Origin of the sequence: Sediminibacterium soli (assembly GCF_009939225.1) — a bacterium.
GTDB classification, from domain to species: Bacteria; Bacteroidota; Bacteroidia; order Chitinophagales; family Chitinophagaceae; genus Sediminibacterium; species Sediminibacterium soli.
In genome coordinates, this window is record NZ_JAACJR010000008.1 from 174450 (window position 1) to 405135 (window position 230686).

Sequence of the window (230686 nt, forward strand, 5' to 3'; positions counted from 1 at the left end):
CTTTTTACCAACTGGCATTGGGCCTGTTCCGGAACGACCGAAGACCGCTGCCTCCTCCTGTTGCCTCCATGGATGATATCTGGACCGAAAGAGAAAAGCTGGGTGTGATGCAGATGACCGCCTATTCCTTTCTGGGCACAACCGATACGTTACAAAAACAATTGCAGTCCTTTCTCGATACAACCGGCGTTGATGAGATCATGACGGCATCGCATATTTATTCCGTTGAGAAAAAACAACGGTCGATGGAGCTGGTTGCGCAGTTGTTCAAAAAAAGAGACCAGGCCGCTGCCGTTCAGTAATTCACTTTGTAATCTTTCTGCACAGACTGTCCGCTGAACGCTTTCTTTGCCGTCCAGTCGGCCGCGGGCGCCGTCCAGAAAGGATCGTCTGCCGGCAATCCCAGCGGCAGAAACCCAACCGTGGTAAGGTACAGGCTGCCGGTGCTGATGTACTGATCGCCCAGCTCGGGCTGATGTCCGGCCAGACCAATCTGCAGCCAGCCGTTTGCATCAAAGGTGCCGGACGGTTCAAACAGCCGCTTCATCACGCTTGTCATGGCGCAGCGTGTTTGCGCCGGTGTCACCGATGCAGGCAACCGGTGCTGCAGGGCCACCTGTGCCAATGCCTGGAACACACCCATGCGGTAAGCGATCGACCGGCCGATAACCGGGAAGGTTCCTTCGGGCGATACCATTCTTTCCTGCGATTCTGCATAACGCACCATCCGTTTTACCGCAAGCGCATACTCGGTTTTATTCATCAGGGATTTCTCCGTCATGGCCCCGAGCATATCCACCATCATGGGATGTATAACAAATGAATTGTAGTAGTCAAACGCAAAAGCCTCTCCATCCGAATACCAGCCATCCCCCACATACCATTCCTTCATTTTATGATAAGCGAAATCCATGCGCGCAGGATCGTACTGCTCTCCCACCTGCATAAGGAACGCTTCTGTGATACCCGCAAATAACAACCAGTTGCTGTAGGCTGCTTTCCTGTCGCGCAGGGATTTGAATTCCGCTACGATCCTTTTCTTGGTAACCGGGTCCAGCGGCTCCCACAGTGCTTTTGGCGCGCGCATAAAAGCCTGTGCCATGAATGCGGCGTCTACGATGGGCTGTCCTTCGGTGCGGAAATTGAGGTAATCTTCGTGTTCGGGATTGACCAGGTTGGGCAGTCCCTGCAGCAATTCGGTCCTGATCTGTTTACGCATCCTTCCCTCCTCCGTATCATCGTCGGGCAATGCCAGCCAGGGGGCAATACCGGCCATTGTTCTGCCCACCACTTCGGTGTAGGTCACTTTCTCCACTTTCAGGTAATAGTGCGGTCCTTTTTCGAGCGGCAGGTCTTTGTGCAGTTTTCCCTGCGCCATGCTGTGCACAACCGGGTAGGCGATCGTGTACAGCAGGTTGCTCCAGTAAGCGCGGTCCTGCTCACCGGATGTGGGAATAGTATTTTGTGCAGAGACTCCCGTATGGAGGCTTATCAGAACAAACATCGGGTACAGGTACTTTTTCATGCAGGGTAAATAGATAAAAAATGAAAATAAACATTATTGCAGTAGGTGCTATTGCATCCCGGATTCGATTGCCTGAAGACGAGACGGATTGCACAGGCATCCGATTACCTGAACTGGGCTGCAGGGCGAACTTCGTTGCCGGTTGTTTGTGTCAGGCCGTCACCGAGTGCGCGGCGGTATTTATCGGCGATCTCCGTCATGCTCTTAACCAGTTCTGCATGCCGATCCTTTACGTCCCTGTCTTCCCCGGGGTCGGTCGACAGATCATATAATGCCAGCGGCACATCCACCTGTGCATATTTTCCAGGATACCGATCACCGCCGATAGTGGCAGGCGGACCGTACGTCTGCGATCTGGCAGGGAACACCAGTTTCCATTTTCCTTTGCGGATGGCTTTGAGGTTGTTTTTATCGTAGTAATAAACAAACTCATCACGGGGAGCTTTGCTGCTTTTGCCAAGCAACAGGTCTTTGCAGGATATACCGTCGATTTTTTGTGCAGGGAGTTTTGCTCCTGTTATATCAGCAAGCGTTGGCAGTATATCCATTGCGGTAAGCAGGTTGTTGTTTACCGTGGCTGCTTTTGTATGTCCTTTCCAACTGATGATACAGGGCACTTTCAATCCGCCCTCCCAGGCGGTTCCTTTTCCTTCGCGAAGGCCGGCAGTGTTACCTGCATGATTCCCGAATGTAAGCCAGGGGCCGTTGTCGCTGGTGAATACGATGATGGTATTCTCCAGCAGGTTGTTTTCACGCAGTGTTTTCACCACCTCTCCCACTGACCAGTCCACTTCCTCCATTACATCGCCGAACATACCGGCTCCGCTCTTCCCCTTAAACCTTGCGGAAACAGCCAATGGCACATGCACCATAGCGTGTGCGAAGTACAGGAAGAAAGGATGATTCCTGTTTTTTTTGATAAAGGCTGTGGCGTTCCGGGTATAGTCGGATGTAAGACTGTCCTGGTCGTTGAATGATTTGATGATCTTGATCGCAGTATTTCCTTCGATCAAAGGCAGCGGCGGATATTTTGCCCGCCAGAAAGCAGTGTCCTTCCAGGGTTTGCCGTCATAATCATATGCCCACATATCATTTGAATAAGGCAACCCGTAAAATTCATCGAACCCGTTCTGAAGCGGCAGGTACGGCGCTTTGTTGCCCAGATGCCACTTACCTACCATCCCGGTTTTATATCCTTTTTCTTTCAGCATTTCGGCGATGGTTATTTCATCCGGATTCAATGCGATCGCAGATGAATGGTCGAGAGCGCCATGCATACCAATGCGCGTGGGATAGCAACCTGTGAGCAGCGCGGCGCGTGAAGCTGTACAAACAGCCTGTGCGGCATAGAAATCCGTGAAGCGTATCCCCTGCGCAGCGAGCGCATCAATATTCGGTGTTTTGTAAGGGCCGCCGCCATAACAAACCGGGTCCCCGTAACCCATATCGTCCATAAAAATGATAACCACGTTTGGTGGTTTTATTGCTGCTGGCCTGACACCCGGTGAGTTTTCGATTCCGAGAAATCCGGTAAAAAGCACCGGAGAACAGGATACCAATAAAAGGATTGACAATTTGGTGAAGGAAATTTTCATTGCACTAAAAATACGGCATAGCAGCCTATCTGCAGCGGTAACGGTGCAGGACCGGTTTGAAACAGGGACACTTTTACCGAAAGCCTGGATCCGAAGAGATCAGTTCTGTGGCTCAGGCGAACAGAAACCGGACCATATGACCGATTACCTGCAAACAAAATCCTGTACACAAAAATAGACCGCGATTGCGATCTATTCAGTTACCCGTTTATCAGTGCCCCAGACGGGAATCGGACCCGTACTCGCGTTGCGGCGAACAGGATTTTAAGTCCTGCGTGTCTACCAGTTCCACCACCGGGGCGCATATCGTGAAGATAGGTCAAAAAAAATCCCATCAGCAAAACCTGACGGGACCTTTCTGGAGCGGAAGACCGGGCTCGAACCGGCCACCCCGACCTTGGCAAGGTCGTGCTCTACCAAATGAGCTACTTCCGCATTATTTCAACACACCTGATAAAACCGGCCTTCCGGCCTTGGTCCTCACAATACCGTGGGGATGCTCTACCAAATGAGCTGCTTCCGTTTATCATCCACCGAAGCTTCAGCGAAGGTGGATAGTGATGTATAAGAACTGAATTTGGGAGTGCAAAAATAGCCAAACGAAGTTCCTGGCAAAATTTTTCGGCCTATTTTTTTTGCTCGTACTCAGGTTTGTACTGTGAGCTTTTCTGCACCTCCACCTTGGGTTTACCCTCATAGCGCTGGTGGTACAAACGGTAACAACCGCCCAATACAAATGCCAGTATACAGAATGCCTGCAGATAAAACAGGAAACGGGAAGAGTTTACCCAGCTCTTGGTAAAATCTTTCTTACTGTTATCTTCTATTTCGTGTGACATAGTTTTGAATTGCATCGCAAAAATAAGGGAGAGATCAGATATTAACGAAGCTTATTATCAACAATTTCCATAAAACGCGTCTTCTTCCGTATAAAATATTTCCATACGATGGTTCCTCCGTACACGCCTGTCAGCTGCTGCAGTGGTTTTCTCGGGAAAGGCGCCCGGTAACGCTGTGTTACCAGCCATTTGACCAGGGCCATATGGGCCCAGAAAATAGCGGTGAAAAAAGCCCTGTCGCCCCCCAGCAAACCCTTCCAGGCAGATACCGCATCAAGCCCGATACGTACCGGCAGCTTCCATAGCTTCTCGTACCAGGGCAGGTTCTTGCAGAGCATGACCAGGTTGTTGCGGAAATTGAGGAATACTTTTTTACCGCCCCTGGGCAGCGTGCCTGCACCCACATGGTATACCACCGATTGCGGACAGGCCATGATGCGGTACCCCGCCAGCTGCATACGCCAGCACAGATCGATCTCCTCCTGGTGAGCAAAGAATCCTGCATCGAGACCGCCCATTTCGTGGTACAGTTTTGCGCGGATGAACATGGCAGCCCCCGATGCCCAGAAAACAGGCGCAGCCGTATCGTACTGATGGGTGTCTTCCTCGCACACATCAAACACCCGGCCCCTCGAGAAAGGATATCCCAGCAGGTCTATCCAGCCACCCGCTGCACCCGCATATTCAAAGCAGTCGGGCGCATTCCATGACAAGAGTTTGGGCTGACAGGCCGCGATCTGCGGATCCGATTCCATCAGCGACACGATCGGTTCTATCCAGCCGGTGGTTACCAGCACATCCGAATTCAGCAACACATAATAATCGGAAACCACCCGCTTCAGGGCCCAGTTGTATCCGCCCGCAAAACCCTCGTTAACAGGATGCGTCAGTAATTCAACATCCGGGTATTGCGTCTGCAGAAAAGAAACCGAATCGTCTGTGGAGGCGTTATCAGCCACGATCACCCGCAGTTTGGGGTAGCCGGATGCCAGCACGGAGGGAAGAAATCTTTCCAGATGGATTTTCCCGTTATAGTTCAGGATGACGATGGCAACTTCCGGCAGTGACAAGGGTTGGGTTTCTGCGAAAATAAGCGGGGGGAGGGAATTTGAAAATTTGAAGAGGTGAAAATTTGAAAATAGGGGGCAATTGCCGCGGATTCGCAGATTATTTCATTGCTGATCCGCAATCTGCGGCGGCAATGCCATCCATTTAGCGTATTTTGCCGCTGCAATCGATGTTTATGTGTTTTCTCCTGCTCAATCTTGATTTTCTCGACCACCCGTGTGTTTCCCGGGCGAACTGATCGCGTATACCTGCGGATTATCGCGTCGCGGCGGTTTATCTCCCTTGTTATTTACAGCGGTGTTTTCAATGATTCATTTACTATTTCTATTTCCCTATGTTATCTGATAAAACCAGGTCATTTCTTGCGCTGGAAGAACAGTACGGCGCACACAATTACCATCCCCTTCCGGTAGTGCTGGAAAAAGGAGAAGGTGTTTTTCTGTTTGATGTGGAAGGCAAAAAATACTTCGATTTTCTGAGCGGCTACTCCGCGGTGAACCAGGGTCATTGTCACCCCCGTATCGTTGCCGCCCTGACCGAACAGGCCAAAAAACTGACGCTTACTTCGCGCGCATTCCACAATAACCTGCTTGGCGAATATGGGCAGTTCATCACCCGTTATTTCGGGTACGATAAAGTGCTTCCTATGAACACGGGCGTGGAGGGCGGTGAAACGGCCATCAAACTGGCCCGGCGCTGGGCCTACACCCAAAAAGGCATCGCCGAAAACCAGGCGAGGATCGTATTTGCCGAAGGCAATTTCTGGGGACGTACGCTTGCGGCCATCTCCTCCTCCACCGACCCCTCGAGCTACGAGGGATTCGGGCCTTTTATGCCGGGTTTTGACCTGGTACCCTATAACGACACGGCTGCGCTCGAAAAAGCATTGTCCGATAAAAACACCGCCGCCTTTATGGTAGAACCCATACAGGGCGAAGCCGGCGTGGTGGTGCCCGACGAAGGCTATCTCCGCACCGTTCGCGAACTGTGCACCAGATACCAGGTGCTTTTTATCGCTGACGAGATACAGACAGGCCTGGCCCGTACGGGGAAAATGCTGGCCTGCGACCATGAACAGGTTCGTCCGGACATACTCATACTGGGCAAGGCGTTGAGCGGGGGCCTGCTGCCCGTTTCTGCCGTGCTGGCCGATGATGCGGTTATGCTGAACATCAAACCGGGGGAACATGGTTCAACCTATGGCGGCAACCCGCTGGCCTGTGCAGTGGCCATGGCCGCGCTTACGGTATTGAAAGAAGAACATATGGCAGCGAATGCCGCTGTACTGGGCGAGGTCTTCCGGAAAGAACTGGCATCGATCGGGTCGCCGCATATTGAGACGATACGTGGCAAGGGACTGCTGAATGCCATTATTATCAGGCATCCCAAAGAAGATGCGGCCATGGATATTTGTATGGAACTGATGCAAAACGGACTGCTGGCCAAACCCACGCATGGCGACAAGATACGTTTTGCACCGCCGCTGGTGATCAACAGGGAGCAGCTGCTCGAATCGGTTGCGATCATCAGCAGATCGCTGCGTATACTGGACTGATATCCGGTGTACGCCCGCTATTTTTTCTGCGGTAATGGGATCTTGGGCAACAAAGCCATCAGCTGTATAGTAATACCCAGAAACAACAGTGCAAACAGCCAGCTCTTTTTTTCGGGGCATTCACCCATCATACAGGTGGAAACAAGCAGGTAGTTGCGGAAGCACCATGCCAGGTTGAGCGCTGCAAGGAATACATTGGTGCGTTTGGACCAGATACGCGGTACCAGAAACAACACGATCATGACTACGCAGAGGATGCTGTTGACAAGTCCGGGCTTGCCAAAATTGGTGCCGGCCGCATCCATACCCGTTATCACCAGCTGCTTACCCGGGATAACCACCCATGGCAAAAAACAAACGGCGATAGTGGCGATGGCTGCAAGAATACCAATGGTCTGGGAATGCTTCATGGGTCGTTTTCTGCGCGCAAACCTATCACTTTTTTGCTTCGGAAGAAAACGGAGCAGGAATGCGGAGAGCTGCCGGCCGATAAAGACCCATCGCACAGCAGCGCAATATCCCGGCCCCGGCTAACGCTTTTCCGGCTGTTCATACCGTGTTGGATAACCTGCAGCAGCGGTTCATTATTCACCGCGCACATTCCACCCTTTCAAGTATCTTCACTTACCGGTAGTTTAACCCGGTTATTCGATGAACAAATACGTTTCCTTCAGACTGTATATGGGTCTTGGGCTTGCCGTGCTGATCGTGCTTGCGGTGGCCACCGTAACCTTTACCTCTTTAAACGACCAGGAGGAAGATAACAGGTGGATACACCATACCGTGGAGGTGTTGCAGAAGGTCAGGGATATCCGCTACGATGTGGTGCAGATGCGCGGCGGCCGGCGCACTTTCTGGTTTACCGGCAGCGAACATTTTATTGAAGGATATGAACGCGGAAGGGCCACCGTTCCCGCCAATATCGTAATCCTTAAAGAACTGGTCAGCGACAATCCGCTGCAGACTGCCAATGTAAACAACCTGAACGCTTCGCTCAGCACCCTGCTGGCTTTCTGGGAAGGAAGCGGTAAAATAGCGCTTTCCACCCCAAGGGACCGGATATCGCGGCTGATCTTCGAGGAAGAAAAATTACTGCAGAAAGTCTACGCCCAATTCGAAACGGTAAAGTCGGAAGAACAGCGGCTGCTCAGCATCCGCGAAGAGGCCGTAAACAAAAGCAACAACGTTACCATAACCGTGGTGGTCATTGGCATCATTGTATTGCTGCTGGTGGTGCTGGTACTGGTGAATGCCGTGGTGAGTACGCTGAAAAGCCGTATACGCGCCGGCAACAAACTCAAACAAAGCCTGGATGATATGGAGGCTTTGAACAAACTGGCGGAAGACAAGAACTGGGTGCTTAGCGGTGTGGCGGAGATCACCAACGGCATTCAATCGATCGACGGGAAAAGCGATCTGAGCAAAGACATCATCGATTCGGTGGTGGCTTATATGGAACTTCCGGCAGGGGCCATCTATCTTTACGAGGAAGAGACTGAAACGCTTCAGATGATGGCGGCCGTGGCCGTTTCCTCACAGGCGGGCATCGCCTTCAAAAAAGGCGAAGGCATTGTGGGCTCCGCCGCATTGAAACGCGAGATGTCCATTTTCCGCGATATCCCCTTCGACTACTGGCGTATCGAATCTGCGCTGGGCAAAACCAGCGGCAAAGGAGAGATCGTATGCGTATGCCTCTGGGTTGCCGAAAGCCTCAAAGGTGTTATCGAACTGGGCAGCCTGAACCCCTTCACCGAAAGACAGCTGCAGCTGCTGGAATCCGTCAGGGGTACACTGGCTGCCTCCATCCATACCAGACAGTCGCGCATCAAGATCAACCAACTGCTTGAACAGGTGCAGGAGCAGCAGGAAGCTATGATCAGCCAGCAGGAAGAACTTCGCCAGACAAACGAAGAACTCAACAAACAAACACAGGAACTGCTTGCATCGGAAGAAGAGCTGAAAACACAGGAAGAAGAGCTGAAGCAGATCAATACCGAACTGGTGGAAAAGAACGATATCGTTGAAGAAGCCCGGAGAGCGCTCACCGTAAAAGCCCGCGAACTGGAAGCCACCAGCAAATACAAATCGGAGTTCCTGGCAAATATGTCGCACGAACTGCGAACACCTTTGAACAGCGTGCTCATCCTGGCAAAGCTGCTTTCGGACAATACACCCGGCAACCTCAACAACAAGCAGATCGAGTATGCAAAGATCATTCACAAATCCGGCTCCGACCTGCTGCAGCTGATCAACGATATCCTGGATCTTTCCAAGATAGAAGCAGGCAAGATCGAGATACTGCCGGAGCAAATGCGTATTGATTCCGTTGTGACCGATATCTCGCAGTTGTTCTCTGTGGTGGCTTCTGAAAAAGGAATCCGGTATACGATCGATACCGACAGCAGCCTGCCCGCCACGATCTTCACCGATAAACAGCGTGTTGAACAGATATTGAAGAACCTGCTGTCGAATGCATTCAAATTCACGCCAGCGGGCGGGGCGGTAACCGTATCGTTTGCGCCGAGGCACCAGTTCAACAAACAGCGTATCGGTATCAGCGTAACCGATACCGGCATCGGCATATCGCCCGCGCAGCAGCAACTGATCTTTGAGGCATTCCAGCAGGCCGATGGTTCCACCAGCAGGCAATACGGCGGCACCGGGTTGGGGCTGTCGATCAGCAAGGAACTGGTTCGTTTACTGGGCGGCGAGATAGAACTCAGCAGCGAAGAGGGCAAGGGAAGCAGTTTTACCCTGATACTGCCGTATACTTATGAAGCACCCCCACCCTCCGCAACAGATTCCCTGCGGGACGAGATCACCGTCAGCGATAAACCCGTTTCGCTCGAAAACGTAACCGAGCAGGACAAAGTGGAAGACGACAGGGGCCAGGTACAGAAAGGCGATCCCACCATCCTGATCATTGAAGACGACGCCAATTTTGCCACCATACTCAAAGACTTCGCGAGGGCAAAAGGTTTCAAAACACTGGTGGCGCTGAAAGGCGATGAAGGTCTTTTGTACGCACGTAACTATTTGCCCGATGCCATTATCCTCGACGTTCAGCTGCCGGTGATCGATGGCTGGTCGCTGCTGAAAATACTGAAAGCCGATGAAGCGCTGAAGAATATTCCCGTACACATCATTTCCGCTTTCGACGACAACCGCCTGCATACGGCGGGCGCATTGGCCTATATCAAGAAACCGGTGGACCGAGAAGGACTTGAAAAAGCATTCTCAACCATCAATACCTACCTGGTTGAGCACCTTCGTAAAGTGCTGATTATTTCGTCGGCGCATTTCAAAGACGACAGTCTGGAGAAACTGTTCCGGCAGAAACATCCCGAAACCATGTTTGAGCAGGTAGCCGATATCGCCGAGGCAAGAAAAAAGATCAACGAAAGCAGTTTCGACTGTGTGATCGCCGATGTCGATTCGAACATCGCCGAAGGCGTACGCAGGTTGTCGGAGATACAGGACGAGCTGCGCGAAAAACAGATACCCCTGATCATTTACCTCGATACAGACATATCGGCGGCCGATGAACTGATGCTGAAAAAGGTGTCCGATGCCATCGTACGTGAATCGCCTTTTGTGAACGATCGGCTGAAAGACGAACTGGAACTGTTCCTGTTCAAACTGCAGGCAAACGAACCGGTAAAGGAAACCAAACACATAACCCCCTCGGCCCACAAGCCGATCAACGACGGCAGTCTTTCGGGTAAAAAAGTGCTGGTGGTGGACGATGATATGCGCAATGTATTTGCGCTCTCCAACCTGCTTGAATCACAGGAAATGCAGGTGACCGCCGCCGCCGATGGCAGGGAAGCGCTGGAAGCGCTGAAAACAAACAAGGACATCGATATCGTACTGATGGATATTATGATGCCGGAAATGGACGGATACGAGGCCATGACGCGGATCAGGAAGGACATGCACCTCGAACACCTGCCCATTATTGCGCTGACGGCGAAAGCCATGAGCGGCGACAGGGAAAAATGTATCGCTGCCGGCGCATCGGATTATATCACCAAACCGGTGGATACGCAGAAACTGTTATCGCTGATGCGTGTCTGGCTTTCCGCATAACTATGAGCAGCTGGCAATTTGACGACAGAGCAGCAATCGAAGACATACTCCGCGTGGTGGCCAGGCATTATGGCTATGATTTCAGCGGGTATGCGTATGCTTCGCTGGTGCGCAGAATCAACCGTTTTGCACAGGAAACGCGCTGCGGATCGCTGTACGATCTGAAGTACCGGTTGCTGAACGACGAACACAGTTTCCGGCATTTTCTGGCGGAGATCACCGTCAATGTTACGGAGATGTTCCGCGATCCGCTCTACTACCGGGTGCTGCGGGAGAAAGTGCTGCCGGTGCTTGCCTCCTACCCCATCATCAAAATATGGCACGCGGGCTGCTCCAGCGGCGAAGAGGTTTTTTCCATGTGCATCCTGCTGCAGGAATACGGGTTGCTGGAGCGCACACAGCTGCATGCCACCGATATCAATCCCGCCAACCTCGACAAAGCCCGCAAAGGCATTTTGCCGCTGCGCAGTATGCGCGAGTACACGGCCAACTACCAGCAGTCAGGCGGCAACCAGGAGTTCGCCGATTATTATACCGCCATGTACGACCATGCCATCATCCACGGCGAACTGCGCAAAAAGATCCTGTTCTCGCAGCATAACCTGGTTTCGGATCAGGCTTTCCAGGAATTTCAGCTGATCAGCTGCCGGAATGTGCTGATCTATTTTAACCGGGACCTGCAGAACCGCGTACTGAATCTTTTTAACGAAAGCCTGAGCCCGCTCGGTTTCCTGTCGCTGGGCATGAAGGAATCGGTACGGTTCAGCGATATTTCCGGTACATTCGGGGAAGTGCAAACCGGCACCAAGATCTACCGGCGGAAAAACTGATATGCCATCCTATCCATTCGATATCGTACTGATCGGCGGCTCGGCCGGCAGCCTGGACCTGATCATAGACATACTCGAACGGCTGCCTCCCGATTTTGAGATACCTCTGGTGCTGGTAGTGCACCGTCTGAAGAATACGCCCAGCGTACTCGATGAACTGCTGTCGAAAAAAACAGGCAAACATTTGGTGGTGGAACCGGAAGACAAGCAGTCCATCCGGCCGGGACGGATCTACCTTGCTCCGCAGAATTATCATCTCCTGGCCGAATCGGATCATAGTTTTGTGCTCGACTATTCAGAACCCATTCATTACAGCCGTCCTGCCATCGATGCAAGTTTTGAGAGTTTTGCAGGCGTGTATGGCAGCCGTATGCTGGCTGTATTGCTGAGCGGCGCCAACCGCGATGGGGCCGACGGCCTGCAGGCCGTTCTGGCAAAAGGGGGAAAAGCCATCGTGCAGGCACCGGGTACGGCCCAGTACGATGCCATGCCAAAAGCGGCCATCGATCAAAATCCGTCGGCAATGGTATTGGAACCCATACAAATAGTACCTTGCATACTGAATTACAAAGCTTAAACACGTATACTGGCCATGCAGCCCGGGAACTCACATGCATTTACCATCCTGATCGTAGACGACAGGCCTGAGAATATATTGTCGCTCGAAGAGATCCTCGATCAGCCGGGCAGGCATTTTATCAGGGCCGGCTCGGGCAACGAAGCGCTGAAACAGGCGTTGAAAACAGACAACCTCGGTCTGATACTGCTTGATGTGCAGATGCCCGATATGGACGGTTTTGAAGTGGCGCATATTCTCAAATCCAATTCCAGAACAAAAGATATCTCCATCATTTTCGTGACGGCCATCAGCAAGGAAGAGAAGTACATGCTGAAGGGTTTTGAAGAAGGCGCGGTTGACTACCTCCACAAACCGCTTGATGTAAACATCACCAGGGCCAAGGTGAACGTGTTTGAACGGCTGTACTTTGCACAGTTCCGGCTTTCGCAGGCGCTTGATGAGGTGGCACAGATCAACAAACAGCTGGAGCGGTTTATGTACATTGTTTCGCACGACCTCAAATCGCCGCTGGCCTCGATGCGTATGATCGCAGACCTGCTGCTGTCAGACACCCGTATAAAGGAACATGCTGACCTGGATGACCAGGCGGGCATTATTGCGCAGGCATCCGACCGCCTGATCGGCATGATCAATTCGATACTCGAATATTCCAGGCAAAGTGCTTCACAGCAAACCATGGAAGAAGTGGATACCCATGCCCTGGTTAAGGAAACGGTGGAATTGCTGCGCATACCCGGACATTTCCGGGTTACGGTCGATCCGGCGCTGCCGCGCATGTTCACAAAAAAGATCAAGTTGCAGCAGGTATTCCAGAACCTTATTTCCAACGCGGTAAAATACAACGACAAGACCGAAGCCATGATCGAGATCGGCGTTGCCGAAAAAGACAACCGTTACCAGTTTCATGTAAAAGACAACGGACCGGGCATCATTAAACAGGACCAGGACCGCATTTTCAAGATATTTGAGACCACGGATAACGAAACACACAAAGACAGCGCTACGGGCGTAGGACTAAACCTTTTGAAAGTGATCGTGGAAGAACAGGGAGGAACGATATGGGTGAATTCCGAAAAAGGAACCGGCAGCACCTTCTATTTTACCTGGCAGAAAAGATCCTGATAGTACCTTACTCAGGCCACTGCTTCCAGACGTTTGTGGCTGAAGAACCCGGCTAATTTTTCCTTGATATCGGCAAGTTTTTCCAGGCAGATGGGCGGGGGAAAATACCCGATCACCATCGCATATTTTTCGAGCCTGAGCAGGTCATTGTTATCCAGGAACGCAGAAGTGATCGCCACTTTTACATGGGGAAACAGGCTGGCGTATTTGCTTGAGAACACTTCCAGAAAACCCCACCCGTCCATTACCGGCATCGACAGATCCAGGAAGATAAACTCCGGCACCGGACTGGAGCTGTTGCCCGAAACAAACGAATCGAAATACGTCAGTGCATCCTCCCCGTTGACCGCCGAAACCGTTTCTTTTGAAAATGTGGCGATGTCGATCAGTTTACGGGTGATCATCATCGACAGGGGATCGTCGTTGATGACAAGGGATTTGTACAACATACAATACAGCATGGGTTTGGTTCGGGTATAACTGAAACAGTTAATACCCAACAAATTGACACCATCCGGACTGTATGCCCAATAGCTTGTTATGTTTAAAAAAAGTAGGGATTGCCAACGGTTATGACGATAAATACCGGTAACCAGCCCATAATATTAAGGCATGCAATGTAGTATTATCACTACGTTGCGTAGATCCCGCCGCTATACGCAGCTACACGCGTCTCATGGGTAATTCGATAGCAAATTCCGTTCCCTTGTCAGGTTCAGACCGTACGGACAGGGTTCCTTTCATACTCGCCACCAGGTGTTTTACCAGCGACAGGCCAAAACCATACCCCTGCTCTCCGGCGGTGCCGTTGGTTGACGAAACATTGCCGTCGAAGAGGCAGGTTACGCTTTCGGGCGACATGCCCACGCCGGTATCGGATACCTTCATGACAAGCAGGTTTTCTGTTTTTCCCGGTCGCAGGTCAAGCAGCACGGTTATCTTTCCGCCTGCGGGCGTGAATTTCATCGCGTTGGAAATAAGGTTACCGGCAATCTGCAGCAGTTTGTTCCTGACAAAAGGCACGGATTCGCTCTCCGGTGTAGCCGTCACTTCAAAATCCAGCTGCTTATTTACCGCCTGCGGCCCGTACAGCTGTATGAGTTTGGTTTTAAAAACAGCAAGCGTATACTCGCCCTCGCTGCCCCTCGGTGCCGGCTGTTGCGATTTTTTTTCCGCACCAAGAATGTCTTCCGCCAGTTCCAGCAGCGAGCGGCTGCTTTTCTGAATCAGGTTGATGAAATCCAGCACGTCCTCCATCTTATTGGCATTACCCTGCTGGCTGATGATATTGGCCAGTCCGATGATACCGCCCAGCGGTCCGCGTATATCGTGCGCCACTTTTTTCTTTGCCTCATTGGATTCGCGCAGGTTGCTGCGCAGATCCTGCAGGGCTTTCATGGTCAGCAGCCTGGTTACGATCTCACCGGCGATGATGCGCAGCAGCTCCTGCTTTTCGGGGGAGAGTTCCTTTCCGTCGTTTCTGTCCAGCACGCACAGTGCGCCGAGGTTATTACCCGATGGCGTTTGCAGCGGAATGCCGAAATAATACCGGAGCCCCAGTTTACCGGTTACATAATCCTTGTGCTCGAAGCGCTGGTCCACAGCAAGGTCCTTTACCTCGAAATGGTCTTTGGCATTCACGGTGTAATTGCATATCGATTCCTCGCGCGGCATGGGGTCTGATTCCATACCGTGATTGGAGACCGTCCATTGCGTAAACGAATCGATCAGGTTCACCAGCGAGATTTCCGTGCCGGCAATTTTCGCTGCCAGTCGCGTGAGGTCCTTAAAACTGTCCTGCAAAGACAAATAATCAAGATCAAGTTCCGATAATTCAATAACCCGGTTCATTTCGTTTACCGGTTGGGGGGGATGGATGCTCATATCCTTTCAAATAGCAGTTTGGTTAAATCAATTTATTGTCGATAGCAAAACGGATTAATTCTGTATTGTTCTGAAAGCCCATTTTTTCAAAAATACGGGCGCGGAATGTGCTGATCGTGTTCACACTTAAAATAAGTTGTTTGGCAATATCCGATATCGATTTGCCTGCTGCCAGCAACCTGAACACCTCGAATTCGCGATCGGTCAGGTTCTTTACCGAGTAGCCGGTGGCTGCATCGGCAAAAGCGTCTGCCAGTATGCCCGCCACTTCGGAACTAAGGTATCTTTTCCCCGACAGCACGGTCTTTACCGCCGTTACCAGTTCAAAAGTGGCCGCGTCTTTGGTAAGATAGCCCGAAGCGCCTGCCCTGATGGCGCGCAGGGCGTACTGTTCGGTCGTGTACATGCTGAGCACGATAACGGGGGTGGCGGGCGCGTATTCCCTGATCTGCTTCAGCGCTTCCAGTCCCGAATCGCCGGGGGGCATGGAGATATCGCATACCACCACGTCCCATTTCTGTTTCGATGCCTTTCTTACAAGCTCGGCAGCATCGGCCACATCGGTGATCTCGGCCGCGGGATAGGCATCTGCCAGCAGCATCCTGATGCCTTCCCTGACAATGGTATGATCGTCTGCAATAAGTATCTTCATCATGTTTCCTCCTGTAGTTCAGACCCTGCGTTGTTATGACTGCCTGGGAATCTCCACGCGTATCTCGGTTCCCCTCCCTATGCCGCTCTCCAGCAAAAGCTTTCCGTTCAGCGATCCCACGCGTTCCCGTAAACCCACCAGTCCCAGTGTTTGGCTGAACTGGCTGGTATCAAAACCCCTGCCATTGTCGGTGATCTTGAGGCAGTACATCCCGTTCTCTTCATAAGTGCTTACGGTTACCCTGGTGGCATGCGCGTGCCGCATCACATTGGTAAGCGACTCCTGCCCTATCCGGAACAGCTCGGTTCGGGTATGCATATCCAGTTCCGCTTCGTCCAGCGTGGCAGAAAAAACGCATTCGCATCCGCTCAGGCGCTCGAATTCGCGGCAATAGGATTTCAGTGCGGCATTGAGTCCGAAATCATCCAGTATGCTGGGCCGCAGGCTATACGCCATTTTGCGGACCGAATCGATCAGCACTTCCACCGTTTTCCGCGCATGGCTGAGCCGGTTGCGCATGGTTTCTTCCGAACTGGATATACGAAGCGTAAGCCAGTCAAGATCTATCTTCAGCGCCGATGCCAGCTGCCCCAGTTCGTCGTGCACTTCCCTGGCCATGTATTTTCTTTCTTCCTCGCGTACGTTCTGCAGGTACACAGACAAACGCTTCAGTTCTTTGTTTTTTTCTTTCAGTTCCTCCTCGTCTTTTTTCCTGCCGGTAATATCCTGCGAAGCGCCGATCATGCGAACGGCACGGCCCTCGGTATCGCGCAGAATGTATCCGCGGTCGTATACATAGGCATATTCGCCGTCGCTTTTTTTAAACCGGTATTCGTCTTCCCAATAGCTCCTCGAAGGATCCGCAAAAATGGCCCTGCGCCGGGCGGTTACCCGCGGCCAGTCGTCGGGATGCGCCAGCAGGTTCCAGTATTTATCCACTTCAGCGGGTTGCCAGGAAGTATACCCGTACCATTCCTCCAGTTTTTTTCCTTCACGGGTCACTTCGTTGGTCAGCAGGTTCCAGTCCCATATATTGTCGTTGGTGGCTTTTGCCACAATGTGAAAACGTTCGTTTCTTTCCCGGATGCCCTGCTCGGCCTGCACCCGTAAGGTGATGTCGATACCCATTCCGATCAGGCATACCTGGTTTTCGAATTCAATGGCGGTTCCGCTGAAGTAATGCGGCACCTGCCGGCCGTCTTTGGTAAGAAAAGAAGCTTCCGCATCTGACCTGCCTTTTACAAACACTTCCTCTACGCGCTCCGCGATCAGCGCTTTGTCTGCGCTGCCAAAAAAATCAAGCGGATGCATCCGCGCGATCTCTTCCGGAGTATACCCGGATACGGTCTCAAAATTTTTGTTCCACCGGATAAACCTGCCCTCGGTGTTGAACAGGTAGAAGATGCCGGGCAGACTGTTGATGATGGTATCGGATAAATCCTTTTCGCGCAGCAGCTGCCCGCTGTGCTGCCAGCTGCCGGTGATATCGGCCAGCATACAGCAAATACAGGTTCCGCCGTTTTCATCGGCAAAAGACAGGGATGAATACCAGCAGGCGAAGCGCTGGCCGTTCCTGGCGATGGCCGTAACGGCAACGGGAACGGGTTTGTTAAGCAGGTTTTCCGGAATGACGGTGTCGGGAAAAATAACCAGGTCCTGGATCCGCAGGCGCTGAAACTCACCGGCAGTATAACCGAACATGCGCAGGGCCGCCGCATTCGATTCGATCACCGCTCCGTCGGGAAGCTTGATAAAGATCGCATGCAGGGAGTGTTCAAAAATCGTCTTATACCTGTTGCCGCCGGATGTGTGGTCAACAATCATGTTTCGGGATTACCACAAATATATACACTGAAACCATGCAAAAGCATGGCCGGGGCATCAGACAATCTTATGATCGATGGCGTATTTGATCAGCTCCAGGTTATTGTGAAAGCTCATTTTCTCGAATATCCTTGACCGGAAGGTACTGATGGTATTGGCGCTGAGACTGAGTTCCTTGGCGATCTCCGATATGGTTTTACCGCCGGCGAGCATTTTAAACACTTCAAATTCGCGTTCGGAGAGATGTTGCCGGCTTTTGGTGCCATTATTGGTTTCGAAAGCATCGGCAAGTACGTTCACCACTTCGGGTGTCAGGTATTTTTTTCCGGAAAGCACCTGGTTGACCGCGTTCACCAGTTCAAAGGTAGCGGCCCCTTTTGTGAGGTAACCCGAGGCGCCGGACTGCATCGCCCTTACAGCATACTGCTCGGGCGAATGCATGCTGAGCATGAGCACGGGTGTGGTGGGAGAATGCATCTTGATCTTTTTTACCACTTCCAGACCCGAGTCGCCGGGCGGCATCGATATATCCGAAATGATCACATCCCATTTTTCGGAAGTGGCCAGCCGCAACAGATCCTGTGAATTGGATACGTCTACTATTTCAGAAAAAGGATAGGCTTCGATGAGCAGCATTTTAATACCTTCCCGCACGATCGTATGATCGTCAGCAATCAGAATTCTCATAAATCAACAGGGTTTAACAGTTAAGGATCTGGAAATAAACGCGTATCCGCTCCCTTCTTAAGCAAATTTTAAGGTAAAGAAACTACATGCACCCGAGCTAAACCATAGTTACAAGCGCAAAAAACCGTAGTTAATACGGTTTTTTGCGTAGTTGATCATCTACAATTCGATTACTGCCCTGCGTTATACAAGCCGGTTGTCGACCGCAAAACGGATCAGCTGCATATTGTTCTGGAAATTGAGTTTGTCGAGTAAGCGCCCCCGGAAAGTATTGATGGTATTGATGCTCAGGATCAGCTCATGGGCGATCTCCGATACGGACTTACCCACTGCCAGCAGTTTGAACACCTCGAGCTCCCTGTCGGACAGGCTTTCGATAGATCGGTCCATCCCTTTTTTATCAAAGGCGCTGGCCAGTGCAATGGCCACATCATCGCTGATATAACGCTTGCCCGATTTTACCTGTTTGACGGCGTTCACCAGTTCAAGCGCAGCCGCACTCTTGGTAAGATAGCCGGCAGCGCCCGCACGCATGGCGCGGACCGCATACTGGTCGGGCGAATGCATGCTGAAAACGATCACGGGGGTTGAAGGACTGTACTCTTTGATCTTCTTAACGGCTTCAAGACCCGAATCGCCGGGGGGCATGGAGATATCGGTAATGATGACATCCCATTTTTCCTTGTAAACGAGTTTGAGCAGACTGGCGGAATCCACCACATCCACCACTTCGGCGCCCGGCAGGGCTTCCATCAGCAATAACTTAATGCCTTCTCTTACGATTGTGTGATCATCAGCGATTAGGATCTTCATAACGGGGGGATTTTTATCGGTGTTTACAATAACCTCGCGGCAAAGCAATGGCGTTTGATGTGCGCCTCGGGAGGCAGGTGGTACTGTAACTGGGGAATAAAGCTGCCCGGGACGGCAGGTGTAGCTGAGCCGATAAAAATGTTCCGTGTAGAACTTTTCTCATAAGTGTTGGATTTTGGATCAGATACAACCTCCCGTTCCGCTGTTGAAACCTGGTGTTATACCCCTGAAACAGTGACAGCTGAAGCAGATCGCCGGTGTATTGTCTGACAAATAAAAACGGCAAAATCCTGTTGCTGCTACAATGTTTCGGGGATAATGATACAATTTTTACACTAAAACGAAAAAAAAATTGAAATATTTTGATTGGCGCATATAAAAAAGGCCGTTCTCTCGAACGGCCCCGGGGGTATAAAGTAATCGGTATTATCCTTTGGCTTTGATCAGCTGTATCACCTGGCGTTGTGTGCCCTGTATGATCTCTGCGTAATAGGTTCCGCTGGTATAGTTGTGTCCTATCTGCAGCGTGCTGTTGGCACCGATCTGCGATTTTGCATCGACCACCCTGCCTGTTCCGTCCATCACACGCAGGTTCAGCGGCGCCTGGCTGGCACTGTTGAATTTCAGCGTGAAATAGGTAGTGCTCGGATTCGGCATCACCAGTACTTTCAATGTTTCCGGTTCCGCGGCGATGGTAACGGCTTCTTTTGTAACCATGGCGCCTTCTGTTGTTACCGAGCCCTGCGTGGTACCGGTTGAGGCAAAAGCCGCCGATGTGGTGCCGCATGGCGCCTGGTCGCAGCTGCCCAGCCTGTCGTCTTCATCACCCTTGCCACAGTTGCCATGCACCAGGTGCGCAGGAACCGCATTGATGGACACTTCTATGGTTACGGTCGGGTTCTTCTTGCTCGATGTTCTGTGGCAGATATACACTTTCTTACCGTTGCTGCCCGGTACGCGGATATCGGTTACACAGATGGTGATATAACTTGTTGCAGTGCATCCGTACTTATTGGTGGCTGTTACCACAAAAGTGTAGCTACCTGCCGCAGAAGGCGTAAACGTAGGCGCGGCGCTGCTGGTTGAATTCAGTTTGTTTACCGCACTGCCGCTCCATGCATAGCTGTAGGGAGCACCCGCAGAAGGCAGCTGGCCTACCTGCAGCTTAGTGCTTTGTGCGCCATAGCCGAGGTACAGGTTGGTAGAAGCCCCGCCGGTATAGGTACTGCTGGTTGGCACAGAAGACACGCTTACGCTAAAGGCAGGTACCACGGTAATGATCTGTACCGACGTACTGTAGTTACCCGCAGCATCGGTTGCTTTCCAGGTACGTGTGATCTGGCTGCCGTTTACCACATCGGTATAGGTGGTCGTAACGGCGCTGCAGGCATCGCTGGCAACAGGGCGACCCGTTACGGAAGGATCTGTTGAAGAACCGCAGGCGACGGTGATATCAGCCACATCGCTGATCGTGGGTTTGGCATCGTCTTTTACGATAACGGTCTGTTCCTGGATGGTGGTATTGCCGTTACCATCGTCGTATTTCCAGTGGATCACATACGTGCCCTGCGCTGTATAGGTAAGCGGATCGGTTGTGGTACCAACAATGGTTCCCTTACAGTTATCCGTGGCCTTCGGTGCATTTGCGGGCTCGGTGCTGTGTGTGCAGCTATAGTCGTCGTCGGAAGACCATCCGTAGTAATCGCCAAGATAAGATATGAGCATGCTTACGACGCTCCTGTACTGGTAAGCGTAGTCTGCACAATCGCAGGCTGTGCCCGCAGCCAGGCTTACCGAACACTGGCCGGTAATAACGGGCAGTGTGGCCACATTGGGTACAGGCGCTGTTCCGTCAGTCAGCGTTACGGTAAATGTTGTGGTGGCAGAACCGCAGGCATTTACAGCTTTTACCACCACGGTGGTAACGCCTGTATTAAACACCGCGCCGCTGCCTGTTCCGTTACCGCTGCCTGTGGTGGCACCGCTGAATGTATAGGTTATGGCTGACGCGGCAGGATCTGCCGTTATGTTTACCGGATAAGTTACAGGTGCATTGCAGCCTGTTGCACCGGCAGGTGTTTTTGCTGTTACATTATCTGCACTCAATACAGGTGCAATACAGGCCGGACTGACGGTAATCGTTACCGAAACCGTTGTGGTGCAGCCCTGCTGTGTGGTTACCGTATAATTGATCGCTGTGTTGCCTGCTGTGACGCCGGTTACCAGTCCGCTCGCATTTACCGTTGCGATATCGGCATTGTCGCTGCTCCACACACCGCCTGAAACCGTATTGGCCAACTGGGTGGTTGAACCCGCCCGCACAGCCGTGTTACCGGTTATCGCAGGAAGTACCACCGGTGTGGCAATGGTTACATTGGTTACGGCAGCAGGCGATATACAACCGTTCACCGTTGCGGTTACCTGGTAGGCACCGTTGGCAGTTACCGTGATAGATGCTGTTGTGGCGCCATTGCTCCAGGCCAGTTCGCCGGCAGCGGCTGTTGACAATACGGTGCTGCCGCAATTGCTGACAACGGTAACCATGGGTGCAGCCGGTACGGCTTTTGGCGCGGCCACCACCGATGCAGGGGCGCTTGTGCAGTTGTTGACCGACTGTGTCACTGTATAGGTACCCGCGTTCACTGTAATGGCAGCAGTGGCAGCGCCGGTGCTCCATACCAGGCCTGAACCTGCTGCGGTGAGCAGGGAACTGCCGCAGTTATCGCTCACCGCCACCGCCGGAGGGGCGGGGATGGCTTTCGGGGCAGCCACCGCAGAAGCGGCAGCACTGGTACAACCGTCAACGGTTTGTGTAACGGTAAAGGTGCCGGCATTCACTACGCTGATGGAACTGGCAGTGGCGCCGGTGCTCCATACCAGGTTGGTACCGGTGGCGGTCAGCACCGAACCTCCGCAATTATCTGCAACACTTACAACCGGTGCGGCCGGTACGGGTATCACCGTAATCACCTGGCTGCCGTAGGTGCTGTTGTTGCTTGCGTCTACGGCTTTCCAGGTACGTGTTACTGTATTGCCGTTTACAGACTCTGTCATGGTAACAACAGGAGCCGGATCAAAATTATCTGTGGCCGTTACGGTTGGCACCGATGGCAATACACCGCAGTTAGCGATGGTATTGGCCGGTACGCCGTTCAGTACGGGGCCGGTTATATCGTTGACCGTTACTTTCTGAATACCGGAAGCTGTATTTCCGGCAGCATCGGTTGCAGTCCAGACAATGCTGGTTACGCCCAGCGGGAATACCGCAGGGATGGTGCCATGTGTTACAACGGGCACACCACAGTTGTCTGTGGCGGTGGCCACACCCACATTGATGCCGGTGCCGGTATTGGCAACGATATCTGCAGGAAGCACGAGCACCGGAGCGGTGTTGTCTGCCACCGTTACAACAAACGTAGCGGCAGCGGTATTGCCGGTGACATCTTTTGCCGTTACCGTAACCGTTGTGTTTCCGATGGGGAACTGGGTGCCGGGGTTCTGGCTGTAGGTGATGGTTACCGGATCGCCGGAGTCATCGGTTGCCGTTGCGGTAAAATTCGCCACGGCAGCACAGGCCGTTGCACTCAGCGTAACCGGTGCGGGAACCGTGATTACGGGAGGCAGTACGTCAACCGGACGGGTAACCACCACATTCTGACCCTGGGTTGCGGTGTTGCCATGACCATCGTCGTATTTCCAGAGAATGGTATAGGTACCGGCGTTGGCATAGGTAAGCGGGCTCACTGTGGTTGCGGTGATGGTACCGGCGCAATCGTCGGTTGCCGTTGGGAATACGGTCACTGTTGCGGGTGATACCAGGTTAAGTGTGGGCAGTTGTGTCAGCACCGGCACCGGTGCAACACGGTCTTCCACCGTTACCGTTACACCTTCGGAAATGGTTACTTTACCGCTGTTGGTTACGCCGATGGCATACCTGCCCGATTGCGTGGCCGTATAGGAAATGGCGGTTGCGCCTTCTATCAGGGTATCGTTGCGGAACCACTGGTAAGCGCTACCGGTGTTGGGGTTGGTCAATGTTACAGAACCGGAAGGACAGAAACTGAGCGGTCCGCTGGCAGCAATCGGTGCAATATTGGTCACATTTACACGAACACTCTTGTTCACCACGCAGTTCACGAACGGAACGGTAACGGTATACGTGCCCGAAGAAGGCAGCTGCGCATTGTTTACGGAAACCGTCTGGCCGGTTGCGCTGAAATTATTTGGTCCGTTCCAGAAATATTGTGTTCCGCCGTTGCTGAACAGTTTGATCGTACTTCCAACGGCAAAATTGGCGCCGTTGGCCTGTGCGATAACAGGAGGCTCGCTATACAAAACGCAGGTACCGCTTCCCTTCTCGGTAGAATAGTAGGTAGCCCAGTTAGACGCCAGCCCCTGCAACGCAAAATTCTGCAGCAATCCGTGGTTTGCCTGGGCGGTGGCATCAACCAGTTGGGTGATGGAGCTATTGTCGGCATCGCCAAAGCCCTGGTTGAATTTATAGTAGGCCACGAGGTTGGACTGCTGTGCGGGGATCAGCTCACATTTCATGTTGTTGATGATCTCGCACTGGCTGAGCGCCCTGTTCCATATGCGGGCCTCATCTACATAACCGCGGTAGTATTCGGTGAATCCGGGTTGCTGACCCAGCACCAGGTCGTTGGTGTTCTGTGTGATGGTACCGTACACTTCTTTTGATGCGCTCAGTACGCCATCAAGATAGATACGCATATAATAACCATCATAGGTGGCGGCCACATGGTGCCACTGGTTCAGGCCGGGATAAGGGGCGGCCAGTATGTTCCACTGTCCGTTTACATGCAGGTAGAAGGTATAAGACGACCATGCATTGTCGGTTCTCGGGAAGATATAACCGTTGTTGGCGCTCAGGGATGATTTAGACATTACATCCTGAATAGCCCTTGTATTGTCAGTGGGATACAGCCAGGCTTCGAGCGAAAGCTGCGTATTCATGTTCAGTGAAGAAGCGTTGGGAACGGTTATCTGGTCGTTCACGCCATCGAAATGCAGGCTGTATGCCTTGAATGCCACCTGCAGCCTGGTATTGGCGGTGGTGGTACATCCGTTACCGGTAACGGCAACCGAGTACAGACCGCTCATAGCCGTGGTGCTGTTGCTGATCACGGGATTCTGCTCGATGGAAGTAAAACCGTTGGGGCCTGTCCAGCTCCAGGAAGTGCCGCCGGATACGGTTAACTGAATAGGCTGTCCCACTTCCACCACCGGGCCATTGCTGCCGATCGTTACGGCAGTTGCCTGGAAGGGTGTGCAGGTTGCATTGTTTACAGAACCGCCGCTGGTCCAGTTGGAGAGCAGGCTGTTGAGATCGAAATTAAACAGGGTTCCGTTGTTGGCATAACCGCTGGAGTCAACCAGTGTTGTCTGGCCGGTATTGTTGATATCCTGAAGTCCCTGGTTAAAACGGTAATACGCTGAGAGACCGGTCAGTCCGGCAAGACCATTGTTGGCGCCGTTCAGTTCACAGGTGATATTGTTCTGAAGTTCGCACTGAGAGAGTGCCCTGTTCCAGATACGCATTTCATCAAGCTTGCCTTTGTAATGCTGTACATAGCCGGGCTGGCCACCGAGTATCATGTCTGCACTGCTCCAGTTCACGTTGCCCGGAAGGTTTTCCGATTTAACAAGCAGGCCATTGATATAGATGCGGAGATCAAAGCCGTCGTAAGTTGTCGCAACATGCGTCCATTTGTTCAACCCGGGGAAAGGCACTGCGTATGATTGCCATACACCGTTCACGGTAAGCCATACGGCGCAGTTCATCCAGCCGTCGTCTGTGCGCGGGAAAATAAAACCTTTGTCGGGCGATACGGTTGCTTTTGACACCACCGACTGCATAGCCGGCGAAGCGCTGGTAGGAAACATCCAGGTTTCCAGCGTAAAGCTGTTGCTGTTCAGGCTGGCGCTGTTGGCTATCCTGATCTCGTCATCCACACCGTCAAACAAAAGCGCTTTGGCCCTGTCGGCCACGGCGATGGTTGTACTTGCCGAGGCGCTGCAGCCATTCCTGGTAACCGTAACCGTATAAATACCGGCAGAAGCCAGCGAAGCACTTGTTACCACTGCGTTCTGGGCGGTGGAAGTAAAACCGTTGGGACCCACCCATGCGTAGCTGTCGCCGCCCGATGCGGTAAGGTTGATGTTATCGCCAACCGCTACGGCGGCAGACAGACTGCCGGCTGTTGCCTGTACGGGAACATAGGCGCCGCACTGGCTGCCGGTGGTTACCGCGCCGGTGGTCCAGTTGGAGGTAAGACCTGTAAGCAGGAATCCGTTGAGTGTACCGTTGTTGCCGTTCGGACTGGCATCGTACGCCGTTGTCTCGAGTGCATTGGCAACACCGACCTGGCCCTGGTTGAATTTATAATAGGCGGCCAGACCTGTTTCGGATCCGGACAGTTCACAATCCTTGCTGTTGCTGATCTCACAGGCTGACAGCGCGCGGTTCCAGATACGCACCTCATCTAAAGAACCGGTGAAATATTCGTTGGTATAACCCGTCTGGTTGCCCAGTGTAACCGGGTTGGTGTTTACTTTGATGTTTCCGGATGCCGCCAGCGAACCTGCCAGCACGCCATCGATGAATATGCGCATATAGAAGCCATCATAGGTAGCCGCCAGGTGGTGCCACTGATTGGCTTTGTCGGTTCCGTAATTTACTTCCAGTATTTTCCACTCGGTGTTTACATACAGCATGAAACGAAGGTGTCTCCAGCCGTCGTCGGTTCTTGGAAAGATATAACCGTTGTTGGTAGAGTAAGAAGATTTGGAGATCACATCCTGCTTGCCCGAGGTAACAGAAAATTTAACCCATGCTTCCAGTGTGATATTGCTGCTGATGTTCAGTGAACCATTGTCGGGAATGATCACCGAGTTCCTCACGCCCGGTGCAGACGACTGGTAAAGAAAATGCAATCCGGATCCGGCTGTCTGGGCAGATGCCTGCGAAGCGAGTACGATGATACCCAGCACTGCAAATAATTTAAGCACAGAAAACGATGAGGCGGATTTCGTTTTGGTGTAAAATTTCAGATCCATGTCGAACGTAAAATTTGAATCAATGGTAAAAGCCGTTATTGGATGTACGGATGTTTTTTCAAAGGATATTTACGCGACAGATCAACCACTTCCCCTACAGGCATCGGTATGCTATGTAGATATTATACTACAAATGTAGCAAAAACCCCTGTGTCTCAAAATTTTTTTTAACATTTTTTAGGGATACCCAAATCTTTAATGTGTTTCTAAGATGGCTCTAATTCCCAAGGGATAAATTGATTTCTATTTAATTGAAAATAAATATATTATACTATACAAAATAATACAGTTCGTTAATGTAAATATGTGTTTAAACGTTAAATAACGGGTGAAATAGCCCGGTGAATTAGCGGTAAAGAACCAAGACTATCACTACAAGGCTTGTAGTTGAACCACCTGTGTGGCAATAAAATGTAGCCGGGATCGTTGCAATTTCGTGGCGGCGGGTGCGGAATCAATACGGGTAAGAAATAAGAAAGGATCGCGGCTATGCGATCCTTGGTTGGGAGGTCCCGACCAGATTCGAACTGGTGTGGAAGCTTTTGCAGAGCTCTGCCTAACCCCTCGGCCACAGGACCTTTCCGAAAGGACCGCGAAAATAAAGCAAACAGCCGAATTTTAAAATTCTAAATCCGAAAACACGAGATTTGCTGCCAATACAATTATATGGACAGAATTGCAGAAAGTGAACTCATCATCAATGCGCGCGGCGCGGTGTACCATCTTGACCTGAGACCCGAAGAACTGGCTTCCACCATCATCACCGTAGGCGATCCCGACCGCGTGAAAGAAGTCAGCAAACATTTCGATTCGGCGGAGATCACCCGCAGTCACCGCGAGTTCGTTTCCCATACAGGGTATATCGGCGCAAAGCGCCTCACCGTTGTATCAACCGGTATCGGAACAGACAATATAGACATCGTGCTGAACGAACTGGATGCGCTGGCCAATATCGATTTTGCCTCGCGCACCATCAAACCCCGGCCAACGCATCTGACCATTATCCGCATCGGCACATCCGGATCGCTGCAGGCCGATGTGCCGGTTGACAGTTATGTGGCGAGTACGCACGGGCTGGGCATCGACAACCTGCTGAATTTTTACCGCGTGCAGAACAACGACGAAGAAGCGGAGATACTTCACGCATTTAACAGGCACACCCGGATAAATGCCGGACTGGCTGCACCCTATATTGCTTCTGCCGGCGCTTCTGTGCAGAAATATTTTGTGGAGGGGTTTCATCATGGTATTACGGTTACCTGTCCGGGATTCTACGGTCCGCAGGGCCGGGTATTGCGCCTGCCGCTGGTGTATCCTGAATTCATCGACCAGCTTACCAGTTTCCGCTACGGCAGTTACCGCATCACCAATTTTGAAATGGAAACCAGCGGTATATATGGTCTGGGTAAATTACTGGCACACCATTGCCTCAGTCTCAGCGCCATCGTGGCCAACCGCATTCACCGGAATTTCAGTAAAGACGGTACCAAAGCGGTGGAAGACCTGATCGTCAAAAGCCTGGGCATTATCGCCGGTATCAAATAATTTCAGAAATTCGCTTCAAACAGCTTTGCGCATCAACCACGCGGGTGAGCAGGGAAACGGGTAATACACATGACAATCACTTTCTACAAATACCAGGGCACCGGCAACGATTTTGTGATCATCGATAACCGCAAGGGAGATATCGAACTCACCGTTAACCAGGTTAAACACCTCTGCGACCGCCGTTTCGGCATCGGCGCAGACGGACTGATGCTGCTGCAGACCCTGCCGGGTTATGATTTCGAGATGGTTTACTACAATGCCGACGGGCGCGAAAGCAGTATGTGCGGCAACGGCGGGAGATGCCTGACGAAATTTGCCTACGATATGGGCATGCACCAGGACAAATTCCGTTTCCTGGCCGTGGACGGAGAACACGAGGCAGCGATGGCCGATCACGGTTGGATCAACCTGAAAATGAAAAACGTGCACACCATCGAAAACCGCCATGGAGATGCCGTGCTCGATACGGGATCGCCGCACTATGTAAAATCCGTACCGGATGTAATGGGGCTGGATGTTTTTGAGGAAGGCAGGGGCATCCGTTACAGCAAAGACTACCAGGAAGCAGGCATCAACGTGAATTTTGTGGAGAACCACGGAGACCGTATCATCGTACGCACCTATGAACGCGGTGTGGAAGACGAAACCTTCAGCTGCGGCACGGGGGTAACGGCAGCGGCGCTGGTATTTGCGCATAACGACAACGGTTTTAACCGCGTGGAGGTGAAGACAAAGGGCGGGAACCTGGCCGTTGAATTTGACAAGACCGGCGAACAGCGCTTCGAGAACATCTGGTTATGCGGACCGGCCACTTTTGTGTATAAAGGAATCATCAACATATAAGTACGGTTTACGAAGCAGGCAGTACGGTCGCATTTCTGACCTGTACTCGGTGGTTCGTACACTTCCTAAACCTTTTCCATGATCCAGTACTTCAGGAATATAGAAGGACAAACAATAGAGATAGACAGGCCCGACAGCGGCGTTTGGGTAAACCTGGTGCCGCCTTTCAGGGAAGAGGAATTCATTGAACTGGGCAAACAACTGGATATACCGATCGAATTTCTCCGCGACTCGCTGGATATTGACGAGCGGCCGCGTTATGAGACCGAAGACAATGTGAAGTTCGTGGTCATCAAAACCCCCACCGAGAACAATTCTTTCAACGACAGCGACGCGTATTATATCACCATCCCCATCTGTATCATCCTTACGCATACCCAGATCGTTACCGTTAACTCTTTTGATAACGGCGCCATCAAGAAATTCCTGAATTCCTTTCAGAAACGTCATCCCGATAAAAAGAATATGATGATCCTGAAGGTATTTGAGAAAGTGGTGCAGAATTTCATGGAATTCCTGAAAGAGATCAATCACCGCCGCAACCAGTACGAAACCAGCCTGTACAGCAGCAACAGCAACGAAGACCTGCTGCACCTGATGCGCATACAGAAAAGCCTGGTATATTTTGTAACGGCGCTGCGCAGCAACGAAATGCTGATGATGAAGCTGGAGAGAACCAATTTTCTCGGACTGAACGAGGAGGAAAGGGAATTTCTGCAGGACCTGATCGTTGATACCAGCCAGGCGCTTGAAATGGCAAATATCTATACCAATATCCTCAGCAGCACCATGGACGCGTTTGCCAGCATCATCAGCAATAACCTGAACAACGTGATGAAAAGGCTGACCTCCATTACGCTGATACTTTCCTTACCTATCCTTGTCACCAGTATCTACGGCATGAACGTAGACATCCCCTTCCAGCGCTCTAACCATGCGTTTTACATACCGGTGATCCTTTCAATCGGACTTTCGCTTTTCATCAGCTGGTATTTCATGAAGAAAAAATGGTTCTGATATGGCTTTGTTCAATGTAAGGGTATACGGTTTACTGTTCGACGAACAAAAAAGATTACTGGTGAGTGATGAATTCATCCGGGGCGAATACTTCACCAAACTGCCCGGCGGCGGACTTGAATTCGGGGAAGGCACAAGGGATTGCCTGAAAAGAGAATTCATGGAAGAGACCGGGCTGGAAGTGGAAATCGGCGACCATCTCTATACCACCGATTTTTTCCAGATATCCGCGTTCAACAGAAAAGACCAGATCATATCCATTTACTACCATGTTCGAGCGGTCTCCCCGCTCGCGCTCGAAACCAAAACGGCCTTATTCGATTTTGCGCCGCACCAGGTAGCCGACCCCGGCGGCGAAAGCGAAGTGTTCAGGTGGGTTCCCTGGAGTGAACTCTCGGAAGCCTCGATGACCCTGCCTATAGATAAGGTGGTGATTGGGTTGGTGAAGGGGGGAATTGAATGTTAAATGGGTGCATGGTTACATTGTTAAATGGCTGTATTGTTAGCTGGCTGTATGACCGGGGTGATAACAACCCCTTCAACAATGTAACCATGCACCCATTCAACCATATCCCCCCACTACTCCCTATCCAACCCCATCGCCGCTCTCTTCATTTTTGTGGCGGTTTCTTTACCAAGGTAGCGTTCAATCCGTTTTTCAATAAAATAGATCAGCGGCGTAAGAATAATGGCCATGGAGAATTTGTAACAGTAGTTTACCAGGCAGATGGCCAGCACCAGCTGCCAGCTCCAGCCGTTGCCGATCTTGAATGCGATAAACAAAACGATAAAACTGTCTACCAGCTGCGATACCAGCGTGGAGCCGGTTGCGCGTAACCAGATCCATTTTTCTCCGGTTGCTTTTTTGATCCGGTGAAACACCGTAACATCTATGATCTGGCTTACCAGGAATGCCGTCAGGCTGCCGAAAATGATCCACATGCCCTGGCCAAAAATACCGCTGAATGCATATTGCATATTGGGTACTCCCTGCTCCGCTTTGGAGCCGATCCAGAAATCCGCAGGCGGTATCTGCATGGCTGCATAGAACATGATAAAAGCATAAGAGATCAGCACCACCGCGGTATAGCTGATCCGCCGCACCGCTTTCGGACCGTAATATTCGTTGACGATATCGGTGATGATAAACTCCAGCGGCCATAACAGCACGCCGCAGGTCAGGTTAAAGGACAGGCCCGACTGTCCGAACAACCTGATATCCGCCGGTTTCCAGCCAAAAAATTTCTCGAGCGAGAATATCTTGCCGCCGATACATTCGGCGATCAGCGCGTTGGCTACGAAAAAAGCGGAGATACCAAGGAAGAGCTTGGTGGACTTACTTTTCAGGATATCGTGTATCATTTAAACAAGTATGAGATGAACGAGTATTTGCGCAGCAAAAAAAAGTATGTTAACCGTTACCAGCCAGGGCCTCACACCCAGGGGTAATTTGCGCAACGCCCTTGTCAGGTACAATATGCAGACAAAAAGATTCAGTAAAGGCGCTACCGGAAACCAGCCCAGCACAATGATGACCCCGCTGATGGCGTCGTTCTGTATAAAGTCGCGTGTATGCTGTATCAGCAGGCATACCACAAACAGCAGGTTACAGATAAAAGCAAAACGGGAAAGAAAGGCAGTCAGGCGCATGAGAAGGAAAAGTCAAAATTCAAAAGTCAAATTCAAATGACGTATAACGTACAACTTAGGACTTTTTTCGGATTTTGTCTTTTGAATTTTGCCTTTTCCTTAGGTTTGTCAGGCTTAAAACATACTAATGAAGACATTTCAGTGGAAATCCCTGGTTCCCCATCTTATTGCCATCGCTGTTTTCCTGGTGGTGGCGCTGGTCTATTGCAAACCCACCCTCGAAGGCAAGGTATTGCAGCAGCATGATGTGACGCAATGGAAGGGCATGGCCCAGAATTCGTTTGTGTACAAAGAGAAACATGGGTATTTCCCCCTCTGGTCAAACGGTATGTTCAGCGGTATGCCTGCATTCCAGATCACCAGCGTGGGCACCAACCCGGTCTCTATCGTATATGCCAATAATATCCTTACACTGAACCTCCCCAAACCGGTGAGTTTCTTTTTCCTGGCCTGCGTGTGTTTTTATTTCCTGAGCCAGGTGCTGAAAGTAAACCCGTATGTAGGGCTGTTCGGTGCGCTGGCCTATGCCTATACCACCTATAATCCGATCATTGTTTCGGTGGGACACGATACCAAAATGATGGCGATCGCCTACCTGCCTGCGTTTGTGGCATCGCTGCTGATGCTCTATAACAAGAAATACCGCTGGGGAACGGCGCTTACGGCCCTGTTCACCGGTTTGCTGATATCGGTCAACCACCTGCAGATCACTTATTACGGTATGCTGATCGCGCTGGTCATCAGTATCAGTTTCGGGATCGACTGGCTGAAGAAAAAAGAATACAAACGACTGGCCACTTCTGTCGGACTGGTGATCGTTGCCGCTTTGCTGGGGGTGATGGTGAACGCCGTTTCGCTGCTCACCACCTATGAATATTCCAAACGCACCATACGCGGCGGCAGTGAACTGGCCGATGCAAAAAGCGCCACCACCAAAACCGGTCTTACCAAAGACTATGCGATGAGCTACAGCATGTACAAGACCGAACCGCTGGTGATGATGTTCCCCCGCCTGTACGGTGGCAGCTCGGGTAACCTGGAAGTGGCAGAAACCAAATCCAAAGCGATCGAATCACTGCAGCAGATGCCGCAGCAACTGGGACAGGTGGTACAGGGCGCGCTGCAGTTTTACTGGGGAGGGATCTATGAGAACGGAGGTACATCGGGACCACCCTATATCGGCGCCATCGTTTGTTTACTGGCTTTGATCGGTTTTGTGATACTCGACGGCAAACACAAATGGTGGATACTCACCGCCTGTATCCTTGCCATTTTAATGAGCTGGGGCAAATATTTTGAAGGGTTCAACAGCCTCCTGCTTTCCACCCTTCCCATGTACAATAAGTTCAGGGCGCCCAGTATGATCATCGTGATCCCCACACTCCTGCTGAGCATGATGGCCATACTGACGCTGAACAGGATCATCAGTGACCCCGACAGGGAACAGCTTTTCCTGAAATACAAAAAAGGACTGATCGCCGTGGCAGCCGTATTTGCATTGGCACTACTGGTTTATTTCATGAGCGATTTTACCGGTCTCAGCGACAAACAATTCAATGACCAGTTCGGTCCGCAGATTGCTTCTATTCCCGATCAGCAGCAGAAAGCAGCTATCCAGGAATCCACCAAATCTTTTTTCAGCGCACTGCGCGAAGACCGGAAGGATCTGTTCATGGGTTCCGTACTGCGTACATTGCTGTTTGTGGTGATCGCGGCGGCGGCACTGTTCCTGTATCTTAAACGCAAGATCAGCGCGCTTGTGCTTACTGTTGTGCTGGGCATATTCTCATTTGTCGACCTGATCGTGATCGATACTTTTTACCTGAATGAAAAACATTACCAGGATGCTGCCGAATACGATAACAGTTTCAAGCCCTCAGCCGTTGACGAACAGATACTGAAAGACACCGGCTATTACCGCATATTTGACTTCAGGTATGGTGCAGGCAATGCATTCAACGGCGGGGCATCCCCCTCCTATTTTCATAAATCGATCGGCGGTTACCATCCTGCCAAACTCAGTATCTACCAGGACCTGATTGAAAAACAGCTTTACAATTTTCCTAACTGCCTGCCCGTGATCGATATGCTGAACACCAAATACATTATCGCGGCGCAGAATGGCCAGGAGATAGCACAGGTAAACCCCAATGCACTGGGTGCGGCCTGGTTTGTAAAGAATATCACTTATAAAAAGACCAGTGCCGAGATCATGGATGCACTGACCGGTTTCAATCCAAGGGATACCGCATTGGTGGAAGAGTCTGCACGCGCGCAGAACCTGGCTGCGACGCCCGCTACAGACAGTTCGGCTTTTATCAAACTGGTGTATAACGACAATGATATCATCGAGTACCAGTCGTCATCCAAAGCCGCCGAATTTGCCGTATTCAGCGAAGTGTATTACGATGCAGGCTGGGTGGCCACTATCGATGGCAAAGAGACGCCGATCATCCGCACCAACTATGTGCTTCGCGGTCTGCAGGTGCCGGCAGGCAACCACAGGATTGTTTTTGCATTCAAACCCGCCTCTTTTTATCGCGGCAATACCGCTGCCATCGGCGCTTCGGCGATTATCTGGCTGATGCTGATCGGTGCGGCTGTTGCCAGCCTGCGTAAACCGAAAGAGACCGCCTGATGGAAAGCCCGGTAATACTGGGATTGGTATCGTATAAAGTCTTTCCGGCGCAGATGGGAGGACAAAAACACATCGTTGACTTTTACAGGGCGCTCGCCAAACAGACCCGCCTGGTGGTGGCTGCCGCGAGAGAAAATACCGGCACCGGGAACGAACTGTTCCCGGTGTTCCCTTTTTTATACAATCACTGGAAAGGCATGCTGAACATTTTTTACCTGTTCCGGCTGCGCAGGCTGATCAGAACGCATACAGTGGACCTTATCCTGGTGGAGCATTCCTATTTCGGCTTTCTGGCCATCCTGCTTCGCAAACTAACGGGCAAACCATATGCGATCCGCTCGCAGAACATAGAAGCCCACCGCTTTCGCGACCTGCGCAGGCCATGGTGGCGACTGTACGAACGTTACGAGCGGTGGGTGCACAAAAAAGCCGATCACAATTTTTTTATTACGGCAGAAGACAGTGACTGGGCGATTGGGCACTGGGGGCTGACGCCCGAGAAATGTTCCGTCAGCACCTATGGCACCGATATTGCCGCAGTGCTGCCGGGCCAGCGGGCGGCGGCAAAACAGGAACTGCTTCGCCGCCATGCATTGCCGCCTCATACCCGTATCTTCCTGTTCAACGGCACGCTTGACTACCTGCCCAATACGGATGCACTGCGTGTGATACTGACAGAGCTATTACCCCTGCTGAGACCAAAAAATCACTCTTTCCGTATCATCATATGCGGCAGCGGACTTGATACACAATGGAAAAAAGAGCTGGATGCCTGTCCCGAAGTTGTTTATGCCGGTTTTGTTGCCGATATCCGCCCTTATTTTCTCGGGGCCGACTGTCTGATCAACCCCATTACGCTGGGCGGCGGCATCCGCACAAAAATGATCGAGGCCCTGGCGCATCACCAGACCGTGATCTCTACCAGGAGCAGCGCGCATGGCGTGGCCGCCGGTACGGCCGGCAACAAACTGATCGTGGTGCCCGACTACGACTGGAAAGCATTTGCCGGCGCCATGCTGGCCCCCGAACTGCCTGCATCGGAGCCGGTACCGGCCGGGTTTTATACCGCCCATACCTGGAGCAACATTGTACGCCAGGCGCTGTTATCTTTGCAGGCCTTATGAATGGTACCCTTAAGATATCCGTGGTGATCTGTACCTACAACCGGGCTGCCTATATACAGGAAGCCATGGAGAGCCTGTATACGCAGACCCTGTCCCGCGATGCGTACGAGGTGATCGTTGTCAATAACAATTCCACGGACAATACCGAACTGATTTGCCGCGCCTTTATCGGATCTCATAACGATGCCCGTTTTTATTATTTCAACGAGCCGCAGCAGGGCGCTTCTTTTGCAAGGAATACCGGCGCAGGGCATGTGCAATCCCCGCTGCTGTGTTTTATGGACGACGACGCGGTGGCCGAGCAGGACTACCTGGAAAGGATCGTTCGTTTTTTTGAAACCCATCCGGGTGCAGGCGGACTGGGCGGCCGTATCATACCCCGGTACCTGCCTGCCGAGCCCAAGTGGATGAGCCATTATGTATCGTCGCTGGTAGGCCATTTTCATTACAGCGAAGAAGTAACGCCCTTCAAACCCGGCAAATACCCGCTGGAATCGAATATGATCATCCGGAAAGCGGATTTTGATGCGATCGGCGGATTCAACTCTGCCCTGCCGGGTGTTATGGGTACGCTGCGTATCGGCGGCGAAGGAAAGGATTTCTTTCTTCGCCTGCAGGCATTGGGCCGGACCATTTATTACGACCCCGCCATACGCGTTCACCATGTGGTGGAGACGGCCAAACTCACAAAAGAGTACCTGTACCGCGTTGCCAGCGGCATCGGCCGCGGCGAGCGCGTTCGCATGCTGCAGAAAGGACAGGCCAGTTACTATAAAAAAATAGCCGAATATTTTTTCAAACTGGGCGCTTCGGCAGTGCTTGGAATAAAATATACCTTGCAGGGGACACCTGCAAAAGCCGGACCCGTGATCAGGTTCCGGATAGATGCATTAAAAGGACTATTCAACCATTGATGAACGCATGAGCATACAACTGACACTGGAAAGAAAGATCAAGGGAACCCTCAGCAGGTGGTTCGGGCTGAAATTCAAAACACCGTCCGAAACCTCCAAAGTGCGGAAATGGGTATTGCCTTTTTGCATCGGAAAAGGCTGCGATATCGGCTTTGGCGGAGACAAAGTGGTGAAATCCAACTGCGACGGCATCGATTTCCCGCAGCCTTACACCTATACGGGCAAGGACAAAGTGGATATCGGCTGCGATGTGATCAACAACGAGATCCCCGTTCCAGACAATACCTATGACTATGTGTATACAAGTCACCTGATCGAAGATTTTGCCGATACAAAGGATGCGCTCCGCAAGTTTATCCGCATCCTGAAAAACGGCGGTAACCTGATCCTGGTCTTCCCCGACCAGCCGGTATACGAAGTGTACTGCCGAAAACTTGGCATACCGATGAACCCCTATCATGTACATGCCGATATGGGTTACGATTATATGCTCAGACAACTGAACGGGCTGCCTGTTGCCTATGATATCCTTTTCCGCAGTAACTGCGAAGTGGATTATAATGTGGTGATGGTGCTCAAAATAAACAAGCAGTCCGCATGAGCCTGTGGCGAAAAATACTCACCGGCTGGAAAGCGGAATACAACCTGCGCCATAAGCATGGGCAGTTCCTGAAAGGATTGTCGCTTGCACCGGATGCGCTTACACCGCAGCATCCGCTGGGCAGCTCGGAGATCAGCTTCCTGCACAACGGACATGCAGGCGATATCATCTATTCCATTCCCGCCATGTATGCCCTGGCCGGCGGAAGAAAAATCCGTCTCTACCTGCATTTACACCAGCCTGCACAGGATTTCACGCCCTCGATGAAGCATCCGAACGGCAAACTGATGCTGAACGAAAAAAGCGTGGAACTGCTGGCACCCTTGTTGCTGGCACAGGCCGGTTTTATCGGCTGCGAAGCCTGGCAGGGGCAGCCCATTCATTACGATCTTACCATGTACCGCCGGTTTCCGTTCGATTACCGTATGGGCAGTATCGCCAGGTGGTATTTTCTGACATTCGGCGTCAGTTCCGACCTCGGCAAACCCTGGCTGTCTGTTACACCTGACCCTTCTTTTGCAAAAGCGATCGTGATCGCCAGGAGCAGCCGTTACCATGCACCCGGTGTCGATTACCGTTTTTTACAGCAATACCCGGAACTGTTTTTCATAGGCGTGCCCGAGGAATATGCGGAAATGAAAAAACAATTGCCATCTTTACAATACCGCCCGGTAAAAGACTTTGCGGAAATGGCGGCGGTGATAGCGGGCAGTAAATTATTCATCGGCAACCAGTCTTTTCCTTTTTCACTGGCGGAAGCGCTGAAAACAAAAAGAGCGCTGGAAGTATACCACCAGGTTCCCAATGTGATCGTGGAAGGTGCCAACGGTTATGATTTCTGTTACCAGCCGCAATTTGAAAAGATCGTAAAAGATCTGGCGGGCTAAAAACAAAATGCAAGCAGCATGCGCAAACTGATCAGGCAGTTACTGAATAAAGCGGGATACGATATCATCAAGGTCAATACCTTCAGCGAACGCATGGCGCATAAGATCCGCAAGGTGAAAGTGGGTAATTACCTGCTCGATATGCCCGGCAATACACCGCAGATCAATACCTATAGATACGATCCCGCGGCGAACAGCCAGCTGGGAAGATTGTCCGCATGTATCGCCGAAAAATATCCCTCTCTTACCGTGATCGATATCGGCGCCAATGTGGGCGATACGATCGCTATCGTAAAAACCGCCGCCGAGTTACCCGTAATAGGTATTGAAGGAGATGAATTCGCCTACCGGTTTCTCGAACGCAACCTGCCGCTGTTCAAAGAGGTTACCCTGATAAAAGAATTCCTCGGAGAAAAAGAAGAGACCGTTCAGGCTTCGCTTGAAAAAACCGGATGGAACACCACCATCGTTCCTTCGGCCGAAAAAGGGCAGGCCATCAAACTCAGAACGCTGGACCAGGTATTGCAACAGCAGCAGCTGGCAGACCGAACCCTGAAACTGCTGAAAATAGATACCGAAGGATTTGATACGATCATACTGCGCGGCGCGCAGGAATTACTGCAGCGCCGGCAACCGGTGATCTATTTTGAATACAACCGCTCCAATATGGACGCGATCGGCGAACTGGGGTTGCCCACCCTGTTCTCACTCGAACAATACGGCTACCACAGCATCACTTTCTTTGATAACAAGGGACGTTACCTGCTGACTGCCCCCCTGAACCAGCACGAACTGATCAGGCAGCTGCACGAGTACGCAGCGGAAGGCGAAAGCGGTATCGCCTATTACGATATCTGCCTGTTTCACCATACCGATCAGGACCTGGCCGACAGGTTTATTGCACAGGAGAAAGCTTTATAAACAGCATTATGCGGGTGATCAAACTTTTTTATACCATCCTGAAAGACAAGCTGCGTAAAAAAAACGCGGTACAGCGCGTGCTGGCCCGTATTCACTGGCAGGAGTTCAGGGGACTGCGTTTCAAGGCGGGACTATGGGGTTCCGGTCCTTTGTATACGGCGTACCATCCCGATTCCTATTATGTCTTCCGGGCGCATCCTGAATTTAAGGAACTGTTCCGCCGTTTTTCTGCCAGCAATGCCTGGAACAATGGCGGCGATACGGCAAGGGCATGGTCCTTTATCCTTAACATCAAACAGGTGCTGGGCGATGGTGTTCCGGGCGATTTTGCCGAGCTCGGCGTATGGCGCGGCAATACATCGGCCATTCTCGCAAGGTTTGCCGCGGCAACGGAAAGAAAAGTTTTTTTGTTCGACACATTCGAAGGATTTACCCCGGAAGACCTTACCGGTATTGACGCAACCAAGGATACGGATTTCAACAATACCTCGATCGAACTTGTAAAACAGGTGATTGGTGGCGATATCCGCAGCTGCGTTTTTGTAAAGGGATTCTTTCCCGACACGATAAGGGAAGAGCACCGGTCCAGACAGTATGCCGTGGTAAGCCTGGATTGCGACCTGTATGCGCCAACAAAAGCAGGACTGGCTTTTTTTTACGAACGCATGCCCAAAGGCGGTATCTTCTTACTGCACGATTATTCGAGCATGCACTGGGATGGATCTAAAAAAGCCATCGATGAGTTTTGTCGCGAACACAATGAATATATTGTGCTGATGCCGGATAAATGCGGCAGTGCATTTTTCAGAAAATCAAAATAAATGCCGTGCTTGGTTCAAACAGGCTAAAGGATATCGTATATGGATGGGTATCGTTCCTTGCCGCAACCGGACCGCGGCAAAAACCCAGGCAGCCAAAACTGCTGATCGTTCGCCTTGACGAGATCGGCGATTTTATGCTTTGGCATAAATTCCTGGAAGAAACCATCGCTGCCTTCCCGGGGTATACGGTCCATTTTCTGGGCAACAAAAGCTGGAAACTATTATTCGAAACACTGCATGCAGACGCTGTAAACAAGGCTGTCTGGATGGATAAGATACGTTTCAAAAAAGACCTGCGTTACCGCGGCGGTCTGATCAGCCAGGTATACCGGGAGGGCTATTCGGCTGTTGTCAACCCCACTTTCTCGAGAGACAGGCGTTACGATGACTGTATCGTTCAGGCAGCCAGGGCAACACAAACCTGGGGCATGGTGGCCAACCGAGAAGCCATGCGGCCGTATGAACATGGATACGACAGAAACCTGTATACACATCTATTCGATCATCCAGAAAAACCTGTTTTTGAATTTTACCGTAACCAGTTGTTTGCCGCTTTTGTGGCAAAACGAAATGTTGCGGTAACGGATACCCGTATCGATACAGGCCTGCTGCCCGTTTTTCAGCAGCAGCTGCCACCGGAATATTTTATCGTTTTCCCCGGCTCAAGAAGCGCTGCGCGGATATGGCCTGCAGCGGGATTTGTACAGCTGGCCGGTTACCTGTACGAACGCTTCGGATGGAAGGCATTGGTTTGCGGCACCGCTGCGGACAAACCCTATACGGATCAATTTCTGCAGCAATACCGGTATCCCAGCCTTGACCTCACAGGCGCCACCACACTTACCGATATGCTGGTTTTGTTCCGAAAGGCGCAATGCCTGCTTTCGGTGGATACAGGGTCTGTGCATATGGCGGCAGCGGCAGGCTGCCGGGTGTTTGGCATATTCAACGGCTCACAGTACGGACGTTTTGCGCCCTATCCAAAAGAACTGGCCGGTAATTTTCATGCGATCTATCCCGAAGAGATCAAAGTCGATCTGCAGGACCCGCATATTGTTCGGGAGCGATATGAATTTGTGATCGACCAACCCTATGCATCGGTAAGCGGCGAACAGGCTTTGCAGGAGCTGAAAAAAATGCTGGACTGATTCACCAGTTTTCCATTCCCGCTTTCTTCTTGAGATGGAACAGCCATTTACCAAAAGCGGTCTGCAACAGGTAATGCAGCAGTTTGAGCCTGAGTTGCCATATCTCCAACAGTAACGAAGGGCCAAAATGCATGGTGTACACCCGTTTGTTCTCTTTCAGTGATGGCAGGTACTGCGCGGAGCTGATGCCCGTATCATCGAACTGAACGATCAGCTTATCGAGGTAAGCATACGGTTCATCGGCAATACGGCACATCATATCATAGTCCATCGCAATCCGGTAGGCTCCGTTAAACCCTCCCACCCGCTCGTAAACCGCTTTTTTTACAAACCAGGTAGGATGCGATACACTGCGCATACCCCGGTACAATTTCGATCTGTCAAACGGTTTGCCCACCACAACAGGTTTACCCGCCCTGGTAATGGCGATATTACCGCTGATCCACTGCGCATGCGGGTGTTGCAAAAGAAAAGCCGTTACCGCTTCCAGTACATCGGCAGAGGCGTAACAGTCGCCGGAGTTGAGCAAATGCAGAACAGGCTGAGCCGCATGGCGGATGCCTTTGTTAAAGGCATCGGCTATTCCCTTATCGCGCTCATTGATCCATTTACGGTAAGCAGGCTGTGGTGTGGCGGCAAGCCAGCCGGCGATCTCATCGCTGGTGGACCCGTTGATGATCCAGTGCGCTTCCGGCTTAACAGATTGGCTGTCCACCGACGCACAGGTACGCTGCAGGTCTGCGAGGTTGTTAAAGCTAATCGTGATGACGGCTATATCGCTCATGAAATAAAAATACTGGCTTTTTGCCGGCTGACCGGTAAACAAACGGAGGCTATTACCCATTCAACCTGACCCAATCCAGGAACCGCGCCAATCCCTCCCGTTTTTGATCGGTCAGCTCGTAGCTGATGTTTTGGGTGTAATAGTGCAGCAGATCATAAACGGGGTATGGATGGGCCGCCACCACCTCCGGTATATGCGCCAACCCATACGCGTTTACAGCCGAAAAATCTTTTTCAAAAGAAACAGGCAGGCGCTTGTTGGCCACCCAGGCGGCAAATACGAATGGCAGACCGGTGTGTGCTTTCCAGGCAGCACCCAGATCGTACATACAGGGAGAAAGGGAACGCTGCTCCAAAGCCCTGTCGCCGATCACCACACCAGCGGTTGTTCCGTTGATCCTCGACCGGAAATCTTCTGATGCATGTTCAATGATCACTTCTTTTTTCCAATATTCCTTCAGCAGCAAGCGGGCCAGCCTTACCGAAGTGCGGCTCTGGTAATCGAGCAGCACGGTCCGGATCTCCTCCATCGGCACTTCGCTGAAAATACCCACCGAAGCCACTTCTCCCTCGGTGCCGATGCAATAATTGGTGATGATATGCGGATCGGCCAGCTTCGGGATGATGGCTACGGGCACCAGTCCCACATCTATCTGGTCGTCCAGCAGCATCTGTGCCACCCTTGCAGGATAGTCTTCCCTGATCTCTATATGATCCCCCAACACGGTCCTGTTCAGTCCATACAGCAGCGGCTTTGTGTTTAAATAACTCACCGCGCCAACGCGTATCTTGTCCAATTCGGCTAATTTTGTGCAAAGGAAGTAAAACCTGACCAGTAATTGCCCAGGAATTCGGTGACAAAACAACCGGTTTACCGCAGATGGGCCAGTTATTCGGTATTCATTGTTCATTACTAATTGTCAATCTCCCGTGGAGTTAACCAATCTTACCGCTATTTCCCCTGTTGACGGCCGTTACCGCAAACAGGTGCATCATCTCGATGAATTTTTTTCCGAATATGCCCTGATCAAATACCGGGTGCTGATTGAGGTGGAATATTTCTTCTTCCTCGCCGATAATAAATTTTTCAAGCTGCCGGCAAAAGGCAGGGCGCAGTTGAAGAAAGTGCTGGATGAATTCAGCATTGATGATGCGCAGCAGATCAAGCAGATCGAAGCGATCACCAACCACGATGTAAAAGCCGTGGAATACTTTCTGAAAGAGCAGCTTGAGAAAGCGGGTATCGGTCAGCTGAAAGAATGGATCCATTTCGGGCTTACCTCGCAGGACATCAACAATACCGCCATACCGCTCAGCTGGAAGCACTGCATGGAACACGAGTACCTGCCGGCGGTAATTAACCTGCGCAACCACCTGCACCAGCTTGCCGTGCAATGGAAAAAAATACCGATGCTGGCGCATACACATGGCCAGCCCGCCTCGCCCACCAGGCTGGGTAAGGAACTGATGGTTTTTGTGGAACGCATCAACAACCAGGTAGAACAGTTCTCGGGTATACCCTATGCAGCCAAGTTCGGCGGGGCCACGGGCAATTTCAATGCACACAAAGCCGCTTTCCCAAAAAAGAACTGGAACGCGCTGGGCAATGCCTTTGCCGAGAATGTACTGGGGCTGCAGCGTATGCAGTTTACCACGCAGATAGAACACTACGACAGCTTTGCCGCACATTTCGATGCCATCAAACGCATCAATACCATCCTGATCGATCTGAGCCGGGATATCTGGACCTATATCAGCATGGAATATTTCAAACAGAAGACCAAGAAAGGAGAAGTGGGTTCTTCGGCCATGCCGCATAAAGTAAACCCAATCGATTTTGAAAATGCAGAAGGCAATCTGGGCATCGCCAACGCGGTGTTTGAGCATCTTTCTGCCAAACTGCCGGTAAGCCGCCTGCAGCGCGACCTCACCGATTCAACCGTATTCCGGAATATGGGTGTTCCGGTGGCGCATACCGTTATCGCCCTGAAATCGCTTACCAAGGGGCTCGACAAACTGGTGCTGAACGAACCCAAACTAAAAGCGCATCTCGAAGACAACTGGGCCGTGGTTGCCGAAGCGATACAGACCATCCTGCGTCGCGAAAACTATCCCAACCCGTACGAAGCGCTGAAAGACCTGACACGCGGTAAACAGGCCATCGATAAAAAATCGATCCATGCTTTTATCGGCAGGCTGAAAATAAGCGCCGCACTGAAAAAAGAACTGAAAGCCATTACGCCTTCCGGCTATACAGGTATTGAGATACCTTATTAGCGGGCCGCAGAAAAAGGTATATCATGGGGCAAACAACCCGCATGAAACCTGTTGCAGCACTGCTTATCGCTTCGGTACTGATGGGAGCGGCAACTGCGTTGATCGCGTATTTTGTGTTCGATACCGGTAAAACAGGGGCCATCGGCTGGGGGATTTCCCTTACCGTCACGGGGTTTACCTGCGAACTGCTCAGGCCCCGGATCATACAGTCCCGCTGAAAAAAACAAGCTTAGAACTTCAGCAGCGAATAGCCTTTTGCCTGGTAAGTGGTAAGGGTGGTAATGGCCGATAAAGCCACTTTTACATCAGGCGAAACGGTGGCCGGATCGATATTGCGTTTTACCAGCGACTGCCCGCAGACAAACAGTTTCACGCCCGCTTCCTGCAATTCCCTGAACAAACCCAGGTTGGGATTGTCGGTGTTGAATTTTTTCTGGTAGGCGGCATTGTTTACCACGTACTGCGCGGCCGGGCCATGCACCACCAGCACCACATGCAGTTTGTTTGCCGGAACACCACCCAATGCATGCAGGTTTACCACCGAGGCTGTTTTCTCCAGCAGTTCGTGTACCAGCTCCGGTTTGGGATTATCGGTATTGACTTCCACCACCACTTTGTAATCGATCTTCGGATCGGGTTTCTCCACCGCATAGGGAATCGGGTTCACCGCACCGTACTGTTTGATCACAGGATTCAGTTTGCCCTGCTGCGCTCCCGCAAACAGGCCAAGCAATAAGAGATTACCGAGAAAGAGTATTTTTTTCATATAGGGGTTGATTAGACGTTACATCTTAACTGTTGGTTATTGCTATCACTCACTTCTCACGACGTCTCACGTCTCACGCAATCCTCACCACTTTCCCCGGATACCGTTCCGCAAAATTCCGGATCATCGAGCGTATCACTTCGTTCTCGGGGTATTCGATCAGTCTTTCCTTCAGTGTGTCGAGCGAAAGATCCGTATGATCCGTGCTGAGACTGCCCATACCATAAAATTTCCCCTGCTCTATCAGCACACAGCCTTCCCTGTCCCGTATCACGTACGTCTCTTTTTGATCGGCTATCCAGCCAAGTGCCTGCTGTACCTGTACATTGTATGTCAACGGCTCGGGCAGTTCCTTTGCCACGGTGGTATCCAGGAAACACAATACCGGGTGAAGCCTGTATTCGTTCACCATTTTCCAGAGAAAACGGTGCGCATCGGCCAGCATGGCAAAACTGGCCACGGGCGAGGAATATTTTCTTTTTTTGTCGATGGCAAGCCGCAGGTAACCCCGGTTGTCTTCAAAAAGGTATATTCCCCAGAGCTGCTCGTAGCGTTTCTGGCTCTTGTTGTGTATCGGCCACAGGCGTTTGATCTCCACGCTTTCCAGCAGACTGGCGATAAACTCCGTAGGGCACACCGTATGGGTGATGGTATGGATCTTACGCAGGAATTCCTGTCTTTTCTCCGAGGTATCCAGTCCCGTAAAATGGCTGACCACCCTTTTCTTCAGGTTTTTGGCCTTGCCCACATAGATCACTTTCCCTTTTACATCATGAAAATAATACACCCCGGGCTGATCGGGCAGCAGTTTTACCTGGTCTTCGGGCAGGTTGCTGGGAAGGGTCTGGTTCCTGTTCTCTTTTTTGAGCATTTCCTTTACCAGCAAAAAACCGTTGTTACGCAGTACCAGGTCCAGCACTTTTGTGGTAGCCAGGGCATCGCCCCCAGCGCGGTGGCGGTTCTCTATGGTGATATCCAGCTCGCGGCAAAGATGCCCCAGTCCGTACTTGCGAAAACCCGGGAATACTTTCCGGCTCAGCCGGATGGTGCAGAGTTTTGGCGTTTGCAGGGTAAATCCCGATTGCAGCAGGTGGTATTTGACAAAGGCAAAATCAAAATTCACATTGTGTGCCACAAATACCCTGTCTTTCAGCAGACTGAAGATCCTGGGCGCCACTTCCTCAAACGATGGTGCAACAGCAACCATGGCATCCGAAATGCCGGTCATATTGGCGATAAAAGGCGGAATGGGCTGGTGGGGATTGACCAGGGTCTCGAATTTGCCCTCGATCTCTTTTCCGTTATGCAATACAATGGCAATCTCTGTAATACCATGCTGCTGCGGAAATCCGCCTGTAGTTTCTATATCAACGATCGCGTACTGCATATCCGGCCTGCAAAATCGGAAAAAAAGGTTATGCTGTAAGAATTTTAGCGAAAAAACGACAGATGCTGTAACCTTTTGTATAAACAGACGTTAGTCATAATTAACAGTCATTAACGGATACGCTGTTTACTTTTGATCCGCAATAGAACGCTTATGAAATACATAGTTTGCATTTTACTGATCGCCATACTGTCGGGCTGCAGTCTCAGCACAGGCAGCACGGCGAAACGTATCTGCAGCGGTGTGGGCCAATGCTGCGCCACGCTCTGTATTTCCCCCCGCCAGACACCCGAACTTACAACCAACGGATTGATTCCAACCGAAAACGCCATCCCCGTGATCTCGCTCTCCCTAACCGAAAGAACGGGCAAACTGCTTACCTGGTAGGGGAGGATTGGGGATTGCCGATTTGTTGCTTGGCGATTGCCGATTGGGATTTAGCAATTGAAGTCATCGGATTTGCAGCATTGACCTTGTGCCGAAACCCTTCCCCTTCCGCTTAACCATACTCCATCGGCAATCGGCAATCAAAAAATCGGCAATCGGCAATCCCACCCCATTCCTTATTTTTGCGCACTTTCCGGATCGGACGGATGCTGTCCGTCAATTAATTTCCCGATGACTGCATGGAACTGAGCAAAAACTATATCCCCAACGAAACTGAAGCCAGGTGGTATGCACACTGGCTGGAAAAAGGTTATTTCAACAGCAAGCCCGACGGGCGTGAACCCTACACCGTTGTCATCCCGCCGCCGAATGTAACAGGCGTGCTGCATATGGGGCATTGCCTCAACAATACCATCCAGGATATACTGATCCGCCGCGCCCGCATGCAGGGAAAAAACGCCTGCTGGGTACCCGGCACCGATCATGCCTCCATCGCCACCGAAGCCAAAGTGGTGCAGATGCTGCGCGAAAAAGGGATCACCAAATCCTCCCTCAGCCGCGACGAGTTTCTGAAATACGCCTGGGAATGGAAAGACAAATACGGCGGTATCATTCTGCAGCAGCTGAAGAAACTGGGCTGCAGTCTCGACTGGAACCGGGTTTCCTTCACCATGGATGAGGAATACTACCGGTCGGTGATCAGGGTATTCATCGATCTGCACCGGAAAGGCTGGATCTACCGCGGCAAACGCATGATCAACTGGGATGTAAAGGCAAAAACCGCGCTGAGCGATGAAGAAGTGATCCGCAAAGAAACCCGGCAGCAACTGTACCATCTCCGTTACCAGGTGGTGGACAGCCATGCAACTACACCTGAATACGTTACCATAGCCACCGTACGCCCCGAAACGATCATGGGCGATACCGCGGTTTGCGTGCATCCCAAAGACGAACGCTACAAACACCTGCATGGCAAACGCGTGCTGGTTCCGCTGATCAACCGCTCCATACCCGTTATCACCGACGAATATGTGGCCATGGATTTTGGCACGGGCGCTTTGAAAGTTACCCCGGCGCACGACATGAACGATTACCAGCTGGGCGAGAAACACCGGCTGGAAGTGGTGGACATCTTCCATGAAGACGGCACTCTCAACGAATCTGCGCAGATACTGGTGGGGCAGGACAGGTTTGAAGCCAGGAAGAATATTATCCCGATGCTCGAACAGGGCGGCTACCTGGTGAAAACAGAAGAATATACCAGCGAGGTGGGTTATTCCGAAAGAACCGATGTGGTGGTAGAACCCCGTCTCAGCCTGCAGTGGTGGGTGAGCATGCAAAAACTCAGCGAGCCCGCCCTCAACGCGGTAATGGAAGATTCGATCCGCTTCTTTCCGCCAAAATTCAGGAACCTGTACCGCAACTGGATGGAGAATATCCGGGACTGGTGTATCAGTCGCCAGCTTACCTGGGGGCACCGTATTCCCGCTTTCTATGCACCCGATGGATCTTTTGTGGTGGCGGAAAATATCGATGAGGCATTCACAAAATTCCAGCAGCAGGGATCGGGGGTGCGGATGGATGAGATCTGGCAGGACAATGATGTACTCGATACCTGGTTCTCGAGCTGGCTATGGCCATTCGAGGTATTCAGGGGCTATTCCCACCCGGGTAATAAAGAAGTGGCCTACTACTATCCCACCAACACACTGGTTACCGCACCCGAGATCATTTTCTTCTGGGTGGCCAGGATGATCATGGCGGGATATGAATACATGGGTGAAAAACCTTTCCGGAACGTGTATTTCACCGGCATCGTACGCGATAAGCTGGGAAGGAAGATGAGCAAGAGCCTTGGCAACTCGCCAGACCTGCTGGGACTGATCGATCAGTATGGCGCGGATGCGGTTCGTTTTGGCATCATGATCGCCTCGCCTGCCGGTAACGATATCCTGTTTGATGAATCCTCGCTCGAGCAGGGCCGCAATTTCAACAACAAACTCTGGAATGCGCTGAAGCTGGTCAAAATGTGGGAAGGAAGACAATCGGCCACGGCAGATACCACACCCGATTTTGCCACTGACTGGTTTGCCAACAGACTGCAGCAGGCAAAAGCCGAAGTGGAGGAAATGCTGGAACAGTTTCGTCTAAACGAAGCACTCAAAACCATTTATTCCCTGGTATGGGACGATTTCTGCAGTTGGTACCTGGAGTGGATCAAACCCGGTTTTGAACAGCCGATGGATACAGGCGTTTACCGGAAAACCATCGGTTATTTTGAAGAACTGATGCAACTGCTCCATCCGTTCATGCCTTTTATTTCGGAAGAGATCTATCATTTGCTGAACGACCGGAACGATGACCTCTGTGTAAAGCTGACTGCCGCGCCAACACCGCCCAGCCCGCATTTGCTCGAAGCCGGGGAACTGCTGAAACAGGTTATCTCCGCGCTGCGCGATGCACGCAACCGCAACCAGTTAAAACCAAAAGATACCATACAGCTGCATGTGCAAACGGCCAATACAACCGGTTTTGCAGCCATTGAACACATACTTGCCAAACAGGTGAATGCTTCCTCCGTTGCGTTTACGGAGCAAACCATTGCCGACAGCATTGTGGTGGCGGTGGAAAAAGACAAATTCTTTATCGTATCCGAGAAAGAACTGGACACCGGCAACCTGAAAGCCGAGCTGCTGAAAGACCTCGAATACCAGCAGCAATTCCTTGAAAGCGTAAAGAAAAAACTCAGTAACGAACGCTTTGTGCAGAATGCCAAACCCGAAGTGGTGGACCTGGAGAGAAAGAAGCAGGCCGATGCCGAAGCGCGTATCAAAACCATTCAGGAAAGCCTGCAGAACCTCGGATGAGAAAGACAATCCTATCATTGCTATCGGTTATGCTATGCGCCACCTGTTTTGCACAGGGTGGATGGGAGGTGGATATGGTAAGATCCATCAACCCGCAAAACCCTGCCGCGAGTTTCACCTGGAGAACCCTGTCCAATACCGCCAAGCCCTTATCGGTAGCCGTACCCGCGGGGATGCTGGCGGTGGCTTTACTGGAGAAGAACACCAGTCTGCGCAACAATGCACTGGAAATGGCCGCCGGGCTAGCCATCACCACCGTGGCCACGGCGGGTATCAAGAGCACAGTGAACAGAGAACGCCCCTACCAGCGCTATACCGATATTTACCCCGATTCTTTTGACGATGCAAAATCATTTCCCTCCGGGCATGCATCGGTGGCTTTTTCAACCGCCGCCTCGCTGGCGTTGCAATACAAAAAATGGTATATCACCGTACCCGCATTTGCCTGGGCAGGAGCCGTAGGCTATTCCCGCCTGTACATGGGACAGCACTACCCCACCGATATCCTGGGCTCCGCCCTAACCGGTATCGGCAGCGCCTGGGCCGCCCACTGGCTTCGCGGCAAACTGTTCGGGAAGAAAGCTAATCCGCGGACTGCGGATCAGCGGATTGTGGATTAGCGGATTCACGGATTTTCTTTTTTTTTCTCTCTCTGCGAAACTCTGCGCATCCTCTGCGCCTCCGCGGTAAAAAAATACTCCCTTTCCCTTTCCATTCCTCCCAACTTCACACTGCAAAAGGCGCTACGCCCCCTGCCCCTTCCTTAATCCACCAATCCACAATCCGCTAATCCATCCCCACAAATCCGTATTTTGCCGCCGCATGCAACCCTTATTAACCATACGCGACGCATCGGAAAAGGATATTTTGCTGATACAGCAACTGGCAAATAAAATATGGCCTTCCGCCTATGGTGCGTTATTATCGCCCGCGCAGCTGACATATATGCTCGATATGATGTACAGCACCGATTCGCTGCGGCAGCAGCTGGCAAAAGGTCACCAATTCTACATAGCTGAAGCTGCGGGCACCGTCCTTGGATTTGCCTCGGTATCGGATGAGGGCAACCGGGTGTTCAAACTCAACAAACTCTATATCCTTCCGGATATCCAGCGGTCGGGTGCGGGCAAAGCACTGCTGGAGCATTGCACCGCGTTTGCGAGGGCCGGCAACGGCGTGCAGCTCATCCTGCAGGTAAACCGCGATAACCCCGCAAAAGGCTTTTACGAAAAACAGGGTTTCACGGTGCTGGAAGAAATAGACCTTGCTGTGGGTGAAGGGTTTTATATGAACGACTACATCATGGGAAAGCAATTATAACGCGTACAACGCTGCCACAAACCAGGCACCCGCTCAATGCACCAGCACATGCGTCTGTTTGATGATCCCCATCACAAACACGCTCTGCACATGGCCTATGTTCTCTGCCTGGCTGAGTTTATTGACATGGAAATCGTAGAACGCATCCATGCTTTCCACCACCACTTTGAGCATGAAATCAAATTCACCGGAGATATTGTAGCATTCGATCACTTCGTTCATGCCCAGGATGCTGTGAATAAACTTGGTACCTTCTTTTTTATCGTGCTGTCTTAACGACACATAACAGATCACCATCAGCCCTTTCCGTACGCGGGCATGGTTCAGCAGCGTGGCGTACTGCGTGATCACGCCATCTTCCTCCATCCGCTTGATCCGCTCGTGCACTGGCGTGGTGCTCAGGTGCACTTTTTCGGCGATTTCCTTGACCGTAGAACGGGCGTTCCGTTGCAGGATCCGCAGAATGGCCAGATCTTTGTCGTCCAACACCAGGCTGGCAGCCGCGGTTTCTTCTTTTTTAACCTGTTTTGCCATGATTAAAATGATATTTATCCTGATAAACAACAGAAAAATACCATTTTATTCCAAAAAATAAAACAATTACTGGCGTTTTATCCTATCAACCTACATTTGCACCATAAAATCTACTACATGTCAACACTGTCAACATCCATCGATTTCAGTCTCAAATACAAAGTGGCTGATATTGGTCTTGCCGATTGGGGCCGCAAAGAGATCCGTCTTGCCGAAGCCGAGATGCCGGGTCTGATGTCTATCCGTGCAGAATACGGTCCAAACCAGCCGCTGAAAGGTGCGCGTGTTGCGGGCTGTCTGCATATGACCATCCAGACCGCTGTGCTGATCGAAACGCTGGTGGCACTGGGTGCCGAGGTAAAATGGAGTTCCTGTAATATCTTTTCCACGCAGGACCATGCCGCTGCTGCCATTGCCGCTGCCGGTATCGGTGTATTTGCCTGGAAAGGTCAGACCATCGAAGAAGCCGACTGGTGTATTGAGCAGACGCTGTTCTTTGGCGCTGCCGACCGTCCGCTGAACATGATCCTGGATGATGGCGGCGACCTGACCAATATTGTATTCGACAAATATCCCGAGCTGATCCGGAACATCAAGGGTCTGTCTGAAGAAACCACTACCGGTGTTCACCGTCTGTATGAGCGTATGGCAAAAGGCACGCTGCCCATCCCTGCGATCAATGTGAACGATTCCGTTACCAAATCCAAATTCGATAACAAATACGGCTGCCAGGAATCGCTGGTGGACGCCATCCGCCGCGCCACCGATGTGATGATGGCCGGTAAAGTTGCCGTGGTTGGTGGTTATGGCGATGTGGGTAAAGGCTCGGCGGGCTCCCTGCGTGGTGCGGGCTGCCGCGTGATCGTTACCGAGATCGATCCTATCTGCGCACTGCAGGCCGCTATGGACGGTTTTGAAGTGAAGCCGATGGCCGAAGCCGTGAAGGAAGCCGATATTGTTGTTACCGCTTCCGGTTGCCGCGACCTGATCACGGAAAAACATTTCCGCGCCATGAAAGACAAAGCGATCGTTTGTAATATCGGTCACTTCGATATCGAGATCGATGTTGCCTGGCTGAACGACAACTATGGCAATACCAAGAATACCATTAAGCCGCAGGTTGACCTGTACACCATTGATGGCAAAGACCTGATCCTGCTGGCCGAAGGCCGCCTGGTGAACCTGGGTTGTGCAACCGGTCACCCCAGCTTTGTGATGAGCAACTCGTTCTCTAACCAGACGCTTGCCCAGATCGAACTCTGGAGCAACCACAAGAACTACGAGAACAAAGTATACGTTCTGCCCAAACACCTCGACGAGAAAGTGGCCCGCCTGCACCTCGCCAAGATCGGTGTGGTACTGGATGAACTGAGCGATGCCCAGGCTGAATACCTCGGCATACCGAAAAACGGACCGTTCAAATCCGACCTGTACCGTTATTAATCCGTGAGTGATCTATGATGATAGAAGCCGTCTCGATTGGGACGGCTTTTTTTTGGGGCATTATGGATTAGTGGATTACGGATTGGCGGATTATTTGCCGTTGGGCACATGACCACAGGTGTTCGGAAGATTCGACCGTATACCTTTGGGCTGTTGGTCAGCGACCAACCGCGACGACGAGCCTGTCAGCAACCAACAGCGGCCAATCCGCAATCCACTAATCCCCAATCCCCCCTATTCGGTATAGATTTTTTATATTCACTTAAAAATCGCTCATTGCTGAATCGGTTCAGGCAGGTACATATCAGTTTGTGTTTGATCGCCATCGGGTGCTTTTCGTTTTGCCTGGGTTTTGCAGCCGGTTACCCGTCAGACACCACGCCTCTTTCCAGCAAGGAACAGGCGCTGGCTTTTCTCGATAAAACGGGTATTCCCGCACAGAGTAAGTACTGGCCCAATGTGGCACCCGCGGCTTTTATGCGCAACCTGCGCAGGAACATAGAATCGCCGCTGGAGATCTATGAAGGCATCAGCACCAATTTCTGTGCTTACTCGGCGCTCTCCTACCTGCCGCTGCACGATGACCCGCTGCATTTTGTCAGGTTCCTGGTACAGGTGTACACACAGGGAAAAGGCAATTATGGGCCTGTGCATTTTATTCCCTCCGCTGAAATCTTGCAGGCAGCGGGCAGGCTGAGCTTTAAAGGCGAACTGGATGTTCGTCCGGCAGACCAGCTCTGGTTTCTGCTGCTCGCGGATCATTTCAAGGGCTATCTCAATTTTTTTGACAGGCATTTCGATATGGGCGATGAGAACAAACTCTGGGCCGCGGTGAACTTCGCCAAATTCAACCGGATGATCCGTTTGCTGTTCAATTACCGGGTAGATGCCGTGGGATCCGATCTGTTCAAACCGGGTATCAGGGATGTGTATGAGTATCTGTCAGACAGACTGGCAACAGGCAATGTGGCGCTGTTCGTGAACAACCTCAGTCTCTATAAAAAAAGCCATGCAACCATCCGCCTGGGCGTTCCCACCCATTTTATCATTTTGCTGAATGTGGAGGAAGTGGGGGATGATATCGCCATCACATACTGGGATTACGGCGGCAAAAGCCTGCAGATATTATCGCCTTCGTTTCTGAAGAAGATCATATTCGGCGTATCGCATATCACCAAAAAGAAAGCAGATGCAAGGTAGCAAGCGGGCATATATGGTATGGCTGGCAATGGGTATTATCGCACTCTGCTCCTGCTCCAGAAAGCTGATCTCCACGCATTATTATACCGAGAACCAGGTAACCATTACACAGATAGAAAACGCCTACCGGGCGCTGTATGCGATACGGCCTTTTTCGGTTGAATTTACCGACAGGAGCTTCAGCAATATTTCGATAGAGATCATGACCGATTCCATCAAATACATCTATGCATTCGGCATCCAGGAGCCAAGACTGCGCGATACCCTGCAGAAATACGGCGCGCCGGTGGCGGGTATTATGGACATGATCGGCAAAATGAAATCGATCAAATGCATCTGGATCAACAGGCTGGACTATTACGCCAATAACCAGAAAAACACGCTGGTGTATATGTCGTTCCGCAACGTGGCGATACACCTGCCATTCACCACGGAGAAATACTATATACTTACTTTCTACTCGCAGCCGCAGTATTATGACGCCGACGGCCAGCTGCTGCAGGGACAGCGTTTGCGAAGGGTACGACGCATCAACGGCGAAACTTTCCGGCGTATCAACGACAAAGTATGCTATACCATTTCCGGTAAATTCCGGTAGCTGTGGTGCAGCATACGGTAAAACACCGGCGGTCAGAGGGTCCGTACCCTTTGGCCGGTAACAATTCGGGGCATGCGCAGGCACTGCCATCATATCAACAATTGAGGATAAGTAGCCCCGGTATAAAAATTGCAGGGAGATTATCTTTGTTTTACAAAATTCCATCCATGATGAATGCAATGAACCTGATCAAACGTAGCGGTATCGCCGCGCTCGCTGTTGCAGCGCTCGCCTCCTGTAACAGCGGGGAAGAGAAAAAAGCAGCGGCTGCGGATTCGGCAAAAGCAGCGGCCGCCGCACCCGGTGCCATCGGCACGCCCATTAAATACGACAGTTCCAAAAGATATATTTTCCTTACCTGGGACGATTCACCGCAGCCACCCGGCACCACCATCTGTAAAGGCATTTTCCATGAAGCGGGTGTAAAAGCCACTTTCTTCTCGGTGGGGTTTAACCAGGTGGGACCCTTGAAAAAAAGGATTATAGACTCCCTCCGCAGCGCCTACCCCGAGTTCCTGCTGGCCAACCACAGTTTCTCGCATGGTTTCCGGAACCAGTATGGAAAGTTCTATTCGCCCGCCATGCGCGACAGTGCGCTGAACGATTTCCTGAAGAACGAGGCCCTGCTGAAAGTGCCTGTGAAAATCATCCGTCTCCCGGGAAACAATACCTGGGCGGCAAACGGACAGATACAGGGCCAGAAAGCCAGCAACCTGCTGGTGAAAGCGCTGGACTCGCTGGGATACAAGATCATCGGCTGGGACCTGGAATGGCATGAGCGTGGCAAATACCCCCAGGAAAGCGTAACGGAGATGATCCAGAAACTGAACCAGAAATTCGACGACGGCAATACCATGGAACAGAATGCGATCGTGATCCTTTCGCACGACCGGTTATTTGAAAAACCACAGTACGCCGATTCATTGCGCCGTTTTATATCGGTGCTCAAACAGGATCCGCGCAACGTATTTGAAACCATCGACCATTACCCGATGGTGCAGGGACGGAAGTAAATCCCTTCGCATCCGATAATAAAAAAGCCTGTCCCTGATCCGGACAGGCTTTTTTATTATCGGATCATGGTGAAAATGTCCGACAAAGAAAACCGATGACCGAAGGAGGGACACTCCCGTTTGAAATGAACCCCTGTTCACCTGCGCCCCTACCGTTCATCCAGAACCGGGTTGTTGCGGCATATCCTTTATCACACAAAAAAGGCCTTTAGGATTTTCTTAACCAACCTGCCCAAACCCTTACTGGTATTGGATTACAGGTCATCATTAACATACGTTAACATTACCGTTAACACCATTCATACATACCCCCGCCGCAGGGTTGTAACTAATCACAATACGCTTCGTCTACTAATTGTCCGTTTCTACTTTTGACTTGTCAATGTGAAACAAAACAACACAAATACATTCTTTAAAAACAGTAACCTTAACAACATGAAAAAGTTTTTCTTACTGGCTTTAACAGCCATTGCAGCCGGAACAAGTGCTTTTGCCGGACCCAACACAAAAAGCGCCAGAATCAGTGATCATTTTTCTTCTGCTTTTAAAAATGCGCAGAACGTAACCTGGACAACCGCTGAAAAATACGACCAGGCCAGTTTTACCGTGGGCGCACAGAAAGTAGACGCTTATTATGATACCGACGGCGAACTGATTGGCACCATCAGGGGTATGGATTTCGACAAACTGCCGCAGTCTGCCATCGAAACCATCACCACCAAATACACTTTCCCCGAGTACCGTCTTACAGATTGCATCGAATTCACCGATCGCGCCAGCAACACTTCTTATTTTGTTTCTTTCCAGAACAAAAAAGACACGGTTGTATACGAGATCAGCAAAAACGGCAGACTGAAATATTTCGCTACCCGTTAACCGACAATTTCTTCTTCCCATACATCTGTCCCGCCCCTGTAAGGCGGGACTTTTTGTACCAGCGAAACAGGTTACACCGGAAAACTGATCTTACCCATGCTAACCGCCGGTATGGAACGGTTGCCCGTTGCCGGGAAACCGCTGCCGGCGACCGTTTCGTTGGCGAGGATGGCGAACAGTACTGCTTCCTTGGCATCGGGAGGAACGCTCAAACCCGCGGTGGTATCTATGCGGTGCGGGCTCAGTCCGCTGCGCAGGTATTGCATCAGCAGGGGATTGTGAATGCCACCGCCACTTGCATACAGCACACAGGACATGCCCTGCGGTATGGTTTGCTGAACGGCAGCTATGATCGTATTTGCGGTAAAGGCCGTAAGCGTGGCCATGACATCATCCGCGACGGCATTGCCGGTACCGGTTTGCTGCAGCGCTTTTTCGAGGTAATCCAGGTTGAACAGCTCGGGACCGGTGGTTTTTGGAAACGGCTGGCGGAAAAATGCATGCTCGCATAAAGCCGCCAGCAAATCGGTGTTTACCTTTCCCCGGGATGCCATGGCCGCGTCTGCATCATAGGGCAGCTGGTAATATTTTCTCGTATAAGCATCGAGCAGGGTATTACCGGGCCCGGTATCGGTGCTGAATACTTTTCCCGCATCCAGGTCGCCGGGCAGCCAGGTGAAATTGGCAATGCCACCCATATTGAGCAGGATGCGGTTTTCGTTTTGTTTGCTGAATGCGAGCCAGTCGCCGTATACTGCCAGCGGTGCTCCTTCCCCTCCTGCCGCTATATGTTTCTGCCGGAAATCGCTGACCGTAATGATGCCGGCGGCAACGGCCAGGTGGTCGCCATCGCCGATCTGTAAAGTAGCGTTACCGAACTGCTGCAGGCCATGCTGATGCAGCGGCGCATGGTAAATGGTTTGGCCATGACTGGCCAGCAGGTCTATATCTGACGCTTTTCTGTTCCACTCAGCCAGGCACGTGTTGATCATGACCGCGTGCTGCCTGGCAACCCATGCGTTTAACAGGCAAAGCTTCTCCAGGTCTACCTGTTTTTTGGCAAACACTTCCCTGATCTCGGCGCGGAACGCATCCCCGTAAGGAATGGTCGAAAATGCTTCCAACTGCAGGTGCATGCCCGTGCCGCTGCCGGTAAAACGGCAAAGGGCCAGGTCCAGTCCGTCAAGCGAAGTGCCGCTCATCAATCCCAGTATCCGCCTGTTTTCCTTGCCCGCAATGCGGCATAATTGCTCAATCGATTGCTTCATTTCTGCGGCTTTTTGATGACTTTTAAATAAATATCTGCCAGAATTTGCAGCTTTTTAAAAAAAAATCCGCAAATTGTTCTTCAACAATGCTTACATGCTTAAGAAAGAACGGCAGGCTTATATCCTCCACCAGGTGAGTCTGCACAACAGTGTTTTGTCGGCCGACCTGAGTCATGCGATCAATGTATCGGAAGACACGATCCGCCGCGACCTGAACGAGCTGGCCGATGACGGAAAACTGATCAAGGTACATGGAGGCGCTTTATCCAAATCGTTCAACAGTTTTTACCTCCGTTCCGATGTGTACAATGTAGACAATAAAAAGCGGATCGCCGAAAAAGCGGTGTCGATGATCAAGGACGGCATGTTTGTGATCACGGGCGGGGGCACTACGATCATTGAAATGGCGAGGCTGTTGCCGGAAGACCTGAAAGCCACATTTTTTACCGGCAGCATACCGGCGGCCTATGAGTATTCGCAGCATCCGAATATCGAGCTGATTTTTATCGGGGATAAGATCGCCAAAAAATCGCAGATAGCGGTGGGCGGTGAAGCGATCAACCGGATCAGACACATCAAGGCGGATCTTTGTTTTTTAGGCATCAATGCGATCGATATACAGCATGGTGTTACCGATAACGACTGGGATATTGTGCAGGTGAAAAAAGCCATGATCGAATCGGCTTCGCAGACCGCGGTGATGTCGATCTCCGAGAAACTGAATACCACCCAGCGTGTACGCGTCTGCGGTATCAGCGAGATCGATGTGCTGATCACCGAGCTTGAACAGGACGCCCCGCAGCTCCACCCCTTCCGGGAAGCGGGTCTTCCTATTCTGTAAAAGAGTTGGAATAGTAACATTGATAGTATCAGACCCCGCTTTTCCAGGCAGGGTCTTTTTTTAGTGGAATAGTTATTGCAGCATAAGTTACTGTTAATTAAACCCGTATTCGATACCGATTAATTATCTTCAGCACAGAAAACCGGTGCGTGCGGAAATGATCCCTTTTTTGCTGCGAAATATCAAAACCATACTTCTTGTTTGCTTCATGGCAGGTGCATTTGGTATGGAAACCTGCGCCCAGGATCCGGCTCCCGCGGATACCGTTTTTTTCCTGGCACATAAAAAAGGATTGCTCGGCAGGATCGGCAAGAGTCTGTCCGTCAACAACCCCGATCTTCCCGTACAGGACAGCGCCAAAAAGAACGAGGATGCATTTGCGCCGTTCAGGGGAAAACGCATCCGGTATATTTTTATCCAGAAGATCGGCTTCGAAAAAAATGTGAACGACACGGTAAAAGTGGTCAGGAATATTTTCAGCCGTATCGGCGATGCCCTGCATACCAGTACCCGGCAAAAGATCGTTCGGAACAATCTTTTTATGACGGAAGGCGATACGCTCTATCCCGCGCTTGTGGCCGATAACGAACGCTACCTGCGACAGCTCAGCTATATTCAGGATGCGCGGATACTGGTGAAAGAGATCGCCAGCGACAGTGCCGCCGTAGACCTGATCGTCGTCTGCAAGGATGTATTCCCGGTTGGCGGCAGCATGCAGTCGGCCACCGGAAACAGTGTGTCTTTTGAAGCCAACGACGATAACCTGGTAGGTACCGGCAACCGGCTGCAACTGGAACAGCTGGTAGACGGCGATCGTGCTCCCCATTACGGCTTTGGCGTGGAATTCCTGAAAAGGAATATCAACGGCAGTTTTATCAACCTGTCCGTAGGTTACCAGAACCAGGCTGCCACCTACAACAGCGGCCGGCGCGAAGAGAAAGCGCTGTACCTGCGGGGAGAACTGCCCCTGGTGAGCCCGTACCATTCCTGGACCGGCGCTTTCGAACTGGCCCGGCATACCACTTTTAACGGGTACCGCGAAGACTCTTTATACAATGCCGCGTTCAAATACAATTACCGCCTGTTCGACGGATGGATCGGTCATAATATCGGCGCAAGAAGGAATCTCAAAGACAACCTGCGCTCAAGGTACCGCAAGCTGGTAGCGGTGCGTGCCATTCACCGGGTATTCGACGATCTGCCGGATGCCTACAAAGGCACGTATAACATCGGGTATTCCAACCTGAGCAGCCTGCTGGCATCGTTCAATATTTTTGAACAGGATTTCTACCATACAAATTTCCTGTATGGCTTTGGCCGTAATGAGGATCTGCCCGAGGGTTTCAATATCAGCGTTACAGGCGGCTGGAGCAAACGCGACAATATTTCCAGGGCATACGGCGGGTTTGAATACCGAAGGAGTTATTTTTCGCGCAGGCAGGATTACATTAATTACCGACTGAGCCTGGGCGGCTATTTTAACGGCGATCGTTTTGAAGACCTGAGTTTCCTGACGGGCCTGGATTTTATCACCAAGCTGCGCAAACTGGGCAGCGGCCACTGGTATATGCGGCATTTTCTGAGCGGAAGCATTACGCAGCTGGCCAATACCATGCAGAACGAAGTGCTGCGTATTGCAAGTGATTTTGGTATACCAAGACTCAACGACCCCAACCTGCGGGCAAGCACCCGCATTACACTGAACGGTGAATCGGTGTTCTACAATACCTGGAAATTACTGGGATTCAGCTTTGCGCCGTTTGGCTTCGCCAATGTTACCTACCTGAAATCCATCGGCAGGTATTTTACTACCGGCGATATCTATACAGCCATCGGCGGCGGCGTACGCACGCGCAACGAGAACCTGGTTTTTGGCACGATGGAAATGAAACTATATTATTACCCCCGCACCACCGGCGGTATCAGTCCCTGGAACATCACCTTCAACAGCGAACTGCGTTACCGGTACGAGACACAGCTGATCCGGAGACCCGATTTCCCGGTACTGAACTGATGGTTACCGGTACAACCGGTCACAACGGCACTGCAGTCAGCCTCTGCTGCCTGTCTGCTGTCTATGCGGACAAACCAACCTTATCCAAAATACAATTCTATCAATGGCTGGTGCAGCAGCGCCTGTGTGAATATGGCGATCACTGCCAGGAAATACAGGACCGAAAAAAGAATGGTAAGGATACTCCTCCTGGCAATATAACAACCCACCAGGGGCAATACCTGCAAAGCATGCATGCCTAAAAAATGGGCAAGCCGCAGTTCACTGCTTTGCTGTTTCCAGTTAACAAACGGAAGACCCGAACGCCCGTCGGGCGAGCCTATGTTCCAGCCGGGCAGCGCCGTCATCAGGTTTCCCGATATGGAAAACAGCACAAAACCCAGCAAACCCAGGCGTATGCCCCATAGATAATGCCGCCTGATATGCGGTAAGGGCAGCACAAAGAACAGCCACATAAAATACGCAATATACAAAGAGATGACCGCAACACCGAGTGCCATTATGGTCATCAGCAGTTCGTTCAACTGCTGGTCAATAACAGTATGCGTCAGTTCTTCGTGCAGGGCAAATACAATCGTGTAGCCGTCTTCAAAAAGAAGTATGACCCCAAGCACCCAGCTGAACCATTGTATGCTTTGCTTCCGGTGCAGGTAGTCCATCAGCCAACCGATGGTCCAGACAAAAACCGTGGTCTCTGCCAGGAACCTGGCCGGTCGTATCCATGCGCCGGGAGCATTGCCGGCCAGCAGCATCAGGCAACAGCCCATACAGCCAATCATACACAGCCATCCGAAACCGAACAGCAGCGCATTTCTTTTTTTCAGTTCCTGTAACCATTCGCGCATAAGGCGGTTTGTGAAGATGAAGCCGTGGCCGCAACCTGCGGCATCCCTGCCGCAAAAAAACTATGCCCTTACCCGATACCGGAAAGACTGCCGCCTTTGGCGAACAACCGGTCGATACGCTTTTCCACCGCAGGATCTTTTTCGAGCACGGGCGCATGATGCGGTTTGATACGTGCGTCGATCACCAGCGGTCCCCTGCATCCCCAGTGTTTGTATTCGGTAAAGGATGCTATTCCATAGATATCGTGTGAAGGATTGCAGCGTGTGAAGGTTACCCAGAGGAAATTTGACAGCTGCTTCGCCGTAAACCCGCTGTCGTCACAAACAACGATCAGGGCAATACCCGCCAGCTCCGCTGTCTTTGACAGCAACCCGCCGTTCAGGCGTTCCATTTCCCGCTGGCTGGTGTCGTAAGAAACAAATTTATCGCCCTGCAGACAGAGTACGCCCGGCATGGCCAGTTGCGGGTTAACCAGTCCGGGCAACTCCTTACAGCAACCCGGGACCTCCGTCGCGAGTGTTCGTTTGACTTCGCCGTATGCTGCAAACACCACTTTGCTGCCCGTATTCAATCCCGTTCCGGAATAATCGAGTGTATCGATGGTGGTTTTTGCATGAAAATGAATATCGCGTGAGAAATCGATTCTTTCGAGCACATACTCCAGGAAACCCTGCACAGGCCGGGTTGATAAACGGCGCTTATCATCAGCGGTAATAAACAGGAATTTGGCAAGACTAAGCTGTCCTGTTCCCAGAATATGGTTGGCAATGGTCAGCAGTTCTGCCGGCTGCCGCGTTGGCGCATAGGGTGTATACCGTTCGCTGCCCACGGCCAGCAACAGCGGGTGCACACCCGCGGCATCCACCGCATGCACTTCTTTCAACCCGGGAATTTCTTCGCCAATGGCGTCGCCGGTTATTTCGTGTATCAGTTCTCCGAAGCTGGTGTCTTCCTGCGGCGGCCTGCCCACCACGGTAAAAGGCCAGATGGCATTTTTCTTTGCGTATACTTTGTGCACCCGCATTACGGGGAAAGGATGGGTAAGACTGTAATAACCCAGGTGATCACCAAACGGTCCCTCGGGTTTGTTATCATTCGGAAATACCTCTCCGGTGATCACAAAATCGGCATCGGTGCTGATGCAGAAACCGTCGCGGTAAGTATAGCGGAAACGCCTGTTGCCAAGCACGCCGGCAAACCGCAGTTCGCTGATACCCTCGGGTAATGGCATGACCGCTGATACGGAATGGGAGGGCGGCCCGCCAACAAAACAGCTTACTTTCAGCGGCAGTCCTTTTGCATTGGCCTTGGTCTGGTGAACACCTATGCCACGGTGTAGCTGGTAATGCAATCCTATTTCCCTGTCGCGCACATACGCATTGCCCGTAAGCTGCACACGGTACATACCCAGGTTTGATTTCATGATGCCCGGCTCATCCATGTCTTCGGTGTATACCTGCGGCAGCGTAACAAATGCGCCGCCATCGTTTGGCCAGTGATGAACCAATGGCAGGTCGCTGATCCGCACTTCTTCGTGCAGCACCGGTTGCGATACCGGGTTCTTCAGCGGAAAAGCCCTGATGCCCGCCAGTCCGGCGCGGAGATTACGGACAGGATGTTTCAATGCCTGCAGGGGATCGTTCTTCAGAGCGATCAGTTGCTGCACGGCAGGCAGGGTATCCCTGAAGATAAACCTGCTTCTCTCAATCGTTCCGAAAATATTGGAAGCCGCCCTGAACCCTGAGCCTTTTACGCGCTCAAACAACAAGGCAGGGCCTTTTGCCTCATACACCCGCAAATGAATAGCCGCCATTTCGAGATAAGGATCCACTTCCTCTTTGATACGGACAAGCTGGCCATTCTTCTCCAGATCGGCCAAACATTGCTCAAGCGATGAATAAGGCATACGCAAAGATAATCAGGAGCGGCTATAGTTGTACTGCGGTCAAACGTATGCACAACCCTTCATCAATCTGCCCAAACCAGCTACCTTTACAGCATGACAAAGCTCAGTGTGAACATCAACAAATTTGCCACTTTGCGGAACAGCAGGGGCGGTAATAATCCGGATGTAGTAAAGGCGGCGGCGGATGCGCAGCGTTTTGGTGCCGATGGCGTTACCGTGCACCCGAGACCGGACGAAAGACATATCCGCTACGAAGATGTAAGACAGATCAAAAAAATCATCACCACCGAATTCAATATCGAAGGCAATCCCACCGAACAGAAATTTGTTGACCTGGTACTCGAAACCAAACCCGACCAGGTAACCCTGGTGCCCGATGCACTCGGGCAGATCACCAGCAACCATGGCTGGGATACGCTGCTCCACAAAGACTACCTGTATGAGATCGTTTCGGTGTTCAAAAAAGCCGGTATACGCGTGTCGATCTTTGTGGATCCCGTGATGACCATGGTTAACGGCGCTCTGGAAACGGGCACCGACAGGATAGAACTGTACACCGAGCACTACGCGCTTGTCTACGCCAGCGGCAAACACGAAGAAGCGGTGGCGCCTTATACAGCCGCTGCCGCACGCGCAAAAGAACTGAAGCTGGGCCTCAACGCCGGGCACGATCTTGACCTGCATAACCTGCGATTCTTCAAACAGCGTATCCCCTATCTCGACGAAGTGAGCATCGGGCATGCACTGGTCTCCGATGCGATCTATCTGGGATACGAGAATACGGTGCAGCTGTACAAACGGCAGTTGCGGGATGCGGACTGACAGATCGCGGATCCCGTTTTTTTACGGCGACAACTCCCCCCATCCCGGATCCGCAAAACCAGAATTCACCAATCGTTGTTATCTTGTTTTTATGAAAAATATCCTGGTTATCGTTTTCTCTTTTGTCTGGGTATGTTCGTTTGCACAAGTGAAACCCCTGGGGCCTCTACCCACCAAACAGCAGTTACAATGGCATGAGAAGGAATTTTATCTTTTTGTTCATTTTGGCCCGAATACATTTACCGAAAAGGAATGGGGCGATGGCAAGGAAGATCCCTCTGCATTCAATCCCTCCGGTCTGGATTGCGCCCAATGGGTAAGGATCGCCAGGCAGGCGGGTGCAAAAGGCATCATCCTCACGGCCAAACACCATGATGGGTTTTGTCTGTGGCCAAGCAAACACAGCACGCATACCGTAAGGGAAAGCAAATGGATGAACGGGAAAGGCGATGTGGTAAAAGCACTGTCCGAAGCCTGTAAAAAAGCCGGACTGGAAATGGGTATATACATCTCTCCCTGGGACAGGAACCACCCTGACTACGGAACCCCGGCCTACAACGATGTGTACATTGCCACCATGAAAGAACTGCTGACCCAGTACGGAAAGTATTTTGAATTGTGGTGGGACGGCGCCAACGGCGAAGGCCCCAACGGAAAGAAACAGGTATACGATTTCCGCCGCTTCCAGGATTCAGCGCTCAAATGGCAGCCGCAGCTGGTTATATTCAGCGATATCGGTCCGCATATACGCTGGTGCGGCAACGAACGGGGTTTTATCGGCAACACCAACTGGAACCTGCTTGACACCGCCGGTTTTCAGCGCGGTCATGGCGCACCCCCGACCGATACGTTGAACAGGGGCAATGTATACGGAAAGAACTGGATACCCGCAGAAGCAGATGTATCGATCAGACCGGGATGGTTCTATCATGCATCGGAAGACAGCAAGGTAAAATCGGCGGAAGCCCTGTTCAACCTGTACCTGCATTCGGTGGGCAATGGCGGCAACCTGCTCCTGAATGTGCCGCCCGACAGATCAGGCAGGTTTCATGCAGCGGATTCTGCGGCGCTGGTAAACTTCCGGAAACTGAGGGAACAGGCTTTTGCCAAAGACCTGCTCAGCGGCGCTGCGGTACATACCACCGACAGGAACAAAAGCAACCTGAAACATATTACCGATCATCGCAACAATACCTACTGGGCCGCCGAGGCGGAAAGCAATGCCGGGCTGTCATTTACGCTGCCCGCCAGGCAAAAGATCAATGCAGTGGCGCTGGAAGAAATGATCAGCCTTGGGCAGCGGGTGATCAGCTTTACGATCGAGGCCGAAGCAAACGGCGTCTTCCGGAAAGTATTCGAGGGCACCACCATCGGCCGCAAAAAAATCGCGGTGTTTCCCGAGACCGAAACAAAACAGCTGCGCGTAACCTTTACCGGTGCCAAAGCCGCACCGGTGATCAGGGGGATTTCGGCGTATCATTTCGGTATGTAGGATTAGTGGATTGGCGGATTATTTTATTTTTGTGGCACGGAAAAACGCTTCTCAACGCCGGAAAAAAAAGGAATCCGCCAATCCATAATGCGCGAATCCGCCAATCCATAACCGTGCAATTCCTTAACTTGCAGCATGACAACCACTCCTACCGTAGGCATCATCATGGGCAGCGACAGCGATCTGCCGGTGATGAAAGCCGCAGCCGATATGCTGGCTTATTTCGGTATTCCCTTTGAACTGACCGTTGTATCGGCACACCGCACGCCGCTGCGTATGGTGGATTATGCAAGTACCGCAAAAGAAAGGGGACTGAAAGTGATCATTGCGGGTGCGGGCGGCGCGGCGCACCTGCCGGGCATGGTGGCGTCTATCACCACCCTGCCGGTGATCGGTGTTCCCATCAAATCTTCGAACTCGATAGATGGCTGGGATTCGGTTCTGTCGATCCTGCAGATGCCCAATGGCGTACCGGTGGCCACGGTTGCCCTGAATGCAGCCAAGAACGCGGGTATACTTGCCGCACAGATACTGGCTGCACACGACGAAAATATTTCGGCGTCGATTGCACATTACAAACAGGAAATGGGACATGAAGTAAGCGGCAAAGCGGGCAAACTCAAAAGCGAATGGCCCAACGGTTTTGACGAATAAGTTTATCCGATCACGCCAAAGCCTTTGTTGAAACCGCCGGAATGATCGTAGATCTTCTGCAACCAGGCCCTTCCCTCCCTGGCATAATACAGCGAAAAATTATCGATCCGCTCCTGCAGACTGTTGTTCGGGAACAGTGCTGTTTTCAGCTTCGCTATCTGTTGCTGCTCCGAATCGAACATTTGTTTTTCCGCACGCAGCAGTTTTTTTTCCAGACCGGTTATTTTTTTCACCGCTTTTGTTTCCAGGGAAGCCACATGCTCCACCAGGCTTTTATCAACCGCCTCGGCGATCTTTTTCAGCTGCGCATAGAAAGTGTGCGCCTGGTTTATTTCTTCGGCAAGACTTAACTGGTGCCGGGTTTCTTTTTTAACCAGTTTGTTCAGGAGGAACTGTTCGTCGCGGAACATATCGGTCAGGGAAAATCCCAGTTTACCGATCTTCTCCGACTGCTCTTTTGTCATCAGCAGGAACGAGTTTCGCAGCATCAGGACCGGGTAAGGGATCTTTGCCCCGGAAAACACGTCTTTCAGTTCGAGCCAGTAAGCCAGTTCTCCCCCGCCTCCCACAAATGCCACATTCGGCAACACCGTTTCCTGGAAAGCGCCGCGCAGGATCACATTGGCGCTGAACCTGTCGGGATACGATTCCAGTTCCTGCAGTATTTCTGCTTCGGTGAAGGAAAGACCCAGCGTTTTTACCTCGTATTTTCCGTTGATGCGCTCTATCCGTTCACGCTTGTCGTTCAGCAGGTAAAACAAATTGATCTCCCGCCCACCGGCCTGAACCTTGTATTCTTTCGGAAGACGCGCTATCGTTTCGCTTACCGTTTTATGCGAAAAACCTTCGGTCAGTTCTTTTTTTACCACCGGGCTAAAGGCTTTTTTCAAACCGGCATTATCCGGTACCAGCACCACCAGTCCGTAAGCACCAAACAAGGCGTTCACCAGTTCCAGCGTGGCCTGCTGGATGGTTTTTCCCTCGGTATAACATCGAACAAACAATTCGTTCAGTTCATTGCCATAGGGCAGCACGCCCGTTTGCCCGTATATTTCCCTGATCAGTCCGGTCAGGGCCTTGTCCACTTTCATGCGGCCCACGGCGCCTTTCTGGCTGGTTTGCCATACCAGTTTTCTACCGCCAATATTCAGGTAGCCGAGTTCATCAAGGTCTGCATCTTCGCTGCCCATATAATACACAGGAACAAAATGATGTCCGGGCAGCTGCTCATTCAGCTCATCCGCAAGCCTGATCACATGGAGTACCTTGTAAATAAAATAAAGCGGCCCCGTAAAAATATTGGGCTGGTGGGCGGTGGTAACGGTGAAGGTATGCTGGTGGGCGAGCGACTGTATATTGGCGGTTACTTTTTCACCGGCAGCCATTCCCGCATATTGCTGCGTCAATGAATCAACCAGCAACTGCCTGGGCGTATCGAATGCCCTGCGTGCCGCCACGGCATCTTTGATACCACTGATATCGGGTGTATGCAGGTAAAAGCCTTGCAGGGGTGCAGCGTAAGAAAGATAGTCGGTTACGATCTTCGAAAAATACCCGGTGCTATGATAAGGTAGATAGTTAGCTGGCTGATCCGTCATAAGGAATAAAAATACGATTTACACCCGACTGCTGTTCCCGTTCCTACTTTTTAACAGTAACGGCGGGCAGTTGATTACAGCAAACCCGGTGCCCGAATGTCTTATCGGTCAAAACGACCCGGATCGAACGGTGCGATATCCATACTGAGTGTCTGTTCATTCAGCACCTCACTGACAAGTTTGCCGGTGGCAGGGCCAAGACTCAGTCCCAGCATGGCATGACCGGTAGCCATGACCACATTGTTCCATCGTTTGGTGCGGCCGATATACGGCAATCCGTCTGCCGAGCAGGGCCGGTACCCGTACCATACTTTGTCGATGGAAGGCATTGGTATCCTGAATTCGGGATAGAATCTTTCCACCGCCCTGAGTATTCCCGCCACACGGTTCATACGCGGCGGTGTTTTGGTGGAGGTGATCTCCATGGTGCCGCCAAAACGGATCTTGTTGCCATCCATCGGCGTCAGCGCCACCCTGCCTTCTACCAGCACGGCGGGATGGTTGATCCGATAAGGTGCATCTTCCAGCGTAAGCGAATACCCGCGGCCGGGTATCAGCGGTATGCGTATATCCATCTCAGCCGCCAGTTCACGGGTCCACGAACCGGATGCTACCACTACGGCATCGGCTTCGTAAACAGCGCTTCCGGTTTTCAGTCTGCGGATCTTACCGGCGCTGTGTTCGAAACCTGTTACCTCCTGGCCGGTCACCAGCCGTACACCCCTGCTTTCCAGACCGGCAATCAGTTGCTGCATCAGTTTATTGGGATAGAGATGCGCGTCGCACTTAAAGTACACCGCGCCGATCGCGTTGACCTTTGTCTGCGGTTCCATCCGCTGCACCGCAGCCTGGTCCAGCAGCTGCGTGTCGAGCAATCCCAGCGCGTGGGCTTTGGCAACCGTATGCTGCGCATGCTCTGCTGCGGCAGCAGTCTGGAACAATTCCAGCAGCCCCTTGTGTTCATAGGCAAACCCGAACCCGGGAAGGTTTTTCCAGTCCTCGTACAACTGCTGGCTCAGTATCGCGATATCACGCAACGGCACCGCCGATCGCTCCACATGCTCCGGCGTTGCGGAACGCATGAACTTAAGTCCCCAGTCGATCAGGCTCCTGCTGAATCTCGGCTGCACATAAAACGGGCTCTGCGGGTTCATCATCCATTTGAATCCCTGTTTGACAATGCCGGGCGTGGCAAGCGGGATAAAATGGCTGGGACAAACATACCCTGCATTACCATAAGAGCAGTTGTTGCGCATATCCGTTTTATCGATCACTGTAACCTCATGCCCGCTTTCACGCAAATACCAGGCAGCACTCAAACCAATGATGCCGCCGCCGATAACGATCACTTTCATGCTGTAAACTTAGGGGATTGGGAAGAGAGGAACAAGGAATGGGGAACAGAGGAGCAAAGAGCAGAGGAACAGGGAACGGAGGGCAGGGGGCGGAAGAGGGGGCGTTTTCGGGTGGGGCATTTCGCTTTTGCAGGTTCGGGCAATCGATTACATTTGTACAGACTGCTTGCAATATGGAAACATACGGGAAGATACTGTTGATAGCGATGCCGTTTTTCCTGGCGCTGGTGTTACTGGAGAAATGGTACGGATGGCGCAAAGGCAGGGATACCGTGCGCCATATCGATATGGTATCCAGTCTTGCCTCGGGCATCACCAATACCACCAAGGATGTACTGGGACTGAGTATTGCCATCATCAGTTACCAGTGGCTGCTGCGGCATGTGGCGGTTATTCATGTGCCCGCGGGTTTCTGTACCTATCTTATCGCGTTTGTGGCACTGGACCTGGCAGGGTACCTCACCCATCGTATCGACCACGAGTACAATTTCTTCTGGAACTCGCATATCATTCATCACAGCAGCGAGGATTTTAACCTGGCCTGTGCGCTCAGGCAGAACGTGTCGATATTCGTTCGCATGTTCACGATTTTCCTGCTGCCCGCTGCACTGCTGGGTGTTCCTGCGCAGGTGATCGCCGTAGTGGCGCCCCTGCACCTGTTTGCACAGTTCTGGTACCATACACAGCATATCGGCAAAATGGGATTTCTGGAAAAGATCATCGTTACCCCCTCCCATCACCGGGTACACCATGCCATCAACAAGGAATACCTCGATAAAAACTACGGACAGATATTTATTTTCTGGGACAAATGGTTCGGCTCTTTCCAGGAAGAACTGCCGGGCGTTACACCCATATACGATATTACCCGGCCCGTACGCACCTGGAACCCGATCAAGATCAACTTTATGCACCTGTGGTTGCTGGTTCAGGATGCCTGGCGTACCAAAAACACGAGAGACAAACTCCGCATCTGGCTGATGCCAACGGGCTGGCGGCCCGCGGATATGCCGGAGCGATATCCGTTATACAAGATCGAAGACGTGTATGCTTTTGAAAAATACGAAACAAAAACAACCCCGGCTTTTACCACATGGATCTGGATACAGATGGTATTGCTGCTGCTTTTTGTAAGCTACCTGTTTGGCAATATTGCTGCCGTGGGAAACCCGGGAATATTTGTCTATGGCGCTTTTATCTTCCTGTTCGTGTATGCCATGACAGAACTGATGGATGCCAACATCAATGCATGGGGATGGGAAACCGCCAAAATGCTGTACGGTCTTTCTATCCTGTATTATAACGGCGGCTGGTACGGCTTACCCGACTGGGCCGGTTACCTGCTGACCGCGTATTTTATTGCATCGCCCGCGATCACCGTATTCTTCCTGAAAAAACAACGGTCGGTAACATCGGCCTGATAGCTTTCCGCCACTGTCATTCATCGGCCATATCTGTCCCGGAACCGTTTTTTTCCGGCGCATGCCGAACTAAAAAATCGTGCCAGCCAATTACATCGGTATGAATGTTTACGGCTTGCGAATAATAACTATTTTTCAAAAATGATATTGATCGTCGATGACCTGCGGGAAAATATTCTTTCCCTGAAGCGCTTTCTTGAGCTGCACCAGTTCAGGGTCGATACGGCGGCATCGGGTGAAGAGGCGTTGAAAAAAATATTGAATACCACCTATGCACTGATCATCCTTGATGTGCAGATGCCCGATATGGACGGCTTTGAAGTTGCCGAAGCCATAGCCGGTTACAGCAAGGCAAAAGACACACCGATCATTTTTCTTACAGCGGTCAGTCTGGATAAACGTTTTGTCACAAAAGGTTATGCCTCGGGCGGTATCGATTATGTTACCAAACCCCTCGATCCCGATATCCTGCTGCTCAAGGTAAAGACCTTTTATCGGCTCTATGAACAGAAAAAAGAACTGAAGGATATTCAACAGCAGCTGCGCCGGGAAATAGATACGCGTATACATGCAGAGAAGGACCTCAGTGAACTCAATGCCCTGCTCGAGCAAAAAGTGCAGGAGCGTACCGAAGAACTGCGGCGCAGCAACGAGCAACTGGAGAAAAAAAATTCGGAACTGCAGCAGTTCGCCTATGTATCATCGCACGATCTGAAGGAGCCGCTGCGAAAGATCCAGATATTCAGCGACCTGATCAAACAGCGTTACCTGAAAGACAACCCTGATGCCGTTGGCTACCTGCATAAGATCATTTCCGCATCGGGCCGTATGACCACGCTGATCAACGACATCCTCGAGTACTCGAAACTTTCTTTTCAGCCCGATTTCAGAGAGCTTGACCTGAACCTGGTTCTCGGCGATGTGCTCACCGACCTCGACCTGCTGATACAGGAAAAAGGCGCCACCATACGGGCAGAAACGCTGCCAAGGGTAAGATCGGTGAGCACGCAGATGCAGCAGTTGTTCCAGAACATACTCAGCAACGCCATCAAATTCTCCAAACCGGGTATACCGCCGGTGATCTGTATCGAATCGGCGCTGCTGGCGGAAAAATCGTTTGACGCGCCTGTGGTGACGGATGAAAAAGACGCGGACTACTGTCGCATTACGATACGCGATAACGGCATCGGCTTTAACGAAAAATACCTCGATAAAATATTTACCATTTTCCAGCGGCTGCACCCGCTCGAAAAATACGAAGGCACCGGCATTGGCCTGGCTATTGTAAAAAAGATCGTTGACAACCATGGCGGGCTGATCAATGCACACGGCGTACCGGATAAGGGGTCTGCCTTTACCATCATACTCCCGCTGCGGGAGCCGCCTGTCACTGCCGAAACAAACGTTTTATGAAATCAACATTCCAAAGAAACCTGCTGGTGGCCTTCGGTGTTTCGCTGCTGCTGCTGATCCTGAGTTCAACAGCTTCTTTCATCAGCATACGCAACCTGCTCAAAACTGCTGACCTGGTACAGCATACCACGCAGGTAATCCATGCCACCGAAAACACTTTATCGATCCTGAAAGACGCGGAAACCGGCCAGCGCGGCTTTCTGCTTACCGGTGACGAAAGTTTCCTGGAACCTTACAAAGGCGCGTACGATAAGGCGTTGGCCGAGGTGGAAAACATCCGGTTACTAACAGCCGATAACCCCGCGCAGCAAAGAAATGCCGAAGCACTGTCTGAAACCATACGACAGCGACTGCAGCAACTGGCCATACTGATCGATTACAAACGGCAGGGAATGCCTATCGACAAATCAAACCTGGATAAAGGAAAGCGGTACATGGATGAGACACGTGCCATCGTAAAAAAAATGACCGACAGCGAGTCTTCGCTGCTGACAGACCGGATCGGCGAACTCAATAAGCTGGCCATCAATACGCCGCTGTTGATCATCCTGGCAGCCACCATGTCGATCATCATCACCGTTATTTTCTTTATCCGCATCACCAGCGACTTCAACCAACGGAGCGTGCTGCAAAAAGCCCTGCAGAAAAAAGAAGAGGAGGTCTCGCGCCGGATCACCCTTATCCAGGATATCGCCGAAAAGATCGCTGCGGGTGATTACAGTATCAGAACAAAGGACTCGGGAGAAGACGGGCTGGGCAGTCTGTCGATATCCGTTAACAAAATGGCGGAATCACTGGACTACTCCTTCAACCTGCTGTCGGATAAAGAATGGCTGCAGACAGGTGTGGCGGGATTGAATACGGAAATGATCGGGGAAACCGATCTGAGCAGTCTTGCCGTCAAAACAACCGCGTTTGCCGCACGCTATACCAACAGTCAGGTGGCTGTCTTATACCTGAAAGAAACCAGTGGGCTGGTATACGCCGGCGGGTTTGCCTTTGCCGCCAGCGAAAGCAACCGTACCATTGCCATCGGCGAAGGCATTGCAGGACAGGTTGCCAAAACCGGTAAAAGCATGCTGCTGAAACAGGTAACCGATTCAGACATACTGATCAGCTATGCCACCGGTAAAGCCAACCCAAAAAACATCCTGGCGGTACCTGTATTTCACGAAGGGAATGTGATGGGCGTGCTGGAACTGGCAACGCTGAACCAGTATTCGGATAACGACCTGCTTTTCCTGGAGAGCGTAGCCAACCCCATAGGCATTGCGGTGAACACTGCCGAAAACAGGACGCGTTTGCAGAACCTGTTCGAGCAAACGCAATCGCAGGCCGAAGAACTGCAGGCGCAGCACCGCGAGATGGAAAACATCAACGAAGAACTGGAAGTACAGGCGCAAAAGCTGCAGGCATCGGAAGAAGAACTGAAAGTGCAGCAGGAAGAACTGCTGCAGGCCAACCAGGAACTCGAAGAACGTTCGCGCATGCTCGAAGAAAGAAACCAGGTGATCATGGAGCGCAACCAGGAGATACATGCCAAGGCCGAGCAGCTTGCGCTGAGCACGAGGTATAAATCGGAGTTCCTTGCCAATATGTCGCACGAGCTGCGCACACCCCTGAACTCCATCCTGCTGTTATCGCGGCTGATGTCGGAGAACCCCACGCAGAATCTTTCGGAAGAACAGACCGAGTATGCAAAAGTGATACAGAATTCAGGACAGGGACTGCTGGCGCTGATCAACGAAATACTGGATCTTTCCAAAATCGAATCGGGTAAAATGGACCTGCATATAGAACCGGTGCAGGTGCAGGACCTGGTAAACGGGATCAGCGCGTTGTTTGCGCCGGTTGCGGCCGACAAAAAGATCGGGTTCCTGATCGAGACCCAGGCACGCGTACCGGCGGTCTTCAGCACAGACCGTATGCGTGTGGAACAGGTGTTGAAGAACCTGGTATCCAACGCCATCAAATTTACCTCGGAGGGACAGGTGCGGATGGAATTGGATCTGTATGAGAACAACCCCGCCCTGCTTGGCTTTACCGTGGAAGATACCGGTATCGGCATTGCCCGCGAAAAACAACACCTTGTTTTCGAGGCATTCCAGCAGGAAGACGGGTCCACCAGAAGAAAATACGGCGGCACCGGGCTGGGACTTTCCATCAGCCGCGAACTGGCCAAACTGCTTGGCGGTGAGATCACGCTCCAGAGCGAACCGGGCCAAGGAAGCCGCTTCACATTTATTTTGCCCATGGAACCCGGCGCCGCCATCACCACATCGGGCATAACAGGCGGGACCGCCGGCCTGGCGGAGGAAGAACAGCCCCCGGAGGCGGAAAAGGAACGGGAGCCCAAATACATCAGCACCGAAATACCGATGGAAGTGCCCGATGACCGTTACCGGATACAGCCTGCCGATAAAACCATACTGATCGTGGAAGACGATACGAATTTTGCAAAGTCACTGCTGGAATTTACCAGGCAGCAGGGCTACAAAGGCATTGTTTGCGTAAGGGGCGACGAAGCCGTTGACCTCGCAAAAAAATTCAGTCCCCGCGGTATCCTGCTCGATATACAGTTGCCGGTCAAAGACGGGCTGGAAGTGATGGATGAACTGAAATCCGATTCGCTGACAAAACACATACCGGTGCATATGATGTCGTCTTACGAGATGAAATACAAGAGTCTTTCCCGGGGAGCGATTGACTTCATCAACAAACCGGTGGCTTTTGAAAAGATGCGGGATATTTTTGAGAAACTCGAATACGTACTCAGCGGCAACCCGCAGAAGGTGCTGATCGTAGAGGAAAATGCCAAACATGCCAAAGCCCTTGCCTATTTCCTGGAATCGAATAACGTGAACACGGAGATACGGAAAAATGTTTCGGAAAGCATCGAAACGCTCAAAGGCAAAGAAGTGAACTGCGTGATCCTCGACATGGGTATACCGGACCAGAAAGCATATGATACCCTGGAGGAGGTTAAAAGCACACCGGGACTGGAGAACCTGCCCATCATCATCTTCACGGGCAAGAGTCTCTCGAAGACCGAAGAAATGCGCATCCGGCAGTACGCGGATTCGGTGGTCATCAAGACCGCGTATTCCTACCAGCGCATCAGAGACGAGGTATCGCTTTTTCTTCACCTGGTGGAAGAAAACCGGAAAACGGATAACGCCACGCGGTACAAAAAACTGGGTGCGCTTAACGAAGTCTTAAAAGACAAGACCGTTCTGATCGCCGATGACGATGTACGCAATATCTATTCGCTTACACGGGCGCTGGAAAGCTTTGGCATGCAGGTGATCTCGGCCACAGACGGCAAAGAAGCCCTGCTGAAACTGCAGCAAACACCCAAAACCGATATCATACTGATGGATATGATGATGCCCGAAATGGACGGATACGAAACCACGCGAACCATTAAAAACATGCAGGATTATAAACGTATACCCGTTATTGCCGTAACCGCAAAAGCCATGCTTGGCGACAGGGAAAAATGCATTGAGGCGGGCGCTTCGGATTATATCACCAAACCCGTGGATATCGACCAGTTGCTCTCGCTGCTGCGGGTATGGCTGTACGATCAAAAATAAACCCATGGCCGACAGAAAGAAAATACTGATCGTGGACGATGACGCGCGGAACATATTTGCGCTGGCCGCGGTACTGCGTTCACGCGGGTATGATTGTTTGTCTGCAACGGGTATGAAAGATGCATTTGCCATACTGCGGCAGGAAACCGGCATCCGCGCTATCCTGCTCGATATGATGATGCCCGATATGGATGGATATCAAGGCCTGCCGCATTTAAAACAGCAGGAGCGGTCGGCTTCCATCCCGGTTATTGCCGTAACCGCACAGGCAATGGCGGGCGACAGGGAAAAATGTCTGCGGGCAGGCGCCGACGGGTACCTGTCCAAACCCGTAAACATAGACGAGCTGCTGCCCCTGCTGGCAACGCATATAAAATAACCGATTGGAAAAAAACCTGCACATACAGGACGATGAACTGCAATTGCTGCTGAACGATGTGATGCAGAAATACGGCTATGATTTTCTCGGCTATTCCGAAGCCTCTATGAAACGCAGGATCGACCGGCTGGTATCGATCGACAGGTTCCCTTCTTTTGCCGAGTTCAGGCATCACCTGCTCAGCAACGAAGCCTACCTGCAGCGTTTTGTGGAAGAGATCACCGTAAATGTGACCGAGATGTTCCGCGACCCCTCTTTTTACCGGGTGCTTCGCAAACAGGTGCTGCCGGTACTGGCCACCCACCCTTTTGTCCGTATCTGGCATGCAGGATGCAGTACCGGTGAAGAAGTGTATTCGATGGCCATCCTGCTCGAAGAAGCCAACCTGCTGCACAAATCCCTGCTGTATGCCACCGATATCAACCCGGGGGTACTGCAGAAACTGCAGTCGGGCATCTTCCCTATTGCGCAGATGCGGCAATACTCGGAGAACTATATCGAATCCGGCGGCACCGGCGATTTCTCTAAATACTATACCGCCAAATACAACCTGGCAAAATTCAACGAATCGCTCAACAGCAAAATGATCGTTTCCACGCATAACCTGGTATCGGACCGCTCGTTCAATGAGTTCCAGCTGATCTTCTGCAGGAATGTGCTGATCTATTTTGACAAACCGCTGCAGGACAAAGTGCTTGGCCTGTTTGACGAAAGCCTGGAAACACTGGGCTTTCTGGCGCTCGGCGCCAAGGAGCATCTTACATTCTCACCCATTGGCAAAAATTATCAACCGGTAAACGGAAGGGAAAAGATATGGCGGAAAATGTACTGATAACGGCAAAGCGAGTGGTGGCCATCGGCGGCTCTGCGGGCAGTCTGGATGTGATTATCCGCCTATTGCCCGGGCTGGACAAACAGCTCGGTTATGCCGTGATCATCGTTATTCACCGGCGCTCGCAGCAGGATTCCCTGCTGGGCAATATACTCGGCACCAAAACAGACTGGGTGGTAAAGGAAGCCGAAGAAAAAGAACCCGTAATTCCCGGGTATGTATACCTGGTGCCCTCAGATTACCACCTGCTGGTTGAAAAAGACCATACCCTTTCACTCGACGACTCTGAAAAAGTGAATTACAGCCGCCCGAGCATCGACGTAACTTTTGAGTCTGCGGCAGAAACCTACCGTGAAAACCTTACCGCCGTATTGCTCTCCGGCGCCAATGCCGACGGTGCGGCGGGTATGCAAAGAACAAAGGAACTGGGAGGTATATGCATCGTGCAAAATCCGCTCTCCGCAGAAGTTTCCTATATGCCCGAACAGGCGATCCGGCAGGTGGCCGTAGATCATATCGTGGATGCGGAGCAGCTGGGGAAATTCATCAACGACCTGCTGAAAAACGGGTAGTATCGGAGCGTCCCTATCTCTTCCCCACCGTATTGTTGAACAATCGCCAGATGCCAAGCGGGTTGGCGTCTTTTAAAGCGTCGGGCAGCATTGAGTCGGGACAATTCTGGTAGCAGACAGGTCTCACCCATCTTTTTACCGCGCCGTTGCCTACTGCCGTAAAGCGGCTGTCTGTACAGGCCGGGAACGGGCCTCCGTGCACCATACTGGGACAAACTTCCACTCCGGTAGGCACACCGTTGAAAACGATGCGGCCTGCAATGGATGGCGCCAGATCAAGCAGGGACCGGTGCTCCGAAAAATCCGTATCCGTACCCATCAGCGTAGTGGTTAATTGGCCGGCCAGCGATTTCCAGACAGCTTTCATTTCTTCAATACCCGCACACTGCACCAGCAGGGAATACGGACCAAACACTTCTTCGTGCAACAGCGGATCGTTCAGGAATGTTTTTGCGGCAACGGTGGCAACGGCCGGCAATGCCTCCATTGTTTCGGGCTGGCGCGAGGACCGTGAAACAAGGCTCACTCCTTTTTCCTTCAACGCCGCTTCCATCTTTTCATAATAGGCTTTGTGGATGCCTTCATGCAGCATTTTTGCCGGCACAACAGCCGCGATCTCCGTTTCGAGAGATTGTAAAAAAACGGAGAGCCCTTCTCCCTGCATGGCGATCAGCAGACCGGGATTGGTACAGAACTGTCCCATTCCCAAAGTGATCGAAGCGGCGTATTGCCGGGCCAGCGCCTGGCCGTTTTGCCGGATGGTATCGGGAAGGAACAGCACCGGATTGGTGCTGCCCATTTCGGAAAAGACCGGTATCGGGTTCTTTCTTGCCGCGGCATAATCGTACAGCGCCTTTCCTCCTTTGAAAGAGCCGGTAAAACCAACCGCCGCAGTGGCTGCATGCTCTACCAGGTATTTGCCTGATTCAAAAGAACCATCGGTCACATGGCCAAAAACATCTTTGGGCATGCCGCAGGTTTCGATCGCGCGGGCAATGGCACCGGCAACCATAACGGATGTCTGCAGGTGCGCCGGATGCGCTTTTACCACCACCGGGCAGCCCGCAGCCAATGCACTGGCCGTATCACCGCCTGCAGTGGAATAGGCAAACGGAAAATTGCTTGCGCCGAATACCACCACGGGTCCCAGCGGCACCAGCATTTTGCGCAGATCGGGTTTGGCTGGATTTTTATCCGGTATAGCCGTATCAACAGATGCTTCCACCCAACTGCCCTCGCGCAGCATCTCTGCAAACATACGGAGCTGCATGGTGGTCCTGCCTCTTTCGCCCGTTAAACGGGCAGCGGGCAGGTTGGTTTCTTTCGATGCCTGTTCTATCAGCGCATCACCCAGGGCCTCGATATTGGCGGCGATCGTTTCCAGGAAAACGGCTCTTGCCTGCGGGGTGGTTATACGGTAGTCATCAAAGGCGCGCAATGACCGCTGCATGGTATCGTCTATTGTTTGCATAGGGGTTCGGTGTTTAGTCTTCCAGGTGCAGGTATTCGGGCAGCACGGGTCTGCCGGCAATCCCTGTTTCTATTATCTGCAAAATGCGTTCCCTTTCTTCGCCGATCAGCGTCAGTCGCGGTGCACGCACATATTCCGATCCGATGCCTTCCTGCTGCTCGGCCAGTTTGATGTACTGCACCAGTTTGGGATGGATATCCATTTCCAGCAAAGGCATAAACCAGCGGTAAATATCGATGGCTTCTGCTATGCGTCCGGCTTTGACAAGCCGGTGGATGGCCACAGTTTCCCTCGGGAAAGCGCAAACCAGTCCCGCAACCAGTCCGTCAGCGCCCAGCACCAGTTCTTCCACGGTAAGCGTATCCACACCGCAGAGAATTTTATACCTGCTGCCAAAACGGTTGCGCAGCCGGGTGATATTGGTTACATCGCGGGTAGATTCCTTGATGGCCTGGATATTGGCGCATACCTGTAATTCATCAAACATATCAGGCGTTACATCAATCCTGTAATCAACGGGGTTGTTATAGATCATCACGGGCAGGTCTGTGGAACCGGCGATGGTTTTGAAATACGTAACCACTTCGCGGTGGTCTGCCTTGTACCGCATGGGCGGCAGCAGCATGATACCCTGGGCGCCCCATGCTTTTGCGTATTGTGCCTGCTGCAGGGCTTCGCTGGTACTGCCTTCGGCGATATTGAGGATCACCGGCACTTTACCGGCCACATTGTTTACGGTAAACCGCACCAGCTGTTCTTTTTCGCCGGTGGTAAGCACGCTGGCTTCTCCGAGGGTGCCGCCGAGGATGATGCCGGCCACACCGGCATCGAGCTGGGCACGGAGGTTCTTTTCAAAAAGCGGGATATCGAGCTGGTCGTCGGGGGTGAACTTGGTGGTAATGGCAGGGTAAACGCCTTTCCAGTGGATCATGTGCATTATTTTGAAGCGCGAAGATAACCAAACGCAAACGTTGCGGTTGCCCTGCACCGTTGTGCTACTGCTCCTCCGCCAATTCGCCTTCCAGGTCGTAATCGTAGGCTTTTGTGATCTTTACGTTAACGAATTCGCCGATGGGTAGTTTTTTAGCGGAGTGGATCACCACTTCGTTGTCTACCTCCACGCTGTCGAATTCGGTGCGGCCAAGGTAACGGCCGGCTTCTTTTTTGTCGATGATCACCCTGAATACCCGGCCCACTTTTTCGAGATTTTTCTCGTAGCTGATCTCCTGCTGCACTTCCATGATCTCCTGTGCACGCAGGGCTTTTTCTTCTGCGGGAACATTGTCTTCCAGCTCGTAGGCAGATGTGTTCTCTTCGTGACTGTAATTGAAGATACCCACCCTGTCGAACCGATGCTCCTGCAGGAAGGCTTTGAGCTCTTCCACATCCTGTTCCGTTTCGCCGGGGAAACCGGCGATCAGGGTGGTGCGCAGACAGATACCCGGCACTTTTTCGCGGATGGTATGGATCAGTTCGGTCATTTCCTCCCGGGTAATATTGCGGTGCATGGCTTTGAGCATGTTGTTGCTGGCATGCTGCAGTGGTATATCGAGGTATTTGCAGATAGTATCGCGTTCGCGCATTACATCGAGCACTTCCAGCGGAAATTTGCTGGGATAGGCATAATGCAGGCGTATCCATTCCAGTCCTTTTACATCGGCCAGTGCATGCAGCAGGCGCGGCAATTCTCTTTTCTTATAAATATCCAGTCCGTAGTAGGTCAGCTCCTGCGCGATCAGCATCACTTCTTTCACCCCTTTTTTCACCAGCGCCTCGGCTTCGGCAACCAGCTGTTCCACCGGTTTGCTGATGTGCTGCCCGCGCATCAGCGGAATGGCGCAGAACGAACAGGTGCGGTTACACCCTTCGCTGATCTTGAGGTATGCATAGTGTTTGGGCGTGCTCAGCAAACGTTCGCCCAGCAATTCGGTTTTATAATCGGCGTTGAACTGCTGCAGTATCAGCGGCAGTTCCAGCGTACCAAACCAGGCATCCACTTCCGGCATTTCTTTTTCGAGATCGGAACGGTAGCGTTCGCTGAGACAGCCGGTTACGTATACCTTGTCCAGCTTACCCCTTCTTTTCAGTTCCAGCTGGTCCAGGATGGTGTTGATGCTCTCTTCTTTTGCCTTATCGATAAACCCGCAGGTGTTCACCACCGAAATATTATGATCAAGTCTGGCATTCTCATGCACCACGGCAATATCATTTGCAGCCAGCTGCCCGCTCAGCACTTCACTGTCCACCAGGTTCTTACTGCATCCGAGCGTAATGATGTTCACCTTGTCTTTCCGTAACGTCTTCGATTTCATAGAGGCCGCAAAGGTAGGCATATGAGGGGAATGGAGGATTGCGGGATTGCCGATTTGGGGATTGCCGATTGGTGATTGAGAATGATTGGAAGGTAAATGTTACTATATTATGAAAATCAATTGAATGCATTTGAATTAATTGTTGCGCAGCTTTTATTTATTCAAAATAATCAGAAGATAAATATTGTTAATATTTGAAAATCAATCAAATAAGATTGATTTGATTGCCAATTGGTTTCGGAGGGTTGCTCGTGGAGAATTATCGATTTAGCATTGAATGCAATTAGAAGATATACCATTAAAATGATTGAAAATCAGCCAAATGAGCTTTGATTGATTACTGACGGGCCGGTTGGTTATTCTGGATTCCGAATTCCTTTTCGGCCGGTTAATCCTGTCCCCCCGCTACATGCTGCATGATCTTTACCGCGTGGTCCCGGGAGTTTTCGATGAAGAGGCTGTGGGTGTTCATACCCCCGCAGATAACGCCGGCGAGGTAGATGCCGGGAATATTGGTTTCGTGTGTATCGGGGTTGTATAGCGGTGTGCGGATGGCATCGGGCGAGAGACGGATCCCAATTTTTTGCAGGAAGGAAAGATCGGGCTGGTAGCCGGTGGCCGCGATCACGCGGTCGTTTTGCAGTGTCCGCTCACCATCGGGTGTCTGGATCACCACTTCCTTTTCGCGTATCTCCCTGACCATCGAATGAAAATAGGCTTTGACAGAACCTTCTTCGATGCGGTTGATGATATCGGGACGTACCCAGTACTTCACACGTTTGCCGATTTCTCCCTCCCGGATCACCATGCTTACCTCGGCTCCTTTGCGCCAGGTTTCCAGCGCCGCATCCACGGCCGAATTATTGGCGCCGATCACGATCACTTTCTGAAATGCGTAAAAATGCGGATCGTTATAGTAGTGCGTTACCTTATCCAGTGTTTCGCCGGGCACATTAAGCAGATAGGGCAAATCATAAAACCCCGTGGCGATCACTGCGCTGCGGGTCTGGTAAGCATGCCCTTTCGCCGTTTCCACGCGGAAGCCATTTTCAGGCTGCGCTATATGCAATACCTTTTCGAACAGGTGAATATCCAGCTGCGCCGCCACGGCCACCCTGCGGTAATATTCGAGCGCTTCGTTGCGGTTGGGTTTTGCATTATTGCTCACAAAAGGCACGCCGCCGATCTCCAGTCGTTCAGAGGTGGAAAAAAAAGTCATGTTAACCGGGTAATGGTACAGCGAGTTCACCAGGCAACCTTTTTCCAGCACCAGGTAACGCAGTCCCCTGTTTTTTGCTTCCAGTGCACAGGCCAGTCCTATGGGACCTGCTCCGATAATGATGGTATCGTAATGAAACATGCGGGATTGACTTTATTTCCTGATTCGAAGACCGGGCCGACTGTTCGGTTGCGTCAACACACTTCATTCAACCAATACAGGCGCCCGTTCCTTATTTATGAATTTCGCTGGAAAAATGGAACACAATATCGGGGTTATTGGATATCTCGGTATTGAGGAACCATTCGCTTTGGGCAAGGTATACGGGATGGCCGTCTTTGTCTTCGGCTGAGTTCTGCTGTTTGAAACGGAGAAAATCGTCCAGCTTTTTCTGGTCCCTGCTGGTCAGCCAGCAGGCTTTGTAAAAAGGCAGGGCGCGGAATTCGCAGGCGGCGCCGTATTCCTGCAGCAGCCGGTACTGTATTACCTCAAACTGCAGTTCGCCAACGCAGCCAATGATCTTTTTGTTGCCCCCGAACTGCGTAAACAACTGCGCTACGCCCTCGTCGGTTAACTGGCTCACCCCTTTTTCGAGCTGTTTTGTTTTCATGGGGTCTTTGTTCACCAGCTCCTTGAATATCTCGGGAGAGAAAGTGGGGATACCGGTGAAATAAAAATCCTCTCCTTCGGTCAGCGTATCGCCGATCTTGAAATTACCGGTGTCGAACAGACCCACCACATCACCCGCATAGGCGTCTTCAATGATATCTTTGCTGCGCGCCATAAAACTGTACGGGTTGCTGAAGCGCATATCCTTGTCCAGCCGCACATGGTGATAATATTTATTCCGCTCAAACCTGCCGCTGCATACACGCATAAACGCAATACGGTCGCGGTGCTTGGGATCCAGGTTGGCATGTATCTTGAAAACAAAACCGCTGAACCCGTCTTCCTCCACACTTACCGCGCGTTTGGATGTTTCGCGGCTGCGCGGTATGGGTGCGATGCGGATAAACGTATCCAGCATTTCCTTTACCCCAAAATTGTTTACCGCGCTGCCAAAGAATACCGGCGCTATTTTTCCTTCGAGATAGGCAACGGTATCAAGGTCTCCGTAAACACCTTCGATCAGTTCCGCATCCTCCCGCAGTTGCGCGGCGTCTCTCTCCCCTACTTTCTCGTCGAGCAGGGACTCAGACAGATCCCGTATGCCGATCACATCCTCCTCATCCGCCCTGGTGCTGGCCGTAAACAGACGAAGGCTTTTGTCGTCAAGGTTATACACGCCTTTAAAATCCTTACCGCTGTTGATGGGCCATGTCATGGGATGCAGCGAAATACCCAGCTCTTTCTCGATCTCTTCCAGCAGGTCAAAACGGTTCTTGCCGTCACGGTCCATTTTATTGATGAAAACGATCACGGGGGTATCACGCATACGGCATACCTCCATCAGTCTTCTTGTCTGTTCTTCCACCCCGTTTACGCTGTCTATCACAAGAATAACACTGTCAACCGCCGTAAGCGTGCGGTACGTGTCTTCCGCAAAGTCTTTGTGACCGGGTGTATCGAGCAGGTTGATCAGGATATTCCGGTATTCGAAGGTCATTACCGATGTGGCCACGGAGATACCGCGCTGCCGTTCGATCTCCATAAAATCGCTTGTTGCATGCTTCTTGATCTTATTGCTTTTTACAGCACCCGCCACCTGTATCGCGCCGCCGAACAGCAGCAGTTTCTCCGTAAGGGTGGTCTTACCGGCATCCGGGTGCGAAATGATGGCAAATGTTCTGCGCCTGTGGATCTCTTTTTCGTATTTCATAATGCGGCGGCAAAGGTAAGGAAACGGGAAACGTCAGACATGCGTCGTGAGAGGTCAGTCGTGAGTCAACTCACGCCTCACCTCCCGGGGATTATCACAAATCTTTCACAGGCTGCCTGGGGGTATTGGGGTATTTTTGGGGCAGGAGTCATTATTTACTATGAAAAAACTGATCGCGGTCGCTGCCATATTGTTCCTTTCAGGACAAACGCAGGCGCAGGGATTAAAAGGCCTGCTGAACAAAGCAAGGGAAACCATTAACGGTAAAACCGCCGCCGCGGGCTTAAGCAATGAGGATATTGTTGCCGGGCTGAAAGAGGCCCTCGCCACCGGGTCTGCCAAAGGCGCTGCGGCGCTTTCGCAGGCGGACGGCTTTTTTGCCAACGCAGCGCTGAAGATCCTGCTGCCGGCAGAAGCCAAGAAAGTGGAGAGCGCCCTGCGTGCAGCCGGTTTGGGCAAACAGGCCGACGATGCCATCCTCAGTATGAACCGTGCAGCCGAAGATGCCTGCAAAAGCGCGGCACCCATTTTCATCAACGCCGTAAAACAGATGAGCTTCAAAGACGCGCTGGGCATACTCAGGGGAAGCGATACCGCCGCCACGGCCTACCTGCGAACCGGCACCCATACCGAGTTGACCAGCGCTTTCCGGCCGGTTATCGAACAGTCGCTCACCAAAGTGGATGCCACCCGTTACTGGAATACACTGATGACAACCTATAACCGTTTCAGCCTGCAGAAGATCAATCCCGATCTCACCGCTTATGTTACGGAAAAAGCCCTGAACGGCATTTTTGTACAGGTGGCTGCTGAAGAAAAGAATATCCGCGAGAATCCTGTTGCCAGGACCAGCGATATGCTCAAAAAAGTATTTGCCAAATAGCGGTCAGCGAAACGGCTCGTCGTCGATGGAATGGGTTCTTTCCACGATGCTGCGGATCTCCTGATCGAGTTCGCCGGCGCTTTCCTCGAGGTGATGAAACAGTTCCAGGTCGCCTACCGAGCCGCTGTTGCGCAGCACTTCCAGCACTGCCAGTATATTGGCCAGCGGTCTGCGCACCTGGTGCGACTGGCGGAAAGCGATATCGCGCAGCAGTGTATTCTGTTTTTTGATTTTTTCGTGGCTGACAATATCTTCCGTTACATCGCGGTTGGTGCCGATCAGGCTCAGCGGCTTGCCCGCTTCCGAGCGTTTGATAATGGCATGCGAATCGATATAACGGATCTGCCCGCCGGGCAGGATGATGCGATAGATGGCGCCGTTGATCTCGCGCAGTCCCGACATCAGGTCCTGTATGATCGAGATCATCCTTGGCGTATCCTCGGGATGCACGGCATTGTTAAACACCTGGTACAGGCTGATATCCGTTCCGTCGGGGTAACCGTACATATGGAACATGCGCTTATCCCATATCACCTGGCCGGTCACCAGGTCTATCTCCCATATCCCTATCGATGCAGAATCGGTGGCCAGCGATAAACGCTGCAGCAGTTCTTCCTGCTGTACCTGTGAGAGGTTGCGGTGATCTGAAAGCAAACGTATCTGTCCTTCGCTTTTCTCCAGCGCTTCGGCTATGCGGCGGTGGTGGGTGATATCGAAGATACAGCCGTCTACATACCGGATCTGTTTTCCCTCTTCGTAAATACCCTGCGCGCGCTCCGACACCCAGCGCAGCGTACCATCCTGTCGTACGATGCGGTATTCAAATTCAAAGCGCTCTTTGTGCGCCAGCGCATCGCGCATCCGGCGGATCAGTGCGGGGCGGTCTTCGGGATGAACGATGTTCAGGTAGCCCTGGCGCCTGTCGCTGAGAAAATAGGCCACAGGATATCCGGTAAGGTTCTCTATTTCATCACTGAAAAATTCAAGCGTCAGCCATTCGTCGCCCGAGCAGCGATAGATAGCCCCGGGTAAATGATTGATCAATAAACGAAACTGTTCATTGCCGAATAAATCGGCGGCTGCAGTGTTAGGTTTTGGTTGCTGTTCTGACATAACAACATTATCAGCAGGAAATATAGGGAAATTCCAGAAATACATCTTCCCGGTCTATCCGTTCCTTCTCTCATCTTCTGCTCCTTCCCCCTCCATTCCTGTATTCGACATTCATTATTCCTTGTTCCTTGCCTGCCTGTCGGCAGACAGGTTCTTCTGTTCCTTGTTCCTTGCTCCCCTGTTCCCCTCCCTCCCCCAAAAAACAAAAGACCGCATCCGCGGCCTTTTGCAACAGGTTGATCGATCATTAAATATCTGTCGCTTCTCCGTAAGCAACAGCGGTGGCTTCTTTCATAGCCTCGCTCATGGTCGGGTGCGGGTGACTTGCGTTGAGTATTTCGTGGCCGGTGGTTTCGAGTTTACGGGCCACCACTGCTTCGGCGATCATTTCGGTAACATTGGTACCGATCATGTGTGCGCCAAGCAATTCGCCGTATTTGGCGTCGTAGATCACTTTTACAAACCCTTCTGTTGCGCCCGCTGCCGTGGCTTTACCGCTGGCTACAAAGGGGAATTTACCCACTTTAACTTCATAACCTGCGTCTTTGGCGGCTTTTTCGGTATAGCCTACGCTGGCTATCTCGGGTGTGCAGTAGGTACAGCCGGGTATATTGTTGTAATCCATCGCCTCGGGCAGGTGCTGGAATTTCTTTTCGTTATAGCCGATATGTTCCGCAGCCGAAATACCCTCTTTAGAAGCCACATGCGCCAGGGCCTGGCCGGGCGCACAGTCGCCGATCGCGTAAAAACCGGGAACGGATGTCTGGTAGTATTTGTCAACCACCACTTTCCCTTTTTCTGTTTTGACACCCATTTCTTCCAGACCGATGTTCTCGATATTGGCTACCACGCCCACGGCGCTCAGCACCACATCCGCCTCGAGCGTTACGGTGCCGTCCTGTTTTTTCACGGTTGCTTTTACCCCGCTGCCGCTGGTATCCACGGATTCAACAGAAGCGTTGGTAAGCACTTCAATACCGAATTTCTTGTATTGTTTTTCGAGTTCTTTGGAAATATCCTCGTCTTCCACCGGCACAATACGCGGCAGGAATTCCACGATGGTTACCTTGGTGCCCATGCTGGCATACACATAGGCGAACTCCACGCCTATCGCACCGCTGCCCACCACGATCATGCTGTTGGGTCTTTCGGGCAGTACCATCGCCTCGCGGTAGCCGATCACTTTTTTGCCGTCCTGTTTCAGGTTGGGCAGTTCCTTGCTGCGGGCGCCCGTGGCGATGATGATGTATTTTCCTTCCACTGCCTGTTTGCTTCCGTCGGCGGCGGTAACTTCCACCTGTCCTTTTGCCTTGATCTTTCCATAACCCATCACCACATCGATCTTGTTCTTCTTCATCAGGAACTGGATACCCTTGCTCATTTTATCGGCTACGCCGCGGCTGCGTTTGATCACCGCGGAAAAATCGGCTTCCACACCGGTTGCGTTGATACCGTAGTTGGCGCTGTGTTTCATGTATTCGTATACCTGCGCACTTTTGAGCAGGGCCTTGGTTGGGATACAGCCCCAGTTGAGACAGATACCGCCCAGGCTTTCTTTTTCGATGATCGCTACTTTAAAACCCAGCTGGGAAGCGCGGATTGCCGCGGGGTAACCACCGGGACCACTGCCAAGTACAATTACGTCGTAAGCCATAATAGGGAATTGATTGAATTGAGATGATTGGAAATCAATTTGCGGAGGCAAAAATACTGGCTATTGGGCAAACGGAAAAAACAGATTGGGGGCGGTGCCGGGTAAATCGCCAGCAGTGAATCGCCGGTTTGACAGGCCGCTGGTTAGACTATCGGATCTTCCCGCTCCTATCGTCTTCACCATATGAAGGATTCCCTAATCAGGGTACGATATTGAGTTTACCCGCATTGCTGGCGTTGATCTGTAAGGAGGCGCTGCCCTGCATGCTTACGCTGCTGCAACCCACTACGATATTGCCCAGTATGCGCTTGGTTCCTCCATTGCTGATCACCAGGTTGCCGAAGGTAAAGGCAGGAATATCCTGTGTACCCGAACCGTTGAAGTTAACGGTGCTGCCGGTAACCGTATAGGCCCCTGCACCGGGGGTAAACAGTCCGGCAATGCCAATGATGCCCAGAGCGCTCAGGGTTCTTGCGCCGCCGCTGCCGTCCAGGTCGGTATAATCCCCGTGTACAATGGTCTGCGGGGATGCGCTGTTGTACAGAACGGTGCCACCCCAGGTTTTGGCGACAGAGATGGGTGTTGCCGATGTGTTCTGCGTCAGCAACCGGCCCGCGTGACCGGTGGCAGTGTTGGTTACCGCAAGGGTATTGATCCCCATATCCAGGCTGCTGCCCGCAACGGAGGTCAGATTGGTGGCCGTGATATTGCCTGAGGCTGTCTGTACGCCGCTGGTATTGCCCATGGCAAGCGTATAATAAGTCATTGCCCCAACGGTTTGTCCGCCCGAAGCCAGGTTGTAATTAACGGTACCGGTTCCGGGGGTAAAGGTTCCGCTGTTGGTCCAGCCACCCTGCAGACTGATGGTGTCCGAGCCCATGGTTACCGCACCGGTGCCTGTAATATTGCCTGCGATGTTTGCACCGGCATTGTTCACGGAAAGTAAAGCGGTGCCGCCCGTGATATCCCAGTTGCCGCTGACCGACACCGTACCCGCAGCCACTGTTTTATTGCCGTTACCGGAGAAAGAAAGGTTTTTATAGGTGGGCGTTACGGATACCGTTTGTGCAACGCCGGCCGCATACTCAACCGTTGTGCCTGCTGCAAAACTGTTGGTGCCGAATGCCGGGTAGCCGGTGGCCACAGTGGCAGATCCCAGTTGAAAAATTCCGGATACAAGGTTGATGGTTCCCGTTGCCGTTAACTGGAAACCGCCATCGCTGAACAGGCTGCTGGCAACCTGTGAACCGATCTGCAGCTGTCTTGTGCCTATATTTTTGGCCGCGTTCATCTTAACGCCGTTTACATTGTCGATCAGTATGCCGCCGGCGCCCGCCCAGGTTGCCGGAAATTCAGTGCCCGTGGTTTGGGCAATATCGCCTTTGTACTCCAGCGCGGCAGAAGCGCCATAGGTTGGCGTGCCTGTTACGGTTGAGGTGCCCTGCCTAGACAATGTGCCGTTTACCGTAGCGCCGGTCACCGTTTTGACGCCGGCGCCCGACAGGGTAAGGTCGTTATAGGTAACGGCCCAGGCTGTCTGCGCGGCCGCCCCGTTAAAGTTTACGGTGCCCGCACCCGCGGTAAAACCCACGGTGGTGCCGCTGAGCGTGCCGCCGATGGCCAGCGAGCCCGAGCCGTAGAACCGGAACACACAGCCCGTGGTGCCGTGGGTGATATTGCCGGCGATGGTGGCGGAGCCGTTGCCGATGGTAAGACTGTCGTTACGTGTGGCCGTGGTGGCGCTCATGGTAAGCGATCCGGCAGAGAAACTGCCGTCGCCCACTGAAATGGTGCTGGTAAAGCCGGCATTGGGTCTTGCCATCGTTACCGCGCCGGTTACAGCCAGCGAACCCGTTGACGCGATAAGTACGCGCGTAACAGCCGCCGCAACCGGAATGGTGAAGTTACCCGATACCGTAACCGTATCGCTGATCGCCAGACTGGCGCCGCTTGTCAGGGCCAGGTTATTGAAAGCGGTGATGCTGGCACCGCCGCTGATGGCTGCGTTTGCCGTACCGAAAGTAACGGTGGCCGTTCCCTTGGTGAAGGAGCCGTTGTTTACCCAGGGACCATTTACCGTAAGCGCGATGGTGGTGCATTCCAGCGTGGCGCCGGCACTAATCGTTACCCCCGTGCAGGTGCGGGCAATGGAATTCACCGTTACCTTACCCAAACCGGTGGTGGCGATGATGACATTGTCTGTTGCCAGGGGTATTATACCGCCCACCCAGGTAGTGGTGGTTCCCCAGTTGCCGCCGGCAGCGGTGGAAGTGCGTGTGGCGGCATATCCCTGCATGCCCTGCAGACAGCCCATCAGGCATACCAGCCATACGGCGATGCGGTATTTTTTAAAGAAAACAAACGAAACGGAATCCCTGGTAGCGTACATATCCTGTAGAGGTTAATAAAGGATATTGGATTTTATGGATGACGATCTTCCGGATCGCCAAAACCAGACACGAGAAACTGCAAGATGCTTTGTCGGGATTAGCCCAGAATAAGGCAGAAATTAGAATAGGCTTAGAATCGCCACAGGCTGTAAAAACGGGTTGTCTGGGGGGCTTTTTGAAAATGGCCCGTTGTTGTAACGGCCCTGAAGCAGGGTGGGGCTATTCAAAGAAAATACGTACGGTCTGGTAAAACCATTTATTGTCCATGGCCGCGCCCGCCTGCTGCATGTGTTCGTTAAAACCCTGCAGACCGAACAGACCGGCCATATTTCCGTTGCGCAGGGCAATCTCGAGGTATCCCGCGGAATTGAACCAGGCTAATTTTTCCGATTCCGAAACGGAGGTATAGTTATCGCTGATGGTATCGATGATCTCGTTCCGTTTGAATACGATCTTAAAGCGCCTGCCGTTGCGCTGTTCTTCAAATTCCTGTTTGGTGATGTTGATGACCACGTTTTCGAAATTGTCGATAAACAGTATCTGTCCCTCCATCCAGTTTGGACCGATGGTGGCCCGCAGCGGGTATTTTTCAACGATATTGTTTACCGACTCGCCCGCAGCATAAAGATTACCGGTATGCGTGATCGCCGCCGAGGCATTGGCGGCAAGCTGTGTGATCTCGAGCAGGGTATTCCGCCTGTCTACCGCAATGGCAGCCATCTCTGCGGGTTTGGCGCCGGTGATCATGGTGAGGATGCCGTTATCCGGGCAGATAATATACTGGTCGTTATACCGCGCCACCAGCAGGTAACGCACGGCGGTATCAAACAGGTTCACGATCACCAGGTGAAAACTGCCTGCCGGAAAATACCGGAAAGCATTGTTGCAGGTATACGCCGCCTGCGGAAAATTGGTCTGGGAAAGGTAGTGCGTGATATCCGCAATACTCCATGCCGGCAACAGGCTGAGGAACTGGCCTTTGATAGCGCCAACAAGATAATCCCGTTGACCTATGTCTGTTGTCAGGGTTAGGATAGGCATGCCGAAAAATAAACGTATGGCGCTGCAGGTTATTTCACCAGCTCCCCATTTTTAAAGAAAAATTTCCTGACCAGCTTATCTGCCACCGATGGAAAGAAGCGGTTGATGAAGACGGTTTGCTTTCCCTGCGAGGTAAGTACGATGGTGCGTTTGCGTTTGATGATGGCCTGTGCGATATGCTCCGCACATTCTGCCGCGCTCATCAGTTTGCCTTCTTCCAAAGGCGATTCGCCCTGGGCAATACCGTCTTTGTTCAGCGCCGCATTGCGGATATTGGAGGTGGTGAAACCCGGGCAAACCCACATCACGTTCACGCCGGTCTCGATCAGTTCGGTGCGCAGGGCTTCGAGCCATCCGTTAACCGCGAACTTGGAGGCAGAATACCCGCTGCGGCCCGGCAGACCGCGGTAACCCGCAATAGAAGATACCCCCACGATGGTGCCCTTGTTCCGGGTAATATAGGGCAAAGCGAATTTGCTGCAGTAAACGGTGCCCCAGAAATTGATGTCCATCACTTTGCGGATGGTTTCCAGTTCCACATCGGCCACCAGCGAGCGCATGGAGATACCGGCATTGTTGACCAGTATGTCTATCGTACCAAAGGTCTTTACCACCGCATCGATGAAATTGCGGCAGTCGGACTCCTTGCTTACATCGGCGGTATGGATCATCAGCGGGTGCGAGGTATGACTCGACTGCAGCTGGTACAATTTATCGAAGTTCCTGCCGCAGGTGGCCACTTTGGCGCCCTCGCGGAGAAAAAGCTCCACCAATGCCTTGCCGATGCCATCAGATCCGCCCGTAATCACCACCACTTTTTTATCAAACATGCCCATACCGGATAATTTGTCGGACAAAAATAAACAGTTCGCCGCTCAGTTATCAACATAATGGGTACCAATCCATAATTTATTTGCTTAAAAATTTGGCTGGTTTTTTATTTCGCCTATTTTTGCACTCCCAAAACAGAAGCCCCTGGCCCTGTGCGGGAATGGTCAGATTCCGTAGCTCAGTTGGTAGAGCAATACACTTTTAATGTATGGGTCCTGGGTTCGAGTCCCAGCGGGATCACCATATGGGACAAGTCAAAATTCAAACGACTTGTCCCATTTTTTTTGGGCTTCAATTCCTTGTCTATTACGGATATAATGTTGATGACTTCATTCAATCTTTTGGTTCGATGTTGGCAACCGTCGAATACGAGATTTTCAGGGAACATCGAACCAACTATCTTTCGCTTTACTTCTACTGTACCTTCTCTATACAATGTTTCAAGCTGTGCGATGTTGCTAAACGCCTTGTTCCATAAAGGCTCTACCGTTGTTTGGAAATTTACAGCGGCCTTTAATTTTGCTTCCAGCCGATTGATCTTTTCCTCACATTCAGATTTGATAGCCCGATAATCATCGCCTTCAATATCGCCGCACAAAAGCAGTTCTCTTGCTTTTACAACCCGGTTGTTTACCTCCTGCAATTGTACCTTTAAATCTTTTTGTTCATCTCTTTCTCCACGTTCTTTTGACTTATATGTTGACGTAATTACGTCTTTGCACATTTCAAGTCTTGAGAGCGGCCAAACATATTTTTTGATCTCGTCATACATTTTATCGTTCGTGTCTTTTGCTTTGTAACGAACACCACAAGCAGAACTGCAATGATAGTAATGGTAATATTGTGTTCTCCCTTTTGATGCACTGGCTGTCAACATCCTTCCGCATTTTGGACAGATTAGGAAACCTCTCAATGGAATGCTGTCATCGGCTGTAACTTTTGTTCCCAAAATCCGTTTGCGTCCATCCAATACATCCTGAACATCATAGAAAAGGGCTTCAGAGATCAAACGTTCATGTTGCCCCTTTGCCAGGAGGCTTTCTTCTTCTTTGTATTTGGGAACAAATATCAATCCGCAGTATATCGGGTTTCGTATGGCAACCCAAAAGTTATTCTTGCTGCACTTTAATCCTTTTTCTTTTGCTTTTTTCCATACCTGTTCAGTATTGAGCTTACTGCGGGATAGTTCTTCAAACGCCCATTTCATTATATCACCCTGAATTTCTTTCGGGGCAATATATTTCTTACCGTTCTCATTAACCTTGTTGGCATAACCAATGGGTGCGGTTCCCATCCAGCGCCCTTCTTTCTTAGCCCTCCGCATCCCATGAAACACATTTAACGCTCTCCGGTCATTCTCTACCTCCGGTGCAGCGAGGTAAAACGCCAGCATCATTTTATTTTCAGGAATTGAAAGGTCAAGGGGTTGCTCTACAGCCTGTGGTTCTACACCTAACCGCCGAAGGGTACTGATCATTTGGTACGCATCCCCTGCGTTACGGCTAAACCTGTCCCATTTCGTAAACAGGATAAGGTCGGTATGTCCTTTATGTTTCCTTAAATCACCCAATAGGCCTGTCCAAGCCGGTCGTTTGAAAGTCTTAGCCGAATGGTCTTCCAAGATCACTTTCCTAACCCGGATATTGTTGATTTCACAGTATTTCCGCAAACGTTCCTCCTGGTCACGTTGCGAATAGCCTTTATCGGCCTGTTCGTCCGTACTTACCCGTACATAAAGGTCTGCTATTTTCATAACTAAAAAATTAAGTGTGGTACTATGTAAAGATAAGAAGAAAAAATGAAAATGAGCAATATTTAATAGTATCATCACGTCAAAATTTACTAAATTTGTTACATCTTTGTTTAATATTATAAAACCGACAAGGTTTAATAGGAATTGAACGCCCCTGTTTAATAACATAACAGGCACACAATAGCCTATTAGCCGCATAAATTCAAACTATTCGATATGGCCACACCCCGCGAAAGATTGGTAGAATCGCTTAAATTCCTGAAAGAATTACAGGATAACGGTGTAGTCGGTATCCATACCGATGAAATGCCCAACAGGAAATACAGGGAGATACTGCTTAAAAACGGCTTTATCCGTGAGGTGACAAAGGGATGGTACATACCTACCGATCCTGCTGAAAAGGAAGGTGAAACCACGTCCTGGTACAGTTCCTATTGGGAATTTATTGTAAAGTTCCTGAATCACAAATTTGGCGATGACTGGTGCTTGTCAGCAGACCAGTCGCTGCTTATCCATGCGGGAAACAGCGCAGTACCTCAACAGTTGATGATACGTTCGCCACAAGGAAATAATAACCCTACGCCCTTACCACATAACACGTCCCTGTTCAATTTAAGGACTGGTATTCCGCCAGCGGATCAAACCATCGTAACCAATGGAATCAGGATGTACAATCTGCCGGCTGCTTTGGTTTACAGCTCACCAAGCATTTATACAAGGAATGCCATAGATGCCCGCACAGCCCTTACGTTGATAAGAGATGCTTCGGAGGTACTACCTATCCTTTTGGAAAACGGTCACACCACATTTGCGGGAAGGTTAGCAGGCGCTTTTAGAAATATTAACAGGGATAAAATAGCCGATCAGATTGTAGATACTGTTAAGCAAGCTGATTACGATATACGGGAAGAAGATCCTTTTGAAACCAAACTGAACCTTAATCTATCCTCCCGTGAACGCTCTCCCTACGCCAATCGCATCAGGCTCATGTGGCAACAGATGCGTGAGATTATTATTTCCAGCTTTCCCAAAGCTCCCGGCATACCCGATGATTCACAAGCCTACCTGAAGGACGTTGACGACATTTACATAACAGATGCCTATCACTCCCTCTCGATAGAACGGTATCGGGTGACACCGGAACTTATAGAAAGAGTAAGCAGCGGTCAGTGGAACAGTAAGGCGCATGAGGAAGATCGCAAGCAAAGGGATGCTATGGCTGCCAGAGGCTACTACCAAGCCTTTCTGCAGGTGAAGGAAACCATCACAGCAATATTGAAGGGAGCCAATGCAGGAAAGCAGGTGGATAAAGATCACGCAAAATGGTACAGGCAACTATTCGACCCAAGCGTTACCGCCGGGCTTTTAAAAGCGGCGGACCTTGCAGGGTATCGCAACCACCAGGTATATATTGGGAACTCCAAACACGTTCCTCTGAACGTGGATGGTATGAGAGATGCCATGCCCGTTCTGTTTGAATTATTGGAGGAAGAACCGGAGCCATCGGTCAGGGCAGTATTGGGTCATTTCGTTTTTGTTTTTATCCATCCGTACATGGATGGTAACGGACGAATAGGACGGTTTCTGATGAATGCAATGTTGGCTTCGGGTGGATACCCGTGGACGGTTATACCTGTGGAAAGGAGAACTGAATATATGCAGGCATTGGAGCAGGCAAGCGTAGGGCAGGATATTACTTCGTTTGCCACTTTCCTTGCTTATCTGGTCAACGAGCGGTTAAAAGGGAAAATCGTGGCTAAGTTGCCCGACGCTAAGTAGAAAGGCTACATCCTATTTCGTAGCACGGCTACAGCATGTTTGCGGTGCAGATGGACACTTTCAGCCTGATAGTTCTCATTACTTTTTGACTCTATTTCCTGTGGAGATTTCCTGCTTTTGGTCAATAAGCTGATAGCTGTACTCACTGTCGTGCGATGAAGTTTTTCACCGTTGAACGTCAGGTTATCGGGAAACAGTGTACTTACGATTTTTCGTTTTTGTATAACAGTTCCATTTTGAAACAACTCTTCTAAATGCGACAATTTGGAAATAGGAAGATCCCATAGTAATTCCATATTGTCTGAAAATGAAATGGATGTTTGTAGTTTTACTTCAATATCAGTCATTCTTTCATTGGCTTCTGACTTAATGGTACGATAGTCTTCGCCTTCAATTTCTCCACGCAGCAATAATTCACGAGCCTTTGAAAGCCGCTGCTTTATCTGATCCAGTTGAGCCACCATGCGTTTCTGATCTACCTTCTCAACACGGTTCACATCCATGAAAGTAGCTGTAATAATTTCCCGAAACAGTTTAAGTTGCGGAACATTGTGAACTTCATTCCCGATGGCTTCTATCATTAACTTGTTTGCGTCATCTGCTTTATAACGTACACCGCATTCGGAACTGCAATGATAGTAGTGATAGTATTTGTTTCTTCCTTTTGAAGCACTGCCGGTCAAAAACCTTCCACAGTTAGGGCAAATCAAATAACCTCTTAATGGAATATCATCCTGTGCAATTACCTTTTTACTTACTGCTTTTCTCTTTCTGCCGTCCAGCACATCCAGCACATCAAAGAATAGTGAAGCGGTAATAATTGGTTCATGTTGTCCCTGTACAAGTTGGCTTTGTTCATCTTTATGCTGAGGAACGAAAATCAATCCGCAATAAATAGGGTTCCTTATCGCTACCCAAAAATTATTTTTGCTACATTTCAATCCTCTCGCCCTGGCTTGCTTCCAGATTTGTTCTGTGTTCAGTTTGTTGCGAAAGATTTCTTCAAATGCCCATTTCATGATTTTAGCGTCCTGATTTTTCGGCGCAATATATTTCTTGCCATCTTCTGTAATTCTGTTTACATAACCAATCGGAGCTGTGCCCATCCAACGCCCTTCCTTTTTAGCACGGCGCATACCATTAAATACATTTAAGGCCCTGCGGTCATTCTCTACCTCCGGTGCTGCGAGGTAAAAAGCCAGCATCATTTTATTTTCAGGGATAGATAAATCCAATGGCTGTTCTACTGCCTGCGGCTCTACTCCGAGATGCCTTAGAAGGCTGATCATTTGATAAGCATCCCCGGCATTCCGGCTAAACCTATCCCACTTCGTAAAAAGAATTAAGTCTGAATGTCCCCTTTGCTTACGCAAATCTACCAGCAGGTTCTGCCAGGCAGGTCGCCTGAAGGTCTTTGCGGAATGGTCTTCAAAAATTACCTTGCGTATTTGAATGTTGTTGATGTTACAATACCTACGCAGCCTTTCTTCCTGATCCCGTTGGGAATAGCCTTTGTCTGCCTGCTCGTCTGTACTCACCCTGATATAAAGGTCTGCAATTTTCATAGCTGTTTTTTTACTTTACAGTATGTGTTACGATTTCGGCATTGCAATGCCGCATACTTATGTATTGCTCAACTACTATGTTCGCCATGCTATATAAAAAGTCGAGTATAATCTGTGCTTCTTCGATATTGACATCAATTCCATCTTTACGTAAAATTTCTATCGCCTTGTCTGGAGTGATCCTCATCAACACATCATCTTCCATCTCACACCTCCTTTTTAGATGACAAAAGCCCATTGAGGACTTTTGCAAAACTTTCCAAATCACTTTTCTATTTTAATCGCTTCTTTCAGCAAAATAGATTTTGCTTCCCTTCATACGATTAAAAGACGGCTCATACCTTATATAGCCGTATTCGCTTAGTTCTCTAACGCATTTGTGGTAGGTGATAGCGGAGGACAATTTTGCAATGCTTAATATCTCATGACTGAAGACCTGGATAGGATTGGCAAAGCCATTCTGTATGCGATATTGTAACAAAGCCGCATAAATGCCTATATGAGTAATGCTGATGCGGGCATCAGTTCCTATGGCTTCAAAAAAATCCGACAAGTAATACAGCCTATCCATTGCGCATGCTTTTTATTACCCTAATCTCATTCCGTTCTTTTTTGCGTGATTTTGTTGCTGCTGCTCATTGACCTTATGCGTCACTTTCATGGCATCCATTGTTTTATTGCCCAATGCTGTATGAAGCGTTATTTTCCTGGAATGCTCATCGTAAATATTTACTGATTTAAACTGTGGATTAGCTTCAATATAGAAGCGTTGTTCATTTCCATCCTTCACAAAGCTCACCGACACGCGGTTTCCATTTTTTAATTCTGATTGCAGCTTATCTGCTTCACCTTTATTGAGCAATTCCTTTAACGGAAGCTGTTGCAAAGCCTTTTCAAGATGGTAGCCGTAGTCGGAATGGAATTGCTTGATTCGGAAATTGCCGTTTGGGTCTTTGTCATTAAAATCAAGCTGCATCCAAGTTCCACCGTTCTGAATGCAACGGCCGGATAAAAGATTATAGCACTCCGTGGCATTTACATTATTACCGTTACGCATGGTAAAGTATTGCTGCCGTTTTTCATCCGGTTTGGATTCATTATACAGGGTTGTTTTATACCCTTCAAGCTGGTATGTACCGGATTGATCTTTGGCGAACGATAACTGGTGATCTAACCTTTCTTTATCATTGAGGTAATAGGAAACAGGAATGGAAAATTGTTGCTGCCCAAGTTTCATCTGCTCATCAATTTTTGCAGAAAGGTCAGGAAAGCCAGCACGCTGCACCTGATGGTGCAACGCCTGGCTGTTTTGCTCTGTTTTCCTGTTATCCTGCCTTATTACGATTTGTTCCTTAACGGGTGCAACTAATAACCTGCGCAGCAGCCTTATCAGTAGATTAGGATAAAGCTGCTTTCCAATACGATTGCGCTCTTGCCTTAGCAACCTGAGCGCAAACCGCTCGTCCAGATCCTGCGTGCCTTTATACTTTGCAGCAATACGGTCGTAGTAATCCAGCTTTTCTTTTAGCAGTGCCCTATTATTTGAAAGACTGAAAGAAAACAGCTTGCTAAACCTTTCCTCTCTCGAACGCCATTGGTTCAGTTCTGCTTCCACTCTGTTTACAAGACTGTTATTCATAACCTGATTTTTAAGGATCAATTAAGGCATACTGTACGTCACCAGATCATAGGCATAGGTGCTGCAATCTGCGGCGTATTCCACACTGCCGCTCACGATAGCGCCGCCTATATCACTCGTGACGGCGGCAATCCACTTAACGATGTTTTTAAACTTAAAGGCCGCCGCCGGAGCCGGGGGCTGGAGCGTATTCATCCAATAATAAATGGAGTAACGTGCTACCGATGCCGCTTTAAGGGCAATTTCACGACCTTCAGGACGGAGCAGGTTATTTTGCATTACCCTGCTCTCAAAGTCCACAATCATGGCTTTAATCACCGGATAGGGACTATCGCTATCCGAAAGTCGTTTGATCAATTGCACCAGCGAATCCAGGGCGGCCTTTACTGGTTCTTCATAAGGACAATTAGCTATAAGCGTTTCGATGCTTTCGTTGCTTTGCCTTACCGTCTGGTTTACTGTTGAGAAAAATGATAGAGGCGGCTCAACACGTTCCATTTCCCTGCAAAAGCGAAGTACACATTGCGTTGACACCTCTGCATTAGGTGTGTTAGTAACAGGCTTGCAGTTCTGCACGTATGCCACGATCTGATTATGCCAATAGCCTATGCTATCGTAGGCATTTTCCGGGTTTTCAGGACTGGCTTCGCAAGGTGCTGATCTTAACAGCGCAGTTTTATTTTCGCCTTCTGTTATTACAGCTTCATTATCTTTCGTACATGCTGAAAGGCTTATTATAAATACCAGCAGCATTAATATTTGACTTCTCATTTTTCAATCTGTTTTTACGTTATAAATAGTTTCTTTTTCACCATTTCAACTTCACGACTATTTATGATAGATGAGGCTACTTAGTCTTTAGCTGATGCTTTGGTTCTTTTTCCTTTTCTTAGATGCCTTCGGTATCTCAGGGCCATCATCTTCAGCAGGTGTCTGCCTTTCCTTTTTACCATCTTGTTTAGCTGACTGGCTTTCACCTTCAGAATGCTGTTCTTTTTTCGCCTGTCTGTTATCCACCCTTTGCATACTGCTATCATATATGTTGATTGTCTTGAATTGAGGGTTAGCTTCGATGTATTGTTTTTGCTCCGCACCGTTGACCTGAAACGTGGCAGATTGCAGGTTTCCTTTTTTAAGGGAATCCATCAGGTTGGATTTGTACTCCTCGTTACCTAATTCCCTGATAGGATGCTTAGATAAAACCGCTTCCAAATCGTAGCCGTAGTTTTCATGGTAGTGCTTCAGCTTGAAATTGCCGTTGTTATCACTTTGTTTAAAGTCCATCTGTACCCAGGCGTTGTACACCTGTCCTTCTTTATTGGTGAGGTCTTTATTCACTGACCTTCCTTCCATCAGGTTATAGCCTTCCTTCAGGGTAATGTTGTTGCCTTTGTTGATGTAGAAGATTTGCTCCATTGTTTCAGAGCTATTTTCCTTTTGCACATTCACCTGATAGGAATTAAAGAAATACATATCGCTTTGCTTCGATTGGCTGAAATTCAATGTAGCGTTTACAGTATCGTTGCCATACTTCGTTTCATAGGCCAATTTAAACTCAGGGTTTCCTTCCTGAATTTTTTGCTTCAGGTCATTTTCCAACCCTTCACCGAACCCCGTGTACTTTATCTGGTCACGCAGGTATTCAAAATTTTTCTGATTCATGACTTCTGAATTTTGATTGTTATTTAATTGTTCTCTTTCTAATCTCTCGTAACGAACCGCTACCATCAGGGACACGTCAACGATGCCTTCCCTTTCAATCATTAGCTTGCTGTTCTCGGCAGCTTCCTGCATTGTCTTATATGCCGACCGTATTGACAGAAAGTTGTAAAAATCTATGTCGGTTGACATTTCGTAGCAGAACTCCCTAACATCATATTCCGTGGAGAATGTGAATAGGTCTTCTTTAGTTACTGGAGAAACATCATCGAGAAAGGCGACAAATTCCTCACCTTCCCAACGCTTTTTAGTCAGGTATTCAAGAATATCCTTGTAGTCGTCTTTCCTTATTTTCATAACATATCTTTTAGCGAAAACGAATAATTGAAATTGAATGGAACAGTTTCAATGGAGCGTTCAGGTTTAATTAATCGGAGCTGCCTTTACAATTTTCTTGTTCTTTATATACAGTTCCAGATGCCTGCCGCCGTTCTTCTCCATCATTTGAACTGCGAGATACTTCTTATCAGGAATAGTAAATTTTGGTACAATAAAAACGATGGTAGTATCTGACTGCCCGATTACTTTGGTTGTATTGTTATGTACAAGTACGGGTACTATTTCTATCTCCTGCGTAGCAGTTCTTTTGCTTTTCTTTTGGTCACGGATGTAAAGCCTGAGCTGGTCAATATCATAGTTGATATTTGTTTCATTGGCAATATTGAATCGCATCAACATAATGTCATCATGAATAAACAGGCCGTTCAGTTTAAGACGAATGCCGAAAGTTTCATCCTTTATACCCCGTATCGTTTTCTTCGATTCAAAAGCCATTGAAGCGTAATTCTCCATTTGTTCCTGGTTGATACTTTCTGAAGGAATGGAGATGGTGTTTTGCTTTGTCAGGCCCGCTAATGAAAGATTGAGTATAGCAGGCTGTTCAGCATAATCAACCAGAAAGGATGTGAGCCTTCCGTCAGCAGTAATGATGCTGATATTGGTTTGAGGAAAGCTATCCTTTGCGGCTTTTATTTGCAAGATATTTTCCACTCCCTTTGCTTTTTGAGCCAACACATCCCTGCTTCCTATATCTACACTGACAATAGAATAGGGAAAGATAATGTTGGTTGTTTTTGAGAAAGCAATTGCCACATGATACGATTCAATTGCTTTTGTTTGCCAGGTTGAATTTGTTTGCGCCTGCGCTTTGAAAGTTGTAATAAGCAGGAAAATTCCCATTCCCATTACTGCACTGATCTTTTTCATCTTTTGGAATTTTTAAGTGATTCAAATATTTAGTTGGATTGTTTTTGTTTTTCGTCACGTAAAAGCACTTGGTAGCCTGCTTTTACAGTTACTTTAATCAGCTTGACTTTTTTGCTGAACAAGGTCTTTGCAGCTTCTATGCCTGCGCTTGCGGCCTGCGCTCCCCACGAAGGGTCAAGTGAAGTCAGGCCGATGGTTTGCATGGATCGGTCTGCGGACTGCTTTGCAACGTCCCTCGTAATCGCTCCGGGAATGTAAATACCATCCAGTCCGTCCATATCGTACACCGCTAATTCAACTGGAAACAATGAATTATTATACCGCACACTGGTAATCTTGATACTTAACCTTTCACCACGTAACGAAGCGATACCATATATGAAGTTGTCTTTAGGAATACGAACCCCATTAATGAATACATCATTTACCAATCGCAATTTGACGGTGGAACCATCAACGATAGTCTGTGTTTCGTGGATGACCGCTTGTATGGCGTTCTGTGAATCTTCTATAGCGGTCGCCCCGGTGAACGAATAGAAGCCATTTGTTGTACCCCCCGCAGATAGATCGGCGTTGAGCAATGTGATGTTGTTTTCTTTTGTTTGTGACGATACTGCGAATACCTGTCCTTTATTTGCCTGGGAAGTCTGCTTCAGTTTTTCCTGCACACGTTCAGGATACTGCACATCGAGTATCTTATCCAACATTCCATTCAGTTGCTTCATTTCGGGATCTTCGCCAGCCGGTTGATTCATCATGTTCATCATTTGCTCCAGCCGGTCCACGTCTGATGAATTAACGCCTGCACTATTGTTACCTCTGCCGGGAGTGCGTTGATACCTATCATAAGGCTCATCTTCCCTCGCGTCAGGTACAGGCTTACTCATTTCCCTGTCAAGTTCTGCCAGCTTCCGATATATCTTGTCAGTATGGGGATCATTACCCCCGCGGCCACCGTAAAGAGAAGTGTTCAGCCCTCTCTCATCGGCAGGAAGCTGAAATGTATCTTCTTTCCCTGACAGGTATTCATCCGTATCTGTTAATCTAATGTTCTTGTAGTTGGGATCATTCTTAACCAGTTCAAGAAATTTGATTGAATCCAGTTGCGCCTGATCGTAGTAACTCATTTTATCCATCGGCTTGTCATCTTTCAGGTTAGCATCCGGCAGGTTAATGTTGAAGCCTTTTTTTACTGCTGCCTGTGCTTCTACTTTTTCAACCTTGCCACCGCCAAGCGCCCAGAATATCATGGTCATAAAAGGCAATGCGAGCAGCGGTAATACCAGTAAGAACCTGCGCTGCCTGATCATTTTCGGAGTTTTCACTTGCTTTTCCATTTCTATTTTTGTTTTAATTGTTGATAATAATTTTCAATAAACCTCACACTATCCATCAGCCCCGGACGATGGCTATTGATGCTGTCGTACAGGGCTTTTCCAGAAGGACTTCGCGCCAGGCTATCCATATACACCCTGAACTTTTTGATGCGGCTGTATTCCGCCTCCGATACCTCGGCAGCTTCTGTTTTTGTTTCTCCTGTTTCAGTAGCGTGCTTCGGCTTTTTAATAGGCGTTATTGTGATTGAATTACCTTTCTTGCCCGTAAAAGCGTTGACTGCCAGATAAACACTGTAGGTACTGGTGGACAGTACAAAGAGCGCAAGCAGTACAAGCCATGTGCGACGCGAGAATTTTTCCGTGCGCTTCATCATCCAGTTTGCCCAACCACCCTGCAAACGCTTATAGCCTGCTGCCATGCCTTTGCTAATAGCATTGGGCTTAGCTTCGGTATTGCTTTCTCTTCTTTTAGGAAATAGTTTCATGACCGTTGTTTTTATTGTCGTCTGCTTACTGTTTTTAAATCCCTGTTGTCAATCGTATTCCATCGTTCGATGAGAAAGCCATGCGGGTTATTGTCACTGCGTGATACATTTCGCAACGCCCCATCGGTTACCAGGCTGCGGGTTGTAATGCTGGTAGGGCGTACAATGCTTTGTGTAGCGTAACACCGGAATTTGTAGGGATATTCGTTGATATCTACCGCCACGCTATCCACCACAATAGTCTGATTGACGTTGCCGGAAATAAGCCCGGCGTAGTAGCCGTTCTCTTTCAGATCATCGTAAGCACGTTTCGCACTTCCATCGGCCAGATACAATGCTTTGGTAATATTTGCGGTAATGGCTTTGTCGTCAGGGTCAAGTGTGAAGAACAGCTTGTGAAACGTTTTGACGTGATCCTTTGCCTCAACAGGTATATTATCTTTTCGTTCCGATGCGTAGGCTTCCAGTGCTTTGCCGTTAGCAAGAATGTATATTTTGCTTTGCATCTGCGATACCAGACTGAAACTTTTGTACAATGCAAAACAGCAGATCAATACACAGCCGATGATCACTACCAGCGTAAAGCTCCTGATGTGCCGAAATGCCGTATCAATATTTTTCATCTTTTTGAACATATATCCTCCTTTAGATTTTTATGAATTGCCCTTTAATTTGTCGTTCATGTAACCGGAGTTGCCGCTACTGCTATCGCCGAAATAAGGATTAGATGAACCGCTGCTTGCCATGCTTTGAGACATACGGTTTGCTGCACTGCCCATAGCATCCACCGCCATGCCTGCACCGGCAGAGGCAGTATTCACCACGGTTCTGGAAGAACTGCCAAACAGACTGGTGACCTTGTGACCTAATGCGCCACCACCACCGGCGTGAACAATATAATTAGCTACAGAGGGGACGGTAAAGTATCCGATGATGCCAATGATCATGAAGACCAGGTAGGCCATATCCGTTCTGCTGAAGAATGTATCGCCGTAATCCTGCACCTGCGATATATCCAGCTCCAGCATCTTTTCCTGTATTTTGCCGATAATACTCCCGAAGATGTTTGCCACGGGCAGCCATAAAAAGATATTGATATACCTTGCTATCCAGACCGTGAGCGTATGCTGAAAACCGTCGAATACTGCAATGCCAAACACCAGAGGCCCTAAGATGGCCAGCACGATTAGCTGAAACGTTCGTAGCGTATCAATACACAAGGATGCCGCTTCAAAGAGTACCCTCAGCACTTCGCTCATCCATTCTTTTACAGAGTTGCGGAAATTGTAAGAGGCTTTGGACATGGCAAACTTGATGTCATTACCAATGCTCTCGAAGAAGCCTTCGTCTGAAGGATCTTCGTTATCGTGCGTGTACTTATACCATTTATCCCTGTCGCCACTGCCACTTTCCCCAACATACATTTGCCATACATCGGTTTTCTTGATGGCTTCTTCTTTTTTCTGCAAGAGAACTGCAATAGCCTTATCGGAACCTTCCACCATAGCTGCGGTTGCAGTTACCGTAGGCTTCATCACACCGTTGATCACCCCAAGAACGACTGTTGGAAAAAATAACACGCAGAAGCCAATCACGAAAGGACGAAAGAGCGGATAGAAGTCAATAGGCTCCGCTCTTGACAGGTGGCCCCATACACGGGAGGCGATATACCACATAGCTGCAAAGCCTGCTAATCCTTGTCCTACGTCGATTAACTGACTGCACAGGGGCATCATCTCATCATACAGTTGCTCCAGCACACCATGCAAACCCTTCATTTCATCGGCTATTCCCTGCGCATGGCTTATAAAAGGCAATATCAAGCCCACTGCCGCCAGCCAGGCGGCCTTTCTACACTTTGCCATATTTATCTGTTTAATTGTTTAACCCATAGATTTTTCGGATGGTCTGTGCATCGTTGCGCTCCTTCGCCCTTTGCACTGCCAATATTGTAGTATTGTTATTAAAATGGCGCAGGAACATTAATTTGTCCTGCATGTCTGCATATATCCGGTCAATGGCCTGCAAGCGTTCATCATCGCTCATACGGGCTTTGCCTGCCGTGATTACTGTAAGCAGTTCATCGAGGTTGCGCAGACTTTCTTTAAAAAGGTTATCATATACACGACCCAAATAAGCCAGCTCATCTGCATTGAAATTGTTGTCCTGCCGGAAGCGTTCATAAGCCTTCCGGTATTCTTTAACCAGTATTATCTGGTAATTGATAATGTCTGCTACACGCCGGTAATTGCGTACTGCCGGACTTACCTCCATTAAGCCATCAAGAAAAGCCTTATGCAAGCTGAAGTTGCCTTCTGAAATATTCTTGATGGTGTTATATCCTCCGCTAAGAATTTCGTAGCCTTTCTTCATGTCGCTGAGGATTTGCTTGAATTGCGCCAGCTTCTCAATATTGAGTATGAGCTGCGCTATCTCATCTGCCTGCGCAAATGCACGAAAGGCAGGAAATATGCCCAGGAAGGATAGCGATATCATTATGATCAGCTTTTTCATAGTTACTCGTTTTTAATGCCCTGTAATACACGGCTGGTTTGTACATCTGTTTTTTCTTTAATTCTGGATGCCGCAAGCGATTTTGCATCGTTGGAAAAACTTTGTGAGAAAGTGTATTTGTCCTGCATGTCCAGATATAACTTATCAATCCTTGCTATGCGCTCATCGTCCTTCATTTCCAGTTTGCTATCTGTTGTAATCGTAATCAGCTCGTCCAGACTTTTATCGCAATCGTCCAGCAACCGACCAAAGACCCTTCTGATGTAGGCCAGCTCATCATTGCTAAAGGCATCGCTTCTGTTAAGCCTGCCGTAAGTGCGGTTATAGTTTTGTACAATTTTTACCTGTAAGGCGATTATATCCGCAACCTTTGCGTACCGCCTGATCTCCGGGTTGACGGACTTCAAAGAATTGAGGTAATCTGTGTGCAGGTTAAATTCTCCCCTGGTGAAGCCGCCGATAGTGTTCAACCCTTCTTTGGCTATGTTGTAGCCCTTTTTAGCATAGCCGATATATACCTGAAGAGCTGCAATCTGCTGAAGCAGGTATTTACGCTGTGTCTGTTTTTGATTAAACCACTCTGCAAATGTTTGTGCTTGCAGGCTGCTCATTGCCGACACGAACAGCAATAGAAATAAGAGTATCTTTTTCATACGTACTGATTTAAGGAAGCCCATATAATTTTTTTACTGCCTGCACTTCGGTTTCAGTTTTAGCACGTTGAAGGCTTAGTAAAGTATTTTGCCTGTTGAACTGCACCAGATCCGAATAATTGGCATCTACCTGGTCGGCTGCATTGTTAATCAGTTCCAGCCTTTTGGCATCGCTCATTTTTGTGGTGAAGGATTTTATAATGAGGTTGATCTGGTCAATGTTCTTCAGGCTTTCGTCAAGAATGCCGGAATACACTTTTTCCATGTAAAAAATTTCCTCTGCTGTAAAATGACTGTCCTGCCGGATGAGCGACCATGAGCGTTTGTATTCATCTACAAGGCGTAATTGTTTCTTTGTAATATCCCGGATGCGCTGGTAGTAGGATATAATGAATTTGACCTTAGCCAGTTCCTCATAGTATTTCCGGTATTGCTCTTTTTGCTTTTCCGTCCAGTCTGAAATCTCATCCAGTTTTAATTTGGATAAAGTGTTCTCTAAGGTTTTCTGAGCATTTTGCAGCCAGATCGTTTTATTCTGCAATCGCTGAATTTGCAAATCAATTGCCTTGATCACTTTTTTGACGGCAGCTTTTACTACAACCCAAACCACTGCGTGGCTTTGTTGCGTAGGTGCTACCACCAGTAACATGGTAGCTAACATTGTGATGAACCATATCTTTTTCATGCCTTATAGATTTTTAATAAATAATTCAATCGTTGTTTTGCCTTGCTCCGTAAGTGCTTCGAGATATAGTGATTTTGAAACTGTCTCGAAAATGCAATACCGATCTCCGCCTATTTCAATCAGGTGGCCGTTGGAATGCCATCCATAGGTAGCCAACCATGTTTCTTCAGATTCAGGAGTGTTACTTACATATTCTGTTCGGGTAACCTGGTATAAGCTGCCACAGGGCTTTATGGTAAGGGTGGTATCCACTCCAGCAATCTTTTCATTGTGTGGCGGCTGTCTTACATATATACCTTCCATCATCGAGATCGTAGCATGGTGCTGCCTCCCAAAGTGCAGGATAATTTTAATGGCTAAGCGCAGGTCATATATCAGTTTATTCAGTTTCATTGGTTAGCTGTTTAGCTTTTATTTCTTATATCTTCTGCCATTGCTGCAATGCCTTTGCGGATGTCACCATCAAACTTTGCAGCATATTCCATCAGCTTTACCTTTTCTGTTTGCTCAGTAGTATAGGCGAGGTATTCCTCCAGGCTTACTTCCGTCCGGTACACTTTGCTAAGCATACCGCCAAGGCTGATGAATACTTCTTTGTATTTTTTAGTAGGGTCGTTGGATTTGTTAACGGACAGCACCAATGCCTTTTCCTTTTCTGTTAGTCCCAACAATTCCTGTATCTGGTCGAACTTGTTCTGATATTTATTTTGGTCAAGCAGGATCTTGCAATCGCTGTTGTTGATGATGGCCTGCTTTACCACCGGAGAAGAAATAATATCTTCCACTTCCTGCGTTACCACTATCGCTTCGCCGAAAAATTTTCTGACGGTCTTAAATAAGTATTTTATGTATTCGGCAAAACCTTCTTTCATGAGAGCTTTCCAGGCTTCTTCAATCAATATCATTTTCCGGATGCCCTTCATCTTCCTCATTTTGTTGATGAAGACTTCCATGATGATGATCGTTACCACGGGAAATAAAATCGGGTGATCCTTGATGTTGTCCAGCTCGAATACGATAAACCGTTCCTGTAATAAATTCAGGTTTTCGGTAGCGTTGAGGAGATAATCAAATTCGCCGCCTTCATAGTAAGGGCGAAGCACGTAGAGGAAGTTGTCTATATCAAAATCCTTTTCTTTCACCCGGTCGCCTTCCAGCACCTGCGTGTACTCGTCGCGCAGAAAAGCGTAAAAGCTGTTGAAGCAGGGAAATACTTTGGTATTCTTTTCCAAGTAGCTGTAATAACCTCCGATAGCATTGGACAGGGCTACATACTCACTGCGCTTAAATTCCTCATCATCTTTTTTCCATAATGCAAGGAGCAGGGTTTTAATGCTTTCCTTTTTTTCGGTATCAAGGCTGTCGCCTTCGCCTATATAAAAGGGATTGAAGCGGATGGGATTGTCTTCGCTATAGGTGAAATAGTAACCATTCACCATATCGCACAATCCTTTGTAGCTGTGCCCTACGTCCACCAAGACTATATGCGTGCCCTGCTCATAATAGCTACGTACCATGTGGTTGGTAAAAAAACTCTTGCCCGAACCACTGGGGCCAAGTATGAATTTATTCCTGTTGGTACAGATGCCCATTTTCATAGGCTCATCGCTGATGTCCACATGAACAGGTTTTCCGGTGAGCCTGTCACCCATGCGAATACCTACGGGGCTTACTGAAGAACGATACCCGGTTTCCAGATTCAGAAAACACGTAGCCTGTTCCGCAAATGTGTCGAAGGTGTCGTTCATGGGAAAATCTGCCGCGTTACCGGGAATGCCCGCCCAGAATATCTGCGGTGCGCCAACGGTTTCCTGTTTGGCTACTGCGTCCATCTGCGCCAATGCAGAGGACACCATATTCTTCAGGTCCTTCAGTTCTTCCTTGTTATCCGTCCATACCAGTACATTGAAATGCGATTTAACCGGAAGCCGTTGCTGGCTTATTGCTTCGTTCAGGAAATCATTGGTAGCATCCCTTGCAATCAAATTCTCCCGGCTGTATGCCGAAAGGGATTGCAGGCGTAATCTTTTGCTCTCCAGCTTTTGAATAGTCTTTTGCGCATCTTCAATAAAGAGGTACTGATTATATATGTGATTGCATGGTAGAAGTTGTCCTAACGTAGAAGCAAAGCCAACGCTGAACTTTGTTTTATCGGTACTGTATTTGTCGTAATTGATACGGCTACCGCACAGTGCAGGAAGATCTGCGGCATCTCCCAGCGTATATAGCTGGCAATACTTGTCACCCACACGCATTCCTTCATCAAAACTGATGTCAGCCATCAGGAAACTATCGTTTCGCTCGGACAGATAGCAATACTGCTCTATCAAACCCATCTTACGGCTATGGCTCCGCAGCTCTTTTTCTTTAAGCCTGGTCAGCTTCACGAAACCGCTGTCTTCCATAATGCGCCTGAACTGACCCGCACTGTCCAGAAAGTCCTGCAACAGTTGCGGCTTTAAAGTTTCTTCCGGCACTATGGATTTACGCAGGAGGCTTGAAAACATGGAGCTGGCTGTTTTACGTCCTTCAGGCTTTTTGGTGAGCATGATGTAACAGCTATGCGCCAGGAAGGGACGCTCGTTGAAGAACCGCTCGCTGGCCCGACTAAGGAAGCTGGTATCTTCCTTTGTAAAGTCCGGCTTATGGCTGCTATCCAAAAACCAATCCTGCTTGTGGAATACGCTGTATTTGGGCAGTAGCTTGATTGCCTTTATCCATGCCTGATGAAAGGCTTCGTACTCCTGATCGGAAAGCGAAAAGATTTCCGGCAGGTCTGCTTTAAAGACAACCGTCATGTCGCCCTGCTTGCTCAGGATGCAGTCATGCTCTACATCCATTATTGGTAAAATATCATCCAACACTTTTTCCATCTCACTTTTTTTACCTGTTATCACTTCAATGCACTGATGGCATTGTTACCTCATAGCTTTGGCCCTTTGCGATGCCGATTGCTGGTCTTCCGACTTTCATCGGCTTGTTTCGATTGCTGCTGTTTTTTTATATTCTCCTTTATGGTTTGTTCAATGCCGGTTTCATTCCAGTCAATAATCTTCGCCTCGAAATGAGATTTGATGTTCTTTTGCTTCAACCCGTCTGTTTCGTCCCAACCTCCCTTTCTATTGAAGCCTACCGTGTCTAATGCTATTTCGTGCGGGAAGGAAATAACGATAAGATCTTTAGGAATGGCGGTGATGTTTTCATAGTCCAGTTCCTGAAACTCATGTTTCTTTGGATTGTATGGTATCACGTAAGCCTCTTTATCATCATCGTAGTAATGGTCAATCTGTCTGAACACGATGCCGTTGGAAGCGAAATCATCTTTAGGACGCAGCATATCCATTGTTATATCTACATAGAAAGTGTGACCGGCTATGTCCACGGTGGGCAATTGCCCCATGAGCCTTCTTCCAAGCGCCTGCTGATCTACCATTAAAGCGAAATCTGTTTTTCCCTGCACCTCGTGAACGGAATAACCGTATTTCTCTGCCATCCCCACGGGATCAAGCTGTACCAGTTCCGGTATCTTTACAGTGGTAACATCCGTATCATCGCTGAACAATCTCGGTATGTTTTTCTCTTTAGGACTGTAATCAAATACATATCCATCACCAACATCCCGCATGTCAAATAGAGGGATTACGTTCTCTGGATTTGCCTTCTCACAGAGTTGCAAACTGGCAACGTCCACGATAAAATCGGTTCCTTCGATGTTGTACACCGGCAATTCTCTTTTCATGATTGTTTGTCTTTAATGCCCATAAAGATTTTTCTGCTCCTTGACTTGATCAGCTTAGGAACCTGCTTCCGGGCAAGGGCTTTCATCAAACCATGTTCGCCATATTTGTTGCTCATGCCGTAAATCTTCATAACCAGGAATGTTCCTGTGGTCAGAATGACACCGATGCACAAGTAAGTAGGAAGGCCGATGATATACATTGCGGCAAAGACAATGAGCAGCGCCACGACACCACCGCCTAAATACCAGATATATTGCGCCTTCAAGCCTTTAAACTCGATGCTCTGGTTAATTCCTTTGTTGATTTGATAAACACTATTTGCCATAATATTTCCTTTTAATTATTTCATAATCGCATCCTGCTACGGGAGCGTTCTGCTACCTGCTGTGAAGCGAGTATCACTTCTTTTGGAACAGTATGCCCGTTCACTTTTTCGGATAGGTGAATGACAGGTGTATCAATAACTTCTTCAGGTTCTGTTTCCGCTACCTGTTGCTGCTTCAACTGGTTTTCCTGTATCTTGATGGCTATCTGCCTTTCCAGATTAGCCAATTCATTTTTCATTTGTTGTAATTCTGGTTCCTGTAAAAATGGTTTGGTAGTAAGCTGCTCCAGTTTGGGTATCTCTGTTTTTAGTTCGTTTAAAGTATGCTCATACTTTTCTTTCAGGCTTTCCACCCGGTCAATCGCGTTAAGGAAATGTCTTGCCGCCAGCTTAGGATTATCTGTATTCGGAAGCCCGTTGTTGTAGGTGTATTTAATACCGTCACTGCTTCGTTGCGCATAAAAGCTATTGGAATAGCGGTATTCAAAAACTCCGTTTTCCTCACAGGCTTCCTGCTGCCTGCGGATATACAAGCTGAAACCATAGAGTGTACCTATCTGCGCTGTATGCTCATCTGCAACAGCAGGCTTCCAGTCCTGGTACAGCTTGATGATGTGTTTGCCAATCACTTCACTGTCCGTTGAACTGATAGTATCCAGTTTGATAGGGTTAACTTTTACACCGTCCTTTTCCAGTTGAAGGCTGGCCTTATACACTTTTTTATCTGCTGCAAGTTTATCGAGCGTTTTAACGGTGGATGCCTGTTCGTTTTGCAGATTTTCCAATTGGTATTTATTGCGTGCGATTTCCCTGAAGTGAGATACTTTCAGGCTTTCCATTACAGCTATCTTCTTTTCCAGTTTCGATTTTTCCAATAATGAAGTGTCACCGGAAAGAATGGCTATGTATTCAGAAAAATTCATCCCGCTCTTTTCATCAATCGCGCCCTCATCAATGGTACGCACGTTCAACTCACAATTTTTCATTTGCGAAATGAACGTCTGCTTATTCTTCAGGAGGTTGAATTTGTAATTATCAAGTGACTGCTCTACTGCGTATATATAGTTCTGCACTTTGTTGCCGTAATATTCTTTGGCAATAAGATTGCCCTGGCGTGCGCCACGGCCATTGCGTTGCTCCAGCTCTGACGGTTTCCAGGGAATATCAAGGTGGTGCATTGCCACTACACGTTGCTGCACATTCAGGCCGGTTCCGGCTTTCTCTGTGCTGCCCAATAAAATGCGTATCTCACCTCTGTTCATCTTACGGAACAGTTCGGGCTTTTTTGTATCTTTCCAGTCATGAATAAAAGTGATTTCCCGTTCGGGAATATTAAAATCCCTGATCAGTTTTTCTTTAACTACATCGTAGATATTAAATTCAACAGGTTTGGGTGTACCAATGTCTGAGAAGACTATCTGCGTACCCTTATGCTCAGTAGTTTCTTTATAGATCTCTGCAATCTTCCGGGCACTGACATTTACTTTGTTATCAGGATGATCACTATACTTCCACTCGTTGATCAATCGCATATCAGCCGACATTTTCTTAGCGTAGTTGGTTGCGATCAGCATTCTGCCTTTGTCTTCCTCTGGCGTCAACCTGCCACGCCCAATCAATTCACCATTCCCTGTTTTAGCGAATTGCATCAGGTTTTTAATGAACTCACTTTGTTCAGGCGTTGGCTTTATGTTCACCAGCGTTTCACTCAACTCAGGCTTGTCAAGGTTTATATGTTTTGCTGTTTTGTAATCGGTGATCTCGTTATAGAACAAAGCCAGCTCCGGTACTTTAATAAAATGCCTGAAGCGTTCTTTGGCAATGATCTCATTGGTGACTGAAAATTCAAAGTCTGTTGTTTTACGTGCAAATACAGCAGCCCAACCATCAAAATTTTCAATGTGCTGGCGTTCCATTTCTTTCGGGCGCAGGTATTTAAACAGCAAATACATTTCTGTAAGGCTGTTGGATATGGGCGTACCGGAAAGGAAGGTTACACATAGATCACTGTTAAACCGGCTTTGCAGCTCACGTACTGCGAACAGCATATTGAGTGCTTTCTGGCTACCTTCTGTATTGCCCAAACCAGCGACCCTGTTATGACGGGTAGTGAAAGTGAGATTTTTGTATTTATGCGATTCGTCCACAAACAGGTGATCAATACCCATTTCTTTAAAATTGATACCTGTGTCTTTCTTTTCCTCGATGTCTTTCAGGATTGATTTTAGTTTTCCCTCAAGGTTGTTTTTCCGTATCTCCAACCCTTTGAGCATCTTCTTAGAGATGTCGCCTCCAAGATCTTTGACAGTTTCCAGGTCACGTTCTACATTGTCCAATTCCGTTTGAAATATTTCTCTTTGTATCTCCGGTGACTGTGGTATTTTTCCGAATTGATCATGTGTAAGTATGATGCAATCCCAATTGTTGTTCTTTATTTCATGAAAAAGTCGCAACCGTTGGGCGGGTGTAAAATCATTTTGTCCCGGAAAAAGTATGCGTGCTTTAGGATAGGCTTTTTTATAGGTTTCTGCTATCTGATTGACGTTAGCCTTCAGTGCAACAATCATAGGCTTATGCACGATACCTAATCTTTTCATCTCCTGTGCGGAGACGATCATGGTAAGTGTTTTGCCCAATCCTACTTCATGATCAACCAATGCTCCCCGGTTCTGTATGATTCGCCAGGCTGCATTCTTTTGTGAGCTGTATAAATCCTCAATGCCTAATGCTTTTTTATCTAAGCTGGGAAAATTGAGGTGGTTGCCGTTGAACTCCCGTAATACATAGCAGTTGAACGTATCATTGTACAGGTTTTCCAAGTTCTTTTTCTCATCATCGGGTATTTCATTCAGCCAGTTGATGAAACCACTCCTTATCTGCTCGATCTTTTGGTGAGCCAGTTGTATGGCTTCATTATCGGGGACCCTGATGGTTGTATTGTTAGACCCTTTCACTTCATAAGTAAAGAAAGGAGTTGTATTCTCCAGTGCATGTTCCAGCAAAGTGTATCCGTAAGTGGTGCGTCCGCTTTTAGGTGTAACAGCGAACTCCCTCGACACTTTGATATTCATTCCGGTGTTTACCTTAAAGGCATCCAGCGACGGAAAATAATTAATGGTAGTGTCCAGCTCGAACAGCGATGTAGCAAATCGCTCGTAGTATGAATTAGGTATCCAGCGTTCTCCTAAATTAAAATCCAGTAATTCAAACGGAATACGCTCCGGCTGCACCTTTGCAATGGCTTCCGAACTTCTTTTATAGTGCAGGTTATCCGGGAACTGACCGTACAGGTGTTCTGCCTGCCGCAGCTTTTCAACTACATTACCGCTCAAATACTGATCTGCTGTTTCCCACTCATTGCTGATAGGATTCATGTACACATGATTACCGAGGCGATTGATGACTTCGTTTTCATCTAACCCCATTGCTGCACTAATGAAGCCTGTATCTACCTTTCCTGTATCGTTGAGGCTATGAGCAAGGGCTTCAATGGGATCATCGGTTATGAACCGCTCCTTAACCTGATGAATGGAATGAGTTAATATATCTGCTTTGACAAACCGTTCGCCCTCTCTGCGTTCGAGCGAGGACAATGCAATAACCCCGAAGGCGGTATCTTCCAGAATACGCCTGCGGTTATCAGGGCTGTTTAAAAGGCCATACTCAACAACAAAATGTTCGTACTTGCTGTTGAGCTGATCCCTGTCTGCATTGCTGATTGTTTCACCTGATACTTCTTTGGCTGCTAATTCGAGATAAGCATCACGAAGTGCCGCATAGTTTTCATAGAAATGAATATTTCCCTGAAGACCCAGGGGCTGGAATTCGGCTTGCTTGTATTCGGGATCGGGATTGCCAATTGTGCCGACACTACCCATGTGTACCACCAGCGTCCCTTCCTGGTAGTAAGGCTTTAGCCCGATAAAAGGAAGCGGTACTTTTTGTTCAAACCGGAAAAAGCCTTCCAGCGTTTGGTCGCCCTCGTACCTGAAACTGTGGTCAAACTGTTTAAGATAATTGGAAATACCCGTCAGCTCATGACCCAATAAACGGGCATCCATCCAGTTTGCGGACAGATGATCTACTTCTTTGACATTAGAATACAGCTTATATAGAAAACGATTGCTTTTGTGCTGCTTTGCTGTAAGCAATACAACATTCTCATGACTGGGCTTATCTGTGGTGCGTATCGTGCCGATGATGCGTGCTGATGCTTTTTGCACAACTGTTTCATCGAGCGGATTGATATATGCCATTGACCGGTTGATCTGCTCTGCCGGGACTGAATCAAACAATCCCAATTGTACCGAAGTGCTTTCCGTTGTGTTTTCCGGCATCGGCAGGTAGGTGAGTTTTTTACCCTCATTTTCAGGAACAGGTAATAGTATCGTTTGCGCCTTCTGATATAATTCAGTGTTAAAGCGATTTTGAAATTGATTGATTAGACTGGCATGAAGACTTTCCCTGATCTGGTTGATGTCACCATCCTGCCAAACCACTTCTGAAGCTCTGCCGTATTGGTTTTTGCCTGGCTTACGCACATTGCCCATGACCACATCGTGATCGTGAGTGGAGATAAAATAATTATAGGGAAAGCGACCAAATTCATTTTCCCTTTCCCTTACTTCATTCAGCCAATCTTCTTCCCAGCTTATCTTTTCCTTTCCTGTATTCTTTTGAACAATCAACAGATGGTTTGGCGCTTCGGTATTGCCGGTATCTTTCATAAGGTTATCAGGCATCACTGCAAGGCTCACAAAATCTGCCCGCTGAAACAGGTATTCTCTTGCCGTATGATTAGATGGACTGTTCAGGAAAGCATCTGTTGTAATGAAAGCCATCAACCCACCTTCAGCCAGTTTGTCCAGACCTTTGGCGAAAAAGTAATTGTGTATTTTACCCGATATTTCTTTATCGGGAAAGGCTTCATCATATACCGAAAAATTCCCGAAAGGGATGTTGCTCACCACCAGGTCATAAGTGCCATTGTCTTTTACAGGTGCTTCTTCAAAGCCCGTAATATGCGTTGCTGTTTTTACCGGAAGTGTACTGTTGATGGCAGACAACACTAATCCGGTTAGCCTGTCCTTTTCCACTGCGGTAATCTGTTCCAGTTGAGGGAATGATGTAACCGCTTCGCTGATGAACACACCTGAACCGGCTGAAGGCTCATACAATCTTTTAGGCTGAATGCCCTGTGCTGCGAGGACGCTATACAGAGTTTGAGGTACTACTTCCGGTGTATAAAATGCGGTGAGAACACTATTGCGTAATGAAGCAATGATTTCCTTGTAAGCTGTTTCAGGGTAGTTTTCTTTGAGCAGGTCGTGTAATTGCATCATTTCCGCGTGATGCTTCAAATCCTCTTTTGTAGCGCCATTAGCCTGCCAATCTTCCGGTGATCCATAAGGATATAAAACGGCCTTGATGCCGCCAAAACCTGCATATTTTTTCAAGCTGGCGACATCTTCCGCACTAAGCGGACGACCGTTCTGATAATCCAACGCTGTACGGATAGCACGAAGGTTATCATGCAGCTTTTGGGAAACATTGTAAGCCATAATCACACATTTTCTTTCTTCACTTTTCTATTGGCTCAGGCCAGGTAATCATGCACCTGTCCTATAATGGCATATCTCAAATGCCTGTTCGTTTCGTTTTCACTGTTAAAATCAAAATCACTAAAAATGCCTTTGCATGTTTCGATGAGATTTACCACTTCGTAGGTGAGTGTTCCGTTTTCCTTCATCCGCTCGTAGTCCCCATTAAATTCTTCTTCTATAACTAAGCGTATGTACTGGTAGCGGGATGGCTGTAATTCCACCGTCATTGCATTGAGGCATAGTTCTTCGATGATATAGGGTGGCTTTCCTTCAACAAGAAGCTGCTCAACCATCGGCATCACTGCGTTCACCTTTTCTTCCAGATAACGGGTGACTGAATAGTCCTCCTGCAAGCTGATCATGAGGTCAGGATTGTTGTGGACGATATACGCCCACAACTTTTCTGTTAGCACACTTTGCATACTTCCTGATTTTTAAACACCGAAGAAGGATTGAATAACGGTTGCAACCACTACCAGAAAAATGCAGCTACCAAACCAGGCGGCTGCGACTTTTCCAGTGTCCTGATCACCGGCATTCCATTTCTGGTAAACTTTCACTGCGCCAATCAAACCGAGCAATGCACCCACCGCGTACATAAGGTTCGTTCCTGCGGAAAAGTAGCTGCGTACTTTAGTGTTGGCTTCGTTGATACCCTGAATGCCATCCTGAGCGAATGCCCCGTAGTGGATAGCCAATAGTGCCAGAGCGACACAGATCATGATAACCCTTTTGCGGTTATTTCCTTTTGTTTTCCTGCTGCACATTTCCATAACACATGTTTATTAAAATTTGAAATCAACTCTTTTAAAAAAACGGAGCGGCTTCGCCGTCACACAACCTGTTATTCCTACCACACTTTGCCCTTACGCACCAGGAGGGACAGGGAAACACGCTCCGTTAATGGGCCGCTACACTGCTTCTTTCCACAACAGTTCCACCTCATCCTCTTTGAGTGTAACAGCACCATATTTTTGACACTCAGATACAATCAGTTCGTTGACTGACGACCGAATAGGCGAGTATCGCACGGAAGGATATTCCTTCAGTACCATACTCAGATATTGTTTAAATTCCTGCGGGATTAACTTTCTGTGGGAAGCGTCAGCAACAACAGCTTTCAGACGTTCAATGAGATGTTCCACTTCTGTAAACTCATCGTCCGTTGTTTTTTCAAAACCGACCATTTCTTGCTGGTCTGGTTCATCGCCAGGATAAGACATGCCGTTGTTATCAGAAGATACCGTTCTGAGTTTCAGTTTGCGTTTTCCCGATAGCAGATCTTTGATTTCAGCAGAAAAATACCTTACACCTACAAACAGGTAGTAAATGGCTAATAGTATGGCAACTGCAATAATGTAGTCACTCCATGAAATGTTCTTTAACATACGCTTACTTTTTTCGTTTAACACTTTTCAATCCGACTCTTTAAAGCCGTTTGCATTTTGTTGTTTCTGATAGCAAAAGAACGAAGACGATCAAGGCGTTTCAAGTCCAACTTTTTATGTACTTAAAGTTGTACCCTTTGTACCCCTATGATTATCAGCTATTCCAGAGTGCTGAGTACCGATTATTTTTTTTAAATTAGTAGTCGGAATTTTGATTGACCATTATTTTTGAATAGCTAAAAAGCATTGTTATGAAAACAGTAAGTGTATTCGGACTTGTTGTATTGTTCCTCACATCTTGCAGTCAGCTCAAACTGGAAAAAGAAGAAGTGGCATCGGTAATCCGTACCGAGAAGAATTATCCCAAAGTGTATGAGTATGAAATCAACATGACTGATCCGGCAAGCGCCAGAAAGCTATTGGATGCAGGACTGGAGGCGGAAGGATTAGTAACTGTAGATAAAACGCAAAAACTCAAAGATGCCGGGCAACCTATCGTCCATTTTATGGAGAAAGCAAAGCCCTACCTTCTTCGCATAGACGAGAAGTATGATAATGTGCAGGTGGTGAAGGTGGCAGATATGGACTTAGCAGAAGTTACGAGCATTCAATTGCAGGAAGACAATAAAAATGCTACAGTGGAATATACCGTAGCTTATAAGAACATCACACCTTTTGCCAAGCTGATGAAACGTGATCTATCCGTAAAGAAAACTGAACGCGCAAGCCTATTCCATTTCGATACTGGCTGGAAACTCGATAAGCAGCGTTAAGATTTCAATATTCATTTATTTTCTTAATCATGTGCTGAAGCGTTTCTATCACGATTTCTTTATCTCTCATTTCTGCTGAATAGGACTTGCTTCTCATACTGTCATACGATATGTTTTCCTGATAGGGAGTTGACAGATACGGAACAATATTTTTGAATACGCTATTCAGAGAACGTGCCATAACGATTTTCAGGTCGTCCGCCGCTCTTAATATCAATGCCATTTGATCAACAGAAAGAACAGATAGGAGTTTTGTTTTTTCCTTCTGAACAACTTCTTTGGGGTTCTCAACTCCTTTAAGTGGAACTATCGAATAATGTATCTGCTTTTCCAGATAGAATACTTCCTGTGTAAACCAATTAGAAACGTGCTTATGCAGATCCGCATCTTTCCGATTAAAAATTATCCCTGGCTTTTTGTGATATTGTTTAAACAGTTTAAGATAAAAAAGTAACCTGTCCATTTTTTCACCGGGTTGGTCAAGGTCGTTAATGCTGGCGGCTAATCTTTGTGTAAGGCTATAAATGTAAGTTTTGCTATTAAAGTTCATATTGATGAGCAATTCATCAAGCCTGGAGTAAACAGCAGCCTCATCCACAGGTTCGAGGCGCTCCAATTCTAAAACTAGGTCTTTTGCATAAAGTATTTCCTGAAAAATATATGTATGCTTATCGGAAGGCTGAGTTAGAAATTTTTCCAATTCCTGTTTTAATATTTTAAAGGTCGTGAGGTAAGGCTCATAACCACGGAGCGTACTATCAACCGACAATAGCCGCTTTGTCAGTTCTTTTTTTAAAAGGGCGAGGTATGTAGCAGGTACTCTTTCATCTACGCTTAAGTAGCTTGTAAATCTGTGCTCAATTAAAGAGAGTAGCTCATCAATGCAGACAATTATGGTGTCTAACACCTGTCTTACGGGGAGGCTATCTTTGACCAGTTCCAAGTCTTCCAATGCCTGATCTAATAACGTAATAAGGCTTGAATGATATTTCTTTATCAGACATCGGATTTTTGGTTCGTCATTCAGACTAAACACGTTGGACTTAATGGCAGTCTGAACCTTGTCCTTTTGAGATATTACCTGATCCTTGATTTTTGCAATATCACCAGGTACGATAACATCTACCTTGCTTTTTGCCGGGTTCAATGTTACGGTAACCAAAGTATCCAGCCATTCCAATACATAACCTTCACACATACCCTCTACTTTAGTTTGGCGACTATTCGCCACTACAAAGGTAGGATGGGCTACTACGGAAACATATACGGCATTTCTACTATTTTCGTACTCAATTAGTAGTAAATCAGTGGCTTTCAGCTATTTACTCAGCTTATTTAGAAGCTCTACTTTGTTGGAAACGTCTACTTTCGCAAAGATGTTTTGGATATGCTTTGTTACTGTTTTTTCTGAAATAAATAGCTCTTTTGCTACGTTCTTATATGTTTTGCCCTTGAATATAAGTCGGGCTATTTCTGTTTCCCGTGACGTGAGGTGAAATAACTTACTGTTCTGTTCAAATCTTAAAAGCGAAGACTGAGCCATATTGTCAGCCTCTTGGGTTTTGCCTGTTTTTAAGGCGGCAATAGATGTGCTAAGTATTGCCTTCTGCTGCCGTACGATACTGTCGAGTATGGTTTCAATTTTCTGACTTAATTCCTCAAACGAGAATGGTTTTGAAATGAAATCTATTGCGCCAAGCCGCAGGCCCTTCAGTCGGTCTGTAGGCGTAGATTTAGCGGTCAAAAATATAATAGGTATGTGATTATACTTGTCTTGTTCTGACAGCGTTTTGGCAAAAGCGTAACCGTCCATCTTGTCCATCATAACATCGGAAAGTATCAGATCAGGCATCACAGACATTTCAAATAGCTTCTTTAATGCTTCCGAGCCATTTCGGGCGCCAAATACATTGTAGGTAAGCCGGAGTTTATTGGAAAGGAAGTTAATCATTGCTATGTTATCCTCCACCAGCAATATTGTTCTTTTTTGCGCATCATAATCACTGTCACTTAGTTCATCGTAGTTAAAATTATAATTGAGCTTATTTAAGCTGTCTACTTCCTTTACAGGTTCGTCTTTATCGGTTGGCTTATAACGGGGGAGTGTAATGACAATTTTTGTGCCCCGCATCTTAGCCGGGTTACTCTCTATAAAAATAGTGCCGCCAATACCTTCAACTACTTTCTTCACTATCGGCAAACCAAGTCCCATGCCTTGAAGACTGGTATTTTTATAGCCAATTTGGTAATACGGCTCAAAAACTTTCTTTTGCAAATCTTCCGGAATACCAATACCAGTATCCACTACTGAAAAGATAATCTCATCTTCCTGACTTGTCAATGAAATGAGCACTTCGCCATCCGGATCAGTGAATTTAATGGCATTCTCAACAATATTATTTACTATCCTGTGAATAGCATTGGGATCTGCTTTAACGAAAATATCCTCGTCTAGGCAGGTGGAGCACTCGATCTTATGCTTTACACAATAATGCTTGAACAGAGGAAGGCTGTCCCGAAGGATGCCGCTGAAGTCAGAAACCTGGTTATGTTTATAGGTATCAATTCCTTTAGAAAAGCGTTCGAGATCGAATAGATTAATAACATCAGCAGTCAGTTTATCTACGCCACCTTTTATAACATTCAATTCTTCAACAGTCCCATATTTCGTGATGTACTCATCCAAGTAGTTTTTTATCAATGTCAGCGGCGTTTTTGTTTCATGAACAAGGTTGATGAAGTTGTTTGTTCTTTGTTCATTGATCTTCTCAAGTTCCTTAGTACGTTTATTAACTTCATCTTTAAGGTCAGCATTCCAGCTTCTCAGTCGCTGTTCTGATTCCATCAGTTTTTCATGCTCGAATCTTACCACCCGAACATGCCTCATCACCTGTAATCCGAACAACAGCAGAAATCCTATGTTGGTAATTAGCGCCTCAACTGCCTGACCTAAATCAAAATAAGTAGTGATTGGCAAACCTACCCACGGCGTCAAACTAAACAGCAACACAACCATTTCCTGACGGGCTTCGGAGCTTGAAAAATCATAGTTGTATTTATGGCGAATAGCCTTACCCAAAGAAACAATTACCCAAACTGCATAAAGTACAGGAATGATAAGCAAATTTTGTGTGTCTTTTAAATCTCCGGTAAGCCAAAAAACAAAGACAAAAATGCAGTATGGCAGAATTAGGAATAGATAGACACCCTTATAGACGTGAAACTTCAGCTTAGTTAAGCCAAAGGCTCTATAGACGTAATAGGGAAAATAGCAGGGTGTGATGAAACCTGTTGCATATGCAATAACTTCTTGTAAGAAAAATGATCCCGGCAGTTTTGGATCAGGAAGCAGACCTCCTGTGATGTTATAGATGAGCAGTAGAAAAATAAGTATAAGGTTGAGTGTAGTGGTCTTATCATCTGGTCGGGCTAAACGAAATATTGCCAGATAGAAAAAGATAACTATTTCTATGCTCACGAAAAAGAATGTGACAATGTGCATTTGTGTCCCGAATACCAGCATTGCCGAATTATTTTACATCTCTCTTGAAGAAATACAAATGGTATGACAAATCCTGTTCATTATAAACTTCAAATCCGAATTCCTTATACCAGGGTAAATTCTTAACCGTTGAAGTTTCCAGATAAATAGGGCGATTGTTGCTGTTACTGTACTCAATAATTTCCTGAAGTAGTGTACTTCCAATTCCACGTCCTTGCGCTACAGGGTCAACACCGATAAACCATAAGTGCGTCATTGGTATTTTAGGCTGTATGCTACCTATCAGCTTTTCTCTTTTTAACGTCTTACTTATATTGCCTAAGCCAACAGCTTGAAGAATGAGTTTCGCATCCAACACTGTTGATTTTAACGTAACCTTCTTTTTATCGGGGTAAACAATAAGCGCACATGCCTTATTATCATCGGAAATAAACACATCACCAAATGCTGTACATATTTCAAAAGAATAATCCATTAATGCCCGAATTCTCTTCTCCCTTTTTCTGTCTTGTTTAATTATGTAGTTGACACTTAAATTAGCGTCGAACGATTCGGCGAGAATGTCAATCACCAAATGCTTGTCATTGTATTTTGCCTTTTTCATAAAAACTTTTCTTTAATGGCTATTTATGTATTGTGTTTACTGATATGCTGGAAAGAAAATAAGTCATTAACAGGACGACAATAAACCCTATGATTAATAGAATAATGAAAACTACACGCCATACAGATACCTTTTTGGGTACCGGTTCGGTCTTCCTTTTAGCTTGCTGTACGTGTGGTAGTTTTTTATGTTTCATTAGATCCTTCGTTTAATTTAGAATGAAGTTTGTGTACTTAGCTCCTATATAAGGCTCTGACAATTCATGGAGTTTGATGTTTAAATTCATGGCCTTGCTATTTTTGTCATACTTTAATCCAGCTTATTGCCTTCTCTCTATCCGCGACAGAAAAAAATTCGATTTCTGCATTTTTATAGGGTTTTAATATCTCATTAATTTGTTTATCCCCCTTTGACACCCCTACACAACTTATTTTTTCAAAATCTTCGGCGTGCACTATTCCGTCAATAAAATTTGAATGAGACCATTGATCAAAATTTTCTACTTCCAAATACCAACGCACCTTTTTGCCAGTGAGCAGTATATTATGAACGAGAGGATATATTTTCTCATAATCCATTCGTCTCAATTGCCCATCGGCTTTTGTAGCAATAATATTCTTGGAGGTAAAATCTAACAGTTGTAACATTTACTAAAATCTATGCTCGGTTCATGTTGTATGATTATTTATAGTTCATATTGACCCTTAAGCCGGAGAGTTACAGTAATATCCTTATTTCCGGAATTTCTAAAGAACCAGCCATGCTTTCCTTCATATGGTGATAGAAAAGTACCTACCATATTATTAGAATTTGCGATGGTATAACTCTCAAAATATACATCATTGGAGGCTGCTGCTTGTTTCACTTCACCGTGAAAATCAAAATAAAGCACTCCGTTATCAGTCACCCATTCGTATTTCATTTTTCCGTGTTTAAGCATGTATATTTTGTATTCAATGCCTTTCCCTGCCGGCACAGTGACTTGAACACTGTCATCTCTTAGAGCGAGCTGAACTTCAGGTGGAGGATTGTCTGCTTCTGAAGGCCGTTGAACATCTGGTCCGGAACCAGCTTTCTCCATTTTTATTATTGGAAAATTGTTTGATGATGTTGCAGTGTTAAGACCAACTTCAGGCTTTGAATTATCAGGAATATACAACCTGTTAAAACCAAATAGCTTTCCTGCGCCTGTGGGATCAATGCCAAATTCGGCTGGTAGTACGGCTGTTATGAGTAAGACAAATCCAATGATCAATGAAAGGACAGTTGCCTTTATAATTTTCTTTTTCTCCGGTATCGGATGATTTATTTCTGCCATTATGTTCGTTTTTAAGAAGTGATGTAAGCGGTTAATTGATATCCTAACAGTAAGAATCCTGCTGCCATCAGCATAGTATTCGTTAGTGTAGAAAACTTAATGAAACTTGAGTGACTTCGCCATAGCGTGATAATTATCAGAACAAAAGCCAATGCGATAAATTGACCTATCTCAACGCCGATATTAAATCCCAGGAGATTTGTGAATAGACCTTCTTTGTCGAATTTGAATTCCTGCAGTTTACTAGCAAGCCCGAACCCGTGAAATAAACCAAAAATCAGAACTGCCGCTTTTGTATTAGGCTGGGTTCCAAAGAACCGCTTAAAGCCTCCTAAATTGTCGAAGCCTTTATACACTATAGAAAGCGCTATAATTGCATCTATGAGGTAGGAATTAATCGAAATGTCGGCCATTACTCCAAGCAGGAGAGTTAGGCTATGTCCGATAGTAAAAAAACTTACATAAAGCAATACTTCTTTAGGGCGATACAGAAAGAAAATCACTCCTATCAAAAACAGTAGGTGATCATATCCTGTGAGCATGTGCTTGGCGCCAATGTAAAGGAAAGGTCCAAAAGCCACGCCGTCATTACCTGAAAGAAAGGTCTGCGTATCCCCATCTACGCCATGAGCCAAAACATTATTACCGGTCCCGCATAATATAAGAATTACAGCGAGTGATACTATTTTCTTTAAATTCATATTTTTATTTTTTTTCATTAACTCTTCTCTCTTTAATTGTATAGAGAGAAGAGTTGGCTCAAAATAATTTAATGGGTATGTCCATGAGCAGCGTCCGCACTATCTTTTGCCATTTTTTCGGCGGCAGCTTTTGTGCTGTCTGTAGAACTCATGCTTGTATCTACATCCATTGTCTCTTGTTCACTTTGTGTGGATGTATCAGATTTATTGTTAGAATTGCTTGAACAGGCCGAGAATATAATACAGGCCATTGATGCGATGATGATTAGTTTTTTCATGTTTATTTCTAATTGTTTATTAATAATTTGATTAACCATAGAAGTTTAGTGTTGATGCCCGTGTTCAATATCTTCTTGGGAAATATCACTATTCTTGAATTTTGCGTTAATATTTTGGCCTTTCACGGTTAGTGAAACAGTGCAGTAGGTGAAAACATTGGCTTTGGGAGTATTTACCTGCAATGAGTTTTGACCTGTCTTAGTAAGCGAAGCTGTAGATTTTGTTTTATTCAGAAATTCAAACAAAACAGACCCTGCAATATCCTTATCAGATATTTCTTTTTTTCCGGATTCACTTACGTAAAACTGAATGATGTTCTTTTCCTTGACCATTTCTATGGTATAATTTCCGGTTGTTTGAATTATACCTCCGTACTTGGATTTGCTTGTTTGCTTAGCGGTTTGTGCTAAAGAAATTGTCGAGCCGATAATTAAGAAGGCAAAGAAAATGGCAATTGACTTGATCTGTTTCATTTTGTCTGATTTAGTGATTGAAATAATTAGTATTTTTTATCGCTTGCAGGAATTTTGTTAGTCCTGAATTTTTATTCTCAAAAGTTTTATGGAATTAAGGAATACCAATGTGTCTGGAAGCAAGTGGATAGCAGCCGCTTCGACTGGGCCAAGTATTCTCAGCAATACGAGTGTAATGCCAATAACATGTACTACACCCACGCCTACAATAATGTTCTCCTTTATGGTGCGAAAAGACCGCTTGCTGATGGTTCTGGCCCTGGCAATCTTTTCCAGCTTGTCCTCCATTAATACAATGTCAGCGGCTTCCATCGCTGCTTCTGTTCCCATAGCACCCATTGCGATGCCAACATTAGCCTGTACCAGGGCAGGGGCATCGTTTATGCCATCACCTACCATTGCTACTTTTGCACCAGGGCCTTGTAACTCTTTAATTATTTTTATCTTGTCTTCAGGTAATAAATTAGCCCGGTAGTCAGTAATCCCTACTTGTTCAGATACATGCTTCGCGGTTTCAGAATTATCTCCTGTAAGCATAACAATGTTCTTTACGCCACTTTTCCTAAGTCCTTCAATCATACTTTTGGCTCCACTTCGAATAGCGTCAGACACGTAGAATATTCCTGCAAGCTTCTTTTCAATGGCAAGAAATATTGCAGTATCGGTTACATTGGTTGTCGCTCTTAAAACAGATACTCCTCGTTCTTCCATAAATTCTTTATTACCCAATAATAGCATCTGACTATCGACAACTGCTGTTACCCCCCGGCCTTTTACTACCTCAAATTGGCTTGGTTCTTTGTATGGTAGTTTGAGATTGTCTGCATAACTCAAAATTGCTTTAGCAAGCGGGTGGCTTGAACGTCTGTCAGCCGCCGCAGCAAGTTGTACAATTTGATTTTCATTATAATCTCTATTGATTAATTCAACTTGATTTACGGTGGGACTGCCGACGGTTAGCGTTCCAGTTTTATCAAAAACAACCGTAGTGACCTTAGCAAGCTCCTCTAAGAATTTTCCTCCTTTTACAAGAATACCTTCCCGCGCAGCACGAGCAATTGCTGCAATGGTAACCAAAGGTGTTGCCAATCCTAATTCAGCCGGGGAAGTAAAGATGAGCAGTGCAATAACAAGCCTTACATCACGGGTAAAAAAATAAACAGCGCCGACAAAAACAAAGACGACTGGAATTAGCCAGGACGCAACTTTATCTGTCAGTTTTTCAATAGGAGCCTGCTGGCTTTCCGCTTCTTCTACCAATGAAATAATACGTGAAAAAACGGTGTCTTTTCCTGCTTTCGTCATTTTCACATCGAGGGCTCCTAATTCAACAATAGTCCCAGCAAATGCATCACTCCCTGTTATTTTTTCCTGCGGGGTACTTTCTCCAGTAATTGGAGCCTGATTAACTGATCCTGAACCACTGATTACCTTCCCATCAACCGGTATTTTTTCGCCTGCTTTCACCAAGATTATGTCACCAATTTGCAAATCTTCTATCGGAAGGGTTTCTTCTTTGTCGCCGCGCTTTACCAGAGCCGTTTGGGGAACAGAGCCAATTAATTCTTTTATAGAGGCTCTTGCTCTTTCGCCACTTGCGCTGGCAATATATTCTGCAATCAGAATGATCATCAGGACTACAGCGCCAGCCAGGTACTCTGCACCTAAAACGGAGACTATGACAGCGATAGTAATAAACAGCTCGGTGCCAATCTTTCTTTCTTTGATTAGATCCTTCAACGCAGTTTTTACCAAAGAGAAGAGCCCGAAAGCCATTGAGGCAAGCAGAACAGGCAATGGTATCATCTTTAAATAAAATAGCAGGCTGGCTAATCCAACGGCGAGAATACTGATGATCTCCCAGAAAAACTGCTTTGAAAAGAATACTTTCGTAATATTCATGTTTTAAAAATTAGATGGTGAAGCATTTACTCTTCTTCAGAATTCCTTAAAGCGGATAAAATGGAGTATGCGTTCTTTGTTACAACTTGGGCTTTTTGTATGTCTACATTTTGCGGCATGATGACAGCTGTATATCCCTCTTGCTCAACGCCCATCTTTACCTGCTCTAACTGAAATGTGTATTCTTTTGAAGATTGAGCAGTCTGTAAAATCACATAGTCTTTACCCTCTAACTGGACGATTGCTTCTGAAGGAACGGCATACTGCTTCTCTGATCCCGTTTCTATCCATGCCTTCACATACATTCCCGGTAAAAGCCCAGTGCTACGCTCATTTGTTAAATGACAATGAACAGGTACAATCCGGTCGTCGCCGGTTGCCTGGCCAATCAGGAAAACCTTCGCAATACGGTTAAAATTATTTTCGTTTGCTAAAGAGAATTTGACCGTTTGACCAGTTTGAATTTTACTCAAGTCTTTTTCATAGGCATTGAGTGCCAAATGAAGATCATCTTTATTGATAATCTCAAACAAGATGTCTGTTGGCGTCGCGTATTTACCGATATTTACATTGCTGGTCTTAATAAATCCACTGATTGGAGCATACAGGTTAGCTGTTCTGGTAATTTTTCCCGATTGAAGGGCAGATCTGCTAATACCTGCTAAAGCAAGCTGTTGTTCCAAGCCTGCAATACGAGCCTGCATTACCTTATAATCTGACGCAACTTGCTGAAAGGTTTTTGCCGCGTTAACGTCTTCCTCTCTTAATTTTTGCTGACGGTTATACTCTTGCTCAAGAAATTGCAAACGGCCTTTGCTCTCCAGGTACTCCTGCTGCATCGTAATAAATTGAGGATTTTCTATGGTAGCCAAAACCTGACCTTTTTTTACTGCCTGGCCCGGAAGCATACCCGCAGTTTTGATATATCCCCCCAAAGGAGCTGACACAGACGCCATGCTTTTTGGTTCCACGTCAATTACACCATTTAGCTTAATAATATTGCTCAGATTGCGCATATCGATTTTTCCGGTTTCAATGCCAGCGAGCCGATATTGATCTGACGTGAAGGTTATTTGTTTTGTTATTGTGGTAGTGCTATCCACCGTAGCAGAAGTTTCTTCGAGAGCTGCTTCTTCTTTTTTATCTGTTTGCTTATTCCCACAGGCTGCCAGAAACAAAAGTGCCGCTGATGCAACCGGAACAAGTTTATTGAATGCTAATTTCATCGTTATTTAATTTTAGTTGTATCGTGTTTATTTATTGCCTATAAGTGTTTCGATTGCATTGACCGACTGATTATACTGGTATAGATTATCCAGATAATCTGATTGAATGCTGATTGCCAAAGTCAGGTTTTGAAAGTGCTGTATGTATGATATGTCACCGCTCTGGAACCCTCTCTCCGAATTATTAATGATTAATTCTGCCTGTGGCAATGCTTGTTTCTGGTAATAGCTTATCGTGTTTTGAAGCTTATAATACTGTTGAACCAGCTTTTGCAACTCACCTTGAAGCGTAGTCTTTGTCAGGGCTATTTGTGTTTCTGCTATGTTTTCATTGATTTTAGCAGCATTTATCCGAGACCGATAACCTCCGGGGAAAATAGGAATGGCTACACCAAGCTGGTAAAAAGAGAAGCGATCACTGCCAGTAAAAGTTCGGTTAGTACCATTGACGTTTTGAGTGCCTTTATAAGTTTGGCTGCTATAACCTAATATAATGTCGGGCAACATTCTGTTTTTTTCCACTTTAGTCTGCAGTTCATTGACTTTTAATTCTTGTTGCAGGTATTGAATTAAGGGGTTTTTAGCAACCGCACTGCTGTCAGTTGGAAGTGTTAGACGCTTTTGGGTTAGTCCCGAATCTGCCACACTAATGTTATCAGAAGTATTTAACAGTGTTTGTAATTGCTTTTTCGCGATTGCCAAATCTGCATTATTTTGCTCTATCTTATTTTTTATCTGCATCGACTGGGCAGAGGATGTAACGCTTTCCAACTTTGTCGATTCTCCTGTTTCATATCGTAGTTTGCTTGATCGATCAAGGTTGCTGTAAACACTGTCCTGATGAAGCAGCAACTTCCTTTTTTCAGTTACATAGAGGTATTGCAGGTAGGCAAATTTTACATCAGCTATCAGATCATTTTCCTGTATCACTTTATACCGCTTGCTGCTTTCTATCCTTCCGCTTGCCAGTTTAGACTGGCTGCTATATAATGTAGGAAAGTCTAAACGCTGTGTAACATTTAGAAGATTATCCTGTATGGTGGGATTGCTTACTACGCCTTGTGTATAGAACAGGTCGGTTTTCGGAATAGTAATGGCACCGGCTTTAAGGGATTGCTGCAACTCTACCTGGTATTGTGCAATCTTAACTATGTTGTTATTCTTTAAAGCCTCATCAATTGCCTGTTGCAAAGAAAGTTTTCTTTCCAGCCCTGGATTAATATTCTGCGCCTGGACATTCAGGGAAGGAGCTATAACGCTGCCTATTATGAGCAGGGTTGTAATCATGGTGACTTTTTTCTTCAATTTGACTTTCCCTGTAGTAAAGTAGATATAAAGAACAGGCAGCACAATAAGCGTCAATAACGTAGCAGAAAGTAAACCACCAATAACGACTGTAGCTAAGGGGCGTTGTACTTCAGCTCCCGAAGTAGTCGAAATCGCCATCGGCAAAAATCCGAGTGAGGCTACCGTAGCAGTCATCAACACCGGTCTTAATCTTACCCTAGTTCCTTTAAGTACACGTTCGTAAATATCATCAACGCCTTCTTTCGCGAGCCGGTTAAACTCCGCAATCAATACAATACCATTTAACACCGCCACACCAAACAGCGCAATAAATCCAACACCGGCAGAAATGCTGAAAGGCATTCCTCTTGCCAGCAAGGCAAAAACTCCACCTATTGCCGACAAAGGAATGGCGGTAAAAATCAATAAGCTTTGCTTAACTGAACCGAATGTAAAGTAGAGCAGCAGCAATATGAGCAGCAATGCCACCGGAACCGCTATCGCCAACCTTTGAGTAGCTTCTTTTAAGTTCTGAAATTGGCCACCATAAGTAACATAATACCCGGCTGGCAAATCTACTTTTGACGCTATTACCTGCTGTATATCATTTACAATGCTTTGAACGTCGCGGTTCCTAACATTAAATCCAATGGTTATTCTTCTTTTAGCATTATCTCTTTGAATTTGAACGGGCCCTGGTTTGTAAGATATTAAAGCTACCTCGCTAAGCGGGATTTGCTGACCGGATGGCGTACTTACATATAAATTCTTCACATCGGTAATGTCTGTACGATATGCGCTATCCAATCTAACTACCAGATCAAATCTTCTTTCGCCTTCGTATACCACACCGGCTGATTTGCCTGCAAAGGCCGTTTCGATAGCATTGTTTATATCTTCCACGTTCATCGCATATTGGGCGATTTTATCGCGGTTAAGCTGTATTTGAATTTGCGGCAAACCGGTAATTTGCTCTATGTACAAATCTTCCACCCCATCAATCGATCTTATCTTTCGGCCGACATCATTTGCCATGTCAGAAAGAATATTCAAATCTTCTCCATAAATTTTAATCACAACGTCCTGTTTTGCTCCGGTCAGTAGTTCATTAAAGCGCATTTGAATGGGCTGCTGGAAGCTAAATGTGGCATTCGGAATGACAGCAAGAGATTGCTGCATCTTTTCTATCAGCTCTTCCCTTGTTTCCGCACTCTTCCATTCCTTTTTAGGTCTGAGAATAACCATCATATCACCAGCTTCAATCGGCATGGGGTCTGTGGGAATTTCGCCTGATCCAATTTTATTGACAACCTGAAGTACTTCAGGATAATTTTTAAGGATGATGGTTTGTGCTTTTTGCGAAACATCAATCATTTGTTGAATAGAGCTTCCTACGGGAACCCTGGTTTCAACTGCAAAGTCTCCCTCGTCCAGTTGCGGAATAAACTCGCCTCCCATGCGGGAAAATGTAATTAACGTAATGATGAAAAGTCCAACAGCGATCATCACCACTAAAAGCTTTTTATGGATGGCAGTTTCTATTACAGGACGATACATCCGTTGAAAGAAATTCATCATTCGGTCTGAAAAATTAGGTTTATGCTCGGTTTTGCGGCTTAACCCAAGTGCCGACATCATGGGAACATAAGTAAGAGAAAGCAGGAATGCGCCCAGAATGGCAAAGGATACGGTTTGCGCCATTGGCTTAAACATTTTCCCTTCAACACCTACAAGAGCCCAAAGCGGCAAATAAACAATCAGGATAATAATTTGACCAAAGGCAGCGGAGCTCATCATTTTACCAGCAGACTCCCGAACCTCTTCATCCATTTGAGTAGAAGACAATTTTTTTATTCCAGGATGATGATGTTTGCTTTGTGTGATCCTGTGCATAACTGCTTCCACTATTATGACGGCACCATCCACTATTAACCCAAAATCGATTGCCCCCAAACTCATCAAGTTGCCTGATACTCCAAACAAGTTCATCATGGCCACGGCAAACAACATGGAAAGTGGAATAACGGAGGCTACTACCAAACCACCACGAAGATTCCCAAGGAATAAGATGAGGACAAAGATTACGATTAAGGCGCCTTCAGCTAAATTTTTGGTCACTGTGGCAATTGCACTGTCTACCAGTTTCTTTCTGTCAAGGTAAGGCTCAATCGTTACGCCTTTTGGAAGCGTCTTTTTAATCTGCTCAATTTTCTCTTTTACATTGGTAATAACTTCAGAAGAGTTTGCGCCCTTAAGCATCATCACAATACCGGTAACCACTTCGCCTTGCCCGTTTCGTGTCGCCGCCCCATAACGTACACCATGTCCAAACTGAACTCCTGCGACGTCACGGATCAATACCGGTGTTCCATCCTCATTGGCTTTGATTACAATTTTGTTTAACTCATCAAGATTTTTTATTAAACCCTCACTTCGTATGAAGTAAGCATTTGGGTTTTTATCAATGTACGCACCACCTGTATTCTGATTGTTTTTCTCCAGTGCAGTAAAAATATCTGAGATTGTAACTTCCATACTGCGAAGCTTATCAGGGTCAATGGTTATTTCATATTGTTTTACAAAGCCGCCGAAACCGCTCACTTCAGCAACTCCGGGAGTACCCAATAACTGGCGCTTGATGATCCAGTCCTGAATGGTGCGCAATTCGGTCGCATCGTATTTGTCTTCATATCCTTTCACTGGATGGACCACGTATTGATATATTTCTCCAAGTCCTGTAGTGACCGGAGCCATTTCGGGCTTCCCGATGCCTTCAGGAATGTTGCTTGCGGCAACTGTAAGGCGTTCTTGTACTTGCTGCCTCGCCCAGTACAAGTCCACATCTTCTTTAAACACGATTGTAACGATGGAAAGCCCGAAGCGGGAAAAGGAGCGCATATCCTTAATGCCCGGAATACTCACCATTGTCTGCTCCACCGGAAAGGTGACCAGTTGCTCTACTTCCTGTGCCGCTAATGTTGGCGATACCGTAATTACCATGACCTGGTTATCTGTGATATCTGGAACAGCATCGATTGGGAGCTTGGTCAGGGAATATGTACCCCAACCAATCAGAGCGAGAGTAAATAACCCGATAAGAAGTTTATTCTTTATCGAGAATTGAATGATTTTATCTAACATTAGTTATTTATATAGTTAAGTGACATTAAAAAGGTATTTGCAGCAGTAAATCCTGAATCCGTTTCTAACAACATGTCACGGCTTACGAGCCTGACTGGAAAATATGATTACCTTAATGAAGTAGCATTAATGCAAGACGGCTGTTGCGCCCAAAGTGACATTAGATAGGACGACGGACACCAGAATAGGCAATTCGACGCCTAAATCAAATCAGGCATTAATTGTAAGAAAGGAATTAGCAGGTAGGAGGACCTCTGAGAGAGAAAGAGTGTAATCGGTAATTATCGGGAGTAACATTTATCTCCCAAAAACGCTGCTTTTTGTAATTAGCATACCAAATCAAGGAGTATTCAACCGACACCAGATAAGGCATATAATCAAGCGCTTTGATTTGGGGGTTGATTTTCTTTTCAACTGCGCCTAAATACACCAGATTTCTTTCGGCTGAGCTGTGCTGAAAATGAGAAAATGCATTTTGAATATCTTTCAACCCGCTATTTGTCTGATGTGGTATGGTAGCGGAGTGCTCAAGTAAATCATTCTCATCAACATGAAAATGGGGTACAACATCGTGCCCCATAATTACCATGAGTGATAAAATAAAAGTGATATACCTGAATTGCTTCATTATGCTATAAACACAGTTTGCCAAATTTAAGGGCTAAAGATAGCAATATTTTCTAATTTTCCGCTATCAACCTTTTAGCCTTTTACAATATTTATTTTAAATTTTATAATGTGTTTCCTGCGGATCTTCTAATCCATGTTACTTTTTCCTGAACGGGCCTTCTTTTAGAAATTGCAACCGGAGGCTTCATTATGTGACCGATATAGAAAAAGCCCAACAATCTGTCCATCTTGGTTAATTGAAAATGCGCTTTTGCCTCTTCAAAGTAAGTAATCCCCGCAGTACTCCAATAACAACCTAAACCATAGGCGGTCACAGAAAGAAACATATTCTGAACTGCGCAGGCAGTAGCTTCTATTTCCTCTATCTCCGGAAGCTTATTTGTTTCATTTCTTTTCATTCCGATAACGATAACATGAGAAGACATCAAGGGATAATCGAATAGTTTCTTATACCGGCTTTCATCAAAATCGTTGCCAGCATGTTGTTTGTAAATCGTGGCCTGAAGCGCACTAAAATATTGTAACCCGTCACCCGAAAAAACGGTAAACCGCCAGGGTTCCGTCTGTTTATGATTTGGAGCACGATTAGCATTTTCCAATATCTGCCAGATAATTTCATCGGGCACCACTTTGCCCTTCTCATATTGGTAGGGATATATACTTCTCCTATGCAATATGATAGAATTTAATTGTTCTGCGTTATATTTTTTTTCTTTCATATTTACCTTAATAATCTTAACCCGCTTAATATAACCAGCACCGTACTTCCTTCATGACCTACCACACCCGATGGTAAATTAATAACACCGCCAATGAAGTTTAGTGTAATTAAGGTAAGTGCTACTGCAGTTGCAAACACCACATTTTGTTTTACCACACGGTTTGTACGCCTTCCTAATGAAATAGCAAACGGAATGTTTTCAATGTTATCTGCCATTAAAATAATATCTGCTGTTTCCATGGCCACATCCGTCCCGCCGCTTCCCATTGATATTCCGACCGAGGCAGTAGCTAAAGCCGGTGCATCATTTACGCCATCACCTACCATTGCCACCTTGCCGTATTTGGCTTCCAGTTTTTTTACAGCTTCTACTTTTTGTTCTGGTAAAAGCTCGGCATAAACTTCATCAATGCCTGCCTGCTTGCCCACTGCTTTACCAGTAGTTTCACTGTCGCCAGTTAGTAAGGCTACTTTTATGCCCATTGCTTTTAAATCATCCATCACTTTTTTTGCCTGGGGGCGAATGGTATCCTGAATAGAAAGTAAGCCTATTAATTCCTGGTTTGCCGAAACATATATTACTGTTTTACCCTGCCCTTCCAGTTCATCGGCTTTTTGTAAATGCTCCGGTGGTATAGTTATATCTTCAAACATCTCCAGCTTGCCTATCTTATATACTATATTATTTAAAGACCCATGAACGCCCAAACCATGAATAGCCTGTAATTCTTTTGGTCTTTCTAATGGAATTTTTTTTTCGTTGGCTGCTTGCACTATGGCTTTGGCAATAGGATGTTGAGAAAGCGTTTCAATAGAAGCCGCTAAACGAAAAAGTTCTATTTCCGTGATATTTTGCAAAGGAAGTATATCCATTACTCTCGGTTTTCCACTGGTAAGCGTTCCGGTTTTATCAAAAGCAACCACTTTAACGCCGCTTACATTTTCAAGATGGACACCTCCTTTGAATAGAACACCTTTTCTTGCTGCATTGGAAATAGCTGATAAAAAGGCAGGCATGATGGATGATACCAAAGCGCAGGGTGAAGCAACTACCAAAAAGATCATAGCCCGGTAAATAGTTTCGCTCCATGTCCAGTTAATAAAAAAAGGGGGAAAGGTCATAAGTAGAATGGCAGCGACAACTACAAACTTTGCATAACCACCTTCAAATCGTTCTACAAAAAGCTGTGTGGGTGGTTTTTCATTTTGTGCTTCCTGAACTAAGTGAATTATTTTTGCCAGCATCGTTTCTTTTGCCGGTTTGGTTACTTGAATCTGTAAAGCTCCCTGTCCGTTTATCGTTCCGGAAAAAACCTCATCATCTTTTTTCTTGTCTACCGGAATGGCTTCGCCAGTGATGGATGCCTGGTTAATTGCAGAATATCCGTCAATAATAATTCCATCAGCAGCAATACGGTCGCCAGGTCTTACAATAATAATATCTCCTTTTTTCAGGTCTTTCACTTTTATCTTTCGTTCCATACCATTTTGCAGTAACATGGCTTCCTCCGGCAGTAACTTCATAATAGATTGAATGGCTTTATTTGTTCGTTCCATTGTATAGCCTTCTAAAGCACCGCTCAATGAAAAAATAAAAATCAAAATAGCGCCATCCATCCAGTAGCCAATAGAAGCAGCGCCAATGGCAGCCACCACCATTAACAAGTCCACGTCAAGCTGCTTTTCCTTAAAAAGGGTTTCAAGTCCTTCTTTAGCTTTTTGATAACCGCCAATTACATAGGCAAGAATATATAAACCGATTTCTACTCCTCTCATGTCATTTTTTCCTGCCCACCAGGCAAATGCGATAAACAAAAGGCATAAGCCGGTAACGACTGCCGCCCCATTCCGCTCCCAGTTGCCAAAAGACAATCCTTTTTTAGGTTGAGTTAAAGTTGCTGTTTGCTCCATAATTTTATTATTACTTGTTGAGAATATGTTTTTTAAAAACGGTTCCTAAATCCCTTTCCGAAAACCATATATCATCTGGATGAAGATGGAGGATGGGTGCAGCATTACACCTGTCGGTACAGCCCATTACGTCAGTTTTAATTTTATCCTGCAACCTGTACTTCTTAATATAGTTTTCCAATAGTTTGCCTTTCTTCTTTTTACAGTTGGGGCCAACACACTGATAAATGATAATATCGCTTCCTGTTTCCTCTCGATTTTCTATATACATATATCTACAAAATTAACCAAGTCGGCAGCGGTAAAACAGGTAAAAAACCGACATTTTTCGGTAGCTTTGCGTTATGAAATCTGTACAGCTTTTTAAGGATGTAGAAGTGACTGTCAAGGAGGTTGCTACGAATAAGTCAGGACTTCACAAACATCATTTTTTTGAATTGATTTACGTTCTTGATGGCACGGGCGTTCATAATATCAACAATAACCATTTCGATTTTTCAAAGGGCGACGTGTTTTTGCTGACACCGGAAGATGCCCATACTTTTCAGATTGTTACTTCAACCAAATTTTGTATTGTTGATTTTACTAAGAGTTTTTTCTGTAAAAGTGTCCACAGGCATGAGGAGAAAATGGATGTCAGTGACTTTTTCAAAAGGCTGGAATATATTTTCCACAATCATCATAATGTTAAGGGAAATATTATAGCCAACACCGACCGGAGCCTATTCAAGGTTTTGATTTATCAGTTAATCAAAGAAAAAGAGAAGAATCAGATCTTCGGAGAAATCATTCTCCAGAATATCGTTTTTTTACTTCTTCATCTTATTGCCAGAAACATTCAGGAAAGTATGACCACCTTTTCAAAAAAGAAAAATCCGAAAAGTAAAATTCATGAAATAACGGCATATATCCAGGAACATATTTATGATAAGGAACTGATTAAATTAGAAAATCTGGCTGCCTGGTTTAACAAATCTCCGGACTATCTGAACCGGTATTTTAAAAGCGAGACAGGCAACACGATTAAAGACTATATCATCCGATATAAACTCAACCTGATCCAAACAAGGCTTAAATTCAGTGACCTTACTATATCAGAAATTGCAGATGAAATGAACTTTACCGATGAAAGCCATTTAAACAAGATATTTAAGAATGAATATGGGATGACAGCTAAACAATATAGAACCAAGTCGCGTAAACTGACTGCAATCCTTTAATTTTACTCTATAGATTATCGAAAAAAGAGCATTAGATGCTCGTAAATAAAGAGAACCATTGCAACGAACAGAATTAAACAAAAAATAAAGATTAAAACATCAGAAAAAGTTAATGGCTTCTTTTTTGGTTTGCGTTTAGGACTGCTTGTGCCTGGTTTTAAATGAGGCGTTTATCTGTTTCCTCTTTTGATGTTCTTTTTCATGGAACCTCCTTGTTGCTAATTGATTTAAGTCGGATAGAAACTGCATTGCTGTGTGCATATAACCCTTCGGTTGCAGCAACGCTTGTTCCGGCACTTATCTTTCCCCAGGCATTGTCTCGACTTCTATCTTAAGCTCCCGCTGTGCCTCGTGAAATTTGTAAATATTTTTTTCCGCCTGTTGAATGGATGCTTTTAACCGCTCATTTATTTTTCCGGAAACTCCTTCTTTTTCTTGTCGGCTAACCTGAAATGCATCGAGATCAACACCGGCAAATTGCTTTGTAAACTTTCGAACGGACTTATTCCCTTCGGCTTTCACTTCATCCAATATCTGCTGAGCAATGGTTTTGATTTCTTAAAGATTTTTAATTGGACGTGTCATCATTACATCCCATTCTGCTCTTGATATATTTTTATATAACTCCAAGTCTTTTTGTATTAAATTTCACACTCACATCTCACAGATGATGTTCATAACGGAAATGAGCTGCCTCACTTTTCAATTTCCTTTAACTTTGCTTTCATTACTTTTATTTCCTCTCGCTGACTGGTTATAATTTCCTCCTGCAATCTTTTTATTTCCGGATCTTGTGATTTTGATTGTTCGCTCATCAGGATGGCTGCTGCATGATGGGGGATCATTCCTTTCAAAAACTGTTTATCCGAAACTGCTGTTTGAAACTGTATAAGCAAGAAAAAGGCTATCAGCCCTATCGAGCTTAGCGAAATAAGAACCGCATTCAGTCTTTTGTTCATATACATTTTACGCATTAAAACCAGTTCAATAATCATCATCGGCATGGTCATCAAAGAGGCCATGTAGAACTGGTTAATATTAGGATACACATTTTCCAGGCGGTTTACCATCGCATACATCAGAATATACATGGAAATAAATGACAGCACCAGCATAACCAATAACTTCCTGTATGGATGTCCACCATGCGCCATTGTTTCGTTTGTGTTTTTGTGATTTTCGCTTTTCATGATCTATGTTTTTTTTATTTAGTTTGCGTCTAATCCGAACCAACATGTTTTAATTGAGCTTTGCGCTTCTCAGCCGTAAGGAATTCAGGATGACGGATACCGAGCTGAAACTCATGGCCAGGGCAGCGATCATTGGAGAAAGCAGCAGACCGAAAAATGGATATAGAATTCCTGCTGCAATTGGAATCCCCAATACATTATACCCAAGCGCAAAAAACAGGTTTTCTTTAATGTTCCGCATCACTTTGTGGCTCAACAGCCTGGCTTTAGCAATCCCATTCAGGTCGCCTTTTACTAATGTAATTGCGGCACTTTTTATGGCCACATCGGTTCCGGTGCCCATGGCAATACCAATATCCGCCTGCGACAATGCCGGGGCATCGTTAATGCCATCGCCAGCCATTGCTACCTTTTTTCCTTCAGACTGTAAACGCTTTATTTCTTCCAGTTTATTTTCGGGCAGCATTTGGGCTTTATATCCGTCAAGGTTTAATGCTTCACTTACCGCTCTCGCAGTATCTTCATTATCGCCTGTAAACATCATCACTTTCAAACCCTCTTCCTGTAATTTGCGGATGGCATCTTTGCTCGATTCTTTAATCTTGTCCGAAATGACTACAAAACCAACGGCTGCGTTATCAACGGCGAGATAAGATACTGTTTTACTCTGTTTTTGCTCCGCTTTGACCTGTTCATGCAATTCAGACGAAACTTCCGCTTCTACTTGTTCCATCAGTTTCCTGTTGCCCAAAGCGAGTTTTTTGCCTTCCAGCATCCCAACAACCCCTTTCCCCGTAACCGCTTCAAAGTTTGAAACAGGTTGAACGTTTAATTTCTTTTCTTCTCCGTAGCGAAGCGTTGCCTGCGCCAATGGGTGTTCACTGTTGCTGTTAAGTGATATTATTTTTTGAAGAATATCATTTTCGCTTAGTTCGGGTTTTACGCTGATGACCTTTTCAACAGATGGTTTTCCTTCCGTAACCGTTCCCGTCTTATCAATGACCACTACATCAATGGCATTCATTTTTTCCAGAGATTCTGCATTTTTAATGAGCACCAGGGATTTTGCTCCTTTTCCAACACCCACCATAACAGACATTGGCGTGGCAAGGCCAAGTGCACAGGGGCAGGCAATGATCAATACCGCTATTGCATTTACAAATGCATATACATATGCGGGTTCCGGTCCATAGATTGCCCATACAATAAAGGTGATGATCGCTATCAACACCACTATCGGTACAAAATAGCCAGAAATTTTATCGGCCAGTTTCTGGATAGGCGCCTTTGAACGGCTTGCAGAATTGACCATTTCAATGATCTGGGACAGTAAAGTTTCAGAGCCTACTTTTTCGGCAAGCATGGTAAAAGTCTTGTTCCCGTTTATGGTGCCTGAACTTACCTTGTCGCCCGGTCTTTTATCAACAGGGATCGGTTCACCAGAGATCATAGACTCATCAATCGTTACTTCTCCCTCTTTGATGCTTCCATCAACCGGTACTTTTTCACCGGGCTTTACACGAAGCAAGTCGCCCTTTTGGATATCATCAATGTTTACGAGCAATTCCTTTTCTCCCACAATTTTGGTGGCTTTGTTTGGCGCTAGTTTCAGCAATTCTTTAATAGCGCTGTTGGTTTTTCCATGCGCCCTTGCTTCCAATACCTGGCCTAATAATACCAGTGCAAGGATGACCGTGGCTGCTTCAAAGTAGACGTAAACCGTTCCCAAATGGGCCTTAAACTGGTCAGGGAAAATACCGGGAAACAACAAGGCAATAACGCTGAAAAGCCAAGCCACTCCGGCACCAATACCGATAAGTGTAAACATATTCAGCTTCCAGGTGATAAGTGACCGCCATGCCCGCTCAAAGAACATCCAGGTGGCATAGAACACGACCGGAATGGACAGGGCGAACTGTACCCAGTTCCAGTATTTGAGGTGCATCACTTCAAACAAGGGATTGTTTGAGATCATCTCTGACATGGAGATGATGAAAATAGGGACTGTAAAAATGATTGCTACTTTAAATTTCCGCAGCAGACTGGTGTAGGCTTTATCCTCTTCCTCAGCGTCGGCCTCCATAGGCACCAGATCCATGCCGCATATCGGGCAGGAATCGGGTTCATCCCGGATAATCTCAGGATGCATAGGGCAGGTGTATTTTGCAGCTTTCTTTACCGAAGGCTGCTGTACGAGGTCCATACCGCAAACAGGGCAGTTCCCAGGCTTATCGTAGGTTTTATCGCCCTCACAATGCATGGGGCAATAATACTTGCCACCGCTATTTCCGGAGGCAGGCTTTGAAGCAGGTGTCCCATGTATATGCGAAATGGCACTTCCATGACTGTGTTCTGCATGTTGATGGTTCTTATCAGTAAGTTGGTGCACAGACATATTTATAGTATAGTCTCCAACAGCAGACAACGCCTGCTGCAATTTCTCTGTTGGGATGTGTTTGTCCATTTTGATCCTTGCTTGTGGTGGTTCCAATGTAACCTCTGCGGAAACCCCATCAATGCCGTTCAACGCACTTTCAACCTTTGTACGGCAGCCGTTGCAGCTCATGCCGGTTATTTTATAGGTATGTTCCATGTTCTTGTATTTAATAAGTTACTGTTAACCCGGCCCCAATGCCCATATCACTATCGTAGTGGGTAGACAACGAAAAGTATTTAGTTACGATATACCTAAAGCCTGCCATGTATTCTTTGTCGGTATTGGCCATAAAGTTCATTCTTAACCGGCTTGTAAGCGGTATATCCTCACGCATGAGCTGGAAACGAACATTTCCCTTATTGTCCAACGAGGCGTCAGCAATAATCAGCATGGGTAAGGTATATTGTAAACCAATATGGAAAACCTGTCGGAAGTTTTTAGTGTTGCTTTGCCCGAATAGGTTCCTTCCTGGGGCAAGTGATTGGCCGAACAGGTTTTTTTCATTTGGATCAACTGTCCTTTTCCGGAAATCCCATCCTATGTACGGAAACCACCACTGCATTCTGCCAAGATACCTTCCAAAGTGGCTTTCGCTTTCGTATCCCATATCCTTATTTAACCCAATCCGCCATTCGGTAGAAAGCTTGTAACGGGTGTTTGCCAGCATAATTTCGCCGTCGCTGCCATTACTTTCCAGACCAATTCTTGCCATTGGGTGAAATTGCCTGTCATCAGAATTTAAACCCCGCTTGGCTACTTTGGAATCTGTGATATCCGTTTTGTCAACCAGCGTATCCTGATAGCTAAAAACACGGCCCATGCCACTCATCATGTGGTACAAAATATGGCAATGGAAGAACCAGTCGCCTCCGGGCTCTGAGGCTGCGAACTCGATGGTATCCCGTTCCATGGGCATAATATCGAGTACATTTTTCATTGGGGCATTCTCTCCCTGATCATTCAATATCCTGAAATCGTGGCCATGCAAGTGCATCGGGTGACGCATCATACTGTTGTTGAACATAATTATCCGCACATTTTCTCCCTTTTTGATCAGGATTTTGTCGCTTTCGGAAACGGTTTTATTGTCCAGTGACCATACATATCTGTTCATGTTGCCGGTAAGCTCGAATTTCAATTCTTTCCAGGGTCCTTTTGGTAACGTTGTTTTCTTTGGATCTCGAAGCATATTATAATTAAGCGTTACAATATCGGAGCTGGAGTTGTCCATAGCAGCCATGTCATGCATACCACCGTTCATCTGCATTCGGTCTGCTTTTGCAGTATCACCCGGATTTTCCGGGCCGGTAATTTCAGGATACATTACCGTGTTCATATCCATGACCTGGTTCTGCATTTTCATACCCTCCATTTCGATCATATTGCCCTGCATATCCATCATATCGTTCATCATTTTCATTCCGGCAAAATATTTCAGCTTGGGAAGTTTCTTAGCCACTACTTTTTCTCCGTCTCCTAACCACAGGGAGGCGGATTTAGTCCGGTCTTCTGGGGTAACCAGGAATTCGTAGCTTTTATTTTCAGGAATGGTTACCACCACATCATAGGTTTCCGAGACTGCAATAATCAGTCTGTCAACTTCCACAGGTTCCACATCATTACCATCGCTTGCCACGACCGTGATCTTCCCCCCAGAATAGGTGAGCCAGAAATAATCGGATGCGCCTCCGTTAGCGATGCGCAACCGTACTTTATCGCCTGCTTTAAATTTGGGATAGGTGCTTTGATTTTTTCCGTTGATCAGGAATTTATCATAATAAACATCACTCACGTCCATGGCATTCATGCGTTTCCATTCATTGTTAACCTTCGTTTTGAAATGTCCGGTTTTTATCGCTTCAAAATAGCTTTGGGTAGTGCCTTTCTTGATCGCAAACCAGTCGGTGGCGTTCTTCAGGCTGCGATGTACTTCTTCCGGCTTCATGTCTGTCCATTCGCTCAACATAACCGGAATTGTGGGAATGCTCCATTCTTGCCTTTTTTTCATGATAAACGAACCGTACATGCCAATCTGCTCCTGCAATTTGCTATGGCTGTGGTACCAGTGTGTGCCATGTTGAACAATAGGAAATTTGTATAGATAGGTTTCTCCCGGCTTTATTGGCATTTGCGTAAGAAATGGAACGCCATCCATCCGGTTCGGCAAAAACAATCCATGCCAGTGCAGCGATGTTTCTTCATCCAGCTCGTTATGGACATAAATTTCGGCTGTATCGCCTTGTGTAAATGTGAGCGTAGGCATAGGTATCTGGCCATTCACCGCTATAGCCCGCTTTGGCTTTTTGCCATAAGTTACTATAGTATCACGGATGTATAAATCATAGCGGACGGTTCTTGGTGGTTGGCTACTTGTAATCGTCTTTATAGGCCCTAAGTTTGCTTTCGCTTTTTTTATGTTTTCCAGCGTGGCATCATTATCGCCCATCTGCATACCATTCATGTCTTCCATGCTATCCATCTTTCCATTTGATGTGTCCCCTGGCATTTGCATTCCGTCATGCTTTTCCGGTACTTCTTTAGGTTCCTCTTTTACCAGTTTCATTCCGCATTTAGGGCAGTTGCCTGGTTTGCTGGCATGGATCTCAGGATGCATTGGGCAGGTATAGGTAACCGATTGAGCAGGCTTGGACGCCTCCTTTTTTGGATCCATTTTCATGTTATCCATCTTTTCCGGAACACTTTTTTTAGCAGGAACTTTCTTTTTGGACTGAACGATTTTCTGCTTTTGCACAACCAGTTTCATTCCGCACTTAGGGCAGTTTCCGGGCTTCGATGAGTTTACCTCCGGATGCATCGGACAGGTATAGATCTCACTTTGTTTGTTTTTCTGGGCTGATTGATCATGCCCCTCGTGTTGCGCAAATGCTAATTGCCCAAAACAAAGCAGCAGCACAACTATTATTATTCTATTCATTGTTTATTTCTTTTTAGATAGACTATCTCTAGTCGTTTTAACCCAATTTTTTATAAGCATTTTCTCGTCTTTTGAAAGTTTTGCGTCTGCGTGAATTAATGTATAAGAAGGTAAAGGCATTGTTCCATCCTCTATGCTGTTTGCAATAGACTTTAACTTACTATCCTGCCTCCGTTTTGAATACTCTCCAAACAGGTCAAAGTTCAGCTCTGATTTTCCTTTTTTGATGTGCGAGGCAAGCCACCAACCCGCAGGCTGTATTTCTGCATACCAGGGATAATGGGTGTTGTTGCTATGGCAATCATAACAGGATGCCTTCAAAACAGCTTTTACATTCTCTGGCACTGCATAAACTTTGCCGATCTGATCAGTTGAAGCCTGCCCGTTTTCGTTACGGGCAGGCCTTATAAACTGGATTAGAATAAAAACCAGCAGCAGCGCTAAGAGGGTGATTTTTATCCGGCTCATTACAATCAGTTTAATTCTTCTTTAACAGTCCCACAAGTGGACATGGCTTTGCCTAAATAGGGGTTTTGTATCTCCTTTGTCTGGCTCAGCCAATCAGCCCCCTTATTCTTGTTATACATGGGGCAGTGCGTATAATAAAGCTTTCGACCAGCACCTACGCTTTTTACCAGTTCATACATTTCCTCGCTCAGCGTTTCAAAATGTTCTCTTTGATGTTCGATGTTGCCTGCATTGGCACCGATATGCTCCGCATGTTCTTTTGCATCCTCTTCTATGTCGTTATAGACTTTGGCCTGCTCAGGTGTTAAAGATGCTTTATCAAAATTGTTGAATGCCTTCACCATTTCATTTCCGGCAGTGGCGGCATCCTTGTCATTATCTTTTGTCAAGGCGTCTTTAAGTTGGAGGTAATTATTTACCAATTCTCCGGCAGGATTAACCGTGGCAGCAGGTGCTTCCTGGTTGTTGGCTGCTGATGAAGGTTCTTCTGACGACTGGTTCTTAGTCGTGCCATTGTTGCACGCTGCAAAAAACAAAGTGGACAGCGCTATACTAAAGATTAATATTTTCATTTTATTTGCGAATTATTTAAATATATAATAAAGAATATGTTATATGCATGGCCTACCGGCAACACTTTTTTACAAAAAGAGATTTAAAAATCTTTTTGACGATTGCAATGATTTTTCCCATGATTGTAAATTAAAACATCAGGAATTTAATAGACTGATAAAAGCCAGACCTTACTTTAACGTTTCAACCACTTTGCCGCAGGTTAGCATAGCACTTCCAAAATAGGGGTTTTTAATGGCCGTACTGTTGCTCAGCCAGCTCGCCTTTTTCATCGGACAATAGGCTTTGTAAACCGGACCGTCGCTGAGCTTTGTTGTTTTTGCCAATGCGAATAGGTGATCCGAGAAATTAGTAAAATATTCGCGTTGCTTTGCAATGTCTTTTGATTTTGAAATATTTGAAGGATCATTTACCAAAGCGGTTCGGCTTGCTTCAGGAAGGAATGAAGCGTCCATAGCATTAGCCGTGGTAACAAATTCAGCAGCTTTTGCAGACGCATTTCCGGCATTGCCTTTTATCAAGGCATCTTTGACTGCGTAATATTGGGTAAGTAATTCAGAAGGCTGCGTTTTACTCGCATTGTTTTGGGCAAAGCTATTTTGACCCAATGCAGTTGCTATCAAAGCAACTACGAAAAGTATCTTTTTCATTTTAATTGATTTTAATGTTTAATGCAATATTTATAGGCATGACGATACAATCACCATGCAACAGGCAAAAAACATTAAATCAAATCTGGAAACTCTGAATAGCTACCCTTATATCGGGTATGGGAGGATGATGACTTCGGACGAAGAATTTGTTGTCGGGAGTATGTAGATCCGAAGGGACAACATTAAACTGATAAAAGGTGGAAGTTAACGCGGCAACGAATACCTGATGGATAACAATATCAAGCGACTTAGGCGTTAATTTATCAACCTTTGATAGCTTGGCAACCTCATCTTTACAACAGTTATTTTTTTCATCGTGCGATGAATGGTGTGCATCAGATACTTCTTTATGCTCATGATGCGGTTTAGCATGTTGATGCGAAACCGATTGAACAGCGGAAGTTTCTTCCTGGTGGTGTGAACTGTTAAAGCCCATATCCATACCCACAGAGCAGGCAAACCCTACTACTGTATTCAAAGAGAATACAATTAACAGGAAAACTGCTTTTATCTGTATGAGGCGGATTCTTTTCATCAACTACACAAATATAGTTATTCTTTTATAAAATGATCTCAATCAACAACAAAGATAACATAGCCCGCTTTATGGATATTATACAATTATGTGAAATAGTTACATAATTCCTGCCTAGTGAATTCAGGCAGGAATTATCGAGTTATGCGGCAGTAGCCATTTCTTCGCAGGCAGCCGCACATTTCCGGCAGGCTTCAGCACATTCCCTGCAATGTTCCATACCCATTTGAGCATGTTTTTCACACTCTGCGGCGCAGGCATTACAAACGTCTGTGCAAACACGGCAAAGGTGATGGCTGTATTCACTGCCCAAGCTCATAACTTCTGCTGCAGAGCGACATATTGCCGCACATTCAAGATCAAGTTGAATGCATTTCGATAACATTTTTACGTCTTCTTCTTTAAGACATTCCGTGGCGCAGTGGCTACAGGTTACTGCACATGCTACACAGGCATCGATGCAATCTTTGAATTGTTGATGTGACATAATGTTACTTTTTTAGTTAGATAATGAATTGTTATTATTATTTTCCGTCTGATAAAATCCATTGCTGCAAATCTTTGATCTCCTGATCCTGAGCTTCAATGATATTCCTTGCCATTGTTTTCATGGCATCCTCGTGACCATAGATTAATTCCAGCCTTGCATTTTCGATGGCGCTTTGATGGTGCTGTATCATCAGCATGGCAAAATCGTGATCTGTGTCTCCATTGATGATCTGGAGGTCAGTAACTTTTCCTGACCTTTCCATATTGGCCATTTGCTGCATACTGAATTCAGGGACATTCCCATGTGGTGAATGGGCATTTAAAAAAGTGGTTAGCTGTTCGATTTCCGCTGCTTGAGCGTCAATAATCATCTGCGCCATTTCTTTCATTTGTGCATCATCGCCACTTTTCAGTTCGGCATTGGACATCTCTATAGCTCCCTGGTGGTGCATGCGCATCATCATTGCAAAATCATTGTCCGCGTCATTTGTTTTTTGCATGCCCATCATGGTATCCATCATACTGTGCATAATGGACATCATCTGGTTATCATCATGTTTTTGAATTTTGATGGTATCATCATCTTTACTGCAAGACGCAATTGAAATGGTAAAGAGAAAAATCGCTAAAACTTTTAATACATTTTTCATAATTGTAATATTGTTTATTGTTAATGTTTACACGTTAGATTTCATCAGTGATTGATATATTCTTAATGAAACTTTTCCGGAGCATGATCACCATACGTCATTGGTACTAAATCCAATTCTTCAACACCGTTTTTTCATCTATTCATAACGTGTGTACAGTGCCAGTCGTGAAAACTCGACCTTACTTGCTAACCCGCAGTAAACATGTGCCAGCACAGTAGCTCATAAAGCCGATGAATGATATGATGATTATTTTTTGTCTCGTAAAAGACAATACAATTTTGTGTTGTGAGAGCTACAACATTAGGTGGGTATCATATAAGAAGGGAGCGAAATTTGATAGATATATCTTTACCTGAAATTCCAGGTGGCCCATGTGTTTCAGGCCAAGAATCAACTAATGAAATGATAGCACTATAGGATGGATATTGATAATGATATGGAAAGATAGATGCCGGCGGATGAGGAATTTTTATATGGAAATTAATTTTAATATTCTCGCTTACGACATAGTTTCCGTGTTGATTGCAACAGGAGCAGTTTTTGTCGCCATTGCAATCTCCTTTTTCTTTATGTGATTCTTTTTCCCCGTTTTCGTGTGATTTATCCGAGTGTTTACGAGCAATTTCCTTTTTATTGAGTATAAAGTCTCCTGTGCAATGGACAATACAGACAAATGTACCCGTTGCAATTAGCAGGTATAATGTTGCAAAACTCCCTGTGGCAAAAGCTCTCAGTGACATCTCGACTTTTTATTGGACTACAATTCCCCTTGACATTTGTTCATATTTTTATTCTCCAATAATTATGCCCCTATTACCCTGTAAGCGAATGATTTTCATAGAATGAGTAAACTTTGAATGGAGGAGCGATAGAAAGCTAAAAGTACTTAGTTCTACATGTATAAACATTTTACAATAGCATCCCTGAAATAACTGTCAAAAAGTTACCTTTGTTCAAAATATTCTTGAAGCGTTTTAGCTTTAAGTCCTGCACTGAAACTTAGGAACTTTCAAATGGCAATGGGACATAAGTGAGAACGCTCATGCTACGGCGTGGGCGCACTTATCGTTGCCGGGTTTCCTAAGACCTCAGTGCGGTGAGTTGTTGCCTGCGCTCTTTTTTTGTGCAGGCGGCGAGTCAAAAAGGAACCTACTAAAAGCAACATAGTATGACCTCAGCCAACCACTACCCGGATTTTAAGTATACCGCCGGACAATTAGCAAAGTTTCTTGCTGCAAGTGACTTTTTCACCATTATGCTCAAAGATGGTCACATTATTCATTTTACCCCCAAAGACGTAGCTGCTTTCCACAAGTGGTTAGAACAAAATAACATACCGAGCATCCGGACGCAGGAAGGATGGGTGATCACGAAGAAGCCTTGAAAAAGTACTTTCCCCCCTTCGTGCTGCTACCTCTCTTCTTTTAAAATTCGACCCCAAAATATTAAATCCGAACTTCCTTATTTAATGAAATTCAAGATTGCTTCCATTATAGATAACCGCACGATGTTGCTTATTCTGACTGCTGTGCAGTGATCTTTGGCGGTGTCATTTTATTGACAGGGTATTGGGCGAAAAAAGCCGATATGTACCTAATGCCTGATGGTTTTAAGGGAACTGCTACCGTAATCTTTAATGACCCTGACGGTATGCCGGAAAAACGGGATGGGAAGAGAAGAGTTTTTGAAATTCCCGCATCTGGAACTTTATATACGCAAAGCACTTACAAAAGTAAATGGAATACCTATTATTATGTGCAGCCAGACGGCAGGTTGCGTCAATTGACGTGTGGTGACGCACGCACCGGGGAGTTCCGATTTCTTATAACGCTATTGATATTATGTGGATAGACGAAATAGACGTTGTTCAACGTGACACTGATAATAAGAAATTAATGGTCGCTACTATTATAGCAAAACAAAGGAATTGAATTTTATGCCAACTATGGTTAATTAGCTTTTTTCGATTTACCTCCTGAATCTGGCAGCTTAGTAGTTCCATAGAACTCATCTAATAATTCGCTTGGTTTTACGCCTATTGCTAACGCAATAAGGTAAAGTTCTTCTGCTCTTAAGTGACTACGCTCGTTTAACGTTAGCTCATTCATTCGAGCTTTCGTTAATCCCGTTTTCCTGGCTACCTCAGCTTTGTTTACAGACTTCTGCGCTAAATACAATCCGAGTTTTGTCATTGATTATTCGCCTTTTCTATACTTATGTGAGCGTTAAAGATATAAAAGGGCCGAAAAAACATACTAATATTTGGAAATATGGAATGTTTATCCTTACTTTAAATAGGATTTTCTATACTATTGTTCGCTTTAATTGACCTAGGTAAATACTGATTAACAGATAATTGCACTTAGTCTTATTCAAATTAATCATCATGAGAAAAACTTCAGCTAAAAAATCTGCACCTAAAAAACCAAAACCAGAACTAATGTGGCAAACTGGTAAGTATGACCGCCATGCTCAATTTAGTTACTTCTTGCCCTATCAGTTTCTTCTGTTATGTAAACTACTAGATGTAACACCGGAGGATGTTGTACGTGACTTTACAGACAACTTATCATGTGGTAGTTGGAAAAGAGAAGGAAGAGATAAAATAAAAGAACATCTCATTAATTATTTTATAGAACATGGCTACGGACAACATCATTATAGCGAAGATGATATACGCGAAATCTTTAAGGAAATGGACGCTTTGGGATTGTTATTTCCGAAGGAGGGAAAAAGCAAGTTAGTTGACAAGTATGCAAATTGGCGTGACAAACATTACAAATACTGGTTCAAAAAATGGTTTAGGAAACCCAGGAGAAAACTTCAAAAATGACATCCCAATTCTTATTGCACACGTCAAATTGATGTAATCGAATAAAGACAATTTACACTTACATTAAAATACCAAATAACCGATGAAGCCTTTTACAATCTATCATCTCTTTCACAACTTGTTCTTGTCCGTCCAGCAGTCTTTGGTTAATGTTATTGTTAGGGAAGCAAACCCTGATCTTATATACTTATTGGGTGCTTCCATCAGCAGACGTAGAACCGAAAGCATTTTTCAACAATCTGCGCCGACATCCCATCATATTTCCAGTTGTTTCCTACTCATCCTAATGCAAGATCTCGGAAACAAAGAGACGCACGATTGGCAAGATAAGTTAGAAAATAACTGCAAAACGTTGTTGCCTGTTACCATTATTGTCCTGCAACAATCATCTTTTGAAGAATGGTTAACCAATGGCCACCCTTTTGCCGCAAATGTTCAGGAGATAGCACCAATTATTTACAAATCGGAACAATTCTGTCTTCCGGATCGCATTTCTACAAACAACGAAGAACAACTTAAATCACTCGAAATGTTCCATCTTGAAGGGTTGAGAAAATCAAAGGAGTTCCTTGCCGGATCAGAGTTATTCAGGATCAGAAAGCAACATGCTATGGCAGCATTTATGTTGCATCAATCTGTTGAACAATCATTACGGACAATTCTGAAAATTGGAACTGGCTATCATTCCAATACCCACAGTATTGATAGATTAATACGCTATACAGGTTTGGTTTCATATCAATTGCCTGACGTGTTTCCTCAGCAGACTGAGGCTGATAAGCGTCTGTTTTCTCTTTTGCAAAAGGCTTACATAGACCCACGATACAAAGAAGGCTACCAAATAGGAAATGATGAGCTATTGCAATTAACTGCAAAAGCTCAACAAATAATCATGATAACATCAGAGGTTGGAAAGCAAATTTTATCGTCAATACGATGACCATAACATAGCTACCTCTGTATTCACTCATCACTTTAGCATACAATATTCACATGAAAAAGAGGCTGGCTATCAAATAACTAGCCTCTTTTAAATCATTTAGAGCTTCCTAAATTTTTCAGTTTCTCGCTAAGCTCTGTAAGACCTGATTTGCTAAGATAATCATCAGCAATTCCGTGCAATTCCTGCAACGCTTCCTGCGGAATGCTTTCCAGTAAGGCAGACGATTTATCATCGTCTTTTGCCATCAGCCCACGTTTGAGGACACTGTGCAATAACAATACATTTTTGCGGGAAATCCTCATGTCAATCTTCACTGTTTCACTCATGCCAGGGATACTGAGAATAGTATCATACACTTTGGCTACATCACTTGTTGTTAGCATAATCACACGGTTTTAATTTAAACAATACTCACTGCACAAAAGTAAATGACAAAGGTTTTTGCATCCTCATCAAAATATGATGAGGATAGGTTAATGCGATAACGCCTGTTTAACTTCGCATAGAAGAACTGAATGTGTGTTTGAAAATGTGTGATTATGAATTTCAGGAATAAAAGGCTTTCCGTTAGTGAAGCCAAAGAAATAGACATTGTTCATTTCCTTGCTGACTTAGGTTATGAACCATCAAAAATCAGGAACAACGATTATTGGTATTTTTCACCACTTCGGGATGAAAAAACGCCTTCCTTCAAAGTTAATCGAAAGCTGAACCGCTGGTATGATCATGGCCTCGGTAAAGGTGGTAACCTGGTTGATTTCGCTATCCTTTATCACGGCTGCACCGTTTCTGAATTTCTACAGAATTTAAGCGGTAATCTTTCCCTTCAAAAGCCCCCACTTCAGCAGTCTATTACCAGATCTGAACCTGAGAACCAAATAAAGATTTTGGGAGACTTCATACTTTCCTCGACCGCCCTTCTACGCTACTTGCAGCAACGCCGCATACCCGTTGATATAGCTGACCGCTATTGCCGTGAGGTTCGTTACGAACTCAATGGAAAAGTCTATTATGGTATCGGCTTCAAAAATGACCTGGGAGGCTTTGAAATACGCAATCCTTACTTCAAAGCCAGCAGCTCGCCCAAAGGCATCACCACCATTGATAACAGTGCCGGTGAGGTTATCGTTTTTGAGGGCTTCACTGACTTCCTTTCCTTCAAGGCTACCCACCAACAAGAACCCGAAGACCGCTTTGATTTTGTAGTGCTGAACTCTGTATCCTTCTTTGAAACTGCACGCCCTTTTTTGGAAAAACATGATACCATCAGGCTTTATCTGGACCGAGATACTACCGGACAAAATTGCAGCCGGTATGCACTTTCCCTGAGCAGTAAATACAAGGACGAAAGCAGCCTGTATCAAAACCACAAAGACTTCAACGACTGGATAGTGAATTTCGGTAAGCCGCAACGGAAACATCAAAAACAGAAGTTGAAATAAGTAATAACAGAACTATAAGAGCCGCTTTAGCTTCATTAAAGTGCTTTAGCCTATTATATGTTTTAGAGCCTTATGAATGTCTGAAAGAGGTTCTAAAAGCTGAAAGATTGCAACTTTCCCGCAATCGGCCAGATGAACGGTTGTTAAACAACCGGATCTGGCTGCCCATCACTCGGAACTCGTGGGCAGGGCGTCTAAAAGGTGAAAATGAGTTTGAAAACGTGAAAATGATTAGTGATGAAAGAACAAAATTCAAACAGGACCCGCATTGTCGGGCTGCGTCTGACACCCGATGAGTATGCTAAAATTGAAAAGAAGTGGAAGGCTTCTACCTGTCGTAAGCTAAGCGATTATGTACGTCGAAGCCTATTCGATAAACCCGTTGTAACGACCTACCGCAACAGCTCACAGGATGACTTAATGGCAGAACTTACCCGACTTCGCAGCGAGCTAAATGCAGTAGGAAACAACTTCAATCAGGCCGTTAAAAAGCTCCATACACTCAGCCAGATCGCTGAATTTAAAAGCTGGTTGATAGCCTATGAAGTGGAGAAAAAGATTCTTAGCAATAAGGTAGATGAGGTTAGGATAAACGTAAAAAAAATACTGGAAATATGGTTGCAGTGATCAAGCCCGGCCACTCTATGCACCGTATTTTCAACTACAATGAAAACAAAGTTAAAGAGGGTGTAGCAGAGTGCATCGGAGCAGAAAATTTTCCGCTGAATGCAGATGAAATGAGCCTGAAAATTAAGCTGGGCTATCTGCTGAAAAGGATAGAACTGAGAGAGAATGTTAAACGAAACAGCGTACATATTTCCCTCAATTTTGACCCTTCGGAAACACATCTGGGCAAGGAGAAGTTGATGGAGATTGCCAATGTCTATATGCAAAAATTAGGCTTTGGCGAACAGCCCTATCTTGTTTATCAGCACCATGACGCAGGGCACCCTCATATCCATATAGTCACTACTAATATCCAGTCTAACGGCAATCGTATTGATCTGCATCACCTCGGCATTCGCAAGTCAGAACCCGCAAGAAAAGAGATTGAAAAAATGTTTGGGCTTGTAGTGGCCGATGCCCATGCAAGAAGGGAGGCATTCCGGTTAAAACCTATTGACGTAAAGAAGGTGCAATACGGGCGTACAGAAACAAAAAGAGCTATCACCAATGTGCTCGATGCGGTGCTATACAAATATAATTACACAAGTTTGCCGGAGCTGAATGCAGTATTGAAACAGTACAATGTACTGGCAGATCGTGGCAGCGAACAGTCAAAGATTTTTCAGGGTGGCGGATTGGTTTACCGCATATTGGACGAGGATGGAAAGCCGGTAGGCGTACCGATAAAAGCCAGTGACTTTTACGATAAGCCCACACTGAAATTTCTGGAAGAAAAATATACCCTGAATGATACCAAACGACAGCCTTTTAAAAGCCGTGTAAAAAATGAGATAGACAAGTTGTTTGTTGGTAAAACGCCAACGCTGGACGAACTGGTAAAGCAACTTGAAAGAAGGGGCATCCACGTTGCCCTACGTCAAAATGATGCCAGATTGATATACGGTATAACCTACGTGGATCACCAAACCAAAAGTGTCTTCAACGGAAGTGCATTAGGCAAGCAATACAGTGCTAAAGCCATACAAGAGAGATGTGATTTCAAAGAAACCGTGAAACCTGGCTTGCTACCACCGCCAGTTCAAAAAAACGGAAGTACCTCCCTGCCGGCACAAGCTGCCAAGCCTGACATTACCCCTACTCTCCAGGACACTAATAGTAATACGGTCCCGGTTACAATAGCCGGTGGCGACCTGCTGGATTCCCTTTTACAACCCGAACAGGCGGCTGATTATATACCCGGACAACTAAAGAAAAAGGGCAGAAAAAAGAGAAAGAGAAAAAACATTTCCAATAACCAATAAAACTTAAAACAATGGCTGCACAGACAGGTGAAAATGAACAGGCGCTGAGGAAAATTCTGGACATGACCAGGTTGATCAGTATCGTTATTTTAGTAATCCACTTTTATTATTATTGCTATGCTGCATTCCAGGAATGGGAGTTGAGCAGCACTTTCAGCGACCGTATTTTAGGCAACATTTACCGAACAGGTATATTCAGCTACTTCGTTAAAAGTAAGCTGATTGCTTTAGGCTTCCTGGCGATTTCACTGCTCGGAGCAAAAGGCCGTAAGGATGAGAAACTGAATTATAAAACAGCTTTTGCCTATCTCATAACTGGGCTGTTGCTCTATTTTGCCAGCTATCTTTCCATGATGCTTCAATTGCCTGCACAGGAGAAGACAATTGTTTATATAAGCATTACCGCAATAGGTTTTTTACTGATACTTTCTGGAGGTACATTGCTTTCCCGGATCATTAAAAGCAAGTTCAACAACAAGGATATTTTTAACAAGGAAAACGAGACGTTTCCGCAGGAAGAACGTTTACTGGAAAATGAATTTTCCATCAACCTGCCGGCACGCTACCGCCTTAAAAACAAGGTTCGCAATAGCTGGATAAATATCATTAACCCTTTCAGGGCGATAATGGTATTAGGTACTCCCGGTGCAGGTAAATCCTATTTCGTAATCAGGCACGTCATTACCCAACATATCCGTAAGGGGTTTACCATGTTTGTGTACGACTTTAAGTTCGATGATCTTTCAAGGATTGCCTACAATTCCTGGTTGAAAAACAAGCACAGGTACGCCAAGCCTCCGCGATTTTTTGTGATCAATTTTGACGACTTAACAAGAAGCCATCGGTGCAATCCTTTGGAGCCATCAGCCATGACCGATATTACTGATGCTGCGGAATCAGCCCGCACCATTTTAATGGGATTAAATAGAGAGTGGATAAAGCGTCAGGGCGATTTTTTCGTGGAATCGCCAATTAATTTCCTGACGGCTGTGATATGGTATCTGAAGAAATATAAGGACGGAGAATTTTGCACGTTGCCACACGTCATAGAATTGATGCAGGCAGATTATGACAGCCTTTTTACATTGTTCAGAACCGAAGCTGCCAAAGAATGTGAGGTATTGATCAATCCGTTTTTGAATGCCTACCTGAATGATGTGATGGAGCAATTAGAAGGACAGATAGCATCTGCTAAAGTGGCTATGGCAAGGCTTTCCTCACCGCAATTGTATTATGTTTTATCGGGCAATGACTTCAATCTCGATGTGAATAATCCTGATGACCCGAAAGTGGTTTGCATGGGTAATAATCCGCAAAAGATACAGATCTATGGAGCGGTTCTTTCTCTTTATGTAACCCGTCTTGTAAAGCAGGTCAATAAGAAAGGAAAATTGAAAAGCAGTTTGGTTTTTGACGAGTTCCCAACTATCTATTTGAACAACATGGATAGCCTTATAGCCACAGCAAGGAGCAACAAGGTTTCTACTTGCTTAGGTATTCAGGATTTCAGCCAGCTTCGTAAAGATTACGGCAGGGAGCAGGCAGATGTAATTATGAATATCACGGGCAACATTGTAGCCGGGCAAGTTACAGGTGATACAGCCAAGCAACTTTCCGAACGCTTCGGGAAAATCATGCAGGATAGAGAAAGTTATTCTATCAATAGCGGTGATACCTCTATTAGCCGCTCAAAGCAACTGGAAACCGCTATACCGCCATCAAAAATATCTGCACTGAGTTCCGGTGAATTTGTGGGAATGGTCGCTGACGATCCCGATAATAAGATAGAGCTGAAAGCCTTCCATTGTGAGATTATCAATGACCATGAGGCGCTGAAAAAAGAGGAAGAAAATTATAAAGAAATAGAGGTTATCCGTAAGCTGGACAGTAACATGGTACAGCGTAATTACTTCCAAATTAAGCAGGACGTACAGGACATTATTCAGTCGGAAATGGAGAGAATGTTAAATAATCCAGGACTTGCACATCTGGTTGTAAAAAAGACATGATCATATGCCCTGAAAATATCTCAATTAATGAGATGTTTTTTGGATAAAAAGGCTATTTTTATCGATAGTTATTAATGTAATAATGAATCGTATAAAAGAAGTACTGGAAGAAAAGGGTATAAAACAGACCTGGTTAGCTGAGAAACTTTGTAAGAGTTATAACATGGTGAACTCCTACGTGCAGAATCGCAGACAGCCGAGCCTCGAATTACTCAATATCATTGCAGAAATACTGAATGTTGACGTTAAAGATTTAATTGTATCGAACAAAAAATAATCATATAAATGAGAATGCAATTTAGAATGGAAAGCACACTAGATACCCAGAAAAAACAGAAAGATTGTTACTAAGATGAGTGAAGAAATTGCTAAATATAAAAAGCCTGAAAGTTGGGCGCTAGTTTCTCTGGAAGAAATCACTTTACCTATTGTAAGGGTTAATAGGGAGTATCAGCCCGCCCAAGAATATTTTAAATATATTGATATTGAAACTGTAGATAATGTTAATTATAAACTAAAGGAAGCCAAGGTATATACATGGGGTAATGCACCTTCGAGAGCACAACAAGTTGTAAAAACAGATGATATCTTATTTGCTACAATTCGTCCCTATTTGAAAAATATTGCTACAATTCCACAAGAATCCAACGGAGCTATCGCTTCATCAGGATTTTGTATTATAAGACCATTCTTGGTAAATCCGAGATATATCTTTCACTACATCCTTAATCAGTCCTTTATAGATTCAGTTAATAAGTTTGCAAAGGGAACAAGTTACCCAGCAGTAACTAGCAAAATTATATTAGAACAGAAAATTCCTTTGCCACCCCTTGAACAGCAATACCGGATTGTGTCCAGAATAGAGGAATTATTTAGCGAATTAGATAATGGCGTCACAACCTTAAAAAAAGCATATAAGCAGTTAGAAGTGTATAAGCAAGCATCTTTTAAAAATGCATTCGAAGGTAAGTTTACACAATCCTGGAGAAAAGAAAATAAGTCTCAATATCAAATATACAAATGGATCAAGAAGAAAAAGGAAGAAGAATATGCAAGTAAAATTGAAAGTTGGGACAAAAAATTAAAGGCGTATATCAAAGGAGGTAAAAAGGGGAAAAAACCAATCAAACCACCGATTATAAAATCAGTTGAGCCATTTTCAGAATCACAATTGGTGTCATTTCCAAAATTACCGCAATCCCAATGGAAGTGGATAAAATTGAACGAAATCACTCTGGGTGTTGAATATGGATCATCGGCTAAATCCGTAAAAACAGGAAAGGTGCCAGTCTTGAGGATGGGTAATATTCAGAACGGTATTTTTGATTGGGGTGACCTAGTTTTTACAAATAGTACCAGCGAAATAGCGAAATATCAATTGCATAAAGAAGATGTTCTATTTAATAGAACAAATAGCCCCGAGTTAGTTGGTAAATCTGCTGTTTACAATGGAGAACAAAATGCAATTTTTGCAGGGTACTTAATTCGCATCAATCATATTAAAACGATAATTAGAGCGAAGTATATAAACTATTATTTAAACAGCCCATTTGCAAAGAAATATGGCAATAGCATTAAAACAAATGGTGTCAATCAATCTAATATTAATGGCGAGAAGCTCATTAATTATCCTATTCCTATTTGCACTTTAGAGGAGCAAGATTTAATTACCCAAGAACTTGACTCAAGGATTACTCTAGTCGATAACCTGGAAAAAGCCATAAATAGGGGATTGCAAAAGATTGAAATATTTAAATCTTCAATACTAAGAAAAGCATTCGAAGGGGATCTTGTAGAGAATGATTCAAGCGATGAACCGGTAAGCGTTTTATTACAGAAGATTCGAACAGAAAAAAAACAATACTTGCAAGATAAAAAGGAGGAAAATAAATTGAAACCAAAAAATATCAAAAGGCAAAGAAAAAGCGATCTGTCTGTTCTTGAAATATTAGCGAGTACGGAGGGAGCTATTCTGGCGAAAGATCTTTGGCAGCAATCAAAGCACAAAGACAATATCGAAGAATTCTACGAAGAACTAAAAGAGATACTCTCAAAAATAAAGGAAGTAAAAACAGATACCGAATCACTTTTATCTTTAAAGAAATGAGAATTGACAAAGTACATATAAAAAGTAAATTTAAGAACCTTGAAGATTTCAAGATTGACATTGATGAAAAATCAATGGAAACTGTATTGATAGGATTAAATGCTACTGGCAAATCCAATTTCATGGAGGCATTAGTGGTGATTTTTAGAGATTTGGATTTAGAAAGGCCTCCCCAATTACCAAAATCGAAAGAACCTTTAGAGTACTATATTAAATACGAATGCAGAAATAAAGATATTGAAGTTGAGTTTTCAACTAAGAGCGGATATACTTTCGTTATTGACGGAGAGAAGTTAAAAAATAAATCTTCTTTTTTTTCAAAAAAGGAAGAATACCTTCCTAAACATGTATTTATATATTATTCAGGAATAAGCGATAGGGTTAAAGACCTCTATTCAGATCATGAAAAAGCTTATTACAATGATATTAAAAAGGATAACGCTACCTATGAGGAGTTTGATAGTATAAGACGCATTTTCCTGGTACAGAATATTCACGCAAGTTTTGCATTGATTGCATTCTTTATGAAATTTGACGATGCCTCAAATGAACAGGAGACGCTCCAATTTTTAAAGGAAGAATTGAAAATAAGTGATTTTGGTTCAGCCTTATTTGTTATTAAAAAGCCCACTTGGGCAAGACCTAAAAAGAACGTGAACCAACTTTGGGGAGCACAAGGATTAGTAGAGAGGTTTATTAATGATCTAATCAGATTTGCGGTAGCCCCTATTTATGTTGAAGAAAGGATACAGACAAATTACAAGAAATCAGAAACTCAAAATCATCTTTATCTCTATTTAAACAATAAACAAGTGCTACAAGATATTGTAGATATAAAATATAAAAATAAAATTCAATTGTTTAATGCCTTAGAAAGTATTCACTTATCTGATCTTTTATATGATGTCAAAATTAAAGTTGAAAAAGAGGATGTAAAAGGCGGGCTTTCTATGAATGAGCTTAGTGAAGGGGAAAAGCAGTTGCTTACAGTACTCGGTCTTTTAAAATTTACAAAAGATGATGAAACACTCATACTTCTGGATGAACCTGACACCCATTTAAATCCTTTGTGGAAATGGAAGTATTTGGACTATTTGGATAAGATTGTAAAAAGGCCAGAAACTACTCAAATAATATTTTGCTCTCATGATCCGCTAGTAATTGGGAACCTGAAAAAAAACCAGGTTCAGATATTTAAACGGAATAAAGAGAATGGAAAAACGGAAGCATTTAACCCTTTTATCAGTCCTAGGGAAATGAGTGTTTCTAAAATACTGACAAGTGAATTGTTTGGCATTCCTTCACTGATGAGCAAAAAACTTGAGGACTTGCTGAATGAAAAAAGGCATCTTCAAGCCAAATTAGTGCATGGAGATTTGAGTAATGACGAGCAAAAAGTATTTGAAAGATTAAAGAACTATTTTGACCGAATTGGATTTAACGATGATACCGTGGACTCCCGTTACAATCGTTATTTACAGTTAACTAGTGAAAAAGACGCGTTTGTAAATAGAAACTATTCAAAAGAAGAAGAAGAGGAGTTAGACAAAATTGCAAAAGAAGTATTAGAAGAAATGCTAAAAGAAGAGTCACAAAAATGAGATTTATTGATATAAATAAATTGCAGGAAACTTCCGATAATATTGGATGGGCAGCCAAGCGGCAAGCTCATCTAGATGCAATGCGCAATATGACTCCTAAACAAAGGAAGACCTACATAAATAATAATCCAGACTGGAATGAATTTCAACCGGCAATGATGGCACTATCCAACAACAAATGCTGGTATTCTGAAGGGCCAATTGGTAATAATGACTTTAATGTAGATCACTTTCGTCCAAAAAACAGGGCCGTTTACTCAACCGATTTAAAGAACCCTAAATCTAAACTAGTAGTTACGAAAGCAAATGGATACTGGTGGAAGGCATATGATTGGGATAACTTCAGATTAACTGGAAATTTATCAAACATTAGAAGAACTGATAGACTTAACCCAAAAAATGGCGTAAAGGGTAAGGGCAACTACTTTCCTTTAGACTTGACAAATGGCGGTCGAATTGCTAATGATGAAGAAAACGTGTCTTGCGAAATTCCAATATTATTAGACCCAACGCAGCAAGGCGAAGTTGGGCTTTTAACGTTTGATGGAAATGGTGAGGTAATGAGTGCGGGAGAGAATGCATACGAAGATTTACGAGTGATGCATTCTATATTCTACTATCACCTTGACCTTGAACAACTGAATAGGGAAAGGAAAATTGCATGGGATGATTGTGAGAAAGAAATAAAGAATGGAAAAAAGACTATAGACGAAGCCCCAAATGAGGCTGCAAAACGGCTTATGTTAAACCATTGCTTTTCTAGATTAAAAGAATACGTTGGTAACCCAGACAGGTCTTACTTGGCCGTTTCTAAAGCCTGTATAATGGTTCATTCAGAACTGAATGGGTATAACTGGTTAAAACGGTTCGTTAGATCAAGTTTAATTTAAAAGCTATATGACAACAAATACATTAATTGCGAAAATTTGGTCGTTCTGTGATACGCTTAGGGACGATGGCCTCGGATATGGTGACTACTTAGAACAACTAACTTATTTGTTATTTCTTAAAATGGCTGATGAGAATATCAACGAGTATAACTTGCCTTTGAATTGTAACTGGAAAACATTAAAAGCAAAGGAAAAAGGCGAGCTAATCGGCACTTATGAAGTGATATTAAAAAAACTATCTTCTGCAGGTGGGATGCTTGAAAAAATATTTTCCGGAGCGCAAAATAAAATACACGATTCAGCTAAACTTAAGAAGCTTATTAAACTTATTGACGAAGAAAACTGGACTTCAAAGGAAACTGATATAAAAGGTGAAATCTATGAATCCCTTTTGCAAAAGAATGCAGAAAATAGCGGAGCTGGGCAATATTTTACTCCTCGTCCAGTGATATCCGCAATGATAAAATGCATTCAACCTAAAATTGGCGAAACCATATCAGACCCATCCTGCGGCACCGGCGGTTTTTTTCTTGGGGCTTTGGATTTTTTGGCCAGCAAAAAGCTCAATAACAAGCAAAAACAATTTTTAAAATTCGATACATTTCATGGTTGGGAAATTGAAAGTTCGACAGCTAGGTTATGTTTAATGAACTTATTTCTTCATGGAATTGGCGATTTAAAAGACACACCAGACATTGAAGTAACTGACAGCTTAAAAGTTTTACCTCAAAAAAAAGTAGATATAGTATTGGCAAATCCCCCTTTTGGAAAAAGCAGCAGCGACATTCCTACTATAGATGAAAAGCAGGCAAGCAAAGAAGGGTATTTTCTCAGGAAAGATTTCTGGGTAACCACTAGTAACAAGCAGTTAGCTTTTTTACAGCACATTGTTTCGATGCTGAAAGAAAATGGCAGAGCAGCAATTGTATTGCCAGATAATGTACTATTCGAGGGTGGTGCCGGAGAAACTATTAGAATGAAACTTTTAGAGGAAGTTAATTTGCATACAATCTTGAGGTTACCTACGGGTATCTTTTATGCTCAAGGAGTCAAAGCCAACGTATTATTCTTCGAGAAACCCCAAAAAACTAATAAACCCGCAACCAAAGAGATTTGGTTTTATGACTATCGTACAAATATTCGTCATACACCCAAGAAAAATCCCCTGCGTGCGGAAGATCTACAAGAATTTATTAATTGTTACAATGCAGAAGATATAACTAGTAGAAGAGAAACATGGACCTCAAAAAATGATATTGGACGCTGGAAAAAATATTCCTACAAAGCACTTCAAGCTAGAGACAAAATCAATCTTGATATAACATGGCTTAAAGACGATAGCGTAATAGACATTGACAATTTACCAAATCCTGATACTTTAATCGATGAGATTATAGAGGATATTGAAAGCTCTCTATTAAGCTTCAGAACTATTAAAGAAAGTTTGACATAAATGTTGAGTGACTATGATAAAATAAGAGCCTTTGAGTATGATGTTTTGGATAAACATCATCAGACTTATTTATTTTGTCAATTTTCTGAAGATATAGTAATTCCGTATTTGTTACAAACGTATGGCGATACCGAGCGACACAGAGACAATTTAGTTCGCAACGGTCACAATGAAACCAATTTATCCTTCTATTTGAACAACATGCTGCATGGAATAGGGCATTGCATCAGATGGATGATTAATAAAGATAATCTGGAAAGTAAAGACGCTTCTGGAAATACTTATCAGCAAATACATGAGATGGCCGCAGACTTTCTTGGGTGGGGAACCGGGTACCACATGATTGCGCAAGAGTTTGTTACCTGGTCTCGTAATATAAAAGAGGCTTCCCTTAATGAAGAAACAAGAACAATTACTTTCCTAAATCCCACAGGTTTCAGTTACAACAAGATTTATAGCAACCAGTTGTTGTATGCCGCTCGAATGGCCGCGGTATTCGAAAGCTATCCACATGAAGAAATGGAGATTGAATTTAATGAATGGGTAAAAGAAATTGATTTTGGACAACCACCGATAGCTAATCATATTAGGTGGCAAAGAGGACGAACTTCAAAGTCATACCCGTTCTTGTATCTGAAAATGAAAGACATATTGTTTCCTGAACTTGATGAAACGACAGACTTTCAAGGTTATAATCTCAAAGAACTTCGCCAATTTTACGCACTTGTTTTCCTAAGTTTTCACTTTATAAAATGGGTTGAAACGGTATTGGATTCGAAAGCAGGAGAAGACAAATTATCTTTTGGATCAAATCCACTTGAATTTGAGCAAAAGCAGTTCGAAAAACTCATTTCCGAAATAACAGGGCTTGAAGTAAACATATCGTGTGCAATTATTGCTGACTTAACTTTTAATCCGGGAAGCTTCCATACAAGTGTTTCTATCCAACCTTTTATTCGGTCAGCCTCTGGGAAGTATTATATCTTACCGAACCTTTTTGCCCTGCTGGAGCCTTCAAGGATGATTCTAGGTGCCATAAATAAAGGGGGAAAGAAAAAAAAGTATGATGCTCTAATTAATATAATTGAAAAGGTCAACCTTAACTCAATCTATAAATCAGCAAATGGAATTAAAGGTTGTATTTGCTATATAGAAAAGCTTATAAAAATAAATGGTAACCAGATTCACCCGGACTTAATTCTAATTGACTCAGCAAACAAATTTTTATTGATTGCCGATTATAAGCATTTTATTGGACCAGTTACAGCTTCAGAAGTTGTTTATAAAATGAAAGAACTTGAAAAAGGACTTAATCAAGTGCAAAATTATATTGAGCATCTTACCAAGTTGCCTAATATTGGTCAGGTCAACATTCAAGAGTTTTCAATTTCCGGTTTGATTATTACCCATAAACCTCTTCCCGTTCCTATCCCAAAATCAAATAAGATCCCGATTATCGATCTGGAATCCTTTACAGAATGTGTTAAAAATGCAGTTCAAAAAGGCAGGAGTGTCAATGATGTTTCTCAGGAAATAAATGAAAACTTTTTTGCAGGGCCTGTCCTCAAATTCGAAGATTTTGAATCAGAAATACCTGTTGGCGACTGGATAGTAAAACGAATGGATCATAAAATAAATTAACATCGTTCAAGCCGTTTAAAAATAATCTAACACCATAAGTTAGCGCAAAAGCAAAAGTAAAGTGGATAATAATAGCATCTTTGACCGCACACACGAAGTGCAAAAAGCAAAAGAAGAATCCGAAAGATCCGATTTAAAACAACATGCTGATAAGATGCTTCGGGACTTTGAAAAGTTCAATGACTTTTCATCTAATCGGGCCATCTGGGAGCTTGTACAAAACGCGTGCGACCTGACGACTGACTGTCGCGCTATAATAGATTACAGAGATGAAAAATTTTCCTTTATACATAATGGCCGGCCATTTAATTCTAACTCGCTGATATCACTCATCAAGCAAGTATCCGGTGACAAGGATGAAAATAGTGAAATACCACCAGTAGGAAAATACGGAACAGGCTTTTTAACCACGCATTCGCTAGGTAGAAAATTCATCATCAATTCTACTTTACAATCCTCATCAGGCCATTTTATTGAGGTAAAAGACTTCCTTATAGATCGCAGTCCCAGAAAATGGGAAGAATTGAGTGATCAAATCAGAATACAAAAAGATAAGGTATTTGACATAATTGATAAAACAGGCAAGATCGTTGATAACCCGGAACAGATTACGGCATTTACATACCTACCAGAAACCGATCAGGAAAAGAAGTATGTTGCTGAGTCCTTCAGAGATCTTGAAGAATATATTCCTATTGTACTAACTATAAATAGCAGGCTAAAATATGTGAAGATCATTTCACCGGTTGGTCTTGAAACGGAGTTTACTTTGTCAAGTAAGAAGGAGATTCCAAATGAGGTAGGAATAAAACTGTATAAGACATCAATCAAAAAAGACAAAGAGGATCGAGTAATTTATTCAGTGGTCGATCCGATAAACGAAATTGAGATAATCCTACCAGTAAACAAGGATTTATTTTTGTTTGAATTTCCAAAACGGATTGCCAAGTTATTTCTTTATTATCCGTTAATTGGCACCGAAGATTTCGGAATCAATTTCATTATTAATTGCAATCACTTCCTGCCCACAGAGCCGAGAGATGGTATACATATAAACAGTAACAAAGACCAAGTCAAAGACCAGGAAGAAGCAAATAAGGAACTTATAGAGAAAGCTTCTACTTTACTGTTCCAGTTTTTAAATAGCAATATATTACCTGTAAAGAACCCACTATTATACGCAAACATTAACTTTAAAAGAAATTCGGATAATTTATTGCTCAACCAGTACTTTATTAGCTTGCAAGAAAAGTGGGTAGAAAACTTCAAAAACCTTGAGATAGTCGAAACAAAAATGGGGTATAAAAAAGTCACTGACGTAACTTTTCTTAACCCTGTTTTATTAGAAAATGATGATTACTTTGATAGCATATATACTCTCTTTGACAAATTCTACATAGATGTACCTTCTCAGCAAACAATCAAATATTGGAGTTACTTCGTAAGCAAATGGGAATATGCTGAAGCCAATTTTATCAGCAACGAAGACCTCGCTAAGAAAATACAGGAATGTTCTCTAGCCGACTTTGATAAGGATTTACTCAAAAAGTACTATACATACCTATTGGAAAAAAAACATAGCAATCTTTTTACAGACTTTAAATTGCTGCCAAATATTGAAGAGAACTTCCAATACCTAAATGTATTGAAGATGCCGCAGGGTTTAGATAATACATTGATAAAAATAGGTAAAGGCGTAATATCTGATTCCGTTGCGCAATTAGTTAACAAAGATTTTTCCTTCGACTTTAAATTTGATCCATATACACGGAAAGACTTTTCGAATAGTGTTAATACCAAACTGAACGCCGAATTTACAGATAGCCATATTTGCCTGCCGGAAGTATTTGATCAGAACGATTATATAACATTGGGAAAATCCAACTTTACTAAGCTTGACCCAGTATTATTTTTAGAGGTACTAGATTTCTGCAAATTGCACAATAATGCCAACTCGCAAAGTAAACCTTCAAAACTTATGGGGTTAATCAGCGAGTACTACAATATTAATAAAGAGCTTATCCAAGTCGACCCCGTAGGCAATAAAGAAGATGACCTTGATGTAAGGCAAGCTCAGAAAAGACTCGTAAAAGTATTTTTCAATACACTATTGATGCATACCGAACAGTGGGTTGAGAGAAATATTGGTTTGCTATATGATATTGCAATTTACAATGAAGACAGATATAAAGACGTGTACTTAGGATCAAAAATATACCCAAACCAAGTCCACAAGCTTACCTATTTGTCCGATCTTAAAAAAGGAATAGCCCTTGATAATAAGATTTCCGATTTATACAATAGAACATCCAATAAAATTATTGAAGCGTCAATTGCTCCTGTCAACTTCAATGAGTTACTCATAGATAACGAAGAGGTTACGAATAAAAGCCTGGCAACTGCAATTGAAGAAGTTTTCTTTGAAACAGATATACACGATATTAATGAGCATCCTTTTAAGGAAGACATTCTCAATATTATATCAAAGCTGAACACCTCTTTTTATAAGGAACTTTTTCCTCGCCTCGACGGTAGAAAAGCTAATTTGATGTTAGAGATAGTTACCAACGAAAATACCAAAGATGATATATTTTCAATTGTCACACTGAAAGAAGAACAATTAAAGAAATTAGGAAAAATAGTTCAGTTGCCCAATTTCGATGAGATATTGTCTCAAGCGGAGAATGCCGTCAGATTGGAAAAAGAGAAAAAATCAGACTTTGCTCACAAGCACAAAATTGGAACTTACATCGAAAATAAAATACGTGAGAAATTAAATGAAGCGATAGCGTCTAAAATTCTTGTTGACAAGGATCGTAGTTTGGACGCAGAAGACGTTCAGGCAGGTCAAGATATTATTATATACTATGAGGAGATTCCTTTGTATTATATCGAAGTTAAATCAAGATGGGATTCCAGAAATTCCGTATCAATGAGTAAACTGCAATTAGAAAAGGCTTCCGAAAACTCTGAAAAATATTCGCTTATCTCTGTTGACGTTACCAAATATCAAGGTAATAGTAACCGATACGAGCTTCCTTTAGAAGAGATTATCCCGTTAATAAAAGTTGTGAATAATATTGGGCAAAATATACAACCCCTAATTACTAACAATCTTGCCGCTGAGCGTGATCAATCTTCTACGGTAAAGCTTGTTGACTATAGGGGGGTTATTAACCAAGATTTTATTAATACGGGCAGTTACTTTGATTCTTTTCTAAACGGGCTAATAGATTACATTAATTCAAGCCTGGCGTTTAATAATGATTAGCAGAAAATATTCTTATTTCAAGCCGGAGTTAACCTTCGGCTTTTTTTGTGCATGCCCCTTCGGGTCGGGTCATTCCAGGGTACGCTTCGCTCCCGTCACTCTTTCATCGTGACCGGCTCGTTCCTCACCGCCTTACATCCCCCTCATGCTTCATTGAATAAGCTACCATCAAGTCTGCATTGGCTGAAATAGCAACCAGCCTGCTTGGCATTTTCCAATCGAAACGGATAAAAAGGCAGCTAAGATAGTTTCGCCTTCGTTGCTACGAGCGCATAATGCTGCGCTGCGCTTGCACCCTTCGGGACTTATAGCTCTTCGCACCTGCGGCTACACTCTGTCGCTGCTTTCTTTTTTTCCGTTTTTTCTTTTGGAAAAATGCTTTTAGGGCAGGCGGGTGAAAAAGGAAGTAAACAAAATGGTTTAACAATTAAAATTAAAAATCATGAACATCATTGGCAGATTAACGAAGGATGCACAAATCAGCACCTTGCCGAGCGACAAACAGGTAGTGAACTTTTCTGTAGCAGTCAACGAAAGCTACCGCAACAAACAAGGCGAACGGGTGGAACACACCGAGTATTTCAACTGTGCTTACTGGCTTTCAACAAACGTGGCGAAGGTACTTATCAAAGGGACATTGGTAGAACTCAATGGCAGGGTGAGTGCAAGAGCATGGATTGGTGGAGATGGTGAGCCACATGCAGCACTCAATTTCCATACGTCAAAAATCAAATTGTATGGAGGTGGTAAACGGTCTGAAACCGTAACAGGTGGTAACAGAAACAACTCCGCAGTACCTGCTAACAATGGCACAGACGATTTGCCTTTCTAATCATTCATTTTCATTTATCAACTTTTAAAAATTACAATCATGGCACATAATCTTAATTATAATGAACGTACAGGCAAATACAGTTTCTTTAGCGTACAGCAGAAAGCATGGCACAATTTGGGACAGATAGTAGAGCAATATCCTACCAGTGCCGAAGCTATCAAATACGCAGGGCTTGATTTCGAGGTTGTTAAATCACCCTTATACACCCGTGGCACAGGGATAAGCATCAGCAATGACGGTGAAATAAAAGAAGGTGGCAACATCTTACTGCCCGACAATTTCGCAACCATGCGTACCGATACCAATACTGTATTTGGCGTAGTGGGAAAGGATTACCAGATAATACAGAATGCAGATGCCTTTGCCTTTTTCGATGCTATTGTAGGTGGCGATGATGGCATACTGTACGAAACCGCAGGGGCATTAGGTAACGGGGAACGCATATTTATAACAGCTAAACTCCCTGACTATATCCGTGTAGGTAACGGCGATGATGTTACAGAAAAATACATCTTCCTGACCACTTCGCATGATGGCACGGGAAGCATTACCGCAGCGTTTACACCTGTGCGTATCGTTTGTCAAAACACCCTCAATGCTGCATTAGGCAGTATGTCCAACGTGGTACGCATTCGCCATACATCAGGTGCAAAGCAGCGTTTGGAAAACGCTCATAAAGTAATGGGACTGGCTAATCAGCTAAGTGTTCAACTGGAGGGAATATTTAACCAATGGTCAAAAGTGCATATCTGTGATGAAGAAGTAAAGAAACTTATCCAACTGGCACTTTGTCCCAACAAGGAAACATTGGACGCACTAAAAAAAGGTGCAGACGATGAACTGTCAACCTTGTTTAAAAATACGGTGGAAGATGCCTTTGCCTATGCAATGATGGCAGATACACAACAGATGAATACAACCAAAGGAACCGTATTCGGGGCATACAATGCAGTAACAGGCTACTATCAGAATGTACGCAATTACAAGGATGATGAAAGCAAACTGCAATCCATTGTAATGGGTGGCACGGCACAGGGTAAAGCACAGCGAGCATTTGAATTGTGCAGCCAGTTTGCAAAGGATGGTGCAGATGTGCTTGCATTACTAAAGTAACAGGACAGGCAGCAATGCCTGTCCTTATTATCCACTTACAAATCAGGTATATGAAACCGTTAAATAATTTAATAAACGTAGAGAAAGCAAAGTTGCTGCATGAGCTATTTCCGCAGGAAATGCCCGCTTTATTGGAGTACACTAACAATATGTGTCTTACTATTCAGGAGGACGAACAGTTAATACGCAGCCAATGGGAAAACGGCTTGCTGACCATTGAAGCATGGTTATCCTTTGTTGAAGAAGTCAGGAATAAGATAAGCAGGTATGGGAAACGACTGCATACGCAAAGCCCCTTATTTGCCGACCAACTTTTTGATGGCTATGTCGCATTGTATATGGTGCATTGTATGACCTTATACACCACTATAAGGAAGCACAGCAATCCTAAGTTCACATTAGCCATTGATCTATTATTTAACCCATAAAAATACAAGGTTATGGAAGCATTGATAAAACTATTAGAAGCTATGCCATATCCGACTATGATTTTTGTCGGTTTAGCAATCAGGTTGTTCGTTGGTATGCGACAATTCAATCGCAGGGGCTTAGGTGGGTTACAGCATTTCAATAACTATTTCGTGGGATTAATCACACTTGCAATAGAATGGGTATTGAAATGGGCAGCATTAGCCCTGATGCTGTTTGGGCTGTGGGGATGGCTGTTTCGATAAAACATTATTGAAACAAAACTATACAGGGCTGTACAGAAATTCTAATGACAAAAAAAATTGAACAATGGAAACAACAAACTTTTTCAGCAGCGTAGCTGCATTGAATATAACAGGCGACCTGCAGGTAACTATAAGCAAGGGAGCAGAAAGCAACTGGATAGTATCGGTTATGCTCAACAATGAGCAATGCGGTGACGATGCAAGGAAACTGATACCGCCTCTTAATCTTAGAGGAAGTGCCGAAGAACTGGATAACGGTTTCTTTGAACGGATAACTGCACCAATACAGACCGCTTCAGGTTTAATGGTGGACATGGAAGGCTTTATGAAGCAGTTGGAAGAAGTGAAAAAACAATCTGCTATGGAAAAGGAAAAGGCAGACAGGGAGCGAAAGGAAAAAGAAGCCAGAGAGAAGAAATACAAAGAAGCCATGCAGAAAGTAGATGAACTGGAGAAAGAGGGAAAATACAGGGATGCATGGATGAAAGTGCCTGACCCATCAGACTATCCCGAACAGGCAGAAGCCATCCGCAAACGAAAATCATCCTTATCCGCAAAGTTTGCACCTGACCTGTTTGGTAGTAGTACAATACCAGTAGCTGAAGGACAGCCACAAAAGGATGAAGCGAATGCGGAAGAAGAAGGCAACGAAGAAAATGCCGAAACAACCGAAGAAGATTGGGAAGAAGACGAAGAAACAAATCAATAATCTGTAAAACGAAAAGTCATGTTAATAGCAAAACAATTAGACAGGATTTTCCTGCTCAAAGAAAACGGAACGGATATAAGGCTTACAGACCCTGAACCTTCATGGAGCGTGGAAGCGGTGATGAATTTTTATGCCAATACCTATCCCATACTCACCACCGCCAAAATATCCGCACCACGAATTGAAGACGATACCGTACAGTATCGTTTTGAAAGTGTGATGGGAACAAAAGGTTAATCTTAAAATTTAAAGCAATGGAATATGCAGCACAATACTATATCGGGCATCATTCAAATGCCCCAAAAGCAAAGGCAAAGAAAGCTCTACAAACAGTTGGGCGAGTTCACAGCATGGGCACAAAGGACAAAAGACGCACACGAAATAAGCAAGGACAAACGCAGGTCAGTACCGCAACAGATGTTGCCAATGGTTTTTTAAGAACCACTTTCCTGCCTAAACTGGAAGCGATAAAAACGGTACAACCTGCTACCGAAGTGGAGAAAATAGAAGCTGATTTTTATTGCTCCCTGTGTGCAGTTGCCAGGCATTACAGCGGCTTCGAGCCTATGGATACAAGGGCGTTCGGCTATCCCTATAGTATCGCCCTTTCTGTATGGGAAGTGGAGAACCATTTAAAACGGAACATTAGAAACTGGAACAGTTTGCGTTTGGTACAGGATGATAAGGGAAAGACTTTTTTCATAAGCGAGGAACAATATAATACAGGTGCAACCTTGTTTTACATCCCTGTGATACCGTTGTATAAAATGCTTAAAGAGCCGAAGACAAAAAAGGCAGCCCGACTATTATTATCAGTATTCGCTTACCTGTATCATGTAGCTGATATATCTTATTACAGGCAGGGGGATGCGTACATCTATTGGCAATACGAAATGATTGCCGACTGGATAGAGCAGGACGATGAAGCAGAATTGGACAGCCGTAAAGAAGAATTAAAGGTTGCTCAATGGTGCGGTGAAAAGATGGAGCAGAAAATATTCAACCGTAAAAACCTTGATGTGTTTGCAGAACGGATAAAGGCATTCATACCTACAAACGATTTTGAGCAGGAGTGCCTGAATGTAGCGAAGGGAATGTTTACACTTTATACTGATTATCCTGCAACAACGGTTTTCCAAAACGCAAAATATGTACAGGATGATGAAGAACAGGAGGACGAAGTAATTGCAATGAGAAAGTATATCTCCTTTATAGCAGATGCAAAGGGATGGCTTTATGAAACGCTTGCTGAAAGTGTAAACAATGAGTTCAATGAATGTGGTACAACAGAAGAACCTACCGTATTAAAAAAGTTTAACGGTACAGCAATCACCGATTGCAGTCTTGAATTTGAAAACAGGTTATTCCCATTGATAGGCGATTTATGTTACCTGCTGAATAACGATTAAACAATTACCATGAAAGATGTAATGGAAAATATCGGCACACTTTACCATCCAAAAACGGCTTTGGTATTTTATGAAGCGAAAGGAATGGATGCAGAAGTCTATGTAGAATATTTTGATATGGATAAAAATGGCAGCCCCATTAATGCACATCCCCTAACCGTTAAGGAAGCACAGCGTTTATCAAAAGCACTGGACACAACGGGCGAAAGGAGCAAGGCTTTTCTGAAACCTAAAAGCATTATCGCTGCAAATATCCTTTACACAGACCCATCGGAAAACGGTTTTGTGATGTGGTTTACAAAGGCGACCTGTAAAAATCTCTTTTTCGTTGAAGGGTTAGATATTTCAAATGGCAATGCGAGCGTACCCGCATTACTTTGGATAGCCAACAAAGAAAAGCTGCATATCTATGCCCTGAAAAGTGACAGGAAACCGACCGAAACCACACCACTTTATCATGCTCCCTTTTTCAATGTCTATACAGAAGGAAACGTATGTATGGGTAAAGTGGATGTCAATATCAGGAAGTCAGCATCATTAGAGGAATTTACAGCCGCATGGGAAGCCTACTTCTTTAACAGCTATTTCAGCCACCTGATGCAAAACCATAACCCCATACACGGTAACTGTGTGAGCCTATGGAAAAAGCTGCGGAAAACTGGAGAGCCATTCCCAAAAGAGGTATTGAAAAAAACAGACAGGACAATAAAAAATATGCTACGATGAAAACGGATAAAATAAAAGTACACTTTACAGACAACGACCTGATAGCCCCAACCAACCCCATTGAGGTAAACCTGATAGGGGCTGGAGGCACAGGTTCAAAGGTGCTAACCGCATTGGTAGAAATGAATTACAGCCTGAATGAATTAGGACATGCAGGGATAGCGGTGAGGCTTTGGGATGATGATATAGTAACAGATGCCAATTTAGGCAGACAACGGTTTGCTGAATGTGAGGTAGGGTTATATAAATCCGTTGCCCTGATAAACCGTTCCAACAGATGGGCTGGCACGAACTGGAAAGCTGAAACCACAAAGTTTGAACGGGATAGTTTAGACAGGCTGCCCGAACATGCACAGGCAGGTATTTACATCTCCTGCGTTGACAGCGTGAAGGCACGGTTTGAAATAGCTGAAATACTTAAAGGGCTAAACAATAATAGGGCATACCGCAACCAAGCAAAATACTGGATGGACTTCGGCAATAGCCAATCCACAGGGCAGGTGCTGCTATCCACTATCGGTAGTATCAGGCAACCAAAGTCTGAAAAATATCAGGCGGTGGCAAGCCTGCCATTTATTACAGATGAATATGGCGAACTGCTGAAACGGTCTGAAGAAATAGATAATACCCCAAGCTGTTCACTGGCTGAAGCATTGGAAAAGCAAGACCTGTACATTAATTCCTCCCTTGCCCAAATGGGCTGCTCCCTGCTATGGAACCTTTTCCGCCACGGAATGACCGAAAATAAAGGCTTCTTTCACAACCTTGACAACTTCACTACCCAACCGATAAAGGTCGCCTAAAGCTCTCCCAGGCGGCACATCGGCATTCCTTTCCCCGTAGGCGGAACGCCGCTGTGCGGGAAGCGGTACAGCCACTTGTCCGCAACCGGATTTCCAACAATCACATACCTTGCTATCCGCTTGCGGACAACAGACTGTCGCATTAAATGAAGTTATTGATCCAGTATGAATAAACAATTACGAGATTGATGGTTCGTTTGAAGTTAATAATGTATATTGCCAAAACCTGACAAGTCAATTATTGAAAAGTCATGAATTTTAGCGATAAAATCAGAAGTTTAAGAGAAGAAAAGGGATTGCTTCAAAGACATTTAGCGGCGGAGTTGCAAATAGATACTCCCATGTTTAGCAAAATAGAAAGGGGCGAAAGGCGTGCAAAAAGAGGCCAAGTTTTGCAGCTTGCAAAATTATTGGAAGTGAAGGAAGATGAATTGATGCCGCTCTGGTTATCAGATCAAATATTAGATATTATTAAAAATGAACGCTTTGGTTTAGCAAGCCTAAAAATTGCTGAGAAGAAATTAAAGGAAAAATCAATTTAATGGAGTACGAACTGCCGTATGATGCTTTTTTACGGGCGCTAAAACAAAACACAGATACCAGTCATGTTCTGCTATTAGGTGCTGGAGCCTCAATTAGTTCAGGTATACAATCCGCAGCAGACTGTATTTGGGAATGGAAAAAGAACATTTTTCTCTCTCAAAACCCTCATCTTCCAAAAGAATATAACGAGTATAAAAGTGAAACCGTGCAACGAAGCGTCCAAAAGTGGTTGGATATACAGGGGCGCTTCCCTAAGGAAGGGGCTTCCGAAGAATACTCCTTTTATGCACAGGAAGCATATCCAATAGAGGATATAAGACGTAAATACTTTCAGAATATCTGTCTGAACAAGATTCCTCACACAGGCTATATGATCCTGTGTCTCTTAGCAAAGTTCCAGATGGTAAAGTCGGTATTTACTACAAACTTCGATGGGCTCGTAGAAAAAGCAGCGCATTTAACCAATATTACTCCCTTTGCAGTATCCTTAGCGAATCCTCAGGAGATCCATAGGGCTGAAAGTAAGGATCATGTGCTCACAATCGCTTTACATGGTGATTTTAAATATGGACCCTTGAAGAATACCGAGCAAGAATTAGATGCTCAACACCAAATTTTTGCCCATGCTCTTACTGACCATCTTAAAAACAAGCACCTGATTGTCTGTGGCTATAGTGGCAGAGATAAAGCATTGATGTCAGCATTAAGGACTGCTTATGAAGCGCCTGGCTCAGGGATGGTTTTTTGGTGTGGATATGGAACATATATTAATGACGAAGTAAAAAGTCTGATTGACCATGCCAGAATTTACGGTCGTAGTGCATATTATATTGCCACCGAGGGATTTGATACAACCATGTATCATGCAGCTATGACTTGTTTCAGGGGTAATCCTCCTTTCGAAGAAGCTCTGGAAAAAATAATCAGGGATAACCCTGATGAGGCAAGGGTAAATACTCCTTTCAGCATCTCCACAGGTCCACATCATCACTTACTAAAAAGTAATTTATTCCCGATAACTTTCCCAACAGAGTTGTATCAGTTTAAAACAAACCATCCAAATGAACAGGTGCTGTGGGAGTTTATTAAGAATCATGCTACCAATAGCAATATTCTGGCCACGCCCTTAAAAGGTATGGTTTACTGTTTTAGTACTCAAACGACTATTCGACAGATTTTCGGAACTTCCATAATAGGAGATATACAAAGAACGCCTGTGACGTACAAAGAAGTGAGAAACGGTACACAATTCCGGAAACTCTATCTTTCGGCAATTATTCAGTCAATTTGTAGTCGTTATAATCTATCTACAGATGGCAGAAGCATCGTTTATTTTCCGCAAAGCAAAAAACAAAAGTTGCGTGAAAAAATAAACTATGATTTGTACGATGGCTTCGAGTTATCACTTTTTTTTGATGAGAACGCGTTTGGGGGAAAGTCCTTTGCATACCTTAGCGTAAAACCAGCTTTTCACCTGTCCGCTGATATTAAGATCACCAAAGAGGTTAAGTTCTCTTTAGGGAAAGTGTACCATCAAAATTTACTGGGAGCGAAACCAAACGTCGGTTACTATAATCAAATAGAGACTTGGCGGAACACCATTTTTCCCGAAGGCAAGTCTGTAATCCTGGAATTTCCGCATGAACAAGTCTCCGACTTCCGGTTCTCTCTTTCAGCCAATACAATGCACGTTGCTCTCACCAAACAGCACGGTGGTTATTATATTACTTATCCTCCTGACTTTAACAAGCGAGTAATTCTACATCATGGAATCGAATATATTGAGCCTTTGATGCAGTTCATGGACAGGACTACCAATCGTATGGAAACAGACTTTCACCCTATGAGGGGTCTTATTAAACGTGGGCCATATGATTACTTGTTGAATGGGAACCTGTTTAACGCCGAGGTAAATTTAGGAATAGTATGCCCACATGGATTTGAAACTCCATTATTCAACTTTTTAAACCGCCTAAACCGTGTGCAAGCGGCTGGCGGCCACAATCCTGATTATTTAATCGATTACCCAGGCTTTAATGCGGCTTACGGTGTCCCTCTTAACATTGCTGATTCGCAAAGCGATTTATGGAAACACCTTGCAGATCCTACCGGTAATGATGAAATGACAACAGCGAGAGATTTAGCTGACAAGATCAAAAACGCATTAAACCATTTTGATGGCATTAGTAGGCGTCAGGTAGTCGTAATTTTTATCCCGGATAAATATGAACCATACACCCATGTAGAAACTGAGACAGAGGTATTTGATCTTCATGATTACATCAAAGCCTACGCAGCACAAAAGCAACTCGCCACGCAGTTTCTGCGGGAAAGTACTTTTGCCGACACTTTAACTTGTCAAGTTAATTGGTGGTTGTCTTTATCATTTTATGTAAAAAGTCATCGAACTCCTTGGGTATTGCATGGGCTGGATCAGGAAACTGCATTTGTCGGAATTGGGTACAGCGTAAAGAAAAAGGACAGGAACAACCATGTAGCATTAGGCTGCAGTCATATATATAATGCTTATGGGCAAGGCTTAAAATATCGGCTGACAAAAGTTGAAGACTGCCATTTCGATAAAAAAAATAACCCCTTTTTGTCCTATTCAGAGGCGTATAAATTTGGCAATATGATTAGGGAGCTTTTTTTTACAAATTCTGGACAAATACCTAAAAGGGTTGTCGTACACAAGAGAACGCATTTTAAAGAAGACGAGATAAAAGGTATTGTTGAAAGCCTCAGGAAGTCAGGAATAAATCAGATTGACCTCATTGAAATTAGTTTCGAAGATGATGCAAGATTTACACTTCAAAGTATTTTTCAGCAGAAAATGTCTCCGAACTATTTCCCTATCCGTCGTGGCTCATGTTTTGTGCTTGACCGAAGTTCTGCTTTACTTTGGACGCATGGTGTAGCCCCGTCGGTAAAAGATGAAGTCAAAAGAAGTTATTTTCTTGGTGGTAAAAGCATCCCAATTCCACTTAAAGTTATCAAACATTATGGTTCAAGCAACATTGACACCATTGCTAATGAGATTCTCGGCCTTACTAAAGTAAACTGGAACACATTCGATATGTATGCAAAATTGCCCGCCACCCTTCAATCATGCAATGAGATTGCAAGGATAGCTTGGTTACTCGACCGTTTTGAAGGGAAAACCTACGATTATCGTCATTTTATGTAGCGTAGGTAAAATTCCTATACTATTGGTTCTTAGTCAGTAAAGTTCGCTAAGTAGCCTTAAATCACTTAAAAAATGGTTCGAGTTTTGTACCACAGGGTTCACTTCTTGCATCAAATACCGTTGAAAATCAACGGTATTTTTATTTCTTGTCTATTTTTGTCTATCTGTAGAAGAAAAGAGGATCAATCTCAAAACTTGGGGGATATATTCAGGCATAGAGTTTAGCTATTCGATAAAGGAAAAAAAGTTTGTCTTTTACGCCTCTAAATTGGGCTCTAAAAGCTTTGATTTTTGCATTGAAAGATTCAGCTGCTGCATTGGTGGTTCTGTTGTTAAAGAAGTTAAGGATATCGATGTAATGTAATTGGATCGATCTTTAGCCAATTACAAAATTGGCAAACTCACTTTGTTGTAGAGTTGCCAAACTTCCTTGGGAAGTAGGATAATGTGATCATAAAATATTGCTGGAGAACATTAGTCGTACCATTCGTTATCTTGTTGGCATTTCCTTCACTGATTACTCCATGGTGCCCCCGTTCTGCAAATCCATAATATCCCGTTCAAAATATCTCTGTCATCTACTCGCGGACGGCCTGCTATCTTTTTATCAGGAACGTTTTTCTCGATCAATACACTGATCATGTCCCACTGCTCATTGGTAATGTCCATAATTGTCGTTTCCTAAAAAACGACAAAAACAATCACCTTATTACAAAAATTTACTTTTGAGATACGCTCTAAAATAAAATCTGCCCGGTTTTGATAGATCAAACCTTCGGCAAACGAAAACTGAAGACGCTTCCTTCACCGGGCATACTGTCCACCCAGGCCGATCCCCCCATTGCTTCAATAAATTCCTTACAAATGGCCAATCCGATACCTGAGCCCTTGATATCCTGCCGGCCAGGCACCTGGAAATACCGCTCGAATACCCGGATAAGGTATTCAGCGGGTATGCCAGGACCACGATCCATTACGGAAAATACCAACCCGCTTTCTGTATCCTCAACAGTAAGACTTACTACGCCTTGGGTGACTGAAAATTTGATGGCGTTGGTGAAAAAATTATTTAATACCCACCCGATCTTATCAGCATCGCCATTGATCGGAGCAAGCCCGGCTGGTACGTTTTGTACAATACTGATCTGTTTTTCTCTCGCAGCACCTGCCACTGCCGCAATTGAACCGGCAATTACCTGGTAAGGATCGATGCGGCTGATGGTAAGCTGTATCCTCCCGGCTTCCACCTGCGACATATTCAACAATTCACTCAATATCCGCAACATTCGTTGGTTGTCGTTTTTCAACTGATCCACCAATTGCTTTTGTTCATCGGAGAGGTTGCCAACACGACTATCTTCCAGCAATTTCAAACTGAAATCTGAAGATGCCAGCGGCGTTTTAAGCTCATGCGATACGGTGGCAATAAAATTCGTCTTGGCTACATCCATCTCCTTAAAGGAAGTGATGTTCTTGAGTACGATCACTTTGCTTGTCGATCCACCTTGCTCCACATCCACCTGTTCCTTTATATAGAAATTCTCCCTGCCATCCACCACTATTTTAAATGGCGCTGTGCTGTCGTTTTCTACCAGGAAACGGAACAGGTCGTTCTGCCCGCGCAATATGTCAGTTTTTTTTCCGACGGCTTCCTCAGCAGACATACCCAGCAATTGCAGGGCCTGCTGGTTGGCGAACAAGAGTTTGTTGTCCTTATCGATGCCGATGCTTGCGTCTTTCATACTGTTGATCACCGCTTCAGCCCTGGCTTTTTCGAAGATCAGTCTGTTCAGGTTGCTGTTCTCAAATCCTTCCAGTCTTTCACTCATGATATTAAAGGCCGCCGCCAACTGCCCGAATTCATCCTGACGCTCCAGGTGTATCCTATAGCGATAGTTCTTGACTGAAATTTCCTTGATGGCATCCATCAGTTTGCGGATAGGGGTCACTACCACAAACGGAAAATTGAAGGCAAAGGTCAGGCCGATCAAAAGCGATATCGAGGTTACCAGTATGATAAACGTATAGGCTGTTTGCGCAGCCTGTTGTGCCTCCTTGTTTTTTCGTTCAATGGCACGCATGTTCAGCGAAAGTATCCGGCCAAGCCTTTCCCTGATGATCTGCCGTTCTGTTGTATCGGAAGGATTCTTTTGAAGACTATTATAAGCATTCCGCAAGTCGCGCGTAGTCTGGAATTCGCCGGGCTCCGTAACGTTTCGCTCCTGTTTTTTCAGGCTGCTGTCGAAACGGGCCAGCGCAATGGCCGGAAAAGCGGAACTGCTGTTCAGCTGCTCCTGCATATCATGGGCATACTGCAACGACTCATAATTAGCCACCAGTATATTTTTAGCGGCTTTTGCGAGCGTTAACTGGTAATAGATCCCCACCCCACTGGATACCACCAGCAGCAGGAGCAGGAACAGGGTCCCAAACCGTATCTTATATTTAACACTAAGCGCCACTATGATAAAATAACGATATCTACTTCGTTCTTCGACAGATTTTTCAGTAACTGGTTAAAAACACCGGTTTTACGTATCACCTGGAAAAGATTGAAATGCGGCTTGCCCGTGCAGACAGTTGTGATCTTCTTTTCGAATACCACATCCATGATGATCCTGGCCACATTATTTCCCTTTATCTGCAATACTTCTGCCCCCTGTTCGGTGGCGTTTTTGAAATTGTTGATCAGGTATCTCTGTGCAGCCAGCGGGATACGACTGGGTGATTCTTTCGGTGTCTGGACATACAATACATACCAATGGCTGTTATAATAGGATGCCAGCCTGGCTGTTTTCCTGATCACTTTCTGCGCCGTTTCATGATTGGACGAGATACAGGCCAAAAAACGCTCGTGCCTGTATGCTGTTTTTTTTGTGGTCAGTTCATAGTCCACTTTCCGCTCCACCTGCCCGGCCACTTCCTTCAGCGCCAGTTCACGCAGCTGCAGTATTTTTTCCGGCTGAAAGAAGTTTGAAAGCGCCTGCTGCACTTTTTGCTGATCGTATATCTTTCCTTCCTTTAACCTGGTGATCAGTTCATCAGCAGTAAGATCAATATTCACCACCTCATCAGCTGTCTGCAATATCTTATCGGGAACACGCTCATGAACAGTTACCCCAGTGATCTGTTTCACTTCATCATTGATACTTTCAATGTGCTGGATATTGACAGCACTGATCACATCTATACCGGCTTCCAGTATGTCCAGTACATCCTGCCAGCGTTTTTCATTCTTACTGCCTGGAATATTGGTATGCGCCAGTTCATCAACGATCACAACATCGGGATGCAACAGCAAGACTGCCTGGAGATCGAACTCCTCCAGGCGCTTCCCTTTGTAAAACACCTCGCGCCGCGGCACAAGGGGCAGGTCCTGCAGAAGGTCCTGTGTTTCCTTTCGGTCATGTGTTTCTATGTAACCAACTTTCAGGTTAACACCCGCTGCGGTCAGCCGGTGCGCCTCCTGCAGCATGCGATAGCTTTTACCCACACCGGCGCTCATACCGATATAGATCTTCAGTTTCCCCTTGGTTCGCAGGGAAAGCTTTTCAAGCCATTTATTTGCCGCATCGTTCGACATATCAAAAGCTGATTGCTAAAGCTGTTGAAATAAAACCATTCCCATTCACAGGCTGTTTCCCATCCTTCATGAAGATCATATCCTTACTGTTCAATGATCTCGCTTCCAAACGCCAAAGCGCATGGCCGCCGATGGCCACATCAAAGGCAGCCGACCATCCCCAGGTCTGAAAACCATTTGGCGTGCCCGTTGCAATGATCACACCGTTTTTATCGCTGTAGTATTCACCACGAACAGCGAATACTGTTGTTTGCGAGATATTATATTTCAGTATCAGAACCGTACCATACCATCTGTTCATTTTATTGCTTCCCCTGGCCTGCCGTTCCATTCCGATATCAAAGCCGGCAGTGGCTGCAAGTCTTTGGGTCAACTGGATTATTCCATAAAAATTATGGAAATAGCGCATCTGCCTGACACTATCAGGCTTGTCGTTTCCGATAAAGCTGCTGCTGTTCAAAGTCAGTTTATTGTTTGGCTTAAATGTTGCCTGTGTGCCAAATGCAGGCGTGGTATTCCCATCTATGCGTGTGATCCGCTGCCATCCATTTAATACAAGCGCCGAGAGGTACCATTTGCTGTTGCGACTGGTATAGGACAATTTAGCACCCGATTCATAGTAAGGCGAGTTATCTGCCAGCATACTCCTGGAAAGTGTCCAGCAATCTTTACCTACAGCACTTTCAAAGCCTATATGGGAAGCAAAAACACCGGCATCCAGCCAGAGATCGCTGCTGCGCGACAGCTTAACACCCGCGTTGGCTTCGTATAGATTTTTAAACACACCAGGCTCCGCTGCGAGATTGGCATTCATATAGGTTCCTGTTGCGATTGCAACATTGGCACGCACCATCGCAGCCGCATAAGCCACTTTAACGAAAGCCAGGTTAACAGTCAGTTCTCCAGACCTGTTATGACTATACATAAAAGCCGGCAGTATATGTTTGACGGGATTGTTGAAGTCCTTCAAATAATAGGCTTCAACATAACCGCTGACAGTTACGGGATGGGAAACCGAGTCCTGCGCTTTTGCCTGAAAACAGAGTGGCAGAAATGATAAACACAATAATTTTCTCATCTTTTGATTCATTTCAATTGATCGAGTGCAATATTGATACTTAAGACATTGATCCGTTCTATACCGTTGATCGATTTTTCAATATGGTGCCGGATAAGGGCATCGATCTTGTCTTTTGCAATATTTCTGAATTTGGCTATTCTTTCGGCCTGTATCCCTGCTGCCTGCAACGATATATCGGGATCCAGACCTGAGCCGCTGGCAGTGACCATATCTGATGGCAGCTGGGCTTTACTGACTCCAGGATGATGGGCCAAAAAAGTATCGATCCTTGCCTGGACCTCTTTGAGATAATCGGGATTGGACGGGCCTTTGTTGCTGCCCGCACTACCTGCGGCATTGTACCCCACGGCCGAAGGCCTGCTCCAGAAGTACCTCCCGTTGTTGAACATCTGCCCTTCAAGTCTATAACCAACTGTTTTGCCGTTCACCGTAACAGTTTCGCCTTCTCCTTTTGCAGGGGCTGCCTGGGCAACAGCCCAGATCAGTGCAGGGTAGGTTATCATGAATAACAGCACGCAAACGAGCGTGAGTTTAATGGCCGGTAAAATATGTTGCTTCATAAAGATCGTTTTAGAACCAGGTGCTGATTACCAGGTCGATTAATTTGATTCCGATAAAAGGGACCAGTATGCCACCCAGTCCATAGATAAGCAGGTTAAGTCGCAGCAAGGCACTGGCCCCGATGGGTTTGTAAGCCACCCCTTTCAGCGCAAGCGGTATGAGTAACGGAATGATGATGGCGTTAAAAATTACCGCAGACAGTATCGCACTCTCAGGACTGTGCAGCCGCATGATATTCATTCCCCGCAAAGATGGAAGCGATGCAATGAATAAGGCAGGCACGATGGCAAAATATTTGGCGACATCATTGGCAATAGAAAATGTCGTGAGCGTACCGCGTGTCATCAGCAATTGTTTGCCGATCTCAACGATCTCGATCAGTTTGGTAGGATCGTTGTCCAGGTCAACCATATTACCCGCCTCCTTTGCCGCCTGTGTTCCGCTGTTCATAGCCACACCTACATCCGCCTGCGCGAGTGCAGGCGCATCATTGGTTCCGTCGCCCATCATGGCCACCAGTTTGCCCGACTGCTGTTCCGTTCGGATATAGTTCATCTTATCCTCAGGCTTTGCCTCAGCAATGAAATCGTCCACTCCGGCTTTCTGTGCGATGTATTTTGCGGTCAGTGGATTGTCACCTGTTACCATCACCGTTTTCACCCCCATCCTGCGCAGACGGTCGAAACGTTCCTGGATGCCAGGTTTGATGATATCCTGCAATTCGATCACCCCTGACACCTTTCCATTCTCACTTACCACCAGCGGTGTACCTCCATTTTCCGCAATCTGCTTAACGTAGGCATCTGCTTCAGCGGGAAAACGGTGACCACTCTTCTCAACAATGTTCCTTATGGCATCAGCAGCGCCTTTACGAATTCGTGTACTTTCGAAGTCGATGCCGGAACACCTGGTTTCGGCATTGAACTGGATAAAATGCGGGTTAACCGCCTGGTAACTCAGGGGGTTGATGCCGCCCAATTCAATAATGGATTTGCCTTCAGGTGTCTCATCACCAAAAGAAGACAGCACCGCTGCCTTGATGAAGGCCTCTTTACTCACCCCCTGAACCAAATGAAAATGTGTTGCCTTCCTGTTGCCAATGGTGATGGTACCTGTTTTATCCAGCAGCAACGTATCGAGATCACCGGCTGTTTCAACCGCCTTTCCGCTTTTGGTGATAACATTGGCTCTTAATGCGCGATCCATACCCGCAATACCGATAGCGGAAAGCAAACCGCCGATGGTGGTCGGTATCAGGCAAACAAAGAGGGAGATAAAAGCAGCGACGGTGATCGGCGTATTGGCATAATCAGCAAACGGTTTCAGCGTTACGCACACGATGATGAATACAAGGGTAAAACTTGCCAGCAGAATAGTCAACGCTATTTCATTAGGTGTTTTTTGACGGCTCGCACCTTCCACCAACGCGATCATTTTATCGAGGAAAGACTCGCCAGGTTTCGTGGTCACCCGTACTTTGATACGACCTGATAATACCTTTGTGCCACCTGTTACCGAAGATTTATCGCCCCCGGCCTCCCTGATCACGGGAGCTGATTCACCCGTTATGGCGGATTCATCTATCGTCGCAAGCCCCTGTATGATCTCCCCGTCCATGGGGATCACATCTGCCGGTTCACAAAGGAACACATCGCCTTTTTTTAGCTGCGAAGACGGAACTGTTTTGATCTCATCAACAAACACTTCCCCTACGGCCTGTATCCATTTGGCAGGCGTTTCTTCGCGTGTTTTCCGAAGGGAATCCGCCTGGGCCTTCCCTCTTGCCTCTGCCACTGCTTCAGCAAAATTGGCAAAAAGTAATGTGAGGAAAAGAACAACAGTGACTATAATGTTATAAGCCAGGCTGCCCTGCGCGGCCTCCCCTGCCGCGATCCAAACACATACAGCCATCATGATCAATGTTCCGATCCAAACGGTGAACATGACCGGATTGCGGAACGTGGTTCTGGGGCTGAGCTTTATAAACGATTGCTTGATCGCCGTTCTGAAAATACTGCTGTCGAACACCTTATTCTGTTTATGATTACTCATACATTGTTTTTATTTCATTCCAAAATATTCAGCGATCGGCCCCAGCGATAAGGCGGGGAAGAAGCTGAGTGCCGCCACAATAAAAATGACGGCAAATACCATGATGCCAAAAGTGCCCGTGTCTGTTTTCAGTGTGCCGGCGGTTTCTGGGGTATACTTTTTGTTGGCCAGCAGGCCCGCTATGGCAACCGGCCCGAGGATGGGAAGAAAACGTGACAACAGCATAACAATGCCGCAGCTGATATTCCAGAAAGGGGTATTATCACCCAGACCTTCAAAACCGCTCCCGTTATTTGCAGATGAGGAGGTATACTCATACAGCATTTCGCTGAAACCATGATTGCCGGGATTGTTGAGCCATCCGGCCGAAAAGGCCGGGTTATGTGCGTAGAGGTACGATGATAAAGCAGTGCCGGCCAGTATAAGCAACGGATGCAGCAACGCAATGACAGCCGCTATCTTCATTTCTTTGGCTTCTATTTTTCTTCCCAGGAATTCTGGTGTCCTTCCTACCATCAATCCGCTGATAAATACGGCAATGATGATAAAAATGTAAAAGTTGAGAAACCCAACACCCACTCCTCCATAGAACGAGTTGATCATCATACCCAGCATCGCAAACATACCCGAGAGCGGCGTGAGACTGTCGTGCATCGCATTCACAGAGCCATTCGACGTACAGGTTGTTGTTATTGCCCAAAAAGAGGAGGCCGCTGATCCAAACCGCAGTTCCTTACCCTCCATGCTGCCCAGTGGCTGTGCAATGCCCATGGTTGCGATGGCCTTATTACCGGCCAGTTCCTGGTATATGGTTGGTACCAGCAACCATACAAAACCAAGCGTCATTACACCAAATACCATCCATGCAAAACGACTGCGTTTCAATATGAACCCCAGTGCAAATACCATGGCTATCGGGATAAGGATGATACTCATATTCTCCACCATATTGGTAAAGTAGCTGGGATTTTCCAGCGGATGTGCGGAGTTTGCGCCAAAGAAACCGCCGCCATTGGTTCCAAGTTGTTTGATCGCCACCATGGCCGCGGCGGGGCCGCGTGAAACATTAACCGTATCTCCCTGGAGGGAAATGAATTGGGCTTTACCCTTAAAACTCATCGGGGTACCGTTGAACAAAAGGATCAGCGCCACCATGATTGATAATGGCAGCAATACACGGGTGCAGCTTTTCACAAAAAAATTGTAGAAGTTACCCAGTTGATGAGTTGCCTTCTCCCGCATGGCCATGAAGACAACTGCACAGGCAGCCATACCCGCACCGGCACTGATGAACTGGAATAACATCAATACCATCTGTCCCAGGTATGAAACACCGGATTCTCCGCTGTAATGCTGCAGATTGGTATTGCTGACAAAACTGACCGTGGTATTAAATGCAAGATCGGCCGATATAGAGGGGTTCCTATCCGGATTAAGCGGCAGCCAACCCATGTTCATCAGCACGAACATGGAAAAAAGAAACCAAACAAAATTGACGGTAAGCAGTGCCGCCAGGTGCTGCTTCCAGTTCATTTCAGCCGTAGGTTTTATGCCTGCTATTTTGAAGATCACCCGCTCTATAGGGTTAAAAATGGCATCGGCCCAGGTTCGGTTGCCAAGGTATACTTTTCCGATGTACCTGCCCAGGGGCAGGGCCAGCAGCACAGTGGCGGCAAACATGATAACCACGCCTGGTATCTCTGTGTTCATAATTAGAATTTTTCAGGTTTTACTAGTACGTAGCCCAGGTATACAAAGACCAGTATCGCTACAATGAACAGATAGATCATGTGTCAGATTTTTTCGAACCAGTGAATGAATTTGAAGAACAGGGCAAATCCAAGTATGCCCGCGAACAGTAAAATGATGGTAAGCATGTTGAACGGTTTGGCTTTAGATCGCCAAACCAGGTGCCTAAAATCGATGAAAGTCAGCGCAAAGCCCCGAAATCCACGCCAGGCAATGGTTTCGCTGATTAATCATTGTTTTACAGACCGGCACTTACAACAAAAAACCCTTCCAAAATGGAAGGGTCGTATATCAAAATGAAAGGATCAGCGGATATCGTATTCTTCGATCTTCCTGTATAAAGTGGTCAGCCCGATACCCAGGAGTTCTGCTGTCTTGGTCTTATTTCCGTTCGTTATCTGTAAAACCCTTCTGATATGCATCTTCTCCACGGCCGCCAATGAAAGATGATGCTGTCCTGCGTTTCCCTGCCTTTGAATATCGTAGGGCAACTGGGCTGGTGTTATCTCTTCACCCTCTGTAAGTATGACTGCGCGCTCCAATACATTCTTTAATTCGCGGATATTACCTTTCCACTGGTGCTGCTTCAATAGTTGCAGAGCCCCCGCGTTTAATTTTAGTATCGGCTGGTTTTCTTTCAGTGCATACTTTTTCAGGAAATGATCCGATAAAGCCACAATATCATCGGGTCTGGCCCTTAATGGCGGCAGCGTAAGACTAAACACGTTTAACCTGTAAAAAAGATCCTCCCTGAAATGTCCGTTGCGTATATCCGCTTCAAGATCGCGATTGGTAGCGGCAACGATACGGATGTCTACCAGCGTGGTCTTTTCGTCGCCCAGCCGTATGAACTCGCCATTTTCGAGTACCCGCAACAACTTGGCCTGGAGTTCCAATGGCAGCTCGCCTATTTCATCCAGGAACAGGGTACCTTTATCTGCCAGTTGTATGAGTCCTTTTTTGTCTTTGGATGCTCCCGTATAAGCTCCGGCTTTGTGTCCGAACAATTCCCCTTCCAGGAGGTCTTTGGTAAATGCGCTGCAGTTGATCGCGATAAACGAATGACCGGCCCTTTTTGATCCTGAATGGATGGCGCCGGCAAATACCTCTTTGCCGGTTCCTGTTTCGCCCAACAACAATACGGCGGCATCAGACAAGGCAATTTTCTTGGCTAGTTGCATCGCCTCATGGATGACAGGGCTGTTGCCGATGATATTGTCGAAATCGTACCCGCTTTTTTCGCGGATGCTGACGGCCTTTATGCGATTACCCGAAACCCGTGTTACCGCCTGGTGCAGTAAAGGAATGATCCTGTCGTTATCATTGCCTTTGGTAATATAATCGAATGCGCCATTCTTGATGGCCTGTACCCCATCACCGATATTACCGTAGGCGGTAAGCAGGATGCACTCTATAACAGGATAAGCTGCCTTCAGTTGTTTCACAAAGTCAACACCGTTCCCATCGGGCAACTTTACATCGCAGAGTACTACATCCACCTGTCTTCGTCCGAGTACCGAAAGACCTGCTTTAATGCTGGCTGCCTCTTCCACTGTAAAGCCTTCCAGACCGATAATCCGGGAAAGCAGTTTCCGAAGAGCATCTTCGTCGTCGATTATCAGTACTGATGCAGACATAGAACAAAAGTAATTGTAACGCATATTATCTGGAAATACAAAAAATAAATCATTGGGAAAGGTTTGAAGGCTGAACAAAGACTTTGGGTACATTTTTCAAATGGAACCTGGGGCAAGAGCCTTTACCGATAGACCGCTGTATGCCGGAACGGGCTTTTAGGATAATTGATCGTACCTTGGTGCAGATTTTGCAGTCACTGATAAACCCGACCGGGCCGTTAAACATCCGCCACTGAAAAATACAAACCCATCCAACGACTCCCCTGCCGCCGGCAGTTCAGCCAGGCAGGATTTCCTGCTCAGGTTAAGCGATGCCCTGCGTAACCTGTCGGATGCCGCCGAAATACAACGCACCGCCTCCTGTATGCTGGGCGAACACCTGCAGGTAGGACGCGCACTGTATGTGGAAGTGGAAGGCGAGGGGCCCGATACCGTTGCGGCCATCGTTCGGCAATATGTACGCGATCTTCCCCCTGTTCCGGATAAAGTTCCCTATGTGGCTTTTTGCGACGGATTTATCGGCGAGCTGTACCGCACCGACCAGACCGTGGTGGTAACCGATTCGGAAACAGACCCGCGTTTCGACGAAGCGGTGCGTGCCTCCTGGCGTACCATTCGGGTGCGTGCCTCCGTATCGCTTGCGCTCAATAAACAGGGACGCGAGCAGGTGATCTTCGGTCTTCACAACGAAGGACCGAGACAATGGACCGAGGACGAAATACGCCTGGTACGGGAGGTGGCGGAACGAACCTGGGCCGATGCGGAACGCGCACGTGCAGAAAATGCACTGCGCCAGCGTGAGATCAAATACCGCACCCTTTTTGAAACCATGGGCCAGAGTTATTCGATGGTCAAAATGATCCGCGATGAATCGGGCAAAGCCGTGGATGCACGCATGCTGGAACTGAACCCGGCCTTTGAACGCCTGATGGGCATACCGGTGTCGGAAGCAATCAACCGCACACTGCTGGAAGTGTTTCCCCAGATCGAAGATTCCTGGATACAGGTCTATGAACAGGTGATCACGCAAAACACCCCGCAGCGCATCGAACACCGGTTTGCTGCCATGGACAAATGGTTTCAGGTATATGCCTACCCCGTGGCGGATGACCAGCTGCTATTGCTGTCGGAAAACATCACCGAACGCAAAAAAGCCGACGAAGCGTTGCAGGCCAGTGAAATCGAATTGAAACGATTGCTGAAACTGCGGGATGATTTTATCGGCGTGGCAAGCCATGAACTCAAAACGCCTGTTACGAGCATGAAGGTCTACGGCGAGATCGTAAAGGAAAAAATGGAACTGATCGGTACCCCGCAGGATGCCGATATGGTGTCAAAACTCAATGGCCAGATCGACCGGCTGATCCATCTGATCAACACATTGCTCGATACCACCCGTATTGCAGAGGGACAATTGCGGCTGGCGCTTGAATCGCTGGATCTCTGCGAACTGGTGGAAGACCGCGTAAACGAGTTAAGACCCACCACCGGTCACCGGTTTACTATACAGGCCGAGCAACCGTTGCCCCGCCTGCCGGCCGACCGCGAACGCATTGGCCAGGTACTGACCAACCTGCTGTCCAACGCAATCAAATATTCTCCCAAAACAAGCGAGATCGTGGTTACCTGCACCCGGCGGGAACATACCGCCGAGATCAGCGTGAGCGACCAGGGTTTGGGCATACCCGAATCGGATCAGTCAAAAATCTTTGACCGCTTTTACCGGGTGATTTCGGAGAACAGGAGCACCTACCCGGGTATGGGGCTGGGTCTGTATATCGCATCACAGATCATAACCCGCCATCATGGAAAACTCTGGCTCCGCAGCGCGCCCGGCAAAGGATCCACTTTCATTTTTTCACTCCCCTATTCAACCCCGCGGCCATGATGAAAATGATCCTCGTGGAAGACGACTATGCAATCCGCGATGCATTCTCCGCCATCTTTACCCCGCCCGGCTACGAACTTACCGCACTCGATACCGGGGAGCCCATATGGAATACCGGCATTGCATCCCCCGATATCTTTGTCCTCGATAAAAACATTGCCGGAACAGATGGCGGCGAGCTATGCCGCTTTATCAAACAGGCACCAAAATACCGGAACATTCCGGTACTGCTGCTGTCTGCCAGTCCCGACCTGGCTGAAACGGAGGCGGGCAGCTGCGCGGACGGTTACCTGGAAAAACCGTTTACCATCAGCGCCATCAAAGCGATCGTGGACCGGCATGCCGTTTCCTTTCCCCGCTGATCGCGGGACGCCGCCATTACCGCAGCGAACAGATGCGATAGCGGCCTGGTTTACCGGGCTTTGTTTTGTTCATTTAAATACGTATCCTTGGTCATACAAATCGTTCCGATCATGAAAAAAGTAACCGGCATAGGAGGCATCTTTTTCAAATGCGAAGACACGCAAAAAATGAAAGACTGGTATGCAAAGAACCTCGGCATCGAGTCGGGAGAATATGGCGGCGGTTTTGAATGGCGGGAAAAAGACAATGCAGAGCAGCTGGGTTATACTGCCTGGAATACTTTTCCGGCAAATACAAAGTACTTTGATCCCTCCAAAAAAGAATTCATGATCAATTACCGGGTTGCCAACCTGGAAGCACTGGTAGAGACATTGAAGAAAGAGGGCGTAACCATTATCGACGAGATCAGTTCTTACGACTACGGCAAATTCGTGCATATCCTGGATCCCGAGGGCAATGCAATTGAACTCTGGGAACCTGCGTAAAAGACACCAGGTCTATTATAAAAGAAAGCGTTTTGTTGAGGCAAAGCGCTTTTCTTTTATCGGTGCCCCCATGCCCGGGCGCTAAAAAGGGACCCGCCATAAACACAGGGGTCCGTTTCGTAACTGTTCTCCTATTGTTGTGTTGCTTTTATTTTTTCGCTGCCGGTTGCCGGCTGTGCATCGCAGCAACGACAGCGCTTACCGGGAAGTCCATAAATTATGCCCGCAGAATGCCGGTTTCAGGGTGGAATAAAATCCGCGATGCAGCAAAATGCCGGGCTGCTGCTCCGCCATGGGGGAAGTTTACGAAAAAAATATCGGGTGGGGAACAGGATCAGCCGATCAGTTTAGCGATGGTATCGCGTAGCACCGAAAGGGAAAAAGGTTTGGTGATCACCGCATCGGCGCCGATCTCGGCGGCCAGCAGCACGATGGAAGGGCTTGCAGAAAACATCACCACCGGAACATGGCGGTAGGCGCTGCTTTGTTTGATGAACAGCCAGATATCGGTGCCGCTTACACCCGGCAGGTTTTTATCGATCAGGAACACATCGGGCGCCATCACCTGTTCAGAGAGTATCTGCGAGCCTTCTTCGTGGAGGGATAATGCTATATCGCCGTTTGTAAACACCAGGGATAAGGCATCCCTGATCGCTTCATCGTCTTCCACAACCAGAAGTTTCTTCATGATCGGTTCCTGTTTTCAGGACAAATACCAAGTATGGGCCGGTGAAGTTATCTTTTTTCTGCCCAAAAAAAACGCCATCTTTGCTGCGGTCTTGCAAGACCGCATGTCAAAACGATCGTTATGGATCATTTACATCGCTAAGCGAACATCCAATATGCCAGAGGAAACCCAACGTTTCACCAATGATTTTACGGCATACCTGATCGATGCCACTATCGACGGTACCATCGTACTCGATCCCGATTACCGCGTGCAATTATGGAACAGGCAGTGCAGCCTGTTTACCGGTATCAGCGAAGCGGATGCGGTCGGCAGGCATTTTTTTTCCGTTCTTCCCGGCATCGGCACTCACCAGCCCTCGCTTGATGCGCTGCAGCAGGCAAAAAACGGATACCATTCTTTTATTGCAGCTGAACATTCGGCGTACCCGGAAGGAAAATATGAGAGCCACTGTATTCCCATCAGAACGGGCACTGCAACGGTTACCGCCATCATGCTGGTGCTTCACGATGTATCGCACCGCATAAAAACCGAAACCTCGCTCAAAGAACTGAACCGTTCCTTAGCCGGCAAGAACAGGGAGTTAAAACGGCAGAACGCCGAGTTACAGGCCTATTCCCATCTCACAAGCCACGAGTTCAAGGAACCGATGCAGCATATCTACACCAGCGTAGAGCATTTACTGACGGAAGAATCGGGGAAGTTATCCGCAAGCGGAAAAATATCCTTCCGGCACATACAGGGGGCATTGCAGCGCATGCGGTTACTGGCCGACGACCTGCTGAACCTGTCCGGCCGTTCCCGCCAGTCTTCCGGCTTCGCCGATGTTGATCTGCAGACCGTGCTGTCTATTACCGTAAGCAGGCTGCAGGAACCCATTGCCGCAAGCGGCGCCATCGTACACGCCGCTAACCTGCCGGTGTACAGGGGTAACCAGGTAATGCTGGCGCAGCTGTTCCAGCACATCATCGGCAATGCGCTGAAATTTCAGGTACCGGGTAACCGGCCCGTAATCGGTATCAGCACAGAAAGCGTAAGCGGCACCGGTTTGTCCTTTAAAGAGGCAGATCCATCCGCCACCTACCTGGTCATCCGGTTTACCGATAACGGCATCGGTTTCGACCCGCAGTATGCAAAAGATATTTTCCGCGTGTTTATGCGTATCGATAAGAAAAGGTTCGGAGGATCGGGCGTGGGGCTTGCGCTCTGCAAAAAGATCACCGAACTGCACGGCGGCTTTATTGAAGCGGAAAGTGCGCCGGGGAAAGGCAGTGTGTTTCATTGCTACCTTGAAGAGAATCTTGCCTGACCGTGCGGACTTTTAAAACCGCAAACCCTATGCCGGTTTTTTTTGCGGAAAATAAGGGTCACCCCGGGGCAGCCAACCGGCGGTTTCCGGCCTGTTTTGTGGAAGAAACGGGCGGCATATTTATTTGGCATATTAAACAAACGGCCAACCGGCCGTTCCCGGCCGCTGTCAGCGCCCGGTAGCTACATATCCTCAGGCCCCTGCAATCAGCAGGCGGCAACTGCTGGCAGTTTCACTATTGTTATCACTTAAATCAATCTTATGGCAACCAGGCAAAGAGGTAGTCAAAAACGCGATGCAATTTATGCAGGACTGGAAAGCTTTTTCCAGGAAATAGAGCAAAAATACAGCGTCACCCGCGAGGAGGTACTCCGCGTGGCGGGGGAGTTGGGTGCGATCAAGGGAAGGATCAATACATACTTCCTCGTAAATACCTATATCAAAAAGAAGCGAAGCCTATAGCATCTGTTTACGCAACCCGTTTATTTAACAAAGGAATTTTCCGTTTGGACCCGGTTCGCGGATCCAAACGTTACGGCTTTTGCCGTATCTTTTCATTATGGAAATCAATGAAGCGGTTGTACTGCAGAAGCTCGGCAACAACCTCCGGCGACTGCGTGAAAAAAAAGGATGGAGTCTGCGCGATCTTTCGGACAGATGCGGAATCGACAACAGCAAGATATCCAAAATTGAAAAAGGAACGATCAATATCACCATATTAACCCTGATGCAATTGTCTATTGCACTGGATACGACCGCCACCGAATTACTTGGTAAACCCAGGAGAAAGTAATTATCTGTTCATTCGTTCCCGTTTTTTTGTTCTCCGTTCATACCCGGAACGATAATCGCGCTGTTTTTTACAAATTGCTGCAGTTCTTCCAGCATGGGCATGGTAAGCCAGGTATCCTGTATCACCTGTTCAATGGGCAACGACAGCAGCTGGCGCAGGGTAAGAACATGGTTTTGCAGACAGGCCGTTTTCATCTCTTCGCTGAAAGGCAGGTCGGCAATAGCGTTATCAAGGTAATTCATACAATCGTTTTACAGAATGATCAACATGTTCAAAAAGTTCCCGCACCACCACAGACAACCCTTCGAGCGAGGACGGCTTCTGTATGCAGAAATCCGCGCCCGCTTCAATGGCCATTCCCGCAGCATACTCTATATGGTTGGAATACAGAACAACCGGAACGGCTTTCAACCCGTGAACAGCGCGTATCCGGGCAATGCCTTCAATACCGTCTTTTACCGGCATGTTCATATCAATGAATATCATATCGGGTTTCAGGTAGTTCAGCATTTTCAGTGCATGATCCACACCCTGGGCCCAGGTACATTTGTGACCTGAACCGGCATATTTCAGCGCTTCCGAGAGAATGATCATCTCGTCTTTATCATCGTCGATAAGTAATATGTGTCTTTTCATACATTTTGGATTTATGCAACAAATAATGAACGTGCACAGACCGGGTCGTGGTCTGTGGTAAATAGCAAGCCATACGGCCCGGGAATAAGTTATGTAGCTGACGCGCTATCTGAAGCGATAGGGCGATATAAAGGTATCTGATTTCCGCGGGCTGGAAAATTTATTATTCGATGTCCGCACATTGTATTTATTGGTGTAGACATTACGCTACAGCAAGCCGCAATCGGGCGCGCTACCAGTGCCACCGGCAGAATAAACGGCAGCAACGTTATTGCGGGAAATTTGCGGAAATCTCCTTCAACTCCTTCTGCACCAGCAGGCTGGCTTCAAATATTTTTCTGTCTGTATCAGACAGGGCATTTGCAGCGTTTGCAGTTGTTTTGTCCGCAACTTTCTTTTGTGTCTTTTTTTGCCATGCGGTGCCCCGCGGCTTTTTTCTTTTCTTCATATCCTTTGTGCTACCCGCTGTAAAAACGGCATACCCGTTCATTGATGACCGCCCCTGTTGGGGTTTCCACAGAATAGGCTGTTCAGCTGTGGTATAAAAAGACCGCAGCGTGTAAAATACGCTACAAATCCCGGCAAACTGCACCAGCTGACCAATGGCACAATATTGTGAGCGCATTCCTTATATCATTACACTTCACACAAAAAAAACAATCATGGTAAACACCACTGCACGCAGAAAGACAGCAAGAAAATCTACTGCAAAGAAACAGACGCCGGCAAGAACCAGAACGGCAACACAAAAGAACAGGCAGACCGAAAACACCGAGCCACTGCTGAGAGAGTATTTCATAGACGAGCTGAAAGACATCTACTGGGCGGAAAAGAAACTGGTTACCTCCCTCCCCAGGCTGCAGAAAGCCGCCGGTTCGGAAGAACTGAAGGATGCACTTGGCGAACACCTGGACGTAACCAGGGAACATGTTGCCCGCCTCGAAGATATTTTCGGCCAGCTGGGAGAAAAAGCGCAGGCCAAAAAATGCGAGGCGATGGAAGGCATTATCGCCGAAACCGAATCGGTGATCGAAGACACCGAACAGGGCACGGCCACCCGCGATGTGGCGGTGATTATGGCGGCACAGAAAGCGGAGCACTACGAGATCGCCACCTACGGTGGTCTGCGCCAGCTGGCAGCAACCATGGGACTCCAGACCATTGCCGATCTGCTGAACACCACCCTCGAAGAAGAAAAAGAGGCGGATGAAACACTTACCGGTATTGCAGAGAACGATATCAACTACCAGGCTGCGGAAGAAAACAAAGAAGACGGGGAAGAAGACACAGACGAAGAAGAACAGGAGGAAGAGCCGGAGGAGGATACGGATGAAGACGAGGAAGAAGAAGACGCAAAAAAATAGTCGTTTCGGATTCGGCTCATCTGCCCCGAATGGCGGCTGCTGCGTTTTGTCCGGCATTTGAATCCGCAGCAGACGACTTAATGCTTCAGGAACAGCGGCAATATATGGGTCGCTGTTCCTTATTAGTGTGGAAAATTATCGGCGGGCAATCCTGCTCCCTTGTTTCTGTCATCGGTACGGCGGGGCATGGGATTTTCTATATGCACTTTATGACAGTGATACCCATTTCCCATTCCATCACCGATAATACCGGTATCGCCGGTGTCAGGTATCTGGCCGATAAATTCCATTGCACGGAAGAACTGGCCATGTATTTCTTTATCGAATGCGATTATTCCTTCTGCCTTGCAAGCGAATTGCTGCAGCGTTACCAGGCAGAGATGCGCAACCCTGCCCACCGTAAACGGCAAACACCTTTTTCTTTTATCAAAAGCAGGCCGTTGCGCAGGCTGTAGCCATGTTTACGGACATTATATGCTGCAGCCGGGTCCGGCGCGAAAACATACCGCCACCGACCGCTAACAACATGCGCAGACATGATATGCATCAGCTTTACCCGCAGCCGGGTGCGGTAACTTTACCAAAGAACCTACGCCCGTGAAACAGCTTCTTACCTACCTGCATACACAAATGGCCGCGATAACCGGTTTATCGGAGAAGCGGATGGCGCATTATACGCCGGATACGTTTCACGACCTGCGCGTAAGTATCAAAAAGATCCGGGCGGTGGTGAGACTTTCCGGTACGGACCGCAGGCAGGGCGCTACCGGCTCTTACCTCACCGCTTTGCGGAAACTGTTTAAACAGGCGGGATGCATCCGCGAACTGCAGCTGGAGATCGGCTATATCGGCGGGTTACCCCCCTCTATGGATGCCAGCAGTTTTTCACAATACCTGGAAGCGCAGCTGGCAAAAGAAAAAAGCCGTTTCCTGCTGCTGAAAAAAAACATCGAAAAAGCGTTGCGGCAGGCACCGCGGGAACTGGAACTGGCGCTGACAAAAATGAACCGCGAAGAAACGAAAACCTGGCTGGACAAAAAAATACGCCGGCTCGCCAAAAAAGCGGACAGCGGCTATTTCAACAAAGCGAATTTTCACTTACTGCGAAAAAGGATCAAGGCCCTGCACTATGCCGAAAAAGCGGCAGGCCTGAAAAACAAAAAGATTTCGCTGCCCTCGGCAGAGCGTATCTCCGATGAGCTGGGCAAATGGCACGATGCATGCGTAGTGTCTGACCACCTGATACGGGCGAAACAACGGCTGGCGTTAAATACAGACGAGCAGCATTGTCTCGACTACCTGCACCGGCACTGGCAGAAAAAAGCAAAAAAACACCTGCAGACATCCGGCAAATTGTTGCCCTCAGTATTCCGGTAAAAATAACCCGGAGCGGTGCCGCAGGTTATTGCAGCACCGGGATATAGGTGGAATCTTTTAACGGAGGGAACTGTTTTCGCAGGCTGCCCAGTGAATCCAGGTGCGAGTACAGGCCGGGCAAGGCACCTGCGGCAAATGTTTTGATAACCGCATCACCGGCATTCTTTGCCTGGTTTTCAAAATCCCTGATCATCCGGCGGTGCACATCGTACAGCACATCCACACAGGAGCGATTGAAAGCATCGCCCGCGGTACGCTGCAAACGGTCTATCTCGCGTTGCTGCCGGTTGGATATATCGGCGGGCAGGGTTACCTGCTTGGCCGCGGCAAGACCGGTGACCTGCTTATCCAGCGCCTGGTGGTCTTTGGTGAGCATCGAAGCAAACCGTTGCAGTCTTATATGCCCCTTCTTCTCGGCTACCATACGCGACAGCCGCTGGTCAAACAGGCTCATACTGTATACATTCACCAGGAAGTTCATATCGCCTTTTTCGGGAATCGGGTTAACACCGTTGCCATCGGTTCTCTGCTGGCTGTCGAGTTTGCGGGCATTATCCTGCTTGGCTTCCTTTACTTCGTCAGAAGACGTGCTGTTGCAGGCCAGGCCCAGCAGCAGCACCAGGCTACAGCCAAGCATCTGTACTCTTTTCATAACAATGTTTTGAGGTATCATCCAAACGATATGCCATGATGCGCTTCCTTGTACGCAGCGGCAGCAATGGGCTTTTACCGCCCTGCCGCTGTTCATTGATGAATAATTTCCCCCATATGAGGGCGGTTTACCCGTTCGTCCCAGGTAATCCGCTTATTTATCCGGTCATCACAGGTAACAATTTGGTAACCTCAGGGAAACAAATTGTTAACGCATAACGGGTGATGCTGCCGGTAAACGCCGGTAGCTTTGCGGCTGATTTTGATCAACAGGATACGATATGGTTTGGCAAAACTGATGGTGCTGCTGTTAGCGGTGTATATTCTCGACGTCAGTGTTGATGTGGATTATACCTGCAACGGTTTTGCCTGTGTATTCCTGGAGCGGTTCGACGATACCGATTCCTTTTCGGAATACCTGATCGAATCCGTTTTGGGCAATAACAACGCAATAGCCGAGCGACCCAACGAGGACAGGCATCCGCTGCAGAAGCTTGCCCATAAATACGCACCTTTTATCGCCTTCAGCAGCACGGCTCCGCAACAGGAGATCACCGGATGGCAGCAGCCCGCCCGCCGCCAGTTGCAGCTGCCCCGCAATACCCACCTGCAACAGGAAGACCATTCCACGGTATTTTCTCCCCCTCCCGAACAGTCCCTTATCTAACCCGATCACCGTTCTGTAGCAACGGCGGCACCATTGTGTGCGCTGTTGGATTTTTTATTCCTAAACACAGGTATATGGGACTCATCACCGCGTACCGGCACGGCAGTTTCGTGCGGTGCGCAGATGCTTCCATCAGACAGCTGGAAGCACTGCCACCGGCGCAAACCGCGCCCGATCGTTTTCTGACTGAATTAAAGAACGATATCGCCCTGCTCGAGTATTTCTATTCGCAGTTCGATCTCATCAACAACCAATTGAGACAACTGGTTGACCAATACCAGCACCTTCAAAAAAACACAAGGATCAAGTTGCGTGAGGGACAAATAAAATACCTCCGCAAATAAACCACAGCAATTCTGCAAAACACCATTTAACACTGATTTATGTACCCAAAACATGTATTCCGAACACTGCTGCTGATCATCACCGCGTTTTTCGGTCTGGGGCGTGTATCTGCCCAGGAAACGACGGCATCGCTGGGCGGCACCGTTAAAACCGCCAAAGGCAGCATCATCGATGGCGCCACCATCTCGCTGAGACATGAGCCCACGGGTTTTGTGAGCCGCGCCATCAGCAATAACAAAGGCTATTATTTTATCGGCAACCTGCAACCCGGCGGCCCATACACCATCAGCATCAGCTATGTGGGATTTGGCACCGAAGAAAAAAACAATTATTACCTCAGCCTGGGTTCCAATACGCTTGACCAGCAACTGAAGGAACTGAACAATACGCTTACCGAGGTAACGGTTGCCGCAAGAAGCGGCGGACTCAAATCGGGCGCAAACGTACAGGTGGGTCAGAACCAGATCAGAACCATCCCCTCGCTGAACCGCAGCCTGCAGGATGTGACCAAGCTGACACCCCAAAGCAATAACAACTCTTTTGCAGGCACCAATTTCCGTTACAACAACGTAACGATTGACGGCGCGATCAATAACGATGCGATAGGCTTCAGTCCTTCGCTGGGCGGACAAACCAATGCATCCGGACAGCCCGGCAGCAGTACGCGTACCAATCCTGTTTCGCTGGATGCGATACAGGATGTGCAGGTATACCTGACACCTTACGATATTAAAATCGGCAATTTCCTCGGCGGAAGCATCAACGCGGTAACACGCAGCGGAAGCAACGAACTGCATGGCTCGGTGTATGGTTACGGAAGATCCGCCTTCCTGATCGGGCCGAATAATGCAGGCGACAAAAGCAAGATACCCACCGATTTTCACGATTACCAGACAGGGGTGCGTCTTGGTTTCCCGATCATCAAAAACAAACTGTTCTTCTTCACCAATGAAGAGATCACCCGCCGCGTAGATCCCGTGATCCTGGCGGCCGGCTCGTCCGACAATACCGTGATCAGCCTGGCACAGGCACAGTCGATCGATTCGGTGATGCGGAACAAATACGGTCTTGCCAACGGCGCAGGTGCTTATGGCAACACTTCCATCTATTCCAATTCCAACAAGTTCTTTAACCGCATCGACTGGGTGATCGACAGCAGGAACCGTTTGTCGATCCGCAACAATACGATCAGGTCGCAGGCCACCAACCTGGAACGCGACCAGCAGAACTTCCGTTTTGGCAGCATCGATTTCAAACAGGTGAACAACCAGACATCGACCGTTGCGGAGCTGAAAACGAATTTCCACAGCGGTTTGTCGAACAGCCTGGTGCTCGGTTATTCCAATATCCACGATTACAGGGAGCCGGCCTCCAACCCCGCCCTGCCGCAGATCGAGATCGCGTCCAGTGGCGGCAGCACCATCTTTCTGGGCACCGACAGGGAAGGCGCGGTATTCAATATGAAACAGAAGACCTATGAGTTTACCGATAACCTGACCATGGTAAAGGGAAACCATACGTTTACGTTCGGCACGCACAACGAGTTTTACGATATCACGTACGGTTTTGTGAACTCATGGAACGGGCGTGCTTCGTACAGCAGTGTCAGCGATTTCCTGAACAACAAACCGAACAGGGTGCGCACCAATTACAACTATGCCGACAATACCCGCGACTACATCATGAGCAACCCGCCGGCGGCTTTTCATATCAACCTGTACAGCGTGTATGCGCAGGATGAGATACGCATCGGCCGGCTGAAACTGATGCCGGGACTGCGTGCCGATCTGGCTGTTATGCCCAACAAACAGCTGCTGAGCAGCAAGACCACCAATGCACCGGTAGACCCGAATTTCGGCACTACCTATGCCTATACATTGCCAAAAGATATCAGGAACGATTTTCTCGGACAGGTACAGGTATCGCCCCGGCTCGGGTTTAACTGGGATATCAAGGGCAACCAGCAGTGGGTGCTTCGCGGCGGAACCGGTGTGTTTACCGGCCGTATACCGTTTGCCTGGCTGGGCTATGCCTATTACAACAACGGTGTAACCTACGGTGCATTTGACCAGCGTGCCTCCACGCCATATGCTGCGGGATCAGATCCTGTAAAAGATGCGATCAGCGGAAATATCGGCGAGGCCAATTTTGTGAAGAACCAGGGCAGGAACATCAACGACCCCAGCGGGGCAACACAGGTTGACCTGATCGACAACCATTTCAAAATGCCGCAGGTATGGCGCAGCAGCCTGGCGCTCGACTATACCACAGCCGATCGCTGGAAGTTTACACTGGAAGGCATCTATACCAAAGTGATCTACGACCTGAAATTCCAGCAGGTGAACTATGTGGACAATCCGACCTACTGGGTGTATGATACCAAACGCCAGCAGCCGATTTATTCCGGCGCCAAGATCAACCCGCTGTACACCAATGCATACCTGCTGAGCAACACAAAAGACGGTTACCGCTACAGTCTGACGGCGCAGGTGAACAAGAGTTTCCATTTCGGACTCGGCTTTACCGTTGCCTATACCTATGGTTATTCAAAAGATATCACCAACGGCATACGAAATTCCATGGAATCCAACTGGCAGCTGAACCAATCGCTCAGCCCCAACAGTCCCGCGCTTGCGTACTCCAATTTCGATATCCGTCACAGGATCGTATCTACGGCCAATTACCGGATCGACTGGAACAAACAGGGAAAATCGATCTCAGGTTTCTCGCTGTTCTTCAACACGGCATCGGGACTTCCCTTCTCTTACGGTCTGATCAATACCACTTATAACGGAACCGGGCAGGCGCAGAGCCTGGTGTATATACCGGCCAAGGCGGATCTTTCCAAATTCTTCGCTGACCCCGTACAGGCTGCCAACTTCGATGCGTATGTGGATGCAGACAAATACCTGCGTACACGCCGCGGAGATTTTACGGAGCGCAACGGCGGGCGCACTCCCTGGAATACACAGCTCGACTTCAGGTTTACACAGGACATCAACCTGCGTGCAGGCAAGAAAACACATACGCTTACTTTTACGTATGATATCATCAACCTGACCAACCTGCTCAGCAGCAGCTGGGGCAAGCAGTATTTCTCGCCCAATACCTTTAACTCTATGGCTTCAACAGGTTTGAAAGTAACGGCACCGGCCACCGCGGGCGCTTATCCGACCTATACCTGGAGTAACCCGAGTGCTCCTTATTCTATCGACCTGTTTGGATCCAGATACCAGATGCAGGCGGGTTTGCGGTATACGTTTTAACCGGCATTCCTGAAACAAGGGCGCCATCGCATTGCGTGATGGCGCTTTTTTTACCCCCGACCGAAACATTGGCATGTTTTTTACTGCCATCCTGTTATGTTTGATAAAGCAAGACTCGAGCGTATCAGGGAACGATTGATTGATAACAACGAAACCATTACCGTGGCCGAAAGTGTTACATCAGGTCTGATGCAATGCGCTTTTTCACAGGCGAAGGATGCCAGCTGTTTTTTTGAGGGCGGCATCACCGTTTACCAGCTTGGCCAGAAAACCAAACACCTGGATGTGGAACCCGTTCATGCGGAAGCCGTACACATGGTTTCGACGAAAGTATCGGAGCAGATGGCATTGGGCGCGCTGCAGATGTTCTGTACAGACTGGGCGATCGCGATCACGGGTTTTGCCGCCCGGACAGACTCGAACAGCATACTGTACGCCTATGCCAGCATTGCTTTCCGCAACAAGATTGTGCGAACCGACCGCATCGTATCCGACAAGGAAGATGGCTGGGAAACGCAGGTATACTTTACCACCGAAACCCTGCGGCTGCTGGACGATTGCCTGACAGAAAAATACGCCGCCGTTCCAAAATAGCGCGTCCGAAAAACAACTTTTAACGTGCTGTCTATACCCCGAATGGATAGGTTTCCGGCATTTCGTGTCTGTCAACCGCGTCTGCCGGCATGGCATGCAGCGCCCTGGTTTCGCTGATAAACAGAAAGGCATCATACCGTTTCGTGATCAGCGAAGACACATAATTACCCGGTCTTTCAACAGCCGGCTGGTACACTACGCCTACGGCGCGCTGGGGTATCGGTTTTTTACCGAAAGGTGTATCCGCGATGTCTTTCATCAGCAGTAAAGCATCCTCACCGGCTGACTGGTAAAGCAGGTCTTCCCAGCTGCCGGGCATGGCAGGCGGCATGTCCATTGCCTGCATCGGCGCGCCCCATTTCTTTCCTGCCGTTACTGTACCAGAATAGCTTCCGAAACCTACCAGCACAACCTGCTCCTCCCCGATTTTTTCTCTCGATAACTGCCCGATAGTATACATACCATCGTTGCGCATATCGGTGTAGGCCGCATCGCCGATATGGGTATTGTGTGCCCAAACAACCGCTTTGCCCTCCGCACCATAAAAACCGAGTAACCGCTCCAGCGTATCCTGCATATGCCTGTCGCGCGCGTTCCAGGAAGCTGCGCCGCCGTTCAGCATGGCCCGGTAATAGGCTTCGGCGTTCACCGCCACATGCGCATTCTGTTCCGTACTGAATGCTGTTTCCATATCGTGATCGTACTGCGGTCTGCGTGTCTGTATCTCCTGCAAAAGCTGCGCTACTTCCTGCTCGCATAACCGGGGCACAAAACGCAGTGCAGAGGCATAGTTGTATCCATCCTCCCCGCCATAGGGTTCAAAACAGCGGAAGGCCTGTTCCGCGAGCCCGAGCGTATCGGGATCTGTTTTCCTGAGATAGTCCATGATCGCTTCCATCGATTCCCATAAACTGTACACATCAAGCCCGTAAAACCCCGCCCTGCGGTTGGCAGGGAGCGACTGGTTATGGCTTTTCAGCCATTCGGCAAAAGCGGCCACTTCCCAGTTACGCCACATCCAGGTGGGCCAGCGGCGAAAATGAGCCAGCACCGCCGCCACGGATGTTTCGTTCGAATATCCTTTGACAAAACGGTTCAGCCGGTAGCAGTCCGGCCAGTCGCCTTCCACCGCCACAAACCCAAAGCCTTTTTCTTCGATCAGTCTTTTGCTGATATGGCTGCGCCAGGTATAGTATTCATGTGTGCCATGCGATGCCTCGCCCAGCATCACAATGCGCGCATCGCCGATCTGCTCCAGCAAAGGCGTAAGATCTGCATCGCTCTTCAACGGCAAACAGCGATCCTTTGGTAGTAATGCCATACCCTGTTCGCAAAAAAGACATTCCAGCCGGATGGGCATTATTTTACACAGCAACCGTTCGCAAGGGCCATGCAACGCGGCCGCACTGTAGTCCGTTTTCCCCGAAGCGGTCTCAAAAGACCGCATCCGTTCCGGCACCGCATTTGTGCTTCGATTACATGTCTTTGCATTCAAATTTCCCAATTGCTGAAATTCATTCTTAATGATTGCCTATGTCAACCATCAAACACCTTCAAACCCTTTTGCGGTTTACCTACGGATTGCTGGCGATCGCGGCAGGACTTGATAAGTTCACGAACCTGCTTACGAACTGGGCCGATTACCTGGGCAACAACAGGCACCTGCTACCGCTGGAACCCCTTGTTTTCATGCGGATCGTGGGTGTAATAGAGATCATCGCAGGTCTTATTGTGTTTGTTTATCCCAGGTTAGGAGGTTTTATTGTTATGGCCTGGCTTATCTGTATTGCGCTGCAGCTGATCGCGGGCGGCGGGTATTACGATGTGGCCGTGCGTGATCTTGTTCTGGCCGTGGGCGCCTATACGCTGGCGCAGCTGCATACAAGAAATCTAAGGGGCGAGCCATCGAAACAGTGACAGCTGTTTATTGCGTTCCGGGGAGCATGGGTACAAAATAAAAAAGATCGAACAGCTCTTCCTGGATGCTGCCATCAGGACTTTTGTGCATACGCACCATCTGCTGTCCTTCGGTTCCGCCAACCGGCGCCACCAGCAGACCCATCGGCGCCAGTTGTTCGAGAAGATTACCCGGTATGATACGTGCGGCGGCAGTAAGCAGTATCCTGTCGAACGGCGCTTCTTCTGCCAGTCCGTGATGACCATCGGCATAATAAAAATGAACATCGGGCAGTGATTGCAGGTAGGCAAACGATTCGTTTTTTTCAAACAGTTTCCGCTGCCGCTCCAGTGAGTACAGGTGCACACCCAGACTGGCGAGTATGGCTGACTGGTAACCGCTGCCCGTGCCTATCTCCAGTACTTTCTGACCCGGCTGCACCTGCAGCAGTTCCGTCTGGTATGCCACGGTATAGGGCTGCGATATGGTTTGGCCTTCGCCTATCGGCAGGGGCTTGTCTTCGTAAGCATATGGCTGCTGTTCCTCTCCTACAAAAAAATGTCGCGGCACTTTGGCTATTGCATTCAGCACCTGTGTGTCCTGTATGCCTTTACTTCTGAGTGTATCCATCAGCCTTGTCCGCAGCCGCTGCTGTTTCTCCGTATCAATATCCGCTTTTACCATACCCGCTGTCGCACAAAAAATATTCCAGTTTACCAACGTATTGCGGGTAAAAAGATACACAAACACCGTTGCGCATGGGGATGAGCCGCTAATACAGGCCAGGGGCGTTACCCCGTCTTTTGCTTATATTGTATTCCAATCCAATAACTCAAAACCTTTTTATGCGAACCCACCGTTATTCCACACTGCTGGTATGCCTTGTTGCGGCATTTACCGTTACCGGAGAGCTCTGTGCACAGGATACGCAGATCTATATCGCGAATTGTATGCGTCAGAAAAAATTTGCCTTCCAGGCGCAGCTGGCACGGCCGGCCGATGGCTCCAATAGGGTGCTGAGTACAGAATACCGGATGGATGTCAGTCCGGACAGTATTTCGGTGGTACTGCCCTACTTTGGTCAGTCGTACAAACCCAGCACCGGACTTACCGACGGAAGTATCCGTTTTGTTTCCCGGAAATTCGACTACACAGCCGAGCAGGGTAAGAGAGGTAAATGGGTGATCTCCATCAAACCCAAAGATGCAACCGATGTACAGCAGATGGTGCTGACGCTGTTCGACGACGGAACGGGGTTACTGCAGGTAACAAGCACCACCCGGCAGCCGATCTCGTATGCCGGAAGACTGACGGACTAAACCGATGAACCGTCAATAGGTAATGGTAAGACCACCGCCCCATCCCATATCGCTGTCGTAATGGGTAGACAGTGCTACATATTTGGTGAGTATGTAACGGAACCCTGCCATATATTCTTTATCGGTGTTACCCATGAAATTGAAACGCAGTCTTTTTGTCAAAGCCATGTCTTCCCTGCCGATCTGCACGCGCAAACCGCCGTCGCCGGTGATCCTTGCATCGGCCCTGAGCAGCATGGGCAGTGTATACTGAACACCCAGGCAGATCACCGCGCGCTGGTCTTTGGTGTTTGTCTGGCCAAACAGGTTCTTTTCGGCTTCGTGTCCGCGCCGGTAACGCCAGTCGAATCCAAGATAGGGCATCAGCCACTGGTTTCTGCCGATGTACCGGCCGATATGCGTTTCGCTCTCGTATCCTTTTTCAGTACTCATGCCCAGCCGCCATTCGGTCTGCAGTAACCAGCGTGTATTACCCATCCGGAACTCGCCGTCGCTGCCATTGCTTTCGAGCCCGATCTGCGCGTAGGGGAAAAACCGTTTATCGTCGCTGTACACTTTGCGGATATCCTGCCTGTAAACGGGCGGTGCATCGGCCGCCGTTGTTTCGTAGCTGAATATCCTTCCCATACCCGCCATCATGTGGTAAAGGATATGACAGTGAAAATACCAGTCGCCCCGCTGCTCCGATGCATGAAACTCGATGGTGTCCGTTTCCATCGGCATAATATCCAGTACGGTTTTCAGCGGGGAATAATCGCCCTGTCCGTTCAGTACACGGAAGAAATGACCATGCAGGTGCATGGGATGGCGCATCATGGAATTGTTGCGGATAACGATGCGTATGTTTTCGCCTTTACGGATCAGTATCTTATCCGTTTCCGAAACGGTTTTGTTGTTAATGGTCCATACATACCGGTTCATATTACCTGTAAGCTCAAAGAACAGCTCCCTGACCGGTCCTTCAGGAAGCCTGGTGGAGCGCGGTGAGCGCAGCATGGCATAGTTCAGCGTACTGATGGTTTGGTTGCTGTCTGTTATTTCCGGGTACATCACCGTGTTCATATCCATCTGCTGCAGACCCATCTTCATACCCATATCGTTCATGGTGCCGTCCATGTTCATCATATCGTTCATCATCTTCATCCCCTCAAAATATTTCAGCCGGGGAAGCGGGGGAGCGGCCTGCCTGGTTCCGTTGCCGATCCATAGCAGGGTTTGGTTGGTTCTGTCTTCCGAGCCGGCCATAAACGCATAACTGCCACCGTCCGGAACGGTGAGTTCCACATCGTAGGTTTCCGATACACCTACAATCAGCCTGTCTGCCGCAACCGGTTCCACCTCTTTTCCGTCAGTAGCCACCACGGTGATCTTTCCTCCTGCAAAGCGCAGCCAGAAATAGGTAGACGAACTGCCATTGATGATACGCAAACGCAATTTGTCGCCGGGCCGCAGATCCGCCACGCTGTCCGAAGCTTTGCCATTGATGGTAAACAGGTCGTAGTACACATCGCTTACATCCATGGCCAGCATGCGTTTCCATTCGTTGGTGATCTTCACACCCAGTTTCTTTTCCCTGATGGCCTGCCAGTAATCCTGCGCCGCATTCTTTTTAATGGCATACCAGTCGGTTGCATTGTGCAGCGATCGTTCCACCTGCTCCGGCTTTTCATTGGTCCAGTCACTCAGCAATACCGTATGCTCCTTTACTTCGTTTGCCTCCCTGTTTTTTTTATCGATGATAAACGCTCCGTACATACCCGACTGTTCCTGCAGCATCGAATGCGAATGATACCAGTAGGTGCCGTTCTGAACGATCGGGAAGCGGTACACAAAATCGCTTTGCGCCGCTATCGGCTGCGTGGTGAGGTAAGGAACGCCATCCTGTTCGTTGGGAAGGATCAGTCCATGCCAGTGAACGGATGTTTCCATATGCATCAGGTTGTGTATATGGATCTCTGCGCTGTCGCCCTCCGTGAAGCGCAGTTCCGGCGCAGGGATATGCCCGTTGATCGCAACCGCTTTGGCCTGGCGGCTCGTATAGCTGACAAGGGTGTCTGTTACATACAGGTGATAGACAACCTTATTTCCCGATCTGGTATAAAAAGGCAGTCGCCGCTGCGGAGCCTGGTGCTGCATGCCGTACGGCTGCGCTTCTGTAAAAAGACCGGTCAAAAGAAAAACGAACAGGATGCGGAATCTCATGGTTTGGGTTTAGACGGAATGGTTTCGGTAACGGATCCGCAGCTAAGCATGGCTGATCCGTAATAAGGGTTTCTGACCGCGGTTTCTTCGCTTAGCCAGTAGGCTTTTTTCATCGGGCAATACTGAACATAAGCCGGCGATGCCTGCTGGTGGGATTTTGCCCAGCCGATCATGGCTGCTGACAGCAGCGCAAACGAAGCGCGTTGTTTGGCAATGTCCTTACCCGAAGCCAGCGCGTCTGCTTCTTTCGCTATCGCGGGCTCGTCGGACTGCAGCATTTTTGCCAGTTCAGCTGCCTGAACGGCGGCTGTTTTGGCATCGCCCTGCACCAGTGCGTTCTTGAGTGAATAATATACCGTCAGCGGATCCGCGGTGCGGTTCTGCGCCGATACGGCGGTTACAGTACAAAATAATTGCGCAACCAGTGCGGCGGATACCAGGTACTTCAGCATAAAAAAAGAGTTTGGTGAAAGAATGTTTTTTTCCTTGATGAAGAGATCACTCTTTTAAGTTACTGCCAAAATTCCGCTTTGAACCCTGCATCTTCCACCGCTTTGGCCAGTGCTGCCGGGCTGAGGGAACTGTTGGTTACCTTCAGCGTTTTTTCCGGAGCCTGTGTATCCACCTGCCAGTTGTTTTTACCGGCCAGTTCGTCCAGTACAGGTGTTACCTTGGCTACGCAGCCGCTGCATTTGATGTTTGTTTTAAATTGAAGTGTTTCCATGTCTGTTGTATTTTGACGATAAAATTAGTATGGTCCCGGGCCGCAGCCGTTATAGTTTAGCGGACCGATTGTATAGCTTTGTTAGTACTCATATCCTCGCCATCTTTAACCGCAGGCTGTTCATTACCACGCTGACAGAGCTGAGCGCCATGGCCGCGCCGGCGATCATCGGGTTCAATAAAAAACCGTTTACAGGATACAGCAGACCTGCCGCAACGGGTATACCCACCAGGTTATAGATGAACGCCCAGAAAAGATTCTGGCGTATGGCGGCAACGGTTTTCCGCGACAGTTTCAGCGCTTTGGGAATACTGCCGATATCGGACGTGATCAGCGTCATTTTCGCTACGTCCATGGCTATATCGGAACCTTTTCCCATGGCGATGCTCAGGTCTGCCTGCGCCAGCGCCTGTGAATCATTGATCCCGTCGCCCACCATGGCCACTATCCTGCCCTGCCGCTGCAGCATCTGTACAAAATCCGATTTACCTGCCGGCAATACTTCGGCTTTATAGTTAACGATGCCCGCTTCTTTTGCGATGGCCGCGGCGGTATGGCGGTTATCGCCGGTAAGCATATACACTTCGATAGACGCGCGCTGCAACGAGGCAACGGCTTCGTGCACACCCTGTTTTATTTTGTCTGCAATGGCGATGATACCAACCAGCGCAGTTTCCTCGGCAAACAGCACAACGGTCCGGGCGGCGGCCTGCCATTCATCCACCAGCGCATGCTGTTCCGCTGTCAGCACAACCGCATTTTCCTGCATGAGCGCAGGGTTGCCTAGCAGGTATTTTTTTTGATCCGCCACAGCGGTGATGCCCTTTCCGGTAATACTCTGCAGCGCTGTCACGGGCAGCAGGGGTGCCGTTCCAAGCGAGGCCACCACGGCTTCGGCCAGCGGGTGTTCAGAGCTGGCTTCGATACTTTTTAACACCGATTCCAGGTAAGCGGTTCTTGACCTGTCCCATATCTTCCTTGCCACCACTTCCGGTTTGCCGTAGGTGATCGTTCCGGTTTTGTCGAGCAGGATGGTATCCACTTTATGCGCGATCTCCAGGCTTTCGGCATCCCGGATCAGGATATGGTTTTCCGCACCTTTGCCGATGCCGACCATGATGGCAGTGGGTGTGGCAAGACCCAGTGCACAGGGACAGGCGATCACCAGCACGGTTACGGCATTCAGCAGGGCATAGGTAATGGCATTGTCGGCGCCGGAAAACATCCATACCACCCAGGTAAGCAGGGCTATGCCGATCACGATGGGTACGAATATGCCTGCGATCCTGTCGACCAGTTTTTGCACCGGCGCCTTGCTGCCCTGTGCCTGCTGTACCATGCGTATGATGCCCGCCAGCAGGGTATCGGCCCCTACTTTCTCGGCGCGGAATTCAAAACTTCCTTTCTGGTTGATGGTGCCTCCAAACACTTTTGTTCCGGGTGTTTTGAGCACGGCAACAGGTTCGCCGCTGATCATGCTTTCGTCCACATAGGATTCACCCGATACCACGGTGCCGTCAACAGCTATCCTGTTACCGGGTTTTACGAGTACACGGTCGTTTACCTGCAAAGCCGCTACGGGAATCTCCTGCCGGTGACCGTTTTCATGCACAACGGTGACTGTTTTGGGTTGTAAACCCATCAGGTTCTTTATTGCAGAAGACGTACTTGCTTTGGCACGTTCTTCCAGCAGTTTGCCGAGCGAGATAAAGGCGATGATCACAGACGCCGCTTCAAAATAAACATGGGCATGCAGTCCTCTGTTATGCCAGAATGCGGGATACAGCGTATTGAATGCACTGAACAGGTAAGCAATGCCCGTGCTCAGCGCTACCAGGATATCCATGTTGGCGGTGCCATGCCTGGCGCGTTTCCATGCATTGATAAAAAAATGTCTGCCCAGGTAAGCCACCACGGGTGTTGTCAGCAGCAGCATGATCCAGCTGGCATAGGGCATATCCATAAAAAACATGGCGATGACCACAACCGGCACCGAGAGTACGGAAGACCAGATGGTTTGCTTCACCAGCGCGCGGTATTTTTTCCGTGCGGCGGCTTCCACGATATCCTGGCTGTCGCCCTCGCTGATGACGATATCGTAACCGATGGCGCGAACCGCTTCCCGCAGTCTGGTTTCATCCGTTACCGCAGGGTCGTACAAAGTCCATGCATACTGGTTTGCGAAGTTTACGCCGGCCTCCTGTACGCCCGGCGCCGAAAGAAGCGTTGATTCAACACTTACCGCGCAGGCGGCGCAGGTCATGTCTAATACGGGGAATTCTTTCCTGACCAGGTTGGGAGCGTTGACTGTTGGTATTTTTGCGGGCATCTGTTTTTTTACAAAGCTCAGCCCGCATCGATGGCACCCGGTTACAACAGGGGAAGTTATCTGTACAAGATTTTTACAACAGGGAAGAGATTGGTGGATTGCCGAATGCGGATTGCCGATGTGGATTTATGGATTTTCTGGGGCGACGGTAATTTTTGGGGCGGCCTGTTCGCGGAAACGGGAGGTGGTCGTGCCGGTCAGCGCTTTGAACTGGCTGGCCAGGTGCGCTTTGCCGGTAAAGCCCAACCTGAACGCGATGGTTTCCAGGGTAAGATCCTCCTGCAACAACAGGTCCTTCACTTTTTCCATACGCCGGTTTAGTATATACGCTTCAATGGTTGTTTTCTCCGCTGCCACAAAGAGGGCACTCAACTGGTCATAGGGCATCCGCAGTTTACCGGCGGCATATAGGGAAAACCGGAAACCTGCGGGAAAATCAAAACCGCCGGAATACACTTCGGCCACCAGTTTTTTTACCGCCGCTGCAGCCAGGTAGGTTTTGTCTTCTGCAAGGGAAAAACCAAGAACATGCAGACGTTCCCGCAATTCCGCTATTTTTTCCTGCGGTACGGCGCCGAGTGCCACTTCTCCCAGGGTAATGCCGGTGGCATGCAGACCCAGTGTATCCAATGTGTTTTTTACGGCGGAGATACAACGTTCACATACCATACCTTTTATTCGCAGCGTTCCTGTTTGCATAGTCCTGTTTGATACACCCGGAGTGTACCGGGCAAGAAAGCAATAAAATACCCATGCAAATTAGCTATGCAGGCACGGTCCGTGCTCATGAAATTATTAGCTGCCTGTATAAAATTATCAGCCCTTCAGTTTATCCAGCGGCTGGCGTGTGTTTTCGGTGAGTCCGCGGAACTGCGAGGGCGTCATTCCGGTTGTTTTTTTAAACTGCTGTGAAAGATGCTGCGGGCTGCTGTAGCCGAGCTGGTCGGCAATTTCACCCAGGGCCAGTTCGTTATAGGTAAGCAGTTCCTTCACCCTTTCGATACGCTGCAGTATCGCAAACTTCTCAATGGTCATTGCTTCCACAGAAGAGAACAAAGTGGTGAGATAATGGTAATCCATGCCCAGCTCCTGTTCCAGGATGGCCGACAGTTTCAGGTTCGACACTTCGCCGCTGCGATGCACCAGGTTGATGATGGTGTTTTTAATGCGCTCCACCGTTTGCGACCGCTGGTCGTCCAGCAATTCAAAACCAAGCGAGCGCAGGTTTCCGGCAAACCGCTGCAGGGTATCCGGTCCGGGATCGGCAGCAACCGTTACCTCACCCAAACGCAGGTCGGAATACGGCAACGGTAATTTTTCGAGTTCATTTCTGACAGCCATGATACAGCGATCGCAGACCATGTTCTTTATATGCAATACCATCCCTTGTCTTTCTGCAAAATTAATCCTTTGTTTTATTTCCTGCCCGACGCATCCGATGAGGATGGACTGACTGCAGGTTATGCCTGTTCGGGCACAGGAAAGGTCAGCAAAAACACGGTGCCCCTGCCCTGTTCGCTGTGCACGCGGATGGTGCCACCGTTGGTGCGCACAAATTCCTTCACCAGCGCCAACCCGATACCGATGCCTTTTTCCTGCCTGGTACCGTAGCTGCTGTCGACATATCCCCGGCTGTTGAACTGCTGCAGTTTTTCTTCAGACATCCCCGCGCCCGAGTCGCGGAAACTGATCGTTACCCGGTTGCCTTCCACAGACGCGCCGGTTTCCACAAGACCGTTTTCAAAAGAAAATTTCATGGCATTGTTCAGCAGGTTGCGGGTGATCACTTCCAGTTGGTCTTTGTCGGCAAATAACCGGGTACCGGGTGGGATCCGGTTAACCAGGCTCAGCTGTTTTGCGGAGGTCTGTGCGATCATCGCATTCCAGGACTGCTGTACGATGGCTGCGGGATGCACCACTGTTGGGCGGGCGCCCGCACCTTTCAGCTGGGTCAGCGCCCATGCCAGCAGGTTATCGATGGTATCGCGGAAAGGAACGCTCTGCCGGTGCAGCAGGTGCAGCATCTCTTTTTGATCGGCCTCGCTCAGTTCACCGCTTTCCACCAGGGCCAGCGCTTCGGCAATATTGTTTGCCGGTCCGCGCAGGTCATGGCTCACGATAGAAAAAATCCTGTCTTTTACATAGTTGAGCGCGCGAAGTTCCTTGTTAAGCCTGTTCAGCTTTCTCGAATACAGGAGCGAGATCAGGCTTAACAAAACAGCGGTGATCAGGATGGTCCATACCAGGGTTCTTTCGCGGGCCAGTCGCTGGTTCGTTTGATAAACCCGCACTTCTTCCTGCTTGCGCCGGGCAAAAAGGGTATCGAGCAGTTTGTGGTGTTCCTCGAGCGCAAATATCGCCTCGCGGTAGTTACGCTGGCTTTTGTGTATATCGGCGATGGCACGGAAAATATCCGCCGCCAGCTGCTGGTGACCGATGCGTCTGGCAATACGAAGCGCGTTGGCAAGGTGTTCCAGGCTGCTGTCGGCTTCTTCCGCGGGCAATAACCTGGCTATCTGCACCAGTGCCCTGGCTTCGTGTTCGGGTAATCCGGCGTTTTGCGCACGCGCCAGCACCTTTTTCTGGTGTGCGATCGCATTGCTGGTATCCTTTTTTTGTTCATACCTGCGGGCCTGCTCCTGCAGCTGGTAAATGGTGGACTGCCCAAAGAGAAATGACTGCAGGATACAGCCGGAAATGACAAGAAACAGACGTAAGACAGGGCTCATAGTCGGATATTGTGGTACGGGGGGAACCATACAAAAGTAGGATTTTGCTTTTTGAGCCGGTCTTCAAGAAACGCATACTGCTGATTTTCATTAATTTTAAGAGATGTTTATGCCAGAAACCCAGGATTACAGACGACTGTTCGAAGACAATCCCTCCCCAATGTTTATTTATGATAGCGAGAATTACAGGTTCCTGGAAGCCAACCATTCGGCACTCAGGCAGTATGGCTATACCAAGGAAGTTTTTCTGGGGATGACTCCCCTGGATTTACGCCCCAAAAGCGAATGGCCCGCTTTTTATAAGGCCACGGATGCATCTCCCGGGCAATACTACGACGCCGGCAGGTTTTTGCATACCAACGCCGCCGGAAAAGAATTCTTTGTACAGGTGTATGCCTACCGAACCGTATTTGCCGGGCGGCCAGCGGTGCTGGTGACCGCGATCGATATCGACGAAAAAGTAAGAACCGAGAACAGGCTTAAAGAAAGCATTGAACAGAATGAGACGATACTGGACAGCATCACGGATGCGTTTTATACGGTTGACGATGAGTGGCGGTATACCTATGTGAACAAAGCCTACGAGCGGCTCCACAAAAGACCCAGCAGCGAAGTGATCGGCAAAGTGGTATGGGATGTCTTCCCCTATGGCAAAGAGCTGAAATTCTATGACGAATTCCAGAAAGTAAAAACAACCCTGCGGGGCGTACACTTTGAAGAATATGTCCCGCAGCGCGATATGTGGGTTCGCGTAAATGCGTATCCCGGTCCCGATAACGGCGTGGCGGTGTATTTTATGGATATCACACAGGAGAAAAGACTGGAACAGCAGGTTTTCGACGACCAGCAGCACCTGCTGGCCATTATCAACAATACCCCCGATATCATCTGGTCGGTAGACAAACACTACAACATACAGGTGGGCAATGATGCATTCTGGAAAAGGGTGTCGGAGATCACCGGCAAAACGGAAACCAAAGCCACCAATGCCGATTACAGCAGCAGTCTGCTGGCTGAATGGAAAAGTCTTTTTGAGCGCGCGATGAAAGGCGAATCCTATGGCATGGTTTACGAAGCGGAGATACAGGGTCAGACCCGTTATGCAGACATCAACTTCAATCCTATTTACGACAGGGGAGGAAAAGTAACGGGCATCAGCTGTTTTTCTCACGATATTACCATACAGAAAAAAAACCTGCTGCGGATACAGGCACAAAACAAACGTCTCCGCGATATCGCCTGGATGCAGTCGCACCAGGTTCGTAACCATGTGGCCAATATTGTGGGCATACTCGGGCTGATCGATAAAACAACATTGACGGATGAGCATTCACGGCATATGTTCAATCTGCTGAAGAATGCCGCGAACCAACTGGACCAGACCATACGTGAAATTGCCGCGCGTACCGAAGAAGAAAAGATATAGGCACCGGCAAACGATGTTTTATCGCGAAAGCATCCGGACGACGGGCAGATTAATGGTTTTTATTTTTCTTCATTACCCTGAAACACAGACAGGTAGCAAAATATTGCAGGCAGTGTGCAGACAACGGCATTCCCTGGCACAGCGATTGCACCTGAATCTTTAAAACCATTTGCGGCACCAACAATTCAGATTGATCACACATGCCACAAGCTGTATGGGCCAGGAACTGGCCAATTTATTTGCACAATGCGGCAGGAACCTGATTCTGGTATCGAATGACCTCATTGGTCTGGAAAAAATGGCGGGAGAATTACGCAGTGAATACGGCATCAAAGTGTTCCCGATCGCAGAAAGCCTCCTGTCGGATCACTGGCCTGTTACCATCCACAAAATACTGGTGCACCTGGGATTCACACTCCCTGGCAATGCTAACGTTCCGGTAAGGTAATCATGAATTTTGCACCGATTCCTTTTTGTCCTTCGGCATAAATGGAACCACTGTGGTTCTCGAGTATCTTCTTGCAGATAGCCAGGCCGATACCGGTTCCATCGTATTCGTACCTGCCGTGCAGACGCTGGAATACCTCAAAAATGCGTTCGTTGTATTGCGGTTCAAAACCGATACCGTTGTCCTCCACCGTAATGAGGTGTTTGCCCGAAACTTTCCGGTAACCTACGCGAAGTGCCAGCGCCACACCCGGCTTCCTGAACTTGATGGCATTGGAAAAAAGATTGTCGAACAGCTGGTGCATCTGGTAGGGTATGGCATTGATCACGGGCAGCATATCGCTCTCAAACACCAGTTCTTCGGAAGGGATACGTTCCTGCAGACCGGCGGCCAGTTCGGTCACCATCTCCTGCAGGTCTACGGGTTTGAAGATGCGCTCGGCAGAGCTGGTGCGCGAAAAACTCAGCAGGTCGTTGATCAGCGTATGCATACGGTAGGCAGACCGCTTGATGCGTTCAAACAGATCACGCTGGTTACCTGTAAGGTTCTCTATACTCTCGTTTTCGATACGCGAAACAAAGGTATTGATCTTTCGAAGCGGCTCCTGCAGGTCGTGGCTCGACACATAAGCAAACGAAGCAAGGTCTTTGTTGATCTTTTCGAGTTCTTCGTTGGCGCGCTGCAGTTCCTGCGTTCTTTCTGCCACTTTTTCCTCCAGTATTTTACGCGCGTTCAGTTCGGGCCGCATATCGCGCATCACGGCGCCGATACCGATCGGCTGACCGGTTACCGTATCCGTGATACGGTGGCAGTTATTGAATAAGGGAATGATCTCGCCCGTTTTGGCATTGCGCACGGCAAACTGACCGGCCCACCTGCCCTTACCCATTACACTGGGTATGATCTCGGCCTCCACAAAAACAAGTTGTTCGGGGGTATGAAAATCTGCGATCGGAATGGTTCTTACATCCGCATCGGCATCGATGCCGAGTATGTTCCTGCCGGCCTCGTTGATATAACTGTTGGTGCCATCCAGTTCCAGGATAGACATCAGGTCTACGCTGTTATCGACCAGCGTCAGCAGTTTCTGCTGCTGCTCACGCGAGCGTACCTCGGCAGCCATATTGCGGATCTTTTCCGTACTGTCGTAACACACCACCAGGATACCCTGCACCAGCCCGTTCTCGTCGCGCACAGCGCTGCAGCTGAATGTCCAGTATACCTGGCTTACCTCGCCGTCGCGCGTAAGCGGGAACAGCGCATCTTCCTGGAACAGGGCGTTTTGGCCGGCAAGTATCTCTTTGAACCTCGGCTCCAGCACCGGCCATATTTTTGACCAGGTATCTGCCGCGCCGGCTCCCAGCGCTGCGGGATGTTTGCCGTTATCGCCCAGGCACTGCCGAAATGCATCGTTATAGATCTGTATGAACCGGGGCCCCCACAAAAGCAGCATGGGAAACCTCGCCGCCATGATCGTGGATACCGTAATCCGCAGGCTCAGGGGCCAGCTGCCCATAGCGCCGACAGCGGTCTGCTGCCAGTTGAACTGCTGCAACAGCTCCGGCATGGTTGCACCCGGTGATTTGCTCATAGAACTTCAAGATACAATTTTTATCAACCGTATGTCCAGCGCCGAACTGCGGCGGCCACCGGTAAAAAAAAAGAAAGGCAGTCCGGGCTCCTTTCTCTTTTTTTACGGGCAAAGCAGTTACCGGTACGCCGGTATCGCTTACCGTTCTCAAAACCGGTAACTCAGCGTAGCGATCAGCTGCGTGGGAGGTATGGGATTGATGCTGTAGTTTTCGTGCGTATTATAATTGAAGGTATTGGTGATGTTCGACAACTTGGCCAGAACAGCCAGCCGCTGCCAGGTATATCCTGCGCTGAGATCAACGGTTGCAAATCCTTCCACACGGAACATCCGGTTGTAGTTCTGCGCCTGTCCCTTGGTATTGTTGAAGCCGGCATAGCGGGGCCCGGTATAAAAGAACGCGCCACCGAACTTCCAGCCGCGCAGGCTGTAGAACACGCTTGCATTGGCGGTGCTGCCAACAGAATTCTGTAACCGCTCTCCTTCCACAAAATTGCCTTTTACATCGGGGGTCTTGGTGTACCGGATATAGTTGTAGCTGTATCCTGCAAGCAGCGAAAGACCTTTTACCGGCTGGCTGCTGAGGTCTATCTCCAGTCCGTCGCTTTGTGTTTTTCCGGTAAGCGCTTTCAGGCTGGTATTGCTGTTGGGAGTTACACCATCCGCTGCAAACTGCGCTGTTTGCGCCAGGTTGTTGTTGATGATCCGGTATACGGTTATATTGGCCGTTAGTTTATCCTGGATCAGGTCGTTCTTGATGCCCAGCTCGTACTGGTCAACAATTGAAGGCTTCAGCGCATTGCCGTAAACATCCGTGCCGCTGTTCACCACAAATGAATTGGCATAGGAAGCAAACAGACTGGTGTTTTTTGTTGGCTGATACACCAGGCCCGCCCTGGGAGAAAATGCCCTGTCGGTTTTTACCGCGCCCAGGGTGGTCAGACCGGTGTTCAGGTCGGTGGTTGCGGCCGCTTTGGCTTCCTGTATCGACCAACGGAGTCCCACCAGCAGTTTCAACTGAGCTGTCAGACTGATCAGGTCCTGCACATAGGCGCCGAAACGGAAGGTCGGTGTTTTCACCACGCGGATTTCTTTCACCACCGGTATATCGGTCCTGGCCCTGTATTTATTCGGGTTAAGTATATTGATCGTATCGTAAATGGCCGGCTGGTTGTAGGTATACGCCGTTGCATGGTACTGATCCGCATCCATGCCCAGCAGCAGTACATGCTGCAGAGAGCCCGTAGCAAATTTGCCCGTAAGGTTTACCTGTGCCGTATAATAGTCTTCGAGGTTACGGGTTCTTCCGAGCGGACGGTACCAGTCTCCGCTGGCCAATGCCTGTATGCGTTCGGTGGAGAAATAATCGCGGTTATAACGCTGGTAAGATACAGATCCGTTCAGCATCCATGCCGTATTGAGCGTGTGCCTGATGGTGGCCGTGGCGCTGGTCTGCCTGGTATGTGCATACTGCCATGGCGTACCGAAGAAAGCCGAACGTGGCACATCGGGGATACGGGTATTATCGATAGAGCCAATACCGAAATCGGGCGTGAATGAATGATCCAGGTAATCGCCCTGCAGCAGCAGTTCGGTTTTACTGCCGAGTTTGAATAGAAACGAAGGATTTACATAATACCGCTTGCTGTGCACGTAATCGCGGTAGCTGTCTGCTGTTTCAAAACTGCCGTTGAGACGAAAAGCCAGCGACTGGCTGAGCGGACCATATACATCGAACGAGGGTTTGAACAAACCGAAACTGCCTGCACGTATGCCCACCGAACCGCCATGAACGAACCGGGGTTGTTTGGTTACCATGTTTACGACGCCGCCCGGCGCCACATTGCCGAACAATATGGCCGCGCTTCCTTTCAGCACTTCCACCCTTTCGAGCGAGCCTGTTTCGGGCATAGCGCCGGAGTTGATCCGGATGCCGTCCTTGAACAGGTTATTGGAGGTGATGCCATAGCCACGGGCGGAAAAATTTTCCTGCGTGGAGCCGCGGGTGGTGGCCAGGTATACGCCGTTCGCATTGCGTAACACATCGCTCAAACGCTGCGCCTGTTGGTTATCGATCAGCTCCTGGTTAATAATCGTCACGGCCTGGGGCAGGTCTTTGGGTGCAATACCCGATTTACCTATCGTAACCGCTTTGTCGTTAGCGGTTCTTTTCGCCTGCACGATCACCTCTTCCAGCTGCCGGGCGGTTTCTTTCAGCGAAAGGTTCAGCTCCGTTGCCTGGTCTGCCAAAATACGAACGGTACTGGTAACGGTCTGCAGTCCCTCGTGCGACACTTCGATCGTATAGTTACCGGGTTTTAATCCCCGGATAACAAAACTGCCGTTATCAAAACTCAGTGCGGATTTCCTGGTTTCTTTAACCAGTATCGTAACGCCTTCCGCTTCCCGGCCATCGGTTGTACTTATTTTTCCTTTCAGTATACCCGTCTGCGCTTTGAGGGAAACCGATCCCAGCAACAGAAGTACCATCCATACATATCTTTTCATAAGGGTTAATTTGCGCGCAAAGTTGGGTGCGCGCCCCGATGATGCCTCCCCGTATCGGGAAAAACGGTTTACGCAATCAGGAAACTGATGCATGAGCGTCTGTCAAAAAAAACGCCCGGAACTGATCCGGGCGTTTGTATACTGGTATTGATTGTCTTATTTTTCCTTGATCCAGATAAGCGACGATACCGGCCTGTTGGCAATGCGCTGCGGCGGCTCGTTTGTCTGGCTGGGGATGGTGGTGGTTGTCACGGCCGGTTCCCTGCCATCCACGCGGTTGGTGCGTGCGTAGTTGGGGATGGCGATCAAAGGAGACCCGTCGGACCACTCGCCTTTGATCACGGCCATACCACGAAGGAAATTGTCGCGCCATTCGAGGGTCAGCGGTTTATCGGAAATCGTCTTGTTGATGTCCTGTCCGTCTGCGGTTTCCACGTTATACACCAGCGGACCATAACGAAGCGCTATCCTTCCGCGATCGGCTTCGATGCGGTCATCGGCTTTAAAACGCTGCACTTCCATCGGCATTTCAAGTTCTATCTTATCGCCTTTTTTCCAGCTGCGGGTAATGGCCACATAGCCCTTGTCTGCCTGCACGGGCATGTTTTTACCGTTCACTTTGATCCATTTCAATCCTTTTACTTCCCTGTCGGGTGTATACAGTTCACTGGTGGTGCGGTTTGGTACGCGAACAAATACGGTAAATGATTTTTCCTGTTTGGGGTTAACGGTAATGGCCACATTGCCATTCCAGGGATAGTCTGTTTTCTGTACCATCTCCACATCCGTGCCTGCCACACGCTCTACATTGATGGTGCTGCCGATATACAGGTTCACATAAATGGCTTTATCGCCCGTAACATAGGTCCAGGTAGGTATCATCAGCAGGGTTCTGGGGATATTGCCCACGCAGCAGGGACAAACATGCCAGGGATCGCGCGGCTGGGCTTCGGCCAGCCGGTTGGTGTAATAAAAACTCCTGCCGTCGAGATCCAGGGAGCCGAGCAATGCGTTGTACATGGTTTCTTCGTAGAGATCGGCATAACGTGCATCGTGGTAGGCAAGGTTCATTTTGTACTGGAAGAAGATCAGTCCCGCGCTGGAACAGGATTCGCAATAAGCGTTGTTGCGCAGCGAATAGTTACCGCCGAAACCCTCCGATGTTTCACCGCTGCCGATTCCGCCGGTGAAATAGTATTTGCGGTTGATCAAATTATTCCAAAGCGACATTACCGCGCTCTGGTAGTCTACATCGCCTGTCTCGGCCGCCACATCCGCCATGGCGGAATAGTTGTAGGTGGCGCGCACGGCATGCCCCACCGCTTCGTACTGCTGCTGCACCGGTACATGGCTCTGGTCGTATTCTGTACCGTTACGACGGCTGTCGAGCAGGAACTTGGCCAGTTTCACATAGCTGTCGCCCCGGCCATTGCCTTCCATATCGTTTACAAAGCGGCCGAAGCGTACAAGGGCCTGTTCCATTTCCTGGTGGCCGTCGTACCATTCTTTCTGTCCCGCTCCCGTTCCTATGTTTTTCACCCAGCAGTCTGCCAGTTTTTTTGCGGCATCGTACAGGCGTTTGTCTTTACCATTGGTGAGTGTATAGTGGTTGATCGCCGACTCGATAAAATAACCCGCCACATACCCTTCGTGGTCGCCGCGGTTGCGGGGTGACCAGCGTTCCTTCCACCTGGCGGTATCGCGTAAGGTATAGGCAGTATGCAGGTACCCGTCGGATTCCTGTGCGGCAAGGATGATGGGTATCCATCTTTCCAGCGCCTGCTTCATTTTAGCCTGTGCGGCAATGATCTCTTTATCGCCCTGCGGATCCACCATCAAGGCAATGCAAATGGACTCAACCGTCTGGTGCACCCAGGCATTCGAGAATACATAGCCCTTGTGTTTTTCATGCGGTTGGCCTTTCAGCGCCTTGGCCGCTTCGATGAAATTATCCAGACCGCCCTGTCCCACGGTAAGATCGGTTCTCTCGTTCTGGTCTATGCAATACGGTATCCAGTTCACGATCATCGCCTTGGCGCGATCGTTCCAGAGTTTGTTGTCGATCCTGTACTTTTTAGTGTACACCACATCCAGCCGTTTGGGCGGCGGCGGGTTATGCACTTTTACATGAATGGTTGAGGTTTGTGTAAGGCTGCCTTCGTTGGCCGCCAGCGACAATACATAATCGCCCAGTGCCGAAAAATTTGCCGATCCCTTCATAGCTGAAGCATCGCTGAAACTGACCGTACCCGGACCGGATACTTTTTTCCATGCAATGGCCGACACGGGCGATACCGAACGCACAGAGGCATCCAGGTAGGTTTTGCCGTTGATGAGCACATCCCTGTCGAGCCCCGCATTGACCAGCGGTTTTGGATTGGGAGACCCCGGCGCTTTTACCACCACCCATTCGAGCAAAGTGGCAAGACCTCGGTCTGCAGAATCCAGTTCCAGTTTCATGCGCGTGGTGGTTACGGGATCGAATAAGGTTGTGTTGAGCTGGTTGTTTTCCCTGCCAAGTCCTTTTACATTGGTCACCGGAACAAATGCCCTTCCGTTCCAGTAGCTGAGCCGGTAATTTTCGGGGAGACGCAGGTTGCTGTTATAGTTCCACCAGTACAAACCGATTTCGCCGGTGGTTACCGGTTCATTCCATTCGTATTGAACGGCCAGGTTGGTACGCGGGGGTCTGTTAAACCCTGCACCGTTGCCGCCTGCGGCACCTGGTCTTGAATTGCCGATGTTCACAGGGGTAAGGCCGTCGTTCAGGCCATTGACACCAAATCCGCCGCGGCCTTCCACGGTTGCTTTGGCCACTACGGCAAGATTGGGTTTATCGGTAACGGTCTGCGCCTGCACCGGTTTTGTAAGCGGTATCCCAAGGGCCAGGCAAAGCAGGGCGGGAAGCAATCGGTAAATTTTCATCGGTTACAATTTATTTGGTTTCGATAGGTTCGATATAATACATGCTTTTGATACCGGCACCGGTGATCAGCGTCTGCTGTTCGGTGCTGATGGCCGTGGTCTGCCATTCGTCCGTTACCGGCAGTTTCACAAGCGTGGTTCCTTTCTGTAATACGATCGGCAGGTTAAATCCTTTTATGCAGTTGGTGTACCGGTACGTTACCTGCCCGTTCGCCAGCCGGAATTCCAGTACGGGAATTTTTGTGTTGCGCAGGTACTGGTCAAACACCTTACCATAATCAAAGCCGGATTTGGCCGAAATATATCTTTCAATGTCCGAAGAATTCACGGTCTTATGATAGAAATCCCTGCTAAGACCGCGCAAAATTCCGCGGAACAGTTCATCGTTGTTCATGCTGTGGCGGATGGCGTGCAACATGTTCCCGCACTTGGGATACATATCTCCGCTGCCCTGCGCGTTCACGCCGTACACGGGAATAACCGTACGGTCGTTCCTGATACCGCGTCTGATACCCGCGTTGTATTCGTTGCCGGCCTGTACGCCGTACATATAATCGACAAACAGTGTTTCGCTGTAATTGGTAAAGCCTTCGTGCACCCACATATCGGCCAGGTCGTTGCTGGTAATATTGTTGCCGAACCATTCGTGGCCGCTTTCGTGTACCACGATAAAATCCCATTTCAGTCCCCAGCCCGTACCCGATCCGTCGCGTTTGCGGTAACCCGGCTGGTACCAGTTACCATAGGCAACTGCACTCTGGTGTTCCATGCCCGTGTGGGGCACATCAATCAGTTTATAACCGTCTTCGTAAAAAGGATAGGGACCAAACCAATGCTCAAAACTTCTGAGCATATTATGCGTTTCCAGCGGCAGGTAATTTTTTGCCTTCGCTTCGTTGTAATCCAGTACCCAGTAACTGAGCGGCAGTTTCCCTTTTTCACCATTGTAGGTTTCTGTAAAGTGTACATACTTGCCGATATAGGGAATGATGTTGTAATTGTTGATGGGATTGACCACCTCCCAGCGATAGCTGGCGGTACCGTCTCCGTGTTTTGTTGTTTGTACAAGTTTGCCGTTGCCTACGGCCATCAGTGTATCGGGGACACGCATGGTCAGCGAAGCACCTTTGTCGGGCTCATCGCTCTGGTGGTCCTTGCAGGGATACCAGATGGAAGCGCCCAGTCCCTGACAGGTAACCGTCATCCAGGGACGGTTCAGGGAGTCTTTTGTAAATGTCCAGCCGCCATCCCAGGGCGCACGGATGGCTTCATGCGGCTTGCCGCTGAAATGAATACGGACCGACTGGCTGGTACCCACCGTCTGCGCAGGGGTTTGTATATACCATACGGTTTCGTTTTTCCCGAATAACAAGGGGCGGTTGTTTTTGTCAAAGACGCTGTCGATCGTCAAGGGGTCTTTCAGATCGATCTGCATTTTACCCGTTGCGGCTTTCGCCAGTACACGGTAGCTGATGGTGTTTATGCCTCTGGTGGATTTGCCGGGATAATCGGGCTGCACAAAAAGATCGTATCGCTGCACATCCCACCAGCTGCGTTCGGGTGTAATGGAGCCGCGCAGGGTATCTGCCTGCGTGTAATTTTTTACCGGCTGCGCCGAGACAAAGGCAGCAGGCAGTGCCAGTAACAACGCCAGTGCGATGTTTCTCTGATGCATGCAATTTTTCATGATGAGCCGTTTTTCAGAATGGAGAGACCTGCAACAAGTGCTGCAGGCCTCTGCCATTGCTATTGCTTATACCAAAAACAAACGTTTGAATGCGAACCTGTTCAGATACCCGGATCAGTAGCCGGGGTTCTGTTTGAGGTTCGAGTTCGTCAACAGTGAATTATTGGGTATCGGGAAGATACTCCTGTAAGCAGGTGATGGTTTATGCGAGAACCAGCTTTTGCGGTTGAACACACCAAAACGGATGATATCCTGCCTGCGTTTTGCTTCTGCCGCAAATTCCCATCCCAGCTCATCAAGCATACGGCCGAACGGAATATCGGCGCCGCCTTCAAAAGTCGTCTGGGCGCCGGCGGCCCATTCGCCGTAATTGTAGCTGCTGCCCATCTGCAGCTGTGCAGCCGTAACCGTTGCTTTTGCAGGGTTTGCCGTAAAGCTGCGGGCACGCACCTGCGAAACGATGGTGGCTGCTTCGGTGGCAAGACCGGTGCGCAGCAAACATTCTGCTTTCATCATCAGTACGTCTGCATAACGCATCAGCGGGAAGTCTACGCTGGATCCGCCGCGCATACCGGGTTTGATCTCGTATTTACCGATACGGAAACCCTGGTTGCTGGTGCTGGAGGCGATACTGGTTACGGTTTTCACATAATTGATCACCAGTGCACCGGTGGTTGCGTTATACTGCGGCCCCATGATCCAGGTATCTTTCAAACGCTGGTCGTCTGCATCATAGGTATCGATCCACTGCGGAACAGCACAGTTACCACCCCAGGGTTGTACCTGCATGGGGTATACCAGCTGCATCAGCGGGTCGAGTGTTTTCATATGAAGGTTGTTCTCTGTTGCCATGATCTCATCGTAGGGTACGGCAAAGACCATTTCGGGAGAGGCATCGTTGGTGGCCGTGAAATTGTCTTTATACCGGGCAGCCAGCGAATAGGAATTGGAGGCGATGACATCATTGCACTGCTGTATGCATTCCGCCCATTTGGCCGTACCGGTGTACACCTGCGCATTGAGGTATACACGCGCCAGGAACGCTTTCGCGGCCCAGCGGTTCATACGGCCATACGTGCGTTTGGACACTTCGGTGGTGAGGTTAGGCATCGCTTCGGTGAATTCCTTCACCACGAAATCGTATACCTGCTGGCGCGTGCTCTGCTTGGGCAGGCTGGTATCCTTGAAATCGGTTACGATAGGCACATTGGCATGGTTATCCAGCAGCAGGTAATAATAGTATGCCCTTGCCGCCCTCAGCTCGGCAATGATCGCGTCTTTTCCGTTCGATACGGGTATCTCTCCCGAATTGATCTGGAACAATACACGGTTGGCATTGTTGATACCGGTAAAGGATCGGTTGTATACGCCGTTGGGCTGTCCTTCGGTGGGCGTCCACACATGCTCGTGCATGCGGCGGTAGGTTCCGCCGTCCACCCAGCCGTTGGGTCTTGCCGGTGTTACGATCTGGTCGGCCGATTCTTCCTCTACGTCGAACAATGCCTGCCAGCTGGCCGTTTGCGCGCGCAGCACGGTATAAACAGGCGCAATCAGTGCGGGCACATCCTGCGGGGTGGCCTGGAAATTCTGCGCCAGCAACTCGGAATATACCTTTTCATCCAGTTTGGTACATCCGCTCATGATAACGGAACCCGCCAGCGCGGCTGTAAGGATCCATTTGTTTTTATATGCTTTCATAACAATCTGCTTAGTGTTTTTGGTTAAAGTGTGATCAGCGCTCCCAGCGTGAATGTACGTGTGGTCGGATATTTGTCACGCTCATCGTTACCGGGTGCCAGACCGCCCCTGTTCACTTCCGGATCGATGCCCTTGTAGCCCGTGATCGTAAACATATTCAGACCGGATGCATACAAACGCAGCGATTTCACGTATTTGGTGCTTTTCAGATTGACATTATAACCAAGCGTGATATTGTCCACCTTCCAGTAATCACCGTTCTCGATATAGTAGCTTACATAAGCCTGGGAATTGGTCAGCCTTGTTTTACCGTATACCTTATCAAAGGCAGACAGCAGCACATTGTAGTTGCCCAGTATCTGCGGCTGTGAATTTTCGTAGAACATCCGCTGGAAGTTCAGGATCTGGAAACCGAATGCCCCGCGCATCAGCACGTTCAGGTCCCAGTTCTTATAACGAACGGTGTTGTTCCATCCTGCATAGTACTTGGGCAGACCGTTGCCGAGGATTTTCTTATCGTCCTGTTTGGCCTGGCTGTAAGGTTTGGGTTTGCCATCGGCGCCTTCGATGATCCACAGACCGTTGGCATCGATGTCTACAGATTTGTAGCCATGGAAATTACCGATCGGTCCGCCGATATCCACCCTGTGCGTATAGTCCTGCACAGGCTCACCGGTACCACCCGCCGTAAAGAAGTTGGATGTGGTACGGAACTGCGAGTTGGACAGACTCACCAGCTTATTGGAGTTGGTGGAGAAGTTCACACTGGTTTCCCAGAGGAAATCCTTTTTCTGAACAGCGTTATAGTTTACCAGCACTTCCACGCCCTTGTTTTCCATCACACCCACATTGGCGAGGATGCTGTTGAACAGGTAAGGCGGTACGGGTACGCTGTAGTTGTACAGCATATCGCGTGTGGTGCGGTTGTACACATCAACGGTGGCGCTCAGCCGGCCTTTCAGCACGGAGATATCAACACCAAAGTTGAACTCTTCCTTACGCTCCCAGCGCAGATCGGGGTTAGGGTTCCTTACGGGAGAGAGCGACTGGATCCATACGCCGTTATCGAGGAAACGGGTGCCGTAGTTAAGACTGGTCAGTGAGAGATAAGAAGCGCTTGGCGCAATACCTGTTACACCAAAACCCGCACGCAGTTTCAGATCGCTGATAAACGATACATTGCGCATGAACGGCTCGTTCTTTACGCGCCATGCACCGGATACCGCGGGGAACGTACCCCATTTGTTGTTGGCACCGAACTTGGAAGAACCTTCGCGACGGATACTTGCAGAGAGCATGTATTTGTCGTCGAAATTATAGTTCACCCTGCCGAAGAAACCGATCAGCTTCCAGGAACTGGCAAAGCTGGACATAGACGCTTCTCCGCGGCCCAGTGCGTTACCGCCTTCAAGCCTGTTATAAGAATAGGCATCTGTCGGGAAATCCCAGTTGGAAACACCAAAGTTTTCGTCTTTCGAATCCTGGTAGCTGTAACCTGCAAGCGCGGTTACCCTGTGCTTGCCAAAGCTCCTGGTATAATCGGCGGTAAACTCCAGCAGGTTATCAAGGCTGTAGCTGGTGCTCCTAGACGCATTGCCATTGCGGCCGTTCTTGGTGGTAGACACATGCTTCTTTGTTTCCGAAGAGCCCGACATAGACTGGTTCTTCACCGAAGCTGCCAGCAACTTAAGGTTAAGTCCGCGTACCGGGCTGGCGGTGATGCTGCCCGACAAACGTGTTTCCTGGTTCTCGTTGCGTGCAATGGTTTCCATGATATAGGCGAGCGGGTTATCATAGAAATAGATATTACGCTCTTTCCACCTGCCCATAAAATCGTAGATACTGTCTGTGGGGTTGCGGATAACCGACTGGCGGTATACATAGCTGTTGAATCCGCCGTCATCATTACGCTGGCGGTTGATAACATTCAGGTTTACTTTCACTTTGCCGTCGAACATGGAATGGTTCACATCGGCGCGCAGTGTTACCTGGCGGTTCACCGATTTCAGAAACATACCTTCCCAGTTACGGTAGTTAACCGTAGCGGTATAGTTGGTGTTCTTGTTACCACCCTGGAAACTCAGGTTATGGGTTTGGCTGAAAGGCGCATCGCGTGAGATGGTTTTGAACCAGTCGGTATTCAACCCATAATCAATAAACGGATATCCTTCTGCGGCAAATTTGCGGAACTCGGAGCCGTTCAGGAAACGGGGCCTCCGGGCAATGGTCTGCAGACTTACATAGGTATTGTATTCCACAACGGAACGCGTGGCCCCACCCCTGATCTGTTTGGTGGTGATCAGGATCACACCATTGGTACCGCGTGTACCGTAGATAGCGGCGGCAGAACCGTCTTTCAACACATCCACCGCTTCAATATCTTCGGGTGCAACGGAGTTAAGGTTACCCGGCACACCGTCGATCAGTACCAGCGGCGCCGTGGAGGAGTTTAAGGTAGTGATACCACGCAGTTGTATCTGCGTTCCTGCGGTGGGAGAACCCGAGGAAGTGGACACAGACAAACCGGCCACTTTGCCCTGTATCAGCTGTGCCGCATCCCTTACAAAACCTTTTACAAAATTTTCCTGCTTCACGCTGGATACAGCGCTGGTAAGGTCGCCTTTTTTCTGTGTACCATAACCAACCACAACCACCTCGTCGAGGCTGTTGATGTCTTTGTTCAATTTAACACTGAAAACATTCTGTCCTTTTACGGGCAGCGATACTTTCACATAGCCTACAAATGAAACTTCGATCACCGCGTCATCAGAAGGAACGGTGATACTGAACCGGCCGTCAACATCGGAACTGGTGGCAGTCGATGTATTCCTGACAGCGATGGTTGCGCCCTGTAAAGGCGAGCCCGTACCTGCATCGGTCACAACACCTGATACGCTTCGGGGAGGAGCGGAAAATCTTTTTCCGGGAGAAGCCTGAACCAGTCCCGACAGGAACATGGCCAGCATAAACAGAAAGGCAAATACCTTTTTCATAAGCAAGCTGTTTTAATAATGGTCAAATTGACACTTAAAATTATTTTCTCTGCCCGAGGGAATAAGCTAATATTTTAACTAATAGTGAACATATTTTAACCTTTTTATGAACGGCGGCAGGCAGGGAAGACGAAACAGGCAGTAACGGCGGGGAAAACCTGAGATTGGGGATACAGGACGGGGATTTGGGGGATTGGGAATCTACAGCAGGCAGCACTTATTTGCTGAACTGTCCGCTTTCCTTCATACCATATTTTCCAATCAGATGCGAACGAACGCGGTTGGCGATATTGCTGTGCTGGGCACCCTCCAGGCTGATGATACGCGAGGGCACGGAAGGCATATGACAGTCGATGCAGTTCTTCACAATAGTGGCGCCAGCCTTTGCTGCAAGGGTGCAGAAATGTTTGCTGCCGGGCTGGTGGCAATTCATGCATTTTACAGAATATACTTCCATATTGCTGCGCTCTGTCCGGTGCGGGTTATGACAGGTGCTGCACGACATGGTGGTTACCGATGCCCTGAAACATTTGCTGGCCATCAGCAGCTGGTACTGGTTACCATGAACATCGAGTTCCGATGCGGGAAATTTGCCGGTATCGGCGCGGTAAAAATCTTTCAGTGTATTGCCGGGACGGAAAAGAAAGGGAGAGCGCAGCGGCTCGTGCAAACCTGAATGACAGGTGGCGCAGGCTTCCATCTGCTGCACATTGGTGAGCGATTTGATGGCGGCAATGTATTTCGCCGTCTTTTCCGCCGGGTGATCCTGCTGGTACGCCACATGCGCCGCAGCGGGGCCATGACACCGTTCACAGTCGATACCGTAAATGAGCCTGGTTTTATCAAATGCATCGATACGGTAGCCTCTCTGTTCCATCACACCCGTTCGCTCAATATAAGAGGCATGGCATTCAAAACAACCCACCGGTATCGAACGGTCAAAACGCGCTTTGTCTTTGGGATAGTTCGGACTGTTTGCCCAGCATTGTCCCACCAGCGAATAACTGATGGGCAGCTGGTAAATAGTTGCATCGTACCAGTATAAAAAGGTCTGCGCTTTTCTTCCCGACCCGATGGCCATATCAAACGGGAAAGATGCTTTTGCCTTTCCGCTGTCATAGGCTGTCTGGTAATAACGGTTCTCTTTTTCTTCGATACGAACCTCCAGCGAAGAACGGTACACAAAACGGTTATCTCCTTTTGCCATGTACCGCCGCATGCTTTCGTGCGAAACAGGCCCCGAGCTGTGCATATGCGCATTGGCCTGGTAGGTTGTAAACACTTCTGCATGACAGCTCATGCAATTCGAAGATCCGGCATAGGCTTTTCCCCGCGGATCGTTGAATTCGGGCAATTGCTTTTGCACGCAGTACTGGAATAATACGGCGAGCAGGCAGAGCGCAGTCAGTAGCTGTATCCATTTTTTCCTGAACATACAAACGGGCATCAAGTTAGGGTAAAGTAGCGCTATATGCTACAACTGTTCGGCTGTTTTATTGGTACGATATGCAAAGGTGTTGAGTTTTTTTACCGCAGAGACGCGGGAG

At 47.5% G+C, this 230686-nt stretch carries 199 protein-coding genes, 4 tRNA genes and 1 pseudogene (1 of these 204 running past the window's edge); 88 read left to right on the forward strand and 116 right to left on the reverse strand.

Features of this window, described 5'->3' with window-relative positions:
* A protein-coding gene (locus tag GWC94_RS07980) for an LLM class flavin-dependent oxidoreductase (protein ID WP_161834523.1) crosses the window boundary here: on the forward strand, positions 1 to 302 show its final stretch. Its footprint begins 730 nt before the window's first position; 302 of the gene's 1032 nt are visible here — the last part of the coding sequence; the start codon falls outside the window, past its left edge; the stop codon is at positions 300 to 302.
* Here GWC94_RS07980 and GWC94_RS07985 read toward each other — a convergent pair.
* The 6 genes from GWC94_RS07985 to GWC94_RS08010 form a co-directional block, all read right to left on the reverse strand.
* Positions 296 to 1525 (reverse strand): DUF2264 domain-containing protein, encoded by a 1230-nt coding sequence (locus GWC94_RS07985; protein ID WP_161834524.1) that lies wholly within the window; start codon positions 1523 to 1525, stop codon positions 296 to 298. The genes GWC94_RS07980 and GWC94_RS07985 overlap by 7 nt on opposite strands.
* Positions 1526 to 1629: 104 nt before the next feature.
* On the reverse strand, positions 1630 to 2994 hold the full coding sequence (locus GWC94_RS07990; RefSeq protein ID WP_317163449.1) for a sulfatase family protein: 1365 nt from the start codon (positions 2992 to 2994) through the stop codon (positions 1630 to 1632).
* 341 nt (positions 2995 to 3335) lie between these two features.
* Positions 3336 to 3421, reverse strand: a tRNA-Leu gene (locus GWC94_RS07995).
* A gap of 58 nt (positions 3422 to 3479) precedes the next feature.
* Positions 3480 to 3555 (reverse strand) — tRNA-Gly (locus tag GWC94_RS08000).
* Positions 3556 to 3746: 191 nt separating this feature from the next.
* Positions 3747 to 3959 carry a hypothetical protein gene (locus GWC94_RS08005; RefSeq protein ID WP_161834526.1) on the reverse strand — a complete coding sequence of 71 codons (213 nt, stop codon included), beginning with the start codon at positions 3957 to 3959 and terminating at the stop codon, positions 3747 to 3749.
* Between the two features lie 41 nt (positions 3960 to 4000).
* On the reverse strand, positions 4001 to 5029 hold the full coding sequence (locus GWC94_RS08010; RefSeq protein ID WP_161834527.1) for a glycosyltransferase family 2 protein: 1029 nt from the start codon (positions 5027 to 5029) through the stop codon (positions 4001 to 4003).
* Between the two features lie 332 nt (positions 5030 to 5361).
* Between GWC94_RS08010 and rocD the strand changes: the two genes are divergently transcribed.
* A complete protein-coding gene (rocD, locus tag GWC94_RS08015; protein WP_161834528.1) occupies positions 5362 to 6582 on the forward strand; it encodes an ornithine--oxo-acid transaminase in 1221 nt (406 codons plus the stop codon).
* A 17-nt stretch (positions 6583 to 6599) separates the two neighbouring features.
* Here the strand turns inward: rocD and GWC94_RS08020 are convergent, their stop codons facing one another.
* The gene (locus GWC94_RS08020) at positions 6600 to 6992 is read right to left on the reverse strand and encodes a hypothetical protein (protein ID WP_161834529.1); all 393 of its coding nucleotides are present in this window, start codon (positions 6990 to 6992) and stop codon (positions 6600 to 6602) included.
* 241 nt (positions 6993 to 7233) lie between these two features.
* Between GWC94_RS08020 and GWC94_RS08025 the strand changes: the two genes are divergently transcribed.
* From GWC94_RS08025 to GWC94_RS08040, 4 genes are read left to right on the forward strand one after another with little or no spacing between them, the layout of a single operon-like run.
* Positions 7234 to 10671 carry a response regulator gene (locus tag GWC94_RS08025; protein ID WP_161834530.1) on the forward strand — a complete coding sequence of 1146 codons (3438 nt, stop codon included), beginning with the start codon at positions 7234 to 7236 and terminating at the stop codon, positions 10669 to 10671.
* Between the two features lie 2 nt (positions 10672 to 10673).
* Positions 10674 to 11501, forward strand: a complete 828-nt coding sequence (locus GWC94_RS08030) for a CheR family methyltransferase (RefSeq protein ID WP_161834531.1) — start codon at positions 10674 to 10676, stop codon at positions 11499 to 11501.
* Between the two features lies 1 nt (position 11502).
* Positions 11503 to 12078, forward strand: a complete 576-nt coding sequence (locus GWC94_RS08035; protein WP_161834532.1) for a chemotaxis protein CheB — start codon at positions 11503 to 11505, stop codon at positions 12076 to 12078.
* 15 nt (positions 12079 to 12093) lie between these two features.
* Positions 12094 to 13203 carry a sensor histidine kinase gene (locus GWC94_RS08040; protein WP_161834533.1) on the forward strand — a complete coding sequence of 370 codons (1110 nt, stop codon included), beginning with the start codon at positions 12094 to 12096 and terminating at the stop codon, positions 13201 to 13203.
* An 11-nt stretch (positions 13204 to 13214) separates the two neighbouring features.
* Here GWC94_RS08040 and GWC94_RS08045 read toward each other — a convergent pair whose 3' ends face one another.
* The 8 genes from GWC94_RS08045 to GWC94_RS08080 form a co-directional block, all read right to left on the reverse strand.
* Positions 13215 to 13652 carry a response regulator gene (locus GWC94_RS08045; RefSeq protein WP_161834534.1) on the reverse strand — a complete coding sequence of 146 codons (438 nt, stop codon included), beginning with the start codon at positions 13650 to 13652 and terminating at the stop codon, positions 13215 to 13217.
* Positions 13653 to 13866: 214 nt separating this feature from the next.
* Entirely contained in the window at positions 13867 to 15087 is a 1221-nt protein-coding gene (locus GWC94_RS08050; RefSeq protein ID WP_161834535.1) for a GAF domain-containing sensor histidine kinase, read from the reverse strand.
* Between the two features lie 22 nt (positions 15088 to 15109).
* Positions 15110 to 15742, reverse strand: a complete 633-nt coding sequence (locus GWC94_RS08055; RefSeq protein WP_235918490.1) for a response regulator — start codon at positions 15740 to 15742, stop codon at positions 15110 to 15112.
* 30 nt (positions 15743 to 15772) lie between these two features.
* Complete coding sequence (locus tag GWC94_RS08060) at positions 15773 to 17563, reverse strand: PAS domain-containing sensor histidine kinase (protein WP_161834536.1); 1791 nt, start codon at positions 17561 to 17563, stop codon at positions 15773 to 15775.
* Between the two features lie 57 nt (positions 17564 to 17620).
* Complete coding sequence (locus tag GWC94_RS08065) at positions 17621 to 18250, reverse strand: response regulator (RefSeq protein ID WP_161834537.1); 630 nt, start codon at positions 18248 to 18250, stop codon at positions 17621 to 17623.
* 183 nt (positions 18251 to 18433) lie between these two features.
* Positions 18434 to 19063, reverse strand: coding sequence for a response regulator (locus tag GWC94_RS08070; protein WP_161834538.1), 630 nt, complete (start codon positions 19061 to 19063; stop codon positions 18434 to 18436).
* A gap of 426 nt (positions 19064 to 19489) precedes the next feature.
* Positions 19490 to 26140 carry a LamG-like jellyroll fold domain-containing protein gene (locus GWC94_RS08075; RefSeq protein ID WP_161834539.1) on the reverse strand — a complete coding sequence of 2217 codons (6651 nt, stop codon included), beginning with the start codon at positions 26138 to 26140 and terminating at the stop codon, positions 19490 to 19492.
* A 507-nt stretch (positions 26141 to 26647) separates the two neighbouring features.
* Positions 26648 to 26718, reverse strand: a tRNA-Cys gene (locus tag GWC94_RS08080).
* A gap of 88 nt (positions 26719 to 26806) precedes the next feature.
* Between GWC94_RS08080 and GWC94_RS08085 the strand changes: the two genes are divergently transcribed.
* The 4 genes from GWC94_RS08085 to GWC94_RS08100 all read left to right on the forward strand — a co-directional run bounded on the left by GWC94_RS08085 (position 26807) and on the right by GWC94_RS08100 (position 30014).
* Positions 26807 to 27685 carry a nucleoside phosphorylase gene (locus GWC94_RS08085; RefSeq protein WP_161834540.1) on the forward strand — a complete coding sequence of 293 codons (879 nt, stop codon included), beginning with the start codon at positions 26807 to 26809 and terminating at the stop codon, positions 27683 to 27685.
* Positions 27686 to 27754: 69 nt separating this feature from the next.
* Entirely contained in the window at positions 27755 to 28531 is a 777-nt protein-coding gene (gene dapF / locus GWC94_RS08090; RefSeq protein ID WP_161834541.1) for a diaminopimelate epimerase, read from the forward strand.
* Positions 28532 to 28609: 78 nt separating this feature from the next.
* Positions 28610 to 29548: a magnesium transporter CorA family protein gene (locus GWC94_RS08095; RefSeq protein WP_161834542.1), complete on the forward strand. Its 939-nt coding sequence runs from the start codon at positions 28610 to 28612 to the stop codon at positions 29546 to 29548.
* 1 nt (position 29549) lies between these two features.
* A complete protein-coding gene (locus tag GWC94_RS08100; RefSeq protein WP_161834543.1) occupies positions 29550 to 30014 on the forward strand; it encodes an NUDIX hydrolase in 465 nt (154 codons plus the stop codon).
* 113 nt (positions 30015 to 30127) lie between these two features.
* Here GWC94_RS08100 and GWC94_RS08105 read toward each other — a convergent pair whose 3' ends face one another.
* On the reverse strand, positions 30128 to 30910 hold the full coding sequence (locus GWC94_RS08105; RefSeq protein WP_161834544.1) for a queuosine precursor transporter: 783 nt from the start codon (positions 30908 to 30910) through the stop codon (positions 30128 to 30130).
* The gene (locus tag GWC94_RS08110; RefSeq protein ID WP_161834545.1) at positions 30911 to 31198 is read right to left on the reverse strand and encodes a hypothetical protein; all 288 of its coding nucleotides are present in this window, start codon (positions 31196 to 31198) and stop codon (positions 30911 to 30913) included. It abuts the gene before it with no gap.
* A 127-nt stretch (positions 31199 to 31325) separates the two neighbouring features.
* On the opposite strand from GWC94_RS08110, the gene GWC94_RS08115 reads away from it, so the two are divergent.
* From GWC94_RS08115 to GWC94_RS16995, 8 genes are read left to right on the forward strand one after another with little or no spacing between them, the layout of a single operon-like run.
* Positions 31326 to 33836, forward strand: a complete 2511-nt coding sequence (locus GWC94_RS08115) for a YfhO family protein (RefSeq protein ID WP_161834546.1) — start codon at positions 31326 to 31328, stop codon at positions 33834 to 33836.
* Positions 33836 to 34960, forward strand: a complete 1125-nt coding sequence (locus GWC94_RS08120; RefSeq protein WP_161834547.1) for a glycosyltransferase family 4 protein — start codon at positions 33836 to 33838, stop codon at positions 34958 to 34960. The genes GWC94_RS08115 and GWC94_RS08120 overlap by 1 nt, the downstream gene beginning before the upstream one ends.
* On the forward strand, positions 34957 to 35874 hold the full coding sequence (locus GWC94_RS08125; protein ID WP_161834548.1) for a glycosyltransferase family 2 protein: 918 nt from the start codon (positions 34957 to 34959) through the stop codon (positions 35872 to 35874). Before GWC94_RS08120 ends, GWC94_RS08125 begins: the two co-directional genes overlap by 4 nt.
* Before the next feature lie 7 nt (positions 35875 to 35881).
* The gene (locus GWC94_RS08130) at positions 35882 to 36475 is read left to right on the forward strand and encodes a class I SAM-dependent methyltransferase (protein ID WP_161834549.1); all 594 of its coding nucleotides are present in this window, start codon (positions 35882 to 35884) and stop codon (positions 36473 to 36475) included.
* Positions 36472 to 37362: a glycosyltransferase family 9 protein gene (locus GWC94_RS08135; protein WP_161834550.1), complete on the forward strand. Its 891-nt coding sequence runs from the start codon at positions 36472 to 36474 to the stop codon at positions 37360 to 37362. The genes GWC94_RS08130 and GWC94_RS08135 overlap by 4 nt, the downstream gene beginning before the upstream one ends.
* An 18-nt stretch (positions 37363 to 37380) precedes the next feature.
* The gene (locus GWC94_RS08140; RefSeq protein WP_161834551.1) at positions 37381 to 38283 is read left to right on the forward strand and encodes an FkbM family methyltransferase; all 903 of its coding nucleotides are present in this window, start codon (positions 37381 to 37383) and stop codon (positions 38281 to 38283) included.
* An 8-nt stretch (positions 38284 to 38291) separates the two neighbouring features.
* Positions 38292 to 39104, forward strand: a complete 813-nt coding sequence (locus GWC94_RS08145) for a TylF/MycF/NovP-related O-methyltransferase (RefSeq protein WP_161834552.1) — start codon at positions 38292 to 38294, stop codon at positions 39102 to 39104.
* 5 nt (positions 39105 to 39109) lie between these two features.
* Complete coding sequence (locus GWC94_RS16995; RefSeq protein WP_161834553.1) at positions 39110 to 40252, forward strand: glycosyltransferase family 9 protein; 1143 nt, start codon at positions 39110 to 39112, stop codon at positions 40250 to 40252.
* 1 nt (position 40253) lies between these two features.
* Here GWC94_RS16995 and GWC94_RS08155 read toward each other — a convergent pair whose 3' ends face one another.
* Positions 40254 to 41036, reverse strand: coding sequence for a glycosyltransferase (locus GWC94_RS08155; RefSeq protein WP_161834554.1), 783 nt, complete (start codon positions 41034 to 41036; stop codon positions 40254 to 40256).
* Positions 41037 to 41088: 52 nt separating this feature from the next.
* Positions 41089 to 41832, reverse strand: coding sequence for a menaquinone biosynthetic enzyme MqnA/MqnD family protein (locus GWC94_RS08160; protein WP_235918491.1), 744 nt, complete (start codon positions 41830 to 41832; stop codon positions 41089 to 41091).
* A 133-nt stretch (positions 41833 to 41965) separates the two neighbouring features.
* Here GWC94_RS08160 and purB point away from each other — a divergent pair, with 133 nt between their 5' ends.
* Entirely contained in the window at positions 41966 to 43312 is a 1347-nt protein-coding gene (gene purB / locus GWC94_RS08165; RefSeq protein WP_161834556.1) for an adenylosuccinate lyase, read from the forward strand.
* A gap of 41 nt (positions 43313 to 43353) precedes the next feature.
* Positions 43354 to 43530, forward strand: coding sequence for a hypothetical protein (locus tag GWC94_RS08170; RefSeq protein ID WP_161834557.1), 177 nt, complete (start codon positions 43354 to 43356; stop codon positions 43528 to 43530).
* 11 nt (positions 43531 to 43541) lie between these two features.
* On the opposite strand, the gene GWC94_RS08175 is transcribed toward GWC94_RS08170, so the two are convergent.
* On the reverse strand, positions 43542 to 44078 hold the full coding sequence (locus tag GWC94_RS08175) for a DsrE family protein (protein ID WP_161834558.1): 537 nt from the start codon (positions 44076 to 44078) through the stop codon (positions 43542 to 43544).
* Positions 44079 to 44151: 73 nt separating this feature from the next.
* Positions 44152 to 45465 (reverse strand): exonuclease domain-containing protein, encoded by a 1314-nt coding sequence (locus GWC94_RS08180; RefSeq protein WP_161834559.1) that lies wholly within the window; start codon positions 45463 to 45465, stop codon positions 44152 to 44154.
* A gap of 153 nt (positions 45466 to 45618) precedes the next feature.
* Between GWC94_RS08180 and GWC94_RS08185 the strand changes: the two genes are divergently transcribed.
* From GWC94_RS08185 to GWC94_RS08200, 4 genes are all read left to right on the forward strand, one after another.
* Positions 45619 to 45852 (forward strand): hypothetical protein, encoded by a 234-nt coding sequence (locus tag GWC94_RS08185; protein ID WP_161834560.1) that lies wholly within the window; start codon positions 45619 to 45621, stop codon positions 45850 to 45852.
* A gap of 239 nt (positions 45853 to 46091) precedes the next feature.
* Positions 46092 to 48719, forward strand: coding sequence for a valine--tRNA ligase (locus GWC94_RS08190; RefSeq protein WP_161834561.1), 2628 nt, complete (start codon positions 46092 to 46094; stop codon positions 48717 to 48719).
* Positions 48716 to 49339, forward strand: coding sequence for a phosphatase PAP2 family protein (locus GWC94_RS08195; RefSeq protein WP_161834562.1), 624 nt, complete (start codon positions 48716 to 48718; stop codon positions 49337 to 49339). The genes GWC94_RS08190 and GWC94_RS08195 overlap by 4 nt, the downstream gene beginning before the upstream one ends.
* Positions 49340 to 49541: 202 nt before the next feature.
* Complete coding sequence (locus GWC94_RS08200; RefSeq protein WP_161834563.1) at positions 49542 to 50039, forward strand: GNAT family N-acetyltransferase; 498 nt, start codon at positions 49542 to 49544, stop codon at positions 50037 to 50039.
* Between the two features lie 33 nt (positions 50040 to 50072).
* Here the strand turns inward: GWC94_RS08200 and GWC94_RS08205 are convergent, their stop codons facing one another.
* Positions 50073 to 50573: an Lrp/AsnC family transcriptional regulator gene (locus GWC94_RS08205; RefSeq protein ID WP_161834564.1), complete on the reverse strand. Its 501-nt coding sequence runs from the start codon at positions 50571 to 50573 to the stop codon at positions 50073 to 50075.
* Between the two features lie 117 nt (positions 50574 to 50690).
* Here GWC94_RS08205 and ahcY point away from each other — a divergent pair, with 117 nt between their 5' ends.
* The 5 genes from ahcY to GWC94_RS08230 all read left to right on the forward strand — a co-directional run bounded on the left by ahcY (position 50691) and on the right by GWC94_RS08230 (position 55703).
* Complete coding sequence (ahcY, locus tag GWC94_RS08210) at positions 50691 to 52016, forward strand: adenosylhomocysteinase (RefSeq protein WP_161834565.1); 1326 nt, start codon at positions 50691 to 50693, stop codon at positions 52014 to 52016.
* Positions 52017 to 52292: 276 nt separating this feature from the next.
* Positions 52293 to 53216: a hypothetical protein gene (locus tag GWC94_RS08215; protein WP_161834566.1), complete on the forward strand. Its 924-nt coding sequence runs from the start codon at positions 52293 to 52295 to the stop codon at positions 53214 to 53216.
* Positions 53206 to 53814 carry a hypothetical protein gene (locus GWC94_RS08220; protein WP_161834567.1) on the forward strand — a complete coding sequence of 203 codons (609 nt, stop codon included), beginning with the start codon at positions 53206 to 53208 and terminating at the stop codon, positions 53812 to 53814. The genes GWC94_RS08215 and GWC94_RS08220 overlap by 11 nt, the downstream gene beginning before the upstream one ends.
* A gap of 167 nt (positions 53815 to 53981) precedes the next feature.
* Positions 53982 to 54827 carry a polysaccharide deacetylase family protein gene (locus GWC94_RS08225; RefSeq protein ID WP_161834568.1) on the forward strand — a complete coding sequence of 282 codons (846 nt, stop codon included), beginning with the start codon at positions 53982 to 53984 and terminating at the stop codon, positions 54825 to 54827.
* A gap of 435 nt (positions 54828 to 55262) precedes the next feature.
* Positions 55263 to 55703 (forward strand): hypothetical protein, encoded by a 441-nt coding sequence (locus tag GWC94_RS08230; protein ID WP_161834569.1) that lies wholly within the window; start codon positions 55263 to 55265, stop codon positions 55701 to 55703.
* A 71-nt stretch (positions 55704 to 55774) separates the two neighbouring features.
* Here the strand turns inward: GWC94_RS08230 and GWC94_RS08235 are convergent, their stop codons facing one another.
* Positions 55775 to 56971, reverse strand: a complete 1197-nt coding sequence (locus GWC94_RS08235) for an anhydro-N-acetylmuramic acid kinase (protein WP_161834570.1) — start codon at positions 56969 to 56971, stop codon at positions 55775 to 55777.
* A 94-nt stretch (positions 56972 to 57065) separates the two neighbouring features.
* Between GWC94_RS08235 and GWC94_RS08240 the strand changes: the two genes are divergently transcribed.
* Together GWC94_RS08240 and GWC94_RS08245 are read left to right on the forward strand one after the other, a co-directional pair.
* On the forward strand, positions 57066 to 57812 hold the full coding sequence (locus GWC94_RS08240) for a DeoR/GlpR family DNA-binding transcription regulator (RefSeq protein ID WP_161834571.1): 747 nt from the start codon (positions 57066 to 57068) through the stop codon (positions 57810 to 57812).
* A 208-nt stretch (positions 57813 to 58020) separates the two neighbouring features.
* Complete coding sequence (locus tag GWC94_RS08245) at positions 58021 to 59826, forward strand: BamA/TamA family outer membrane protein (protein WP_161834572.1); 1806 nt, start codon at positions 58021 to 58023, stop codon at positions 59824 to 59826.
* An 80-nt stretch (positions 59827 to 59906) separates the two neighbouring features.
* Here GWC94_RS08245 and GWC94_RS08250 read toward each other — a convergent pair whose 3' ends face one another.
* Positions 59907 to 60671: a hypothetical protein gene (locus GWC94_RS08250; protein ID WP_161834573.1), complete on the reverse strand. Its 765-nt coding sequence runs from the start codon at positions 60669 to 60671 to the stop codon at positions 59907 to 59909.
* Between the two features lie 68 nt (positions 60672 to 60739).
* Positions 60740 to 62578 (reverse strand): UbiD family decarboxylase, encoded by a 1839-nt coding sequence (locus GWC94_RS08255; protein ID WP_161834574.1) that lies wholly within the window; start codon positions 62576 to 62578, stop codon positions 60740 to 60742.
* 93 nt (positions 62579 to 62671) lie between these two features.
* Between GWC94_RS08255 and GWC94_RS08260 the strand changes: the two genes are divergently transcribed.
* The 3 genes from GWC94_RS08260 to purE all read left to right on the forward strand — a co-directional run bounded on the left by GWC94_RS08260 (position 62672) and on the right by purE (position 65546).
* A complete protein-coding gene (locus GWC94_RS08260) occupies positions 62672 to 63400 on the forward strand; it encodes a pyridoxine 5'-phosphate synthase (RefSeq protein WP_161834575.1) in 729 nt (242 codons plus the stop codon).
* A gap of 91 nt (positions 63401 to 63491) precedes the next feature.
* Positions 63492 to 64892, forward strand: coding sequence for an alpha-L-fucosidase (locus tag GWC94_RS08265; protein WP_161834576.1), 1401 nt, complete (start codon positions 63492 to 63494; stop codon positions 64890 to 64892).
* Between the two features lie 135 nt (positions 64893 to 65027).
* Positions 65028 to 65546 (forward strand): 5-(carboxyamino)imidazole ribonucleotide mutase, encoded by a 519-nt coding sequence (purE, locus tag GWC94_RS08270; protein WP_161834577.1) that lies wholly within the window; start codon positions 65028 to 65030, stop codon positions 65544 to 65546.
* Between the two features lie 2 nt (positions 65547 to 65548).
* Here the strand turns inward: purE and bshC are convergent, their stop codons facing one another.
* Entirely contained in the window at positions 65549 to 67144 is a 1596-nt protein-coding gene (gene bshC / locus GWC94_RS08275; RefSeq protein WP_161834578.1) for a bacillithiol biosynthesis cysteine-adding enzyme BshC, read from the reverse strand.
* Between the two features lie 101 nt (positions 67145 to 67245).
* Positions 67246 to 68499, reverse strand: a complete 1254-nt coding sequence (locus tag GWC94_RS08280; protein WP_161834579.1) for an NAD(P)/FAD-dependent oxidoreductase — start codon at positions 68497 to 68499, stop codon at positions 67246 to 67248.
* 173 nt (positions 68500 to 68672) lie between these two features.
* Between GWC94_RS08280 and GWC94_RS08285 the strand changes: the two genes are divergently transcribed.
* From GWC94_RS08285 to GWC94_RS08310, 6 genes are all read left to right on the forward strand, one after another.
* Positions 68673 to 69920 (forward strand): sterol desaturase family protein, encoded by a 1248-nt coding sequence (locus GWC94_RS08285; protein WP_161834580.1) that lies wholly within the window; start codon positions 68673 to 68675, stop codon positions 69918 to 69920.
* 141 nt (positions 69921 to 70061) lie between these two features.
* Entirely contained in the window at positions 70062 to 71333 is a 1272-nt protein-coding gene (locus GWC94_RS08290; RefSeq protein ID WP_161834581.1) for a sensor histidine kinase, read from the forward strand.
* Positions 71330 to 74929, forward strand: coding sequence for a response regulator (locus tag GWC94_RS08295; protein ID WP_161834582.1), 3600 nt, complete (start codon positions 71330 to 71332; stop codon positions 74927 to 74929). Before GWC94_RS08290 ends, GWC94_RS08295 begins: the two co-directional genes overlap by 4 nt.
* Positions 74930 to 74933: 4 nt before the next feature.
* Positions 74934 to 75308, forward strand: a complete 375-nt coding sequence (locus GWC94_RS08300) for a response regulator (protein WP_161834583.1) — start codon at positions 74934 to 74936, stop codon at positions 75306 to 75308.
* A 4-nt stretch (positions 75309 to 75312) separates the two neighbouring features.
* Positions 75313 to 76140 carry a CheR family methyltransferase gene (locus tag GWC94_RS08305; protein ID WP_235918492.1) on the forward strand — a complete coding sequence of 276 codons (828 nt, stop codon included), beginning with the start codon at positions 75313 to 75315 and terminating at the stop codon, positions 76138 to 76140.
* Complete coding sequence (locus GWC94_RS08310; protein ID WP_161834584.1) at positions 76122 to 76712, forward strand: chemotaxis protein CheB; 591 nt, start codon at positions 76122 to 76124, stop codon at positions 76710 to 76712. Before GWC94_RS08305 ends, GWC94_RS08310 begins: the two co-directional genes overlap by 19 nt.
* Before the next feature lie 13 nt (positions 76713 to 76725).
* Here GWC94_RS08310 and GWC94_RS08315 read toward each other — a convergent pair whose 3' ends face one another.
* The 5 genes from GWC94_RS08315 to GWC94_RS08335 all read right to left on the reverse strand — a co-directional run bounded on the left by GWC94_RS08315 (position 76726) and on the right by GWC94_RS08335 (position 83533).
* Complete coding sequence (locus tag GWC94_RS08315; RefSeq protein WP_161834585.1) at positions 76726 to 78183, reverse strand: aldehyde dehydrogenase (NADP(+)); 1458 nt, start codon at positions 78181 to 78183, stop codon at positions 76726 to 76728.
* 13 nt (positions 78184 to 78196) lie between these two features.
* Positions 78197 to 79114 carry a dihydrodipicolinate synthase family protein gene (locus GWC94_RS08320; RefSeq protein WP_202628670.1) on the reverse strand — a complete coding sequence of 306 codons (918 nt, stop codon included), beginning with the start codon at positions 79112 to 79114 and terminating at the stop codon, positions 78197 to 78199.
* A gap of 64 nt (positions 79115 to 79178) precedes the next feature.
* A complete protein-coding gene (gene rimO, locus GWC94_RS08325) occupies positions 79179 to 80495 on the reverse strand; it encodes a 30S ribosomal protein S12 methylthiotransferase RimO (protein ID WP_161834586.1) in 1317 nt (438 codons plus the stop codon).
* 388 nt (positions 80496 to 80883) lie between these two features.
* A complete protein-coding gene (locus GWC94_RS08330; protein WP_161834587.1) occupies positions 80884 to 81855 on the reverse strand; it encodes a YpdA family putative bacillithiol disulfide reductase in 972 nt (323 codons plus the stop codon).
* A gap of 91 nt (positions 81856 to 81946) precedes the next feature.
* Positions 81947 to 83533, reverse strand: coding sequence for a peptide chain release factor 3 (locus GWC94_RS08335; RefSeq protein ID WP_161834588.1), 1587 nt, complete (start codon positions 83531 to 83533; stop codon positions 81947 to 81949).
* Between the two features lie 160 nt (positions 83534 to 83693).
* Here GWC94_RS08335 and GWC94_RS08340 point away from each other — a divergent pair, with 160 nt between their 5' ends.
* Positions 83694 to 84416, forward strand: coding sequence for a DUF4197 domain-containing protein (locus tag GWC94_RS08340; protein ID WP_161834589.1), 723 nt, complete (start codon positions 83694 to 83696; stop codon positions 84414 to 84416).
* 3 nt (positions 84417 to 84419) lie between these two features.
* Here GWC94_RS08340 and GWC94_RS08345 read toward each other — a convergent pair whose 3' ends face one another.
* From GWC94_RS08345 to GWC94_RS08365, 5 genes are all read right to left on the reverse strand, one after another.
* A complete protein-coding gene (locus tag GWC94_RS08345; RefSeq protein WP_161834590.1) occupies positions 84420 to 85529 on the reverse strand; it encodes a PAS domain-containing protein in 1110 nt (369 codons plus the stop codon).
* A gap of 247 nt (positions 85530 to 85776) precedes the next feature.
* The gene (gene lpdA / locus GWC94_RS08350) at positions 85777 to 87183 is read right to left on the reverse strand and encodes a dihydrolipoyl dehydrogenase (RefSeq protein ID WP_161834591.1); all 1407 of its coding nucleotides are present in this window, start codon (positions 87181 to 87183) and stop codon (positions 85777 to 85779) included.
* A 199-nt stretch (positions 87184 to 87382) separates the two neighbouring features.
* The gene (locus GWC94_RS08355) at positions 87383 to 89572 is read right to left on the reverse strand and encodes a beta strand repeat-containing protein (protein ID WP_161834592.1); all 2190 of its coding nucleotides are present in this window, start codon (positions 89570 to 89572) and stop codon (positions 87383 to 87385) included.
* Between the two features lie 220 nt (positions 89573 to 89792).
* Positions 89793 to 90614, reverse strand: coding sequence for an SAM hydrolase/SAM-dependent halogenase family protein (locus GWC94_RS08360; RefSeq protein ID WP_161834593.1), 822 nt, complete (start codon positions 90612 to 90614; stop codon positions 89793 to 89795).
* A 29-nt stretch (positions 90615 to 90643) separates the two neighbouring features.
* Positions 90644 to 91450, reverse strand: a complete 807-nt coding sequence (locus tag GWC94_RS08365; protein WP_161834594.1) for an SDR family oxidoreductase — start codon at positions 91448 to 91450, stop codon at positions 90644 to 90646.
* 162 nt (positions 91451 to 91612) lie between these two features.
* On the opposite strand from GWC94_RS08365, the gene GWC94_RS08370 reads away from it, so the two are divergent.
* Positions 91613 to 91688, forward strand: a tRNA-Lys gene (locus tag GWC94_RS08370).
* Between the two features lie 580 nt (positions 91689 to 92268).
* On the opposite strand, the pseudogene GWC94_RS17100 reads toward GWC94_RS08370, so the two are convergent.
* Positions 92269 to 93396, reverse strand: a pseudogene (locus GWC94_RS17100) (recombinase family protein); the annotation flags it as partial.
* 18 nt (positions 93397 to 93414) lie between these two features.
* Between GWC94_RS17100 and GWC94_RS08380 the strand changes: the two are divergent.
* Positions 93415 to 94977 (forward strand): Fic family protein, encoded by a 1563-nt coding sequence (locus tag GWC94_RS08380; protein WP_161834595.1) that lies wholly within the window; start codon positions 93415 to 93417, stop codon positions 94975 to 94977.
* A gap of 5 nt (positions 94978 to 94982) precedes the next feature.
* Here GWC94_RS08380 and GWC94_RS08385 read toward each other — a convergent pair whose 3' ends face one another.
* From GWC94_RS08385 to GWC94_RS08480, 20 genes are all read right to left on the reverse strand, one after another.
* Positions 94983 to 96542, reverse strand: a complete 1560-nt coding sequence (locus GWC94_RS08385) for a recombinase family protein (protein WP_161834596.1) — start codon at positions 96540 to 96542, stop codon at positions 94983 to 94985.
* A 586-nt stretch (positions 96543 to 97128) separates the two neighbouring features.
* The gene (locus tag GWC94_RS08390; protein WP_161834597.1) at positions 97129 to 98181 is read right to left on the reverse strand and encodes a hypothetical protein; all 1053 of its coding nucleotides are present in this window, start codon (positions 98179 to 98181) and stop codon (positions 97129 to 97131) included.
* A 21-nt stretch (positions 98182 to 98202) separates the two neighbouring features.
* On the reverse strand, positions 98203 to 98952 hold the full coding sequence (locus GWC94_RS08395; RefSeq protein WP_161834598.1) for a hypothetical protein: 750 nt from the start codon (positions 98950 to 98952) through the stop codon (positions 98203 to 98205).
* A gap of 87 nt (positions 98953 to 99039) precedes the next feature.
* Entirely contained in the window at positions 99040 to 100197 is a 1158-nt protein-coding gene (locus tag GWC94_RS08400; RefSeq protein ID WP_235918493.1) for a hypothetical protein, read from the reverse strand.
* A gap of 66 nt (positions 100198 to 100263) precedes the next feature.
* Positions 100264 to 101106: a conjugative transposon protein TraN gene (gene traN, locus GWC94_RS08405; RefSeq protein WP_161834599.1), complete on the reverse strand. Its 843-nt coding sequence runs from the start codon at positions 101104 to 101106 to the stop codon at positions 100264 to 100266.
* 29 nt (positions 101107 to 101135) lie between these two features.
* Positions 101136 to 102443 (reverse strand): conjugative transposon protein TraM, encoded by a 1308-nt coding sequence (traM, locus tag GWC94_RS08410; RefSeq protein ID WP_161834600.1) that lies wholly within the window; start codon positions 102441 to 102443, stop codon positions 101136 to 101138.
* Between the two features lie 2 nt (positions 102444 to 102445).
* Positions 102446 to 102928, reverse strand: coding sequence for a hypothetical protein (locus GWC94_RS08415; protein WP_095836204.1), 483 nt, complete (start codon positions 102926 to 102928; stop codon positions 102446 to 102448).
* 11 nt (positions 102929 to 102939) lie between these two features.
* Positions 102940 to 103551: a conjugative transposon protein TraK gene (traK, locus tag GWC94_RS08420; protein WP_225859959.1), complete on the reverse strand. Its 612-nt coding sequence runs from the start codon at positions 103549 to 103551 to the stop codon at positions 102940 to 102942.
* A gap of 30 nt (positions 103552 to 103581) precedes the next feature.
* Entirely contained in the window at positions 103582 to 104793 is a 1212-nt protein-coding gene (gene traJ, locus GWC94_RS08425) for a conjugative transposon protein TraJ (RefSeq protein ID WP_161834601.1), read from the reverse strand.
* A gap of 10 nt (positions 104794 to 104803) precedes the next feature.
* The gene (locus tag GWC94_RS08430; protein WP_161834602.1) at positions 104804 to 105442 is read right to left on the reverse strand and encodes a TerB family tellurite resistance protein; all 639 of its coding nucleotides are present in this window, start codon (positions 105440 to 105442) and stop codon (positions 104804 to 104806) included.
* Between the two features lie 2 nt (positions 105443 to 105444).
* Positions 105445 to 106095, reverse strand: a complete 651-nt coding sequence (locus GWC94_RS08435; protein WP_202628671.1) for a hypothetical protein — start codon at positions 106093 to 106095, stop codon at positions 105445 to 105447.
* Positions 106096 to 106105: 10 nt separating this feature from the next.
* Positions 106106 to 106780, reverse strand: a complete 675-nt coding sequence (locus GWC94_RS08440) for a conjugal transfer protein TraI (protein WP_161834603.1) — start codon at positions 106778 to 106780, stop codon at positions 106106 to 106108.
* Between the two features lie 3 nt (positions 106781 to 106783).
* Positions 106784 to 107173: a hypothetical protein gene (locus tag GWC94_RS08445; RefSeq protein WP_161834604.1), complete on the reverse strand. Its 390-nt coding sequence runs from the start codon at positions 107171 to 107173 to the stop codon at positions 106784 to 106786.
* Between the two features lie 11 nt (positions 107174 to 107184).
* On the reverse strand, positions 107185 to 109653 hold the full coding sequence (locus tag GWC94_RS08450; RefSeq protein WP_161834605.1) for a TraG family conjugative transposon ATPase: 2469 nt from the start codon (positions 109651 to 109653) through the stop codon (positions 107185 to 107187).
* A gap of 50 nt (positions 109654 to 109703) precedes the next feature.
* Positions 109704 to 110519 carry a hypothetical protein gene (locus GWC94_RS08455; RefSeq protein ID WP_161834606.1) on the reverse strand — a complete coding sequence of 272 codons (816 nt, stop codon included), beginning with the start codon at positions 110517 to 110519 and terminating at the stop codon, positions 109704 to 109706.
* Positions 110516 to 110845, reverse strand: a complete 330-nt coding sequence (locus GWC94_RS08460; RefSeq protein WP_161834607.1) for a DUF4133 domain-containing protein — start codon at positions 110843 to 110845, stop codon at positions 110516 to 110518. Before GWC94_RS08460 ends, GWC94_RS08455 begins: the two co-directional genes overlap by 4 nt.
* Before the next feature lie 20 nt (positions 110846 to 110865).
* Positions 110866 to 116406: a helicase-related protein gene (locus GWC94_RS08465; protein WP_161834608.1), complete on the reverse strand. Its 5541-nt coding sequence runs from the start codon at positions 116404 to 116406 to the stop codon at positions 110866 to 110868.
* 35 nt (positions 116407 to 116441) lie between these two features.
* Positions 116442 to 116870, reverse strand: coding sequence for a DUF1896 family protein (locus tag GWC94_RS08470; protein ID WP_161834609.1), 429 nt, complete (start codon positions 116868 to 116870; stop codon positions 116442 to 116444).
* A gap of 12 nt (positions 116871 to 116882) precedes the next feature.
* Complete coding sequence (locus GWC94_RS08475) at positions 116883 to 117221, reverse strand: DUF4134 domain-containing protein (RefSeq protein ID WP_095836215.1); 339 nt, start codon at positions 117219 to 117221, stop codon at positions 116883 to 116885.
* A gap of 138 nt (positions 117222 to 117359) precedes the next feature.
* Complete coding sequence (locus tag GWC94_RS08480; RefSeq protein ID WP_161834610.1) at positions 117360 to 117836, reverse strand: hypothetical protein; 477 nt, start codon at positions 117834 to 117836, stop codon at positions 117360 to 117362.
* Positions 117837 to 118087: 251 nt separating this feature from the next.
* Here GWC94_RS08480 and GWC94_RS08485 point away from each other — a divergent pair, with 251 nt between their 5' ends.
* On the forward strand, positions 118088 to 118609 hold the full coding sequence (locus tag GWC94_RS08485; RefSeq protein ID WP_161834611.1) for a hypothetical protein: 522 nt from the start codon (positions 118088 to 118090) through the stop codon (positions 118607 to 118609).
* A gap of 4 nt (positions 118610 to 118613) precedes the next feature.
* On the opposite strand, the gene GWC94_RS08490 is transcribed toward GWC94_RS08485, so the two are convergent.
* The 15 genes from GWC94_RS08490 to GWC94_RS08560 all read right to left on the reverse strand — a co-directional run bounded on the left by GWC94_RS08490 (position 118614) and on the right by GWC94_RS08560 (position 136575).
* Positions 118614 to 119807 carry a hypothetical protein gene (locus tag GWC94_RS08490; protein WP_161834612.1) on the reverse strand — a complete coding sequence of 398 codons (1194 nt, stop codon included), beginning with the start codon at positions 119805 to 119807 and terminating at the stop codon, positions 118614 to 118616.
* A gap of 120 nt (positions 119808 to 119927) precedes the next feature.
* The gene (locus GWC94_RS08495; RefSeq protein ID WP_161834613.1) at positions 119928 to 122087 is read right to left on the reverse strand and encodes an ATP-binding response regulator; all 2160 of its coding nucleotides are present in this window, start codon (positions 122085 to 122087) and stop codon (positions 119928 to 119930) included.
* 52 nt (positions 122088 to 122139) lie between these two features.
* Positions 122140 to 122715, reverse strand: coding sequence for a GNAT family N-acetyltransferase (locus GWC94_RS08500; protein WP_161834614.1), 576 nt, complete (start codon positions 122713 to 122715; stop codon positions 122140 to 122142).
* 302 nt (positions 122716 to 123017) lie between these two features.
* On the reverse strand, positions 123018 to 123362 hold the full coding sequence (locus GWC94_RS08505) for an STAS/SEC14 domain-containing protein (RefSeq protein WP_161834615.1): 345 nt from the start codon (positions 123360 to 123362) through the stop codon (positions 123018 to 123020).
* A 38-nt stretch (positions 123363 to 123400) separates the two neighbouring features.
* Positions 123401 to 124033 (reverse strand): hypothetical protein, encoded by a 633-nt coding sequence (locus tag GWC94_RS08510; RefSeq protein ID WP_161834616.1) that lies wholly within the window; start codon positions 124031 to 124033, stop codon positions 123401 to 123403.
* Between the two features lie 11 nt (positions 124034 to 124044).
* Positions 124045 to 124752: a HupE/UreJ family protein gene (locus GWC94_RS08515; protein ID WP_202628672.1), complete on the reverse strand. Its 708-nt coding sequence runs from the start codon at positions 124750 to 124752 to the stop codon at positions 124045 to 124047.
* A gap of 50 nt (positions 124753 to 124802) precedes the next feature.
* Positions 124803 to 125012 carry a hypothetical protein gene (locus GWC94_RS08520; RefSeq protein ID WP_161834617.1) on the reverse strand — a complete coding sequence of 70 codons (210 nt, stop codon included), beginning with the start codon at positions 125010 to 125012 and terminating at the stop codon, positions 124803 to 124805.
* Positions 125013 to 125057: 45 nt separating this feature from the next.
* The gene (locus GWC94_RS08525) at positions 125058 to 125486 is read right to left on the reverse strand and encodes a hypothetical protein (RefSeq protein WP_161834618.1); all 429 of its coding nucleotides are present in this window, start codon (positions 125484 to 125486) and stop codon (positions 125058 to 125060) included.
* A 57-nt stretch (positions 125487 to 125543) separates the two neighbouring features.
* Positions 125544 to 127388, reverse strand: coding sequence for a heavy metal translocating P-type ATPase (locus GWC94_RS08530; RefSeq protein ID WP_161834619.1), 1845 nt, complete (start codon positions 127386 to 127388; stop codon positions 125544 to 125546).
* Positions 127389 to 127414: 26 nt separating this feature from the next.
* Positions 127415 to 128614, reverse strand: coding sequence for an efflux RND transporter periplasmic adaptor subunit (locus GWC94_RS08535; RefSeq protein ID WP_161834620.1), 1200 nt, complete (start codon positions 128612 to 128614; stop codon positions 127415 to 127417).
* Positions 128615 to 128641: 27 nt separating this feature from the next.
* A complete protein-coding gene (locus GWC94_RS08540) occupies positions 128642 to 133042 on the reverse strand; it encodes a CusA/CzcA family heavy metal efflux RND transporter (protein WP_161834621.1) in 4401 nt (1466 codons plus the stop codon).
* A gap of 235 nt (positions 133043 to 133277) precedes the next feature.
* Positions 133278 to 133670, reverse strand: coding sequence for a hypothetical protein (locus tag GWC94_RS08545; RefSeq protein WP_161834622.1), 393 nt, complete (start codon positions 133668 to 133670; stop codon positions 133278 to 133280).
* A gap of 103 nt (positions 133671 to 133773) precedes the next feature.
* Entirely contained in the window at positions 133774 to 134391 is a 618-nt protein-coding gene (locus GWC94_RS08550; protein ID WP_161834623.1) for a nitroreductase family protein, read from the reverse strand.
* Between the two features lie 2 nt (positions 134392 to 134393).
* On the reverse strand, positions 134394 to 136304 hold the full coding sequence (locus GWC94_RS08555; protein WP_161834624.1) for a heavy metal translocating P-type ATPase: 1911 nt from the start codon (positions 136302 to 136304) through the stop codon (positions 134394 to 134396).
* 10 nt (positions 136305 to 136314) lie between these two features.
* A complete protein-coding gene (locus GWC94_RS08560; protein WP_161834625.1) occupies positions 136315 to 136575 on the reverse strand; it encodes a (2Fe-2S) ferredoxin domain-containing protein in 261 nt (86 codons plus the stop codon).
* A 73-nt stretch (positions 136576 to 136648) separates the two neighbouring features.
* Here GWC94_RS08560 and GWC94_RS08565 point away from each other — a divergent pair, with 73 nt between their 5' ends.
* Positions 136649 to 137524, forward strand: coding sequence for an AraC family transcriptional regulator (locus GWC94_RS08565; protein ID WP_161834626.1), 876 nt, complete (start codon positions 136649 to 136651; stop codon positions 137522 to 137524).
* A gap of 297 nt (positions 137525 to 137821) precedes the next feature.
* On the opposite strand, the gene GWC94_RS08570 is transcribed toward GWC94_RS08565, so the two are convergent.
* From GWC94_RS08570 to GWC94_RS08620, 10 genes are all read right to left on the reverse strand, one after another.
* Positions 137822 to 138079 carry a histidinol dehydrogenase gene (locus GWC94_RS08570; RefSeq protein WP_317163481.1) on the reverse strand — a complete coding sequence of 86 codons (258 nt, stop codon included), beginning with the start codon at positions 138077 to 138079 and terminating at the stop codon, positions 137822 to 137824.
* A 140-nt stretch (positions 138080 to 138219) separates the two neighbouring features.
* Positions 138220 to 138714 (reverse strand): DUF305 domain-containing protein, encoded by a 495-nt coding sequence (locus GWC94_RS08575; RefSeq protein WP_202628673.1) that lies wholly within the window; start codon positions 138712 to 138714, stop codon positions 138220 to 138222.
* Positions 138715 to 138763: 49 nt separating this feature from the next.
* Positions 138764 to 141307, reverse strand: a complete 2544-nt coding sequence (locus GWC94_RS08580) for a heavy metal translocating P-type ATPase (RefSeq protein WP_161834628.1) — start codon at positions 141305 to 141307, stop codon at positions 138764 to 138766.
* Between the two features lie 10 nt (positions 141308 to 141317).
* Positions 141318 to 144086 carry a multicopper oxidase domain-containing protein gene (locus GWC94_RS08585; RefSeq protein ID WP_161834629.1) on the reverse strand — a complete coding sequence of 923 codons (2769 nt, stop codon included), beginning with the start codon at positions 144084 to 144086 and terminating at the stop codon, positions 141318 to 141320.
* A gap of 3 nt (positions 144087 to 144089) precedes the next feature.
* On the reverse strand, positions 144090 to 144554 hold the full coding sequence (locus tag GWC94_RS08590) for a heme-binding domain-containing protein (RefSeq protein WP_161834630.1): 465 nt from the start codon (positions 144552 to 144554) through the stop codon (positions 144090 to 144092).
* Positions 144555 to 144559: 5 nt separating this feature from the next.
* Positions 144560 to 145126, reverse strand: a complete 567-nt coding sequence (locus tag GWC94_RS08595) for a DUF3347 domain-containing protein (protein WP_161834631.1) — start codon at positions 145124 to 145126, stop codon at positions 144560 to 144562.
* A gap of 171 nt (positions 145127 to 145297) precedes the next feature.
* The gene (locus GWC94_RS08600) at positions 145298 to 145777 is read right to left on the reverse strand and encodes a DUF3347 domain-containing protein (RefSeq protein WP_161834632.1); all 480 of its coding nucleotides are present in this window, start codon (positions 145775 to 145777) and stop codon (positions 145298 to 145300) included.
* 79 nt (positions 145778 to 145856) lie between these two features.
* The gene (locus tag GWC94_RS08605; RefSeq protein WP_161834633.1) at positions 145857 to 146315 is read right to left on the reverse strand and encodes an HYC_CC_PP family protein; all 459 of its coding nucleotides are present in this window, start codon (positions 146313 to 146315) and stop codon (positions 145857 to 145859) included.
* Positions 146316 to 146839: 524 nt separating this feature from the next.
* Positions 146840 to 147454: a DUF305 domain-containing protein gene (locus GWC94_RS08615; RefSeq protein ID WP_161834635.1), complete on the reverse strand. Its 615-nt coding sequence runs from the start codon at positions 147452 to 147454 to the stop codon at positions 146840 to 146842.
* Between the two features lie 314 nt (positions 147455 to 147768).
* On the reverse strand, positions 147769 to 148197 hold the full coding sequence (locus tag GWC94_RS08620) for a hypothetical protein (protein WP_161834636.1): 429 nt from the start codon (positions 148195 to 148197) through the stop codon (positions 147769 to 147771).
* 428 nt (positions 148198 to 148625) lie between these two features.
* Between GWC94_RS08620 and GWC94_RS08625 the strand changes: the two genes are divergently transcribed.
* Both GWC94_RS08625 and GWC94_RS17105 read left to right on the forward strand, forming a co-directional pair.
* Positions 148626 to 148841, forward strand: a complete 216-nt coding sequence (locus tag GWC94_RS08625) for a hypothetical protein (RefSeq protein WP_161834637.1) — start codon at positions 148626 to 148628, stop codon at positions 148839 to 148841.
* Between the two features lie 203 nt (positions 148842 to 149044).
* On the forward strand, positions 149045 to 149308 hold the full coding sequence (locus tag GWC94_RS17105; RefSeq protein ID WP_394367112.1) for a DUF6843 domain-containing protein: 264 nt from the start codon (positions 149045 to 149047) through the stop codon (positions 149306 to 149308).
* A gap of 98 nt (positions 149309 to 149406) precedes the next feature.
* On the opposite strand, the gene GWC94_RS08630 is transcribed toward GWC94_RS17105, so the two are convergent.
* The gene (locus tag GWC94_RS08630; RefSeq protein ID WP_161834638.1) at positions 149407 to 149649 is read right to left on the reverse strand and encodes a helix-turn-helix domain-containing protein; all 243 of its coding nucleotides are present in this window, start codon (positions 149647 to 149649) and stop codon (positions 149407 to 149409) included.
* 194 nt (positions 149650 to 149843) lie between these two features.
* On the opposite strand from GWC94_RS08630, the gene GWC94_RS08635 reads away from it, so the two are divergent.
* Entirely contained in the window at positions 149844 to 150290 is a 447-nt protein-coding gene (locus tag GWC94_RS08635; RefSeq protein ID WP_161834639.1) for a hypothetical protein, read from the forward strand.
* Positions 150291 to 150576: 286 nt separating this feature from the next.
* Complete coding sequence (locus GWC94_RS08640) at positions 150577 to 151230, forward strand: HEPN domain-containing protein (RefSeq protein ID WP_161834640.1); 654 nt, start codon at positions 150577 to 150579, stop codon at positions 151228 to 151230.
* Positions 151231 to 151325: 95 nt separating this feature from the next.
* Here the strand turns inward: GWC94_RS08640 and GWC94_RS08645 are convergent, their stop codons facing one another.
* Complete coding sequence (locus GWC94_RS08645) at positions 151326 to 151616, reverse strand: hypothetical protein (protein ID WP_161834641.1); 291 nt, start codon at positions 151614 to 151616, stop codon at positions 151326 to 151328.
* A 156-nt stretch (positions 151617 to 151772) separates the two neighbouring features.
* Here GWC94_RS08645 and GWC94_RS08650 point away from each other — a divergent pair, with 156 nt between their 5' ends.
* The 22 genes from GWC94_RS08650 (at position 151773) to GWC94_RS08755 (ending at position 177574) form a co-directional block, all read left to right on the forward strand.
* Positions 151773 to 152675, forward strand: coding sequence for a toprim domain-containing protein (locus tag GWC94_RS08650; protein ID WP_161834642.1), 903 nt, complete (start codon positions 151773 to 151775; stop codon positions 152673 to 152675).
* A 237-nt stretch (positions 152676 to 152912) separates the two neighbouring features.
* Entirely contained in the window at positions 152913 to 153302 is a 390-nt protein-coding gene (locus GWC94_RS08655; protein ID WP_161834643.1) for a plasmid mobilization protein, read from the forward strand.
* On the forward strand, positions 153290 to 154603 hold the full coding sequence (locus GWC94_RS08660; protein WP_161834644.1) for a relaxase/mobilization nuclease domain-containing protein: 1314 nt from the start codon (positions 153290 to 153292) through the stop codon (positions 154601 to 154603). Before GWC94_RS08655 ends, GWC94_RS08660 begins: the two co-directional genes overlap by 13 nt.
* 11 nt (positions 154604 to 154614) lie before the next feature.
* Positions 154615 to 156612 carry a conjugal transfer protein MobC gene (gene mobC, locus GWC94_RS08665; protein WP_161834645.1) on the forward strand — a complete coding sequence of 666 codons (1998 nt, stop codon included), beginning with the start codon at positions 154615 to 154617 and terminating at the stop codon, positions 156610 to 156612.
* Positions 156613 to 156694: 82 nt separating this feature from the next.
* Complete coding sequence (locus tag GWC94_RS08670) at positions 156695 to 156889, forward strand: helix-turn-helix domain-containing protein (protein ID WP_202628675.1); 195 nt, start codon at positions 156695 to 156697, stop codon at positions 156887 to 156889.
* Between the two features lie 75 nt (positions 156890 to 156964).
* Positions 156965 to 158719 (forward strand): restriction endonuclease subunit S, encoded by a 1755-nt coding sequence (locus tag GWC94_RS08675; RefSeq protein WP_161834646.1) that lies wholly within the window; start codon positions 156965 to 156967, stop codon positions 158717 to 158719.
* A complete protein-coding gene (locus GWC94_RS08680; RefSeq protein WP_161834647.1) occupies positions 158716 to 160320 on the forward strand; it encodes an AAA family ATPase in 1605 nt (534 codons plus the stop codon). The genes GWC94_RS08675 and GWC94_RS08680 overlap by 4 nt, the downstream gene beginning before the upstream one ends.
* A complete protein-coding gene (locus GWC94_RS08685; RefSeq protein WP_161834648.1) occupies positions 160317 to 161210 on the forward strand; it encodes a hypothetical protein in 894 nt (297 codons plus the stop codon). Before GWC94_RS08680 ends, GWC94_RS08685 begins: the two co-directional genes overlap by 4 nt.
* Positions 161211 to 161217: 7 nt before the next feature.
* A complete protein-coding gene (locus tag GWC94_RS08690) occupies positions 161218 to 162663 on the forward strand; it encodes a class I SAM-dependent DNA methyltransferase (RefSeq protein WP_161834649.1) in 1446 nt (481 codons plus the stop codon).
* Positions 162664 to 164304, forward strand: coding sequence for a hypothetical protein (locus GWC94_RS08695; protein ID WP_161834650.1), 1641 nt, complete (start codon positions 162664 to 162666; stop codon positions 164302 to 164304).
* Between the two features lie 61 nt (positions 164305 to 164365).
* Positions 164366 to 167575 carry a sacsin N-terminal ATP-binding-like domain-containing protein gene (locus GWC94_RS17005; protein WP_161834651.1) on the forward strand — a complete coding sequence of 1070 codons (3210 nt, stop codon included), beginning with the start codon at positions 164366 to 164368 and terminating at the stop codon, positions 167573 to 167575.
* Between the two features lie 442 nt (positions 167576 to 168017).
* Positions 168018 to 168407, forward strand: coding sequence for a single-stranded DNA-binding protein (locus GWC94_RS08705; RefSeq protein ID WP_161834652.1), 390 nt, complete (start codon positions 168018 to 168020; stop codon positions 168405 to 168407).
* A 39-nt stretch (positions 168408 to 168446) separates the two neighbouring features.
* The gene (locus tag GWC94_RS08710; protein ID WP_161834653.1) at positions 168447 to 169523 is read left to right on the forward strand and encodes a DUF932 domain-containing protein; all 1077 of its coding nucleotides are present in this window, start codon (positions 168447 to 168449) and stop codon (positions 169521 to 169523) included.
* A 50-nt stretch (positions 169524 to 169573) separates the two neighbouring features.
* Complete coding sequence (locus GWC94_RS08715) at positions 169574 to 169951, forward strand: hypothetical protein (protein ID WP_161834654.1); 378 nt, start codon at positions 169574 to 169576, stop codon at positions 169949 to 169951.
* 12 nt (positions 169952 to 169963) lie between these two features.
* The gene (locus tag GWC94_RS08720; protein WP_161834655.1) at positions 169964 to 170197 is read left to right on the forward strand and encodes a hypothetical protein; all 234 of its coding nucleotides are present in this window, start codon (positions 169964 to 169966) and stop codon (positions 170195 to 170197) included.
* Positions 170198 to 170261: 64 nt separating this feature from the next.
* Positions 170262 to 170906 (forward strand): prtrc system protein e, encoded by a 645-nt coding sequence (locus tag GWC94_RS08725; RefSeq protein WP_161834656.1) that lies wholly within the window; start codon positions 170262 to 170264, stop codon positions 170904 to 170906.
* Positions 170907 to 170924: 18 nt separating this feature from the next.
* Entirely contained in the window at positions 170925 to 171143 is a 219-nt protein-coding gene (locus tag GWC94_RS08730) for a PRTRC system protein C (RefSeq protein ID WP_161834657.1), read from the forward strand.
* 17 nt (positions 171144 to 171160) lie between these two features.
* Positions 171161 to 172315, forward strand: coding sequence for a hypothetical protein (locus GWC94_RS08735; RefSeq protein WP_161834658.1), 1155 nt, complete (start codon positions 171161 to 171163; stop codon positions 172313 to 172315).
* A 9-nt stretch (positions 172316 to 172324) separates the two neighbouring features.
* On the forward strand, positions 172325 to 173041 hold the full coding sequence (locus tag GWC94_RS08740; RefSeq protein WP_161834659.1) for a PRTRC system protein B: 717 nt from the start codon (positions 172325 to 172327) through the stop codon (positions 173039 to 173041).
* Positions 172954 to 173844, forward strand: coding sequence for a PRTRC system ThiF family protein (locus GWC94_RS08745; RefSeq protein WP_235918494.1), 891 nt, complete (start codon positions 172954 to 172956; stop codon positions 173842 to 173844). The genes GWC94_RS08740 and GWC94_RS08745 overlap by 88 nt, the downstream gene beginning before the upstream one ends.
* 251 nt (positions 173845 to 174095) lie before the next feature.
* On the forward strand, positions 174096 to 174386 hold the full coding sequence (locus tag GWC94_RS08750; RefSeq protein ID WP_161834660.1) for a helix-turn-helix domain-containing protein: 291 nt from the start codon (positions 174096 to 174098) through the stop codon (positions 174384 to 174386).
* The gene (locus GWC94_RS08755; RefSeq protein WP_161834661.1) at positions 174386 to 177574 is read left to right on the forward strand and encodes an SIR2 family protein; all 3189 of its coding nucleotides are present in this window, start codon (positions 174386 to 174388) and stop codon (positions 177572 to 177574) included. Before GWC94_RS08750 ends, GWC94_RS08755 begins: the two co-directional genes overlap by 1 nt.
* Before the next feature lie 208 nt (positions 177575 to 177782).
* Here the strand turns inward: GWC94_RS08755 and GWC94_RS16935 are convergent, their stop codons facing one another.
* From GWC94_RS16935 to GWC94_RS08805, 10 genes are all read right to left on the reverse strand, one after another.
* A complete protein-coding gene (locus GWC94_RS16935; protein ID WP_449619050.1) occupies positions 177783 to 177944 on the reverse strand; it encodes a transposase in 162 nt (53 codons plus the stop codon).
* A gap of 140 nt (positions 177945 to 178084) precedes the next feature.
* Entirely contained in the window at positions 178085 to 178243 is a 159-nt protein-coding gene (locus tag GWC94_RS17110) for a transposase (protein ID WP_161834662.1), read from the reverse strand.
* A 98-nt stretch (positions 178244 to 178341) separates the two neighbouring features.
* Positions 178342 to 180036, reverse strand: a complete 1695-nt coding sequence (locus GWC94_RS08770) for a sensor histidine kinase (RefSeq protein ID WP_161834663.1) — start codon at positions 180034 to 180036, stop codon at positions 178342 to 178344.
* The gene (locus GWC94_RS08775; RefSeq protein ID WP_161834664.1) at positions 180036 to 181157 is read right to left on the reverse strand and encodes a sensor protein KdpD; all 1122 of its coding nucleotides are present in this window, start codon (positions 181155 to 181157) and stop codon (positions 180036 to 180038) included. Before GWC94_RS08775 ends, GWC94_RS08770 begins: the two co-directional genes overlap by 1 nt.
* Position 181158: 1 nt before the next feature.
* The gene (locus GWC94_RS08780; protein WP_161834665.1) at positions 181159 to 182235 is read right to left on the reverse strand and encodes a porin; all 1077 of its coding nucleotides are present in this window, start codon (positions 182233 to 182235) and stop codon (positions 181159 to 181161) included.
* A gap of 8 nt (positions 182236 to 182243) precedes the next feature.
* Positions 182244 to 182798: a potassium-transporting ATPase subunit C gene (locus GWC94_RS08785; RefSeq protein WP_161834666.1), complete on the reverse strand. Its 555-nt coding sequence runs from the start codon at positions 182796 to 182798 to the stop codon at positions 182244 to 182246.
* A gap of 10 nt (positions 182799 to 182808) precedes the next feature.
* Positions 182809 to 184851: a potassium-transporting ATPase subunit KdpB gene (gene kdpB / locus GWC94_RS08790; RefSeq protein ID WP_161834667.1), complete on the reverse strand. Its 2043-nt coding sequence runs from the start codon at positions 184849 to 184851 to the stop codon at positions 182809 to 182811.
* A 9-nt stretch (positions 184852 to 184860) separates the two neighbouring features.
* The gene (gene kdpA, locus GWC94_RS08795) at positions 184861 to 186561 is read right to left on the reverse strand and encodes a potassium-transporting ATPase subunit KdpA (RefSeq protein ID WP_161834668.1); all 1701 of its coding nucleotides are present in this window, start codon (positions 186559 to 186561) and stop codon (positions 184861 to 184863) included.
* A 2-nt stretch (positions 186562 to 186563) separates the two neighbouring features.
* The gene (locus GWC94_RS17115) at positions 186564 to 186641 is read right to left on the reverse strand and encodes a potassium-transporting ATPase subunit F (RefSeq protein ID WP_161835783.1); all 78 of its coding nucleotides are present in this window, start codon (positions 186639 to 186641) and stop codon (positions 186564 to 186566) included.
* Positions 186642 to 186905: 264 nt separating this feature from the next.
* A complete protein-coding gene (locus GWC94_RS08805; protein ID WP_161834669.1) occupies positions 186906 to 188237 on the reverse strand; it encodes a sigma-54-dependent transcriptional regulator in 1332 nt (443 codons plus the stop codon).
* A 343-nt stretch (positions 188238 to 188580) separates the two neighbouring features.
* On the opposite strand from GWC94_RS08805, the gene GWC94_RS08810 reads away from it, so the two are divergent.
* From GWC94_RS08810 to GWC94_RS16835, 3 genes are all read left to right on the forward strand, one after another.
* On the forward strand, positions 188581 to 190125 hold the full coding sequence (locus GWC94_RS08810; protein ID WP_317163482.1) for an ATP-binding protein: 1545 nt from the start codon (positions 188581 to 188583) through the stop codon (positions 190123 to 190125).
* Positions 190122 to 190487, forward strand: a complete 366-nt coding sequence (locus tag GWC94_RS08815) for a response regulator (protein WP_161834671.1) — start codon at positions 190122 to 190124, stop codon at positions 190485 to 190487. The genes GWC94_RS08810 and GWC94_RS08815 overlap by 4 nt, the downstream gene beginning before the upstream one ends.
* A gap of 111 nt (positions 190488 to 190598) precedes the next feature.
* On the forward strand, positions 190599 to 190973 hold the full coding sequence (locus GWC94_RS16835; protein WP_161834672.1) for a VOC family protein: 375 nt from the start codon (positions 190599 to 190601) through the stop codon (positions 190971 to 190973).
* 334 nt (positions 190974 to 191307) lie between these two features.
* Here GWC94_RS16835 and GWC94_RS08825 read toward each other — a convergent pair whose 3' ends face one another.
* The gene (locus tag GWC94_RS08825) at positions 191308 to 191661 is read right to left on the reverse strand and encodes a response regulator transcription factor (RefSeq protein ID WP_161834673.1); all 354 of its coding nucleotides are present in this window, start codon (positions 191659 to 191661) and stop codon (positions 191308 to 191310) included.
* 154 nt (positions 191662 to 191815) lie between these two features.
* Between GWC94_RS08825 and GWC94_RS08830 the strand changes: the two genes are divergently transcribed.
* The 3 genes from GWC94_RS08830 (at position 191816) to GWC94_RS08840 (ending at position 193763) form a co-directional block, all read left to right on the forward strand.
* A complete protein-coding gene (locus GWC94_RS08830) occupies positions 191816 to 192970 on the forward strand; it encodes a sensor histidine kinase (protein WP_161834674.1) in 1155 nt (384 codons plus the stop codon).
* A 261-nt stretch (positions 192971 to 193231) separates the two neighbouring features.
* Positions 193232 to 193432, forward strand: a complete 201-nt coding sequence (locus tag GWC94_RS08835; protein ID WP_161834675.1) for a hypothetical protein — start codon at positions 193232 to 193234, stop codon at positions 193430 to 193432.
* Positions 193433 to 193529: 97 nt separating this feature from the next.
* Positions 193530 to 193763 (forward strand): helix-turn-helix domain-containing protein, encoded by a 234-nt coding sequence (locus tag GWC94_RS08840; RefSeq protein ID WP_202628677.1) that lies wholly within the window; start codon positions 193530 to 193532, stop codon positions 193761 to 193763.
* A gap of 8 nt (positions 193764 to 193771) precedes the next feature.
* Here GWC94_RS08840 and GWC94_RS08845 read toward each other — a convergent pair whose 3' ends face one another.
* The 3 genes from GWC94_RS08845 to GWC94_RS08855 form a co-directional block, all read right to left on the reverse strand.
* Positions 193772 to 194005 (reverse strand): hypothetical protein, encoded by a 234-nt coding sequence (locus GWC94_RS08845; protein WP_161834676.1) that lies wholly within the window; start codon positions 194003 to 194005, stop codon positions 193772 to 193774.
* Entirely contained in the window at positions 193992 to 194399 is a 408-nt protein-coding gene (locus GWC94_RS08850; protein WP_161834677.1) for a response regulator, read from the reverse strand. The genes GWC94_RS08845 and GWC94_RS08850 overlap by 14 nt, the downstream gene beginning before the upstream one ends.
* Before the next feature lie 268 nt (positions 194400 to 194667).
* Positions 194668 to 194847: a hypothetical protein gene (locus GWC94_RS08855; RefSeq protein ID WP_161834678.1), complete on the reverse strand. Its 180-nt coding sequence runs from the start codon at positions 194845 to 194847 to the stop codon at positions 194668 to 194670.
* Between the two features lie 214 nt (positions 194848 to 195061).
* Here GWC94_RS08855 and GWC94_RS08860 point away from each other — a divergent pair, with 214 nt between their 5' ends.
* The 3 genes from GWC94_RS08860 (at position 195062) to GWC94_RS08870 (ending at position 197140) form a co-directional block, all read left to right on the forward strand.
* Positions 195062 to 195763, forward strand: coding sequence for a YciE/YciF ferroxidase family protein (locus GWC94_RS08860; protein WP_161834679.1), 702 nt, complete (start codon positions 195062 to 195064; stop codon positions 195761 to 195763).
* 209 nt (positions 195764 to 195972) lie between these two features.
* A complete protein-coding gene (locus GWC94_RS08865) occupies positions 195973 to 196218 on the forward strand; it encodes a hypothetical protein (RefSeq protein ID WP_161834680.1) in 246 nt (81 codons plus the stop codon).
* 142 nt (positions 196219 to 196360) lie between these two features.
* Positions 196361 to 197140 (forward strand): CHAD domain-containing protein, encoded by a 780-nt coding sequence (locus GWC94_RS08870; RefSeq protein WP_161834681.1) that lies wholly within the window; start codon positions 196361 to 196363, stop codon positions 197138 to 197140.
* Positions 197141 to 197165: 25 nt separating this feature from the next.
* On the opposite strand, the gene GWC94_RS08875 is transcribed toward GWC94_RS08870, so the two are convergent.
* Positions 197166 to 197792 (reverse strand): DUF4142 domain-containing protein, encoded by a 627-nt coding sequence (locus tag GWC94_RS08875; protein WP_161834682.1) that lies wholly within the window; start codon positions 197790 to 197792, stop codon positions 197166 to 197168.
* Positions 197793 to 198077: 285 nt separating this feature from the next.
* Here GWC94_RS08875 and GWC94_RS08880 point away from each other — a divergent pair, with 285 nt between their 5' ends.
* The 4 genes from GWC94_RS08880 to GWC94_RS08895 all read left to right on the forward strand — a co-directional run bounded on the left by GWC94_RS08880 (position 198078) and on the right by GWC94_RS08895 (position 202663).
* Positions 198078 to 198458 carry a hypothetical protein gene (locus GWC94_RS08880; RefSeq protein ID WP_161834683.1) on the forward strand — a complete coding sequence of 127 codons (381 nt, stop codon included), beginning with the start codon at positions 198078 to 198080 and terminating at the stop codon, positions 198456 to 198458.
* Positions 198459 to 198532: 74 nt separating this feature from the next.
* On the forward strand, positions 198533 to 198802 hold the full coding sequence (locus tag GWC94_RS08885) for a hypothetical protein (RefSeq protein ID WP_161834684.1): 270 nt from the start codon (positions 198533 to 198535) through the stop codon (positions 198800 to 198802).
* A 39-nt stretch (positions 198803 to 198841) separates the two neighbouring features.
* Positions 198842 to 202069, forward strand: a complete 3228-nt coding sequence (locus tag GWC94_RS08890; protein WP_161834685.1) for a TonB-dependent receptor — start codon at positions 198842 to 198844, stop codon at positions 202067 to 202069.
* Positions 202070 to 202165: 96 nt separating this feature from the next.
* Positions 202166 to 202663: a CinA family protein gene (locus GWC94_RS08895; RefSeq protein WP_161834686.1), complete on the forward strand. Its 498-nt coding sequence runs from the start codon at positions 202166 to 202168 to the stop codon at positions 202661 to 202663.
* A 31-nt stretch (positions 202664 to 202694) separates the two neighbouring features.
* Here the strand turns inward: GWC94_RS08895 and GWC94_RS08900 are convergent, their stop codons facing one another.
* Positions 202695 to 203984 (reverse strand): erythromycin esterase family protein, encoded by a 1290-nt coding sequence (locus GWC94_RS08900; protein ID WP_161834687.1) that lies wholly within the window; start codon positions 203982 to 203984, stop codon positions 202695 to 202697.
* Between the two features lie 212 nt (positions 203985 to 204196).
* On the opposite strand from GWC94_RS08900, the gene GWC94_RS08905 reads away from it, so the two are divergent.
* Positions 204197 to 204580 carry a DoxX family membrane protein gene (locus GWC94_RS08905; protein WP_161834688.1) on the forward strand — a complete coding sequence of 128 codons (384 nt, stop codon included), beginning with the start codon at positions 204197 to 204199 and terminating at the stop codon, positions 204578 to 204580.
* 7 nt (positions 204581 to 204587) lie between these two features.
* Here the strand turns inward: GWC94_RS08905 and GWC94_RS08910 are convergent, their stop codons facing one another.
* Entirely contained in the window at positions 204588 to 205304 is a 717-nt protein-coding gene (locus tag GWC94_RS08910) for a protein-L-isoaspartate(D-aspartate) O-methyltransferase (RefSeq protein ID WP_317163453.1), read from the reverse strand.
* Positions 205305 to 205405: 101 nt separating this feature from the next.
* On the opposite strand from GWC94_RS08910, the gene GWC94_RS08915 reads away from it, so the two are divergent.
* Positions 205406 to 205879: a DUF4251 domain-containing protein gene (locus tag GWC94_RS08915; protein WP_161834689.1), complete on the forward strand. Its 474-nt coding sequence runs from the start codon at positions 205406 to 205408 to the stop codon at positions 205877 to 205879.
* A 12-nt stretch (positions 205880 to 205891) separates the two neighbouring features.
* On the opposite strand, the gene GWC94_RS08920 is transcribed toward GWC94_RS08915, so the two are convergent.
* The 7 genes from GWC94_RS08920 to GWC94_RS08950 all read right to left on the reverse strand — a co-directional run bounded on the left by GWC94_RS08920 (position 205892) and on the right by GWC94_RS08950 (position 213863).
* Positions 205892 to 208081 carry a multicopper oxidase family protein gene (locus GWC94_RS08920; RefSeq protein WP_161834690.1) on the reverse strand — a complete coding sequence of 730 codons (2190 nt, stop codon included), beginning with the start codon at positions 208079 to 208081 and terminating at the stop codon, positions 205892 to 205894.
* The gene (locus GWC94_RS08925) at positions 208078 to 208533 is read right to left on the reverse strand and encodes a DUF3347 domain-containing protein (protein ID WP_161834691.1); all 456 of its coding nucleotides are present in this window, start codon (positions 208531 to 208533) and stop codon (positions 208078 to 208080) included. The genes GWC94_RS08920 and GWC94_RS08925 overlap by 4 nt, the downstream gene beginning before the upstream one ends.
* A 59-nt stretch (positions 208534 to 208592) precedes the next feature.
* Complete coding sequence (locus GWC94_RS08930; protein WP_161834692.1) at positions 208593 to 208805, reverse strand: heavy-metal-associated domain-containing protein; 213 nt, start codon at positions 208803 to 208805, stop codon at positions 208593 to 208595.
* An 88-nt stretch (positions 208806 to 208893) separates the two neighbouring features.
* Positions 208894 to 211134: a heavy metal translocating P-type ATPase gene (locus GWC94_RS08935; RefSeq protein WP_202628687.1), complete on the reverse strand. Its 2241-nt coding sequence runs from the start codon at positions 211132 to 211134 to the stop codon at positions 208894 to 208896.
* Between the two features lie 126 nt (positions 211135 to 211260).
* The gene (locus tag GWC94_RS08940; protein WP_161834693.1) at positions 211261 to 211833 is read right to left on the reverse strand and encodes a helix-turn-helix domain-containing protein; all 573 of its coding nucleotides are present in this window, start codon (positions 211831 to 211833) and stop codon (positions 211261 to 211263) included.
* A gap of 117 nt (positions 211834 to 211950) precedes the next feature.
* Positions 211951 to 212517 carry an AraC family transcriptional regulator gene (locus GWC94_RS08945; RefSeq protein WP_161834694.1) on the reverse strand — a complete coding sequence of 189 codons (567 nt, stop codon included), beginning with the start codon at positions 212515 to 212517 and terminating at the stop codon, positions 211951 to 211953.
* Positions 212518 to 212594: 77 nt separating this feature from the next.
* Positions 212595 to 213863 (reverse strand): tetratricopeptide repeat-containing sensor histidine kinase, encoded by a 1269-nt coding sequence (locus GWC94_RS08950; RefSeq protein ID WP_161834695.1) that lies wholly within the window; start codon positions 213861 to 213863, stop codon positions 212595 to 212597.
* A gap of 109 nt (positions 213864 to 213972) precedes the next feature.
* On the opposite strand from GWC94_RS08950, the gene GWC94_RS08955 reads away from it, so the two are divergent.
* Complete coding sequence (locus GWC94_RS08955; RefSeq protein ID WP_262886268.1) at positions 213973 to 215289, forward strand: PAS domain-containing protein; 1317 nt, start codon at positions 213973 to 213975, stop codon at positions 215287 to 215289.
* A gap of 190 nt (positions 215290 to 215479) precedes the next feature.
* Positions 215480 to 215737 carry a Rossmann-fold NAD(P)-binding domain-containing protein gene (locus GWC94_RS08960; RefSeq protein ID WP_161834697.1) on the forward strand — a complete coding sequence of 86 codons (258 nt, stop codon included), beginning with the start codon at positions 215480 to 215482 and terminating at the stop codon, positions 215735 to 215737.
* Here GWC94_RS08960 and GWC94_RS08965 read toward each other — a convergent pair.
* From GWC94_RS08965 to GWC94_RS08995, 7 genes are all read right to left on the reverse strand, one after another.
* Entirely contained in the window at positions 215718 to 217328 is a 1611-nt protein-coding gene (locus GWC94_RS08965; RefSeq protein WP_161834698.1) for a PAS domain-containing sensor histidine kinase, read from the reverse strand. The two genes, GWC94_RS08960 and GWC94_RS08965, sit on opposite strands and share 20 nt — an antisense overlap.
* Before the next feature lie 147 nt (positions 217329 to 217475).
* Complete coding sequence (locus GWC94_RS08970) at positions 217476 to 219836, reverse strand: TonB-dependent receptor (protein WP_161834699.1); 2361 nt, start codon at positions 219834 to 219836, stop codon at positions 217476 to 217478.
* A 156-nt stretch (positions 219837 to 219992) separates the two neighbouring features.
* Positions 219993 to 222761, reverse strand: coding sequence for a glycoside hydrolase family 127 protein (locus tag GWC94_RS08975; protein ID WP_161834700.1), 2769 nt, complete (start codon positions 222759 to 222761; stop codon positions 219993 to 219995).
* Between the two features lie 10 nt (positions 222762 to 222771).
* Positions 222772 to 224436: a M1 family metallopeptidase gene (locus GWC94_RS08980; RefSeq protein ID WP_161834701.1), complete on the reverse strand. Its 1665-nt coding sequence runs from the start codon at positions 224434 to 224436 to the stop codon at positions 222772 to 222774.
* Between the two features lie 126 nt (positions 224437 to 224562).
* Complete coding sequence (locus GWC94_RS08985; RefSeq protein ID WP_161834702.1) at positions 224563 to 226146, reverse strand: RagB/SusD family nutrient uptake outer membrane protein; 1584 nt, start codon at positions 226144 to 226146, stop codon at positions 224563 to 224565.
* A 23-nt stretch (positions 226147 to 226169) separates the two neighbouring features.
* Positions 226170 to 229139, reverse strand: coding sequence for a SusC/RagA family TonB-linked outer membrane protein (locus tag GWC94_RS08990; protein WP_161834703.1), 2970 nt, complete (start codon positions 229137 to 229139; stop codon positions 226170 to 226172).
* A gap of 217 nt (positions 229140 to 229356) precedes the next feature.
* Entirely contained in the window at positions 229357 to 230574 is a 1218-nt protein-coding gene (locus GWC94_RS08995) for a multiheme c-type cytochrome (protein ID WP_161834704.1), read from the reverse strand.
* Positions 230575 to 230686: the final 112 nt, after the last annotated feature.

Excerpts from the sequence above, each read along its gene's own strand:
- GWC94_RS07985 (WP_161834524.1), bottom strand. The coding sequence starts at position 1,525 with ATGAAAAAGTACCTGTACCCGATGTTTGTTCTGATAAGCCTCCATACG.
- GWC94_RS08005 (WP_161834526.1), bottom strand. The coding sequence starts at position 3,959 with ATGTCACACGAAATAGAAGATAACAGTAAGAAAGATTTTACCAAGAGC.
- rocD (WP_161834528.1), top strand. The coding sequence starts at position 5,362 with ATGTTATCTGATAAAACCAGGTCATTTCTTGCGCTGGAAGAACAGTAC.
- GWC94_RS08020 (WP_161834529.1), bottom strand. The coding sequence starts at position 6,992 with ATGAAGCATTCCCAGACCATTGGTATTCTTGCAGCCATCGCCACTATC.
- GWC94_RS08025 (WP_161834530.1), top strand. The coding sequence starts at position 7,234 with ATGAACAAATACGTTTCCTTCAGACTGTATATGGGTCTTGGGCTTGCC.
- GWC94_RS08030 (WP_161834531.1), top strand. The coding sequence starts at position 10,674 with ATGAGCAGCTGGCAATTTGACGACAGAGCAGCAATCGAAGACATACTC.
- GWC94_RS08035 (WP_161834532.1), top strand. The coding sequence starts at position 11,503 with ATGCCATCCTATCCATTCGATATCGTACTGATCGGCGGCTCGGCCGGC.
- GWC94_RS08040 (WP_161834533.1), top strand. The coding sequence starts at position 12,094 with ATGCAGCCCGGGAACTCACATGCATTTACCATCCTGATCGTAGACGAC.
- GWC94_RS08045 (WP_161834534.1), bottom strand. The coding sequence starts at position 13,652 with ATGTTGTACAAATCCCTTGTCATCAACGACGATCCCCTGTCGATGATG.
- GWC94_RS08050 (WP_161834535.1), bottom strand. The coding sequence starts at position 15,087 with ATGAGCATCCATCCCCCCCAACCGGTAAACGAAATGAACCGGGTTATT.
- GWC94_RS08055 (WP_235918490.1), bottom strand. The coding sequence starts at position 15,742 with ATGATGAAGATACTTATTGCAGACGATCATACCATTGTCAGGGAAGGC.
- GWC94_RS08060 (WP_161834536.1), bottom strand. The coding sequence starts at position 17,563 with ATGATTGTTGACCACACATCCGGCGGCAACAGGTATAAGACGATTTTT.
- GWC94_RS08065 (WP_161834537.1), bottom strand. The coding sequence starts at position 18,250 with ATGAGAATTCTGATTGCTGACGATCATACGATCGTGCGGGAAGGTATT.
- GWC94_RS08070 (WP_161834538.1), bottom strand. The coding sequence starts at position 19,063 with ATGAAGATCCTAATCGCTGATGATCACACAATCGTAAGAGAAGGCATT.
- GWC94_RS08075 (WP_161834539.1), bottom strand. The coding sequence starts at position 26,140 with ATGGATCTGAAATTTTACACCAAAACGAAATCCGCCTCATCGTTTTCT.
- GWC94_RS08085 (WP_161834540.1), top strand. The coding sequence starts at position 26,807 with ATGGACAGAATTGCAGAAAGTGAACTCATCATCAATGCGCGCGGCGCG.
- dapF (WP_161834541.1), top strand. The coding sequence starts at position 27,755 with ATGACAATCACTTTCTACAAATACCAGGGCACCGGCAACGATTTTGTG.
- GWC94_RS08095 (WP_161834542.1), top strand. The coding sequence starts at position 28,610 with ATGATCCAGTACTTCAGGAATATAGAAGGACAAACAATAGAGATAGAC.
- GWC94_RS08100 (WP_161834543.1), top strand. The coding sequence starts at position 29,550 with ATGGCTTTGTTCAATGTAAGGGTATACGGTTTACTGTTCGACGAACAA.
- GWC94_RS08105 (WP_161834544.1), bottom strand. The coding sequence starts at position 30,910 with ATGATACACGATATCCTGAAAAGTAAGTCCACCAAGCTCTTCCTTGGT.
- GWC94_RS08110 (WP_161834545.1), bottom strand. The coding sequence starts at position 31,198 with ATGCGCCTGACTGCCTTTCTTTCCCGTTTTGCTTTTATCTGTAACCTG.
- GWC94_RS08115 (WP_161834546.1), top strand. The coding sequence starts at position 31,326 with ATGAAGACATTTCAGTGGAAATCCCTGGTTCCCCATCTTATTGCCATC.
- GWC94_RS08120 (WP_161834547.1), top strand. The coding sequence starts at position 33,836 with ATGGAAAGCCCGGTAATACTGGGATTGGTATCGTATAAAGTCTTTCCG.
- GWC94_RS08125 (WP_161834548.1), top strand. The coding sequence starts at position 34,957 with ATGAATGGTACCCTTAAGATATCCGTGGTGATCTGTACCTACAACCGG.
- GWC94_RS08130 (WP_161834549.1), top strand. The coding sequence starts at position 35,882 with ATGAGCATACAACTGACACTGGAAAGAAAGATCAAGGGAACCCTCAGC.
- GWC94_RS08135 (WP_161834550.1), top strand. The coding sequence starts at position 36,472 with ATGAGCCTGTGGCGAAAAATACTCACCGGCTGGAAAGCGGAATACAAC.
- GWC94_RS08140 (WP_161834551.1), top strand. The coding sequence starts at position 37,381 with ATGCGCAAACTGATCAGGCAGTTACTGAATAAAGCGGGATACGATATC.
- GWC94_RS08145 (WP_161834552.1), top strand. The coding sequence starts at position 38,292 with ATGCGGGTGATCAAACTTTTTTATACCATCCTGAAAGACAAGCTGCGT.
- GWC94_RS08155 (WP_161834554.1), bottom strand. The coding sequence starts at position 41,036 with ATGAGCGATATAGCCGTCATCACGATTAGCTTTAACAACCTCGCAGAC.
- GWC94_RS08170 (WP_161834557.1), top strand. The coding sequence starts at position 43,354 with ATGAAACCTGTTGCAGCACTGCTTATCGCTTCGGTACTGATGGGAGCG.
- GWC94_RS08175 (WP_161834558.1), bottom strand. The coding sequence starts at position 44,078 with ATGAAAAAAATACTCTTTCTCGGTAATCTCTTATTGCTTGGCCTGTTT.
- GWC94_RS08180 (WP_161834559.1), bottom strand. The coding sequence starts at position 45,465 with ATGCAGTACGCGATCGTTGATATAGAAACTACAGGCGGATTTCCGCAG.
- GWC94_RS08185 (WP_161834560.1), top strand. The coding sequence starts at position 45,619 with ATGAAATACATAGTTTGCATTTTACTGATCGCCATACTGTCGGGCTGC.
- GWC94_RS08190 (WP_161834561.1), top strand. The coding sequence starts at position 46,092 with ATGGAACTGAGCAAAAACTATATCCCCAACGAAACTGAAGCCAGGTGG.
- GWC94_RS08195 (WP_161834562.1), top strand. The coding sequence starts at position 48,716 with ATGAGAAAGACAATCCTATCATTGCTATCGGTTATGCTATGCGCCACC.
- GWC94_RS08200 (WP_161834563.1), top strand. The coding sequence starts at position 49,542 with ATGCAACCCTTATTAACCATACGCGACGCATCGGAAAAGGATATTTTG.
- GWC94_RS08205 (WP_161834564.1), bottom strand. The coding sequence starts at position 50,573 with ATGGCAAAACAGGTTAAAAAAGAAGAAACCGCGGCTGCCAGCCTGGTG.
- ahcY (WP_161834565.1), top strand. The coding sequence starts at position 50,691 with ATGTCAACACTGTCAACATCCATCGATTTCAGTCTCAAATACAAAGTG.
- GWC94_RS08220 (WP_161834567.1), top strand. The coding sequence starts at position 53,206 with ATGCAAGGTAGCAAGCGGGCATATATGGTATGGCTGGCAATGGGTATT.
- GWC94_RS08225 (WP_161834568.1), top strand. The coding sequence starts at position 53,982 with ATGATGAATGCAATGAACCTGATCAAACGTAGCGGTATCGCCGCGCTC.
- GWC94_RS08230 (WP_161834569.1), top strand. The coding sequence starts at position 55,263 with ATGAAAAAGTTTTTCTTACTGGCTTTAACAGCCATTGCAGCCGGAACA.
- GWC94_RS08235 (WP_161834570.1), bottom strand. The coding sequence starts at position 56,971 with ATGAAGCAATCGATTGAGCAATTATGCCGCATTGCGGGCAAGGAAAAC.
- GWC94_RS08240 (WP_161834571.1), top strand. The coding sequence starts at position 57,066 with ATGCTTAAGAAAGAACGGCAGGCTTATATCCTCCACCAGGTGAGTCTG.
- GWC94_RS08245 (WP_161834572.1), top strand. The coding sequence starts at position 58,021 with ATGGCAGGTGCATTTGGTATGGAAACCTGCGCCCAGGATCCGGCTCCC.
- GWC94_RS08250 (WP_161834573.1), bottom strand. The coding sequence starts at position 60,671 with ATGCGCGAATGGTTACAGGAACTGAAAAAAAGAAATGCGCTGCTGTTC.
- GWC94_RS08255 (WP_161834574.1), bottom strand. The coding sequence starts at position 62,578 with ATGCCTTATTCATCGCTTGAGCAATGTTTGGCCGATCTGGAGAAGAAT.
- GWC94_RS08260 (WP_161834575.1), top strand. The coding sequence starts at position 62,672 with ATGACAAAGCTCAGTGTGAACATCAACAAATTTGCCACTTTGCGGAAC.
- GWC94_RS08265 (WP_161834576.1), top strand. The coding sequence starts at position 63,492 with ATGAAAAATATCCTGGTTATCGTTTTCTCTTTTGTCTGGGTATGTTCG.
- purE (WP_161834577.1), top strand. The coding sequence starts at position 65,028 with ATGACAACCACTCCTACCGTAGGCATCATCATGGGCAGCGACAGCGAT.
- bshC (WP_161834578.1), bottom strand. The coding sequence starts at position 67,144 with ATGACGGATCAGCCAGCTAACTATCTACCTTATCATAGCACCGGGTAT.
- GWC94_RS08280 (WP_161834579.1), bottom strand. The coding sequence starts at position 68,499 with ATGAAAGTGATCGTTATCGGCGGCGGCATCATTGGTTTGAGTGCTGCC.
- GWC94_RS08285 (WP_161834580.1), top strand. The coding sequence starts at position 68,673 with ATGGAAACATACGGGAAGATACTGTTGATAGCGATGCCGTTTTTCCTG.
- GWC94_RS08290 (WP_161834581.1), top strand. The coding sequence starts at position 70,062 with ATGATATTGATCGTCGATGACCTGCGGGAAAATATTCTTTCCCTGAAG.
- GWC94_RS08295 (WP_161834582.1), top strand. The coding sequence starts at position 71,330 with ATGAAATCAACATTCCAAAGAAACCTGCTGGTGGCCTTCGGTGTTTCG.
- GWC94_RS08300 (WP_161834583.1), top strand. The coding sequence starts at position 74,934 with ATGGCCGACAGAAAGAAAATACTGATCGTGGACGATGACGCGCGGAAC.
- GWC94_RS08310 (WP_161834584.1), top strand. The coding sequence starts at position 76,122 with ATGGCGGAAAATGTACTGATAACGGCAAAGCGAGTGGTGGCCATCGGC.
- GWC94_RS08315 (WP_161834585.1), bottom strand. The coding sequence starts at position 78,183 with ATGCAAACAATAGACGATACCATGCAGCGGTCATTGCGCGCCTTTGAT.
- GWC94_RS08320 (WP_202628670.1), bottom strand. The coding sequence starts at position 79,114 with ATGATCCACTGGAAAGGCGTTTACCCTGCCATTACCACCAAGTTCACC.
- rimO (WP_161834586.1), bottom strand. The coding sequence starts at position 80,495 with ATGAAATCGAAGACGTTACGGAAAGACAAGGTGAACATCATTACGCTC.
- GWC94_RS08330 (WP_161834587.1), bottom strand. The coding sequence starts at position 81,855 with ATGTTTCATTACGATACCATCATTATCGGAGCAGGTCCCATAGGACTG.
- GWC94_RS08335 (WP_161834588.1), bottom strand. The coding sequence starts at position 83,533 with ATGAAATACGAAAAAGAGATCCACAGGCGCAGAACATTTGCCATCATT.
- GWC94_RS08340 (WP_161834589.1), top strand. The coding sequence starts at position 83,694 with ATGAAAAAACTGATCGCGGTCGCTGCCATATTGTTCCTTTCAGGACAA.
- GWC94_RS08345 (WP_161834590.1), bottom strand. The coding sequence starts at position 85,529 with ATGTCAGAACAGCAACCAAAACCTAACACTGCAGCCGCCGATTTATTC.
- lpdA (WP_161834591.1), bottom strand. The coding sequence starts at position 87,183 with ATGGCTTACGACGTAATTGTACTTGGCAGTGGTCCCGGTGGTTACCCC.
- GWC94_RS08355 (WP_161834592.1), bottom strand. The coding sequence starts at position 89,572 with ATGTACGCTACCAGGGATTCCGTTTCGTTTGTTTTCTTTAAAAAATAC.
- GWC94_RS08360 (WP_161834593.1), bottom strand. The coding sequence starts at position 90,614 with ATGCCTATCCTAACCCTGACAACAGACATAGGTCAACGGGATTATCTT.
- GWC94_RS08365 (WP_161834594.1), bottom strand. The coding sequence starts at position 91,450 with ATGGGCATGTTTGATAAAAAAGTGGTGGTGATTACGGGCGGATCTGAT.
- GWC94_RS08380 (WP_161834595.1), top strand. The coding sequence starts at position 93,415 with ATGGCCACACCCCGCGAAAGATTGGTAGAATCGCTTAAATTCCTGAAA.
- GWC94_RS08385 (WP_161834596.1), bottom strand. The coding sequence starts at position 96,542 with ATGAAAATTGCAGACCTTTATATCAGGGTGAGTACAGACGAGCAGGCA.
- GWC94_RS08390 (WP_161834597.1), bottom strand. The coding sequence starts at position 98,181 with ATGAATAACAGTCTTGTAAACAGAGTGGAAGCAGAACTGAACCAATGG.
- GWC94_RS08395 (WP_161834598.1), bottom strand. The coding sequence starts at position 98,952 with ATGAGAAGTCAAATATTAATGCTGCTGGTATTTATAATAAGCCTTTCA.
- GWC94_RS08400 (WP_235918493.1), bottom strand. The coding sequence starts at position 100,197 with ATGAAAATAAGGAAAGACGACTACAAGGATATTCTTGAATACCTGACT.
- traN (WP_161834599.1), bottom strand. The coding sequence starts at position 101,106 with ATGAAAAAGATCAGTGCAGTAATGGGAATGGGAATTTTCCTGCTTATT.
- traM (WP_161834600.1), bottom strand. The coding sequence starts at position 102,443 with ATGGAAAAGCAAGTGAAAACTCCGAAAATGATCAGGCAGCGCAGGTTC.
- GWC94_RS08415 (WP_095836204.1), bottom strand. The coding sequence starts at position 102,928 with ATGAAACTATTTCCTAAAAGAAGAGAAAGCAATACCGAAGCTAAGCCC.
- traK (WP_225859959.1), bottom strand. The coding sequence starts at position 103,551 with ATGAAAAATATTGATACGGCATTTCGGCACATCAGGAGCTTTACGCTG.
- traJ (WP_161834601.1), bottom strand. The coding sequence starts at position 104,793 with ATGGCAAAGTGTAGAAAGGCCGCCTGGCTGGCGGCAGTGGGCTTGATA.
- GWC94_RS08430 (WP_161834602.1), bottom strand. The coding sequence starts at position 105,442 with ATGAAAAAGCTGATCATAATGATATCGCTATCCTTCCTGGGCATATTT.
- GWC94_RS08435 (WP_202628671.1), bottom strand. The coding sequence starts at position 106,095 with ATGAAAAAGATACTCTTATTTCTATTGCTGTTCGTGTCGGCAATGAGC.
- GWC94_RS08440 (WP_161834603.1), bottom strand. The coding sequence starts at position 106,780 with ATGAAAAAGATATGGTTCATCACAATGTTAGCTACCATGTTACTGGTG.
- GWC94_RS08445 (WP_161834604.1), bottom strand. The coding sequence starts at position 107,173 with ATGAAACTGAATAAACTGATATATGACCTGCGCTTAGCCATTAAAATT.
- GWC94_RS08450 (WP_161834605.1), bottom strand. The coding sequence starts at position 109,653 with ATGGAAAAAGTGTTGGATGATATTTTACCAATAATGGATGTAGAGCAT.
- GWC94_RS08455 (WP_161834606.1), bottom strand. The coding sequence starts at position 110,519 with ATGAAAAGAGAATTGCCGGTGTACAACATCGAAGGAACCGATTTTATC.
- GWC94_RS08460 (WP_161834607.1), bottom strand. The coding sequence starts at position 110,845 with ATGGCAAATAGTGTTTATCAAATCAACAAAGGAATTAACCAGAGCATC.
- GWC94_RS08465 (WP_161834608.1), bottom strand. The coding sequence starts at position 116,406 with ATGGCTTACAATGTTTCCCAAAAGCTGCATGATAACCTTCGTGCTATC.
- GWC94_RS08470 (WP_161834609.1), bottom strand. The coding sequence starts at position 116,870 with ATGCAAAGTGTGCTAACAGAAAAGTTGTGGGCGTATATCGTCCACAAC.
- GWC94_RS08475 (WP_095836215.1), bottom strand. The coding sequence starts at position 117,221 with ATGGAAATGTGCAGCAGGAAAACAAAAGGAAATAACCGCAAAAGGGTT.
- GWC94_RS08480 (WP_161834610.1), bottom strand. The coding sequence starts at position 117,836 with ATGTTAAAGAACATTTCATGGAGTGACTACATTATTGCAGTTGCCATA.
- GWC94_RS08485 (WP_161834611.1), top strand. The coding sequence starts at position 118,088 with ATGAAAACAGTAAGTGTATTCGGACTTGTTGTATTGTTCCTCACATCT.
- GWC94_RS08490 (WP_161834612.1), bottom strand. The coding sequence starts at position 119,807 with ATGTGTGAAGGTTATGTATTGGAATGGCTGGATACTTTGGTTACCGTA.
- GWC94_RS08500 (WP_161834614.1), bottom strand. The coding sequence starts at position 122,715 with ATGAAAAAGGCAAAATACAATGACAAGCATTTGGTGATTGACATTCTC.
- GWC94_RS08505 (WP_161834615.1), bottom strand. The coding sequence starts at position 123,362 with ATGTTACAACTGTTAGATTTTACCTCCAAGAATATTATTGCTACAAAA.
- GWC94_RS08510 (WP_161834616.1), bottom strand. The coding sequence starts at position 124,033 with ATGGCAGAAATAAATCATCCGATACCGGAGAAAAAGAAAATTATAAAG.
- GWC94_RS08515 (WP_202628672.1), bottom strand. The coding sequence starts at position 124,752 with ATGAAAAAAAATAAAAATATGAATTTAAAGAAAATAGTATCACTCGCT.
- GWC94_RS08520 (WP_161834617.1), bottom strand. The coding sequence starts at position 125,012 with ATGAAAAAACTAATCATCATCGCATCAATGGCCTGTATTATATTCTCG.
- GWC94_RS08525 (WP_161834618.1), bottom strand. The coding sequence starts at position 125,486 with ATGAAACAGATCAAGTCAATTGCCATTTTCTTTGCCTTCTTAATTATC.
- GWC94_RS08530 (WP_161834619.1), bottom strand. The coding sequence starts at position 127,388 with ATGAATATTACGAAAGTATTCTTTTCAAAGCAGTTTTTCTGGGAGATC.
- GWC94_RS08535 (WP_161834620.1), bottom strand. The coding sequence starts at position 128,614 with ATGAAATTAGCATTCAATAAACTTGTTCCGGTTGCATCAGCGGCACTT.
- GWC94_RS08540 (WP_161834621.1), bottom strand. The coding sequence starts at position 133,042 with ATGTTAGATAAAATCATTCAATTCTCGATAAAGAATAAACTTCTTATC.
- GWC94_RS08545 (WP_161834622.1), bottom strand. The coding sequence starts at position 133,670 with ATGAAGCAATTCAGGTATATCACTTTTATTTTATCACTCATGGTAATT.
- GWC94_RS08550 (WP_161834623.1), bottom strand. The coding sequence starts at position 134,391 with ATGAAAGAAAAAAAATATAACGCAGAACAATTAAATTCTATCATATTG.
- GWC94_RS08555 (WP_161834624.1), bottom strand. The coding sequence starts at position 136,304 with ATGGAGCAAACAGCAACTTTAACTCAACCTAAAAAAGGATTGTCTTTT.
- GWC94_RS08560 (WP_161834625.1), bottom strand. The coding sequence starts at position 136,575 with ATGTATATAGAAAATCGAGAGGAAACAGGAAGCGATATTATCATTTAT.
- GWC94_RS08565 (WP_161834626.1), top strand. The coding sequence starts at position 136,649 with ATGAAATCTGTACAGCTTTTTAAGGATGTAGAAGTGACTGTCAAGGAG.
- GWC94_RS08575 (WP_202628673.1), bottom strand. The coding sequence starts at position 138,714 with ATGAAAAGCGAAAATCACAAAAACACAAACGAAACAATGGCGCATGGT.
- GWC94_RS08580 (WP_161834628.1), bottom strand. The coding sequence starts at position 141,307 with ATGGAACATACCTATAAAATAACCGGCATGAGCTGCAACGGCTGCCGT.
- GWC94_RS08585 (WP_161834629.1), bottom strand. The coding sequence starts at position 144,086 with ATGAATAGAATAATAATAGTTGTGCTGCTGCTTTGTTTTGGGCAATTA.
- GWC94_RS08590 (WP_161834630.1), bottom strand. The coding sequence starts at position 144,554 with ATGAGCCGGATAAAAATCACCCTCTTAGCGCTGCTGCTGGTTTTTATT.
- GWC94_RS08595 (WP_161834631.1), bottom strand. The coding sequence starts at position 145,126 with ATGAAAATATTAATCTTTAGTATAGCGCTGTCCACTTTGTTTTTTGCA.
- GWC94_RS08600 (WP_161834632.1), bottom strand. The coding sequence starts at position 145,777 with ATGAAAAAGATACTTTTCGTAGTTGCTTTGATAGCAACTGCATTGGGT.
- GWC94_RS08605 (WP_161834633.1), bottom strand. The coding sequence starts at position 146,315 with ATGAAAAGAATCCGCCTCATACAGATAAAAGCAGTTTTCCTGTTAATT.
- GWC94_RS08615 (WP_161834635.1), bottom strand. The coding sequence starts at position 147,454 with ATGAAAAATGTATTAAAAGTTTTAGCGATTTTTCTCTTTACCATTTCA.
- GWC94_RS08620 (WP_161834636.1), bottom strand. The coding sequence starts at position 148,197 with ATGTCACTGAGAGCTTTTGCCACAGGGAGTTTTGCAACATTATACCTG.
- GWC94_RS08625 (WP_161834637.1), top strand. The coding sequence starts at position 148,626 with ATGACCTCAGCCAACCACTACCCGGATTTTAAGTATACCGCCGGACAA.
- GWC94_RS17105 (WP_394367112.1), top strand. The coding sequence starts at position 149,045 with ATGTACCTAATGCCTGATGGTTTTAAGGGAACTGCTACCGTAATCTTT.
- GWC94_RS08630 (WP_161834638.1), bottom strand. The coding sequence starts at position 149,649 with ATGACAAAACTCGGATTGTATTTAGCGCAGAAGTCTGTAAACAAAGCT.
- GWC94_RS08635 (WP_161834639.1), top strand. The coding sequence starts at position 149,844 with ATGAGAAAAACTTCAGCTAAAAAATCTGCACCTAAAAAACCAAAACCA.
- GWC94_RS08640 (WP_161834640.1), top strand. The coding sequence starts at position 150,577 with ATGCAAGATCTCGGAAACAAAGAGACGCACGATTGGCAAGATAAGTTA.
- GWC94_RS08645 (WP_161834641.1), bottom strand. The coding sequence starts at position 151,616 with ATGCTAACAACAAGTGATGTAGCCAAAGTGTATGATACTATTCTCAGT.
- GWC94_RS08650 (WP_161834642.1), top strand. The coding sequence starts at position 151,773 with ATGAATTTCAGGAATAAAAGGCTTTCCGTTAGTGAAGCCAAAGAAATA.
- GWC94_RS08655 (WP_161834643.1), top strand. The coding sequence starts at position 152,913 with ATGAAAGAACAAAATTCAAACAGGACCCGCATTGTCGGGCTGCGTCTG.
- GWC94_RS08660 (WP_161834644.1), top strand. The coding sequence starts at position 153,290 with ATGGTTGCAGTGATCAAGCCCGGCCACTCTATGCACCGTATTTTCAAC.
- mobC (WP_161834645.1), top strand. The coding sequence starts at position 154,615 with ATGGCTGCACAGACAGGTGAAAATGAACAGGCGCTGAGGAAAATTCTG.
- GWC94_RS08670 (WP_202628675.1), top strand. The coding sequence starts at position 156,695 with ATGAATCGTATAAAAGAAGTACTGGAAGAAAAGGGTATAAAACAGACC.
- GWC94_RS08675 (WP_161834646.1), top strand. The coding sequence starts at position 156,965 with ATGAGTGAAGAAATTGCTAAATATAAAAAGCCTGAAAGTTGGGCGCTA.
- GWC94_RS08680 (WP_161834647.1), top strand. The coding sequence starts at position 158,716 with ATGAGAATTGACAAAGTACATATAAAAAGTAAATTTAAGAACCTTGAA.
- GWC94_RS08685 (WP_161834648.1), top strand. The coding sequence starts at position 160,317 with ATGAGATTTATTGATATAAATAAATTGCAGGAAACTTCCGATAATATT.
- GWC94_RS08690 (WP_161834649.1), top strand. The coding sequence starts at position 161,218 with ATGACAACAAATACATTAATTGCGAAAATTTGGTCGTTCTGTGATACG.
- GWC94_RS08695 (WP_161834650.1), top strand. The coding sequence starts at position 162,664 with ATGTTGAGTGACTATGATAAAATAAGAGCCTTTGAGTATGATGTTTTG.
- GWC94_RS08705 (WP_161834652.1), top strand. The coding sequence starts at position 168,018 with ATGAACATCATTGGCAGATTAACGAAGGATGCACAAATCAGCACCTTG.
- GWC94_RS08710 (WP_161834653.1), top strand. The coding sequence starts at position 168,447 with ATGGCACATAATCTTAATTATAATGAACGTACAGGCAAATACAGTTTC.
- GWC94_RS08715 (WP_161834654.1), top strand. The coding sequence starts at position 169,574 with ATGAAACCGTTAAATAATTTAATAAACGTAGAGAAAGCAAAGTTGCTG.
- GWC94_RS08720 (WP_161834655.1), top strand. The coding sequence starts at position 169,964 with ATGGAAGCATTGATAAAACTATTAGAAGCTATGCCATATCCGACTATG.
- GWC94_RS08725 (WP_161834656.1), top strand. The coding sequence starts at position 170,262 with ATGGAAACAACAAACTTTTTCAGCAGCGTAGCTGCATTGAATATAACA.
- GWC94_RS08730 (WP_161834657.1), top strand. The coding sequence starts at position 170,925 with ATGTTAATAGCAAAACAATTAGACAGGATTTTCCTGCTCAAAGAAAAC.
- GWC94_RS08735 (WP_161834658.1), top strand. The coding sequence starts at position 171,161 with ATGGAATATGCAGCACAATACTATATCGGGCATCATTCAAATGCCCCA.
- GWC94_RS08740 (WP_161834659.1), top strand. The coding sequence starts at position 172,325 with ATGAAAGATGTAATGGAAAATATCGGCACACTTTACCATCCAAAAACG.
- GWC94_RS08745 (WP_235918494.1), top strand. The coding sequence starts at position 172,954 with ATGGAAAAAGCTGCGGAAAACTGGAGAGCCATTCCCAAAAGAGGTATT.
- GWC94_RS08750 (WP_161834660.1), top strand. The coding sequence starts at position 174,096 with ATGAATTTTAGCGATAAAATCAGAAGTTTAAGAGAAGAAAAGGGATTG.
- GWC94_RS08755 (WP_161834661.1), top strand. The coding sequence starts at position 174,386 with ATGGAGTACGAACTGCCGTATGATGCTTTTTTACGGGCGCTAAAACAA.
- GWC94_RS17110 (WP_161834662.1), bottom strand. The coding sequence starts at position 178,243 with ATGGACATTACCAATGAGCAGTGGGACATGATCAGTGTATTGATCGAG.
- GWC94_RS08775 (WP_161834664.1), bottom strand. The coding sequence starts at position 181,157 with ATGTCGAACGATGCGGCAAATAAATGGCTTGAAAAGCTTTCCCTGCGA.
- GWC94_RS08780 (WP_161834665.1), bottom strand. The coding sequence starts at position 182,235 with ATGAGAAAATTATTGTGTTTATCATTTCTGCCACTCTGTTTTCAGGCA.
- GWC94_RS08785 (WP_161834666.1), bottom strand. The coding sequence starts at position 182,798 with ATGAAGCAACATATTTTACCGGCCATTAAACTCACGCTCGTTTGCGTG.
- kdpB (WP_161834667.1), bottom strand. The coding sequence starts at position 184,851 with ATGAGTAATCATAAACAGAATAAGGTGTTCGACAGCAGTATTTTCAGA.
- kdpA (WP_161834668.1), bottom strand. The coding sequence starts at position 186,561 with ATGAACACAGAGATACCAGGCGTGGTTATCATGTTTGCCGCCACTGTG.
- GWC94_RS17115 (WP_161835783.1), bottom strand. The coding sequence starts at position 186,641 with ATGATCTATCTGTTCATTGTAGCGATACTGGTCTTTGTATACCTGGGC.
- GWC94_RS08805 (WP_161834669.1), bottom strand. The coding sequence starts at position 188,237 with ATGTCTGCATCAGTACTGATAATCGACGACGAAGATGCTCTTCGGAAA.
- GWC94_RS08815 (WP_161834671.1), top strand. The coding sequence starts at position 190,122 with ATGATGAAAATGATCCTCGTGGAAGACGACTATGCAATCCGCGATGCA.
- GWC94_RS16835 (WP_161834672.1), top strand. The coding sequence starts at position 190,599 with ATGAAAAAAGTAACCGGCATAGGAGGCATCTTTTTCAAATGCGAAGAC.
- GWC94_RS08825 (WP_161834673.1), bottom strand. The coding sequence starts at position 191,661 with ATGAAGAAACTTCTGGTTGTGGAAGACGATGAAGCGATCAGGGATGCC.
- GWC94_RS08830 (WP_161834674.1), top strand. The coding sequence starts at position 191,816 with ATGCCAGAGGAAACCCAACGTTTCACCAATGATTTTACGGCATACCTG.
- GWC94_RS08835 (WP_161834675.1), top strand. The coding sequence starts at position 193,232 with ATGGCAACCAGGCAAAGAGGTAGTCAAAAACGCGATGCAATTTATGCA.
- GWC94_RS08840 (WP_202628677.1), top strand. The coding sequence starts at position 193,530 with ATGGAAATCAATGAAGCGGTTGTACTGCAGAAGCTCGGCAACAACCTC.
- GWC94_RS08845 (WP_161834676.1), bottom strand. The coding sequence starts at position 194,005 with ATGAATTACCTTGATAACGCTATTGCCGACCTGCCTTTCAGCGAAGAG.
- GWC94_RS08850 (WP_161834677.1), bottom strand. The coding sequence starts at position 194,399 with ATGAAAAGACACATATTACTTATCGACGATGATAAAGACGAGATGATC.
- GWC94_RS08855 (WP_161834678.1), bottom strand. The coding sequence starts at position 194,847 with ATGAAGAAAAGAAAAAAGCCGCGGGGCACCGCATGGCAAAAAAAGACA.
- GWC94_RS08860 (WP_161834679.1), top strand. The coding sequence starts at position 195,062 with ATGGTAAACACCACTGCACGCAGAAAGACAGCAAGAAAATCTACTGCA.
- GWC94_RS08865 (WP_161834680.1), top strand. The coding sequence starts at position 195,973 with ATGACAGTGATACCCATTTCCCATTCCATCACCGATAATACCGGTATC.
- GWC94_RS08875 (WP_161834682.1), bottom strand. The coding sequence starts at position 197,792 with ATGAAAAGAGTACAGATGCTTGGCTGTAGCCTGGTGCTGCTGCTGGGC.
- GWC94_RS08885 (WP_161834684.1), top strand. The coding sequence starts at position 198,533 with ATGGGACTCATCACCGCGTACCGGCACGGCAGTTTCGTGCGGTGCGCA.
- GWC94_RS08890 (WP_161834685.1), top strand. The coding sequence starts at position 198,842 with ATGTACCCAAAACATGTATTCCGAACACTGCTGCTGATCATCACCGCG.
- GWC94_RS08895 (WP_161834686.1), top strand. The coding sequence starts at position 202,166 with ATGTTTGATAAAGCAAGACTCGAGCGTATCAGGGAACGATTGATTGAT.
- GWC94_RS08900 (WP_161834687.1), bottom strand. The coding sequence starts at position 203,984 with ATGGCATTACTACCAAAGGATCGCTGTTTGCCGTTGAAGAGCGATGCA.
- GWC94_RS08905 (WP_161834688.1), top strand. The coding sequence starts at position 204,197 with ATGTCAACCATCAAACACCTTCAAACCCTTTTGCGGTTTACCTACGGA.
- GWC94_RS08915 (WP_161834689.1), top strand. The coding sequence starts at position 205,406 with ATGCGAACCCACCGTTATTCCACACTGCTGGTATGCCTTGTTGCGGCA.
- GWC94_RS08920 (WP_161834690.1), bottom strand. The coding sequence starts at position 208,081 with ATGAGATTCCGCATCCTGTTCGTTTTTCTTTTGACCGGTCTTTTTACA.
- GWC94_RS08925 (WP_161834691.1), bottom strand. The coding sequence starts at position 208,533 with ATGCTGAAGTACCTGGTATCCGCCGCACTGGTTGCGCAATTATTTTGT.
- GWC94_RS08930 (WP_161834692.1), bottom strand. The coding sequence starts at position 208,805 with ATGGAAACACTTCAATTTAAAACAAACATCAAATGCAGCGGCTGCGTA.
- GWC94_RS08935 (WP_202628687.1), bottom strand. The coding sequence starts at position 211,134 with ATGCCCGCAAAAATACCAACAGTCAACGCTCCCAACCTGGTCAGGAAA.
- GWC94_RS08940 (WP_161834693.1), bottom strand. The coding sequence starts at position 211,833 with ATGCAAACAGGAACGCTGCGAATAAAAGGTATGGTATGTGAACGTTGT.
- GWC94_RS08945 (WP_161834694.1), bottom strand. The coding sequence starts at position 212,517 with ATGGTATTGCATATAAAGAACATGGTCTGCGATCGCTGTATCATGGCT.
- GWC94_RS08950 (WP_161834695.1), bottom strand. The coding sequence starts at position 213,863 with ATGAGCCCTGTCTTACGTCTGTTTCTTGTCATTTCCGGCTGTATCCTG.
- GWC94_RS08955 (WP_262886268.1), top strand. The coding sequence starts at position 213,973 with ATGCCAGAAACCCAGGATTACAGACGACTGTTCGAAGACAATCCCTCC.
- GWC94_RS08965 (WP_161834698.1), bottom strand. The coding sequence starts at position 217,328 with ATGAGCAAATCACCGGGTGCAACCATGCCGGAGCTGTTGCAGCAGTTC.
- GWC94_RS08970 (WP_161834699.1), bottom strand. The coding sequence starts at position 219,836 with ATGAAAAGATATGTATGGATGGTACTTCTGTTGCTGGGATCGGTTTCC.
- GWC94_RS08975 (WP_161834700.1), bottom strand. The coding sequence starts at position 222,761 with ATGAAAATTTACCGATTGCTTCCCGCCCTGCTTTGCCTGGCCCTTGGG.
- GWC94_RS08980 (WP_161834701.1), bottom strand. The coding sequence starts at position 224,436 with ATGCATCAGAGAAACATCGCACTGGCGTTGTTACTGGCACTGCCTGCT.
- GWC94_RS08985 (WP_161834702.1), bottom strand. The coding sequence starts at position 226,146 with ATGAAAGCATATAAAAACAAATGGATCCTTACAGCCGCGCTGGCGGGT.
- GWC94_RS08990 (WP_161834703.1), bottom strand. The coding sequence starts at position 229,139 with ATGAAAAAGGTATTTGCCTTTCTGTTTATGCTGGCCATGTTCCTGTCG.
- GWC94_RS08995 (WP_161834704.1), bottom strand. The coding sequence starts at position 230,574 with ATGTTCAGGAAAAAATGGATACAGCTACTGACTGCGCTCTGCCTGCTC.